Here is a 227,915-nt window from a genome sequence, read left to right as displayed (position 1 = left end):
CGGTCAACAGCCTTGCCGGATCACCAGTCTGCCACCCTGGCGCTGGGCGACGACTTTGCCCGGGAGATTGATGGCTCCCTGGCCGCGCCAGCCCGTGATCAGCCGGTCGACCTCTTCGAGATGCCGGGCGAACAGCGCACCCGCCGGGGCCCCTGCCTCGATGGCGGCGCGGCGCACGATGCGGCGGCGCACGGCGGGCGGCAGGGCGTAGAGCTTGGCGCACTCCAGGAGTCCCGCGGCGTCGCGCACGGAGGCTTCCGCCTGTGCGGCCCAGTGGTCCAGGGCATCGGCGTCATCCCGGGACAACTGGGCCGTACGGGCGAGTGCTTCCACGACGCCCTTGCCGAGCGCCTTCTCCAGGGCGGGCAGGCCTTCGTGCCGCAGCCGCGAGCGGGTGTAGGCGGGGTCGGTGTTGTGCGGGTCGTCCCAGACGGGCAGCGACTGGACCATGCAGGCCTTGCGGGCGGTCTGCCGGTCGATGTGCAGGAAGGGGCGGCGGTAGCGGCGGTCGGCCCCCGGGCCGCCGGACACGGCCGCCATCCCGGACAGGGAGCGGATGCCGGAGCCGCGGGCGAGACCGAGCAGGACGGTCTCCGCCTGGTCGTCGCGGGTGTGGCCGAGCAGGATCGCGGCGGCGCCGTGGCGGTCCGCGACGGCGTCGAGTGCGCCGTACCTCGCGTCGCGGGCCGCGGCCTCGGGGCCGCCGTCCCGGCCGACGTCGACGGCGACGGACTCGATCGGGTCGAGGCCGAGGGCGGTGAGCCGCGAGACGACCTCGGCTGCGCGCAGAGCGGACCCGTCCTGCAGTCCGTGGTCGACGGTGACGCCGCCGGCGCGGATGCCGAGCTTGGGGGCCTCGAAGGCGAGAGCGGAGGCGAGCGCCATGGAGTCGGCGCCGCCGGAGCAGGCGACCAGCACGAGCGGCGACGTGGCCTGCTCGTGTGGAGGGTGGGAGTGAGCGGAACGTGAGGGGACGTGCTCGGGGCTGCGCTGTGCGTCGGGGCGCTGTAGGGCGGCGCGCTGGGCGTCGTCGGTGCGCTGTACGTCGGTCAGTACGTCGTGGAGTACGCGGCGGACCGCCAGGCGTATCGCCGCGACCGCAGGATGGGGACCCATGTCCGGTTCCCTTCATGAAGTTCGGGGGTGAGCCTCGGACCTGTCACTCAGGACCACACTCGGGAGATCGGGCCTCAGACAGATCCCACGAGATTAGTCACTCAGAGTGTGTCGATGGTGACAGAGCCGAGCCGTTCCCCGAGCATTGCACGCCTACCCATGGCTCACGGTCCCTCGGACGGGTGATTGCGGGGGCGTTCGCATGCCATCGGCCGCAACTCGCTCCCTTACTGCCCTCACTCTCCCTTACGGTGCACCCGCGCGACCCAGTCCGCCGGTTTGGCGATCTCCGACTTGGTGGGCAGCGTGTTCGGCGAAGTCCACACCCGGTTGAAGCCGTCCATTCCGACCTCACCGACGACCGCGCGCACGAAACGCTCGCCGTCCCGGTATTGGCGCAATTTCGCGTCGAGGCCGAGCAGCTTGCGCAGGGCCTGGTCAAGGCGGCTCGCCCCGCGGGCCCTGCGCTGCTGGAACTTCTCCCGGATCTCGCCGACGGAGGGCACCACATCAGGGCCGACTCCATCCATCACGAAGTCGGCATGCCCCTCGAGGAGCGACATGACGGCCGTGAGCCGAGCCAGGATCTCGCGCTGGGCGGGGGTCTGGACCAGCTCCACGATGGAGCGGCCCCCGTCGTCCTCCTCGCCCTCGGGGCGGCCGCCGGCGAGGGACTGGGCGGCTTCCCTGATGCGCTCGAGGACCGTCATCGGGTCGACTTCGGTCTCGGAGAGGAATGACTGGATCTCCCCCTCCAGGTGGTCCCGCAGCCAGGGCACGGCCGAGAACTGGGTGCGGTGCGTCTCCTCGTGCAGGCACACCCAGAGCCTGAAGTCATGGGGGTCCACGTCGAGTTCGCGCTCGACGTGCACGATGTTCGGAGCCACCAGGAGGAGCCTGCCGCCGCCGTGCTCCCCTGCGGGGAGGTCGCGGGTGGCGGGGGCGAAGGTCTCGTACTGCCCGAGGACGCGCGAGGCGAGGAAGGAGAGCAGCATCCCCAGCTCCACGCCGGTGACCTTGCCGCCGACCGCGCCGAGCACGGCACCGCCGGGGCCTCCGGAGCGCCGGTCCTGCATCTTGTCCAGGAGGGGCTTGAGGATCTCCCGGAACCCGGCGACGTTCGCCCGGATCCACCCGGCCCGGTCGACTACGAGCACCGGAGTGTCGTGAATGTCCTCCGTGCCCATCCGGGTGAAGGAACGGACGTGCTCCTCCGAGGACTTCGCATGTTTACGGAGCTCGGCGACGATGGCCCGCGCCTCGTCCCGGCTCACTTCTGGACCCGGCCGAACGAGCCGGGTCGCGGTCGCCACCGCGAGATTCCAGTCGACCATCTCCGCACCACCGATGCTCGTCATGCGTCAACGGTACGTGCTCGACCCCTCCTGCGGAGGGGGTTGAGCCCTGACATTGCCCCACACCGGGCCCGTAGGGGTCAGCACGAAGCAACCACCCCCCCCGGGCCCACCGACAGAACACGCGACGCGAGACACCACCTCACCGGCCGGGGGTACGGGGGTCGCCCCCGGAAGAAAACAGCCAGTCGACCATCTCCGCACCACCGATGCTCGTCATGCGTCAACGGTACGTGCTCGACCCCGCCTACGGAGGGGGTTGAGCCCTGACATTGCCCTAGCCAGGGCCCGTAGGGGTCAACGGGAAGCGATTGCCCCGTGAGGCTGTCACCACCGGGCCGTCGGCACGGCGGCAGGCGCGACTCCGCCCGCAGAGGGGGTGAGGCCGGACCGTCCATCGTCTGCGGCGCCGTCGTGGCTGGTCGCGCAGTTCCCCGCGCCCCTTCGGGGCACGGAGGCCCAGGGGCCCGCTACCTGCAGCCGCACTTCGCCACCGCCGACGCCATCTCGTCCAGTGCCGACTGTGCCGCCTTGGGGTCCGTCGTGCCTGTGGTCATGAAAGCGAAGACCAGGAGGCGGCCCTCCGCGTCCACGACCGTGCCCGCGAGGGTGTTCACGCCCGTCAGGGTGCCGGTCTTGGCGCGTACGACTCCGGTGCCCGGGGAGTCCTTGGGGTAGCGGTCGACCAGCGTGCCCGTGAAGCCCGCCACCGGGAGGCCCGTCACCACGGAGCGCAGTTCCGGGTGGGCGGGGTCGGCGGCTCGGGCCAGGAGCGCGGCGAGCAGCTCGGCCGAGCTGCGGTCCGCGCGGTCCAGGCCACTCCCGTCCGCGAACTTCGCTCCGGACAGGGGGAGTTGGGACTCCTTCAGCTGGGCTTCGATGGCCCTGCCCGCGCCGTCGAAGCTCACCGGCTCCTTGGCGGCGAGCGCCGTCTGGCGGGCCAGCGCCTCGGCGATGTCGTTGTCGCTGTGCGTCAGCATCCGCTCAACGAGCGCCGACAGCGGCGGGGACTCGACCTTGGCGAGGGACTCGGCGCGGTCGGAAGCCTTGGAGGGGCCCGGGTCCTTCTTCTCCTTGGCGCCCGTTCCGGTATCGATGCCCTCCTTCTCCAGGAGGCCCGCGAACTTCTTCGCCGCGTCACCCGCCGGGTCGCCCGAGCGCGGGGCGGGGCCGCTGGAGGAGTCGTCGAGGCGGCCCTCGTCGGCCATCAGGGCGCTGACCAGGGTGAGGTTCTCGTTCGGCCCGATGGGGTGCTGCGGCTCGCCCGAGTAGAGCGAGGTGTCGTACGTCAGGGTCACCTTGTCGGTGCCGCGGTCCTTCAGGGCGCGCGCTGTGTCCTCCGCCAGTTCGCGCAGGCTCGCGGCGCTCCCCGAGTACGGGCCTTCCTTGCGGGCCGTGAGCGTGGGGTCGCCGCCTCCGACGAGGATGACCTCCTTCGAGTCCGGCTCGATGACCGTCTTCGTGGTGATGCGGTGATCCGCCCCCGCCGAGGTCAGCGCGGCGACCGCCGTGGCGACCTTCGTGGTGGAGGCGGGCGTGAGGGCGTCGCCGCCGCCCTTGCCGTACACCCGCCGCCCGGTGCCCGCGTCGATGACGACCGCCGAGCGCTCGGGACCGAGCGCCTTGGCCTTCAGGAGCGGATCGAGGACGCCCGCGAGCGCCTTGCCGTCCGGAGCGGGCACGGAGCCGCCGTGTGCGGACCCCGCGGGCACCCCGAGCCCCCTGAGCACGGAGGGGGCGCTCGGGGCGGCCGCGGGCGCCCGTCCGGACGTACGACCGCCGTGATCTGTACCACCCCCGGCCTCCTGGGAAGCCGCCCAGTCCCGCTCGGCCGTACGCTGACCGGAGGAGTCCCAGGGGCCGGCCGCGGCCACCGCACCGGCCGCGATCGCGAGTCCGACGGTGGCGGCACCCGCCGTGAGCTGCCATGTCTTGAGTTTCGCAGGAGCCTTGAGAGCGGCAGGGATCTTGGGAGCCGGAGGCTTGGGAAGCTGCCGCAGCAGCTTCCCGACTTGCTGCCGGGTCTGTTGCCAAGGCTTGAGCTCGGGCACGACGACCAGCCCCTTTCGCGATCACACATCTGCGTGAGGGACACTTAACCACCCGAAGTATGTGCTGATCATGGAGGAGCCACCCGTGGAGTTCGACGTCACCATCGAGATTCCGAAGGGTTCGCGGAACAAGTACGAGGTGGACCACGAGACCGGCCGGATCCGCTTGGACCGTCGCCTCTTCACGTCGACCAGCTACCCCGCGGACTACGGCTTCGTCGAGAACACCCTCGGCGAGGACGGTGACCCGCTGGACGCTCTCGTCATCCTGGACGAGCCGACCTTCCCGGGCTGCCTCATCAAGTGCCGCGCGATCGGCATGTTCCGGATGACCGACGAGGCGGGCGGCGACGACAAGCTGCTCTGCGTCCCGGCGTCGGACCCGCGCGTGGAGCACCTGCGCGACATCCACCACGTCTCCGAGTTCGACCGCCTGGAGATCCAGCACTTCTTCGAGGTCTACAAGGACCTGGAGCCCGGCAAGTCCGTCGAGGGCGCCGACTGGGTCGGCCGCGCGGACGCCGAGGCCGAGATCGAGAAGTCGTACAAGCGTGCGGAGGCCCAGGGTCACTGAGTGCCCCTGCATCGCCCCTGACGGGCCGCGCGATCTTCACGAAGACCGCGCGGCCCGTTCGCGTATCTGTGCGCATACTGTTCGTACTGGAGGTGCACAAGGTACGTATGTGGGAGCGAGGCAGTGAAAGTGGCTGACCAGGAGGCCGAAGACCGCAAACCACAGTCGGATGAGGCCCGGAGTGCATTCGTTCAGCCCACCGGCGTGATGGCGCAGCCACCGGCACCCGAGGACGAGTCGCAGACGACTTCCGAGTTCGCGATCCCGAACGGCCTGGCGAATCCCTCGTCGACCACGCAGGAGACCGAGAAGTCGGCGTTCACCACGCCGCACACCTACAGCTCCCGCAACGCGCCGCCCGCGTTCACTCCCCCGCACGGCATACCCCTGGTGAAGCTCACCAAGGAGACGCCCTGGCAGGACCAGATGCGCACCATGCTGCGCATGCCGGTCGCCGAACGGCCCACTCCGGAGGCCACCCAGAAGCACGAGGACGAGACCGGCCCCGCCGTGCCGCGCGTGCTCGACCTGACGCTGCGTATCGGCGAGCTGCTGCTCGCGGGCGGCGAGGGCGCCGAGGACGTGGAGGCGGCGATGTTCGCCGTCTGCCGCAGTTACGGCCTGGACCGCTGCGAGCCGACCGTCACGTTCACGCTGCTCTCCATCTCGCACCAGCCGTCCCTGGTGGAAGACCCCGTCACGGCCTCCAGGACGGTGCGCCGCCGAGGCACCGACTACACCCGTCTCGCGGCCGTCTTCCACCTGGTGGACGACATCAGCGACACGGACACCGACGTCTCCCTGGAGGAGGCCTACCGCCGCCTCGCGGGGATCCGCCGTAACCGCCACCCCTACCCCGGCTGGGCCCTGACGGCGGCCAGCGGGCTGCTCGCGGGCTCGGCCTCCGTGCTCGTCGGCGGTGGCGCCCTGGTCTTCCTGGTCGCGGCGTTCGGCGCGATGCTCGGCGACCGTCTCGCCTGGCTGTGCGCGGGCCGCGGTCTTCCGGAGTTCTACCAGTTCGTGGGGGCCGCGATGCCGCCCGCCGCGATGGGCGTCACGCTCAGCCTCGTGCACTCCCAGGAGGTCAACGCCTCCGCGGTGATCACCGGTGGTCTCTTCGCGCTGATCCCCGGAAGAGCGCTGGTGGCCGGCGTCCAGGACGGCCTGACCGGCTACTACATCACGGCGGCGGCGCGCCTCCTGGAGGTCTGCTATCTCGTCGTGGGCATCGTCTGCGGCGTGCTGCTCGTGCTGTCGCTCGGCGTGATGCTCGACGCGACGAGCCTGCAGCCGGAGACGGCGTTCGTGGCGACCGACTCGCGCCCAGTGATCCAGATCCTGGCGTCGATGGCGCTGAGCCTCGCCTTCGCGATACTGCTCCAGCAGGAACGTCACACCGTGCTCATCGTGACCCTCAACGGCGGTATCGCCTGGGTCATGTACGGGGCACTCGCCCAGACGTCGATCGCGCTCTCGCCGGTGGCGGCGACGGCGGTCGCGGCCGGGCTCGTGGGCCTGTTCGGCCAGCTCTTCTCGCGCTACCGCTTCGCTTCTTCACTGCCGTACGTCACCGCGGCGATCGGCCCGCTGCTGCCCGGTAGCGCCACGTACTTCGGTCTGCTCGCCCTGGCCCAGAACGACATGAACACGGGCATCAACTCGCTCACCAAGGCGGCGGCGACGGCCCTTGCCATCGCGATCGGCGTGAACCTGGGCAGCGAGGTCTCGCGGATGATCCTCAAGATCCCGGGCGCCACCACGGCGGCGAACCGCCGTGCGGCGAAGCGGACCCGAGGCTTCTGACCCCGGATCCACCGGCCGTATCGGGGGCTTCGCCCCCCGCCCCCCAGTCCTCAAACGCCGGACGGGCTGATTTTCTCTACCGCTTCGCGTGCCGCCCGCGTGCCGCCGGGGTCGCCCCGGGGGCCTCGCCCTCGGCCGCGGCCGACTTCTTGGACTTGCTGCGCGCCCGCAGGAACTCGATCACGATCGGCACCACCGAGATCAGGACGATCAGGATGAGGATCGCCTCGATGTTCTTGTGCACGAAGTCGACGTTGCCGAGCCACGCGCCGAGCAGCGTCACGCCGGCGCCCCAGAGGATGCCGCCGATGATGTTGAACGTGATGAACGAGCGGTACCGCATGCCGCTGACGCCCGCGATGATCGGCGTGAACGTCCGCACGATGGGCACGAAGCGGGCCAGGACCAGGGACTTCGGGCCGTACTTCTCGAAGAACTCGTGCGCCTTGACCACGTTCTCCTGCTTGAACAGCTTGGAGTCCGGGCGGTTGAAGAGCGCGGGGCCGACCTTCTTGCCGAAGAGGTAGCCCGCCTGGTCGCCGAGGATCGCGGCGATGCAGATGAGGACGACACAGAGCCAGAGCGGGAAGTCGAGCTGCTTCGTCGTGATCAGCAGGCCCGTCGTGAACAGCAGCGAGTCACCCGGCAGGAAGAAGCCGATGAGCAGGCCCGACTCGGCGAAGACGATCGCGAGCAGACCCCAGACCCCGAACGTGTTCAGGAGGTAATCCGGATCCAGCCAGCTTGGTCCGAGCGCAAGCGTCGTCACGGTTCGGGGCTCCTGTGGGTGAGAGGGCGATGCGGCGGGGGGATGGCCGCCCAAAGCTATCAACGCGGGGTGTCGTGCCCAGGTTCCACTGTTCTCCCCAGGGTGCACTGTGCGTGTTCTGGGGCAAAGCTGTGTGCCATGGGTATCGATGACTTCGGCGGTGGCACCGACCCGCACTCCGACGTACTGGTCGTGACGACGAACGACGTACCGGGCTACCGCGTACAACAGGTTATCGGTGAGGTCTTCGGCCTCACCGTTCGCTCCCGGCACTTGGGCAGCCAGATCGGCGCGGGCCTCAAGTCCATGATCGGCGGCGAGCTGAAGGGCCTCACGAAAACGCTGGTGGAGACCCGCAACCAAGCGATGGAGCGCCTCATCGAGCAGGCACGCGCGCGTGGCGGCAACGCGGTCCTGATGATGCGCTTCGACGTCACCGAGGCCGCGGACGTGGGCACTGAGGTGTGCGCGTACGGCACGGCGGTCGTGATCACCCGGGAGTGACCCCATGGGTAAGGGGCGCCCACCGGCGCCCACCCATGGCGGACGCCCCTTACCGGCACTCCCCTCAGCCGTTCCGCGCCGCGTTCGCCACGATCGCGTCCCGCATATAGACCGCGAGCCCCGGCCGGATCGCCTCGTAGGTGGCCGTGAACCGCTCGTCCGCCACGTACATCTCGCCGAGGCAGGTGTGGAGCTCGTGCGGGCAGGTGTAGTGGAAGCGCGTGATGAAACGGCGGTGTTCCTCCGCGACGTCCATCGCCTCCACTGAGTCCGCGGCCAGGCCCTGGGCAAGCAGGTCGCCCATGCGCGCGTGCACCGCGGAGAACTCGTCGTTGATCCGCTGCCAGTCCTCCTTGGTGTACGAGGCGGCCTTGCGCTGCGATTCCTTGTAGGCGTCGGTGTCGCCCCAGCGGCGCTCCACCTCGTCCGCGTACTGGTCGGGGTCGTGGTCCCCGAAGACCTCGAACTTCTCCTCGGGCGTGAGGTTGATGCCCATCTTCTTCGCCTCCATGGCGGTCTCGACGGCGGCGGCCATCTCCTGGAGCTTGGTGATCCTGGCGGACAGCAATTCGTGCTGACGGTGCAGGTGCACCCACAGGTCCGTCTCCGGGTCGTCCAGGAGGGCCGCCACCTCGTCGAGGGGGAAGCCGAGCTCCCGGTAGAACAGGATCTGCTGCAGCCGGTCCAGGTCGCCGTCGCTGTAGCGCCGGTGGCCCGCGTGGCTGCGCTCGCTGGGCACGAGCAGGCCGATCTCGTCGTAGTGGTGCAGCGTGCGCACCGTCACTCCGGCGAAACCGGCGACCTGTCCCACGGAGTAGCTCATGGCTTCCGCCTCTCTCTCGGTACGCGCCTCAGCCTGGGTCCTCACGTCACGTGAGGTGCAAGTGCGGACCCCGGCAGCCGCCCATATCCTCGCCAGCAGGAGGCATGAAAGCCCCGTACAGGGACAAAAGGAGACCGCCCATGCCGCTCCACCGCAGCGAGGACCCGAAAGGCGGCTCCAAGGAGCGCACCCTGGCGGTGAACCCCTTCTACGGAGAGGCCAACCCGGTCAGCGGCATGACCGAGGCCCCGCCCAAGCACCGCCTCCCCGACGGGCCGCTGCCGCCCACGACGGCGTACCAGTTGGTGCACGACGAGCTGATGCTGGACGGCAACTCACGGCTCAACCTCGCCACCTTCGTCACGACGTGGATGGAGCCGCAGGCCGGCGTCCTCATGACGGAGTGCCGGGACAAGAACATGATCGACAAGGACGAGTACCCGCACACCGCCGAGCTGGAGCGGCGCTGCGTGGCCATGCTCGCCGACCTGTGGCACGCGCCGGACCCGTCGGGCGCGGTCGGCTGCTCGACGACGGGGTCGAGCGAGGCGTGCATGCTCGCCGGGATGGCCCTCAAGCGCCGCTGGGCCAAGGACGAGCGGAACCGCGACCGCTATCCATCGCCCACCGCACGCCCGAACCTCGTCATGGGCGTCAACGTCCAGGTCTGCTGGGAGAAGTTCTGCAACTTCTGGGAGGTCGAGGCGCGCCAGGTCCCCATGGAGGGCGACCGCTTCCACCTCGACCCGGTGGCCGCCGCCGAGCTCTGCGACGAGAACACGATCGGCGTCGTGGCCGTGCTCGGCTCCACGTTCGACGGGTCGTACGAGCCGGTGGCCGAGCTCTGCGCGGCCCTCGACGACCTCCAGGAGCGCACCGGGCTCGACATCCCCGTGCACGTCGACGGCGCGTCCGGCGCGATGGTGGCGCCCTTCATCGACGAGGACCTGGAGTGGGACTTCCGGCTGCCGAGGGTCGCCTCGATCAACACGTCGGGCCACAAGTACGGCCTGGTCTATCCGGGCGTCGGCTGGGCGCTGTGGCGGGAGGCGGACGCGCTGCCGGACGAGCTGGTCTTCCGGGTGAACTATCTCGGCGGTGACATGCCGACGTTCGCGCTGAACTTCTCCCGCCCCGGCGCGCAGGTCGCCGCCCAGTACTACACGTTCCTGCGCCTGGGCCGCGAGGGCTTCCGCGCCGTCCAGCAGGCGGCCAGGGACGTCGCCCGCGGCCTCGCGGACCGCATCGAGGCGCTTGGCGACTTCCGGCTGATCACCCGCGGGGACCAGCTGCCGGTGTTCGCCTTCACGACGCGGGACGACGTGAAGGCGTACGACGTCTTCGACGTGTCCCGGCGCCTTCGCGAGCGCGGCTGGCGGGTCCCCGCGTACACCTTCCCGGCCCACCGCGAGGATCTGGCGGTCCTCCGCGTGGTCTGCCGCAACGGCTTCACGGCCGACCTCGCGGAGCTCTTCCTGGCGGATCTGAGCAGCCTGGTGCCCGAACTGCGGCAGCAGCCGCACCCCTTCACACGGGACAGAGATGCGGCCACAGGGTTCCACCACTAGGGGCACTCAGGGAGCGCGGCTACTTGCTGAGCCCCCCGAACCTCCGCACCGCCAGCGGCATGAACACCCCCACGAGCACCAGGGGCCCCACCACGGCAAGGAGCCCCGCGTGCTCGGCGGCCCATGAAGTGCCCACCACCCCGGGGTCGTTGCCGAACAGGTCACGCACCGCCGTCGCCGTCGCCGACATCGGGTTCCACTCGACCGTCGCGCCGAGCCAGCCCGGCATGTTCTGCGGGACCGTGAAGGCGTTGGAGAGGAAGCCGACCGGCCAGACGAGGATCTGCACGGCCATCACCAGCTCCGGCTTGCCCGCGACCATCGCCAGGTGGATGCCGATCCACAGCATCGCGAACCGCAGCAGGAGCAGCAGGCCCACCGCGCCGAGCGCCGCCCCGAACGAGCCGTGCCAGCGCCAGCCGATCGCGAGTCCGACGCCGATCATGACGATCAGCGAGACGAGCGACTGCAGCATGTCCGCGACCGAACGGCCCACCAGGACCGCGCCGTTGGTCATCGGCATGGACCGGAAGCGGTCGATCACGCCCTTGTTGAGGTCCTGCGTGACGGCGACCATCGTCGCGTCCAGACCGAAGGTCATGGTCAGCGCGAACATGCCGGGCACGAGGAACTCGGCGTAGCCGCCCGCGATGCCCTTTCCGCCGCCGATCAGGTAGTTGAACATCAGCAGGAACATCACCGGGAAGGCCAGGCCGACGAGCACCTGCACGGGCTGCCGTGCCCAGTGGGCGAGTTCGCGTCGCGTCATGGTCCATGAGTCGATCGCGGCCCACTTGGCGGGCGTGCCACCCACCGCCGGTGTACGGCTGATCGTCATCGTGCTCACACGGCCTCCTTCGCATGTTCCTGCGTACGTTCCTGGTCGTCCGCGGGGCCCGTCAGGCGCAGGAACACCTCGTCCAGGGTCGGCCTGCGCACCGCGACGTCCTCGGCCTCGACACCGGCGTCCCGCAAGGCCTGTACGACCCCGGTGAGCGCCTCCATGCGGTCCGCCACCGGCGCGCTGGCCAGACGCCGGTCCGCGTCCGTCGTGGCTTCGCCGGGCAAGAGGCGTGCCGCGAGCTCCAGTTGGGCCGCGTCCCGCACCACCACGTCGATCCGGTCACCGCCCGTCTTCGACTTCAGCTCGTCCGCCGTGCCGTCCGCGATGACCCGGCCCCGGTCGATCACCGAGATGCGGTGGGCGAGCTGGTCCGCCTCTTCGAGGTACTGCGTGGTGAGCAGCACCGTCGTGCCGCCGTCGACCAGCGAGCGCACCGCCTCCCAGACCTCCGTGCGGCCCCGGGGGTCGAGCCCGGTCGTCGGCTCGTCCAGGAACAGCACGTCGGGCTCCGTGATGAGCGAGGCCGCGAGGTCAAGGCGGCGCCGCATGCCGCCGCTGTACTGCTTGACCGCCTTGCGGCCGGTGTCCCCGAGTCCGAACCGCTCCAGGAGCTCATCGGCCCGCACGCGCGCGTGCCGCGCGCCCAGGTGGTAGAGCCGCCCGAACATCTCCAGGTTCTGCCGGCCGCTCAACTCCTCGTCCAGCGCGGCGTGCTGGCCGAGCAGGCCGATGCGCCTGCGCACCTCGTCCGGCTGCCTGCGCACGTCGTACCCGGCCACCTCCACCCGGCCCTCGTCCGCCCGCAGCAGCGTGGCGAGCACCCTCACGGCGGTGGTCTTGCCCGCGCCGTTCGGTCCGAGCATGCCGTGCACCGTGCCGCGCCCGACCGTCAGGTCAAGGCCGTCAAGGGCCCACTTCTCCCCGTACCGCTTCCGTGCGCCCTCGACGACGATCGCGTCCGTCATCCGTCTCCCTCCGAGCCCCTGCCACCCCGTAGTCAAACTTGACTACGGGCCCAACGCGAAGGAAGGTATCCCCGAATCCGGGATTAGTCAAACTTGATCAGTAGAGCCCCTTCACGGGTCAGAGATCGTCCCCCGCGTGCGGCTCCCCGGCCCCGAACGGGTTCTCCTCACCCTCGGCGAGGATGCCGACGAACGGCTCGCCCTCACCCGCGAACGTGTACGCACCGCCCTCGATCCGCTTGATCAGGCCGCGCGTCCACTCCACGCCCCCGTCGGCCGTGTGGACCCAGAGGTTCATGATCTCGCCGATGTGCCCGAGCTGCTCCGGGCCGTCCTCGGGGATGTAGTACTCCGTGACGGATCTGCGCCACTCCTCGATGCCCCGCACCCGCTGCTTCAGCAGATCGACCGCCTCGCCGCGGGGCAGGTCGACGATGAAGCCGAGGGCCGCCGAGAGCATGTCGGTCCGCTGGTCGTACGAGACCAGGTTGGCCCGGAGCAAGTTCAGATACTCCTCGGTGCCCGCCTCCGTGATCTCGTACTCCGTGCGCGGCGGGCCGCCCGCGGTCGACGGGGCGACCTCGTGCGCGAGCAGCAGGCCCTGCTTGGCCATCTGCTTCAGCGCGTGGTAGATCGAGCCGGGCTTGGCGTTGGACCACTCGTGGGCGCCCCAGTACTCCAGGTCGTTGCGCACCTGATAGCCGTGGGCCCGCCCGTGCTGCCGGACGGCGCCGAGGACAAGGAGTCGGATCGCCGACATCAAAGCCACCTCCTTCTAATCAATTTTGATTAGAGTAGCCGTATGGCCGAGACAATGATCCCCCTGCTCCCCTGCCACCAGCTCGACGAGACACTCGACTTCTACAAGGCCGTCGGCTTCGAGGTGACCTATCACCAAAAGGCGCCCAATCCGCACGCCGTGGTCCGGCGCGACGACATGGAGCTGCAGTTCTTCCAGCTCAAGGGCTACGACCCGCAGGCCTCCTACAGCACCTGCTACGTCCTGACCGACCGCGTCGACGCCCTCCACGAGGCCTTCCGTGCCGGGCTCAAGCAGGCCCTCGGACGGATACCGACCCGCGGCCTGCCCCGGATCGGGTCCGTGAGGGACATGAGCTACGGCGTACGGCAGTTCCTGATGACGGACCCGGCGGGCAACTGCGTCCGCATCGGGCAGCCCATCGCCGACTCCTTCGAGCACGCCCCGGTGCCGAAGGAGAGGTACGCGCGCGCCCTGCACCAGGCCACACTCCTGGGCGCGTCCAAGGAGGACCACGCGGCGGCGGTCCGCATCATCGACCACGCGCTCGCCGCCGACGGCACCCCCACCCCGCAGCAACTCCAGGAGCTCCACGCGCTGCGGGCGGAGATGGCCGCGCACCTCGGCGAGGGGCCCGAGCCCGGCTAGCCCCAGCTCTCCTCGACCTCCGCGACGTGCTTGAGCAGTCCGGAGAGCGAGAGCTCGGCGTCGAGAAAGGCGAGCAGCGCGCCGCGCTCGTCGCCGGGGGCCTCTGCGTTGACGTGGGTGACCATGGGGTCCGCCTCTCGGAGCCTGCGACCCTGTGGAGCCTGCCGGGCTTTCCGACACCACTGACGTTACGGACCCTTGCGGTCAGGTTCTGTCCGCAAGGGTCCGCAGAGGTCCGGGAGTTCACGACGTACGCGAAAGAGGTCGGGGAACGCGCAGAAGAAGGCTCAGAAGGGGAACTGGGAGCGTCCGTGCTGTACCGAGATCCACTTCTGCGTCGTGAACGCGTCCACCGTCGACTCGCCGTTCAGGCGACCGAGACCCGAGTGCTTCTCGCCGCCGAAGGGCACGATCGGCTCGTCGTGCACGGTGCCGTCGTTCACGTGGAACATGCCGCTGTTGATCCGCCGCGCGAACCGCACGCCGCGCTCGACGTCGGCCGTGTGGACGGCGCCGCTGAGCCCGTACGGGGTGTCGTTGGTGATGCGTACGGCCTCTTCCTCGCCGTCGAAGGGCACGAGCAGCGCCACCGGTCCGAAGATCTCCTGCTGGAGGGCCGGGGAGTCGGCCGGCAGGTCCGTCAGGACGGAGGGAGCCACGAGGTTGCCGTCGGCGCGGCCGTGCAGGAGGACCTTCGCGCCCGCGGCCACCGTCTGGTCGACGGTCTTCGTCACCGCGTCCGCCTGCGAGGAGTTGATCAGCGGGCCGATGTGGGTCGCCGGGTCCGCGGGGTCGCCGACGTTCAGGGACGCGACCTTGGCGACGAACTTGTCGGCGAACTCCGCCTGCAGCGACCGGTCCACGAGGATGCGGTTGGCGGCCATGCAGACCTGGCCCTGGTGCACGAAGCGGCTGAAGACCGCCGCGTCCACGGCGTAGTCGATGTCCGCGTCGTCCAGGACGACCAGGGCGCTGTTGCCGCCGAGTTCCAGGATCGACCGCTTGAAGTTCGCGGCGCAGACCGTGCCGACGTGACGGCCCACGCGGTCCGAGCCGGTGAAGGAGATGACACTCGGCACCGGATGCTCGATGAACGCGTCACCGATCTCGGCTATGTCGGTGATGACCACGTTCAGGACGCCGGCCGGCAGACCCGCGTCCTCGAACAGCCTCGCGAGGAAGCTGCCGCCCATCACCGGCGTGTTCTGATGCGGCTTGAGCACCACCGCGTTGCCGAGGGCGAGCGCCGGGGCGACCGTCTTGAGGGAAAGCAGCAGCGGGAAGTTGAAGGGGCTGATGACCCCGACCACGCCCACCGGCTCGCGGTAGACGCGGTTCTCCTTGCCCTCGCCGGGCGACGGCAGGATGCGTCCCTCGGGCTGCAGCGCGACGTGCACGGCCTCGCGCAGGAACTCCTTGGTGAGGTGGATCTCGAAGGCGGCCTTGAGCCGGGTGCCGCCCAGCTCGGCGATGATCGCCTCGGATATCTCTTCCTCACGGTCCTCGATGATGCGCAGAGCACGCTCGAAGACCGCGCGCCGGACGTAGGGGCTGGTCGTGCCCCAGTCCTGCTGCGCGCGTTCGGCCGCTCGGTAGGCCTGGTCCACTTCGTCGGCCGTCGCCACGGTGATCGACGCCAGCTTCTCCCCGTTGTACGGATTGAAGTCGATGATGTCCCAGGAGCCGGAGCCGGCCTTCCACTCACCGTCGATGTACTGGTGAGCCAGGTCAGTGAAGAAGGACATGAGACCCCTTGCCGCAAGGTGTGCAGACAGCTGATTTCACGTCATCGTACTGACCGGTTACGTCAGTTGGAGCAGACCTCGCAGAAGATCGCGACTATCGGCCGGATTCGGGCTGTCGCTCTGCAGCTCGCCCACCACCCGCTCGTACTGGCCGACTTCCTCGGGCTTGTCGAGGTACAGGGCTCCCGTCAGCTGTTCCACGTACACGACGTCCGAGAGGTCCGATTCCGGGAAACGCAGCATGGTGAACGCTCCGCTCTCGCCCGAGTGCCCACCGAAACTGAACGGCATGACCTGAAGAGTGACATTCGGCCGTTCGGAGATCTCGATCAGATGCTGGAGCTGACCCCGCATCACTTCCCGGTCCCCGTACGGGCGTCGGAGCGCCGCCTCGTCGAGTACGCAGTGGAAGCGGGGAGCGCGCTCGGAGATGAGCAGCTTCTGGCGTTCGAGGCGCAGGGCGACGCGGCGCTCGATGTCGGCCTTGCTCGCGCCCTTCATGCCGCGCGCGACGACCGCGTGGGCGTACGCCTCGGTCTGCAACAGGCCGTTGACGAACTGGACTTCGTAGACGCGGATGAGCGAGGCGGCGCCTTCGAGCCCGACGTATGTCTGGAACCAGCCCGGCAGGACGTCCGAGTAACTGTGCCACCAGCCGGCGAGGTTGGCTTCCTTGGCGAGTGAGAGCAGCGCGACGCGCTCGGACTCGTCGGTGACGCCGTACAGCGTCAACAGGTCCTCTACGTCCCTGGACTTGAAGCTCACCCGTCCCAACTCCATGCGGCTGATCTTCGATTCGGAGGCTCGGATCGAGTAGCCGGCCGCTTCACGGGTGATGCCGCGCGATTCCCTCAGGCGCCTGAGTTGCGAGCCAAGGAGCATGCGCCGTACGACCGAGCCGCTCGACTCCCCTGCGGTCACTTCGCTCAATCCTCCCCATCACTTGGAAGCCGGCAGTCTGCCATTAAACGCTTCAGGCCGTACTCATCCGGTTACAGAAACGGAAAGCCTTCGGAAGTCCTCCACAAGAAGTCGTAGGAAGAAATGGGCAAGAAGTGGCACGGGAACGACCAAGTCCGGCGCGTGCACGTGCATCTGCCCTTGCATCTGCTGTACGCATTCGGAACCATGGTCCGCGCGCCACCGCTGTATCGACGTCGCACCGAGCTGTACGGAGCTGTGCCGAGCCGTACTGCCGAGCTGTACGGATGCGTCGCGTCGCCGCTGTACCGACCGCACCACCGCTCCATCGCTATGTACCGCGAAACCGGGGAGTGCCTCGCATGGGGACGAATGGATCGACCATGCTCGAGCCGTTACGGCAGGGGCTTCCCCCACTCGACCCCTCAGCCGTCTCCAGCGCCGCGTCCTGCTCCCTGCCCGCCCGCTACGAAGCGGTGGGCAGCGCACGGCAGTTCACCCGTAAGACGCTGTGTCAGTGGGAACTGGAAGAGCGCTTCGACGACATCGCCCTCGTCGTCTCCGAACTGGTCACCAACGCCCTCAGACACGCCCTGCCGTCGGACACCCCGCGCGACCACGGCCCGCCGGTGCGGCTGCACTTGATGCGCTGGACCTCGCGCCTGGTGTGCGCGGTGCGCGACCCCAGTGACGACAGTCCGGTCGCGCGCGAGACCGACGACGACTTCTCGGCCGAATCGGGCCGCGGCCTGTTCCTGGTGGACTCGTTCAGCGACAGCTGGGGCTGGCACCCGCTCGCGGGCGCGCTGCGGGGCAAGGTCGTGTGGGCGCTGTTCCAGCTGGCGTAGCGGGACGCATTGCGGGACACGTAGCGGGACGCATAGCGGGACTGTTCATCCCTTGGCGGGCCCCGTAACCTTGGCGGGCCCGTAACGGGGCCGGCCACCTGTCAGATCAGGTGGTCGAACTCCCCGTCCTTCATCCCGAGCAGCATGGCCTCTATCTCGGCGCGCGTGTAGACGAGCGCCGGGCCGTCGGGGAACCGCGAGTTCCGTACGGCGACGTCGCCGCCCGGCAGTTTGGCGAACTCCACGCAGGCTCCCTGCGAGTTGCTGTGCCTGCTCTTCTGCCAGACCACCCCGTGAAGCTCCGTGGCAGCCATGCCGTTAAACACGTGATGCACAGTCGCTCCCCGGTGGTGGTGCAGTGCCTGGTGTGGCTCTAGATCGCTCTGGACAGCTCTAGATGCAGTGGTCAACTGTCCCGGATCATAGCTGTGTTCACATGCCGATGCATGGGCAGATGCACGTGCACGCGGGGTGCTCTCTTGGTTACAGCTCTGTCAGCACCTGCCCCAGACTCCGCATGGCATGCGAACGCCATCCCCCGCCCATGATCTTTCTTGCCATCATCTGCGCCGGGTCGTCCGGGTCGAAGCCTTCATGTACTAGGAAGAGACGCGTACCGCGCCCTTCCTGTTCCAACGTCCACGTAATGGTCCAGTCCGAAGGGTTCGCGGGATCGGCGTCGGCCCACCGGACGCTGAGCATCCGCTCCACCTCGTACGCGAGAACCTGCACGTCAACGGCGCCGGAGAAGTTGGAGTTGGGCCGCGGCACGGAAGACATGGCATACCGGTGCCCCACTTCGAGACGGAAGCCCTCGCTGCCCGGCATCTGCCACTGAGCGAGGAGTTCCGGCTCGGTCAGCGCGCGCCAGACCTTGGCGGGAGGGTGCGGAAAGAACTGGTCCACATGAAGGGTCGTGAGGTCATCGGCGGTCATGACTGATCATCGTCGGGCATGCGGTCGAGCACGTCGCCGAGCCCCTTCAGCCTGTCGCGCCAGAACCGCTCGTACGGACTGAGCCACTCCTGCACCTCGGCCAGCGGCACCGCCTCAAGACGGTAGATGCGCTGCCGTCCCGACCGCTCCTCCGAGACGAGACCGGCGTCGCGCAGCACCTTCAGATGCTCGGAGAGGCTGGGGCGGCGCATGTCGAAGTGGTCGGCGAGCGCCTGGACGGGCTGCGGCCCCTCGTCACGCAGGAGGCGGAGGACTTCACGCCGGGTGCCGTTGGCGAGCGCGGCGAAGAGCTGGTCCTCGTGCTGGTCCTGGCCGGGGGCCTCCGGGGCCTCGTGCTGGTCCTGGCCCGGGGCCGCATGTGAACCCTGGCGCTCGCCGGTGGTGACCATGGCCGTCAGAAGCCTTCCTTCTCCGTCAGCAGCATCCAACCGTTGCCGTCGGGGTCCTGGAAGCCGGCCATCCTGCCCCAGGGCAGCTCGTCCGGACCGCTCACCTCGACCCCGGCCGCGGCGAGCTTCGCACAGTCGGCGTCGACATCGGTCGTAAGGAGCATGATCCCCTGCGCGGAGCCGGGCACGAAACCGCCCATCCCCGGACCGGAGAGCGTGAAGGCCGTCTGCGCCCCCTTCGGCGCGACCTGGAGCCAGCGGCCGGGCGGCATCTGCAGGTCGGCGGTGACTTCGAAGCCGAGCACGTCCGTGTAGAAGCGCAGGGCGGCGTCCTGGTCGGAGACGGGGACGGTGAGGAAGGAGGCGTGGGTGATGTTCATGGGAACGACAATAGGTAGGCTTTTCCCTACTCGTCAAGCGTAGGGAAAAGCCTACCTATTGCGACCATGCCTCAGCGCGCCGAGCCCGAGCCGTACGGCAGCAGCGCCATCTCCCGGGCGTTCTTGATCGCCCGGGCCAGCAGTCGCTGCTGCTGAGCAGACACACGGGTGACCCGGCGACTGCGGATCTTGCCGCGGTCCGAGATGAACTTCCGGAGCAGCTCCGTGTCCTTGTAGTCGATGTACGTGATCTTCGCCTGGTCCAGAGGGTTGGGACGCGGCTTCTGTTCGCGGCCGGACGGCTTGCGGGGGGACATTCAGACCTCCAGGAGGGTGTCGAAGGCAGGGGGCAGGTGCTTCCAGGCGTCGCGCCCGGCGGCGTACTCCTCGTCCGTCAGGAGGCAGGACTCCAGGACCTCTTCGAGCCCCTCGCGGTCCAGGCCGGGCGAGACGAAGACCAGGTGCTGGCAGCAGTCTCCGTGCTCGGGATGCCAGTCGAGCGCGGCCGCGGCCCGCCGCACCGGCGGCACCATCTCCCACGCCGCGTCCGGCAACGACGCCAGCCACGGCCCCGCGCTCTCCACGCACAGCGCACCGCCCGCCGCGTCCCAGCCGAGCAGCGTGTCCGGATGGTCGGCCAGCCAGAACCGGCCGCGACTGCGGGCCGCCGCGCAGGTCAGGTCCTCCAGGGCCTGATAGAGCCGCTCCGGGTGGAAGGGCCGGTCCCGGTGCCATACGAGGGTGGCGACCCCCGCCTCGTCGGCGTCGGTCGGCAGCAGCGCACAGGACGGATGCTGGGCAGCGGCCGCCGCCTCGACGTCGAATCCGGCGAGCGCGGCAGCCGCCAGGTCCCCATGACCGCCGCGACCGTCACGACCGCTGATGGGGACCTGACGGGCGGTCGGGTGGAGCTGGGCGAGGAGTGCGCGGTCCTCGTCGTCGGCCTCGGGAGAGTCCGCGACGGCGAGGACGGGCGCGTACTCGAGCTGGCGGGCCCAGGTGTCGGCGACCGTGCGCTGATCCGTGGTGGCCGCGGCGAGCCCGGCCTCCATCAGATCGTCGCCGTTGCCGAGGTAGGGCAGGAGGAGCGCCGGGTCGACGGCCGTGATCACGCCGCTCAGCCGCAGCCCCTCGTGCCCGTGCGCCGTGATGACCTCCGCCATCGCCTTGGGCTCCACGGAGTCCCACAGCTCGACGACCGCAAGGCGCGTGAGGCCGGAGTCCGCGAGCCGTTCGAGCTCGGGCACCAGGTCCTCGCGCAGGGCGCAGCACGCGCAGTCGTTGACCAGCGGCGCCTCGCCGGTGGAGAGCACTCCGGTGGCGTCGCGCACCGTACGCACGACGGTGCCGTGCACGGCCGTGGCCAGGTCGTGGTGGAGCGCCACGCTCCCCGGAACGGCGGCCAGGAGCCGCTCGACGGTTTCCTTGCGGGCGTCGGAGTGGAGTCCGCCGACGATCGCGATGTCCATGGAGCTCATCGGGTCCGTCGGGTTCATCGCGCGCCGTAACGGCGTTCGAAGCGTTCCACGCGGCCCGCGGTGTCCAGGACCTTGGCCGTGCCCGTGTAGAAGGGGTGGCTCGCGGAGGAGACCTCGACGTCGATGACGGGGTAGGTGCGCCCGTCCTCCCACTCGACCGTCTTCTCGCTGGTCGCGGTGGACCGGGTGAGGAAGGCGAAGCCGGCGGACTTGTCACGGAAGACGACGGGGCCGTACGGCGGGTGGATGTCCTTGCGCATGACGGTCAGCGCTCCTCTCGGAAATCGACGTGGCGCCCGACGACCGGGTCGTACTTGCGCAGCGTCATGCGGTCGGGGTCGTTACGGCGGTTCTTGCGGGTCACGTACGTGTAGCCGGTGCCGGCTGTGGACCGGAGCTTGATGATCGGGCGGAGTTCGTTGCGAGCCATGCCGGTAGTGTATGAAAATGAATCCCGTTTTCAAAACGGTTCCGCAGGGGAGCCGCTCCTGGGAGTCACTCAGGGAGCCACTCCCCACGACCGAGAGGTGCGTCACCATGTCCGCCCACTGCCAGCTGACCGGCGCCACGCCGGGCTTCGGCAACCAGATCTCCCATTCGCACCGGCGTACGTCACGCCGGTTCGACGTCAACGTCCAGCGCAAGCGGTACTGGCTGCCCAGCGAGGGCCGCTTCGTGCGGCTGCGGCTCAGCGCCAAGGGCATCAAGACCGTCGACTCCATCGGCGTCGAGGCCGCCGTCGCCAGGATCCGTGCGCGTGGGGTGAGGATCTGATGGCCAAGAAGAGCAAGATCGCGAAGAACGAGAAGCGGCGCGAGGTCGTCGCGCGGTACGCCGTGCGGCGGGCCGAGCTGAAGGAGATCCTCCGGAGCCCCTCGACCGGCGAGGCCGAACGGCGTGCTGCCCAGGCCGAGTTGGCGCGGCAGCCTCGGGACGCGAGCGCGACGCGCGTACGCAACCGGGACAGCGTCGACGGTCGCCCGCGCGGATACGTGGGGAAGTTCGGCCTCTCCAGGGTGAAGCTGCGTGACCAAGCGCACGCCGGATTCCTCCCCGGGGTGCGCAAGTCGTCCTGGTAGCTTGGCGCGCGATTTCAGTGACCTGATTCGAGCGTCATACAGCTTCACGTAGGGGGACTTCAGTGCGCACGCACGTCCGGAACGTACGTATCGGTGCCGCGGCGGCGGGTCTTGTCGCCGCCCTTGTCCTGACCGGTTGCAGCAGTGACGGCGGCGACGGTGAGGACGAGGGCAAGGACAAGGGGTCGAGCTCGGCGGGTTCCTCCACCGGGTCCGACGGGTCCGACGGAGCCGAGACGCCGGACGAGGGCGGGGCGGACTCCGGGGCGGATTCCGGGGCCGAGGACGGCAGCTCCGAGGGCAGCTGGGTCGCCACCGCCGACGGGAATCCGCTGGCCCTGGTCATCGCCGGGAAGCAGGCGACGCTGCTCGGGGAGAACGTCCTGTGCAGTGGGACCGCGAGTGGCGACGCGATCAAGCTGAAGTGCGCCAAGGGCGACTCGGACCGCACCGAGGGCACGGTCGAGTCGGTCAACGGCACGTCGATGACGGTCTCTTGGCAGGGCGCGGGCGAGGATCAGTTCACGAGGACCAAGGGCGGAAAGCTGCCGGAGGGACTGCCAACGGCGGGGCTTCCGGAGTCCTGAGGCTCTGGGCTGGCTTTGGGATGTCGTGAGGCTGGCTCTGGTGCCGTGAGGCTGGCTCTGGTGTCGTGAGGCGTGATGCGGTCAGCGGGCCGTGGGACCTTGTTCGGGGTCCTGCGGCCCGTTGCTGTCTGTCGGTACGGCTGTGTCCGTCTGTGTGGCTGTTTCTGAGCCGTCCACCAGCATGGGCGGTGGTGCCGTGTCCAGGGCGTCCGACAGTTCCTCGAGGGTCGTGAGGAGGAGGCCCGCTCCTCTGCGTACGACCCGGTCGGGGACGCCCTCGCCGTCCCACTCGTCGAGAGCCTTGCGCACGGCTTCCCACTTCGGGACGCGGCGCTCACGTACGGCCTTCGCGCCCCCCTCTGTCGACTTGCGCAGGGCCTCCGCGAGGCGGGCGGCCGCGGGGACGGGGGTGGCGTCGCGGTCCGGGAGGTGGGCCTCCATCAGCATGGCCACGCGGCCGAGTTGGGCGAGGGCGTCCTCGGCGTCGGCGGCAGCGGCGCGGGAGAGGCCGCGGTGGCGTACCGGCTCGTTCTTGGCGCGGGCCGAGGCTTCCTGCCAGGCGATGCGGGCGTCACGGGCGGCGAGGAGCGCCTCGCGGACGTCCGGGCAGGAGCTGCCCGCGGGGTCGGCGTAGCGGCTGACGACGGCAGCGGCGTAACGGCCGTCCGCGACCAGCCAGTCGGCGAGGCGGTTGCGCAGCCGCGGGGTCTCCCAGGCCGGGTACACGGCGTACGCGATCATCGCGAGGACGCCGCCGAGGAGGGTGAGGACGACGCGTTCCGGCACCGTCTGCGTCCACTGCTCGCCGCCCATGCCGAGCAGGAACACGACGTACGCGGCGACGCAGGCCTGGGCGGCGACCTGGCCCGTGCGCATCAGCAGGTACATCATCCCGGCGCAGAGCACGGCGAGTGCGGCGGAGAGCCCGGTGCCGGGGTCGGCCAGCTGGACGAGTCCCGTGGCGAGTGCCACCCCGACGAGGGTGCCGCCGAAGCGGGCCACCGCGCGGGAGTACGTCTGCGAGAAGTCCGGGCGCATCACCATCACGGAGGCCATGGGGGCCCAGTAACCGTGGCCGAGGGGAAGCCAGGTGCCCAGGAGGTAGCCGGCGGCGGCCACCGCGGTGACGCGGATCGCGTGGCGGGTTACGGGGGACTCGTGGCGGCGGCGGAGCTCGCTTCTTATGGCGCGGAGGGCGGCGGGGAGGAGGGCGGGGAGGGTGGGGCGGAGGAGGGGGGTGGGGGTGAGGGCTTCTTTGGGGGTGGGGGCTTCTTTGGGGGTGGGGGCTTCTTTGGGGGTGGTTGGTGTGGGTGCTGTGGGTGCTGTGGTGGTGAGGGCTGCGGCCTTCTCGGGGGGCTTGCCCGCTGTTTCGACCACGTCGCGCAGGAGTGCCGCCAGGCGTTTCGCCGCTCTTTGCGCCGGGCCGGTGAGGATGGCCCCGGTGTCCGGGGTCCGGAGGGTCGCCATGGCCGCGGGTGGGATCTTGACGGGTTCGCCCTGCCGGATGGCCCTCGCCGCCGCGTCCAGGATCGCGCCCGCCGCGGCCAGGATCTCGCGTACGCGGTCGCGTTCGGGGCCTTCTTCCGGTACGCCCACCGCGGGGTCGGCCAGGGAGGCGAGCACCGGGCGGATGCGTTCCGCCACGCCGCGGGCGCCGTGGAGTTCGGCGGGGCGGGTGCGGGCCTGACGCGGGGTGATGGTGGCCGCGTCGCGGGCGGCCATCAGGGGCTCAGGGTCGAAGTCGGCGTGGGGGTCGTGGCGGAGGCGGCGGGCGTAGTCGGCCTCGGCCGCGAGGGCGTCGGCGAGGGCGTCGCGGTGGGCACCCCATCTGCGTACGGGGAACAGGACCACGAGGGCGGCCTGGACGGCGCCGCCCACCACCATCATCGCGGCGTGGCCGGCCGCGGCGGCAAGGGAGCCGGGGAGGGTGACCGTGACCAGCATGATCGCGACGTTGGAGGAGGCGATGATGCCGATGGTCGGGCCCGCGGCCCAGCTCAGGCCCGAGAGGAAGGTCCAGAGGGAGAGGAGCGCGAGGAAGAGGAGGGTGTGGGAGCCGGTGAGGTAGCCGAGGAAGGTGGAGATGGCGAGGCTCGTGCCAGAGGCCAGGGCCAGTTCCGGGCGGGGGCGCCAGCTGCGTTGGAAGGTGGCGATGGCGGCCTGGTAGGCGCCGAAGGCCGAGCTGGCGGCTACGGCTGGCCCGAAGAGGGTGAGGCTGACGCCGATGACGACGGCGAGGCCGGCTGCGCCCCGGAGGGCGATGAGGGGTTCAAGCCGCTTCCGCTCGACGGTCAGCCCCGAGCGGCTGGTCTCCTTCAGCGCTCGAAGCCAGGTCACTCTGTGATGATACGGGGCATATCGGGCTGGCTTGGGGTGGGGGGTTCGGGGGGGCGGGGGCCCCGGGGGGCGGCTGCGGTGCCGGTTCGTCTTGGGTACGGGGCCGCGCCGGTATGGCACGTCCCCTCGCGTGCGCTGCCGACTGCGGGTCATCGTGCGTTGCTGCGGCGTCGCTCCGCCTCGGGTGCGGGGCCGCGCCGGTATGTCCGTCCTCGCTATCGTCCGGTGGCCGCGGGGCCACTTCGGCACCGGAGACTTCGGGAGCCGTGCTCCGGGCAGACATACCGGCACGTCCCCTCGCGTGCGCTCCCGACTGCGGCCGATCGGTGGCTGATCGATGGTGCTGCGGGGTAATCGGGTGGGTGGGCGGGAAAGCTTGTTCGTTCAGGGGAGGCTGCGGGGTAATCGGGGGGGGGAGGCCTGTTCGGCGGCGGGCCGCTGCCGGCGGCGTTGGAGAGGGGCGTACCGCCTCAGGCGAGGCGCCGCCGCCCCGGCGCCACCTGCGCCTCGTCCGCCGCCGCCGTCCCGGACGTCCAGCCCTCCCGGTCCGTCACACCCCGCACCCGGGTCGTACTCGTCTCGGGGAACATGCGCTCGGCGTGGGACGTGACAGCCACATCCCGGGCAGCCAGGACGGGCAACAGTTCCCCCGCCTCCGGGGACTCCACGGCGACGTCCTCCGCCGCCGCGGCGAGCCGCGCACCGAGGCGGTTCGCGTAAGCCAGCAGGAAAGCCTGACGGAACGTCTTCGTACGCTTCCGGCCGCCCGCCCGCTGCCCCGCCTCCGCCTTCGTCATCGCCGCCGTCCCCTGCACGAGGAGGGAGGTGTGGAGGAGTTCGACCACTTCCAGGTCGGGCTCGAAACCGACGACGGTCGAGAAGCCGTACGCCTCGTTCCACACCGCGCGGCAGCGGTTCGCGGTGGCCACCGCGTCCAGGAGGATCGCCTTCGCCGTCTCGTACGGGGCGTCCACGCCGATGCGGCAGGCGCCGGGAGTGTCCTTGGCATGGGTACGGGACGCGAGAAGGGCCTCGTCGATGGTGTGCCTGGCCATCAGCTCCTGCGCCTTGGCGGTGAGCGCCTCCGCCTCCTCGGGAAACCCGGTGGCCTCGGCCTTCGCCAGGAGCGCCCGGATACGCGTGAGGATGCGGGGCTCTTCGTGGCCGGGCGGCGGGGGCGCGTGCAGCGGGGCGCCGGGGGCGGGTCCCACCGGCTCGATCGCGGGGAGGCGCAGGAGAAGGCGGTAGAGAGCGAGGGTGGCGGTGGCCTGGGAGAAACGGTCGAGCCTCGGGCCGGACCTCAATCCGGGCTGGGATGAGCGGCCCGGCCTCGGACCGTCCTGTGGGGCGCGGTCCGGCCTCGGACCGTCCTGTGGGGCGAGCTCGGCCAGCTGCGCGTTCCAGCGGGGCGGAAGCGTGTCGCCGTACCGCCTGGTCTCGGTCGTGATCAGCTCGGCGGCCAGCTGCGTCTGGTGGGTACGGTCCGTGCCGTGGGCGACGTCGTCCTGGGCGCGGCCGACCATCCGTATGACATCCGCAGGCTGCCAGCCCCGCTCCCACGCCCGGCGCACCAGCTCCTCGCCCCTGCGCCACAGCTCCGCGTCGGCATCGGGGGCGGCCGCGAGGAGGGACGCGCCGGTGTCGAGGCCCTCGTCGCCGTCCGCGTACAGCGCTGCCGCGAACGCCTTGTCGATCACCTCTGTCACGTCGGTCGCCGGATCATCCATACGTCAAGGGTATGGCTGGCCATACCCCCAGGACGCCCCCCAGTGGTCGTGCCCGGCGGGGCGGCGGGCGGTTGGCTTGCGACATGACCTCAACTGCCGTACGGCTCACCGCCGTCCGCCGTCTCTACCGTGACGTGACCGCCCTCGACGGCGTCGACCTCGCGATACGTGCCGGTACCTTCACCGCGATCATGGGGCCGTCCGGCTCCGGCAAGTCGACGCTGCTGCAGTGCGCCGCCGGGCTCGACCGGCCGACGTCCGGGACGGTCGAGGTGGGCGGCACGGATCTGACGGGGCTGAGCGAGCGGCGGCTGACCCTGCTGCGAAGGGACCGTATCGGCTTCGTATTCCAGTCCTTCAACCTCCTCCCGTCACTGACCGCCGCCCAGAACGTCGCCCTGCCGCTGCGGCTCGCTGGGCGCAGGCCTTCACGTACGGAGGTGGCGGACGCGCTCGGCAGGGTGGGCCTCGGTGACCGCGCCCGGCATCGACCGGGGGAGCTTTCAGGTGGCCAGCAACAACGGGTGGCGCTGGCACGGGCGCTCGTCACCCGCCCCGCGGTGCTGTTCGCCGACGAACCGACCGGCGCACTGGACACGACGACGAGCCGTGAAGTGCTGTCTCTGCTGCGGGAGTTGGTGGATATGGAAGGCCAGACGACCGTGATGGTGACGCACGATCCCGTGGCGGCGTCGCATGCGGACCGTGTGGTGTTCCTGGTGGACGGCCGGGTGGCGGATGAGGTGCTCGCGCCGGATGCGGGGGAGGTGGCTCGACGAATGGCGGGACTTGAGTCGGGTCGCCTTGGGCCTGGTGGGCTTGCGTCGGGCGGGCCCGGCTCGGTTTGCCCTGGCTTGGGCGGTGGTGCTGGCTTGGGCGGTGGTGCTGGCTCGGGTGGCGGCACCGGCTCGGGTGGCGGCAGTGGCTCGGGTTGGGGCGAGGTGGTGGGGCGATGATGTTTTTCGCCTCCCTTCGTGCCCGCTGGGCCGGCCTTCTCGGCGCGTTCGTCGCTGTCGCGCTCGGCGTGGCGCTCACCGCCGCGATGGGGCTCGGGCTCGCCTCGACGTTCAGCGCGCCGGAGCGGGAGCCCGTGCGGTTCGCCGGGTCACCCGTGGTCGTCATGGGGCAGAACACTCTGACCGTCCCGGTGAAACGCGGCCCGGACACCGCACACGTATCGAAGCCACTCGCTCATCCACACCCTGTGGATATCGAACTTCTGCGCGAGCTTCGGCGCCTCGGTCCCGTCCAGCTTGACGGGGCGAAGAGGGACGCGGTGGGTGTGGATGCTCCGGCCGGTGCGGTGCGGGAAGTCGTCGGGGATCGGGCTCGCGTGCTGACCGGGGGCGACCGGCGGCTCGCCGATCCGGAGCCGGGGCGGGACGCGGAGGCGCTGGTGGCGGTGAACTCGTTCCTGGGGACGGCGGGCGGGGTGTCCGCGTTCGTGTCCGTGTTCGTCACCGCGTCCACCTTCGCCTTCGTCGTGGCGCTGCGGCGGCGGGAGTTCGGGCTGCTGCGGATGGCCGGAGCGACTCCGTGGCAGGTGCGCAGGACCCTGCTCGCCGAGGCTCTCGCGGTGGGCGTCGCGGCCTCCGGGGTGGGGTGCGCGCTGGGGGCCTGGGGCGCGCCGCTGCTGGCCGAAGCCCTGGTGGACGCGGAGATCGCTCCGGAGTGGTTCGGGATCGGCGGGGCGGTCTGGCCGTACCATCTCGCGTTCTGGGTCGGGGTGTTGGTGGCCTTCTCGGGGGCGTGGATAGCCTCGCGACGGGCGGGGCGCGTGGGTCCCGTCGAGGCGCTGCGGGACGCGTCCGTCGATACCGGGGTCATGCCGTGGAGTCGGCGGATCGTGGGGGGCGCGCTGCTGGCGGCGGGGCTCGGGCTGCTGGCCTGGACGCTGTGGAGCGATCCGTCCGCGCTGCTGAAGCGGAAGACGTACACGACCCAGCCGATGATCCTGATCACCGCCCTCGCCGCGCTCACTCCGCTACTCGTACGTCCCGTCCTGCGCGCCGTCCGTCTTCCCGGCGCGATCGGGCTCCTGGTCCGCGAGAACTCCGCCGCGTCCGTGCGTCGCACCGCCGCCGTCGCGGCGCCGGTCCTGGTGACGGTCGCTCTCGCGGGCTCGCTGCTGGGCTCGGCGGAGACGGTGGGCGAGGCGAGGGCGGAGGAGGCGCGGGAGCGGACTGGCGCCGAACTGGTCCTGACAGGCGAGGACTTGAGCCCGGCGGAGGTGGCAGGGGAGGTGGCGGCGGAGGCGGTGGAGGCGGCGGAGGCCGGGAAGGTCGACGGGGTGGCGGTGGCCGCGTCGTCCGCCTCCACTGCGGTGTTCGTACGGGAGGGGGAAGGCACGGCGCTGATCCGCTCGGACGCGCGGGCCGTGGGCGATCCGGCGGCGTACGCCTCGGTCTCGCGGCTTCCGGTGGTGGCGGGTGACGTACGCGATCTCGACGACCGGTCGATCGTCGTCAACGAGGAGTGGGAGCGGCGGCGGGTGGGCGAGCGGGTCGATGTCTGGCTCGGGGACGGCAGGCCTGCGCGGCTGCGGATCGTCGCGGTGCTCGCGCGGGGGACCGGGGACAACGGGGCGTACGTTACGTCGGCGAACGCGGGGGCTGCGGCGGCGGTGGACCGCATTGACGTGGGGCTGCGGGACGGGGCGGACCGGGACGAGGTGGCGGGGGCGCTGCGGGAGCGGTTCGCCGGCGGGGGCGAGGGGGGCCTCCGGGTGCGGACGGCGGAGGAATGGCTCGCGGCCACGCACCCGGCGACGAAGCCGCAGACGCGGCTGGGGCTGTTGGGGCTGTTCGTGCTGCTGGGTATCGCGCTGATCTACACAGCGATCTCCCTGGCGGGGACGCTGCTGATGGCGACCTCGACCTCGGCACGGGGCCCTGAACTGCGCTCGCTGCGGATGGCTGGGGCTACGGAGGGCCAGGTGCGGCTGGTGATAGCCGGGGAGTCACTGCTGGCGGTGGGGGTGGGCGCGGCACTGGGCCTGGCGGTGACTCTGCTCAACCTGGGCACATTGAGCGCGGGCCTGTCACGGCTTTCGGCGCCGGCGGGGGTGGTGGTGCCGTGGGGGGTGGTGGGGGCGGCTGTGGGGGTGTGTGCGGTGGTGGGGGCGGGGGTGATGGGGGTACGGCGGAGGTGAGGTTCCTGGGGGCCGGGGGTGGGTGCGGGTGCGGGTGCGAGTGCGGTGCTGGTCCGTCTTGGGGGCGGGGCCGCGCCGGTATGTCCGTCCTCGCTATCGTCCGGTGACCGCGGGGCTACTACGGCACCGGAGCCTTCGGGAGCCGTGCTCCGGGCAGACATACCGACACGCCCCCTCGCGAGCGCTGCCGACTGCGGGTACACGGGAGCCGGGCTCCCGTGGCTGGGGTACGCCGCCCCAACTGCACGCCCGCCCCTGACGCCACGCGGCAATCGGCCGGGTGGGCGGGAAGGGCCTGTTCGTGCAGGGGCGGATGCGGGGTAATCGGGCGGGCGGGCGGGAAAGGCCTGTTCGTGCAGGTGGAGCCGCGGGGTAATCGGGCGGGTGGGTGGGAAAGGCCTGTTCGTGGAGGTGAAGCCGCGGGGTGATCGGGCGGGTGGGTGGGAAGGCCTGTTCGTGCAGACGGAGCCGCAGGGTGAGAGGGAGAGGCCAGGGCGGCGGCAAGCAGGGCCGCACAAGACACCGCCCGGCCCGCCGCAAGGCCCCCTCAGCTGTCACCCCCCTCATCGATCAAGCGACGTACCTCCCGGTCGATCAACCCCAGCCGCGCCTCAGCGACAAGCGGCACCGCCCGCCGATGCCGCCGCGCCTCGTGGACGTCGATGTCCACCGTCACAAGGCCCGGCTCCCACTTCGGCGCCTGCGCCACCACCGTCCCCCGCGGGTCCACCACCCTCGAACCGCCCCAGAACGACGCCCCGTTCTCGTTCCCGACCCGGTTCACGAACACCACCCAGCACTGGAGCATGCGTGCCGTGTAGGACAGCAGCGTGTCCCAGTACAGGCCCGTGTCCATCGCCTCGGGATCCAGGCTCGCGGCGCTGTTCGTTGGGACGATGATGACCTCGGCACCGTCCTGCACGGCCAGCCACGGAAGCACCGGCTGCCACGCGTCGTTGCAGACGAGCGTCGCGGCGCGACCGTGCCCGCCCGGCAGGTCGTACGCACGCAGGTGCTGGCCGGGGCTGACGTGCTTGCGTTCCTCCCAGGCCAGGTAGTTCGGCAGGTACAACTTCCGGTGAGCGTGCAGGAGTTGGCCGCCCGAGTAGTACGCGGACGTGTTGTACGCGCGCAGGCTCGTGTGCTCGTGCAGGCCGACGATGACGTCGGGCCCCGCGGTGGAAAGTTCCAGGAGGCGGCGGTCCCTCGCTTCCAGCGACGTGTCACGTTCCAGGCCGCCCAAGTGGTACCCGTGCAGACTCAGCTCGGGGAAGACGACAAGGTCAGCACCTTGCGCCGCCGCCTGGCCGACCTGCTCCCGGGCGTCCGCGAGGTTCTCGTCGACCTCTCCGAGGACACAGTCGGTCTGCGCAAGGGCCACTCTCATGGCCTTGAGCCTCGCAGCGCCGGGCGCCCCTCGCATGTCGGAGCGCCCGGACGTGGGGCACGCGGCAGGGGCGGGCGGGCCACAGGCCCCACCACCACCTCCGACCCACCGGCAAGATGCCCCGAGCCCCGAGCCCCCGTACCCCCACACCATCCCGCCCCCACCCCAAAGCCCTCACCCCCATTGTCAGTGCCTGCTGACACACTCGACCGCATGACCGAAAGGTGGGCCCTCGCCGCCACCGAGGCCGGAGGCGCCACCCTCGCCCCCCTCGGGGAAGACGGCCTGCCCTCGGGCCCCGTCCTGCACGAGCCGGACCTCGCCAGAGCCGTGCGCGAGAGACCCGACGCGAGCCGCTGGGTCTGGCGGTCCACCGCCGAGATCTATCCCGCGCTGCTCGCGGCAGGCGTCCGGGTGAACCGGTGTTACGACATCGAGGACGCCGAGCTCCTCCTCCTCGGTCACGAGGGCCGCCTCGGCGAGCCCCGCTCCGCCGCGGCCGCCTGGGCGCGGCTGCACAACGCCCCCGTACCGAACGATCCGCCTCCCAGAGCGGCAGCTCCCGGCGCCCAGGACTCCCTCTTCGAGCCCTCCCCCGTGACGTCCCTCCCCTTCGACGCCCTCCTGGAGGTGTATGCCGCGCAGCAGCGAAGACACGAGGCCGCCGAGCACCCCGGCAGGATGCGGTTGCTCACGGCGGCCGAGTCGGCGGGCATGCTGGTGGCCGCCGAGATGAACGTCGCGGGCCTGCCCTGGCGCGCCGACGTCCACCACGCCCTGCTCACCGAGCTCCTCGGCGAGCGGTACGCGGGCGGCGGCAGGAACGCGGGCGCGGCCGAACCACGCCGCCTGGCCGTCCTCGCCGACGAGATCTCCGCCGCCTTCGGCCGTCGCGTCCGCCCCGACCTACCGAACGATGTCATCAAGGCCTTCGCCCAGGCCGGCATCAGGATCAAGTCCACCCGCCGCTGGGAGCTGGAGGAGATCGACCACCCGGCCGTGCGGCCCCTCGTGGAGTACAAGAAGCTGTACCGGATCTGGACGGCGCACGGCTGGAGCTGGCTGCAGGACTGGGTGCGCGACGGCCGCTTCCGGCCCGAATACACGCCGGGCGGCACCGTCAGCGGGCGCTGGACGACCAACGGCGGCGGTGCGCTGCAAATCCCCAAGATCATCCGGCGCGCGGTCGTCGCCGACCCCGGCTGGCGGCTCGTCGTCGCCGACGCCGACCAGATGGAGCCGCGGGTCCTCGCCGCGATCTCCCGCGACCGGGGCCTGATGGAGGTGGCCGGCAGCCATGAGGATCTCTACACGCGCCTCTCGGACCGCGCGTTCTCCGGCGACCGCGACCACGCCAAGATCGCACTGCTCGGTGCCGTGTACGGGCAGACGTCGGGCGACGGCCTGAAGAACCTGGCGGCACTGCGCCGCAGATTCCCCGCCGCGGTGGCGTACGTCGACGATGCGGCGAAGGCGGGCGAGGAGGGCAGGCTCGTACGGACCTGGCTGGGGCGGACGAGTCCGCCGGCGGCCGGCGCGGGGGACTTCGACGAGGCGGGCATCCCGCAGGAGGATCCGGCCGCCGAACTGCCCTCCCAGGACGGGGAGTTCACTCCTGGGTACGCGTCGAGCAACACCCGCGCCCGCGGCCGCTTCACCCGTAACTTCGTCGTCCAGGGCAGCGCGGCCGACTGGGCCCTGCTGATGCTGGCCGCGCTGCGTCAGTCCATCGCCGCGGCAGGACTCCGCGCCGAGCTGGTCTTCTTCCAGCACGACGAGGTCATCGTGCACTGCCCGCAGGAGGAGGCCGAGACGGTCACGGAGGCGATCCGCGCGGCCGGGGACCTGGCGGGGCGCATCGCGTTCGGCGAGACGCCGGTGCGTTTCCCGTTCACCGTGGCCGTGGTGGAGTGCTACGCGGACGCGAAGTAGTCCTCCCGGGGGGGCTGTTTCAGGCGCCACCGGCATGCAGCCGGAATCAGCCCGCCTCCGCGCCCGCACCCGTACTCGCAATCGCACTCGCCGTCGCACTCGCCGTCGCACCCGCGCCCGCACCCACACCCGCACCCACACCCGTGCCCGTGCCCGTGAGCAGGCTCTTCAGCTCCCCGACCACCTCACTGCTGTCCGTGCCGTCCAGCGATTCGAGCGCCGACTTCCACTGCGCGTACGCCTCTTCGGCGCGCCCCTCCGCGTACAGCAGAAGCCCACGCTGATGGCGGGCAAGACCCGCCATGTGGGCGTCGGCCCGCAGCTCCGCACGCTCCAGGAGGTCGTCGCACTCGCGCCCCGCGTCCTGCGTGCGGGACGTCTCGCGCAGGGCGCGGACCATGCCGAGGCGCACCTTGGACTCGTTGTGCCAGTCCTCGGCCTCGCCGTGGATGCGCAGGCTCTCCTCGAAGTGCCTGAGCGCCACGTCCGGTTCGTCGAGGGCGAGGTAGGCCTTGCCCATGTCGCAGTGGACCTCCTGGCGCAGGCCGGCGTGCCCGAGGGTCTCGCCGATCGCCAGGCTCCGCTCGTAGTAGGAGATCGCGGTGCGCGCGTCGGTGTGCTCGTAGACGTTGCCCAGCGTGCTGAGGGCGAACGCCTCGCTCAGCGGGTCGTCCATGGCCTTGGCGAGATCCAGGCTCTGGCCGAGCGCCTCGGCCGACTCCTCGTAGCGGCCGAGCGCTTCGAGGAGGAGACCTCGGTTGATGACGCCGCGGTGGACGCACGACATGCGGTCGAGCGAACGCCACAGGTCGAGGGCCTCGTCGATCAGGTCGAGCGCCGTGCCGCTGCGGCCCGACACGTAGTTGAGGCCCGCGAGGTCGGTGAGCGCCTGCGCCTCGGCCGCGGTGTCCTTCCAGCGGCGCGCCGCGGTCACCGCGAGGCGGTTCAGGAGGTCCGCCTCGGCGAGGCGGCCACGGCGCTTGAGGTACGAGAAGAAGCAGCGGACCAGTACGGGCAGGAGGGCGGAGTCGCGGCCGTGCCGGTCGGCGAGGGCGATGACGTTGGCGAGCTCGGTGTCGCCCCAGGCGAAGGCGTCGTCGGTGGACATGGGCGGCACGGCAGGAACCGGGCAGCCATGAGTGATGCCCGGACCGCCATCGCCGATGCCGGGACCGCTGTCGGCGATGCCGGGGCCGCTGTCGGCGATGCCGGGGCCGCTGTCGGCGCACCCCGTGCCCGGACAGCCGTCGGCGGTGTGCCGGGGCAGCAGGTGGTCGGGGAGGTCCCCGAGGCGGTCGTCGCGGTCGAGTCCCTCCGGCATGATCGCCAGCAGGCTCTGCCGCGCCGACTCCGCGTACCACCGCAGCGCCGATTCCACGACGTCCGCCGCCCCCGCGCCGTCCTGATGGGCCGCCTCCCGCGCGAAGTCGCGTACGAGGTCGTGCGGGGCATAGCGGCCGTAGGCCGTCTCGTCGAGGAGCGCGACGTCGACGAGCCGGTCGAGTGCGGCTCCCGCGCGCCACTCCTCCACGCCCAACAGGCGGGCGACGAGCGGGACTCCGTACGCCGGGAGGTCAAGGGCGCCGATCGCGGCGAGGGCGGCGGCAGCGTCCCGGTCGGACTCGCGCTCCGACGTACGCAGCGCGTCCAGAGCCACGGCAAGCGAACGCCGGACGCTCAAGTCGTCGTGCTCCAGGTGGCGCAGGCGTCCGCCGCTGACGGTGAGGAGTTCGGCGAGGGCGTCGGGGGTGAGCGCGCGGCGGGCGGCAAGGCGGGCCGCGATGATGCGCAGGGCCAGCGGCAGACGGCCCGCGAGTTCGACCAGGGGGTGCCCTGCGTCGAGCCCCGCGCGCCCGGAGGCCGCGCGCAGCAGGGCGACGCTGTCCCCCTCGGAGAGCGGATCCAGCGGGAAGCGTCCCGCCCCGTCGAGCGCGGTGAGCGGAGAGCGGCTGGTGACGATGACCGCGCAGCCGGGGCCCGCGGGCAGCAGTGGCCGCACCTGCGCGGCGGTCGCCGCGTCGTCCAGGACGAGCAGGGTGCGGGTGGGCGCGAGCAGCGAACGGAGCAACGCGGCTGCGGCGTCCGGGTGTTCGGGGCTGTGACTCGACTCGACCCCGAGGTCCCGGAGCAGGGCGGCGAGGGCCTGGCCGGGCGTGAGGGGCGTCATCCCGGGGGTGGCGCCGCGCAGATTGACGTAGAGCTGCCCGTCGGGGAAGTGCTCGCGAAGCCGGTGGGCCACGTGCAGGGCGAGGGCACTCTTCCCCACGCCCGCCATGCCGGACAGCACGGCAACGGGGGGCGTGACACCGGGCGCCCGGCCGGGGGCGCCGCCACCGGCGCCCTGCCCCGCAAGAAGCCGCGCCAGGGAGCGCACCACTTCTTCGCGGCCCGTGAAGTGGGGTGGGGAGGGCGGGAGTTGGGCGGGGCGGGTGGAGGGGCGTGGGGGGCCTGCGGGGGCTGGGCTCGCGGCGATGGGGCCCGAGGCGGTGGGGCTCGCAGCGGTGGGACCTGAGGCGGTGGGGCCCGAGGGAGGGGGCGAGGCGGGGCTTGAGGCGGGGGGTGCTGGGGGCTCTGGTGCGGTGGAGGGTGGGGGTACTGGGCCTGTGGAGGCTGGGGACACAGGTCCGGCGGAGTCCAGCGATTCCGGACCGGCGGAGGTCTGGGACTCCGGGCCGGGGGGTGCCTGGGACACAGGCCTGGCGAAGGCCGCGGACTCTGGCCCGGCGGAGGCCTGCGACTCCGGACCAGCGGAAGCCGGGGACACAGGCCCGGCGAAAGCAGAGGACTCTGGTCCGGCGAAGGCCTGCAACTCCGGACCGGGGGACGCCGGGGACAGAGGTCCGGCGAAAGCCGCAGACTCTGGCCCAACAAAGGCCTGCGACTCCGGACCAGCAGAAGCCGCAGACACAGGCCCCGCGAAAGCAGAGGACTCCGATCCAGCGGAAGCCGCGGACACAGAGCCGACGGAAGCCGGGGACTCCGATCCGGCGGAGACTGGAGACACAGGACCAGCAAAAGCCGCAGACTCCGGCCCGGCGAAGGCCTGCAACTCCGGACCAGCAGAAGCCGCAGACACAGGCCCCGCGAAAGCAGAGGACTCCGATCCAGCGGAAGCCGCGGACACAGAGCCGACGGAAGCCGGGGACTCCGATCCGGCGGAGACTGGAGACACAGGACCAGCAAAAGCCGCAGACTCTGGTCCAGCGGAGGCCGGGGACCCCGGACCGGGACCCGCCGTGCCGGTCCTCGGAGCGGAGGGCACCGGGGCGCCCCTGGGAGCGGAACCCTCCTGGGCCATCCCCGAACCGGCGCCCGCCGAGGTGGCAACCCCCGGAGCTGAACCCTCCTGAGCCATCCCCGAACCGGCGCCCGCCGGGGTAGCAACCCCCGGAGCAGAACCCTCCTGAGCCATCCCCGCCCCAGAACCCTCCGGAGCACCCTCCGAACCCGAGCCCGAACCCGAACCCGAACCCGAGCCCGAACCCGCCGGAGCAACCCCCGGAGCGAAGCCTGCCGGGCTACCACCTGGAGTAAAGCCCTCGGAGGTACCACCCGAAGCCGAACCCGCCAGCGCACCCCCCGAAGCCGAACCCGTCCGCGCACCCCCCGAAGCCGAACCCGCCAGCACACCCCCCGAAGCCGAACCACGCCCCACCAACGCCGACCCAGCAGGCTCCTGCAGTACCTCGCGGTGTGCCTCCCGTACCGAGGCGCCCGGTTCCACGCCCAGTTCCTCCACCAGCCTGCGCCGCAGCTCGCGGTGGACTGCGAGTGCTTCCGCCTGGCGGCCCGTGCGGTGCAGTACCAGCATCAGCTGCCGGTGGAAAGTCTCCCGCAGCGGATACTCGGCGACCAGTTCCGCCAGCTCCGGCACGAGCCCTCCGCCGCCGGCCCCGGTCGCCAGCTCCGCGTCGTACCGCAGCTCGAGGGCGAGCAGCCGCGCCTCCTCCAGGCGCGGCACGAGCGCGTGGCCCGCCGCGTCCGCGGGCAGCCCGCCCAGCGGGGCGCCGCGCCACAGGGCGAGCGCGCCGGAAGCGGCGGACACGCAGCCGTCCCAGTCACGTTCCGCATGCGCGGACCTGGCCTGCGCGACCAGCCGCTCGAAGACCCGAACGTCCAGCTCACCGTCGGCCACCCGCAGCCGGTACCCCGGAGGCACCGCCCGCAGCCGGTCCGGGTCGTCCAGGAGCCGGCGCAGACGCGTCACGTGGTTCTGCAGCGAGGCGTGCGCGGACGCGGGCGGTGCGCCGCCCCACAGCGCGTCCTTGAGGGCGTCGACGGAGACCACCCTGCCCGGTTCGAGCAGCAGCGCGGCCAGCAGGGCGCGGCCCTTGGCGCTCTGCACGGGCTGCGGCTCGCCGTCGGCGTCGTACACGGCAGGAGCGCCCAGGAGCCCGAACCGCAACCCGTCGCACCGCACGTCCACGCCATCTCCCGCCAACCGTTGGCCACATGTTAGCGATCGGTTGGCGGGCCCTGATGGGATCAGAACATCGGGCCCGGCCCCGCCGGTACTCGCGCCAAGCGCGTAACTCGGGGGAGTGTCACCGTTGCGGCCGGGCCCGCTCAGTTTCTGCGATGCGCTCTTAACTCCCTTACGGGGTGGGGGAGTTGAGGTGCTCGCGGAACGAGAGCAGCCGCGCGAGCGCCACCGTACCCATGCGGGAAGCACCACCCCACGGGTCTCAACAGCACCCTCCGGCCGCCGGATTCCGGCACCAGGTGCTCACTGATCACCCACCATTCGCCCACCATTCGCTCACGTGGGCGGGCCGCGCGATGAGCCCCCGGGATGGTATCCCCCGGTAACACCCGCCCCCGGCACCAGTCATTCAGCGGCGTCCATGCGTGCATGCGGCCTTGCGTGCACTGCGTCCCTGCGCACACATGGACGCATCCCCGCGTCCCCGCATCCCCGCGTCCCCTCATCCCCGCGTCCCTCACTCCTCCGGCACCCGCACCGTGAACACCGCCCCCTCCCCCGGCGTACTCCGCGCCGCCACCGTCCCGCCGTGCCCCTCCACCAACTGCCGGACGATCGCGAGGCCGAGCCCGCTGCCGCCCGTCGCCCGCGTACGGGACTTGTCCGCTCGCCAGAAGCGGTCGAAGACGTACGGCAGGTCTTCGGGACTGATGCCGGTACCGGTGTCGGCGACCTCCACCACCACCGCGTCGAGCGTCGCGCGGCAGTTGATCGTCACGCTGCCGCCCTCCGGAGTGTGCCGGATCGCGTTGGAGACGAGATTGCCGATGGCCTGGCGGAGCCGGAGCGGGTCGGCCGTGAAGCAGGGGTCCCCGAGCGTCATCGCGCTCAGCCGTACGCCCGCCGCCTCGGCACCCGCCTGGTGCGCCGCCGCGACCTGGTCCACGACGTCGGACGCGTGCACGGGCTCGCGGTGCAGCCGGAGCGTACCGGCGTCAGCGGCGGCCAGATCCTGGAGGTCGTTGACGATGTGCTGGAGCAGCACGGCCTCTTCGAGGAGCGAGGAGACCAGCTCCGGGTCGGTGGCGACCACGCCGTCCTCGGCCGCCTCGAGCCAGCCGCGGATGTTCGAAAGCGGCGTACGCAGCTCGTGCGCGACGTCGCTCACCATGGCCTGGCGCTGGTCCTCCAGGGCCTTGCGGTGGGCGGCCATGTCGTTGAAGGCGTCGGCGAGTTGGCGGATCTCCCCCGCCGATCCCGCCGAGCGCGCGGTGACGGGTTCGGCCGCCTCGCCCGTCTTCATGCGCTGCGTCGCGGCGGTCAGTGCCCGCAGCGGGCGGGTCAGCCGGCTCGCGGCGAAGGCGGTCACGGCGACGGTCACCGCGAGGATGCCCGCCGAAAGGCCCGCGAGCCGGGTGGTGTTGGCCCCGGAGAGGCTGAACCCCGAGTTCTCGCCGGCGCGGGCCGCCGCGGTGCGCGAACCGTCGGAGCTGGTGACGAAGAGGAGGGCGGGCGCGGAGACGTACGGACCGAGCTGCTCGCGCCGGGCGCTGCCCACGCAGGCGGCGGTCTTGGTGTCGAACTCGCTGCCGACGCGGCTGACTCCGCCCGACGGCTCGGTGGGGTACGGCGATTCCGAGGGGGTGGCCGTAAGCGCACCCCGCCCCTTGGGAGGGGCGCTCGGAGCCGGGGAGGCGCCCTGTTCGGCCTGGTCACCCGGCCCCGGCTCTGTGGACGGGTCCGTGGACGGGGCTCTGGACGGGGCCCTGGACGGGGCCGTGGACGGTTCCGCGGGCGGTTCCGCGGGCGGGTCCGTTTCGGTGGGGATATAGCGCCCGGATTGACGGTCGAACACGCCCACCGACTGCCACCACGTCAGATCGAGCCCGACCTTGACGGGCGGGGCGTCCCCGCGCCGCAGGCACGCGTTGGTGAGTTCGTTGAGCCGCTCGAGCGCCTTGCTCTCGGTACGGGTGGGCATGTCGAGCCGGTAGTCGCGGCAGCTGGAGTCGAGGAACTGGGACGGGTCGTTGGGGGCCTCGACGCGTGGCCGCCCACTGGGTCCCTGGACGGCATGGGCGGAAACCCCGAGGTCGTGCATGCAGCCCACGACGCTCGCCGCCACCTTCGCAAGCTCTTTCCGCTCCGACCCCGGCAGCCGGAAGGGCCCGACCGCGCGCGGATCGATACGGTCCTGGCCCCCGGCCTCCGCATCCGCGCTCCCCGCACCGGCGGTCAGCGCCCCGTCGACGGCGAGCGGATCGACGACGGCCGAGGCCTTGGACGGCAACTCGGCACCGACTGCCCCCTTACCGTCCTTGCCATCCTTGCCATCCTTGCCACCCCTGCCCCCACCCTCCCCCTCTCCCTCGCCCCGCGAGTCGGCGATGACCACCCGATCCTGCGTGGTCAGGGCGATACGCCGCCCGGTCTGCCGGGCCAGCTCCCGCACGGTCTTCTCGGCGCCCCGCCACCCCGGCGCACCGGCCGCGAGACCGAGCAGCTCGTCGTAGACACGGGCGTCATCGGCGAGTACCTGCCCCTGTTCCTGCCGGATCGCGCCGGACGTGGTCTGCGCGGCGAGCCAGGCGGTGGCGGCGATCGAGACCACGGAGACGAGAACGGAGACCGCAAGGAGCCGGGGCAGCAGACTCTTGCGGAACGGTATGTCACGCACCACGTCGCGCCGCCGCCCCGAGGGCCTGTCCGGGGGCGGGTACGGGGGCGGGCCCGGGGGCCGGTCCGAGGGCGGGCCTGGGGGCAGGCCCAGGGGCCGGGGCCGCGCGGAAGGCCGCACCCGTGAGCTTGTACCCGACGCCGAAGACCGTCACGAGATGGCGCGGCCTGCGCGGATCGGCCTCGATCTTCTTGCGCAGATTCAGTACGTGTACGTCGACGGTGCGCACCGATATGTACCCCGAAGACCCATGAATACGATCAAGCAGCTGGGGCCGTGTGAACACCCGCTCAGGCTCCGCCGCCAGCGCCGCGAGCAGCTCGAACTCCCCCGGAGTGCACTCGACGAGCCGCCCGTCGACGGTCACCTCGTGCCGCACCGGATCGACGGAGAGCCCGCCCACCCTCAACACACGCGGCACTGCTTCGGCGCCTTCGACGACGGGATGGTGCGTGCCCTGGGAGCGCCGCAGCAACGTACGGACACGGGCCATGAGCTCGCGCGGGCTGTACGGCTTCGTCAGATAGTCGTCGGCCCCGAGATCGAGCCCGAGCAGCAGATCGTCCTCGGTCGTCCGGGCGGTCAGCATCAGAATAGGAATCCCGGCGACGGAGCCGCCCCCACCGCCGCTCCCGACCCCACTCCCGCCACCGCTCCCAGCCCGCAGGACGCGTGTGACGCCGAGGCCGTCGACCCGCGGCATCATCACGTCGAGCACGAGCAGGTCCGGCGGCCTGCGCCGCACCTCGTCGATCGCGGCGCGCCCGTCGTGGACGACGGCGACCGTGTGGCCCTCGCGCTCCAGATAGCGGCGGACCAGCTCGGCCTGTTTCTCGTCATCCTCCGCGACCAGGACAAAAGCGCACATGGCGTCGAGCATATGCGGGGCGGCACGGGCCTGACCGGATACGGACAGCGGCCTGACAGGATCCTCATAACTCCCGACAGGCTGCCTACACCTCGCGCCCCTCGTCCGCCCCGTACACCTCGCGCCCCTCGTCCGCCCCGTACACCTCGCGCCCCTCGTCCGCCCCATACACCTCGCGCCCCTCGTCCGCCCCATACACCTCGCGCCCCTCGTCCGCCCCGTACACCTCGCGCCCCTCGTCCGCCCCATACACCTCGCGCCCCTCGTCCGCCCCATACACCTCATGCGCCTCGTACGGCACGACCACGACCTGGAACTCGTCCTCGTAGACAACCCGCCCCGGATCCGATGACCGCACCACCCGGCACTCGATGCCGTGCGCGTCCAGAATCTCCAGATAGCCGGGCAGGCGCTCGATGAGATGAGTGGCGGTGACCTTGAACCAGGCGACGGCGCCGGGCGTGACGTCGGGGTCGTAGACGGTGGGGTCCACCTTCGAGGGGGTCGGATACGCGGCGTCGTACCAGTCGTTGTTGACCCGCCGGAACCGCTCCTGCTCCGGGGTCAACTTCCCTTCCCTGGCAAGCCCGTTGACGAGAACGAACACACCGGGGAAATGCCCGCGCGGATGGCGCGAGGGCGACTCGTACCGAACGTAAGCGGCAACACCGTCATCACTCATCGCGGCATCCTCGCAGGCCCTGGAGCGCCCGCAGGAACAGGGCTCCCCCACCGGCCCGCCCGTCACCCCGAACCCCCACCTGCCGAACCAGCACCACAGCAATGAACGACGCCCCGCACAGACCCATACGGCCGCCCCACCTCGCGCCCAAAGCCCACCACCCCGAAGGTGGTCCGCATGAACCGCACCCAAGCCACCCGCGCCACCAAAACCACCCGCATCGCCACCACCGCAGCCACCACCGCAGCCACCGCCGCCCTCCTCGCCCTCGCCACCACCGCCTGCTCGGACAGCGACGTGGACAAGGTCAAAGACAGGGCCGCCTCCGCCACAGCCAAGGCGGGCGAAGCCGTCGCCTCCGCCACGGAGGCTGCCGCGTCCAAGATGGCCGAGGTGAAGGACGGGGCGGACGCGAAGGGCGACGTAAAGGTCGACGGCCCCACCAAGTCAGAGAACGACCGGGCAACGGCCAAGATCACGGCCACCAACACCACGGACAAGAAGGCGGACTACACCATCTCCGTCAACTTCCGCGACGGCGACGGCAACCTCCTGGACACGGCAGTCCTCAACATCAGCGACGTCGAAGCCGACCAGTCGAAGTCCGCCACAGCCAGCAGCAACCGCTCCCTCTCCGGCTCCCCGAAGGCAGAAATCGGCAGGGCACTACGCCACTGATCACCCCACCCAACAGCCCCAACAGCCCCCTCAGGGAACGATCGACCGCCAAATCCGCTCCGGCAGAAGCCGCGCCGCCTGATCGAGATCGACGTCGTCGTACCCGGCGAGCCAGCGGCGCGCGGTCGCGACGACGGGCCCCAGGACCAGCCCCTCGATCAAGGACATGGGAAGCGGAGCGACCTCACCCGAGTCGACGTGCTGCTGCATCCAGCCGGTCAGCGGGGACAGCCTGGCCTCCTGGGCGTCACGGAGCTGCCGGGCCTGCGCCATCCCGAGCCGGTCGGCGTACGAGGAGTGCAGGAGCCGGGCGGCGTCCGGGTTCTCCTGGATGAACCTCAGGTAGGCCCGCACAAGGGAGCGGATACCGGTCCGTGCCGTACGGGAACGCTCCACGGAAGCGCCGAGCTCGGTGAGGAGACGGCCGAGCCAGCGCACCAGCAGGGCGCTCATGAGGCCGTCGACGCTGCCGAAGTGGTGGTAGAGACTGCCGAGGCTGACACCACTGGCCTTGGTGAGCGCGCCGACGGTCACGCCCTGCTCGCCGGAGTCGGCGTACACCTGGAGCGCGGCCTCCAGGAGTCGGTCGGCGGTCTCTTCACCGCGTTGCTGCTTGGGGCTCATGGTCCACCCAGCCTAGAGCACCCCTGGAGCCTTCCATTCCTAGAGCGTATTTCTAGAAAAACACTCCACTCAAGCAACCCTCTGGCTCATACTGACCCGGTGTCTGAACCCATATCGCCGGCCCCACGGCCCAGCCGCCCACCCGGCTCCACCGCCCGCGGCTGCCTGGCGGCGCTCGGCGCCATCGGCGCCGTACTCATCGTCATCCTGCTGCTGAACCAAGGGGAGGACGACGACGGCAACAGCGCCGCTCCGGGCCCCTCGACCAGCACCCCTTACACGAGCGACCCATACTCGGACGCCCCATCCACAGACGACCCGTACGACACCGGAACGGCCCCGGCCCCCGCCGCGACGCCCACAAGCCAGGCCCCCACCCCCTTCACGTCGGGGACCTGCCTCAACGGCACGCTGCCGGACTCCACGACAGCGCAGGAGGTCAACGACGTGGAGGAGGTGTCCTGCTCGGCGTCCGACGCCCACTACGAGGTGATCGAGACGATCCCCATGACGTCAGAAATGAGCCGCTGCAACGACAACCCGAAAACCCAATACGCCTTCTCGTACCGCTACACCCTCAACGGCTCGACCATCAACGAGTACGTCTACTGCCTGATCGGCCTCGGCTCATACGCCCGCTGAACACCCCGAACAACGGGACCACTCCAGCAACAACGGGACCACTCCAAGCAAAGCAAAAGCCCCAGGTCACGGCGAGTGAGTCCTGGGGCTTCCACAGAGCCGCCTTCGGGATTCGAACCCGAGACCTACGCATTACGAGTGCGTTGCTCTGGCCATCTGAGCTAAGGCGGCACGCGTCCCGCACCTATGGTGCGATCAGCAGCGACGCCAAGTCTACACAGTTTCCGGGGGTGCTCCGTACACCCCCGGTGGGCGGCCCACCAGGGCCCGTGTCACCCCTGCGAGCAGCGCTTTCCGTCGTCCGGGGCCTTGCCTTCCAGCAGGTACGCGTTGACCGCCTCGTCCACGCACTTGCTGCCGCGCCCGTACGCCGTGTGGCCGTCCCCCTCGTACGTGAGCAGCTTGCCGGAGGAGAGCTGGTCGGCCAGGGCCTCGGCCCAGCGGTAGGGCGTCGCCGGGTCGCGTGTGGTGCCGACCACGACGATCGGAGCCGCGCCTTCCGCCTCGATGCGGTGCGGCTCGCCCGTCGCCTTCACCGGCCAGTACGCGCAGTTCAGCGAGGCCCAGGCCAGGCCCTCGCCGAAGACCGGGGAAGCCTTCTCGAAGTCCGGCAGGTACTTCTCCACATCGGTGGCCGTGTCGAAGGCCGGGGGGAGGTCCAGGCAGTTCACGGCGGCGTTGGCGAACATGAGGTTCGCATACGTCCCGTCGCCGTCACGCTCGTAGTAGCTGTCCGAGAGGGAGAGGAGGCCCGCGCCGTCCCTGTCCCTCATCGCGGTGCCCAGCGCCGTGCGCAGTTGGGGCCAGGCGCCCTCGTCGTACATCGCCGCGATCACGCCCGTCGTGGCGAGCGCCTCGCCGAGCTTGCGGCCGTCGGAGTCGCCGGTGGGGATCGGCGTGCGGTCCAGTTCGTCGAAGAAGGACTTGAGGCGCTTGCCCGCGTCCGCCTCGCTCCCCGTGCCCAGGGGGCAGTCCGACCGGCCCACGCAGTCCTTCGCGAACGACTGGAACGCCGTCTCGAAGCCCGCCGTCTGGTCACGGTTCATGCGACGCGCCGGAAGCGACGGGTCCATCGCGCCGTCCAGGACCAGGCGCCCGACGCGGTCGGGGTAGAGCCCGGCGTACGTCGCTCCCAGGAACGTGCCGTACGAAGCGCCCACGTAGCTCAGCTTCTCGTCGCCGAGCGCCGCGCGCAGGATGTCCATGTCGCGGGCCGCCTCGACCGTCGAGACGTGCGGCAGCACCTCGCCGGACCGCTTCTCGCAGCCCGCCGCGAACTTCTTGAAGGCGAGCGACAGTTGGACGGTCTCGCGCTCGTCGTCCGGTGTGACGTCCGTCTGCGTGTGCGCATCCATCTGCTTGCCGTCGAGACAGGTGACGGGCTCGCTGCGGGCCACGCCGCGCGGATCGACCGCGGCCATGTCGTACTGGGCGCGGACCTCTTCGGGGTAGCCGAGGGCCGCGTACGACTGGAGGTAGCCGATCGCCGAGCCGCCGGGGCCGCCCGGGTTGACCAGGAGCGAGCCGAGGCGCTTGCCGGGTCCTGTGGCCTTCTTCCGGGATACGGCGAGCTTGATCGCCTCGCCGTCCGGCTTCGCGTAGTCCAGCGGCGCCTTCATCGTGGAGCACTCGAAGCCGGCGACGCCGCACTCGCGCCAGCTCAGCTTCTGCTCGTAGTACGGAGCCAGCTCCTGCGGGGTGGCGCGGGGCAGCGCGGCCATGGACACGTCCGCCGTCGTGCTTCCGGCCGAGCAGCCGGAGATGAGCAGTCCGGCGGCCAGGAACGCGGTCGCGGGGGTGCGGAGTCCTCTGATGCGCATCACGTGAGACTAACGCCATGCGTTGGATCAGTGACACAAAGTGCCCATACGGGTGACTCCGTCAACCTCAGATCCGGAGCCCAGAAGCTGCTTAGCCCGCCCGCAGCGCCACCGTCATCGCCTCTACCGCGAGCAGCGGCGCCACATTGCGCTCCAGTGCCGTGCGGCAGGCGCCGATCGCCTCGATGCGGCGCAGCGTGGACTCGGGCGATGTGCCTCGCGCCAGGCGCTCCAGCATGTCGAGCACCTCCGTGTTGGCCAGTGCCACGCGCGAGCCGAGCTGCAGGGTGAGCACGTCGCGGTAGACACCGGTCAGCTCGATGAGCGCGAGGTCGAGGCTGTCGCGCTGGGTGCGGGTCCTGCGGCGCTTCTGCCGGTCCTCCAGGTCCTTCATGACGCCCGCCGTGCCGCGCGGCATCCGGCCGCCCTTCTCCGCGCCGAGCGCCGCCTTCAGGTCGTCGGTCTCCTTGACGTCGACTTCCTCGGCGACCTGCTTCGCGTCGTCGCCCGCCGTGTCGATCAACTCCTGCGCGGCCTTGAGGCAGCCGCCGATGTCCTCCACGCGCATGGGCAGCTTGAGCACGGCGGCACGGCGCTCGCGTGCCCGCGGGTCGGTCGCGAGGCGGCGGGCGCGGCCGATGTGCCCCTGGGTGGCGCGCGCGGCGGCAGCGGCGACATCGGGCTCGATGCCGTCACGCCGGATGAGTACGTCCGCGACGGCGTCCACCGGAGGCGTACGCAGCGTCAGATGGCGGCAGCGCGAGCGGATGGTGGGCAGCACGTCCTCGAGCGAGGGCGCGCAGAGGAGCCATACGGTGCGGGGGGCGGGCTCTTCCACGGCCTTAAGCAGGACGTTGCCCGCGCCCTCGGTGAGGCGGTCGGCGTCCTCCAGGACGATGACCTGCCAGCGGCCGCCCGCGGGCGACATCTGTGCCCGCCTGACCAGCTCACGGGTCTCCTTGACGCCGATGGACAGCAGGTCCGTACGCACCACTTGGACGTCGGCGTGCGTGCCGACCAGGCTCGTGTGGCAACCGTCGCAGAAGCCGCAGCCGGGGGCGCCGCCGAGCGCGCGGTCCGGGCTGGTGCACTGGAGCGCGGCACCGAAGGCGCGGGCGGCGGTGGACCGCCCGGAGCCGGGCGGCCCGGTGAACAGCCAGGCGTGCGTCATCTTCGACGCCTCGGGCCGCGGGGTGCCCGCGGCCACGGCGGTGACCAGCGTGTCGGCGTCCCGGGCGGCGGCACTGAGCTGCTCACTCACCCGCTCCTGGCCCACCAGGTCGTCCCATACGGTCATCGGTCACCGCCTCCGCCCTGCTCCCGCGTCGTACGTCGCGCGCTGTCGAATTCATTGTGGAGCACGCCACTGACAACGCGGGCCGCTCGCCGCTCGCTGCTCGCTCGGTGAGGCTCAGCACCTCAGTGCATCAGCGCCTGTTCCGCCCACGGCCGCCCCGGCCGTCCCGGCCGTCCTCATCCTCGTCCCGCTCCCCCAGCAACTCGTCCGCCAACGAAGGCAGATCGTCCAGCGGAGTCTCCTCCGCCCAGTCCGAGCGAGGCCGCTGAAGAGGCTCTCCGTGCTCATCGACCTGGGGCAGCTCACGCGTGCGGTCGTTCCCGCCGCCGTCCGGCGAAGGCGCGGGCCGCTCGTCCCGCTCGTCGCGGAAGTAACCCGGCGGCACCTTGTCCTCCTGTACGGAAGGCAGCACGGCCGTCTCGTCCGCAGCACCCGGCACGGGCGGCTGCGGCAGCACCTCGGTCTCATCCGAACCGGAGGTGTCCTGTACCTGCGGGAGCACCGCGGTCTCGTCGGCCGCACCCGGAGCGGACGCACCCGGCTTCACGACGGGAGTGGGCACCGTCGTCTCGTTGTCCGGCACGGCATCCGATGGCGACGCGGACTGAGCCGGAGCCGACTTCGGAGCTGGGGCCGACTTCGAAGCCGGAGCCGACGCAGGCTTCGGAGCCGGAGCAGAAGCCGCCGCACTCGAAGCGGCAGCAGCCGCAGCCGCGGAAGCCGCAGCCAACCGCCGTGCCTCCTCGGCCCGCAGCAGCGCCTCTTCAGCCTTGCGCTGCTTCTCAAGGCGTCGCGCCTCGGCCTCGGCACGGAGCCGCGCCTCTTCCTCCGCCTCCTGGCGGCGCCGCGCCTCCTCGGCCGCCCGCACCTTCTCCTCGGCGAGCAGTCGCGCCTGCTCCTCCTCGGCCCGGCGCTTCGCCTCCTCGGCGCGCTGCCTTGCCTCCTCCGCCTGCCGTTCGGCCTCGCGGCGCTGCGCCTCCTCCAGCTCGCGGCGCTTGCGCTCCTCCTCCTCGGCGCGGAGCTTGGCGAGCTGCTCCTGGCGCTCGCGCTCGACCCGCTCCTCCTCCGCCTTGCGGGCGGCTTCTTCCTCGGCCTTGCGGCGCGCCTCTTCCTCGGCGGCCTTGCGGGCCTCTTCCTGTGCCTTCACCTCGGCCTCGGAGAGCGGCAGCATCAGGTCGAGCCGGTGCCGGGCGACGGTCGTGACCGCCTCCGGCTCCTGAGCGGCGTCGATCACCAGATAGCGTCCCGGGTCGGCGGCGGCGAGCGTCAGGAAACCGGACCGCACGCGCGCGTGGAACTCGGCGGGCTCCGACTCAAGTCGGTCGGGGGCCTCGGTGAACCGCTCGCGGGCGGCCTCCGGCGACACGTCGAGCAGCACCGTCAGATGCGGCACCAGCCCGGCCGTCGCCCACCGCGAGATACGGGCGATCTCGGTCGGGGACAGATCGCGCCCCGCGCCCTGGTAGGCCACGGACGAGTCGATGTACCGGTCGGAGATGACGACCGCGCCCCGCTCAAGGGCGGGACGTACGACCGTGTCGACGTGCTCGGCGCGGTCGGCGGCGTACAGAAGTGCCTCTGCGCGGTGCGAGAGCCCGGCCGACGAGACATCGAGCAGGATCGACCGCAGCCGCTTGCCGACCGGCGTGGCGCCCGGCTCGCGCGTCACGACGACCTCGTGGCCCTTGGCCCGGATCCACTCGGCGAGCGCCTCGGCCTGCGTCGACTTTCCGGCGCCGTCGCCGCCCTCCAGGGCGATGAAGAAGCCCGTGGCCGCGATCCCCTGCGCAGGATCGTCGCCGCCGCGCAGCGCGTCCCGCAGGTCGTGGCGCAGCGGCACGCCCTGCCTGTCGTCGATCTTGGCGAGGACCAGCGCGGCCACCGGCAGGAGCAGCGCGCCCACCAGCATCAGCGTGAAGGCGGCGCCTCCGTGGTCGAACACGAACTTGCCGTTGACGAAGCGGTGCGGTCCGATCGCCGCCGCGACCACGGGGGCGATGAGCGCGCCGAGCGCGATGAAGAGGCGTACGACCGCCTGGAGATGTTCCGTCGTGCGCGCCCTGCGGTAGTCCTCGACCTCCTGGTCGAGCAGTGCGTGCCCGGTGTGCGCGGCGATGCCCGCGGCTACCCCGGCGAGCGCCAGGAGCAGCAGCACGGTCGTCACGTCGGGCACGAGCCCCGCGGCGAGCAGCGCGACGCCGGTGAGGGCGATGGCGAGCGCGAGCAGCCTGCGGCGCGAGAGCGAGGGCAGCAGCGACGGTGCGGTGCGGATGCCGACGGCGGTGCCACCAGTCAGCGCGAGGACGATCAGGCCGTACGTGACGGGCCCGCCGTCCAGGTCCTTGGCGTGCAGCACGGCGACCGCGACGGAGGCCGCGATGGCCCCGGCGATCGCGGCGCAGGCGGCGACGAGCAGCGGGATCGCGCCGGTGCGGCCGCGGTCGGTGCCGCTGCCGGTGCGCGGCCTGCGCAGGCCTTCGAGGGGGCTACGCGCGCGTGGCGTCTGCGTGGCGGGAAGTTCGAGGAAGTAGACGATCGACAGCGAGGCCGCGAAGAGCCCGGCGGCGACGAAAGAGGCGAGCCCCGCCTGGTGCGCCCCGAACCAGTCGATCCCGGTGCCGAGGAGGTTCCCGACCAGGGTGACGGCGACGAGCGCGGCGGCCGCGACGGGCAGCGCGATGAATCCCGTACGCAGCGACAGGCGCCGCAGTGCGTCCATGTGGTCCGGCAGCGGCCGGACCGTCGCGCCCTCCAGGGGCGGCGCGGGCAGCAGCGCGGGCGCCGCGCTCTCGCGGCAGACCGTCCAGAAGCGTTCGGCGACGCCGATCACGAAGGCGGTGACGAGCAGCATCGCGAGCGCGTTGTCCGGGGTCCAGTCGATCCACAGCGGCGCGACGATCAGGAGCCCGGCCCGCAGGCCGTCCGCCACGACCATCGTCCAGCGCCGGTCAAGGGGCCCGTCCGGTGACGTCAGTGAGCTCAGCGGCCCGAGAAGCACCGCTCCGAAGAGCAGCGTCGCGAGAACGCGTGCCCCGAAGACAGCGGTGACCGCGAACGCGACCCCTCGATAGCCGCCCCCGAACGCCCCCTCGGCGATGGCCGCTTGCAGCGCCAGCACCACCAGGACAAGGAGGGCGAGGGCGTCGCCGACACCGCCGACCAGCTGGGCGCTCCAGAGCCGCTTCAGCTGCGGCACGCGCAGCAAGGCGCGGACAGCACGCTCTCGGGAATCTGCGACCAGGGCGTCGTCGGGGGCCGGGTTTCCGACCGTTGGCTGCTCGGCACGCGTCATCCGTCCAGCCTATCTGGACGGTGTGACACACCGAAGGGGCGCCCGAACAAACGGGCGCCCCTTCGGTTCACACATTCACAGCGCCGTCACCGGGCGACGTACGCGGCCGCCTACTCGGCGTCGGACGCCTTGGCGGCCGAAGCCGCGGTCTTCTTGGCGGCGGCCGTCTTCGTAGTGGTCTTCTTCGCGGCCGTCGTCTTCTTGGCAGCCGTCTTCTTAGCGGCCGTCTTCTTGGCGGCCGTCTTCTTCGCGGGAGCCTTCTTCGCCGCCTTCTTGGCGGTCTTCTTGGCCGGCCCCTTCGCCCGCTTCTCGGCGAGCAGTTCGTAGCCCCGCTCGGCGGTGATGTCCTCGACGCTGTCGGCTGCCCGCAGCGTCGCGTTCGTCTCGCCGTCCGTGACGTACGCCCCGAAGCGGCCGTCCTTGACGACGACGGGCTTCCCGCTGACCGGGTCCTCGCCGAGTTCCTTCAGCGGCGGCTTGGCCGCGGCCCGCCCACGCTGCTTGGGCTGGGCGTAGATCGCGAGGGCCTCTTCCAACGTGATGTTGAAGAGCTGCTCCTCGGCCTCCAGGGACCGCGAGTCCGTGCCCTTCTTCAGATACGGGCCGTAGCGCCCGTTCTGCGCGGTGATCTCGACACCCTCGGCATCGGCACCCACCACACGCGGCAGGGACATCAGCTTCAGGGCGTCCTGGAGCGTCACCGTGTCGAGTGACATCGACTTGAAGAGCGAGGCCGTCCGCGGCTTGACCGCGTTCTTGCCGGTCTTCGGGGTGCCCTCGGGGAGCACCTCGGTGACGTACGGCCCGTAACGGCCGTCCTTGGCGATGATCTCGTGGCCCGACGTGGGGTCGGTGCCGAGAGCGAAGTCACCGCTCGGCTTGGCGAGCAGCTCCTCGGCGTACTCGACCGTCAGCTCGTCCGGCGGCAGGTCGTCGGGCACGTCGGCGCGCTGGTGGCCCTCCGCGTCCTTCTCCCCGCGCTCGATGTACGGGCCGTAGCGGCCGACCCGCAGCACGATGCCGTCGCCGACGGGGAAGGAGGAGATCTCCCGGGCGTCGATCGCGCCCAGGTCGGTCACCAGTTCCTTGAGCCCGCCGAGGTGGTCGCCGTCGCCGTTGCCCGCGCTCGATGCGGCCCCCGCGTCGTCACCCTCGCCGAAGTAGAAGCGCCTCAGCCACGGCACGGCCTGCGCCTCGCCCCGCGCGATGCGGTCGAGATCGTCCTCCATGCGTGCGGTGAAGTCGTAGTCGACGAGCCGCCCGAAGTGCGTCTCCAGGAGGTTGACCACGGCGAAGGACAAGAAGGAGGGCACAAGGGCGGTGCCCTTCTTGAAGACGTAGCCGCGGTCGAGGATCGTGCCGAGGATCGACGCGTACGTCGACGGGCGGCCGATCTCGCGCTCTTCGAGCTCCTTGACCAGCGAGGCCTCGGTGTAGCGGGCCGGCGGCTTGGTCGCGTGGCCGTCGACGGAGATCTCGTCGGCGGACAGCGCGTCGCCCTCGCTGACCTGCGGGAGCCTGCGCTCACGGTCGTCGAGCTCGGCGTTCGGGTCGTCCGCGCCCTCGACGTAGGCCTTCATGAAGCCGTGGAAGGTGATGGTCTTGCCGGACGCGCTGAACTCGGCGTCGCGGCCGTCGGCGGCCGTGCCGCCGATCTTCACCGTGACGGAGTTTCCGACCGCGTCCTTCATCTGGGAGGCGACGGTCCGCTTCCAGATCAGCTCGTAGAGCCGGAACTGGTCGCCGGTCAGGCCGGTCTCGGCGGGCGTGCGGAAACGATCACCCGAGGGGCGGATCGCCTCGTGCGCCTCCTGCGCGTTCTTGACCTTCCCGGCGTACGTGCGGGGCTTGTCCGGCAAGTAGTCGCTGCCGTAAAGCTGCGTGACCTGCGCGCGGGCGGCGGTGACCGCCGTGTCGGACAGTGTCGTGGAGTCCGTACGCATGTAGGTGATGAAGCCGTTCTCGTACAGCTTCTGGGCCACCTGCATCGTGGCCTTCGCGCCGAAGCCCAGCTTGCGGCTGGCCTCCTGCTGCATCGTCGTCGTACGGAACGGCGCGTACGGAGAGCGGCGGTAGGGCTTGGACTCGACCGAGCGGACCGCGAACCGGGTGTTCTCCAGGGCGGCGGCGAGCGAGCGGGCGTTCGCCTCGTCCAGGTGCAGCGTGTCGGACTTGAGCTGCCCGACCGAGTTGAAGTCGCGGCCCTGCGCGATGCGCTTGCCGTCGACCGTGGTGAGGCGCGCGACCAGCTGCGATGGGTCGGAGGCGTCACCGGTGCGGCCGGTGCCGAAGGTGCCCGTCAGGTCCCAGTACTCGGCGGAGCGGAAGGCGATGCGCTCGCGCTCACGCTCGACGACCAGGCGGGTCGCCACGGACTGGACACGGCCCGCCGACAGGCGCGGCATGACCTTCTTCCACAGGACCGGCGAGACCTCGTAGCCGTACAGACGGTCGAGGATGCGGCGGGTCTCCTGGGCGTCGACCATGCGCTTGTTGAGCTCGCGCGGGTTGGCGACGGCACCCTGGATCGCGGCCTTGGTGATCTCGTGGAACACCATCCGCTTGACCGGGACCTTGGGCTTCAGAACCTCGAGGAGGTGCCACGCGATGGCTTCGCCCTCGCGGTCCTCATCGGTGGCGAGGAAGAGTTCGTCGGAGTCCTTCAGCAGGTCCTTGAGCTTCTTGACCTGCGCCTTCTTGTCGGCGTTGACGACATAGATGGGCTCGAAGTCGTTCTCGACGTCCACGCCGAGGCGGCGCACCTCGCCGGTGTACTTGTCGGGTACCTCCGCGGCGCCGTTGGGGAGGTCGCGGATGTGCCCGACGCTCGCCTCGACTACGTAGCCGGGGCCGAGGTAACCCTTGATCGTCTTCGCCTTGGCAGGCGACTCGACGATGACGAGTCGGCGGCCGCCCTTTGCGGTCTCGCTGGTCGGGGACAACTTCGCTCTTCTCTCCGGTCGGTGCTCGGTGGCCGTGGTGCATGGCCTCGCTCGGTGCGCTTGAGTTGCGCTGACGCTGCGGAGTGTGACGGTACATCCCGCCCCCGTGTCAAACGGTAAAAGCCCGCAACGGCCACTCGAACGGTAACCCGACTACCGCCATTCCTGCCGCCCGGAGTGGCGACCTGCCCTTTCACCACCGGCTTCACGACCGGCTCGGCACCGGCGCCGGGCCTACGGCCCGTGTGCGCCCTGAGGCCACCGACCCCTTCCGGTCACATCCGAGTGAAACACCACACTCCGAGCACCAGTGCGCCCGATCCGGCGAGCGCGGCGAGTGTCGCCGATGCGACAGGGTTCACACCGTCGGCGACGGGCGAGCGGTGCGCCACCCGTGCCCCGGTCCACAGCAGCAGTCCCGCTCCGAACAGCGCGAACACCGTTCCTGCGAAGATCGCTGGTCCACTCTCCATGGCGTTGCCTCCCCGACTTGAGTTCCCTGCTTCGGGAAACTTGCACGCCCGGGAATCCGGGGTACGAACCCCGGGTGAACGGAGAGCGCCCGGCCGTACGTCCAGCGGTCGCAGACGTCCCTCCATCCCACCCACAACGGGGGACCGATGTCCGCGAAACGTACGAGACACGCCGTACGCGTACCGCCAACGGGCCGATGAGCGATGTGCTGAGGAGCGATGTGCCTCTACGCGCCGGCCGGCTCCAGAAAGCCCTGCTCTACGAGGAGCCGGATCTGCGCGGGCGTGCGGTCCCGCAGCAATACGGGGTCCTCCCCCACCAGTTGGGCGATCGCGTCGAGGATCCGCCCGGCACTCAGTGTCCCGTCGCACACACCGGCGAAGCCCGCGCCCACCGTGTCCACCTTGGTGGCCCGCCGCATCCCGCGGTGCTGGCGCAGCACGACGTGCTCCGGGTCCTCGGCTCCGGGCAGCCCGACCTGCTCCTGCACGACCTCGTCCGCGAGCTTGAAGTGCCCTGCAAGCAGCGCGGCGTCGTCGTGCGCCCGCAGGAAGTCCTGGCGCGCGAAGAACTCCCGCACCGTCTCACCCAGCGGCTGTTCGACGGGGTGCGGCCACTCCTCGATGGTCACGGACGGCTCGGCCACACCGGACTTGCGGAGTGTGATCCACCCGAACCCGATCGCGCGCGTCTTGCGTGCGTCGAACTCGTCGAGCCACGCGTCGTACCGCGCCGCGTACTCCTCCGGGTCCGTGCGGTGGTCCCCGGCGTCCCGCAGCCACAGCTCGGCGTACTGCGTGACGTCCTGCACCTCACGCTGCACGATCCACGCGTCGCACCCGCGCGGCACCCAGGAACGGAGCCGCTCGGTCCACTCCTCGCCGTCCACGTGCTGCCAGTTGGCCAGGAAGTGCGCGTACCCCCCTTCGTTCAACCGCTCCCCCGCCTGCTGAACGAGCGACCGGCACAGATCGTCCCCGCCCATCCCGCCGTCGCGGTAGGTGAGCCGCGCTCCGGGGGAGATCACGAAGGGCGGATTGGACACGATCAGGTCGTACGTCTCATCGCCCACGGGTTCGAAGAGGGAGCCTTCCCGCAGGTCCGCCTCGGGAGCACCGGACAGGGCGAGGGTGAGCCGTGTGACGTGCAGCGCGCGGGGGTTGAGGTCGGTCGCGGTCACCCGGGTCGCGTGTTGCGCGGCGTGCAACGCCTGGATCCCGGAGCCGGTGCCGAGGTCGAGAGCGCTGGCCACCGGTGTACGCACCGTGAGCCCGGCGAGCGTCGTCGATGCCCCGCCGACGCCGAGTACGACCCCTTCGTCATGGCTGCCGATGCCTCCGGCGCCGCCGACCGCGCACCCCAGGTCCGAGACGATGAACCAGTCCTCGCCGCCCGGCCCTCCGTAGGGCCGCACATCCACGGTGGCCTTCAGCGCGCCCTCACCATCCGCCGCGGACAGCCAACCGCTCTCCAGTAGAGGGCCGACCGGCAGAACGGCCGCCACGCGCGCGTGCGGCACGGAACGCTGCAACAGGAAGAGCCGTACGAGCGTCTCCAGCGGCCCTTCGCCGCGGGTGGCCCGCAGCGCGGGCACGGTCTCGCTGCGCGCGAGAGCCGTGTAGGCAGGCGCCCCGAGCAGCTCGAGCAGCCCGTCAGCGGTGAAGTCGGCCGCCAGCAGGGCTTCCCGCAACTGGGCGGAGACGTCGGCACGATCGGACGAGGGCAGGGGGGCGCTAGCGATACTCACCCCCTCATTGTGACCCGATACGGCGTTCTGGGCGGTACCTGCCGTGCCCACCACTGCCGGGACAGCCAGACGCAACGCTGCCCCGGCGCCCGGGGTGGTCCCCATGGGCCGGGGCAGCAGGTCGAAGAAGGGGGCAACCCCTAGGCGGCGGAAGGCGTAGCGCTAGCCGACTTGCAGCTGTCCTGCTTGCCCATCGCCTTGCCCACCTCACCCTCCTGCAACTTCTCAAGCGCCTCGTTGCCGCTCTTGCTCAGCTTGTCCAGCTCCCCCGCGACGGTCTTGAGGCCGTCCGCGAAGTCCGCCTGGTTCTTGGTGTCCAGGCCGTCGACCTTCTTCTTCAGGTCGCCGTACGACTTGGAGATGGCGTTCAGTTCCTTGACCGCGTCGTCGGTCTTCTTCTGGCCGCCGTCGACCGGCGGGGCGCCCGCGTCCTTCACCGCGGCGCCCATCGCCTTGTAGGCGTCGGACATGTCCTGGAACGCCTTGGAGTCGGTCTTCTGGACGTCCTCCGGCGAGCTGTTGTCCGAGGTCTCCTTCTGGATCGCCGCGTTGGCGGCAGCGATCTTCTTCGACTGCGGCTGAACCGAGTCACAGACGTCCTTGGCCCAGGAGTCCAGCTTCTCGTTGCCGTCGTCGCTGCAGCCCGACAGCGCCAGTACCAGTACCGCACCGCCGGACAGTGCGGCTGCAAGCTTCTTGTTCACCGGATTGGTCCCTTCCATGGCTCTCGGCCCCGGAACTTACACGCCAACTGGGCTACAACCGCATGCCGGGGGTCCGGTACCACCCCTATTGAAGCCATTTGCACCAAGCAGAGAGCGCGAGAGAAGGCTCACGAGACATTCACCGGGTGCACGAAGGGCGGACGCCGCGTCAAAACGCGCCGCCCGCCCCTGTGTTGGGCAGAGTCTGACCCGGTGTTACGAGACCACGGTTGCCGGGTCAGCCGGTTTGCCTACCCGTTCCGCACCACCCGCCTCCTCGTCGCCCACGGCGATGCCCCGCCTCTTGGAGACGTACACCGCGCCGATGATGACCAGGATCGAGAGCACGGCGATCACTGCCCGCACCCCCGCGCTCGCGTCGTCCCCGTAGCTGAACTGGACGACCGCGGGCGCGATGAGCAGCGCCACCAGGTTCATCACCTTCAGGAGCGGGTTGATCGCCGGTCCCGCGGTGTCCTTGAACGGGTCACCGACGGTGTCACCGATCACCACAGCGGCATGGGCCTCACTGCCCTTGCCGCCGTGGTGGCCGTCCTCGACGAGTTTCTTCGCGTTGTCCCAGGCGCCCCCGGAGTTGGCGAGGAAGACCGCCATGAGCGTGCCCGTGCCGATCGCGCCCGCCAGGAACGAGCCGAGCGCGCCGACGCCGAGCGAGAAGCCGACCGCGATCGGCGTGAGCACGGCGAGCAGACCTGGCGTGGCCAGCTCGCGCAGCGCGTCCTTGGTGCAGATGTCGACGACGCGCCCGTACTCCGGTTCCTCGGAGTAATCCATGATCCCGGGGTGCTCGCGGAACTGCCGCCGCACTTCGTAGACCACCGCTCCGGCCGACCGCGACACCGCGTTGATCGCAAGCCCCGAGAAGAGGAAGACGACCGCGGCGCCCAGGATCAGGCCGACCAGGTTGTTGGGCTGAGAGATGTCCATCACGAGGTTCATCGGGGCGCCGTCGCCCATTTTCTCGCCGACGTCCTTGGCCGCGGTCGCGATGGCGTCGCGATACGAGCCGAAGAGCGCCGAGGCGGCGAGGACGGCCGTGGCGATGGCGATGCCCTTGGTGATGGCCTTGGTGGTGTTGCCGACGGCGTCCAGGTCGGTGAGCACCTGCGCGCCGGCGCCCTCGACGTCACCGGACATCTCGGCGATGCCCTGCGCGTTGTCGGAGACCGGACCGAAGGTGTCCATGGCGACGATCACGCCGACCGTGGTGAGCAGGCCGGTTCCGGCGAGCGCCACCGCGAACAGGGCGAGCATGATCGACGTACCGCCGAGCAGGAACGCCCCGTACACGCCGAGCCCGATCAGGAGCGCGGTGTAGACGGCCGATTCGAGGCCGATCGAGATGCCTGCCAGGACGACGGTGGCCGGACCGGTGAGCGACGTCTTGCCGATGTCCTTCACCGGCCGCCGGGTGGTCTCCGTGAAGTACCCGGTGAGCTGCTGGATCAGCGCTGCCATGACGATGCCGATCGCGACGGCGACGACCGCGAGAACCCGCGGGTCTCCGTCGTGAGCCGCGATCGCCGCGTCCGTTACGCCGTCCAGGTCCGCGTACGACGACGGCAGGTAGACGAAGACCGCCGCGGCCACGAGCACCAGCGAAATGATCGCCGAGATGAAGAATCCGCGGTTGATGGCGGTCATCCCGCTGCGGTCGGAGCGCCGTGGCGCCACCGCGAAGATCCCGATCATCGCCGTCACGACGCCGATCGCCGGAACGATCAGCGGGAAGGCGAGTCCGGAGTCGCCGAACGCGACCTTGCCGAGGATCAGCGCGGCGACCAGGGTCACCGCGTACGACTCGAAGAGGTCGGCGGCCATTCCCGCGCAGTCGCCGACGTTGTCGCCCACGTTGTCGGCGATGGTCGCGGCATTCCTCGGGTCGTCCTCAGGAATGCCCTGCTCGACCTTGCCGACCAGGTCGGCGCCGACGTCGGCGGCCTTGGTGAAGATGCCGCCGCCCACACGCATGAACATCGCGATCAGCGCCGCCCCGAGGCCGAAGCCCTCCAGGACCTTCGGCGCGTCGGCCGCGTAGACGAGCACCACACAGGAGGCGCCCAGAAGACCGAGCCCCACCGTGAACATGCCGACAACGCCGCCCGTGCGGAAAGCGATCTTCATGGCCTTGTGCGAAACAGCGGTGAGATCCTTTTCGGGTTCACCTTCCGCAGGCGTGGCCTCTCGTGCGGCTGCCGCCACACGCACATTGCTGCGTACGGCGAGCCACATGCCGATATAGCCGGTGGTCGCCGAGAACACCGCACCGATCAAGAAGAAGATCGATCGGCCGGCACGCTGATTCCAGTCGTCTGCGGGCAGCAGCATGAGCAGGAAGAACACCACGACGGCGAAAACACCGAGAGTGCGCAACTGCCTGCCCAGATAGGCATTGGCGCCCTCCTGGATCGCCTTCGCGATCTTCTTCATGCTGTCGGTGCCCTCGTCGGCCGCGAGCACCTGGCGTACGAGCACCCAGGCGACCGCGAGGGCCGCCACCGCGACGGCCGCGATGACCATCACGATGAGGCGATTGTCGTCGGTCAGTACTGCGGCTGCGAAGGTTGAGGGGTGGTCAAACTGATGAGGGGTAGAAAGCCCCGCCATTCGTCCTCCTTGACGCCTGGGGTGAGCTCAAGATGTGGACGGATTGTAGGTAGCGGAACCTGATCAAAACAGAGTGCCGCAAACGGAATTGGCGCGAGATTGCTCCCCAGCAAATGATCGCGACCACAGATTGACCCCGAAAGCGGTAATGCCCCAAAACCGTTGACGGCACCTGGCAGTCCCGAGGCAATTGACCGGGGCAATGATCAGAAAAGAAAAAGGCCCTGCTCCCGAACCGGGAGCAAGACCTTGGTCTGGCGGGGCAGAGCCGAAGCTCGCCGGATCAGAGAAGCGGCGCCGGGGCCGTCGGCCACGTCATCCGGATGAGACCGCCGCCCTCGCCTGCGGTGACCTCCACGTCGTCCACTAGCCCGCTGATGACGGCGAGACCCATCTCGTCCTCACCCTCGGCCTCCAGATCGTCGGCCCCACCGGACCCCGAACCGGGTGCCCGGTCGCCGGGAGTCGCGTGGGGTGCCTCGTCGCCCACCTCGATGGAGAACTGCTTCTCGTCCTCGATCAAGGCGACCCGCACCGGCGCCGACACGCCGTTGCTCTGGTGCAGCCCCACGGCACGCGTGCAGGCCTCGCCGACAGCGAGTCTGACCTCGTCGAGGACGGCCTCGTCCACTCCGGCCCTGCGCGCGACCGCCGCCGCCACGAGCCGAGCGGTCCTGACGTGCTCGGGCAGCGCGCTGAAGCGGAGTTCAACGGTGGCCATGCATCCCCCTCGGACATACGCGCGTGCTGTCAGGGGGCCGGGCCGAGGGCCCGGTCCCCTGCTGTTCTGCCACTCCCGGGCCGAGCAAGCAGCCGACCCGGGACATCCGGCTCTCAGTCGGTGGCCGCGACCGCTTCCTCGACCGAGGTGTGAATGGGGAACACCTTGGTCAGGCCGGTGATGCGGAAGATCTTCAAAATACGTTCCTGGTTGCAGACCAGGCGCAGCGAGCCCTCATGGGCACGCACCCGCTTCAGGCCGCCGACCAGCACGCCGAGCCCGGTGGAGTCGAGGAAGTCCACGCCCTCCATGTCGACGACCAGGTGGAAACTGCCGTCGTTCACCAACTCGACCAACTGTTCGCGCAACTTGGGCGCGGTATAAACATCGATTTCGCCACCGACCTCGACGACCGTACGATCGCCGACGGTACGGGTCGACAGGGACAGGTCCACGGATCCTCCAGCACCTTGCTATCGAGCGGTCATCCCTCGGGACACCTCGGCAGAGCCCCCAGGACGGATCGCCAGCCGCGATGGCATTCAATCACTTACAGGCAGGCGTGCACGACGCCTTGGGACCATTGTCCATCCCGCCAGTGACACACTCGGTGCCGATGGCCAACTTTTCTCCGCCGGGAGGACCCTCCACGGGCGCCCCGGTACGCACGTCTCCACGGACGGTCCTGGACCGGCTCACCGCGGGGCCGAGCCGTGCTTCGCGCGTCACTCATACGGAGCACTTGCCCCCGCGCGAGGCTCGATATGCAGTCTGGCCTGATCGCATCCGTTCGGAAGTCGTCGCCGCGGTCCAATCGGCCGGGATCGAGCATCCCTGGGCCCACCAGGCACTCGCCGCCGAGCACGCCCTGGACGGCGAGTCGGTCATCGTCGCCACCGGCACCGCCTCGGGAAAGTCGCTGGCGTACCTCACGCCCGTGCTCTCGGCCCTCCTGGACGGCTCGGAGGCCCCGAACGGCCGCGGCGCGACCGCGCTGTACCTGGCCCCGACGAAGGCGTTGGCCGCCGACCAGCGCCGCGCCGTGCGCGAGCTCGCCGCGCCGCTGGGCAACGCGGTCCGCCCCGCCGTGTACGACGGCGACACCCCCGTCGAAGAACGCGAATGGGTACGTCAGTACGCCAACTACGTCCTGACCAATCCCGACATGCTGCACCGCGGGATACTCCCGTCCCACCCCCGCTGGTCCTCCTTCCTGCGCGCCCTGCGCTATGTCGTCATCGACGAGTGCCACACCTACCGCGGCGTCTTCGGCTCGCACGTCGCCCAGGTCCTGCGCCGCCTGCGCCGCCTCTGCGCCCGCTACGGCTCCGACCCCGTCTTCCTCCTCGCCTCCGCCACCTCCGCCGACCCCGCCATCGCCGCGGAACGCCTCACCGGGCTCCCGGTGAAGGAGGTCGCCGACGACGCCTCACCCCGCGGCGACCTCGTCTTCGCCCTCTGGGAACCCCCGCTCACCGATCTCCACGGCGAGAAGGGTGCCCCCGTCCGCCGCACCGCCACCGCCGAGACGGCGGACCTCCTGACCGACCTGGCCGTCCAGGGCGTCCGCTCAGTCGCCTTCGTACGGTCCCGGCGCGGCGCCGAGCTGATCGCGGTGATCGCCCAGGAACGCCTCGCCGAGGTCGACCGCTCCCTCGCCCGCCGCGTGGCCGCCTACCGGGGTGGATATCTCCCCGAGGAACGCCGCGCCCTGGAGCGGGCCCTGCACTCCGGGGAACTCCTCGGCCTCGCGGCCACCACCGCCCTCGAACTCGGCGTGGACGTCTCCGGGTTGGACGCCGTGATCATCTGCGGCTATCCGGGGACCCGCGCCTCGCTCTGGCAACAGGCGGGGCGTGCGGGACGCTCCGGGCAGGGCGCGCTGGCCATCCTCGTCGCCCGCGACGACCCGCTGGACACGTATCTCGTCCACCACCCCGAAGCGCTGTTCGACCAGCCGGTGGAGTCGACGGTCCTCGACCCCGACAATCCGTACGTCCTCGCGCCCCACCTCTGCGCGGCCGCCGCGGAACTCCCGCTCACGGACGACGACTTGGCGCTCTTCGGCCCGGCCGCCGAGGACCTGCTCCCGCAGCTGGAGGCCGCGAAGCTGCTGCGCCGCCGCACGAAGGCCTGGCACTGGACCCGCAGGGAGCGGGCGGCCGACCTCACCGACATCCGCGGCGAGGGCGGGAAGCCCATCCAGATCGTCGAGGAGGGCACGGGGCGGCTGCTCGGCACCGTCGACGAGTCCGCCGCGCACACCGCCGTCCACGAGGGCGCGGTCCACCTCCACCAGGGCCGCACGTATCTCGTGCGCCGCCTTGACCTGGAGGACTCGGTCGCCCTGGTCGAGGAGGCCGGTCCGCCGTACTCCACGACCGCCCGCGACACGACGGCCATCTCCATCCTGGAAACGGACACCGAGATCCCCTGGGGCTCGGGCCGCCTCTGCTACGGCTCCGTCGAGGTCACCAACCAGGTCGTCTCCTTCCTGCGCCGCAAGCTGATCACCGGCGAGGTGCTCGGCGAGACCAAGCTGGATCTGCCGCCCCGCACGCTGCGCACCCGCGCGGTCTGGTGGACGGTCACCGAGGACCAGCTGGACGCCGCCCGCGTCAATCCGGAGATCCTCGGCGGCGCCCTGCACGCCGCCGAGCACGCCTCCATCGGCATGCTGCCGCTCTTCGCGACCTGCGACCGGTGGGACATCGGCGGCGTCTCCGTGCCGCTGCATCCGGACACGCTCCTGCCGACCGTCTTCGTGTACGACGGCCACCCCGGCGGGGCGGGCTTCGCCGAGCGGGCCTTCCACACGGCCCGCGAATGGCTGACCGCCACCCGCCAGGCCATCGCCTCCTGCGAGTGCGAGGCCGGCTGCCCCTCCTGCATCCAGTCCCCGAAATGCGGCAACGGCAACGACCCCCTGCACAAACGCGGCGCGATCCGCCTCCTCACCACCCTCCTCAAGGACGCCCCCACCCCCTGAGGGGCCTCGGTCGACCGCTGCGGAGCTCGCTTCCGGCGGCCTCAGCGGCGCCGCGTACGCACCCGGTCGCCGCCCGGCAGAGCGCCCCGCCCGCGCCTCAGGGCTCTCCTCAGCAGGGGCCACAAGGGGGCCTGACGGGCCTGGGGCAGCTCGCGCCGACCGCACGTCCGGGTGTCGCCCGGCGTGCGCCACAGCACCTGCCCCCGGGTCCGGAGCCGGGCCTGGCGCAATCGGGCCCGCCGGGCCCGCCCTGGATCTGACCTCCGTCATGAACGGGCCGAAGCCGGCCTCCGCAGTGGCGTCCGCGATCTCGCCGTGCACTGCGCACCGCACCAGACGCGTCCCCTGCGCCTCGGCCACCCGCCCGGCCCTCGCGCACGCCCCGGAGCGCCCCTCCATCCAGTGGTCCGCGGCTGCGAGCGCCGCCAAGTCGGCGGCGCCGCCCGCTCGGTGGCGGGCGACGATCACCTGCCCCATCGCGAGCACCGCGCCACAGACCACGCACAGCACGGCCATCACGACGACGACCCACACCGTGGCCGCTCCCCGGTCCGATGCCGGTCCGGCAGCTCGGCAGCCGGCCCACCCCCTCATGCGCCCACCCCCACCGTCTCCTCCGCCAACGCCACCGCCTCCGACCGCACCCGCAGCCCGAGCCCCAGTGCCTCAGGACCCGGCGAGTCCGCCACGACCTCCACCCGCACCAGGTCGCCGTCACGCCGCACGGCCACCTCCGCTCCACGCGGCGCCGCCTGCCGAGCCGCCGCCACCGCCGCGCTCTCGGGGTCCTGCCGGGCCATCGCGCGCGCCCCGGCCCGCGCCGCGTCCACGCACTGGATCTGCGCGGAGGCGGTCAGCAACGCCCAGACCAGCGCCATCGTGAACAGCACCAGCGTGGGCAGCACCACGGCCGCCTCAGCCGTCACGAACCCCCGGTCCCCACAACGGCCCCGGCCGCCCCGCGCCCCCTCAGAACTGGACATCGAGCGCCTTCTCCACGACGGCCTGCAACGCGGCCTTGACCTGCCCGCTCGTCACCACCTTGTAGAGCAGTCCGGCGAACCCCACCGCCGCGATCAGTCCCATCGCGTACTCCGAAGTGACCATCCCCGCGTCCCCTTGCACCGCACGCGCCTTGCGCCGCAGTGCCCGTGCACACAGCTGTCCCCACATCTCAACCCCCGTGAAATTTCCGTACGTTCTGTCATCGAGACATCAACACGTCGAGCTGCTCAGATGCCGCTCAACAACCCACCCGCCAGGCCGATCACCACGGGCAGCACTCCCACCGCGATGAACGCGGGCAAGAAGCACAGCCCCACCGGCGCCGTCATCAGAACTCCGGCCCTGCGCGCCGCCGCAGTGGCCATGCGCCCCCGCTCCGCCCGGCAGTCAGCGGCGAGGCGCGCCACCGGCTCCGCCGCCGGAGCCCCCGAGTCCCCCGCCCGCTCAAGGAGGCGAGCCAGTGCTCCCGCGCCCGGTATCGCGCCCAGCCTCCGCCACGCGTCGGCTGGTTCACCGCCGAGCCGCACCTCCGCGGCCCCCTGCCCGAGCCGCTCCCCGACAGGCCCCTTCAGGGCATCGCCGACCGCCTGAGCGGCCACGACGGGCCCGGCCCCCGCAGCGACGCAGGCCGCCAACAGGTCCGCTGCCAAGGGAAGTTGCCGAGCCGCCTCCACCGCGTCGAACTCGGCGACGCGAGCGCCCCGCCCCCGCCACCAACGCCACACCCCGTACCCGGCACCCAACCCCACCAGGCACCCCGGAACCCCGCCCACCAGCACCCACCCGGCACTCACCGCCCCGGCCACCGCCGCCCACCCCCGCACCGCGCCCCGCCACCGGAACCACTGCCTCCGCGAGCCCCCTGGCAGCCGGTCCGCCACCCCCAGTACGACCCCTGAACGCCCCCGCACCGCCCGTTCACGCCGCGCCGCAAGGGCAGCCGACATCAGCCACAGCACGGCCACCGCACCCCACACGGTCACCCCCAGCTCCTGGACAACGTGGTTCATCGCTCCTCCGCCCCTCGTACGATCCGCAGCGCCCACCACACGCCGACCCCCTCCAACGCCCCGCCCACCGCCAGGCACCCGAGCCCCGCCCCGGTGTGCAGCAACACCCGCAGGGGCGCCGCACCCAGCGCGCTCCCCATGAGCAGTCCGAGGACCGGCAGCCCCGCGAGCATCACCGCCGTCGACCGAGCTCCCGCCAACTGGGCCCGAAGATCGGACCGTTGATCCCGCTCCGCCCGCAGCGCGCCCTCCAGCCGCTCAAGCCCCGCCGCGAGCCCCGCACCGCGGTCCACCGCCACCCGCCAGCACGCCGCGAGCCCCACAAGACCCCGCGCCCCCGGCTCCCGCGCCGCCTCCTCAAGCGCCCCCGGAACATCCCCGCCGAACCGCGCCGCCGCCAGCACGCCGGCCCGCGCCTCGCCGAGCCCGAGGCCGAGGCCCCGGTCGACCGCCGCGGCCCGCAGTGCCTCTCCCGGCTGCCGCCCGGCCCGCACCTCTCCCGCGAGCGCCCCGCACAACGCGATCACCGCGGTGGCCCGGCGCTCGCTTTCCAGCCGCGCGTCCCTGCCTCGCCGTACGCGCCGTATCAGCGGCACCCCGGCCGCTCCCAGGACCAGCGGCAGTACCGAATCCCCGAGCAGCGCGACCACCGCGCCGCCCGCCAGAGCCCACCACTCGTGCCGCATCCGGCTGCCCGCGCGGCCCACCGCCCTCCGCCACGCCGAAGCCACCGGCTCGGCCTCGCCGCCGCCCACGAGCACCGCCCGCGTCCGCCGGCGTCCTCGGTCCCGCCCGACCACCAGCCAGGCCGCGCTTCCCGCACACACTGCCGCCGCCACCCCCGCCACACTCATCCCCCACCACTCCAACCACCGCTCACCAAAAGCGAGTTCAGCCGCTCCCAGCCACGCTCCCGGACAAACTCCCTCTCGCCCCATCGCAGGGCAGGGACCGTCACCACGAGGCCCGACGCATCGCGTTCCAGGACATGCACCTCGGCGATCCGCCGCCGACCGGCCCGGTCCCGTACGAGATGGAGCACCACGGACAAAGCGGCCGCCAGCTGACTGTGCAGAGCGGCGCGGTCGAGTCCTGCCGCCGTCCCCAGCGCCTCCAGGCGGGCGGGCACGTCCCCCGCGGCGTTGGCGTGGACCGTGCCGCAGCCGCCCTCATGGCCCGTGTTCAGAGCGGCCAGAAGATGGACCACCTCCGCGCCCCGCACTTCGCCCACGACCAGCCGGTCGGGGCGCATCCGCAGCGCCTGCCGCACCAGGACGTCCAGGCCGACCTGACCGGCCCCCTCCTGGTTCGCTGGCCTGGCCTCCAGGCGCACCACATGCGGGTGATCCGGGCGCAGCTCCGCCGAATCCTCGGCGAGCACGATCCGCTCCCCCGGCCCGACGAGACCGAGGAGCGCGCTCAGCAGCGTCGTCTTGCCCGATCCCGTCCCGCCACTGATCAAGTAGGAGAGCCGGGCGTCGAGCAGCGCCCTCAGCAATCGGTCGCCGCCCGGCGGCACCGTCCCCGCCGCGGTCAGTTCCGCGAGGGTGAAGGCCCGGGGCCGTACGACACGCAGGGAGAGGCAGGTCGACCCGACGGCGACCGGGGGCAGCACGGCGTGGAGGCGGGTGCCGTCCGGGAGCCGTGCGTCCACCCAGGGCCTGGCGTCGTCGAGCCTGCGCCCTGCCACGGCCGCGAGCCGCTGCGCCAGCCGCCGCACCGCCGCCGCGTCCTCGAAGGACACGCTGGTCAGCTCCAGGCCCCCGCCGCGGTCCACCCACACCCGGTCGGGCGCGGACACCAGCACATCGGTCACCGAGTCGTCCGCGAGCAATGTCTCCAGGGGCCCCGCGCCCACCAGCTCCGATCGCAGCCGCGCCGCCGCGCCCAGGACTTCCGCGTCACCGAGCACTCTGCCCTGGGCGCGCAGCGCCTCGGCCACGCGGGCCGGGGTCGGCTCCGTCCCGTTCTCCGCGAGCCACTGACGCACCCCGTCCAGCATCCTGGCCCCGACGACGGCGCTCATGAGCCGCCTCCGGTGGCGTCGACCGGAACGCGGTCCCAGAAGGCCGTGCAGAACCGCGCCAGCGGCCCTCGCGCGACGCCTCCGGGCGGCATTCCTCCGGCCTGCGCGGCCAACAGGCCCGGCTCCCTCGGCAGTTCCCCGACGAGTGGCAGCCCGACGAGCCGCGCGACCTCCTCCGCGTCGAATCCACCGAAGCCGTCGATTCCGCCGCCTCCCGCGCGCCCGGCGCCGCCCCTGCCGACCACCGCCCGCAGGTCCCGCAGCACCATCCCCGCCGCCGAAGCGACCCGCCTGGCCCCCGCCACCGCGCGCAGCTCCGCGGGCACCACCAGGAGCCCCAGATCCACCTGGGCAAGCGCCTCGGCCACTCCTTCGTCCACGCGGCGCGGCAGATCCACGACCACCACCCCGCCCCGCCTGCGGGCCGCGGCGATCACCGCCCGCATGGCCTCGGGCGCGATGACCACCGCGTCGCCCCGATCCCAGCTCAGGACCCGCAGGGAATGCAGCTCGGGCAGCGACTCCTCGAGCGCGCCCCCGCCGACACGGCCCCTGGACTGCGCGAAGGCGGGCCAGCGGAGTCCGTCGGCAGCTTCGCCGCCGAGCAGCACATCGAGCCCGCCGCCGAGCGGGTCGGCGTCCACGAGCATCGTGCGCCGCCCCGCGCGGGCCGCCGTGACGGCCAGCGCGCAGGCCAGCGTCGAGGCGCCTGCTCCCCCGCTCCCGCCGATCACTCCCACCGTGAGCGCGGGCCGCCCCACGCCCTCGGCGACATCGGCGATGCGGTCCACGAGCCATCGCTCGCCGTCGGGCAGGACCAGCACGTGATCGGCACCGATCTCCACCGCGCGCTGCCAGACCCCCGAGTCGTCCTGGTCCCGCCCGACCAGCACGACACCGCGCCTGCGCACGGCGCCCCGCACCCGGTCCACCGCGTCGTCCCCGACCAGGACCAGGGGCGCCGCGTCCCAGCCGCCTCTGCGCTCCGGCACGCCGTGCTGCACCTCGGGCCGCGCCCCCGCCGCGGCGCACAGCCGCAGCAGGTCGTCCAGCAGGTCCACATCTTCCGTGACGATCAGCGGTCCGCCCTGCCGTCCATCGGACGACGGCGGCCCTTCACGTGTAATCACTCCAGCCACGATCTCCAGCCCCCTCTCACTGCAAGCCCGTTGAATGCCGCGTTCCACATCAGCGATGAGCCGGCCAAAGCAATCCGGCCATGAACTTCGCGTGCAGAACGAGCGGAATCAGCGTGCAGCGATCCGGGATAACGTGTGGATCTTGGTCAATAACTGTGGACAAGACAGGGTCTGTGAATATCCCCTTCACCCATACCGGTGACATCCCGAAGACTTCCGCAGAGCAGCCTGACGACTACGCACAGTGACGGATCTTGGGCATGAAAAAAGATCGCCGGAACGGCTGCCAGAAGGCGCCAGGCGATCAGATGAGGGTTGGAAGAGGCCCTGAAAACCCATCCGGACATGCGACGACCCCCGCCGGGGGGGAGAGCGGGGGTCGTCCCCACGGTCCGACTCGGGGGGGGAGGAGCCAGACCGGGTTAGCACGGTCGCGAACGATCCGTGACTTCCATGGTGTACCCGAGAGCCTTCTCAGGCAAACCCACGCGCCTCACCTTACGCCGAATGGTGGGCGCCTATGCTCGGCCTCGTGGAAAACCACTCCTTGCCTCGCACAGCCGCCTTCTTTGACCTGGACAAGACGGTCATTGCGAAGTCGAGCACACTCACCTTCAGCAAGTCGTTCTACCAAGGCGGGCTGATCAACCGCAGGGCGGTACTCCGAACCGCATATGCACAGTTCGTCTTCCTCGCCGGCGGAGCCGACCACGACCAGATGGAGCGGATGCGCGAGTACCTGTCCGCGCTCTGCCGCGGATGGAACGTGCAGCAGGTCAAGGAAATCGTCGCCGAGACGCTGCACGACCTGATCGACCCGATCATCTACGACGAAGCGGCGTCCCTCATCGAGGAGCACCACACCGCAGGCCGGGACGTCGTCATCGTCTCCACCTCGGGCGCGGAGGTCGTCGAGCCGATCGGCGAACTGCTCGGCGCGGACCGGGTGGTGGCGACCCGGATGGTGGTCGGCGACGACGGCTGCTTCACCGGCGAGGTGGAGTACTACGCCTACGGCCCCACCAAGGCGGCCGCGATCAAGGAGCTCGCGGACTCCGAGGGGTACGACCTCGACCGCTGCCACGCCTACAGCGACTCGGCGACAGACCTCCCCATGCTCGAAACCGTGGGGTATCCGCACGCGGTGAACCCCGATCGCGCACTGCGCCGCGAGGCTCTCGCGCGCGAGTGGCCGATTCTCGACTTCCACCGGCCGGTACGGCTCAAGGAGCGGCGCCAGGGGCCGTCCCGCCCCGCGCTCGTCGCGGCGGCGGCCGTGGGTGCCGCAGCGGCCACCGCGGGCCTCGTGTGGTTCGTGAGCCGCCGCCGGACCTCACGTGCCCGATTCACCCTTATTTGAACCTAAAAGTAAAGAAGTAGTGCCAGCACTTCCGCTTACCCCAGGACAGGAGTACAAAGGAGTCAACGGCCCGCGAGACCAAGGACATCCGAGAGGATTACCTTTAAACGCAACCAAGGCCCCACGGACCGATGCATGAACACCGAGCACCCACGCGACGTCGACCCGTCGATTACGGGCCAGCCGCACCAGGTAACGGGCTAAGTTCCCGACCTGATGGGCAACTTTCGAGGACGCTTGGTAACACGGTGAACATGCCAGCGGCGGTACGAGAACTCGTACCGCCGCATCCCTGTTCAGGGCCCCTTCGCGCAGGACCTCTCCCCACGCAGACGCCTCAGGCCGCGCCGCGCTGCATCGCCTCGCAGACCGCCGTCGACTCCCTGACGCCCAGTTCGACCGCACGCCCGCAGTGGGCGATCCAGGCGGCCATGCCCTCCGGCGTCCCGGACGCGTAGCCGTCGAGCGCCCCCACGTAGGCCGCCCGCCCCTGTTCCGCATGACCGGCCTCGGCCGGGCAGACGGACTTCGGGTCGAGCCCGCTGCCCACCAGGACGATGCGCTCGGCCGCCCGCGCGACCAGGCCGTTGTGCGAGCCGAAGGGGCGCAGGCTGAGCAGCTCGCCGTGCACCACGGCCGCCGTGACGAGAGCCGGCGCGGAGCCCCCCGCGATGATCAGCTGCGAGAGCCCCTCCAGGCGGCCCGCCACCTCGTCGGAGTCCGGCACATCCAGCTCGACCAGCGGCTCGTCGACCGGCTCACCGGCCAGCCGCGGCCGCCCCGCCGCCTCGTCGTTCTCCGCGGCGGCCACCAGATGGAGGCGCGCGAGGACCCGGAGCGGTGACTGCCGCCAGATGGACAGGAGTTGACCGGCCTCCGCGGTCAGCCGCAGGGCCGCGCCGATCGTGCGGGCCTCGCCGTCGCCACTGAAGTCACTGCGTCGGCGTACCTCTTCGAGTGCCCAGTCGGCCCCGGAGAGCGCCGCCGAGCCGCGGGCGCCGCGCAGGGCCGCCTCGGAGGTCACCTCATTGCTGCGGCGCCGCATGATCCGGTGGCCGTAGACCCGGTCCACGGCCTTGCGCACGGAGTCCACGGAGTCGGCCACGCCGGGCAGGGCGCCCAGGGCCGCGAGCGGATCGGCTGTCGTACTCATGAGTACGACCCTACGCACCCCTGGGGCCCGCCCCACGAAGGAGTGGTCTTCTTCACGCCGCATCGATACGGCAGGTGATCGTCCGGCTACCCTTGGTGAACATGAAGATCGCTTTCGTAGGGAAGGGCGGCAGCGGCAAGACCACGCTGTCCTCGCTCTTCATCCGCCACCTCGCCGCCACCGGAGCACCGGTCCTCGCGGTGGACGCCGACATCAACCAGCACCTGGGCCCCGCGCTCGGCCTCGACGAGGCGGAAGCCGCCGCCCTGCCCGCCATGGGCGCGCGACTCCCCCTCATCAAGGAGTACCTGCGGGGCTCCAATCCGCGGATCGCATCCGCCGACACGATGATCAAGACGACACCGCCCGGCGAGGGCTCGCGGATCCTGCGGGTGCGCGAGGACAACCCCGTGTACGACGCGTGTGCGCGGCCGGTGGAACTCGACGACGCAGCCGTGCGTTTGATGGTCACAGGGCCGTTCACCGAAGCCGACCTCGGTGTCGCCTGCTACCACTCCAAGACGGGGGCGGTGGAGCTGTTCCTGAACCACCTGGTCGACGGGCGCGAGGAGTACGCGGTCGTCGACATGACCGCGGGTTCGGACTCCTTCGCGTCCGGCATGTTCACCCGCTTCGACATGACGTTCCTGGTGGCCGAGCCGACCCGGAAGGGGGTCTCCGTCTATCGCCAGTACAAGGAATACGCACGCGACTTCGGCGTCGACCTCAAGGTCGTCGGCAACAAGGTGCAGGGCCAGGACGACGTCGACTTCCTGCGCGAGCAGGTGGGCGACGACCTCCTGGTGACGGTCGGGCACTCGGACTGGGTGCGCGCCATGGAGAAGGGCCGCCCGCCCCGGTTCGAGTTCCTCGAGGAGGACAACCGCCGTTCCCTGCAAGCACTTCAGAGCGCCGTCGACACCTCGTACGACCGCAGGGACTGGGATCGCTACACCCGTCAGATGGTCCACTTCCATCTGAAGAACGCGCAGAGCTGGGGCAACGAGAGGACGGGTGCCGACCTGGCTGCCCAGGTCGACCCCGACTTCGTGCTGCGTGAGCGGACCGTGGCCACGGCCTGAACTCCCGCAGGGGAGTTACGGCTTGGCTGCCGGGGCGCCCGGTACGCCCTTCGGGGCCGGTGCGGGCTGGGCGGAGAGGTAGGACGCCCAGCCCTCCTTCGGGGCCTTGCCGACCGGGAGCTTGGTGAGGCGCTCCACGGTCTGCGGGTCCTGGGCGTCGAGCCAGTCGGCGAGTTGACGGAAGGAGACGCAGCGCACTTCGCGCTTGGTGCAGACCGACTCGATCGTCTCCTCGATGGCGCGCATGTACGTGCCGCCGTTCCAGGACTCGAAGTGGTTGCCGATGATCAGCGGGGCGCGGTTGCCCTTGTAGGCGCGGTCGAAGCCCTGGAGGAGGCCGTCACGCATCTGGTCGCCCCAGTACTCGTGCTTGCTGGGGTCGCCCTGCGACGTCGTGCCCGACTGGTTCACCATGAAGTTGTAGTCCATGGTCAGCGTCTCGAAGTTACGGCCGGGGACAGGGACCAGCTGCATCGACAGGTCCCAGAGGCCTTCCTTCTTCTTGGGCCAGACCTGGTTGTTGACGCCGCTGGTGTCGTAGCGGAAGCCCAGCTCGCGAGCCGCCCGCATGAAGTTCTTCTGGCCTTCGAGACAGGGCGTGCGGGCGCCGATGAGTTCCTTGTCGTAGTCGAACGGCAGCGGCTGCGCCTTCTTCATGCCCGTGTTCGTCTTCCAGGCCTTCACGAAGGACTTGGCCTGCTTGATCTCGCTCTTCCAGTCGGTGACCGACCACTCGCCCACACCGCGGCCGGCACCGCAGAAGTGGCCGTTGAAGTGGGTGCCGACCTCGTTGCCCTCGAGCCAGGCACCGCGGAGCTGCTTAACGGTGTCCTTGATTCCCTTGCGGTCGTTGAAGCCGATGTCCGAGCTGCCTGCCGTGTGCTGCGGCGGTTCGTAGAGCTTCCGCTTCGACTCGGGGAGCATGTACACGCCGCTGAGGAAGTACGTCATCGTGGCGTCGTTCCGCTTGGCCACCTTGCGGAAGTGCGAGAAGAGCTTCTGGCTGTCCTCGCCCGCGCCGTCCCAGGAGAACACCACGAACTGGGGCGGCTTCTGGCCGGGTCTCAGACGGGTGGGCTCGGGCAGGTGCGGCTGCCGGCCGGTGAAGGCGGTGGAGCCGTCACCGATCATGCGGACCGCGCTCTTGGGGGCCGGGGCGGGCGCTGCCTTTTTGGCGCCCGGCGCGCCTGGCTTGGCGCCGGTGTCGCCGCTCGAGCAACCGGCCAGTACCGCGACGGATGCCACGAGGGCGGTGATGCCCGCGGCGATCCGCTGGATCCTCTGGGTGGCGGCCATCTTCCGCCCACCTTCTTCCTTCACGTCGGCTTCGAATCGGGGCCCGGCCGCAGCGACACTGCGGGGACCCCACGGGGGGCACTTCAGGGGTCACCACCGGAGGTGGTTGGGCAGGAATTGCCCGGAAATGACCCATAGCGCCGCCAACGTCGCACGGAGGCATGAAGCAGACGTTCCGACAAGCCGACGAATAGCTTTATTCACCCTTCGGGGTGATCTAGTGCCCCATTTGCCCCGCTTGTCTATCCGAGACCTTTACTCTCCATTACGATTCGTTTACCGAGAGTTGAGAAATCCCGCCGCTGCAACGCCGTGACCCACGGCCGCGACCCGCCCTCCGGAGACCTCCCGGAGGACCCCTTGTCCCGCGACCGCGCCGCCCCGGAGGAGACGGGAAACCATGTCTGCCTGCGTCCCCACCCACGCCACCGACTCGGCCCACGCATCACGCGACCACGAGCCCCACGCGCCGCCGCCCGGCAGGTTCCGCAAGTTCCGTAAGTTCCGCATCGCCGGCGCCGACGTCTCCGCGTCCATCGCCGTCTTCCTGATCGCCCTGCCGCTGTCCCTCGGCATCGCGCTCGCCACCGGAGCACCGCTCCAGGCGGGCCTCGTGGCAGCCGCCGTCGGCGGCCTGGTCGCCGGCTGGATCGGCGGATCACCGCTGCAGGTCAGCGGCCCCGCCGCAGGGCTCACGGTCGTCACCGCCGACCTCATCCACCAGTACGGCTGGCGGACGACCTGCGCCATCACCGTCCTCGCCGGAATCGCCCAACTCGGCCTCGGCTGCCTGCGCGTGGCCCGCTCGGCGCTCGCCGTCAGCCCCGCCGTCGTGCACGGCATGCTGGCCGGCATCGGCGTCGCCATCGCCGTCGCCCAGCTGCACATCGTGCTCGGCGGCACCCCGCAGAGCGCCGTGCTCGACAACCTCCGCGCGCTGCCCGCCCAGTTGGCCGACCTGCACCCGGCGGCGCTGTCGATCAGCGTGCTGACCCTGGCGGTGCTGCTGCTCTGGCCGCGGATTCCCGGGCGTGCGGGCCGAGCCCTCCGTGCCGTACCGGCTCCCCTGGTCTCCGTCGCCGTGGCGACGGCCGTCGCCGTGGTCGCCGGGCTGAGCGTGGCCAGGGTCGACCTGCCGTCGTGGCGCAGTCACGCGCTGGTCGGCCTGCCCGAAGGGCCCGTCCTCGGGCTCGTCGCCGCCGTCCTCACGATCACGCTGGTCTGCAGCGTGCAGTCGCTGCTCGGCGCCGTCGCCGTGGACAAGCTCGCCTCCGGGCGGCGCGACCCGCGCGCCGGCGGCGTCCGCTCCGACCTCAACCGCGAACTGCTCGGCCAGGGCGCCGCCAACGCCGTGTCCGGGGCGCTCGGCGGGCTCCCCGTCGCCGGGGTCGCGGTGCGCAGCACGGCGAATGTGCGGGCCGGTGCCGTCAGCCGGAACTCCACGATGCTGCACGGCGTTTGGGTAGTAGTGGCCGCCCTGCTCCTGGTCCCCCTCCTTGAGCTGATCCCGCTCGCCGCGCTGGCCGCCCTGGTGATGGCGGTCGGCATCCAGATGGTGAGCCTGAACCACATCCGCGTCATCACCCGCCACCGCGAGACCCTCGTGTACACCACCACGACCGCCGGCGTCGTCTTCCTCGGTGTGCTCGAAGGCGTGGCCATCGGCGTCGCCGTCGCCGTGGCCGTCGCGCTGCACCGCCTCGCCCGCACCCGGATCACCCACACCGAGGAGGGCGTGGTCCACCACGTGCGCGTCCGGGGGCAGTTGACCTTCCTTGCCGTGCCGCGTCTCAGCAGGGCGCTGCATCTCGTACCCCAAGGCGCGGCGACCATCGTCGAGTTGGACGGATCGTTCATGGACCATGCCGCGTACGAAGCGCTGCAGTGCTGGCAGGACGCGCACACCGCGCAGGGCGGCACCGTCGAGGTGACCGGACGCGCCGGGACGCGGATCGCCGAGCCCGCCGGAGCGTCGCACTCCTGCTGCCGGCCCTGGACGGCCTGGCGCAACCACCACTGCGACCGGCCCCAGGAAGCCCCCAGGGGCGAGGGACGGCGCAGCGGGTATCAACTGGAAAGCGGCATCAGCGCGTTCCAGCGGAACACGGCGCCGCACGTGCGGGGCGAGCTGGCCCGGCTCGCACGCGAGGGACAGCAGCCCTCACAGCTCTTCCTGACCTGCGCCGACTCCCGGCTCGTCACGTCGATGATCACGTCGAGCGGCCCAGGTGACCTCTTCGTCGTCCGCAACGTCGGCAATCTGGTGCCGCTGCCGGGCGCCGAGAGTGGCGACGACTCGGTGGCCGCGGCGATCGAGTACGCGGTGGACGTACTGAAGGTGCGGTCCATCACCGTGTGCGGGCACTCCGGGTGCGGGGCGATGCAGGCGCTGCTCACCACCCCGCCCGGGGGTGCCCAGACGCCCCTGAAGCGGTGGCTGCGGCACGGGATGCCGAGCCTTGAGCGCATGGCGGCTCACGAGAAGGAGGGTTGGGCACGGCTCGCCGGGCGGGCCCCCGCCGACGCGGTCGAGCAGCTCTGTCTGACCAATGTGGTCCAGCAGTTGGAGCACCTGCGCGGTCACGAGGCCGTGGCGCGGCGCTTGGCCGAGGGCGCCCTCGAACTGCATGGCATGTACTTCCATGTCGGCGAGGCGCAGGCCTACTTGCTCACCGGCAGCCCCGACGACGTATTCGACCAGGTCACACCGTCGCCGCACCAGGGATCACCACGGGAGGAGCCGCCCACCCGAGTAAAGGTCTAAACCAATTTTCGGCAAGCTCTTGTCACCAGGGGTTCGGGTCTGATGAGCTGTGGCTTTGGACACAACGGACACCCTGGGAATGGGAGATGTCGTGAGCAACGAAAGCCTGGCCAACCTTCTCAAGTAGGCGATGGACGGACGCTCGTTGCGTGACCTGCGGTTATGCCGCAGCGCGGCGCCCGATCGTGGCCGGTGGTTCTTCCCACACGGCCACGGGGACGGCGTACGGCACGATGACGTCGCCGTTCGCGTCCTTCATCTTCGGGTACGCCCATACTCCACGCAGCAGCGTGCGCAGGAGGGCCCGCCGAGTGTCTACCGGCGTGATCTTCCAGCGGTCGACCAGGCCGCGAATCACCGGCAGATAGTCGGCCTTGGTGACCTCGGTCTGATCCGTGCTCGCGTCGAGCGCGGCTAGCTCCTCGGTGACGGAGTTCTGTTCCGTCGTGAGCCGGTCGCGCTCACGGGTGTAACTGTCCTCGGGGATGATGCCCCGTGAGACCAGGCTCGTTTGCCTGTCGAGTTCGGTCTCGATCTCGGCGAGCCGGTCGTGCAGTCGCTTGCGCGCCGCCTCAAGTCGTGCGGCTGGTGTGGTCGGGTCCTCCTTGGTTTTCTTGGGGTTGGCTGCCTCCTGGTCCGCGAGCTTGGCGGCCTCGGCCTCGATCTCGTCGGCCCACTCTGCGAGGCGTTCGAGCACTTTGTCTTCTACGACGGCGCGGAGGATGTAGACGCCGTCACAGGTGGCGTTGTCCTTGTGCGCGCTGCATCGGAAGACGTATCCGTTCTTCCGGATGAGCACCTTGCCCGCGCCGTACGTGGAGCCTCCCCCGGCCACTGTCGCGCCGCCGCAGCGACCGCAGACGACCAGCCCTGATGTGGGGTAGGCCGGTGCCCGGTTGGTGGCTGGCTTGTTGCTGGCGAGCTTGCGTCTGCGCTGGTACTCCTCCCATACGTCTTCCTTGACGATCAGTTCGTGCGACCCCGGCATGTAAACCTTCTTCTTGCACAGGGCGGCGCGGTGCACGTTGCCCTCGGGGTCTGCGGGTGGGCAGTCGCAATCGTCGGGGTGGTAGCGCAGCCATCCCGCGGGGAATCCGGAGTCCATGTAGCGGGTGAGTCCGGTTTGGTTCCATGGCTTTCCGCGGGTGCCGGTGTAGCCGTTGCGTCCTAGCCACTTGGTCAGTGAGTTCATGGGCTGGCCGTCGGCGGCGCGTTCGTAGAGGTCGAGTGCGATCAGGCCGAGGTCTTCGGCCGGTTCGTACCACTCGGGGTGCAGTACGCCTTTCTCGTCGAGGACGCGGCGGTGCCACTTGTAGCCCCATCGCTGCCCGCCGGTGGCCGGTAGGCCGTGTGCCCGGCGGTGTTCGCGGGTCTCGGCCCAGACTTCGCCGATACGGTCGCTCTCGAACTCGGCGAACTTGAACGCCATCCCCATTTGCAGGCGCCCGAATGCGGTGCTGGTGTCGGTGGATTCTGTCGCCGACTCCAGTCGTCCGCCGACCTGTTCGAGCCGTGCGAGGTTCACGGCGTTGCCGTGGCGGGAGCGCCCGAAGCGGCTGTATCGCCAGACGGCGATGCCGCGCGCTTCCCTCTCCTCAACGGTCTTGATGCCGTTCATGATCTTGCGCTTGAACGTGCGGCCGGATATGTCGAGGTCTTCGATCCACTTGACGATGCGGCGGTTGGTGCGGTCGGCCCATGCGTTGATGGCCGCGCGCTGAATGTCAGGGCTGATCTTGTCCTCGTAGTAGGTGCTGACTCGGATGTAACCGACCCATGGCTCGCGTATGCCTGGTGGGGCTTGGGGGGTTTCTAACGTTTGCGCTCTCGTCACAGTGCCTTCCGTTCCTCTCCCTTGTAGGGGAGCGGGCGTATGTGGAACACGTTGCCCGCTACCTGCTCGACGGTGGCGCGGTCGCCCCCTTGGGGGGTGGGCGCGGTGTGGTTGTCGAGCAGGCCGCGGGCGACGTGGTCCAGGGCGCGGCGGTATCCGGCTTTGTCGGCCTCGGCGAGTTGGTGGGCGCTGACGTGTTGGGATTCGCGCAGGGTGCGAAGGATGAGCAGAGGCAACGAGCAGACGGTGACGAAGATGCCGCACCGGAAGACGTCGATGTTGTCGCCGACGAGGCCGAGGACGCCCGCGGCGAGCCCTGTTCCGAGCAGGATTAGGGCGAGGGCGGGCATGTACCGGCTGTTCACTGTGCCTCCGTGCGGTTAGCGCTCTGCTGCGCGGTCACCTCCGTTTTGGGGGTCCGGGGTGCGTTGCAGGGTCTGTGTCATAGAGATGAAGAGGGCCCTTGATTGGGGGTCTTCGATACCGAGTTCGTCGGCGGCCTCCTCGGGTGTGAGGTGGCCGGCGCTGCGGTCGGGGTTGCGGACGGCGTGAAGTTCGTCCGCGTCGAGGATTCCGGCGATGACCAGTACCTCGCTGAGGGGTACTTCCAGGGTCGCGGCGAGCGTGGCGAGTACGCCGGTGTCGGTGGCGCCGTTGCCAGCCAGGATGCGGCTGATCGTGGCGCGACCGATGCCTGAGTCTTGGGCGAACTTGGTCTGTCCGCCGCCCCTAGGTCGTAGGTCGTACCCGCGGCGATCTAGTTGGTTTCTGAGCCAGCGGGCGAAGTGCTTGGGGTCGCCTGGGTTCGTTCGTTCCATGGATGGAACATACCGCGCGTGGACCATAGCGGCTATGGCGGCCGATAAGCGCGGCCGATTCTCGCTCGCGGACTCTCACATTCCCCCCTGACCTGCGGAACCTGTTCGAACTCTCGTTCGAGTTACCGAGTGTCCGCAATGTTACACCGTGCGTCAAGCATGGGACTCCTGCATATTCACGGCGCCTCGTGTGGCTCATGTGTTCGATCATCGTGCTAACGTTCCACTCGTGGACGGAACGGTCCACCCGTGGAAGGACGATGCATGTACGACCGCACTTCGTTTGTCGCCGCTGCTGTCGGCCAGGGCGACCGCAACCCGTCAGACACCGCACGTCGGTTGAAGGTTGCACGTAACACTGCGTGGCGTTTGTGGCACGGCCACACGGCCCCATCAGCCGCAGTAGCCGCAGCAGTTGAAGACCACTACGGCGTATCGGCCCGCCAACTGATGACGCAGGCGCCCGCATGAGTGCGCCGAGCCTGGTTCGCAAACAGGCCATGCGCGCCGCCGCTCGCGCCTGGCGGGCCGGTTCCGACGCCATGGACCGCATGCCCGTACAGGCCGCCGCCCGCGCCTGCTACGCCCCCGGTGGTCCGTCCGTGGACGAACTCGAACAGGCCATACGCGCCGACCGAGCCGCACGCACCCTTCCCCACCGCGCCGCCGCCTGACAACGCCAAGGGGCCGCCCCGGATTGCGCCCGGAGCGGCCCCGTCACGACCGCTTGGAGACCCGATCGTGAACCGAACAGAGACTACTCGCCGCATCCCACGTGCCGCCCTCGCCATACGGGGCGTGCGCGTGGGCCGCCGTCATCTCGCCCGCGTCGCAGTCATTGCCCGACAGCTGAACGCGATTGCCCCCACAACCGTCCGCGTGCGGACCGTCCCCGTATGGACCGTCCAGGACGGGACCGAACGGCGCTCCACCCGCGTCATGCTCGCCGATGCCCAGGGGCGCCCGGTGGCCGCCGACCGCGAGGCGCACCGCGCCACCCTCGGCCTGCTCGCCCGCATGTTCCCCGGCGTCGACCGCTCGCGCCCCCTCACCTACGACGCTCGCACCGGCCGTTTCACCGCGGACGAGCCGACTGCACCCGCCGTTCTCGGCCTCGACACCGCCGAGGAGTCGCGCCCGTGATGCGCCCCCAGCTCTCCGCCGACGGCATCGCCGTGCGCCTCCCGCTCGCCGAGCAGGTCGACCCGCTGCTCGACGAACTCGCCCTCGCCTACGCCCAGGACCCCAAGGCCGTCGGCCGACTGCTCGCCGCCCACGCCGCGAGCGTCGTCGCCCTCGACTTCGCGATGTGCAGCGACGACGCCACCGAGCACGGCCGCGCCATGCGCGCCGCCCAGGCCGACGCCACCCGCGAGGCCCTGCTCGACGACTGCCCGGCCGCCGTCGCCCTCGACCCCCTGCTCGACCCCGACGACGCGATCACCCTCGCCACCCGCATCACCAAGGCCGCCGCCCACATTCGCCACCGCACCGCACAGAACAGGAACGCCCGCCCGTGACCATGACCACCGTCGCCACCGCCCACGCTCCGACCGCCGTCGCCCCGGCTCGCGGGGGCGCCCTGTCCCTCTCCCACATGTCGCCTTACGAGGCGTGGCAGTTCTGCGAGTCCCTCGCGCAGACCCCGCTACTGCCGGACGCCTACCGCAAGCAGCCCGCATCGGTCCTGTGGGCGATGGAGTACGGCCGCGCCCTTGGCCTCGACGTCGTGACCACCATCACGACCATTCACGTGATCAAGGGCAAGCCGTGCCAGTCCGCCGACCTCATGCTCGGCCGCGCCCGCGCCGCCGGTCACCGTGTCCGGATCAAGTCCGAGCGCACACGGTGCGAGGTCCGCATTCAGCGGCACGACGACCCCGACGACGAGACCGTTATCGAGTGGACGCTCGATGACGCCGTGACCGCGGGTCTGTGCACGCTCCGCGACGAACGCCCTTACTCACGCGACAAGAACAACCAGCCGCAGCCGTGGGAACGGTTCCCGCGCGCCATGCTGCGGGCACGCAGCATCGCCGAAAGCGTGCGCATCGCGTGCCCGGAAGTCCTTCACGGCGCCATCTACACGCCCGAGGAGCTGGGCGAAGTCGTCGACCAGGAAGGAAACCCAGCCGTCGTCGAGCGCGCCGACACTCCGCCCATGCAGGAGGGCGTGACCGTCGTGCAGTCGACGCCGAACACCCCGCCGCAGGCCGAGCGCCGCGACTACCTCGCTGAGGCCGTCACCACCCCCGACCCCGACCAGCTCGCCGCGCTGATAGATGCCGCTCGCACGTCAGGGGCGCCCGAGCACTACCTCGCCGCCCTCGACGTCATCCGCCAAGCGCACGAGGCCGCGACCGTCGAGGACGTGCGCAAGCTGTACGAGGCGTTGCAGGAGAGCGGGGAGAATGCCGAGCAGCTCGCCCGCGTCGCGCACATCGGCAGCACCAAGCCGGGCGCCCGACAGCCCGAGCCGACCGGCCCCGCGCCGCACTCTGCCGCTGACGCGCGCGCCGCTGAACATGACGTTCCCGCGGACGAGAAGGCCGCTATGGAGGCCGAGAACGCGCTCAGGCTCGCCGCGTCCCGTGCCAACCTGCCCACGCTCGACGCCGATTTCGAGCGCGTCTATGGCCTGCCCATCGAGCAGGCGACCGCCGCCCAGCTCGACGCGTTCCGGCAGATGATCGAGGCCGCCGCCGCTGGGGGTGCCCAGTGACCGAGCAGGCCCCGAAGCCGACCGCGCCGGACCCGGCCGCCGTCCGCGACGCCGTCACCCGCAAAGCCGTCCTCGGCGCTCTGCTCGACGAGATCAAGACCGCGCACGCCGAGGCGAGCACCGACGTACAGCACCTGCTCAACCAGCAGTACAAGGCCACCGGCACGACCAAGGTCGATGCGACGTTGCCCGGCGGCCTGAAGGTGGGCAGCGTCAGCCGGATCGGTGGCGAGATCGCCGCCCAGGTCATCGACGACGAGGCGTTTCGCGTGTGGGTCCGCGACACCTACCCGAGCGAGCACGTCGTCGAGGTGATCCCCGCCCAGGTCATCACCCGCGTACAGCCTGCCTTTACGGCAAAGGTGCTGGCCGAGGCGACCGCCGCCGGGACAGCCCACTACGCCGACTCGACCACCGGCGAGGCACACGAGGTGCCCGGCATCGCGTTGAAGCCACACCGTGCCGCAACCCACCGCATGACCTACACCCGCCGCAGCACCAAGAGCCCGGTAGACGGGCGCGAGTTGGTCGCCCAGGCGTGGCGCGAGGGCGCCCTCGCCGCACACGTTCTTCCCGCCCTCGCCCCCGCACCCGTCGCGCAGGCAGGGGGCGAGCAGTGACCGAGCACTCCCCCGACACCATCCCGGCTCAGGACGTGCCGGAGGGACTTGCGAAGGTGTTCGCGGCCCGCACGCGAGCCGTGGGCGAACACCGCGAGTGGACGGGCCGCCCCACCAGCGGGGGCGGTCGCTTCCGCCACCAGGGCCGCGACTACACCGCCTATCAGGCCGCGTTCCTCCTGCGCACCGGCCGCCAACCGGTCGGCACGGTCCGCCCGGTGTGCGAGCACGCCGGATGCTGCGATCCGGGACACGTCGACGACCAGGCCGCGCGCCAACGCGACCGCGCCGCCCTCGCCGCCGTCAAGGGCATCGAGCACCGGCCGCCGTCCTGCGACCACGACCAAGCCGTACACGGGCGCCACCGCGAGAACGGCAAGCGGTACTGCAACGCGTGCAACAACCCGGCCGCCGCCGCGGACTGCGAACACGGCAACCCCCGGTGCGGCGCCCTGCCGGTGCGCCTCTACCCGTGCGGTCCGCGCTGCGACGAGCACCAGCCCGCCCACACCCGCCCGTACTACTCCGCCGCCTAGACGGGCCCCTGGGGCGAGGGAGAGCCACCGAGCCCCTCGCCCCAGGCGCCGCACCCCTGAAGGAGCACAACCCCCGTGACTTGGTTCAAGGTCGACGACACGGCGTACGGCCACCCCAAGATGCTCAAAGCCGGAAACGCCGCGCTCGGTCTGTGGACACGCGCAGGCGCCTACGCCGCCCAGCACCTCACCGAGGGCCTGGTGCCCGGCGTGGTCGCCCAGCTCTACGGCACCGCCCCGCAGACCCGAAAGCTGGTCTCCGCCGGCCTGTGGCACACCCACGGCCACACCTGCCCCCGATGCACACAGCCGCCCGTCGGCGACTACGTGATGCACGACTTCCTGATCTACAACCCCACCCGCGCGACCGTCGAGGACAGCCGCGCCAAGGCCGCCGGACGCCAGCAGCGGGCCCGCGAGAAGGCCGCCGAGCAGCGGCACCAGGAACGTAATCGCGCTGATTCGTCGGCGAACCGCCCGCGAATCGATGACGATTCATCGCCGGAAAACCGCGAACGCCACACGAATCAGATCGCGTTTCCGGACGACATCGCAGGTCAGGCCGGTACGTCACAGCGTGACGGTATGGGCCCGTCACGCTCCCCCCGACCCGACCCGTCCCCTACTACCTCCTACGGAGGTAGTAACCCCCCTACCCCCCGCCGGGGGGAGCAGGGGCCCGCGGCCGAGATGTTCACCGCGTGGTGGGCCAAGTACGGCCGCGGCACGGCGCAGGGCAAGGCCAGCATCCGCCGCGCCGTCGAGGAGGCCCTCGGCAACGGCATCGCCCCGCCCGAACTGTGGGCCGCCCTCGACCGACTCGGCGCCACATCGAAGCCCGTCACCGGCGGCACCCTGCAATTCGCCCTCGCCGACATCCGCAAGGACCCCGCGCCCGGCGCCGACGTGATCCCCCTCGCCGCCGCCCGCCCCGGCCGCGTGCAGCGCGCCGCGGACCTCTTCGCCGCCGCGCTCGACGACCCCCAGGAGCAGGCCCAGTGAACCGCCGAGAAGTCGCCGCCCTGCTCGCCTACGCCGTGAAGCTCGACCCGCGCAGCGCGCCCGCCGACCAGGGCGCCGCCGCCGAAGTCCTCGACCAGTGGGCCGACCTGCTCGCCGACGTCGCGGCCACCGCCGAGCACCCAGGCGGACGCCACTGGGACGCCTCACAGGTCGTACGCCACCACATCGCCACGTCGCCCTACCCAATCAAGCCCGCCGACGTCTCGCGCCCCTGGTGGACGTTCAAGCGCGACATCCTCGACCGGCACACCGACCCCACCCCGCAGGCCGACCCGGACGACCCAGCGTCCTACCGGGCCGAACTGCTCGGCACCCGGCACGCCGTCGCCACCGGCGCGGTGCCCGCCACCACCTATCGCGAACTGACCGGCGGGCCCGCTCCCGACGTCGCCGCCCATATCGCCCGCATCGGCGAGATGCCCCACCACCTTCGCGAGCAGCTCGCCGAGCACGGCATCGGCGCCCGCCGCGTGCGCTTTCCCGAACTGGCCGTCGACTGCCCGCGCACCAACTGCCGGGCACGCAAGGGCATGCCGTGCAAGCGCCCGTCCGGCGCCGAACTCCGCAGCCACACCCACGACCAGCGGCAGACCGCCTATGCCGCCCTCACCCCGGAGCAGGCCGCATGAACCGCAATCGCAAGCACCCCGGCAAGGCGCCCTACCGGCGCCACGCCAACACCGGCGACCGGACCAGGAACAGCAGCCGGTACCGCATCACCGGCACGTGGCCCGCACGCCCGACCAGGCCCGCCGTCACCGTGACCCCGGACCGTAAGGCCGTGCGCCGCATTGCCCGCGAGATGGCCGAGCAGGGCGCCCGCGTCACCGTCGAAAAGCACGCCGAACACGGCAACTGGCAGACGCTGTACGAGGTCGACGGGCCCGCCCTGCTCGCCGAGCGCCACCAGGCCGAGCAGAGGAAGCGCGAGGCCGTACTCGCCGCCGCGCGCGAGCAGCGCCTCGCCGACGAGTACGCCGCCCAGCTCGCCCAGAACGAAGCCGCTCGCGAGCAGAACGCCGAGCGCGAACTCGCGGCCGTGGCCCGCCTGATGATGCGCCCGCCCGTGGCCCGCGAGGCTTGCGGACGCGCCACCGTGCGGCACGTGTCCGGGCCCCGCCAGTGATCCCGGCCGCCGCCGTTGCCGTCATCCGGGCCGCCGTAGAGGACGCCCAGCAGTTCGGCCACAGCGAACCCCAGAACATCGCCGAGCAGGTCACCCAGGCGCTCACCGCCCACGGGTGGACGCTCACCCCCACCGGCGCTCAATTCGCCCTCCCAGCAGCCGCGTAGCCGCTCGACGGGGGGTGACCACAGAACGGCCAAGGCCGCCCCCCGTCCGCTATCGTCCACTCGTGGACGATAGTGACCATCCACGGAAGAACATTCAGCGCAACTACATCCCGCAGGAGGTACCTCCGTGGAACGGCCCACCCCCGCACAGCGGTTCGCCGCCAAGGTGGACACCACCGGCCCTTGGTCGCTCCGCCGCAACTGCCCAGGCCCGTGCCACCTGTGGGACAGCAGCCTCAACAACAAGGGCTACGGCACGTTCTGGAACGGCCGCACCGTCAAAGCCCACCGCTTCGCATACGAACAGGCCCACGGCCCGATACCCGACGGCCTCGAAGTCGACCACCAATGCCGCCGCCGCGACTGCGTGAACCCCGGCCACCTCCGCGCCATCACGCACCGCGAGAACATCCTCGCCAGCTCGAACCACGTCGCCGCCCGCGCCGCCGTCACGCACTGCCCCGCCAACCACGCCTACGACGAGGCGAACACCTACCGGGCGCCCGACAACACCCGGAAGTGCCGCGCGTGCAAGAACGCCCGCTCGCGCGCCGCCCGTGCCGCCCAGCGCGACGCCCGCCTCGCCCCCGTCGCTCCGCTCCGCCCCCGCACCACTCCCACCCTCGAAAGGGCCGCCTAGCCATGTCCGGCGAGACCACCATCACCATGACCGGCAACGTCGTAAACGATCCCGAGTTGCGATTCACCCCCGGCGGCGCCGCCGTCGCGAACTTCCGCCTTGCCAGCACGCCCCGCAAGTTCAACAAGCAGTCCAACGCGTGGGAGGACGGCGAGTCCCTGTTCCTCGGCGTGGCCGTATGGCGCCAGCAGGCCGAGCACGTCGCCGAGTCCGTACAACGCGGCATGCGCGTGACCGTCACCGGCTACCTCACCCAACGCCAGTACGAGGCCGCGGACGGTTCCAAGCGCAGCAGCTACGAAATTCAGGCCGAGGAAGTCGCCCCCTCGCTGCTCCGCGCAACCGCCGTCGTGACCAAGGCCAACAGCAACACTCTGGGCGCCTCGCGGCAGCCCCAACAGGGGTACGGCAGCCAGCAGACCCAGGGCTACGGCCAGCCGGCCACCGCCGATCAGTGGTCGACCCGCGGACGCAACGACGAGCCCCCGTTCTGAGCATGAAGGGGAAGTTAGTCGCTTTGGGCACTTTCAATGATCTTGTCCAGGACCTGCCCAATGGCGATATACGCCACGGCCAATTCTGCGTTCGGCTCGCGCTTTGAGCCCGCCGTGGCCGCCATGCGGTGACGATCTGCCTCGCTCTTGGCCCAGACCCGGCCAGCACGAATGCCGTTTAGCAAGCGCTCTGCGTCAGTCATGTACCGACGCTCCCACCGCCTTTCCCAACGTCGGCCGCGACAGGCCGCAGAGCCCCACGCACTCACCCGTTCCACCACCCCGCGACCGGACGCGGGCCCGCCCACGCGCGGGCCCGCACGCGATACCGCCCACCACTGACATCAGGAGCGCCCCGCCATGCCGCCTCGCACCCACCCCGCCCCGGACGTTGACGACGCCCCCGCGCTGCACCTGCCCGCGATCAGCGTCGCGTGCCCGACGTGCGGCTCACAGCCCGACGCCCTGTGCACCTCGCACAGCGGCACCCGCCCGCGCCGACACGACGTGCACCGCGCCCGTACCGCCGCCCACGCGCAGCGATGACCACCTCACGACAGGAGCGCCCCACCATGACCGCCGCCACCCGCCTCGCCGCCCTCGACTCCCTGCTCGGCCACGTCGCCGAGCGCCTGGTCGCCGACGAGCAGCACGTCGAGGCACGCGTCGCCGTCGTCGATGGCCGCGACACCCTCGCCGCCGTCATCATCCGCCCCGCCACCGGCACCAACGGCGAGGACTCCATCAGCGTGGAGGCCAACGCCAACGGGATCAGTAAGGCCGTCGTTGCGTACGCCCTGCGCCAGACAGCCGACCAATTCGACGCCGCCGCGCGCGCCGACGGCGACGAGCCGATCACCGCCGACGAGGCCACCGCAGAGCAGAGGGCCCGCGACGTGGTCGCCTCGCCCCCACGCGCCCTGCTCGCCGCTACCGATGTACGCGCCGCCGTTGTCCGCGGCCTCCGCTCGGCGAAGCGCCCCTCTGGCCTCGACGCCCTGCTCGCCGTCGCCGCCAACATGGCCGCCGCGCAGCAGGCCGCGGAGGAGGCGCCCGCGCTCACCGTCGCCGACGTGCGCGACGCCCTCGACTTCAACGCCGACGACCGCGACCAGGTGCTCGCCACGCTCCGCGACGTCCTGCTCGACACCACCGCAACGCGCACGCCCGAACAGGCCCTCGGCGCCGCCCGCATCATCCTCACCGCGCACGCCCAGCAGCTCGCCGCCCTGGTCGAGGCCGAGCACGCCGAGACCCGAACCCGATGGGGACTCAACCGCTCAACCCGCGGCCTGCTCACCGGGTACAGCAACGCCCGCCGCACCATCCGGACCTACGCCGACCGCCTCGCCGACGAGCAGGCCCTCGCCGAGGGCGCAGCAAACGAGCAGGTCGAGCGGTGACCCCGGCCGCCGCGGTCGCCGCGAACCTCGCTGTTGCCGTCGCCCTGCTCGCCGCCGCCGCACGACTGATCACGTGGGGACTGTCCGGCGAGCCGTCACGGGCCGACCAGTGACCCCCGCCCGGACGTGTCGGGCATGCCGCCGACCGCTACGCGCACCCTCGCCCGACGGATACGGGCCCAAGTGCCGACGCACACAGCAGCCGCCCGATGTCCGGGCCCACGGGGGCGACCTGTTCACCCTCGCCCACCAGCCACGCCCCGCACCGCCCGGACACCCCACCCTCGACGACGCCCAGGAGCAGCAGGCATGACGACCACCCCAGGCCAGCGCGCCGCCGACGACCTCGCCGCCGTCCGCGAGCAGTGGGGCGACCTGCTCGCCGCCATCGCCGAGCCGCCGCGCTCCGCCGAGTGGATGCCGTACGAGCGCCGCGGATTCCTCGACCAGCTCGCTGCCGACGACCGGCACGACGACGACCAGGCGCTCGACGAGGCCGCCGTCGGCCGTCTGCCGCTCATCCTCCGCGAGCACCCTGCGCCGGCCGACTTGCGCGCCCTCGACGCTGCCCACGACACCGAGCGCGACGTGTTCGACATGTGCGATGCCGTCGCCGAGCGCGTGCAGCTCCCCGCCCGCGACCACAACGGCCGATGGACCCTCGGCGCCGACCCGAGCGACCCGCGTCTGTGGCACCTGCCCACGTACCGCGACGCGGGCCCGACGAGCATCGCCTCGGCCGGATCACGCGCGTTCGGTCTGCACTGGGCCGCCGTCTGGCTTGAGGGCCGCGCCCTCGACGACGCGGCCGACCGCGCCCTGTTCTCCCCCACCCCCGCGCCCCTGGTCGATCAGGTCGCCGACGTTGCCCGCACCGCGCGTCGCCGCGTCGCGGCCGCCCTCGGCCGCACCGCCCGGACGATCACGCTCGACGAGCCGTGCCCGTTCTGCCGTGCGGGCAGAATCACCGTGCACAACGGAGGAGGCGACCCCCGGCAGGCTGTTGCGACCTGCTCGACCGGCCCGGCGTGCCCGGCACCCGTCGACACCGAGCGAGGCCGCCGAGCATGGCGCGGGCCCGCCCTGGTCGACCTGTTGACTGCGCTACAGGCGACGCGCGCTGAGCGACGGAGCGCGGCATAACGCAGCGGGCCGTAGAGGTGAGGGACCGCGGCGGACGGTTGGGGGCCCGGCGCCGCGGATCGCTCTAAGAGCGACGGTCAAAGATCACTGCGAAACAGTTCCACGATGACAGCCCACAGAGCGCGAACGCTCAGTGCGACCGCCACACGTGAAGCCGCCTCACGCGCGAGCTTCGACCGTTTGGTCGACGGTTGGTCGGCCATATCTCTCCTCCTTTGTCGGCGGGTCCGACCGCCCCCGGATGGCGGCCGTCGGACCCCGCCCCCCATTGAGGAGAAGAGATCGGACCAACATACCTGCGCAAGAAGGGAGTTGGGGATCCTTTGTGCGCGGCTATGCGTCTCATCACGGACACATAACGAATACTGCAATCATTGCTGTAATCATTCCCGCAATGGCTACTGTTTGGACTCCTGAAGGGTCCTCACCCCGACAGGAGCGCCGGACCTCACCCGGCACCACACCAACCAAGGGAGCGACCCCATGGGCAAGTACAACCCCGACACCGACACCGTTTGGTCAACCACGCACAGCGGCTCCATTGCGCACGCCTTCAACTCCGAGGGCCGCGCCCTGTGCAACCGCAGCATCCGCCCGCGGTCCCACGCCACGACGCACGACGACTGGGGCACCCGCGCCTGGTACGACGACTCTGCGTTCACCGTTCACGCCCGGTGCGTACAGAAACTCGACGCCGCCACGCAGGCCCCTACCGAGCAGACCGCACCGACCGCGCCCGCCGCCCCGCGCTCCGGTGAGGTCACCATTCCCGGCGGCCTCGCCGACTTCCTCGCCGACACCAACCTCGCCACCGGCGCCGACGACCACGACCCTGCCAGCAAGGCCACCCGCGAAGCCCTCGACGCCGGACGCCGCGGCCGAGGCCGCACCCTGATCATCAAGCCGGGGTCCACCGACGTCCTCAACGTCATCAGCGAGTACGCCGACTTCCTGCTCGCCGCGGACGACGTCACCGCCGCTGAACGCACCGCCGCACAGAAGTGGGTCGAGCAGGCCGGACACGCCCGCAAGCAGCTCGCCGCCGACCAGCCCAACGAGGCCACCCGCGAGGCCACCAAGACCGCGCACGCGTCCGCCGATGCCTACATCGCCCGCGAGCACCCCCACGTTGCCGCACTGCTCGCCACCGACCCTGCCGACCGCGCCGCCGCCAACGCCGAGGCCAACGGCACGTGGCGAGCCGCATGGATCGGCGAGCAGCAGGCCGCCGAAGTCCTGTTCGTCGTCGACCAGGCCGAGGAACAGGGCGCCCTGTTCGACGAACGCGCCGCACAAACCGAGTAGCCCACCCGACCGGCCCGCCCTCGCCCGAGGGCGGGCCCGACCCGGACCGACAGGAGCACCCCAGATGAGCAACGAGCAGCCACCCCGTGACGACGACCAGGACAACAGCGACAGCAGTTACGACACCGGCCGCGCCTACTCGTCAGTCGAGATCAGTCGCAGGGTGAAAGGCAGCCGACTCCAGCACACCGAGGGCGCCCGCGCCATCGCCGAGCGCATCCTCGCGGAGGTGATCCAGCACGAGCGCGACACCGCCGCCCGACGCGCCGCCGAGGGCGACCCCAACCCGTACGACCTTGACCCGCTGGAAAAGGTCCGCGACATCGCCGACGACTACGACCGACACAAGGCCACTGGGCCCGAGGCCCTTTCCGATCTCCTCGACCTACTCGCCGAGGAAGTCCTCGAACTCGCCGACGTGCGTGCACTACGCACGGCCGCCAACGCCGCCGCCGACGCCATGGGCCGTCTCGCCCTCGACGCCCGCGAGAAGGGCATGAGCGCCGACGAGATCGCCGCCGAGTCCGGATACACCGCGAGCCGGATCACTCAGTTCATCCGCGAGGAGAAGCAGCGCCGCGCCAACGCCGCCCAGTAGACCCGCACATACAGCGGGCCCGCCCGGTTCCTCACAAACCGTTGGGCGGGCCCTGACCACCGAACAGGAGCGACCCCAAACGATGGCTGAACAGAAGCCTACCCAGCGGCGTGCCCAGCCCATTGCAGGCACCCGCCCGAGCGTCCGCCTCGACGAGCAGTTCGCCCGAGACCTCGCCGTTCTCATGCAGACCGGCGACGATCTGACGACCGCCATGCGCACGGCCGTCGGCATCGTTGCCGACATGTACCGGACAGCGTGGCACTACCAGTCAGTGCCCGTCGGCACTGCGCCGACGCTTGACGCATACAAGTTCGTCGAGGCGCCGCCCGTCCCCGGCCCGCCGTCTCTCCCGTCGGTCACGCACCAAGGCCCCGTGCTGACGTCCAGCAGCAGGCAGACCAGCACTGATGACGTCCGGCAGCATCCGCAGCCGCACCGGCCGCCGCAGCGTCAGCAGGCAGGCCGACAGCCCGTCCGCCCGTAGCTGACGCCACGACAGCAGCGCCGCGCCCCGCCCGCCCGATTGTCGGCAGGCGGGGCGCAGCCGCGCTCGGCCGTCAGCAGCGCGCCCCGCGCCCGTCAGCAGCCGCGCCGACCGGACGCGCCCCCACGCACGCGCAGGCGAGCCGATCCGGCTTGCGCCGTTATCAATCCGTGACCTAATGTTGGGGCCGTCCCCGGCATGCCCGGAAACGGGCCACCTTCTCCAGCCGCGTCTCATGCCCCCAGTCGGGCTTTGCCCCCCACGCATTCCAGGAGATCGAGCAGAACGGCCCTCGCTTCGAGGTATTTGTGATAATTGCTCGGGTCCTCGGCGAATCGCGCGAGACTTCCAGGCGGGGAAACCTTCTCGCCACGGTAGACGGCTAACGAAACACTCTGAGACAGAGCCAAGCTCCAAGATTCGGCATCGTCCGCCACGTGTCCTCCTTCCGTAGGCGCCACCGCAAACCGCTCGGCGACAATGACGGTCGCAGGTCCAAACAACCGGACGAGGCGCCTTCGCACGCGAGCTTGCATATGAGGCGACAGTTTCCACGCTGCGGCCACCATGTCGCAGGCCAGATGAGATCTTTGAGCTTCAGACAAGTTCGTCCACTCAAAGCCGTGCACGTTTTGAGCAACGTGGTGGTAGTCGTGCCGCGCGAGCTGAGCTAAGGCAGCCTGACGTAGCTCCAGGAGCGCAGCGGCCCGCGCCTTCCCGACCTCCTGTCGATGCGCCACCCACGGAGCCAACAGCAGCACGACGGCCGCACCCCCAAGGGCGCCAGTCCCGATCTTGACAATGAGATCCCATGCGGCGCTCACACCGAACATTCTGAGGGTCGTGGGAGGCGCGCGGGTGACAAAGCCAATTACCGACAGAGATCGCGCAGCGGTCCGCCGCCTCCACGCCCAGGGCAAGGCCCGAAACGAGATCGCCCGAGCTATTAGGCGCAGCCCCTCGACCGTGTCGAAGATCGCCGGACAGTTCGACCCGCCCCTGTCGTTCGACCGCGCCCCGCAGGTCGAGGCCGCCACCCGCGCCCGCACCGCCGACCTCGCAGCACGCCGCGCCACCCTCGCCCTCGCACTCCAGGACGACGCCGAGCGCCTACGCACCCAGCTATGGGCACCCACCGTGCACGGCGAGTTCGCCGGCCGCGAGGGCGAGTGGCACGAGACCCACCTACCGCAACCCCGCTTCGGCGACCAACGCCAGATCATCGCGTCGGTACAGACCGCCGTCGGCACCTCCCTACGCCTCGCACCCGTCGAGGGCGGAGAGAACGCCGAGCAGGTGCGCAGCATGTTGGGCACCCTCGGCGAGGCACTGACGCAGGCCACCAACGACGACCAGGCCCTCGACGACGGGGGCACCGCCGGGGGGTGAGCCTGTGCTCGACCTCGACCGGTTGCCCCTGTCCCGCAAGCAACTCCGCTCGATTGGCCAGGCGACCGCCCGTATCAACCTCTGGCACGGCTCGGTTCGATCCGGCAAGACCATCGCATCGTTGCTGGCGTTCGTGATCGCCGTCGCCACGGCGGGCCCGTCCGGGCTCATCATCATCTGCGGCCGATCGCTGCAAACGATCGAGCGCAACGTCTTGGAGCCCCTACAGGACCGCGCACTGTTCGGTCCCCTCGCCCGTCACGTCGTGCACACCCGCGGGGCGACCACGGCGACGATCCTCGGCCGCACCGTCCACCTGATCGGCGCCGCCGACGCCCGCGCCGAGGGCCGCCTACGCGGCCTCACCGCGCAGTTGGCGTACGTCGACGAGGCAACCCTCTTGCCCGAGGGGTTTTGGGTCCAGCTTCTTGCCCGTCTGTCCGTGCCCGGCGCGCGCCTGTACGCGACGACCAACCCGGACAGTCCGCGGCACTGGCTCAAGACCGGGTATCTCGACCGCGCGGGCGAACTCAACCTTCATTCCTGGCATTTCAAGCTCGCCGACAACCCCTCACTGTCACCCGACTACGTCGCCGACCTCGCCGCCGAGTACGTCGGCCTGTGGCGACGGCGCATGATCGACGGCGCGTGGGTGGTCGCCGAGGGCGCCATCTACGACATGTGGGACGAGGCCCGCCACGTCGTCGACGAGCTGCCCGACATGCGTCGCCACTGGTGCGGCGTGGACTACGGCACCACCAACCCGTTCGCCGCGGTCCTGCTCGGCGAAGGCACCGACGGCCGCCTGTACGTGTGCGCCGAGTGGCGCCACGACTCCCGCACGGTGCACCGCAGCATGACCGACGCGCAATACAGCCGCGCCGTCCGCGCGTGGCTCGACGCCCTCGGCATCACGCCCGAGTGGACGTTCATCGACCCGAGCGCCGCGTCGTTCTCTACGCAGATGTGGCAGGACGGGCACCCCGGCCTCGCCCGCGCCACCAACGGCGTCACCGACGGAATCCGCAGCGTGTCGAGCCTGCTCGCCGCCGACCGCCTGCTCGTGCACGACTCGTGCGAGGGCCTGCTCGCCGAACTCCCCGGTTACTCCTGGGACCCCAAAGCCACCGAGCGCGGCGACGACGCCCCGATCAAGGTCGACGACCACAGCGCCGACGCCCTGCGCTACGTCGTCCACTCCACCGCGCACGAGTGGCGTCACCTGCTCTCAGCTACCACCGACTTCGCGCTGTGACCTCTCCAGGGGAATGCGCCAAGGCGCACCTGATCAGCGTCGTGTCGAGCACGCAAGCCATTTGAGGGCCCCACAAGGTTTCAGGGCCCCATCTCACCTGAGCGAGAGCGGGACCCTGAAGTCTTTTCGCCCGCAGCTACTCCATAGGGATATCTGTGTGAGGAATGTAGCTGGTGGGGCGGTGGTCTAGACCCGGGATAGGGCCGGGGCCAGGGCGGTAGAGAGGGATGTCCGTGTGAGGAATGTAGCTGGTGGGACGGCGGTCTAGACCCGGGATGGAGTCCGTGTCGATCTCAAAATCGAGACGAATCTTGCGACGCGGGCGATCGTTTTCCATTCTGGTGCTCCTGTGAGTTGATCCAGAAAGACCAACCTTAGATTACCGCAAAATTCAAGAATAGAGGCTGCCGTTATTTGTTCACTACTGCTTCAGGACTCCGGGGTTATTTGGCGCATATTGCATGAGAGCGATAGGGGAGATTCATTTCGACACTAAAGCGACTGCTGTTGCCGTTGTTAGTACCGCCCTAAGAGTTCCATCAACGCCTGCTGTGCCGACTGCGGCAGCAGTTCCTTGATCCCCGTATCTACTTTCACACCAGAGGAGGTGAGCCCCGATGGCACTGCCCGAGAACGGCGCAGCGTGGCCGCCCCCGCAGTGGGCCCCGTACTACGCCGAGATGCGCGTCGACGACGCGTGGTACTCCGGTGACACGCGCCGCCTCGCCCGCATCCGCGGCGAGCACGACGAGGCCCCAACCCGCCGCGGCCCGTGGAATCGGCGCCGCGCCCAGCCCGCCCGACTGCGTGGCCGCCTGCACGTGCCGTTGCCGTCCGACATCGCCGCCGTGAGCGCTCACCTGTTGTTCGGCGACATGCCGTCTGTGAGCGTCGACGACAAGGCCACACAGGATCGCCTTAACACCCTGGTCGACGAAGGCGCGATACAGCAGACCTTGCACGGAGGCGCCGAGCAGGGATCGGCCCTGTCCGGGGTGTATCTCCGCGCCACGTGGGACCGCGACCTGATCGACCGGCCGATTCTGTCCGTCGTGCAGCCCGACAACGTCGCCCCCGAATTCCGGTGGGGGATGCTGCGGGCCGCGACCCTGTGGCGTGACCTCTCTGGCTCGACCGCCTCGACCATGTTCCGGCACGTCGAGCGGCACGAGCCGGGCCGCATCCTGCACGGCCTCTATGAGGGCACCCCCGACAGTCTCGGCCGCGCCGTGCCCTTGGCCGAGCACCCCGAGACCGCCGATCTTGCGGGCAGTCTCGGCGAGGACGGCGTCACCGTCACCACCGGTATCACCGATCTCACGATCGTCTACGTGCCGAACATCGGGCCCAACAGGGTGCACCGGTCGAGCCCGATGGGGCGTAGCGACTTCCAGGGCATCCGGGACGTGTTCGAGGCCATTGACGACGTGTGGACGTCTTGGATGCGCGACATCCGCCTCGCCCGTGCACGGCTGATCGTCCCCGACGGGTACCTACGGGACTACGGGCCCGGACAGGGCGCAGGGTTCGACGACGACCGCGAGGTCTGGCATTCGCTGAAGATGCCGCCCAATGAGGGCAGCGCAATCACGTTGAGCCAGTTCGAGATCAGGGTCGAGGAGCACCAGCGGAGCACCGAGGCACTGACTCGGCAGGCCGCCCAGTCGGCCGGATACAGCGCCCAGTCATTCGGCCTCGACGCCAACGGCTCCCCGATCACCGCGACCGAAGTCGACAGCCGTGACGCCCTGTCCATGGTCACCCGCAAGAAGAAAACCGGGTATTGGCGTCAGCCTCTCGCGCACATCCTGCACGTCCTGTTGCAGCTCGACGCCGTGCACTTCGCCCGCGCGATCAAACCGGATCGCCCCCGCGTCGAGTTCGGCGACGGCGTCGCCGAGAGCGAGCAGAGCACGGCGACAACCCTCGACCTGCTCGCCCGCGCCGGCGCCGTATCAACCGCGACCAAGGTTCGGTGGCTGCACCCCGAGTGGGAAGACGGCGAGGTAAACGTCGAGGTCGCCGCGATCCTTCGGGAGACCGGCGCCGCGGATGCACCCGACCCAGGCGGTACGTACCCGTTGTGAAATCTCAGGGCGGGGAAAGCTGCGGGCACCCCCGCCCTGACGCTACATGCGCCCCCGATCGCACGTTTCGGCATTGCCGCAGCCGCAGCACTGAGGGTAGCTAGAGGGCTTGGGAGCCCTCGTTACATGGAAGCACCGCTCCTTACGGTCACTTCGTGATGCGGTGGCAAACCGATTCCACAACTGCTATGGAGTGCTCAGACCCCGAGCAGTGTTCGTCCAGCGCAAGCGTTCCGCTGACCAGGTAGAAGGCAACCGCTGCGACAGCGGACAGCGCCTTGATGCCACCCAAGTTGATACCGCTGGCCCTGACTCGGAACCCTCGTGCCGCGCTACCAACGACCTTCGGTATCCGCCGAGCCACGGGGTTCCCGGAGTTTGGTCCGTTACTCACTTCTGCCTCCTTGACGAGATCGCCCGCCGGTTGGCGGCCGCTTCAAGTCTGGCAGCAACAGGGGTAGTTGGAGGTGGAGCGTGCCAATTCATCCCGGCATGGTCGAGCATCTGGCCGCAGCCTCGCGCGACATTTACGCGAGCGCCGAAGAACGGCTGCTCGGTATCATCGCGCGCCAGCTCGCCCAGGGCCTCGACGCACCCGGATGGGTCGAGGCCAAGCTCGCCGCCGTGCAGCAGCTCAGGCGAGCCGCACAGGCCGTCGTCGACGAGTTGGGGCGCGCGACACAGCTCGAAGTGTGGGATGCGGTCGCCGAGGCATACAACACAGGTCACCGCGCCGCGGTCGCCGAGTTGGGCGCCCTGTCCGATGACGCCCGCGCCCTGGTCGAGGACCGCACGCCGAACGCACAGGCCATTGACCGTCTCGCACAGGAAGCGGTCGACGTCGTCACAGCGACGCACCGCGGCATTCTGCGGGCTGTTGTTGACGTCTTTCGGGCCGTCGTGGCGTCCGTGGCCGCAACGTCCCTGCTCGGCACCGGCACCCGCCGACAGGCCACACAGGACGCCATGCGGGCGTTTGCCGACCGCGGCATACGCGCGTTCGTCGACAAGGCGGGCCGCCGCTGGTCGCTCCCCTCGTACGCCGAGATGGCCGTACGGACGGCGACCGCACGGGCCGCGACCGAGGCCCACATGCGCACCCTCGCCGAGCACGGCGTCGACCTGGTCATCGTCAGCGACGCCCCGCGCGAGTGCCCGCTGTGCCGCCCGTGGGAGGGCAAGGTACTCACGATCGGTGGCCCTGCAGGGGTTCGTACGGTCGAGGCCGAGCACGCCACCGAGGACGGCCGTATGGTCCCCGTCCGCGTCGCCGGAAGCCTCGACGAAGCACGCGCCCGTGGGTTGCAGCACCCGAACTGTCGGCACTCCGTGAGCGCCTACACCCCCGGATTGACCCGCATCGAGCAGGCCACCAGCGACCCCGCCGGATACGAGGCCGGGCAACGGCAGCGCGCCATCGAGCGGAACATACGCAAGTGGCGCCGCCGCGAGGCCGCCGCCACAACGCCCGAGGAGAAGCGCGCCACCGGCGCCAAGGTCCGGGCGTGGCAAGGCGCCATGCGCCAGCACCTCGCCGGCCACCCCGACTTGCGCCGACTCAGGCACCGCGAGCAGGAAGGGGCAAGCAACCTCCCCGCTTCGCCCCGTCCGCCCGCGCCCGATCAGGTCGAGCGGGCCCGCGTGTGGTCGGGCGACGAGCGCACCGTGCGCGAGATGAGCGACGACCAGCTCGCCGCCGCCCTGCGTACACCGCTTGACGACCGCGCTCGCCGCCGGATCGAGGCCGAGGCCGACCGCCGCGACCTCGCCGCCCTGCTCGACCGCGCCGCACCCCGCGGGCGCCTGGTCGAGGATCTGCTCGGCCTGTCCGACGACGACCTCGCCCGTCTGTTCGCCCACGTCGACGACGCCGACCAGGTGCGCATCATGGCCGAGACCGACCGACGCGACCGCGCCGGACAACTCCCCGACGTGCGCCCCGATCTGGTCGGCCTGTCCGACGCCCAGCTCGCCGCCCGCTACCGCGACGCCGGTAGAGGTCCCGAGGCCGCCGCCATCGCCGCGGAGGCCGCCCGCCGCGACCTGCTCTCCAGGCTGTACCCCGGTGGGAACCTGCTCGCCGATCTGACGGGGGTGGGCGACGACGACCTCGCATGGGCCATGCAGTACGCCGACACCGCCGAACTACTGCGCATCGCCGCGGAGATGGACCGGCGCGACGCCGTCGAGCTACCCCCGCCCGCCAGCACCGGCGACCCTGTCGAGGGCCTACTCGCCGACCGCGACGCCCTCGCCGAGGCCATGGGCGACCATGTGCCCGGCCCGGCCGCATGGGGCGCCCTCGCCGCCGACCAGGCCCTCGACGACCACCTCGACGACGACGCGTTTTGGGCCGACCTACGCGACGCCGCCGCCGCACAGCACCGCGGCGACGACGACGAGGACCAGGACGAGCGGCACCTCATCACCCGCCGCGAGGCCCGCGCCCTGTACGACGAGTACGTGTATCGGCAGTACCTACAGGCCGAAGCAGACTGCCGCGGCTACCTGCTCAGCAAGAAGGCCCAGGCCGCCGGGCACGCCCCGGTATCCCTGTTCAGCGGGCCCGCACGCATCGCGCACGCGCGGGCGTCCGACGAGCTGAAAGAGTGGTGGGCCGAACACGGCCGGTTGACTCAGGCAGAGTTCATCGAGCAGGTGACCGGCAAGCCGCAGCGATGGGCCGAAGGCGCCCGCCATCACGAGTCGGACCACCAGAACAAGAGGTGACCATGGGCACGCGCGAGGACATCGTGAGGGCAGTCACGGCAGGCCGCGAGGCAGGCCGCAGGGGCGACGAGCCGACCACGTGCCCGCACCCGAGCACGTCGACACTGCGGACCGCATGGATACGCGGGTACGCCGAGCAGCGCCCCGCCCCGCAACTGGTCGCCGACGACGGCGACCAGGACCCCGACGGCTAAGACTCAGTCCCGGATATTGAACTTCTCCGGCGTCCCGCCTTGGCCCTCAACGCGAGCATGTTCGCCTCGCCTGTGTTCTGGATCGTCGCCGCGATCGTCGCCCTGGTCGCCGTGGTGGTGTTGATCGCCACCAAGACGGATTGGTTCCAACAGGCGTGGTCGGTGGCATGGGGCTTCATCAAGTCGACCACCGACACAGTCGTTGCGGGCATCGGCTCGGTACTGAACTGGTTCGGTTCTCTGCCTGGCAAGTTGGGCGGCTGGTTCGGCAGCGCGAAGGATGCCGCGATCCGCAAACTCCTTGAGCTGCACATTTGGCTTACCGGTCTGCCCGGCCGTGCCGCATCCGCGCTCGCCGGACTGCCGGGCAGTCTGCGCCGCTCGGCCGTGACTGGCTTTCAGGCGTTCCGCACGGCCGCCGGACAGAAGGCATCCGACTTCATCGCGTGGGTTCGGGGCATGCCCCGCCGCATCGCGAGCGGCATCGGCTCTCTGGCCTCCCTGCTCACCGGGAAGGGCCGCGATGTGGTGCGCGGTCTGTGGAACGGCATCAAGGGCATGGGCGGCTGGATCAAGGACAAGCTGATCAGCTGGGCCAAGGCCATGATTCCGGGCCCGATCGCCGACGCGCTCGGCATCAACTCGCCCTCCCGCGTCATGGCGCAGGAAATCGGCCAGTGGATTCCCGCCGGTGTCGTCGACGGCATCGAGGCGGGACAGGGCGCGGTCGATCGCAGCATGCGAAACCTGGTTTCCACGCCCACCCCCGGACAGGCCACCGCCGCCGCCATGGCCGCACAGACCAGCGCCGCCACTGGCGGTGCGGGCGCGGGTGGCGGGCGAATCGTCATCGACGTCACCGGCGCAGACGGCGAATGGAAGCGCGTGATCCGCCGCATGGTCCGCGTCGACGGCCGCGGCTCCGTACAGACCGCTTTCGGCACCTGATGACGGCGGCACCCTTAGGGCATCCGCCGTCATCTGACACTTACGTCACGGGGCCGCGCGGCCTACCACAATTCCGAGAAATTGACCGCGACGTTTGAGTTGCCCTGATTGATCGCAGTAAACGCGGGGCCATCGTCCGCCGACGCTGGCGCGGCGCCGACCAGGGCCGCAACCGCGGTCATGGCGAGGGCTGTGATCACTGTCCGGATGCGCATTGGGTGTCTCCTTCTGAGGTTGCCCGACGCTCCGCAGGGTTCTCCAAACGATCTCTGCACACTGCCGAATGCGTCAGTTCCACCCGATTGAACCTGCATCTTCACCCAAACGGCTGACCTTCTTTGACATCTGAAAGGAGGTGCCGACCGTGGCATTCCCCGATGATCCGCTCGGTGTACGCGTCGAGCTGCAACTCGGCGGCGAATGGCTCGACATCACCGCCGACGTCTACACCGAGAACCCCATCACCATCACCCGCGGGCGCCCCGACGAGGGCGCCCGCACGGATGCGGCCACCTGTGCTTTCGTCTTGGACAACACCAGTGGCCGCTACTCGCCCCGTAATCCGCGCAGTGACCTGTACGGGTTGCTCGGCCGCAACACCCCCGTACGTGTGTCCATCGCCCCGTTCGGCCCCGCCGGGCCGCGCCTGGTCCGCTTCCTGGGCGAAGTCCCCGGATGGCCGGTGAAGTGGGGTACTCCGCACGACATACGGGTGTCCGTGACGGCTGCGGGCATCCTGCGCCGCCTCGGGCAGGGCGCTGCGCCGCTGCACTCCGCGATGCACCGTGAGTTCTCCAACCCGGCCCGCACGTCGATCGTGGCGTACTGGCCGCTTGAGGACGGCGCGGGGGCGACCGAGTTCGCTTCGGCGATGCCCGGCGCGGCTCCCATGCGCATCACGATGACCGGGATCAAACCCGCCGCCTACACCGGTCACCTGGCATCCGACGCGTTGCCCACCCTGGGCGAGGGCGCGGCTACCGGCACCGTTCCCACCTACCCTGCCACCGGGGAAAACGCCCTGCGCTTCTTCGCCGCGTTCCCGGACACCGCACCCGAAGCCGAGACCGTGCTGTGCAGCTTCGCCACCACCGGCATCATCTCGCGGTGGACCATCACGCTGCGCCCCGACGGGCGGCTGAGCATGTACGGCCGCAACGCCCTGGGGATCGAGTTCGTCCGCCTGACGGGCGGGGGGAACTCCCTGCTCGGCAAGAAGGTCAACATCGGCCTTGACCTCATAGACAACGGCCCTTTCACCGACTGGCGGCTCTACTACGTCGACCTCGACGCCTACACCTACGAAGGCGGTCCGGTCCCGTCGTGGAGCGGCGACACGGTCAACAACGCCGTCGGCCGGATCACTCACATCACAGTGGGCGGCGGAAAGGCGGGCGAGGTCGCCGTCGGGCATGTCGTCCTGGCCAACACCGCCGCCGCGTACACCGGGACCGGCGTCGCGTTGATCGGATGGGCGGGCGAGAGCCTGTCCAACCGGCTGCAACGCATCGCCAGCGAAGAAAAGATTCCGTTCACCTACACCGGGCGCCCCAATGCGGCCGGTACCCGCCTCGGCGCGCAGACTGTCGCCGCCCTGCTCGACCTCTTCCAGGATGCTGCGGACGCCGACGGCGGGGCGTTCTATGAGCAGCGCGACGCGCTCGCGCTGGCCTACCGCACCCGCGCCACCCTCTACACCCAGGCGCCCGCGCTCGCCCTCGACTACGCCGCCCGTGAGGTGGTCGCCCCGCTCGAACCGGTCGACGACGACCAGGTCGTACGCAATGACGTCACGGTGCAGCGCACGGGCGGCAGCTCGGCGCGCGCGGTGTGCGAGAGCGGCCCCCTCTCGGTTCTGGCGCCGCCGGACGGTATCGGGCGGTACACCGAGAGCCGGACTCTCAACCTGTACTCCGATGATCAGTGTTCGCCCTACGCGTGGTGGGGACTGCACCGCGGCACGTGGGATGAAGCGCGCTACCCGTCCGTGTCGGTGGCGCTGCATGAGGCGCCGCATCTGGCCGAGGCGGTCGCCGCGGTCGACGTCGGCGACCGCGCCAACATCCTTCGCCCGCCCCCGTGGCTCCCGCCCGGCACGGTCGAGCTACTCGTCGAGGGCTACACCGAGACCCTCGGCGTGTACACGTGGGAGGTCACGTTCACCTGCTCGCCCGGCGGTCCGTGGCTGGTCGCCACCCTCGACGACACCGAGTACGCGACCGCCGCAAGCGACGGCACCGAACTGGCCGCCGCCCTCGACCAGGCCGCGACCGTCCTCGACGTACGGACCACCGCGGGCCCGCCATGGCCCACGGCCGCGCTCCCGCTGAACACCACCGGCGACATGCCCGAGGGCCTGGTCGGCTGGACCCCCTACGGCGGCACCCTCGCCCGCATCCCCACCCCGGACCGCGGGGCGGGCATGGGGGCGTGGTCCGTGCAGTTCACCCCCGACGGCGTCGAGGAGTACCCCAACGTCGGAAGCGATCTCCTGCCCGTCACGGCGGGCACCCGCTACACGGTCGCCGGATGGATGCACAGCGCCGTCACGCGAACCAACGACCTCGACATCAACTGGTTCGATGCCGCGGGCGAGTACCTCGACACCGCCGCCAGCAGTCAGGCCGTGACCGCGGGCGCATGGGTCTGGTTCGAAGAGGCGTTCACCGCACCAACCGGCGCGGCATTCGCCAACATCGCGGCCACCGTGCCCGACTTCCCCCCGGCCACCGACGTACTCACCGCGACCCGCCTCACCCTGCGCCCCACCCTCGACGGCGAGGCGCTCGGCGTGTTCCCCATCGCCGTGCAGATCGGCGGCGAGCGGCTCGACGTGCACGGCATCGCGCCGTCCGTGACCGCCGGACACCAGGCGTTCACCGTCACCCGCGGCACGGACGGCCTCACCCTCGCCCACCCCGCAGGCAGCGCCGTGCACCTCGCCCGCCCTGCTCTCGCCGCTCTTTAAGGAGGCGCCCCCCTTGTCCACGCCCGTCGCCCAGTGGCTACCCGGTATGCAGATGACCGCCGGGCGCCTCCAATACATGCTGGAACGGCTCTCCGAGTCGCTCACCGTCACCGCGTATGGAGCCGTCGGAAACGGCACCGTGGACGATGCCCCGGCGATTCAGGCAGCGTTGAACGCAACCAAGTTGCGCGGTGGTTGGGTGATCGTCCCGCCCGGAACCTATCTGCTCGCCACGCTCCCACTGCGCACCTACGACTACACGAGACTGACCCTGTTGCCTGGTGCGCGCTTCGTGCGTGGCGCCGCCGAAACCATGCTCGTCAACGGCGATGCTGGGCAGAACCTGGGCGGCTACAGCGGCAACGGCAACATCATCATCGAGGGCGGCGTCTGGGATTGCCAGGGGACTACGCCGGGGCTGACGGCCTCGGCCATGTGCATCAGCATCGGGCACGCCCGAGACGTCACCATCCGGGATCTCGAAATCCGCGACGTGTCCGGCTACCACGCCATCGAGCTCAACAGCACGAAGCGCGGCACCATCGAGAACTGTCGATTCCTGGGCTACTACGACCCCGGAGCGCGCGACTTCAGCGAGGCCGTGCAGCTCGACTTGGCCAAGAGCAGCGGCGTGTTCGGTGCTTTTGGTCCTTACGACCACACTCCGTGCGAAGACATCTTGATCTCTGGCTGCTACTTCGGAGCATCCGGCACGAGCAACACGACGGCGTGGCCGCGCGGTATCGGTTCGCACTCCGCGACGATCACCAAGTACCACCGTCGCGTGCGGGTCTCCGACTGCACCTTTGAGGGTGTCACTCAGTACGGCGTCAGTGCCTACAACTGGGAAGACGTCGCCGTGACCGGCTGCAACTTCAGCGGCTGTGGTTCCGGGGTGCGCTTCCGCACGGTCATCCTCACTGACACCGAGGACACGAAGCGGCCTGACGGCACGCAGACCGGCGCCTCACAGGCCATGCGCAACCTCACCGTCACCGGCTGCACCTTCCGCAGCGGAGGCGGCTACGACGAGCCAATCGTCGCCCTGGGCGAGGCGTCCGGGCAGATCCTCAACCTGACCATCGGCGACAACGCCATCGATGGCAGCACCGCGGGGCAGAACGGCATCCGCCTTCAGCAAGTCCAGCGCTTCGCGATCTCCGGGAACGCCATCAGCAGCGTTGACGGTACGGCCGTGTCCATGGAGAACGCCGACAACGGCGCGGTGACCGGCAACCACGTCTACACCCCCGGCGGGCACGGCCTTACCGCCGTGACCTGTACGCACCTCTCGTTGACCGGCAATCAGGTCTTGTATCCGGGCGGGAACGGCGTCCTGGTCCAGGACGGCAACAACATCCACATCAGGGGCAGCTACATCAAGAGCCCCGGACGCTCCGCCAACGCCACGTACTACGGCATCCGCCTGAGTAGTACCGCATCGTCTATCTCCCTCTCCGGGAACAAGGTCCGCCCCAACGGCAGCGGCAACGAAGCGATCAACGGATTCTCCGCAACGAACACGTGCAGCAACGTTGCCCGCTACGGCAACGACTGGCGCGGTAGCGAGTTCACCGGCGGCGCCCTCGACGACAAGTCACCGGCCCCGCAGACCCTCGCGACCGACCTCGCCTGATCTCTTCCCCACCCCGTACGCCCCGCGCCTCGCGTCGGGGCATTTTTCATGTCTGGAGAACCCCTATGGCCCCGCCCTTGTCCGCTACCGCTTTCCGCGCCGCCATCGTCGGCGAAGGCGTCGACGTCGTGGGCGTCGGTGACTGGACGCACCACAACCGCAACCACAGGGGCGCATGGGGGCCCATGCGCGGAGTGATGATCCACCACACCGTGACGTCGGGAACCGCGCACTCCGTCGCCCTGTGCCGCGACGGGCACGCCAGCCTGCCCGGCCCGCTGTGTCACGGCGTCATCGACAAGAGCGGACGCGTGCACCTGGTCGGCTACGGCCGCGCCAACCACGCGGGCAACGGCGACGACGACGTACTCGACGCCGTCACCGCCGAACGCTCCCCCCTGCCCGCCGACAACGAAGCGAACACCGACGGCAACCGCTACTTCTACGGCTTTGAGTGCGTGAACATGGGCGACAACGTCGACCCGTGGCCCGAGGCCCAGGTCGAGGCCATCGCCCGCGCCGCCGCCGGTATCTGCCGCAAGCACGGGTGGGGCGCCGAATCCGTCATCGGTCACCTTGAATGGCAGCCCGGCAAGGTCGACCCCCGCGGCCCGATCGGCAAGAAGGGCGGCCCCGCCCTGACCATGGCCAAGATCCGGGCCCGCGTCGACGAGCTGCTCGACGACGACGAGCCGAGCAAGCCGCCGACGCCGGGCAAGCCCAAGCCTTACACCCCGCCGTCGTTCCCCAAGGGCCTCGCACCGGGCCGAAAGAGCCCGTCGGCTAAGCCGCTACAGCGGGCGCTGAAGGCCGCCGGATACCTCGCCAAGGGCGTTCCCGAGGCCGACGCGTACGGCCCGCAGACCCAAGCTGGCGTGGCCAAGTTCCACAACGCCCACCCGGCCTACCGCGCGAGCGGTACGCGCCACGACCCGGCGATCGGCCCGCGTGGTTGGGCTGCTCTGCACCGCCTCGCCTACGGCAAGTAGGCCGTAATCCGCCCGCCCCGTCGGTCACCGCACCGCGGGGCGGGCCCACCCACCCGAGAGGAACACCCCCCATGACCCCCGAGACCAAGCGCACCGTTCGCACCATCCTGCAAGGCGCCGTGGCGTTCGCCGTCGCGCTCCCCGGCATCGTCGCCGCGTCCGGCGTTCCCGACTCCCTGCCGTGGGTGGCCGGCGGACTCGCCGTCGCGGGCGGCCTCGCCCGCGTGATGGCGCTCCCGAGCGTCGAGGCCATCCTCGACCGGGTCGGCCTCGGCCTGGTCGACGACGTCAAGGAGCCCACCGCGCCGTGACGACCCAGCCCTCACCGTCCGATCCGGCCGCGGTCGCCCTCGAACTGGAGCGCATCCGGCGGACGATCGAGGTCGGTTTCACCCGCACCGACGGCGCCCTCGCCCTGCTCGTGCAACGGCACGACCAGACCGACGAAGCCCTCAAGGGACACGACCGCCGGATCGACGACCACGACGCCCGCCTCGACACCCTCGAACGGGGCGAGACTGAACGCCAAAAGCGCGACATTGCCCGCCTCGACGCCCTCGAACGGGCACGGTGGCCGCTCCCATCCGTGGCCGCCCTGGTCGCGGTTACCGGCCTCACTCTGTCTCTGTGGCAGCTGGCCGCCCGATAGACGCACCACGCCCCCCGTACGGCCGTTCGCGGCTGTACGGGGGGCGCTCTTTGTGTATGCGGTCAGATCTGGTCGGCCTTGATGCCCTCGACGAGGTGATGCACAGCGATGCGGGGGAACAGCAGCGCGGGGCCAGTAGGCCGCTTGCTGTCCCGAATGGCGGTGGTCCGCTCATCAACGTTGCCGCACTCGACGCACTGCGCCCCGCTGTCGGAATACGGAGACTTCTTCCACGTCACACGCAGCGTGGAGGCGTCATCAACATGGCTCATGCGTTCTTCCTTATGTCTGTGATCAGGTCCGCCGAAGCCTAGACCGAGAGTGCGGCGGATGTGAGCCGTTGCCAGGCGTCACGGTGTGCAGCGACCTTGTCGGTTTCCTCGATGTAGAGGGCCGACGTCAGCCCTTCGGTATGGACGACGTCAAGATCGGCATGGGGTCCGAATCCGAGCAGGGTGAAGGTGCCCATCTGCCCAACATGCAACGGCGCATCCGACCGGAGCACTTGGATATTCACGTTTGCTCGACGCCCTACGGAGAGCAGTCGTCCCAACTGTTCGTGCATCAGCCCGTCGACCTCGGACGATGACCGTAGGGCCTGTTCCGCAATAATCGCCCACAGGGTCAAGGGCTCTTCACGTGTGAGTACGGCCTGGCGAGCGAGCCGCACCTCGACCAATGCATCGATGTTCGCCGCGATCGCATCGGACATGGACGTGGCACGGATGATCTCGCGGGCGTACTCGCTGGTCTGGAGCAGGCCGGGAATCACGCCGAGCTGCCACGTTGAGACAGACTCTGCCTCAGCTTCCAAGCTGATCAAGTCCTCGTACACAGGCGTGAGTACACCTCGGTACGAGTGCCACCAACCGCGGCGTGCGCCTTCCTTTGTCAGGGTCAGCAGGGCCGCACGTAGCTCCATATCGTCGACGCCGTACAGGTCGAGAAGTAGCTCGACGTCGGACCGTTGGGCCGCCACGCGCGCCGTCTCGATACGGCTGATCTTCGCCGTGGTGAATCGGTCGCCGCTCTTTTCGACGACGTCCTCGCCGGTCAGGTTCAGGGCCTCGCGAAGTGCTCTCAGCTTTGCACCGAGCCTGCGCCGCCGGACCGTGGGAGCGCTCACCGCCCCTACCCCCTTCCCTCACCGGCCAGTTTGCCGCCTGCGTGATCGTGAGGCTACCGCCCCCGTGCACGCTATGCCGGATCGTCAACGATGCCGTGCAATTTTGCATTTATCGAGTGAGTAGGTTGCACGCGGGGGTAGTTGAGGAGCACTCTGGTTGTGACGTAGTGCACTCATCTCGCGACTGAGTGCATGGGACAGGTGCCGTCATGCACCACGCCGCCACATTTGATTGAAGGCCGCCCCCATGAACTACCAGCCCCACCCCGACGATCACGTGTTGAGCGATCAGGTAGGCACCGGCCAGCCGCTCGAAGACCTGGTCCCCTTGGCCGAACTCGACGCGTTGATTGAGGAGTTAGCGGACAAGATCAATGCGCACCTCGGCATTCAGCGAGGCGAGGGGCCGAAATGACACGCGTCTTATACGTGTACCGCGAGTACCACGTCGCACCGAACCAGGACGCGGACGCCGAACCGGTCACGCACTGCATGGAGTGCGTAGCCTGCGAGCAAGCCAGCTCCACCGCCGAGGATGTCGACGGGCCCCTGAACTGGGTGTTCAACCACCTGAAGAGCTACCCGACGCACCTCGCCTACCGAGAGCACCTCACGCGCCCCTACCGCGCCGAGCCCAGGACGTACCCGTGACGGCCGCCGACTGCGCGCCCTGGCTGGTACAGGTGCCACCGGCGCGCAACGGGTTGTGGTGCGAGTGCACGCTCGCCGAACCAGCAGCGCACAGCGCCCGCGAGTGGCTGCTCGCCGGGTACGCCGCACCCTCGCCACGCCTCGCCGTCCGCTGGCTCACTGCCCAGGCATCGCGCTTAGCAGACCTGATCGATCCGCCCCTCGACACACAGTGGATGCCGCCGCGTGCCCTGCGCGTCGCCGCACTCCGCCCGGCCCTCGACCCGGCAACCGCCCTGCGGGCATGGCCGACTGACGTCGCCGAGCACGACCAGGCGCTCACCGCGATGCGCGACGGCGGCCTCTACGCCTTCACCGTCACAGACGACCGCACGAGCTACGCACTCACGGCGCGGCCCATCCTCACCCACGCGCGCGGCCTCACGCCGCCGCCCCAGACTCCCGCCCCCTACCGCGGTCGACCGGTCGAGGCTCCCCCGCAACGGCCCTTCTTGCGGTAGGGGCGCGGGCCCCACAGCGGCCCGCGCTCACCCCGAGCCGGGCCGCGTCTCTCACCCAACCGAGAGGACGCACGTATGAACGCCCTCGACACCATCCGCTCTGTCGAGTTGGAGATCACCGGCACCTGTGATCTCCAATGCGCGCACTGCTGCACCATGTCCGGCCCCAAGGTGAGTTCGGGCCTCATGACCCGCGATAATTGGGATGAGGTCATCACCGACATTGCCGCACTCAGCATCCCCGCCGTGCAGATGATCGGCGGCGAGCCCACCCTCTCGCCCCACCTGCCCCACTACATCGAACGCGCGACAAAACTCGGCCTGTTCGTCGAGGTCTACAGCAACCTCACCCACATCCGTCCCGCCCTCTGGCGGGCCCTCGACCACCCCCGCGTCGCCCTGGCCACCTCTTACTACTCCGACCAGGCCGAGCAGCACGAGCGGATCACGCAGGGCAAGGGCAGCCACGGCCGCACCCGCGCGAACATCCTCGAAGCCCTCGACCGCAACATCCCCTTGCGCGTCGGAATCGTCGAGGTCAACCCCGGACAGCGCATCGCGGAAGCCGAGGCCGAGCTACGCGCCCTCGGCGTGAAACGCGTCGACGTCGACCGCGCCCGGAAGGTAGGCCGCGCCGCTACAGGCACTATCCCCACCGTCGACGAACTGTGCGGCCACTGCTTCCGCCACCGCGTATCCATCGACCCCGACGGCAACGTGTCCGGGTGCATCCTGAGCCGTTTCCTGGAAGCCGGAAACGTCCGCGAACGACCCCTGCACGAGATCCTGCACGACGCCCTATGGTCTGAAATCACAGCGACCATCCCCACGCCCCGTAGCGCATGCACCCCCGAGGACTCCGCAGGCTGTAACCCCGGCGACACGAACCCCTGCACACCCGTCACGGGCCACACCGCAACCGCAGTCGGCTGCACCCCCGACGACTCCAGCGATTGCGACCCGAGCAACACCCCCGCGTGCAACCCCGCCTACACCACCCCCGCCGCCCCACTCTCCCTGGAGGCCATCGCGTGAACTGGCGACCACACGCGCAAGCCCTCGCCGAGGACGTCACCCACCGCACCTCACGATGGCGCGACCACGTGGCAGGCACCCCGCGCCACCTGTTCGTGCCCCGCTGGTGGGAGCGCACTGACGACGGATGGGCCCTCCACGCCCCGTACGACGAGGGCCAGTGGTACGCCGCCGCCTACCGCGACAGATCCCTCGTAACCCGCGTCGGCCCGCACCATGCCGACCGCGCCAAGGCCGACGACCACCCCGCCGGCCGTCCCACGTCCTCCGCCACCCTGCCGAGCCTTGTCGTCAGCATGCTGCGGTACGCCTACCTCGACGACGGCGACCAATTGCTGTACGTCGGCACCGGCACCGGGTACGGCACAGCCCTCGCCGCCCGCCGTCTGCACTCCGAGCAGGTGACGAGCGTGGACGTCGACCCCTATCTCGTCGAGAGCGCACGGGAACGGCTCGACACCATCGCCCTCGGCCCGCGCATCGAGACTGCGGACGCTACCGGCGCACTCCCCGTCGCCGCCGAGAGCGCCGACCGTCTCGTTTCCATGGTCTCTGTGCGCACCATCCCGCCAAGCTGGCTCACCGCGCTGTGCCGGGGTGGGCGACTCGTGACCACCATCGCGGGTACCTCGCTGCTCATCACCGCGGACAAGGACAGCGACGGCGGCGCCACCGGGCGCGTGCTGTGGGACCGCGCCGGATTCATGCCCGTACGCCACGGTGACGACTACCCGCCCAGCCTCGCCCCACTGCTCGCCGCCGCACAGCACCAGGACGGCGACAACATCACGACCAGCCCCTATCCGGTCGTCAACGTCGAGCAGGCATGGGACCTCGATTCCATGCTCAGCGTCACCGCCCCCGGCATCGTGCACGAGTACCGCGAGCACGACGGGCAACGAACCGCGATCATGGCCCACGCCGACGGCTCGTGGGCCCGTGCGACCGCCGAGGGCACCGACCGACCGACCGTCCACCAGGGCGGCCCCCGCCGCCTGTGGGACGTCCTCGACGGCATCCGTCACGACTGGCTCGCCAGTGGGGAACTCCCCGTGCGCGGGGCCCGCGTCTTCATCAGTCCCGACGGCCGTACCGTCCTCGCCCGCGGTAAGTGGCACGCCCAGCTCTGACCGTTGAAGAACAGCCCGCCTCTGGGGGATCGCTCCGCCCAGGGGCGCGCTGCTGTACTCGCTCGTGTGTAGGTCGGGCACGGCAACACGCACCACGCTCGTAATTACCCCCCTGTACCCCGCGCCGCCCCAAGTGCCAGGATCGGAAGGGGTTGACCTGCACTCACAACCGCAGAAGAATCCAAGCGGTTGTCAGATTGGTCTAAACCACGAGCCGGAATTGTCTGCATGTTGTTGGGAGCCCACCAGTGAACGAGCGTCCGTCCATCGCCAACATGCTTAAAGAAGAGCGAAGGTTCGCGCCGCCGGCCGACCTGGCGGCCAACGCCAACGTCACCGCGGAGGCGTACGAACAGGCCAAGGCTGACCGGCTCGGCTTCTGGGCCGAGCAGGCCCGCCGGCTGACCTGGGCCACCGAACCGACCGAGACGCTCGACTGGTCGAACCCGCCCTTCGCGAAATGGTTCGCCGACGGGAAGCTCAACGTCGCGTACAACTGCGTCGACCGTCATGTCGAGGCGGGCCACGGCGACCGCGTGGCGATCCACTTCGAGGGTGAGCCCGGTGACAGCCGGGCCATCACCTACGCCGAACTCAAGGACGAGGTCAGCCGGGCCGCCAACGCACTGACCGAACTGGGCGTCCAGCAGGGCGACCGCGTCGCCGTCTACCTGCCGATGATCCCCGAGGCCGTCGTGTCGATGCTGGCCTGTGCCCGCATCGGCGCCGCGCACTCCGTCGTCTTCGGCGGTTTCTCCGCCGACGCCATCGCCACGCGCGTGAAGGACGCCGACGCCAAGGTCGTCATCACCTCCGACGGCGGCTACCGCAGGGGCAAGCCCGCCGCCCTGAAGCCCGCGGTCGACGACGCCGTGTCGCGCGAGGGAAGCTCCGTCGAGCACGTACTCGTCGTGCGCCGCACCGGCCAGGACGTGGCGTGGACCGAGAGCCGCGACGTGTGGTGGCACGAGCTCACCGAGCGCCAGTCCGCCGAGCACACGCCACAGGCCTTCGACGCCGAGAACCCGCTCTTCATCCTCTACACGTCGGGTACGACGGGTAAGCCGAAGGGCATCCTCCACACCTCCGGCGGCTATCTCACCCAGGCCGCGTACACCCACCACGCCGTCTTCGACCTCAAGCCGGAGACCGACGTCTACTGGTGCACGGCCGACATCGGCTGGGTCACCGGGCACTCGTACATCACGTACGGCCCGCTGGCGAACGGCGCGACGCAGGTCATGTACGAGGGCACGCCCGACACCCCGCACCAGGGGCGCTTCTGGGAGATCGTCCAGAAGTACGGCGTGACCATCCTCTACACGGCGCCGACGGCGATTCGTACGTTCATGAAGTGGGGCGACGACATCCCCGCGAAGTTCGACCTCAGCAGCCTGCGGGTCCTCGGGTCGGTCGGTGAGCCGATCAACCCCGAGGCCTGGATGTGGTACCGGAAGAACATCGGCGCCGACAAGTGCCCCATCGTGGACACCTGGTGGCAGACCGAGACCGGCGCCATGATGATCTCGCCGCTGCCGGGCGTGACCGAGACCAAGCCGGGCAGCGCCCAGCGCGCACTGCCGGGCATCGCCGCGACCGTCGTCGACGACGAGGCGCGCGAAGTGCCGGACGGCGGTGGCGGCTACCTCGTCCTGACCGAGCCGTGGCCCTCGATGCTGCGGACCATCTGGGGCGACGACCAGCGTTTCCTCGACACGTACTGGTCGCGCTTCGAAGGCAAGTACTTCGCCGGAGACGGCGCCAAGAAGGACGACGACGGCGACATCTGGCTGCTCGGCCGCGTGGACGACGTGATGCTCGTGTCCGGGCACAACATCTCCACCACCGAGGTCGAGTCGGCGCTCGTTTCGCACCCGTCGGTCGCCGAGGCGGCGGTCGTGGGCGCGGCGGACGAGACCACCGGTCAGGCCATCGTCGCGTTCGTGATCCTGCGGGGCACGGCGAACGCCGACGACGAGGGGCTCGTGGCGGACCTGCGGGGCCACGTGGGCACGGCCCTCGGCCCGATCGCCAAGCCGAAGCGCATCCTTCCGGTGGCCGAGCTGCCGAAGACGCGGTCCGGGAAGATCATGCGCCGCCTGCTGCGTGACGTCGCCGAGAACCGCGAGCTGGGCGACGTCACCACGCTCACGGACTCCTCCGTGATGGACCTGATCCAGACCAAGCTGCCGGCCGCGCCGAGCGAGGACTAGGACCAGGACTAGTCAGGCCTGCGCCTGAGAGGGGCACCCGGCACCGCGCCAGGTGCCCCTCTTGCGCATAAAGTGACGATCGCCGGATAGGTCCGGTTGCACGTTAGGTACGCTAAGGATCGCGTCAACATCGCGACAAGAACAAACACGACACGAAGTACCTAGGTGCGCCGGGAAGTCTGGTCGGCAAGTGATTTGTCCTGCCTACCGACCGGAGGTCGACCCCCGTGGCCGCGCCCGCACCCAGCAACGCACCCCGCAACAACCGCAAGGTTCTCGGACGGCTCTCGCTGCCCGAGCGGAACTTCGTCGCGAACGCGCTGCGTGCCGAGACCGTCGGCGGTGTCCTCCTCCTCGTCGCCGCCGTCACCGCGCTGATCTGGGCGAACACCGCCGGCGGCTCGTACGAGTCCGTGAGCGGTTTCCACATCGGGCCCGCCTCCCTCGGCCTCGACCTCTCCATCCAGCACTGGGCGGCCGACGGACTGCTCGCCGTCTTCTTCTTCGTCGCCGGCATCGAACTCAAGCGTGAACTCGTCGCGGGCGATCTGCGCGACCCGAAGGCCGCCGCGCTGCCCGTCGTCGCCGCGCTCTGCGGCATGGCCGCACCCGCTCTCGTATACGTCCTGGTCAACACCGTCGGCAGCGGCTCCATGGACGGCTGGGCGGTGCCGACCGCCACGGACATCGCCTTCGCGCTCGCCGTCCTCGCGGTCATCGGCACCTCGCTGCCGTCCGCGCTGCGTGCCTTCCTGCTCACCCTCGCCGTCGTCGACGACCTCTTCGCGATCCTGATCATCGCGGTGTTCTTCACCAGCGACCTCAACTTCGCGGCCCTGGGCGGCGCGGTCATCGGCCTCGCGGTCTTCTGGCTGCTGCTCCGCAAGGGCGTACGCGGCTGGTACGTCTACGTTCCGCTGGCCCTTGTCATCTGGGGGCTGATGTACAACAGCGGCATCCACGCCACGATCGCCGGTGTCGCGATGGGCCTGATGCTGCGCTGCAGCCGCCGCGAGGGCGAGGAGCACTCGCCGGGCGAGCACATCGAGCACCTGGTGCGGCCCCTCTCCGCAGGTCTCGCGGTGCCGCTGTTCGCGCTGTTCAGCGCCGGTGTCGCGGTGTCGGGCGGCGCGCTCGGGGACGTATTCAGCCAGCCGGAGACGCTCGGTGTGGTGCTCGGTCTCGTGGTCGGCAAGGCGGTCGGCATCTTCGGCGGCACCTGGCTCGCGGCGCGCTTCACCAAGGCCGAGCTCAACGACGAACTCGCCTGGCCGGACGTTTTCGCGGTCGCATCGCTCGCCGGCATCGGCTTCACCGTCTCCCTCCTGATCGGCGAACTCGCCTTCAGCGAGGACCCGCTGCTCACCGATGAGATCAAGGCGGCCGTCCTGATGGGCTCTCTCATCGCGGCCGTCCTTTCCGGGATCCTGCTCAAGATGCGCAACGCCCGCTACCGCGCGCTGTACGACGCCGAGGAGCGCGACGACGACCTCGACGGCATCCCGGACGTGTACGAACAGGACAAGCCGGAGTACCACCTGCGGATGGCCGCGATCTACGAAAAGAAGGCGGCCGAGCATCGCAGGCTTGCCGAAGTGTCGGCCGGGGCACGCGCCGATGACGAGGGTCCGGCATGATCTGAGCAGACTTGACTGCGCGGCATGGGCTGGGCGGTCGTATCTGACCAGACGTACGTGAGCACGCTTACGCAGACTTCGTGAGCACGCTTACGCAGACTTACGGAGAAGGGGAGAAGCGATGAGCACACCCGACGGGCCCGTCGGCACCGAACGCAGCCTCGGCCAGCTGGTCTCCACGGCGACCAGCGAGATGTCCGCGCTTGTGCACGACGAGATCGCGCTGGCCAAGGCCCAGCTGCGGCAGGACGTCAAGCGGGGTGCGGTCGGCGGCGCCGCGTTCGCAGCAGCCGGGACGGTGCTGATCTTCTCGCTGCCGATGCTGAGCTTCGCCCTGGCGTACGGCATCCGCACCTGGAGCGGCTGGAACATGGCGATCTGCTTCGTGCTCTCCTTCGCGGCGAATGTGCTGGTCGCCGGGGTGCTCGCACTGATCGGCGTCGTCTTCGCGAAGAAGGCCAAGAAGGGCAAGGGCCCGCAGAAGGCCGCCGCTTCGGCCAAGGAGACGGCTGCCGTACTGCAGAACGTCAAGCCGCACCCGCGTTCGGTGGGCCCCGCACCCGCCGTGGGTGCCACCCTCGACCGTGGCAGTGAGAAGGCTGCGGCTGTGGCACGCTCGTCTTCATGACGGACCCTGCCACGCCCGCCCCCCATCCGGCCCAACCGACGTCACTCGTACGCATCGAAGGACCGTGGACCCACCGGGACGTCGCCGCCAACGGCGCCCGCTTCCACATCGCCGAGATGGGCGACGGGCCGCTCGTGCTGCTCCTGCACGGCTTCCCGCAGTTCTGGTGGACCTGGCGGCATCAGATGGTGGCACTCGCCGACGCGGGCTTCCGTGCGGTCGCGATGGACCTGCGGGGCATGGGCGGCAGCGACCGTACGCCGCGTGGTTACGACCCGGCGAACCTCGCGCTCGACATCACGGGCGTCGTCCGGTCGCTCGGTGAGCCGGACGCCGCGCTCGTCGGGCACGACCTCGGCGGATACCTCGCGTGGACGGCGGCCGTGATGCGGCCCAAGCTGGTGCGCCGCCTCGCCGTCTCCTCGATGCCGCACCCGCGGCGCTGGCGCTCGGCGATGCTGTCGGACCGCAAGCAGACCTCCGCGGCCTCGTACGTGTGGGGCTTCCAGCGGCCGTGGGTGCCGGAGCGTCAACTCGTCGCGGACGACGCCGCTCTGGTGGGGCGTCTGGTGCGGGACTGGTCGGGGCCGCGGCTCCCGGACGACGAGTCGGTGGAGACGTACCGCCGTGCCATGACGATTCCGTCGACGGCGCACTGCTCGATCGAGCCGTACCGCTGGATGGTGCGGTCGATGGCCCGCCCCGACGGCATCCAGTTCAACCGGCGCATGAAGCGGCCCGTACGGGTTCCCACGCTGCATCTGCACGGATCGCTCGACCCCGTGATGCGCACACGCAGCGCGGCCGGATCGGGCGAGTACGTCGAAGCGCCTTACCGTTGGCGGCTGTTCGACGGTCTGGGGCACTTCCCGCAGGAGGAGGACCCTGTCGCTTTCTCGACCGAGCTGGTGAACTGGCTGAAGGATCCCGAGCCGGACCGGTAGGTTCGCCGAGCCCCGATTCGGTGCCGTGCGAACACCTGTCCTTCGAACGGCCAATTGCCTCCCGCATAGGCCAATTGGGGCCCGTGGGCGCGATTACCGACCTTGGGGCACGGGCACACGTCCGGGTATGGGCTGGACGCACGACTACAGTGACGCAGCACGCAACCGCCGCTCGGCCACAGCGCTGAACAGCCGTGAGAGGGGCGGTCCGCACGATCCGGGCCATGAGGGCCCTGCTCAAGGCATCGGCATTCCCCACATCCTGCGCCGCAGGGCCCGCTGGGTCTCGGCGCGGCTGAGGCATACGCGCGACTGATCCGATCGCTTCCGCGCGACTGGATCCGATCGCTTCCACGCGACTGGTCCCAACGCTTCCGCGCGACGATCCGACCGCTCTCCCGACTGCGCCCCGCTAGAGGACTGCGCCCCGCTAGAGCGCGCAAGCCTCGCTGTCGACCTCTTGGTTGGCTGTACGGCCTTCCTCGATGTCCTCACGGACCTCGTCGACGGTGAGGGCATAGCCGGTGTCCGGGTCGTCGAGCGACTTCGCGAAGACCACGCCGTAGACCTTGCCTTCGGGCGTGAGCAGCGGGCCGCCTGAGTTGCCCTGGCGGACGGTCGCGTAGAGCGAGTACACATCGCGGCGCACGGTGCCCCGGTGGTAGATGTCCGGGCCGTTGGCCGTGATGCGACCGCGCACGCGCGCGGGGCGGACGTCGTACGGGCCGTTCTCCGGGAAGCCCGCGACGATCGCGTTGTCACCGCTGACCGCGTCCTTGGACGTGAACTGCAGCGCGGGCGCCTGGAGAGTCGGCACGTCCAGTACGGCGATGTCGCGCTCCCAGTCGTAGAGCACGACCTTCGCGTCGTACGTCCTGCCGTCTCCGCCTATCTGCACCGTCGGGTCGTCCACGCCGCCGACCACGTGCGCGTTGGTCATCACGCGGCGCTCGGAGAAGACGAAGCCGGTGCCTTCGAGGACCTTGCCGCAGCCGCGGGCCTCGCCCTGCACCTTCACGATGGAGCGCCTGGCCTTCGTGGCGACCTCGCTCTTGGCGAGCCTGGGGTCGGGGGCCTGGACCTCGGTGATGGGCTCGTTCGAGAACGGGCTGAAGACCTGCGGGAAGCCGTTGCGCGCAAGGACCGAGGAGAAGTCCGCGAACCAGGTGTCGGCCTGGTCGGGCAGCGTGCGCGAGACGCCGAGCAGGATCTTGGAGTTGCGTACTTCCTTGCCGACCGTCGGCAGCGTCGTACCCGCGAGGGCGGAGCCGATCAGCCAGGCGACGAGGAGCATCGCCAGTACGTTGACCAGCGCGCCGCCCGTGGCGTCCAAGGCGCGGGCGGGCTGCCAAGTGATGTACCGGCGGAGCTTGTTGCCCAAGTGGGTGGTGAAGGCCTGGCCGATGGAGGCACAGACGATCACGATGACCACGGCGACGACGGCGGCCGTCGTGCTCACCGCTCCCTCGTCGTCCGTGAGGGCGGCCCAGATGACGGGCAGCAGGTACACCGCGACGAGTCCGCCGCCCAGGAAACCGATCACCGACAGGATGCCGACGACGAATCCCTGGCGATAACCGACGACCGCGAACCACACGGCGGCGACCACCAAAAGGATGTCCAGCACGTTCACCGATTCAATCCTCGCCTCGCATCGCGGTCGCCACGTCCCCGCAACCTTGTCATGCGCGCCAGTCGAGCGGCACCTGCTTGGTGCGGTCCCAGGGGCGCTCCCAGCCTGCGAAGTGCAGGATTCTGTCGATCACTCCGGCCGTAAAACCCCAGACCAGAGCGGATTCGACGAGGAAGGCCGGGCCTCGGTGGCCGCTCGGATGAACCGTCGTCGCGCGGTTGTCGGGATCCGTGAGATCGGACACGGGAACCGTGAAGACGCGGGCGGTCTCGGCCGGATCGACGACGCCGACGGGGGTGGGCGTGCGCCACCAGCCGAGCACCGGGGTCACCACGAAGTCGCTCACCGGGATGAAGAGCTTGGGCAGCACGCCGAAGAGCTGGACGCCTCGGGGGTCGAGCCCGGTCTCCTCCTCGGCCTCGCGCAGCGCGGCGCGCAGGGGGCCGTCGGCGAGCGGATCGCCGTCCTCGGGGTCGAGGGAGCCGCCGGGGAAGGAGGGCTGGCCCGCGTGCGAGCGCAGGCTCCCCGAACGCTCCATCAGGAGCAGCTCGGGGCCGCGCGCGCCCTCTCCGAAGAGGATCAGCACGGCGGACTGGCGTCCGGCGCCGCTCTCCGGGGGCAGGAAGCGGCTGAGCTGGGTCGGCTGGACGGTCTCGGCGGCGCGGGCGACGGGGTCCAGCCAGGCGGGGAGTCCTTCGGTGCTGAGGCGCACGTGTCCGTTGGGGCTGCCTGATGGGCTTCGTGCAGGGCGACCTGTGCCGCCGGGTCCGCCGGGTCTGCCGGGTGCGCCGGGTCCGCCGGGTCCGCCGGGTCCCTCGAAGCCGTTCCCATCGCTCATGTGCGTATGGCTCGTGTCGGTTGTCTCGCTCGTGTCGCTCGCGTGCGTCATCGGCACCCCCGTCCAACTGTGGACAACGCCTGTGGACCCTCGGTTGGTTCCTCGCTCATGCGGCGCCCAGCGGGGGCGCGGCCTTCCCCGGGTAGTCCGGCGGGGGCTTGAGGCGCTGGCCCGGCAGGCCGCCCATCTCGTACTTCAGGAGCTTCTTCGCCTTCTCCGGGTCGGTCTCGCCCTCTCCGTACGACGGGCAGAGATCGGCGATCGGGCAGGCGCCGCAGGCGGGCTTGCGGGAGTGGCAGATCCGGCGGCCGTGGAAGATCACGCGGTGCGAGAGCATCGTCCACTCGCTCTTCGGGAAGAGGTCGGCGATGACGGCCTCGACCTTCACCGGGTCGGTCTCCTCGGTCCACTTCCAGCGCCGGACGAGCCGTCCGAAGTGGGTGTCCACGGTGATGCCGGGGACTCCGAAGGCGTTCCCGAGCACGACGAACGCGGTCTTGCGTCCTACGCCGGGCAGCTTGACGAGGTCTTCTATGCGGCCGGGGACCTCGCCGCCGTGGTTGTCCCTGAGGGCGGTGGCGAGCCCCATGATCGACTTGGTCTTCGCCCGGAAGAACCCGGTCGGCCGGATCAACTCCTCGACCTCTTCGGGGTTGGCGGCGGCTAGGTCCTCCGGGGTCGGGTACGCGGCGAAGAGGCGCGGCGTCGTTTGGTTCACCCGCAGGTCGGTGGTCTGCGCGGAGAGGACCGTGGCGATGAGCAGCTCGAAGGGGTTCTCGAAGTCCAACTCGGGGTGGGCGTACGAGTACACATCGGCGAGCTCGCGGTTGATACGGCGGGCTCGGCGGACGAGGGCTGCGCGGGACTCGGGCTTGGCTTTGGCTTTGGGCTTGGCCTCGGGCTCGGGCTTGGCCTCGGACTTGGGCTTGGCGGGGGCAGCTTTTTTCGGCGGGGCGGTTTTCTTGGCCGGGGTGGCGGTTTTCTTCGCTGGAGCGGTCTGCTTCGCTGGGGCGGCGGTCTTCGTGGCCGAGGTAGGTTTCGTCGCGTCGGCTGTGGCCTGATGCTTCTCCGAAGGCTTCCTCACCGGTGGCACCTTTGTCCCTTTTGTCGCATTCTCTGGTTCAGTGGAAGTCTGTTCGCCCACAGCGGAATCCGGGAGGGCGGTCACCTTCCCAGCCCTCCTGGCCTGTGCTCTCACCGGCTTTTTGGACACCCGGCCAGCCTAGAGCCCGACACTGACATCCGCCCTGGACCCTATGGATCGGCCCCCAATTGGCCCCCTCCCGCACAGCTTGCGACGCCGGTGCGGCAGACTTGTGACTGATCACACTGTTTGGACCGTCCGGCAAAATGGGGGGACCACAGTCCCCTGATGCAGGCCGACAAGGAGAGAACTCGTGGACGACGTTCTGCGGCGCGCCCCGCTCTTCGCGGCGCTCGATGACGAGCAGGCCGCGGAGCTCCGCGCCTCCATGAGTGAGGTGACGCTCGCGCGCGGGGATGCGCTTTTCCATGAGGGCGACCCCGGAGACCGCCTTTACGTGGTCACCGAGGGCAAGGTGAAGCTTCACCGCACCTCACCCGACGGCCGCGAGAACATGCTCGCGGTGCTCGGCCCCGGCGAGCTCATCGGTGAGCTCTCGCTGTTCGACCCGGGCCCGCGTACGGCCACCGCCTCCGCGCTCACCGAGGTCAAGCTGCTCGGTCTGGGCCACGGCGACCTTCAGCCGTGGCTGAACGCACGGCCCGAGGTGGCCGCGGCGCTGCTGCGTGCCGTTGCGCGGCGCCTGCGCAAGACGAATGACCAGATGTCCGATCTGGTCTTCTCCGACGTGCCCGGGCGTGTGGCCCGCGCCCTTCTCGACCTGTCGCGCCGCTTCGGTGTGCAGTCCGAAGAGGGCATCCACGTCGTGCACGACCTCACGCAGGAAGAGCTGGCCCAGCTGGTCGGCGCCTCCCGCGAGACGGTCAACAAGGCTCTGGCGGACTTCGCGGGGCGCGGCTGGCTTCGGCTGGAGGCGCGTGCGGTGATTTTGCTGGATGTGGAGAGGTTGGCCAAGCGGTCGCGCTGATGCGTTTTCGCTGACGCTGTTTCGTACGCGGATGGGTCCCGCCTCGTTCTGAGGCGGGGCCCATCCGTGCTCCCGCACAAGCTTTCCCACCCACCCACCCGATTGCCCTGCGGTGTGGGGGGGGGTGGGTGCGGCACGGCTTCCCGGCTGGGGACCGGGGGGGGGTGGGCGGGGGGGGGGAGCTGCCCGCCGCTCAGGCCTGCCGGGCGCGGCTTGGGGCGGGCGGGGCGTGCCCACCGTCCAGGACGCCGGCGCGGGTTGGGGTGGGTGGGCGGGGAATGTCCGCGGTCCAGGGCTCCCAGGCCCGTTGGGGCGGGTGGGCGGGAAGTGTCCGTCGTCCAGGACCTGCGGCGCGGCTTGGGACGGTGGGGAGTGTTCGCCGTCCAAGCCGCCGGGATGGGGTGGGTGGGTGGGGAGTATCCGTCCGCCAGGACCCCGGCCGACTGAGGGCGGGCGGGGAATGTCCGTCGGCCAAGGCCCCCGGCGCGGCTTGAGACCGCGGAGGGTGTTCGCCGTCCAAGCCGCCGGGATGGGGTGGGTGGGTGGGGAGTATCCGTCCGCCAGGACCCCGGCCGGCTGAGGGTGGGGCCCTCGCGAAGTTGGGGTGGGTGGGCGGGGAGGCCCCGGCCCGGCTGTGGGGAGTGTTCGCCGTCCCAGCCTCGGCCCGGCCGGGTGGGGTGGGTTCCCCGGCGGGGATCTTTGAGCGGTTAGGCGCCCACGCCCGGTTAAATCAAGCCGTGTTCTCGCAAGTAGTCCAGCTGCGCCCTCACCGACAGTTCCGCCGCCGGCCACAAGGAGCGGTCCACGTCCGCGTAGACGTGGGCGACCACGTCCGAGGGGGCCGCGTGGCCGTTCTCCACCGCTGTCTCGACCTGGGCCAGGCGGTTCGCGCGGTGAGCGAGGTAGAACTCGACGGCACCCTGGGCGTCTTCCAGGACCGGACCGTGGCCCGGCAGGACCGTGTGCACGCCGTCGTCGACCGTCAGGGACCTCAGCCGCCGCAGGGAGTCCAGATAGTCCCCCAGGCGGCCGTCAGGGTGCGCCACGACCGTCGTACCGCGGCCCAGGACCGTATCTCCCGTCAGGACCGCCTGATCGGCCGGGAGATGGAAGCAGAGGGAATCCGCGGTGTGGCCCGGCGTCGGGACCACGCGGAGTTCCAGGCCGCCCGTCGTGATCACGTCACCCGCGCCCAGGCCCTCGTCGCCGAGGCGCAGCGCGGGGTCGAGGGCCCGCACCTTGCTGCCGGTCAGCTCCGCGAAGCGGGCAGCGCCCTCCGCGTGGTCCGGGTGGCCGTGGGTGAGGAGGGTGAGCGCGACCCGCTGCCCGGCCTGCTCGGCCGTGGCGATGACGTTCTGGAGGTGTACGTCGTCCAGGGGCCCCGGGTCGATGACTACCGCGAGCCCGGAGTCCGGCTCGGACACGATCCAGGTGTTGGTCCCGTCCAGCGTCATCGCGGAGGCGTTCGGGGCCAGGACGTTGACCGCGCGGTCGGTGGCGGGACCGCTGAGGACTCCGCCCCGGGGCTGGCCGGGAAGGGCGGCGGCTTCGGTCATGCGGGGGTGACTCCCGTCCGGTTCGTGGCAGGCGTGGCCGTGATGGGAGGCGTGGTCGTTGAGGCAGGCGTGGCCCTCGTGGCAGGCATGGCCCTGGTGGCGGGCGTAGCCGTGATGGGAGGCGCGGCCTTGGTGACGGGCGTGGCCCTCGTGGCAGGCAAGGCCCTGGTGGCGGGCGTAGCCGTGATGGGAGGCGCGGCCTTGGTCGCAGGCGTGCCCCCGGCGGCAGGCACAGCTGTGATGGCAGGCGTAGCCCTGGTGCCAGGCATGGCCCTGGCCGCAGGCATGGCCCTGGTGGCAAGCATGGCCTTGGCCGCAGGCATGACCGTGATGGCAAGCATGGCCCTGGTCGCAGGCGCGGCCCTGGTCGCAGGCGCGGCCCTGGTCGCAGGCGCGGCCCTGGTCGCAGGCGCGGCCCTGGTCGCAGCCGCAACCGTGGTGGCAAGCATGGCCCCGGTAGCAAGCACAAGCATCGTCACGCCGAGCCCCCCGCAGGGATGTGCTTCGTGAACTCCTCGTGGCCCGGCCAGGTCAGCACCAACTCGCCCTCCTCGAAGCGCGCTTGCGCCAGTACCGGAGTGAGATCGCGCTCCGGGGCCGCCGCCAGGGTCTCCGCTGCCGACCCGTAGGGGCTCAGTTGGCGCAGGGTCGCGATGGTGGGCGGCATCATCAGGAGGTCGCCCTTGTCGTACCCCGCCGTCGCCTCCCCCGGAGCGATCCACACCGTACGGTCCGCCTCCGTGGAGGCGTTGCGCGTGCGCTGCCCCTCCGGGAGGGCCGCCACGAAGAAGAACGTGTCGTAACGCTTCGGCTCGAACTCCGGAGTGATCCAGCGCGCCCAGGCGGCGAGCAGGTCGCTGCGCAGGACCAGGCCCCTGCGGTCCAGGAACTCCGCGAAGGAGAAATCGCGGGCCACCAGCGCCTCGCGGTCCGCCTCCCAGTCGTCGCCCGTGGTGTCGCCGACCACGGTCGATGGGGTGGGCCCGGCGAGCAGTACCCCCGCCTCCTCGTACGTCTCGCGTACAGCGGCGCACACGATCGCCTGGGCGCCCGGCTCGTCCACGCCGAGACGCGCCGCCCACGTCGCGAGGGACGGGCCCGCCCAGCGCACGAGGTGGTCGTCGTCGCGCGGGTCCACACCGCCGCCCGGATACGCGTACGCGCCTCCGGCGAAGGCCATGGAGGCGCGTCTGCGCAGCATGTGTACGGCGGTGCCCGCCACGGAGTCCCGAAGGAGCATGACCGTGGCCGCCCGGCGCGGAGTCGCAGGTGTCAGTTCGCCGCTGCTCAGCGCACGGATACGGTCGGGCCACTCCGGGGGGTACCACTGCCCATTAGCCATGGGCGGAGGCTATCCCCTAGTGGGCTGATGTTCGAGAGGCAACTATCGGGTGCCAGAAGGCAGCCGACAAGGCAGCCGATAAGGCCGCCGATAGGCCGCCGACGAAGCACACGAGGCAGCGGTTACGCCTCGTCGAGCCTGGATTACGCCTCGGTCAGTTCCACCTGGATCTCGACCTCGACCGGCGCGTCCAGCGGCAGGACCGCCACGCCGACCGCGCTGCGGGCGTGCACGCCCTTGTCGCCGAGCACCTCGCCCAGCAGCTCGCTCGTGCCGTTGATCACCGCGGGCTGCCCCGTGAAGTCAGGAGCCGACGCCACGAAGCCGACGACCTTCACGACGCGCGCGATCCGGTCAAGGTCACCGGCGATGGACTTCACCGCGGCGAGGGCGTTCAGACCGCACGTGCGGGCCAGTTCCTTGGCCTCTTCGGGGGTCACCTCCGCGCCGACCTTGCCGGTCACCGGAAGCTTGCCCTCCACCATCGGGAGCTGCCCCGAGGTGTAGACGTACACACCGGACTGGACGGCCGGCTGGTAGGCGGCGAGCGGTGGCACGACCTCGGGCAGGGTCATGCCCAGTTCGGCGAGCTTCGCCTCGACGTTGCCGCTCATGCCTGCTTCTCCCGCTTCAGGTAGGCCACGAGCTGCTCAGGGTTGTTCGGCCCGGGGACGACCTGGACGAGCTCCCAGCCGTCCTCGCCCCAGGTGTCCAGAATCTGCTTCGTGGCATGGACGAGCAGCGGCACGGTTGCGTATTCCCACTTGGTCATATGGCCGACTGTAGCCGTTGTGAGGCGCTGCTCACGGTGGCCTCCTGCTTAGTCCGGACGGCGACTGGTTAGGCTCGGAAGTGTGAGCAGGCTCCAGGTCGTCAGCGGCAAGGGCGGTACCGGCAAGACCACGGTGGCCGCCGCACTCGCGCTCGCCCTCGCGACGGAGGGCAAGCGCACCCTCCTCGTGGAGGTGGAGGGCAGACAGGGCATCGCGCAGCTCTTCGAGACCGAAGCGCTGCCGTATGAGGAGCGGAAGATCGCCGTCGCTCCCGGGGGCGGGGAGGTGTATGCCCTCGCCATCGATCCCGAACTGGCGCTGCTCGACTACCTCCAGATGTTCTACAAACTGGGGGGCGCCGGACGCGCGCTCAAGAAACTCGGCGCGATCGACTTCGCCACCACCGTCGCGCCGGGCCTGCGGGACGTCCTGCTGACCGGTAAGGCCTGCGAAGCCGTACGCCGCAAGGACAAGAGCGGGCGTTACGCGTACGACTGCGTGGTGATGGACGCGCCGCCCACCGGCCGCATCACGCGCTTCCTGAACGTGAACGACGAAGTCGCGGGTCTTGCGAAGATCGGCCCCATACACAATCAGGCACAGGCCGTGATGCGCGTTCTCAAGTCCCCGGAGACCGCAGTCCACTTGGTGACGCTCCTCGAAGAGATGCCCGTCCAGGAGACCGCGGACGGGATCGCCGAGCTGCGCGCCGCCAAGCTCCCCGTAGGACGCGTCATCGTGAACATGGTGCGGCCCGCGCTGCTCGACGAGTCCGCCCTTGAGCTCGGGCTCGGCCAGACCCCCCGTACCGCCATCGCCAAGTCCCTCTCCGCCGCCGGGCTCGGCGGGGCCCGGCGCGGAGGCGTCGCCGAGCGCCTGGTCGACCCGCTCCTGGAGCAGGCCGCCGAGTACGCCGAGCGGTACGCCCTGGAGGGCTCCCAGCGGGCCGTCCTCGGCGAGCTCGGCCTCCCCCTGCACGAACTCCCGCTGCTGGCCGGGGGGATGGACCTGGCGGGGCTCTACGAACTCGCCACGGAACTGCGGAAGCAAGGGATCGCATGACCAGGGATCGCATGACCTCGGACCCGGCACGACACCCGGAAACGACACGCCCCCTGGACCCGGCCCGCAGGCTCGACGTGGACTCCCTGCTCGACGACCCGAAGACCCGCATCGTGGTGTGCTGCGGCTCCGGAGGCGTCGGCAAGACGACCACGGCGGCCGCGCTCGGCCTGCGCGCCGCCGAACGTGGCCGCAAGGTCGTCGTCCTGACCATCGACCCGGCGCGCAGGCTCGCCCAGTCCATGGGGATCGACTCGCTCGACAACGTCCCGCGCCGGGTCAAGGCTGTCGACGGAGACGGCGAACTGCACGCCATGATGCTCGACATGAAGCGCACCTTCGACGAGATCGTCGAGGCGCACGCGGACAAGGAGCGGGCGAGCGCGATCCTCAACAACCCCTTCTACCAGTCGCTTTCGGCGGGCTTCGCGGGCACGCAGGAGTACATGGCGATGGAGAAGCTGGGGCAGCTGCGCTCCCGCGACGAGTGGGACCTGATCGTCGTCGACACGCCGCCCTCGCGCTCGGCCCTGGACTTCCTCGACGCCCCGAAGCGCCTCGGCTCCTTCCTGGACGGGAAGCTGATCCGGGTGCTCATGGCCCCCGCGAAGGTGGGCGGCCGGGCCGGGATGAAGTTCCTGAACGTCGGGATGTCGATGATGACGGGGGCCCTGGGCAAGCTGCTCGGCGGTCAACTGCTGCGTGACGTCCAGACGTTCGTGGCCGCGATGGACACCATGTTCGGCGGCTTCCGCACCCGCGCAGACGCCACGTACCGGCTGCTTCAGGCGCCGGGTACGGCATTCCTGGTGGTGGCGTCGCCGGAGCGGGACGCCCTGAGGGAGGCGGCGTACTTCGTGGAGCGCCTGGCGGCGGACGACATGCCGCTCGCCGGTCTCGTGCTCAACAGGGTGCACAGCAGCGGCGCCGCTCAGCTCTCGGCCGAGCGGGCACTTGCCGCCGCGGAAAATCTTGATGAGAGCCGCATTGTGGATCAGGAGGACGGGAAGGTTGGAGTGCGTAACTCCCGCGAGGCTTCCCATGAGGCATCCCACGAAGCAGCACAAGAGGCTCCCGGCGACTCCCCCGAGGCCCCCGGCAGTTCCGAGACCCCCGCACCTTCTGAAGAACCCTCTGACGCTTCTGAAGAACGCTCTGACGCTTCCGAAGAACCCTCCGACGCACCTTCCGAACTCCACGACACACACCCGCCCGTGGCGCAGCTGACCGCAGGCCTGCTGCGACTGCACGCGGAACGCATGCAGCTGCTCGCGCGCGAACAGCGCACGCGCGACCGCTTCACCGCGCTTCACCCCGAGGTGGCCGTGACCGAAGTGACGGCGCTGCCGGGTGACGTGCACGACCTGGCAGGCCTTCGGGCCATCGGGGACCGGCTCGCGGCCGGTAGTGATGGTGATCCGGCCGGAGCTGCCTGAGCAGCGGGTCTGCCCCACCGCCACGCGGCCGACGGGCGCTAACCCACCGCCGCGTAGCTCTCGTACGTCTCGTCGTCCTCCAAGTCCACGGGCAGCAGGCCCGCGCCACGCTCGTACTCGGAGCGCGCCGTCTCCAGCAGACGGCGCCAAGAGGTGACCGTGGGACGCCTGCGCAGCAGTGCGCGGCGCTCCCGCTCAGTCATGCCACCCCACACGCCGAACTCGACGCGGTTGTCCAGCGCGTCGGCCAGGCACTCCGTGCGCACCGGGCAGCCGGTGCACACCGCCTTGGCCCTGTTCTGCGCTGCTCCTTGAACGAACAGTTCATCTGGATCGGTAGTGCGGCAGGCCGCCTGCGCACTCCAGTCGGTTACCCAGCCCATACCGGCGCCGTCCTCTCCCGAATCGAGGCTCCCCCACGGCGGCAGCGGCATATTCACCGCCGCCAGTTGAGGACGTTACGGAAGGTGGGCACAGCGCAACACCCCCTTCGGGCCCAATCTTGAATGGCCCGAACGGACTATGCGTAAGCGGCAGATCACCCGACGGAGTGAGCTGGCGACATGCGTGATTAACCCGGCAAATGCGGGCACTTCAGCTGAGTCACAACGGGCATCGAATGCCGCATGAGGCGAATTCGGACACACTTTCCCTGACGCTTGAAGAGCGTGGGAAGTCCCCGTTCGGGATTTCGGGACCGACGGAGGGGTTGTTGCCAAACCGCACTGCTGTGACAGTTGAGAGCAGCTTAGGCCAAGGCATTGAGGCGTGTCCGGCGAATCAGAACGTAGGCTGCCCCCATGGGAAAGAAGCGCTCGGGCGGTGGTCTGTCACCAACTCAGCAGGCCGCGAAGTTCCTAGGTGTCAGCGTGCTCGCGGGAGCCGTGCTGGCAGGTATCGCCCTGCCCGCGGCCGGCGCGCTCGGCCTCGCGGCGAAGGGGTCGGTGGAGGAATTCGACGACATCCCTTCCAACATGGAGCAGCCGCCGCTGAGTCAGCGCACCACGATCCTCGACAGCGAGGGCGGCTCCATCGCCACGGTCTACTCGCGTGACCGCACGGTGGTCCCCCTCAAGGAGATCTCGCCGTACATGCAGAAGGCGATCGTCGCGATCGAGGACTCGCGCTTCTACGAGCACGGCGCGATCGACGCGAAGGGCATCCTGCGCGCGCTGAACCAGAACGCGCAGAGCGGCGGTGTCTCCCAGGGCGCCTCCACGCTCACCCAGCAGTACGTGAAGAACGTCTTCGTCGAGGAGGCCGGTGACGACCCGACGAAGGTCGCCGAGGCCACCCAGCAGACCCTCGGGCGCAAGATCCGCGAGCTGAAGTACGCGATCCAGGTAGAGGAAAAGCTCGGCAAGAAGCGCATCCTCAGCAACTACCTGAACATCACCTACTTCGGGCAGCAGGCGTACGGAGTCGAGGCCGCGGCCCAGCGCTACTTCTCCAAGCCCGCCAAGGACCTTCAGGTCCAGGAGGCCGCGCTGCTCGCCGGCATCGTGCAGTCCCCCAGCCGGTACGACCCCGTGAACGACACGGAGGAAGCCACCAAGCGCCGCAACGTAGTGCTGCAGCGGATGGCGGAGACGCACGACATCACGCAGGCGGAGGCCGAGGAGGCGAAGAAGAAGCCGCTCGGCCTGAAGGTGAGCAAGCCGAAGAACGGCTGCATCACGGCGGTCAGCGGCGCCGGGTTCTTCTGTGACTACGTACGCGAGGTGTTCCTCTCCGACCCGGTCTTCGGCAAGACCAAGGAGGACCGGGCCAAGGTCTGGAACCAGGGCGGTCTGCGCGTCAAGACCACCCTCGACCCACAGGCACAGCAGTCCGTGCAGGCCTCGATAAAGGATCACGTCAACCAGTCCGACGACGTGGCGACGGCAGCCACCATCGTCGAGCCGGGCACCGGCAAGATCCTGGGCATGGGCCAGTCGCGGCCCTACGGCTTCAAGAAGGACGAGACCACGATCAACCTGTCCGTGGACGACGCCATGGGCGGCGGCGCGGGCTACCAGCCGGGATCGACGTTCAAGCCGATCGTGGCCGCGGCCGCCCTGGAGGGCGGAATGCCGCCCACGAAGAGCTACGGCTCTCCGTACGAGATGCCGTATCCCGACAGCGTCGCGGCCTGCGACGGCAAGAAGTGGCTCAACTCGGGGGGCGCGAAGCTCACCAACGAGAACGAGTCCGAGGTCGGCCCGTACGACATGAGGGAAGCGACCGCGAAGTCGGTCAACACGTACTACGTGGAGATGATCGGCGACATCGGGATCTGCCCGGTGACGCAGATGGCCGAGAAGATGGGCGTCGAGCGTGCCGACGGCCGGAAGATCGACCAGGCGCCGTCGATCGCGCTCGGCACCCAGGAGATGTCGCCGCTGACGATGGCGGGCGCGTACGCCACGTTCGCGGCGCGCGGCAAGCACTGCACGCCCGTCGCCATCGAGTCGATCGCCGGCCCGGGCGGCAAGTCGCTGCCGGTGCCGAAGTCGACGTGCTCGCGCGCGATGTCGGAGAAGACGGCCGACACGATCAACACCCTCCTGAAGGGCGTGGTCGAGGACGGAACCGGCAAGCAGGCCGGCCTCGGCTCCCGCGCGAGCGCGGGCAAGACGGGTACGACCGACTACCGCTACGCCGCCTGGTTCGTGGGCTACACCCCGAACATGTCGGGCGCGGTCTGGGTCGGCGACCCGCAGCACAAGCGGCAGATGGTCGACATCACCATCGGCGGAGTCCCGTACGACAAGGTCTTCGGTGGTGAGGTCCCGGGTCCGATCTGGCGGGACGCGATGAGCGGCGCTCTCGCGGGCAAGCCCGCGCCGGGCTTCAACACCATCCACATCCCGGACGGCGGCAAGGACAAGGACAAGGACGAGCACGAGGACGACAACAAGCCGGGCGACGGCGGTCACGGCGGTGGCGGCAACAACGGCGGTGGCGACAACGGCGGCGGGGGCGATCCTTGGCCGGACATCTCCCTGCCGCCGGATGTCATCGGCGGCGGCGGGAACGGCGGGAACGGGAACGGCAATGGGGGCGGGATCGGCGGATGGGGCCGGTAGGGAGCGGTAGTCCGCGGTAATCCGTGTCTCCGGTACGACGATGAGGGCGCCCCCTGGAGCAGGGGGCGCCCTCATCGTTTCCGTACGTACGTGTGCGGTGCGGTGCGGTGTGGTGCGGTCAGCTACGCACGTGTGTGACGTGTGTGATCAGCCCGCGAGCAGCTTCTTCACCACGGCGGCGACGCGGCCGCCCTCCGCCAGGCCCGCGACCTTCGGGTTCACGATCTTCATGACCTGGCCCATGGCGCGCGGCCCCTCCGCCCCGGCGGCCCTGGCCTCCTCGACGGCCTGGGCGACGATCGCCTGGAGCTCGTCTTCGGAGAGCTGCTTCGGCAGGTACTCGGCGAGGATCTCGCCCTCCGCCTTCTCCTTCGCGGCCTGCTCGGCGCGACCGCCCTGGGCGAAGGCCTCCGCGGCCTCGCGGCGCTTCTTGGCCTCGCGAGCGATCACCTTCTGCACTTCATCGTCGGAGAGCTCGCGGGCCGTCTTGCCCGAGACCTCCTCCTTCGTGATGGCGGTGAGGGTCAGCCGGAGCGTCGAGGAGCGCAGCTCGTCACGCCCCCTGATCGCGGCGGTGAGGTCTTCCTGAAGCTTCGACTTGAGCGTGGTCATGCGGTGATTGTCGCAGGTGCGTACGGCCCGACGCCCGCTGATTTACGGGGCCTTCGGGTCTGACACGATGGGTGGATGCGCGCGCGATACGCAGTACCTCTGGGAATCACGGCGACGGCCGCCGCCGGTCTGGCCTACTCGGTGGGCTTCGAAGCCCGCTCCTTCCGACTGCGACGGATCACCGTGCCGGTGCTCCCGCCGGGGATGCGACCGCTCAGAGTCCTCCAGGTGTCGGACATCCACATGGTGTCCGGGCAGCGCAAGAAGCAGCGCTGGCTGCGCTCGCTCGCGGGTCTTCGCCCCGACTTCGTGATCAACACCGGGGACAACCTCTCCGACCCGGAGGGCGTGCCGGAGACGCTGGACGCGCTCGGCCCGCTGATGCAGTTCCCCGGGGCGTACGTCTTCGGCTCGAACGACTACTACGGCCCCAAGCCGCGCAACCCCGTCCGCTACCTGATCGAGAAGTCGCAGGGCAAGCACGGCCTGAACGGCAACGCACCCGCCGTCGGCGTGATCCACAACCCGTGGGAGGACCTGCGCGACGGCTTCGACGCCGCGGGCTGGGTGAACCTCACGAACACGCGGGGCGCCCTGAAGGTCGAGGGCTACGAGATCGGCCTCACCGGCCTGGACGACCCGCACATCAAACGTGACCGGTACGCGCGCGTGGCGGGCGGTCCCGACGCGGGCGCCGACTTCTCGATGGGCATCGTGCACGCCCCGTACCTGCGCACCCTCGACTCCTTCACGGCCGACGGCTACCCCTTGATCCTCGCGGGCCACACCCACGGCGGTCAGGTGTGCATCCCCTTCTACGGGGCGCTGGTCACCAACTGTGACCTGGACACGGAGCGCGTGAAGGGCCTGTCGAGGCACGAGGCGGAGGGCCGGACGTCCTTCATGCACGTCTCGGCGGGCTGCGGCGCGAACCGCTACACCCCGATGCGCTTCGCGTGCCCCCCGGAGGCGACACTGCTGACGCTGACGGCCCGGGACTGAGGCCTCGGGCCGCGGGCCTCCGGTACGGGATGCCAGGGGCCGGAAAACCGGATTTCGTCTCCGGGCGCCGGTCCGCTAAAGTAATCGATGTCGCCACGGCCAGCAGCAATGCGGGCCGGTGGAGCAACGACATCGGGGTGTAGCGCAGCTTGGCAGCGCGCTTCGTTCGGGACGAAGAGGTCGTGGGTTCAAATCCCGCCACCCCGACAGCTAAGCAGCAGGTCAGAGGGCCGGTACTGGATTCAGTACCGGCCCTCTGGCTTTGTGCGTGTCTGTCTAGGGCGCGGTGGCCGAACCGTCGTAGACGTTCTTCGGGGTGGCGACCGCTGTGATCGCGCGGGCCAGCAGGGTGGACGGCTCCTGGCCCTGGCTCGTGATGTCGGTGTTCATCATGATGACCAGGGTGGCCTTCTGTGAGGGCAGGTAGACCGTCACTGTCTCGTAGCCCGGGATGGAGCCGTTGTGCCCGATCCAGCCGTTGGTCTTGAGGATGCCAAGACCGTAGGTGGTGCCGGGGAAACCGGTGGGCAGCGTCTTGAGCCGCTGTTTTTGAGTCTCGGGGCTGAGCAGCTGTCCGGTGGCGACGGACTTGGCCCAGTGCCGCAGATCCTGCAGGTTCGAGATCATCGCCCCTGCCGCCCAGGCCCAGCTGGGGTTCCAGTTCGTGGCGTCCGCGACCTCACCGCTCAGGGTTTGGTTCGTGTAGCCGCGCGGGTGCGGGTGCGGGAACTCGTTGCCCTGCGGGAACAGTGTGTGGCGCAGGTGCGCCGGGTGCAGCACTCGGTGGTGGATGACGTCGGCCAGGGGGCGGCCGGTCACCTTTTCGATCACCAGGCCCAGCAGGACGAGGTTGGAGTTGGAGTACTGGAACTTCTCGCCCGGGGCGAAGGTGTTGCGGTGCTTGAAGCCGTACGCGAGGGACTGGCGCGGGGTGAAAGTGCGCTGAGGGTCGCTCAGCAGGTCGCGGACGAAGCCGGGGTCCTCGGTGTAGGGGAACAGACCGCTGCGCATCTCCGCGAGATGGCGCAGCGTGATGCGGTGGCCGTTGGGCACGCCCTTGACGTACGTGGAGATCGGATCGTCCAGCTTGACCCGGCCTTCGTCCACGAGCTGGAGCAGCGCGGTGACGGTGAAGGTCTTGGTCTCGCTGCCGATCCGGACGAAGGAGTCGGCGGCCATCGGCTTGCCGGTCCTGGTGTCGGCGACGCCCATGGACCGTACGTAGCAGCCCTTGCCCGGCATCCACAGACCGACGACGGCCCCGGGGATGCCCGCCTTCTTTCCGACGTCGTTCATGGTCTTGTCGAGGCGGGATGTGAGCCCCCGTCCCAGGCTGTTCGGGCAGTCGCCCTTGTCGGGGTGGGCGGCGACCGGCCGCTGATCGGCCGCGGCGGGGTGGGCCGCCGCCGGCGCCCACAAGGACGCGACGAGCAGCGCTGCGCAGAGGGTACGGCGGGCGGTGGAACGTCTCATTCGGGGGCGCCTCTTCCAGACGGGGGCAGACGATACGAACATCACCACGTCAGCCCGCGACGCAGGCCCGATCGCCCGTCCCTGTGTCAAGAAGTCCACTCGTTCGGCGCCACCTCCCACCACGGCGCCACCGCCCACCGCGTGGGGAGCCCCTTCCCCACAGTCCCTCGATCCCGTACAGCTGCGGGAACAACCGGAACGCGGGAACCTGCTCGCCCGCACCACGTCGTTTCGGTGCCGGTCCCTCCCCTGTTGGGACCGGTACCGAACGACGCGGCCTGCATCGATCCGCGCCATGTCGGCGTATCGGCGCGGATCGAGGAAATACGGATCCGTAGTCCGTGTGACAACGGTCCGGAGGTGATCGGCGAAAACCAGCCGAGGCCGTGCGGCGTCGCGAGTCACCTCTGCGAGTCACCCCGAGCTGGTGACCTGCCCTGACGCTGCGCGGTTGGTTCGCTACCGGTTCGCGATCCTGCCAGTTACAGCCCCGAACGAGGAGGTTGCGCCATCATCCGGACGCCTTAGCCGCAGGTCAGCCGTATAAGGTGAGTTTTCCGGTCCGGATATCCAGTGCGGCGGAAGTAAGGGGTGGAGGCCTTGAGTTCCGACTCAGGGGCACGCACAGCCTTCGCGGAACGTCTCGCGCTGCTGTACAAGGAAGCCGGTAACCCTCCCCTCCAGCGCGTGGCCGAGGCGGTCGTCCGGCAGCAGCGGGTCGACGAGCGCGGGCGGATCGTGCGGGTGTCCGCCCAGCGGATCAGCGACTGGCGACGGGCCAAGAACGTGCCCGCGCAGTTCGCCGCCCTCGCGGCCGTGCTGCACGTCCTGATACCCGAAGCGCGGCGCGAGCGGCCCGCGCCGGTGTCCAGCGGTCTGTACGACATGACCCAGTGGCAGCTCCTGTGGGAGCGCGCGGTGGCCGACCCCGTCAGCGGTCGCGCCGCCCACGCATCCGCATCCGCGGAAGAGGAGGAACGGCTTCAGGCCGAGGCCGCGACCGGCGTCCACAGTGTGTGTCCCTACCGAGGGCTGGCTTCGTACCGGCAGCAGGACGCCCGGTGGTTCTTCGGGCGGGAGCGGAGCACGGACGCCCTCGTCGCTCAGCTCCGCGCGGCGGAGGAGACGGGCGGCCTCGTCATGCTCGTGGGCGCTTCGGGGGCGGGAAAGTCCTCCCTGCTGAACGCCGGCCTGGTGCCCACCCTCCAGAACGGCGCGCTGAGCGACGAGGACAGCAAGGCAGGCCCGGTGCTGCAGCTCGTACCGGGAAGCGATCCTCTCGCTGAGCTGACCCGCCAGATACCCGAGCTGGCGCAGGCGCTGTCCGAGGCCAAGGAAGCCGAGGAACCGGTCGCGTCTGACGCTGAGGAACCGGACGCGGCAGAGCCTGGTACTCCGCAATTCGCCCACGCGGTGAGGGAGTCCTTCACGGCATGGGCGCGACGCGAGTCGTCGTCCGCCGCCCGCCCGGTCGTCATCGTGGACCAGTTCGAGGAGACCTTCACCCTCTCGTCCGGCGAGGCGGGCAAGCGCACCTTCATCCAGCTCCTCCAGGCCGCGTGCTCCCCCGGCGACGCCGGTGGTCCAGCCCCCGCGCTCGTGGTCCTTGGCGTACGCGCCGACTTCTACGAGCACTGCCTCAGGTATCCCGAACTGGCCGACGCGCTGCAGCACCGGCACATGGTCCTCGGGCCGCTGACCACCACGGAGTTGCGCGAGGCCGTGACCGGCCCGGCCAAGGCCGTGGGTCTGGAACTCGAACCGGGGCTCGCCGAGCTGATCGTCCGGGAGGTGAGCACGGACGGACCTCGCGGGGCGCACGACGCGGGAGTGCTGCCGCTTCTCTCCCACGCCCTGCTCGCCACCTGGCAGCGGCGGAAGACGGGACGGCTCACGCTGGCCGGCTACCGCGCGGCGGGGGGAATCCAGGGAGCTGTGGCGGCGACCGCCGAGCGTGCCTGGTCCGACCTCGACCCGGCGGCCCGCACGGCCGCGCGACTGCTCCTCCTCAGGCTGGTCCGGCTCGGCGAGGACACCCAGGCCACGCGCAGGCGGGGGGCGCGGCGCCAACTGGCCGAGGAGTCGACGGACCCCGGCAAGACCGAGGAATCGCTCGAAGCGCTGGTACGCGCCCGGTTGGTGACGCTCGACTCGGAGACCGTGGAGATCACGCATGAAGCGCTGCTCCACGCCTGGCCCCGTCTGCGCGACTGGATCGACGAGGACAAGAACGACAACCTGCTGCGCCAACGCCTTGAGGAGGACGGCAGGACCTGGGAGGACTCCGGCCGCGACACGTCACTGCTCTATCGGGGTTCCCGTCTGGAGCAGGCCCGTGCCTGGAGGAAGACCGCCGGTGGCACGTTTCTGACCAGAGGCGCGGTGGAGTTCCTGGCTGCTTCGGCCAGACTCCGTAAGCGCACGGTCCTGATCACTCGTGGTGCGGTGGCCGCCCTGGTCGTTCTGGCGATGGTGGCCGTCGTCGCGGCGGTGGTCGCGTGGCAGCAGCGGGACGACGCGGTGTTCGAGCAAGTGGTCGCCGAGGCCGATCGCGTCCAGGACACGGATCCGTCACTCTCCGCTCAGCTCGACCTGGTCGCACACAACCTGCGGCCGGACGACGAAGGCACGGAGAACCGGCTGCTCTCGATCGTGAACGCGCCACTGGCCACACCGCTCCTCGGCCACAAGGGCGCCGTCTACCTCACCTCGTTCAGCCCGAACGGGCGGATCCTGGCCACTGCCAGCTACGACCGGACCGTACGGCTGTGGGACGTGTCGGACCCGTCTCATGCCAAGCCCCTGGGCAAACCCCTTACCAGCCACAAGAGTTGGGTGAGCAGCGCGGTCTTCAGCCCGGACGGCGACACTCTCGCCACCGCTTCGGACGACGGCACGGTCCGGCTCTGGGACGTTCGGGACCCCGGCCGCCCTCGCCCGTTGGGTTCGCCCATGACCGGCCATGACGGCGCGATCTATCTGGTCGCCTTCAGCCCGGACGGGCGGACTCTGGCCTCTGCCAGTGACGACCACACCGTGCGGCTGTGGAACGTGGGCGACCCGAGCCGGCCGAAGGCACTCGGTGCTCTGAGCGGCCACACCGCCGCCGTGCGCTCCGTGGCCTTCAGCCCCGACGGCCGAACACTGGCCGCCGGTGGCGACGACGGCACGATCAGACTGTGGAGCACGGCCGATCCGCGGCGCCCGAAGCCGATCGACAAGGTGCTGGCCGGCCATGCGGGCACGGTGCACTCCGTGGCCTTCAGCCCCGATGGCCGCACGCTCGCCAGTGGCAGCAGCGACAACGCGATCCGGCTCTGGAAGGTGGCTGACCCGCGCCGTGCGAAGTTGCTCGGAGCGCCGCTCACCGGCCACACCGGCCCCGTGTGGTCCGTGGCCTTCAACTCCGCGGGAACCATGCTCGCGGCCGCCAGCGCGGACAGCACGGCGAGCCTGTGGAACGTCCGCGATCCGGCGCACCCGTCGCAGGTCGGCGAGCCCCTCGCGGGCAGCAGCGGGGAGATGTACGCCCTCGGTTTCAGCCCCGACGGGCGGACTCTCGCCACGGGGAGCGGCGACAACAAAGTCCGCCTGTGGTCGATACCGACGTCGGACATGGTCGGCAGGACCGGAGCGTTCCGCCCTGATGGGAAGGTGCTCGCCACGGCCGCGCGCGACGAGCGGGTCCGGCTGTGGAACGTGGAGCGTCCCAGCCGGCCCGTGGCGCTGGGCAAACCCTTCAAACCCTCTGAAGGGGACGTGCGTTCACCGGTGTTCTCGCCCGACGGCAAGACGCTCGCGCTCCTGACGGGAAGCCGCGCGGTGCAGCTGTGGAACGTCGCCGACCCCACTCACCCGGTCCCCTACGGGCCCCCCGTCGCCCTGAGGACACGCTTCGCGGCCGCGCTGGCCTTCAGCCCGGACGGGCGCACACTGGCAAGCGCCGACACCGACCGCACCATCCAGCTGTGGAACGTCAGCGACCCGTCCCGTCTCCGTCGGCTCGGCGAACCGCTCACGGGCCACGAGGGCTACGTCAATTCCCTCGTCCTCAGCAAGGACGGCCGGACTCTCGCCAGTGGGAGCGCGGACGGCACCATCCGGCTCTGGAACGTGTCCGACCCGCGAAAAGCCACCCGAATCGGCAAGCCCCTCAGGGGCCACCTCGGCCCCATCAACGAACTCGCCTACAGCCCGGACGGCCGCACGCTGGCCAGTGGCAGCGACGACGGCACGGTCCGCCTCTGGAACATCGCCGACCCCTCCAAGGCGAGCCAGTTGGGCTCCTCCCTCACGGGCCATACCGACGCGGTGGTGTCACTGACGTACAGCGCGGACGGCGGCACGCTGGCGAGCGGCGGCAATGACAACACGGTCCGCCTCTGGGACGTCGCCGACCCGTCCGACGCCTCCCCCATCGGTCAATCCATGAGCCCCAACGCCAAGACGGGCAGCTTCTTGTCGTTCAGCCCTCAGGGCGAGATGCTCGGAGTTTCAAGCGGTACGGATACGGTCCGGCTTTGGAACTTGGACACCGACGCGGCGATTCGGCGGATCTGCTCAGCCACTCGGGGCGTTCTTACGCAGGAAAGATGGCAGGAGTATCTGCCCCGTCTCTCGTACGAGCCGCCCTGTGATGAGTAGACGAGTAACGGTTCAACAGCCCTGCCCTACGGATGACGCTACGTGATCCCGGTCACAACTCGACATTTCGACTGAGTAGTTGACTCCCCTTACGCGAGAAGCCTTGTTACGGTTGGCCACAGCCCGATCGCTGGTGCATCCCCCGTCGCCAGCGGTCGGGCGTTTTTCGTGATCTCACCCTTCGGCGACCGCCGTGAGCGCATCATCTACAAGGCCACTACAGGTCCGGTACAAGGCAGCTGCAAGGCGCCTGCAAGGCATCCAGTTCGCGATGCTTTTCGGCACGTCGGGCCGGGCAGTGCAAATTGAGACGCGGCCGGCCGGCTATCTCCGTACCAACTGGGTGGTTGGGCCATGCTTCGTGACAGTTGGCCTTTGAATGATGTCAATGATGGCCTGAAACCGCATCGCATTTCGGCATTGGACGCTTCGTCAAGACCTCTTGAGGAGTCGTATGGTGAGTGGCTGGTGAGTGGCTGGTGAGTGGCGTTGACCGACAGGGCGGTGAGCACGGATGGCCAAGGCCTACGAGGAGATCGCGGACGACCTGCGCGCACAGATTCGCGCAGGTCGTTTCGGGCCCGGTGACCGACTGCCGTCCGAGGCGGAGCTCATCAAGAGCACCGGCCGCAGCGGGCCGACCGTCCAGCAGGCCCTGCGCGTGCTCCAGGCAGAAGGGCTGATCGAGAAGCAGCACGGCCGCGGCACCTTCGTCCGCCGCCCGCGCCTGCTCGTGCGGCGCGCGAACACTCGGTATCAGTGGGAGAAGGACCGGGCTCGCGCACCCGAGCAGCAGCGTCTGGCGACGGGCGCGACGGAGCACGACACGGGACTCGGGGTCGACGACCTCGTCTTTCACGCCGCGTACCGCGAGGTCGAAGCGCCCCAGGAGATCGCGTCGGCTCTGGGCGTCGACGCAGGAACGGCGCTCGTCGAGCGGACCTACCGGACGCGGTACAGCGCCGAGCGAAACCCGTTCAGCCTCGTCACGTCGTATCTGATCCGCGACCTCGTCAAGGGAAACCCCGACCTCCTGGACGAGACGAAGGAGCCTTGGCCGGGGGCGACTTGGAACCAGCTGCTCACGGTGGGCATCGAGATCGACCGCATCGAAGAACGCGTGACGGCCCGGCCCCCGACGGTGGAAGAGGCGGAGGAGTTGGGCCTGCCGCCCGGCACGGCGGTTCTCGTCCTTCGCAAGACCTCGCACGACACGGACGACCGCGTCGTCGAGATGTCGGACATCACGCTGCCCGGCGACCGCACAGAAATGCTCTTCACGACCCACTTGGAAAGGTGGTGAGCCGTGAGCAGGCGCATCGTCATCGTCACGGCCGTCCATGCACCGTCGGCGCCCTTCCTGGCCGACGCGTACAAGTCCATCCGCGAGCAGCAGTTGCCCACCGGCTGGGAGTGGCACTGGCTGATCCAGGAGGACGGGACGACAGACCGGGTCGCGCCGCATGTCCCCGACGACGACCGGATCACGTTCAGGCAGGGACGCCCGGGAGGCCCGGGGGTCGCTCGAACCATCGCCTTGGCTCACGCGGACGGCGAGTACGTCAAGGTCCTCGACGCCGACGACCAGCTTGCCCCAGGCACGCTGGCCCGCGATCTCGCGGCCCTCGAAGCTGATCGGACCCTTGCTTGGGCGACGTCACGCGCGCTCGATCTGCTCCCCGACGGATCTACGGCCGGTTTCCCCGGCGACCCCGAGCACGGGCCGATCGAGCGTCAGGAAGTGCTCGACTACTGGGCGTCTCACGACTATCGGGCGCAGGTCCACCCGGCCACGCTCTTCGTCCGCCGCCAGCTGCTCGTGGCCCTTGGCGGCTGGATGGCTCTGCCCGCTTCCGAGGACACGGGCCTCCTGCTCGCCCTGAACTCGACCTCCCGCGGCTGGTTCTCGTCCGAGGTCGGCCTGCTCTACCGCAAGTGGGAAGGCCAGGCGACCGGCCAGGCCGCGCACGTCGACACGGCGGAGCGCGATGCGCGCATGGCCGTTGTCGAGGCCAGGGCGCGAGCGCTGGGGCACTTGCGGTGGCGCTATGACGGGGCGGCTGATTATCCCGGGTGAAGGGGTCGGCTGGCTGGCGGCTGAGCGGGGGCGGCTTACTGGCGGCTGACCGGCGGCTGACTGGCTCGGGTGACCGGCGGCTGACCGGGTCGGCTGACCGGGTCGGCTGACCGGCGGCTGACCGGGGTCGGCTGACCGGCGGCTTACCGGGGTCGGCTGACCGGCGGCTTACCGGGTCGGCTGACCGGGTCGGCTGACTGGCGTCTGACCGGCTCGGGTGACCAGCTCGGGTGACCGGCGGCTGACCGGCTCGGGTGACCGGCAGCTGACTGGGTCGGCTGACCGGCGGCGTACCGGGGTCGGCTGACCGGCGGCTGACCGGGTCGGCTGGCCGGCGGCTGACTCGCTCCGGCTGACGGATCTTGCCGCGGCCCGCGGCGGACTCGTACGGTCGCGGCTATGCCTCCCGCTTCCCTCCGCCGTACGTCGGAGCTTCTGGCCACCCTCGGTCGCGGCTATGTCCGCAACGCACCCGGCTCGCTGCTCAAGGGCCCGCTCGCTGCCCGGTACCTCAACCCTTACCTGCGCGACCATCCGCGTCAGCGCGTGGTCGAGGCGCGGTTCGACGCGTGCTTCGCCTGTGACTCCCGCGATCTCATCCAGCGGTTCATCAGCCTCTACGGCGTGTGGGAGCCACACATGACACGGTGGCTGCAGAGTCGCCTGAGCACCGGAGACACGTTCGTCGACGTGGGCGCGAACGTCGGGTATTTCGCGATCCTGGGCTCTCGCCTGGTCGGCAGCACGGGGCGGGTGGTGGCCATCGAGGCGTCTCCCGCATTCCACAACCGCGTGCTCCAGCACATCGGTCTCAACGACTGCGACAACGTCCGCGCCGTCAACGCGGCCGTCTCCGACAGCCACAAGACGCTGACCTTCGTGCTCGCCAGCTCGAACAACATGGGCGCCAACTCGATCGTCCCGTACGACGGTCCGGCCGAGTCGAGCTTCGACATGGAGGCCCGGCCCTTGCCCGAGATCCTCGACGAGGACGAACTCACCAGGGCCCGCGTGATCAAGATCGACGTAGAGGGTGCCGAGGGCGCCGTCATCAGAGGGCTGGCTCCCGCCCTGGCAGAGCTTCGCCCGGATGTGGAGATCGCCGTGGAGGTCACCCCGGACCGTATGACCCAACTCGGGGATTCCATCGATGAGTTGATGGCGACCATGGCTCAGCACGGCTTCCACACCTACCGGCTGCCCACCGACTACAGGCCCGAGAACTACCCCCGCGCGCTGCGTCGGCCGGAGCCGCCGGTGCGGTGGCGCGGCCCCATCGTCGGCGAGAGCGAGCTGGTCTTCTCGCGGGTGGACGCTGAGACCTTGCGGTGATGGCCCTGCGGTGATGTCGGCGCTTCCCGCCCGGCCCACCGGGCGATGGCGGCGCCGACCACCAACCGGCGACCTACCGGTTCCCGTCGAACGGGAGATCCAGCATGCGAATCGCATTCCCGCGCAGCAGCTTGTACGCCACGTCCTCAGGGAGGTGGCCTACGTGGTCCTCGGCCACCTGCTTCGTGTGCGGCCATGTCGAGTCGACATGCGGATAGTCGGTTTCGAAGGTGGCGTTGTCGACGCCCACGGTCTCGATGGAGGCGATGCCGTGCTTGTCCCGGAAGAAGCAGCAGAAGATCTGCCGGTAGTAGTACGTCGACGGAGGCTCCGGGATCAGGTCCTTGACCCCGCCCCAGGCCCGGTGCTCCTCCCAGACGTCGTCGGCGCGCTCCAGGGCGTACGGAATCCACCCCATCTGGCCTTCGCTGTACGCGAGTTTGAGCCGCGGGAACTTCACAAGGACCCCGGAGAAGAGGAAGTCCATCATCGATGCCATCGCGTTGTTGAAGCTCAAGGAGGCCTGAACGGCCGGGGGCGCGTCGGGCGACGCCGCCGGCATCTGTGACGACGAACCGATGTGCATGTTCACCACCGTGCCGGTCTCCTCGCACGCCGCGAAGAACGGGTCCCAGTAGCCGGAGTGGATCGACGGCAGCCCGAGGTGCGTGGGGATCTCGCTGAAGGTCACGGCGCGCACGCCGCGGGCGGCATTGCGCTTGATCTCGGCGACAGCCAGGTCGACGTCCCACAGCGGGATGAGGCACAGCGGGATCAGTCTGCCGCGGCTGTCCCCGCACCACTCCTCCACCATCCAGTCGTTGTACGCCCGGACGCAGGCGAGCCCGACCTCCTTGTCCTTGGCCTCGGAGAACGTCTGCCCACAAAAGCGCGGGAACGTCGGGAAGCAGAGGGAGGCCTCGACATGGTTGATGTCCATGTCCTCAAGGCGGGCCTTCGGGTCCCAGCAGCCGCGGCGCATCTGCTCGCGCGTGATGCCGTCGAGCGTCATCTCGTCCCGCGAGAAACCGACGGCGGCGATGATGCGCTTGTACGGGAAGATCTCCCCCTCGTACTCCCACCAGTCGGTGACCTGCCCTTCCGGGTCGGTCGTGAACTTGTACTTGCCGCCGATGTACGCCAGCTCGCCGATACCTGCGGTGAAGGGCTTCGGGCCCCGGTCGCGGTACTTGCTCGGGAGCCACTTCTCGAAGAGGTGCGCGGGTTCGATGACGTGGTCATCCACGCTGATGACGCGGGGGAGCTCCTTGGCCCCGACCTCGTTGCTGTCCACTGCTGTGCCCCCTACTACCTGCCGGTTTCCCATACACGCATCTGACGGTCCATCAGATTGAGGTTATGGGCTCACATCGACGACGGCAACAGCCCGCTTGAAACTCGACCCCTTGCGCGATCGAGCGGGATCCGCTGAACTGACGGCCCGTCAGGTCAGGTTGAGGGGATGAGGGAGGGTGCTCGATGCAGACGATGTGGCTCAGCGGAGCCGAGTGGATCGCCGTGCTCCGGATCGGACTCGGCCTTTGGTGGCTGGAGAGCTGGCGCCACAAGGACAAGAAGACCTGGTTCACCGGAGGGGGCATCGGCTGGGCGGTGGGCATCGCCGAGAAACACCGCTGGCAGTTCGTCCGGGCCGGCTTCGACCTGACCGTGCGGCCCCGGCCGCAGCTGATGGCATACATCGTCGCCTACGCGGAGCTGGCGCTCGGCCTTGGTCTCATCTTCGGCTTGCTCACACCGATCGCGCTGATCGGAGGGCTCGTACTCAACCTGATCTATTTCGTGTTGATGATCCATGACTGGGCCGAACAAGGTCAGAACCTGATGATGGCGCTCATCTCACTCGTCGTTCTCTTCGCCATGGGCTGGCAAGTCTGGTCGCTGGATGATGTGTTGGGGCTCTTCCAGTAGGTCCGGTAGGTCCCGTAGGTCCAGTAGGCGCCGGTGGCGCGAAGCCTCGCGCGCTTGTCTGGCCTGTTGCGCCGCGGCATGCCACCCTGCGCGGGCATGAGCACGGCGCGCACCGTCGTTCTGGCAGACGAGGAGAGGCCGATGAGCGAACGCGACCGGGAAATGCGGGAGATGCGGGAGATACGGGGGAAGCACGCGCCTGAGGCATCAGTCCTCAGACAAGGCCACGCCGCGCGAGCTGAGAGCGCAGCAGCTCGGGCGGCAGCCATCAGCCACTACGTCGAGCGCGTCGCGGGAGAACAGCCGGACGGCAACGCGACTGACGAGAACGCGGTCTGGAAGGCAGCTCACGCCGCGCGCGTGGCGGCGCAGGCGCTCGCCGTGCTCGCCGAGAGCTCACCCGATCCAGCGGCGGATTCTCGCTGCGCCAGGAACTCCGCTGCCTCCGCCGCGCAGGCCTCCCAGATGGGACAGCTCGTCGACGGCGACACCGAACCGTCCCGCGCCGCGTGCCGGGCCGCGCTCAAGGCCTCCCTGGCCGCATCCACGGCAGCGGGGGCCAGCTGTCTCGGCACGGACGAGGGGCTGAACTCCCAAGCGGACGAAGCCGAGAAGCTGGCCGTCGCGGCAGCGGAGCGCGCCGGCTGGATCCGCCCCGGCGCAGACATCCCTGCCGTCTCGACGGGTGTACGAAGTCCCGAGGTCATGTCGATGCTCCACCTCTGACCACCTCGTACCGCCTTGGGCCATCTCTGACCACCCCTGACCTCCGTGCTTGCCCATGTCCAGGCGCGCCTCTAAGTTTAGAGAGCTCTCTAAATTTTAGGGAAGGCGAGGTGCGCTTATGCAGACGGACCAAGGTGGGCTGCGTGCGCGGAACAAGGCTGAGCGGCGGTCGCGGATCCTTGCGGCGACGCGTGAGCTCCTGCGCGACGGGCCGGAATCGGTGATCAGTACCGAGCGGATCGCCGAGCGGGCGGAGGTCGCCCCGGCCACCGTCTACAACCTCATCGGACCGCGCGACAAGATCTGGGAGGCGCTGGCCGCCGGGTTCATGGACGAACTCGAGCACCGCCTGGCGGAGCCGGGAGCCGGCGGTCCGCGCGAGGTCGTCGAGGCGACCGTCCAGCTGTTCGTGGGCGACCCGGTCGTGTCGCGCCGCATGGTGCGGGAGTGGGCGGCGAGCGGCCTCGTGTTCGACCGCAGCCCGCTCACCCAGCTCCGTCAGGCGATGGCGGACGCGCGGACCCAAGGCCTCCTGCGCGCCGACATCGACACCGACGCGCTGGCCGCCGTTGTCGGCGCCTCGTGCCTGGGCGCGCTGCATCAGTGGGTCGCCGCCCTGATCGATGACGACCGGTTCCTCGCACGTGCCCTGTTCGCGCTCGACGTCGCGCTCGCCGCGGCGGCTGCGGACCCCCACCGCGACCAACTGCTGGCGCCGCTCAGACGCAGAGGTGCGGTACGCGGGGACGCGGCATCCGGGGATGCGGTACGCGGGGACGCGGTATGACGGCCGGCGCGCTGCCGCAGGCCCGAAGCTTCGTGGGCGGCGACGGAACCCTGCTCGCGGCCGATGTGTGGGGCGAGGCGTCCTCGCCGCCTCTTGTCCTGCTGCACGGGGGCGGCCAGACACGTCACGCCTGGGACAGGACCGGCCCACGGCTCGCCGCGCTGGGGTGGCGGGTCATCGCCCCTGACCTGCGGGGACATGGCGCGAGCCAATGGTCGGCCGACGGTGACTACGACCTCGGCCTGTTCGTCCAGGACGTCCGGGCGCTGGTTGCTGAACTCGGCGACCGGCCGGTGCTCATCGGTGCCTCGCTCGGAGGCCTGAGTTCGCTGCTCGCCGCCGGGGAGACGCCCCGGGCGGCCATTCGCGCTCTGGTGCTTGTCGACATCGCCCACCGGCCCGACCCCCGCGGGTTCCGCCGGATCGTCGAGTTCATGCGCCGCCGCCCGGACGGATTCGCCAGCCCCGGGGAAGCGGCCGCGGCGGTCTCCGCTCATCTGCCGCATCGCGCACGTCCGGATGCTCCGGATGCTCTTGACACTCCGTACGCCCCCGCCGGGATACGGAACAACCTGCGACGTCACGGCGATCGCTGGGTCTGGCACTGGGACCCCCGCATCCTGGACAGCTTCGAGGGCCGGATGGACCCGCCCGGCATGGCGGAGCGCCTCCTCGACGCCGCGTGCGCGACCGAGGTGCCGATCCTGCTCGTCCGGGGCGGCATGAGCGACGTGGTGCGCGAAGACATCGCCGAGCAGTTCTGTGACCGGGTCCCCCACGCGCGGCGCGTCGATGTGGCCGACGCCGGGCACATGGTGGTCGGCGATCGGAACGAGCACTTCATCGATGCGGTCGTCCCGTTCCTGGACGGGTTCCTGGCCGGGTGACTTCAAGTGGCCATGACACGCCCCGTTCCGCTCTCCGTTCCGTGGTGTCACCATGCGGAGTCCAGGGGTGTCGAGGGGTGTCGAGGAGTTCCCTCGGCGGGGGCGGGCGGAGGAACGAATGGCAGAGGTGTTCTTGCGGCGGCTGACCCGGTGGCAGGCCGAACAGCAGCGGGAAGCGGTCGCCGACGTCTATGTCGAGGCATACGAAGGAGCCGCCGGAGCCGAGTACCGGGATCGGCAGGGCTTCCTGCGCCTTTTCGAGAACACCGTGCAGCGGCCCGACTTCGACATGGTCGTCGCCGACGCCGGGGGCCTGGTCGGCTGTCTCTACGGCTACCGCGCGCCGCGTACCGGCGACTGGTGGGAAGGGTTCCGCGGCGTCCTGCCCCCGGGGGTGGAGGAACGCACGGCCTCGGGCCGGGTCTTCGTCCTGACCGAGCTGATGGTGGTGCCCGCCTACCGGCACCAGGGCGTATCGGACCGCCTGCGCACGCTGCTGCTCATGCGGCACACCACGGACCTGGTCGTCGCGGTCATCAAACGGGACGACGATCTGGGGCGCGAGGTCCTGCGGTCGTGGGGCTGGACGAAGCTCGGGGAGTTCGATGCGGGCGGGCCGGGATCGACGGCACCGCCCCGCCGTGGAGAGAGCGAGGCGGGGGCGCCTGACGAGCTGGTGTGGGAGGGGTGGATGCGGCCGACGGCAGATTGAGGGCGTGCTCTGGCTTCGCGGAGATCACGGAGCTCAGGCCACCGCCTGGCCCGCCTTGATCGCCTTGCTGGCCTAGCGCACCTTGCTCGCCCTCAAGGAGTACATGAGAGGGATGCGAGGGCGGTCCGCCGGGAACTGGTAGACGCCGTCGCGGAGTTCGAGGGAGCCGAAGCGCTCGAAGAGCGTGGTGTCGTGCTCGTGGAGGAAGTCGATCCGCAGGCCCGCCGCCGCGAGGGCCGACACGACCTCGCCCACCGGGTGCTGCCACTCCACGGTGCGGTTGTGGACCGTGGGGGTGGTCATGTCCGCGTAACCGCCGGGGGTCTCCTCGATCCAGGCGTCGCGGGCGAAGTAGTCGTACGCGATCCGTGAGCCCGTCGCGTCGTCCAGGATGTCCGCGAGCGGATGGAACTCCGAGAGGTAGAGGAAGCCGCCATTGGGGTCTCCCCTACTCGAACGTAGTTGAGAGCTTGGGGAAGCGACGAGCGCGGCCGCGGTCTCGGCCCACCGCTGGATGTCGGGGAGCCAGCACAGGGCGCCTACTCCGGTGTAGACGATGTCGTACGAGGAGTCGGGCACCGCGCTCGCCGCGTCGTACACGTCGGCGGCGACGAAGGACGCCTGGTCGGCGGTGAAGCCGAGCTCGGCGGCGAGGTCGCGCGCCGCGTCCACGGCGGGCTCGGAGAAGTCGAGCCCGACCACGCGTGAGGCGCCGTGCCGGGCCCAGGAGAGGGTGTCCAGGCCGATGTGGCACTGGAGGTGGAGCAGCGAGCGCCCGGTGACATCACCGACCTCGGCGAGCTCGAAGGGGCGCAGCGGGTCCTTGCCGGAGCGGAAGGCCTCGAGGTCGTAATACTCGCTGGCGAGATGGAGAGGGACGCGCTCGTCCCAGCGCTTTCGGTTGGCCTCGCGCCAGTCGGACGGGGTCGGTGAGTACATGCCCAGAAAGTTATCCACAGGCTGGGGACCCTCGCCAGCGGATTGTCGGCGCGTACGTGCACTATGGGGTCCATGAGCGACTTGGGTGCGGGTGCAGCAGTGAATACGCCGGATGCGGAGATGGCCGACTGGGAGAAGCGGTTCCGGGCGCCGCGGGTCTCCCTGCCCGACTGGGCGGAGGACGCCCCCGACCGTGCCTTGTTCGTGTCGAACGCGACAGGGACGTACGAGCTGTACGCATGGGACCGCGCGACCGGCGAGCAGCGCCAGGTGACGGACCGGCCGAACGGCACGACGGACGGCCTGGTCTCGCCGGACGGCGAGTGGATCTGGTGGTTCGACGACACGGACGGCGACGAGTTCGGCGTGTGGATGCGCCAGCCCTTCGCGGGCGGCGCCGCCGACGAGCCCGCGGTGGCGGGCCTCGACGCGTCGTATCCCGCGGGCCTCGCCCTCGCGCGGGACGGGCGGATGTCCGTCATCGGCCGCTCGACGGACGAGGAGGGCTCGACGATCCATGTCGTACGTGCTCCGGGCGCGGACCCCGTCGAGATCTACCGCCACCGCGAGTCCGCGGGCGTCGGCGACCTCTCCCACGACGGCTCGCTGATCGCCGTCGAGCACACGGAGCACGGCGACGCGATGCACTCCACCCTCCGGGTGCTCAGGCCGGACGGCTCCACGGTCGCCGAGCTCGACGACACCAAGGGCGGCACGGTCGAGCTCGGCCTGGAGGTCCTCGGCTTCGCGCCGGTCGACGGGGACACGCGGCTGCTCGTCGGGCATCAGCGGCGCGGCCGCTGGGAGCCGATGGTGTGGGACGTCGCGTCGGGCGAGGAGACGGACCTGGCGCTCGACCTGCCGGGTGACGTCAGCGCCGAGTGGTATCCGGACGGCTCCGCCCTGCTCATCGTGCACAGCTTCGAGGCCCGCAGCGAGCTGTTCCGGTACGTCTTCGCCTCCCGTGAGCTGATCGAGGTCGAGACGCCCAGGGGGTCCGTGTCCGGGGCGACGGCGCGGCCGGACGGCAGCGTGGAGTACCTGTGGTCGTCGGCCGCCGAGCCGCCGGTGGTGCGCTCGACGACGGGCGGCGTCGTCCTTGACCCGCCCGGCATGAAGGCCCCGGCCTCCGTGCCCGTGGAGGACGTGTGGGTGGAGGGCCCCGGAGGCCGGGTCCACGCCCTCGTACAGAAGCCCGCCGACGCGACGGGCCCGCTCCCCACGGTCTTCGAGATCCACGGCGGCCCGACGTGGCACGACAGCGACGCGTTCGCCGCGGGCCCGGCAGCCTGGGTCGACCATGGGTACGCGGTGGTGCGCGTCAACTACCGCGGCTCGACCGGGTACGGCCGTGAGTGGACGGACGCCCTCAAGCACCGGGTCGGCCTGATCGAGCTGGAGGACGTCGCGGCGGTGCGGGAGTGGGCCGTGACGTCGGGCCTCGCGGACCCGGACCGCATCGTCCTGGCCGGCGGCTCCTGGGGCGGGTATCTCACGCTCCTCGGCGTCGGCATGCAGCCCGACTCCTGGGCGGTGGGCCTTGCCGCGGTCCCGGTCGCGGACTACGTGACGGCGTACCACGACGAGATGGAGGCCCTGAAGGCCATGGACCGCACGCTCCTCGGCGGCACGCCCGAGGAGGTCCCGGAGCGCTTCAAGGCCTCGTCCCCGCTGACGTACGTGGACGCGGTGAAGGCCCCTGTCTACATCTCCGCGGGCGTGAACGACCCGCGCTGCCCGATCCGCCAGGTCGAGAACTACGTGGACCGGCTCAAGGCGCGGGACGCGGTGCACGAGGTGTACCGGTACGACGCGGGGCACGGCTCGCTCGTCGTGGACGAGCGGATCAAGCAGGTGCGGTTGGAACTGGACTTCGCCGAGCGCCACCTCCGCTAGCCGGGGGATCGGCCGCGGGGGCGGTGGCCGCGGGCGCGGTGGCCGCGGGCGCGGTGGCCGCGGGGCCGGTGGCTTCGCCAACCCCGCGGCCCGTCTCCCACGGGCGCCCCCGTACCGTGGGGGGTGTGTACCGGTTCCTGCTGACGCCCCGCTGGTGGGGGATCAACGTCTTCGTACTGCTGGCCATCCCCTTCTGCATCTTCATGGGGTCATGGCAGCTGGGGCGGTTCGAGGACCGCGTCGAGGCGCATGACGCCGCACAGGAGCAGGCGGACCGGCAGGCGTCGCCGACCCGCTCGGAGGAGAAGCCCCGGCCGCTGGACTCGCTGCTCCCCGTGGACAAGGAGACGTCCGGGGAGCGAGTGTCGGCCACCGGGCAGTACGGCAAGCAACTGCTGGTTCCGGACCGGGAGTTGGACGACAAGTCGGGTTACTACGTCCTCACGCTGCTGCGCACCGACAGCGGCAAGGACCTGCCGGTCGTCCGCGGCTGGCTCCCCGGGAACGCGAAGGCGGCGAAGGCCCCCGCGGCGCCCTCCGGCGAGGTCACCGTGACGGGCGCGCTCCAGGCCTCCGAGAGCCCTGGTTCGAACGGGGTGAGCGCGGCCGGAGGGCTGCCGGACGGGCAGCTGGGCGCCATCAGCGCGGCCTCGCTGGTGAACGTGGTCCAGGGCGATGTGTACGACGCCTGGGTCACCCTGGAGAAGGGCGACTCCGGGATGAAGGCGGTTCCGGCGTCCGAGCCGGCCAACTCCGGGCTCGACCTCAAGGCCTTCCAGAACCTCGGCTACACCGGGGAGTGGTTCGTCTTCGCGGGGTTCGTCGTCTTCATGTGGTTCCGGTTGTTCCGGCGGGAGCGGGAGTTCGCGCGGGACGCTGCGCTGGGCCTTGTGCCGGAGAGCTGAACCCTGGGGCTTCGTGCCTCGGGCCCCGTACAAGATGTCCTCAAACGCCGGACGGGCTGGACATTCCAGCCCGTCCTGTGGGGTCACCCGTCCTGTGGGGCCACCTGTGGGGTCAACCGCGTCGCTTACGACGCCGACAACATCCCCGTGCGGTAGACCGTCCCCGCGCACGCGTTGGCGATCGTCGCGCCCGCCGCGGGCGAGCCCTCGGCGGCCGTCAGGGACACCGTCACGCCGCCGTCCAGTGCACCGCCGTCCTCGCGCGTCATCTGGGGCTCCACGCCACCCGACGTACCGCCGTCCGCGCCGCCGCCGTCCTCCGTGGGGGTCGGGTCGGGCGAAGGCTCGCCGCTGTCCGTCGGACACGCCTCCGAAGGCACCCAGGCGAACTTCACCTCGTACGCCGCCCCCGGCTGGAGGACCAGCGAGCTGAGCGCCTGGGCCGGGTCCGGAAGGCCCGTCGCCGCGTCGCCCGCCACGTGGTCGGTGACGACGATCTTCGCGGGATCGGCCGCCCCCGTCGTCGCCGTGCTCACGCTGCCCGGGGCGCTGACCGTGCAACTGCTGCCGGAGACGTTGGCGATACGGAAGCTGCCGTACACCTTGCCGTCGGCCTCCGGCGCGCCCGCGCTACCGCTGGCGTTGCCGAGCTGGTCCACCGCGCAGGCAGGCGAGTCGGCGGATTCTGTGCCCGCCGGGTCGGGACCACCGGTCGCGCCGCCGCTGCCCGCACCCTTCCCCTTGCCGTCCTTCTTGTCCTTCTTGTCTTTCTTGTCCTTGGACTTGGAGGGGCCGGAGTCGCTGCCCTTGCCCTTCTCCCCGCCGTCGGGACCCTTGCCGCCCTGACTCGAACCGCCCTGCGTCTGCTCGCTGTTGCCCGCTATCGACGGGCGGTCGTCCGAGCCGCCGCCGGAGTTCGTGACATGCACGAGAGCGGGGATGGCGGTGCCGATGAAGAGCGCGGCGGCCGCCATGCCGACCACGGCCTGGCGCTTGCGCTGGCGGCGCGCCGGCACCGCGAACCGCAGACGCTCCAGGGCGCGGTCTCCCGGCTCGATCTCCTGGACCGCCGAACGCATCATCCTGCGCAGCGCCAGCTCGTCGGAGCCGTCCTCACCGCCGAAGACGGAACCCGGAGCCTCGCCGCCCTCACGCTCAGCCGCGGCGGACTCGTCACGCTCAGCCGCGGCGGGCTCGTCACCCTGGCCGTGTTTCACAGTTCCGTCCCCAGCATGCTGCTCAAACTCGGCGCTCTCGTCGTGCTCGCGCCCGTACTCATGCTTGCTCATGCCGGTGCCTCCATGGCGACCCGCAGAGCCGCGATCCCGCGCGAGCCGTACGCCTTCACCGACCCGAGCGATATGCCCAGGGTCTCGGCGACCTGCGCCTCGGTCATGTCCGCGAAGTACCGCAGGACCAGGACCTCGCGCTGACGGCGCTGGAGGCCGCGCATCGCCTTGATCAGCTCGTCCCGCTCAAGGAGGTCGTACGCACCCTCCTCGGCGCTCGCCATGTCCGGCATCGGCTTCGAGAGCAGCTTCAGACCGAGGATCCGGCGCCGCAGCGCGGACCGCGAGAGGTTCACGACGGTCTGCCGCAGATAGGCGAGCGTCTTCTCCGGGTCCCGCACGCGTTTGCGTGCCGAGTGCACCCGGATGAACGCCTCCTGCACGACGTCCTCGCAGGAGGCCGTGTCATCGAGAAGCAGCGCCGCCAGGCCGAGGAGCGACCGGTAGTGGGCGCGGTAGGTCTCGGTCAGGTGGTCGACTGTGGTGCCAGCGCTCATCGCCTCTTCAGCGCCCTCGCGCTGCGTCGGGATGCGGGCCGATCTCGTGGTGGGCATGGGGGCGATCACCGGCATGCCGGCGGGCGCACGGGGACGGCGAGGTGGACGCAGGGCCGCGCCCCTCGCCTGAACCGCTGTGAAATCGAGTACCTCTGCCACGCCTGTTGGACACGCTTACCCCCTGGAGGGTTGTACGCATCACGCGGCGCGTTTGCGGCAGACATCGTCGCCGTCGGTGACGATGCATCAATTGCCCCCATGCGTACCAGCTCTTCCCCTATGCCCAAATTTTGCAGCGCTCAGGTCACGCCCCCTGGAGGGCGATCGCAAAGACGCGCCCCGCCCTGCTGCCGGTTGCAGTGGACGGGGACGAATATTGCGAATCTTCGAACGCGGCAATGGTCCAGATCAAGCGATCCTGGCCACCAAGTTGGACACAGAATTTACACAGATCCCGCAAAGGCTTCCGCTCCGGGGAGCATTCGGGGCTTGTTCTGCCCGCCCGCCTGCACGTTTCTGCGCCTTTTTGTACCTACTGCTGACGCCCGGTTCTGTACCTACTGCTGGCGCCCGGTGAACTCGCCCGCCACCAGCTCCGCGATCTGCGCCGTGTTCAGCGCGGCCCCCTTGCGCAGGTTGTCCCCGCACACGAAGAATTCGAGGGCCGTCGGATCGTCGAGCGCGCGCCGCACCCGGCCCACCCACGTGGGGTCGGTCCCCACCACGTCGGCGGGGGTCGGGAACTCACCGGCGGCCGGGTTGTCGAACAGCACGACACCCGGAGCCGTGGCCAGGATCTCGCGCGCGCGGTCCACCGTGACCTCGTCCTCGAAGCGCGCGTGCACGGTCAGCGAGTGCGTGGTCACCACCGGAACGCGTACGCAGGTCGCGGCGACCTTCAGATCGGGCAGGCCGAGGATCTTGCGGGACTCGTCCCGCACCTTCATCTCCTCGGACGACCAGCCGTCGTCCCGCAGCGTCCCGGCCCACGGCACCACGTTCAGCGCCACGGGCTCCGGGAAGGGCCCGGTGTCGTCACCGACAGCACGTCGTACGTCACCGGGGCTCGTGCCCAGCTCCGAGCCGGCCACCAGCGACATCTGGCGCCGCAACGTGTCCACGCCGTCCCGCCCGGCCCCGCTCACCGCCTGGTACGAGGAGACGATCAGCTCGCGCAGACCGAACTCGGCATGCAGCGCACCGATGGCCACGATCATCGACAGGGTCGTGCAGTTGGGGTTGGCGACGATGCCGCGCGGGCGTACGCGCGCGGCGTGCGGATTGACCTCGGGGACGACCAGCGGCACGTCCGGGTCCATCCGGAAAGCGGCGGAGTTGTCGACCACCACGACGCCCTTGGACGCGGCGATGGGCGCCCACTGCGCGCTGACCTCGTCGGGGACGTCGAACATCGCCACGTCGACGCCGTCGAAGGCGTCCTCGCTCAGTGCGACGACCTCGACCTCCTCACCGCGCACGGCCAGCTTCTTGCCGGCCGAGCGCGGTGAGGCGACGAGTCGGATCTCGCCCCAGATGTCGGCGTGCTGCGACAGGATCTGGAGCATGACCGCGCCGACGGCCCCGGTCGCTCCGACGACCGCGAGCGTCGGCTTTCCGGTCATCGCCCGGTGCCTCCATAGACCACGGCCTCGTCCGTGTCGGAGTCGAGGCCGAAGGCGGTGTGCACGGCGCGCACGGACTCGTTCGCGTCATCGGCGCGGGTCACGACCGAGATGCGGATCTCGGAGGTCGAGATCAGCTCGATGTTCACGCCCGCGTCGCTGAGCGCCTCGAAGAAGGCGGCGGTGACGCCGGGGTTCGTCTTCATACCCGCGCCGACCAGCGAGATCTTGGCGATCTGGTCGTCGTAGCGAAGGGAGTCGAAGCCGATGGCCGAGCGCGTCTTCTCCAGCGCGTCGATCGCCTTGCGGCCCTCGGCCTTGGGCAGCGTGAACGAGATGTCCGTGAGCCCGGTCGAAGCGGCCGAGACGTTCTGGACGATCATGTCGATGTTGACGCCGGAGTCCGCGATGGCGCGGAAGATCGAGGCGGCCTCACCGGGCTTGTCCGGCACGCCGACGACCGTGATCTTGGCCTCCGAGGTGTCGTGCGCGACACCGGAGATGATGGCCTGCTCCACCTTGCGGTCCCCTTGCGGTTCGTTGCTGACCCACGTGCCCTGAAGTCCACTGAAGGACGACCTGACGTGGATCGGGATGTTGTAACGACGGGCGTACTCCACACAGCGGTGGAGCAGCACCTTGGACCCGGAGCTCGCGAGCTCCAGCATGTCCTCGAACGAGATCCAGTCGATCTTCTGGGCCTTCTTCACCACACGGGGGTCGGCGGTGAAGACACCATCGACATCCGTGTAGATCTCGCAGACCTCGGCGTCGAGCGCGGCCGCGAGGGCGACAGCGGTCGTGTCGGATCCACCACGACCGAGCGTGGTGATGTTCTTGCCCTCCTGGCTCACACCCTGGAACCCGGCGACGATGGCGATGTTGCCCTCGTCGATCGAGTTCCGGATGCGGCCCGGCGTGACGTCGATGATCCGCGCTTTGTTGTGGACGGAGTCGGTGATGACACCGGCCTGGCTGCCCGTGAACGACTGGGCCGCGTGACCCAGGTTTTTGATCGCCATGGCCAGGAGGGCCATGGAGATCCGCTCCCCGGCGGTCAGCAGCATGTCGAATTCACGCCCGGCAGGAATCGGGGATACCTGCCCGGCAAGATCGATCAACTCATCCGTCGTGTCACCCATGGCGGACACCACGACAACGACCTGATGGCCGTTCTTCTTGGCGTCGACAATCCTCTTGGCGACCCGCTTGATGCCCTCGGCATCGGCTACGGAGGAGCCTCCGTACTTCTGCACGACAAGGCTCACGTGCGCTCCTCGCTCAGTCCGTCTTCACCGCACTGCTGCGGTCGGCTCAGTCTAACGAGCGGCCGAAATTCGCCGCGCAAATATCACATGGTGAGATGTCCCGCCCACTACGTGATCATCCGCCGGCATACGCTCCCGCTGCTCGGGAGGTACGTTCCGACCGCTCGGCTTGGCACATGCCCGCTGGGGAGTGGAGCACTCCGGAAAGTGGGGCGGGTCACAGGTTCGGGCCGCCGGGGGCCTTCACTCCACGAACTCCTTCAGCGCCTCGGTTTCCAGGGCGATGTCCACGGGAGCGGGGAGCTGGACCACGGCACCGAAACGGTGGTTCTCCAGCTTGCGGTAGCGACCGTCCTCCGGGTCCGTGAACACGGTGACCGAGCAGTCGTCACGGTCGATCAGGAGATACACGGGGATGCCTGCTGCCGCGTAGCCGTCCGGCTTCTCCACGCGGTCACGACGATTGGTGTCGGAGTCGAACGAAGTGACCTCCACGGCCATCAGCACAGCGGACGTGTCCGACCATTCGCCATGCCCCTTGAAACTGCCGGTAGGAGCTAGCACGCCGTCCGCGCGGGCACGACCCTTGCGGTACGTCTCGGTCTTCAGCCCGCCCTCCGGATAGAGCCCCAGCTCCGGCCGCTGCTGCATGCACTGCCGGAGCAGCCACATGCAGATCTCCCTGTGGTTGCCGTCCGGCACCGGCTTGACCATGACCTTTCCGTTGATGAACTCCAGCCGCACCGTCTCCGGCGCATGGCGCTCGAGCTCCTCGAACTCCTCGACGGACATCTGGGGCCGGTCGGTGGTGCTGGGGGTCATGGCGTCGCCTCCTTGACTCCATGGTGCCCGGACCGGCACGTCCTGCACGCTCATACGCCACCTCGCCCCGTCGGCAGACCGGCGGCGCGCCTCAGCTCCGCCACCCGCTCGGTCACATCCATCACCGGTGCCGCAGTGCGTGGGCGGGGCAGGAACGTGTCGGGTACGTATCCGATCTGAATGCCCAGGCGGGCTTCCTCCGCTTCGAACGCATCGCACTCCGCTCGGCAGTCGGCGCAGATCCCATGGACCAGCTCGGTTGTGGTCTCGGGCTCCTCGCAGAGCCCGCAGACGAAGATCGCGCGGGTCACGTGGGCTCGGGCAGGAGTCTTGGCAGGGGGCTTCGGTGGCATCTTGCTCTCCAGTCGATTACGGGCGAGCCCGCCCGGATTGGTGACCGTGAGCGGCAGCCCGGCGGTCAGGGCATGGGTGATGTCCTGCGGGGTCGCGCCGTGGTCCAGCCATTGCGCGGCGAGGGCTTCGAGGGCGCGGCACTCCCCCTCAGAGAGGGCCATGCGGGGGTCGGCGGTGCGGAGTTGGGCGAGCGTGCGGTACGCGACGCTGGGCTCGGACTCGGATTTCGGCTCGGCTTCCGGCTCGGGGGCCTGTTCCCCCGCCGGTTCCGGTACGCGGGCCAGGCCCGGGTGATGATCGTGCGTGACGTCACGCCCGTGCCGGGCGCGGGCGAAGTCGGCCCACCATTCCTCTGACCTGGGGATACGCGACCAGTACGTCCGGGTCACCCAGCGCATCGAGTTGTCCTCGACGGTGAGGTGTTCCTTGATCCAGCGAAGGTGTCCGGCCTCGGTCAGCCGCCGCAGGGAGGTGCGGATGGCTTGCTGCCCGTACTGGGGATGCGCGGCGGCGAGGTCCTTGTAGCCCATCGCGGCGCCGGGTTCGAGATGGTCGAGGTAGACGGCGACGTGGGCGTCCCGCAGGCACAGATGCTCGAAATCGGCTTCGGCGTGCGGTTCTTCGTCATCCGCAAGGCGCTTGCCGTAGCCCGATTTGGCCATGGGGTGGGACGGGGACGGCAGGACGGGATTAGGCTTGGCGTAAGCCACGGTCGACCTCATTCGATCCGTAGGACTAGGCCTCGGAGCCGGTGTTGGCGCACCGTCCGGGGCCGTTCTATTGCCGCGAACGTAGAGGGACTTTACGTTCCGACGCAAGCTGACTACGGAACGTCACCCTTGAGAGTGACGGAAGCTTCAACTCCCCTTTTTGGTCGGTTGGTTGGGTTCTATCTACCGACCAACCCAACCCAGGGAGGAGCTCGGGGCCCGGGGTCCGGGGCTCGGGGCTTGAGCTCCGGGGTGAACTGCAGGAAAGTCCCGCGGGAGGCCCGGAAATAGCCCCGGCGAGTGGGACTTTTGTGCAATGGGCGATCAGCGTTGGACGGCGTACGCGAGGAAAGCGGACCAGGCCGGGGACGGGATGGTCAGGTGGGGGCTGGTCTCTGGGGGGAGCTTCGAGTCGCGGACGTGGATGGTGGCGGGGGTGCAGGGGGCTATCTCTACGCAGGCGCCGCCTTCGCTGTCGCTGTACGTGGACTTGCGCCAGTCCAGGGCTGCTTCGAGGCAGTTGCCTCCTTCGGAGTCGCTGTAGCTGGACTTGAACCAGGTCAGCTGCTCACTCATAGCTCTCCCGCCATCCGCTCGATGAAGAGGGCCGATTCCTCGGTGCCCAGGGCCTCCATGCGGATCATGCTAAGTCGCTCGGTGTGTGAACTCACCACCTCAGCCTCGGACGTCAGCTCACTCACCGATGGCCCCTCAGTGAAAGCGAGACGTTCCCGGTCACGCGTCTCCAGCAACACCATCGGGCCGAGGAGGCCTGCGGGAATCGTCCGGCCGAACGGCAGGACCTGGATCGAGATGTTGTTGGGCCGACCCGCTTCCAGAAGGCGGAGAAGCTGCTCCTTATCCACCTGAGGGACCCGAAGGGCCGCCTCATGCAGAGCGAAACTGAGGGCCACCAGCGGTGTGCGAGCGAGAAGATCCTGACGTTCCATCCGCGCGGCGACCCGCTGTTCCACGGTCTCCTCATCCAGCGGCGGACAGTGATTGCCGATCAGCGCCCTTGCATACGTCTCCGTCTGCAACAAGCCCGGGATCAAGTTGACTTCGTACGACCACAGGCTGATTGCCTCACGCTCGTACACCATGAAGTCCTGGGCCCGAGGCGGGAACTTCTCGGCCCTCACATAGTCCTTGGCTGCGCTCAGCAACCCCTCCGCACGGCACAACTCATCCGCCGCATCCAGCACCCGAGCGGTGGGCATCCGAACGCCCTGCTCCATGGCCTTGATGGTGTCGGGCGAGTAGTTGGAGGCGACGCCCAGCTCCTCACGGGTCACGCTCGCCTTGGTACGCCAGCGCTTCATCTGGTTGCCGCTGTAGCGCCAAGTCGGGTTGTACTGAACGGACACAGCGGCCCCCTCCAACGGATACACCTACGCGTGTACCCCCTCAGTCACTACCGAGCGTAGCCCCGTCCTCCGCACCCTGTGACCATGACGCACGCAATTCACTGGCCCGAGTGGGTACCGCTGGCGGGCCACCAACTCCGCGTATCAGGCGTCCACTTCGACGCCATCCGCATCCAGGGCGTACGCGGGGAACAGGTCGCCGCGCAGCTGATCGCGCGGACGGAGGGTGACGCCGGCCCCGTCATCTGCGAGGCATCGGGCGGCCGGTGGATGTACTTCCTCGTGGCACCGGGGTCGGCTGCGAACCACGCCTGGCCGCTGGGCGTACAACGCTTCGGGACGCCGCGCACGGTGACGTACATCGGGATCCCGGCGCTGGCGGGCAACACGTGGCCGCTGGGCTGGTACTCGGAACCGACGCCTACGGCTCCGTATGTGGAGCCGGGGCAGCTGCTGGGGGCGCTGAGCGGACTGGACGGTCCGTAGGCGGCGGCGCTAGAGCTACTGCACCGACCGCAGGCCCAGGGGCCCGGCGATCTCCTCTGCCATGACCTTGCCCGCTGCCTCCGCGAGCGCGTCCTCGGCCAGGTCCTCGTCCGTGTCCAGGCCGTTGAGGTCCTCAAGGGGCTGGTTCAGGCGGACGTGGGCCACCAGGGACTGGAGGGCGCGGAGGGCGCCGGACGCCGTGGAGCCCCAGTTCGAGAAGTACGAGAACTGCCACCACCAGAGGGCCTCCGTGGTGCGGCCCGCACGGTAGTGCGCCAGGCCGTGGGAGAGGTCGGCCACCACGTCCGCCAGGTCGTCCGAGATGCGGCAGGCCACCGGGGCCTTGCGGGGCTCGTACGGGTCGAAGACCTCCGAATAGACGTCGATCGGCTCCAGCATGGCGGCCAGGCGCTCGCGCAGGTCGTCGACGTCGCGCTCCGGGCCGAGGTCCGGCTCGTAGCGCTCCTCGGGGACGATGTCCTCGTGCGCGCCCAGGCGGCCGCCGGCCAGGAGGAGTTGGGAGACCTCCAGGAGGAGGAAGGGGACGGCCGAGTCGGGCTCGTCGCCCTTCGCGACCTCCGTCACCGCGACGATGAAGCTCTCGATCTGGTCCGAGATCTGCACCGCGAAGGAGTCCGGGTCCTGGGCGGACGCGTGCAGGAGGACCGTCGACTCAGGGGCGATGATCGGCTCGGGGGCGAAGACCGGCTCCGGGGTGGCGAGCACCTCCGGGGCGAGCGTCGCTTCCGGCTCCGTCGACTCGACGGCGGCCTTCGTTTCCGGCTTCGTGGACTTCTCTTGCTGCTTCTTAGACATCTAGGAGTCGTCTCCCCTCGAAGGCGCGGCCCAGGGTGACCTCGTCCGCGTATTCCAGATCTCCCCCGACAGGGAGCCCGCTGGCCAGGCGGGTGACCTTCAGGCCCATGGGCTTGATCATGCGCGCGAGATACGTCGCCGTCGCCTCGCCCTCCAGGTTCGGGTCCGTGGCCAGGATCAGCTCCGTGACCGTGCCGTCCGCCAGGCGCGCGAGCAGCTCTCGTATGCGCAGGTCGTCCGGGCCCACCCCCTCGATCGGACTGATCGCTCCGCCCAGTACGTGGTACTTCCCCCGGAACTCGCGCGTACGCTCGATCGCCACGACGTCCTTCGGCTCCTCGACCACGCAGATGACGCTGAGGTCGCGGCGCGGGTCGCGGCAGATGTTGCACAGCTCTTCCTGCGCGACGTTGCCACAGGTCGCGCAGAAGCGGACCTTGTCCTTCACCTCAAGGAGGGCGTGCGCGAGGCGGCGTACGTCCGTCGGCTCGGCCTGCAGGATGTGGAAGGCGATCCGCTGCGCGCTCTTGGGACCGACGCCGGGCAGCCTGCCCAACTCGTCGATGAGGTCCTGAACCACGCCTTCGTACACGGGGTGCCTTTCCCTTTCCTGTTCTTGGTCCAGCTCTTGCCGAGTATCACGCTTTGGTACGTACGGTAGTTGGCCTGCGGCCCTCTTAGAAGGGAAGGCCCGGGATGCCTCCGCCGCCCAGGCCCTGCGCGAGCGGGCCCAGCTTCTGCTGCTGGAGCGCCTGCGCGTTCTCGTTCGCCGCCTGGACCGCCGCGACCACCAGGTCCGCGAGGGTCTCGGTGTCCTCCGGGTCGACCGCCTTGGGGTCGATCACGAGGCCGCGCAGCTCGCCGGATCCGGTGACCGTCGCCTTGACGAGGCCGCCGCCCGCCTGGCCTTCGACCTCCGTGCGCGCGAGTTCCTCCTGCGCGGTCGCGAGGTCCTGCTGCATCTTCTGGGCCTGCTGGAGCAGCTGCTGCATGTTGGGCTGGCCACCACCGGGGATCACGATCAGCTCCTGTCTCGGATGGTAATTACGGTGGGTTTTCCACCTGGAATGAGCCTACGTGGTCGAGGGTGCCCTCGCCCCAGCACTCTTTCGAGTGAGATCGGCCGTCCTCCTATACCTGATCATGCACCTCTTCCGGGCGGAAATACCGCGAAAAGGGGCTCATGGCCACCCATTGGGCGGTAGGACTGGGGCTGCGCATGAGCAGATGACTTCAGCCGCGTCAGCATCATCAGCACCAGCTGTCACAGCGCGCGCACCGTACGGAACCGCCGCAGGGAACAGTGCCGCAGAGAACAGTCAGGGATCTCGTAGAGGTAGGAGTGCCGGGTGAGCCAGCCGGAGATGCAGCCCGAGGGGGTGCCCCATGAGGAGCAGGGTGCCGGGGCGGGTGCGCAGCAGGGCGTTCCCGGTGGTGGTCCTGGTGGTGGGGACGGGTCTCGGTCTCGGCTCGGGGATCTGACGGGGCGGGCCTTTCCTCTCGGCGACTGGGGTGAGCCGGCGCAGCGGCTCGACGAGTTGTACCGGTGGGTGGAGCGGGGCGCGCTCAACACCGCGGAGTGGTACTTGTCCGACCGGGCGTGGAAGCGGCGCGGGGCGCGGCTCGCGCGGGTGGGGGCGGCGGTGGGGGCCGTGGGCGCGGGGGTGCTTCCGCTGCTCGATCTGGCGGGGGCGGTGGGGGGTGTCGCGACCTGGGGGTTCGTCTCGCTGCTCGCGGGGGCGGCGTGCGTGGCGTGCGACCGGTTCTTCGGCCTCACGTCCGGGTGGATGCGGGACATGGCCACCGCGCAGGCTGTGCAGCGGCGGCTTCAGGTCCTGCAGTTCGACTGGGCGTCGGAGAGTGTGCGGGAGGTTCTCGGGCCCACCGAGGGGACTGCCAGCGAGGCTGCCGAGCGGTGTCTGGGGGTGCTTCGGCGGTTCTCGGAGGATGTGACGGAGCTGGTGCGTTCCGAGACCGCGGACTGGATGGTGGAGTTTCGGTCGGGCCCCGCGCCGTTGGCCATGCAGGCCATGGTTCCGGCCTCCCGGGGGGAGGCAGGCGCTGCCCCTGCTCGGGCCGCGCTGCCGCCGGGGGCGCGGCCGAACATGCCTCGCCAGCGGCCACCGGAGCCGCGGTGAGGGGGCCCCGGGGGGGCGGGGGCACGGGGGCAAGGCGAACCCTGCGGGGCTCTCCCCAATCCCGCCCCTTCCCGAAACTGGGGGCTCCGCCCCCAGACCCCCGCTCCTCAAACGCCGGAGGGGCTAAAAGACACAGCGGACTCCCGGGTGCCGGGCAGGGGGCGGAAAAGGCCCGGGCCTGCCCGGCGGGCGGATCGGCCGGCGGCGGGCTCAGTGCCGGGAGGTTCCGGGGTGCCGGGCGGGTCGGTGGGAGAGGGGTGGGCCTGCCGGAGAGAGGCGGGGTACTTCCGGCAGGCCGGCCGGTCGGGGTGGTAGGCCCCGGGGCCAGGGGTTAGCTGTAGATGATCATTGAGCCTTGCGCCAGGCTTCGGGTTGTCGCCGCGTGGAGGCCCAGCCACACGTGCCGCTCCCTCGCGAAGGGGCTGTCGTCCGGCGGGGCCGGGGCCGCCGGTTCCTCCAGGGATGTGGGGGCCTCCGGCGGAGTCGGCGGGCGCGGAGGGTTCGCCGCGTCTATGCCGATGGACGGGGCCACGAACTCCAGCTCCCGCAGAAGCGCCTGGGAGGAGCCCAACGGGCCACCGCCCGACAGAAGTTCGTCGTTCGAGAGAGGCGCGGAGAAGTCGACAGGGACGTACGCCCCCGCATGGTCGTAGTGCCAGACCAGATGCGACTGCTGAGCCGTCGCGTCGAACATCTCCAGCAACTGCTCGTAGTCCCCGCCCAGTTCGTCCACCGGCGTGACCTCAAGGCCGCAGACCTGGAGCAGATACGCCCGGCGCAGGAAATGCAGCGCGTCGTAGTCGAAGCCCGCGACCGGGGCCACGTCCCCGGAGAGGCCCGGCATGTAGGCGAAGACGGGGACGGGAGGCAGACCCGCCTCGTGCAGCGCCTTGTCGTACGCCGCGATCTCCTCCGCGAAGGGATTGTCGGGGCTGTGACACAGCACGTCGACGAGCGGGACCAGCCACAGATCACAGGCCAAGGGTGCTCCTCAGGTCAGGCTCATACTCGGACGGCATATCGGACGTCGGACGTTCCTCGTGTGCAGACAGTGCAGGCAGTGCCGACAGTGCAGGCAGCGTAGTCCGGGCGGTTGCCCACTAGCTTCCCTTGTGCAGATCCCAGATCCACACCCCGTCTACCCACTTTCCGGGGCGGTCAAGGAGTTCCTCCACCGTCACCCGCAGTTCCGCGTCGTGCGGTTGTGGGGCGAGGACCAGTACCCCCGCGTTCCAGTACGCCAGGTCCGCACGCGCCGCCCTGCGCCACGCGTCCGTGATCTGCGGGGCGCGGCCCGACGAGCGGACGTCCCGCAGGAGGTTCGACGTGTTGCGGGGCGAGGCTCCGTAGATGCCCACGCGGTCCGGGCCCCACGGCCCGTTGAAGTAGCCGCCGGGCAGACTGAAGCCCAGGTCTGCCGTGGTCTGCCAGTGCAGCGCCTCCGCGCCCGCCGGGTCCGGCAGCGGTACCGGTACGAGGGACTCGCCCTCCCCCAGGTATTTCCGCCAGGTCCCGTCGGCGATGAACGCCGGGGCCTCCCCCCGCTCCACCGCCTTCAGCGGCGCCGGCACGATCGGCAGGAGCGCGAGGGCGACCGCGGCCACGCCCGCGTACCGCGTGGCCGTCATCCGGCGCGCTGAGGTGAGGAGGCCGGCCAGCGCGAGCGCCACCAGCATGCCGAGCGCCGGGGCGCACACCATCGCCACCCGCGACTCGATGACCGACTCGAAGAGGGGGGCGTGCGAAAGGGGAGCCCAGGGGCCGGGCAGCACGATGTCCGTCAGCGGAATGCGGAACTTCGGGCCCATCGAGAGGAAGGCCGCCGCGAGGACCGTGCAGGCCAGCGCCTTCACCACCGCCCGCTCCCAGAGACGTACGACGATCGCGAAGGCCAGCGCCACCAGGGGCCAGCCGTAGAACGCGTTCTGCTCGGTGGGGTTCAGGGAGAGGGCGTCGGCGGTCTCCGCGTTGCCCGCGAGCGAGCGTTCCGCGAAGGAGATGAGCGCGAGCGGACTGTTGCCCGCGTTGTCGCCGTGCAGCACGCTCGTGTAGCTCTGCGGCCCGAAGAACTGCCAGTAGAGCGGGAAGGCGACCAGCGGGAGCGTCACCGCCACGGCCACCCCGAGGCCGCGCGCCAAGGGGCGCAGCGCCGCCCTTGCCACGTCCCTTCGCACCACTCCGTACGCCGCCGCGAACAGCAGCATGCCCACCGCCGCGAGCAGCAGCGGCTCCTCGCCGAGGAAGATCTGGTACGTGGTGAAAAGGCCGAGGACGACTCCGTCGCGTACGACTTTTTCGCGTACGCCCTCGCAGAGCCGCAGCGCCCTGTCGATGATCAGCGGGATCATGAACAGGACCATGAAATTCGGGTGCGCGTGCGCGTGGCTGATCATCGGTGGCGCGAAGGCGGCCAGTGCCGCGCCGACGGCTGCCGCGCCCCGGTGCCGTACGAGACGCCTGCGGATCAACCAGTACCAGGCGACCGCTGTCACGGCCAGGCCCAGCGTCATCGCCGCGTTCAGGGCGACCGCCGGGCCGAAGAGCCAGGTCACGGGGGCGAAGGGGACGGAGAGGCCGAGCATGACCGTGTTGGCCATGAGGTTCACGCCGTCGGGTTGGTTCTGGAGGGTCGTGAAGAGGGGGTTCTGGAGGTGGCGGACGTTGTCCGCCGTCACCGCGAAGAACCACTCCCACTGGTTCTGGTCCTGGAGCGAGTCCGGGAGATAGCGGTCGCCGGGTGAGATCCAGCGGCCCGAGTAGAGCGTGACCGCCATGGCCAGGAAGAGCGCCGCGACGAGCAGATCCTTCGGGCGGACGGCGCGGGCCTTGAGCGCGGTCAGTTCGGCGAGGACCTTCACGTAGTCGAACGGGCGGACCTTCGAGCCCTCCTGATGCGCCCAGCGCACCGGCACCTCGGCGACCGGCCAGCCGGAGCGGCGGAAGTACTGCAGTATCTCGACGTCGATCCCCCAGCCGCGCAGGCGCGACGCGGCGAAGGCCTCACGGGCACGGTCGCCGTCGAAGAGCTTGAAGCCGCACTGGGTGTCGCGGACTCCGGGGACGGCGACCGTCCGTATCAGGAAATTGCCGGTACGGCCGAGGAGTTCGCGCAGGCGGTGCTGGTGGCTCTCGATCGTCGCGCCGGGGCGGGCGCGGGAGCCGATCGCTGCCGCGTGGCCGTCGGTGAGCGCCTTGTCGAGGCACTCCAGCTCCTCGATGGGGGTGGCCAGATCGGCGTCGGTGATCAGGACGCGGTCGCCGTGCGAGGCGAGGACGCCCAGGCGCAGGGCGTGGCCCTTGCCGAGGTTGCGGCTGGAGTGGATGAGCCGGACTCGGGGGTCGGCGGCCTCGGCGTCGGCGGCGATGTCGAGGGTGCCGTCGGTGGAGCCGTCGTCCACGACGATCAGCTCCCACCGGGTGCGGTCTCCTCCGTCGGCGTCTCCCCCGTCGGAACCTCCCCCGTCGGAACCGTCCTCCAGGTACTCCCGTATCGCGGCGAGCGTGGGAGCCAGGCGCCGCTCCTCGTTGTAGGCGGGGACGACGACGGTCAGATCCACGCTCATGCAGCGGCCAGCCGCTCGATGAGGGCGAGGGAGTGCGCGTTGTACTCCTCGACGATCGCGTGCGCGGCCTTGGGGTCGCGGTGCGCGAGGGCGTCGACGAGCTCGGTGTGCCGGGCCCAGAGGGTGCCGCGCAGGTCTCCGCCGCCGCGTTCGACGGCGCGGCGGAGGTAGGTGACGGCGCAGACCCAGGCCTGGACGCGGATGCGGTGCAGGAAGTCCGAGAGGTAGGGGTTGCCGAAGAGGGCGCTGAGCTCGCGCCAGAAGCGGAGGTCGTAGCCGATGAGGACGTTCAGGTCGCCCGCGCAGGCGGCGCGTGCGGCTTCCTCGCCACGGCGGCGTACGGAGACGAGCGCGGCGGAGGCTTCCTTCTGGCCCTTGGGCCCCAGCGGGGTGGCCTTCTTCACGAGGTCGCGGAAGATTCCGTCGGCGACGAGGCCGCGGGCCTCCAGCATGCCTCGGTAGTCGGCGAGGGAGTGCTCGTGGACGCGGTAGCCGCGGTGCTGGTCGGCGTCGAGGAGGCCTTGCGCGGCGAGGTTCACCAGGGCCTCTCGGACCGGGGTCGCGGAGACGCCGTACTGCTCGGCGATCTCCTTGACCGTGAACTCCTGGCCCGGCTCCAGACGGCCGCCGAGGATCTCGTCACGCAGCGCGTCGGCGATCTGCTGGCGCAGAGTGCTGCGGATGACGGCGGAGCCGTCGGTGCCGGTGCCGGTGCCGGGCATCTGGGTTCCCTCGTCGTCTCGTCCGGGCCTCGTCCTGCTTACGAGCACGTCAGACTACGCGGTCGGGGTTCCCGGGGGGCGGGGGGCGGTTCGGTGCGGGGGGCCGGGGGGCGTTTTCTGGTGCGGGTTCGGGGGCTTTCCCGGGGCATCTCCCGGGGGCCGCTTTCGGGTGCGGGACCTCTCCCGAGGGCCGCTTTCGGGTGCGGGGCCGTCTCTGTTTGTGCCGCCGCTGCGCGGCGGATCTTTCCCGCCCACCCACCCGATTGCCCCGCGGGGTCGTTGCGGGGTCGTTGGTGGGCGGGGCGATCCGTTGCAGGGGGGGGCGGGTGGGGGTGTTCCGCCGCCGGTTACGGGGGGGGCTGGCGGGGGTGACCCGTCGCGGGTTACAGGTGGGTGGGCGGGGGTGACCCGCCGCCGGTCACGGGTGATTGGGCGGGGGTGACCCGCCGCCGGTCACGGGTGATTGGGCGGGGGTGACCCGCCGCCGGTCACGGGCCGGCGGGGGTGATCCACCCCGGGGCACGGGTTGCGGATCGGGGTGATCCGTCGTGGAGCGGCGGGTGGGGTGGGGTGGGGTGAACGTTGCTGATGGGCCCCGGGGCGGGGGTTCGGGCCCCGGGGTCAGGACACGTGCTCGTCCGCCACGCTCAGCGCAGCGTCCAGCGCCGCGAGGCCCTCCTTTGCCTCCGTGTCCGTGATGTTGCACGGCGGGACCACGTGGGTGCGGTTCATGTTGATGAAGGGCCACAGGCCCTGCTTCTTCGCGGCGGCGCCGAACGCCGCCATCGGGGCATTCGCCTCGCCCGTGGCGTTGTAGGGGACCAGTGGCTCGCGGGTCGTCTTGTCCTTGACCAGCTCCAGGGCCCAGAACATGCCGAGGCCACGGACCTCGCCGACGCTCGGGTGCCGCTCGGCGAGCTCCGCGAGGGCGGGGGCGATGATCTCCGACCCGACTCGGGCCGCGTTCTCGATCACTCCCTCCTCCTCCATGACGTTGATCGTCGCGACAGCCGCGGCGCAGGCCAGCGGGTGTCCGGAGTACGTCAGCCCGCCGGGGTACGGCCTGCGGGCGAACGTCTCGGCGATGGCAGAGGAGATCGCGACACCGCCGAGCGGGACGTAACCCGAGTTCACGCCCTTCGCGAAGGTGAGGAGATCGGGCACGATGCCGCCGTCGAAGTGGTCCGCGGCGAACCACTTGCCCGTACGGCCGAAGCCCGCCATCACCTCGTCGAGGATGAAGACGATGCCGAGGCGGTCGCAGATCTCCCGTACGCCCTTGAGGTAGCCCGGCGGCGGGGTCATGATGCCGGCGGTTCCGGGGACGGATTCCAGGATGATCGCCGCGATCGTCTGCGGGCCCTCGAAGGCGATGGTCTTTTCGAGGTGCTCCAGGGCGCGCTCGCACTCCTGCTGCTCGTTCTCGGCGTAGAAGGCGCTGCGGTAGAGGAACGGCGCCCAGAAGTGGACGACGCCCGCCGAGCCCGTGTCGGAGGCCCAGCGGCGGGGGTCGCCGGTGAGGTTGATCGCGGTGGAGGTGCCGCCGTGGTACGAGCGGTAGGCGGAGAGGACCTTGGGGCGGCCGGTGTGGAGGCGCGCCATGCGGGTCGCGTTCTCCACGGCTTCCGCGCCGCCGTTGGTGAAGAAGACCTTGTCCAGGTCGCCGGGGGTCCGCTCGGCGATGAGGCGTGCGGCCTCGGAGCGGGCTTCCACGGCGAAGGCGGGCGCGAAGGTCGTCATCTCCGCGGCCTGCTTCTGGATCGCGGCGACGACCTTCGGGTGCTGGTATCCGATGTTGGTGTAGACGAGGCCGCTGGTGAAGTCGAGGTAGCGGTTGCCGTCGTAGTCCCAGAAGTACGAGCCCTCGGCGCCGGCTACGGCGAGGGGGTCGATCAGCTCCTGTGCGGACCAGGAGTGGAACACGTGCGCGCGGTCCGCCGCCTTGACGGCGGCGCCGACCTGGGGGTTCGGCTGAGGGGTCATGTGGGTGAGGGTAAATGTCCACGATGCGGATGGGACATGGGCGGTCTGTTTCGCGGGGGCGGGGGGTACTGGACAGTGTGTCGGGCCGCCGGGGCGGGGGCCTTGAGTGGCGTCAATCACCGGCTCCGCCGAGTTCGTCCTCAAACGCCGGACGGGCTGAAAGACCAACCGCCGGACGGGCTGAAGAACCAAACGCCGGACGGGCTAAGAACGCTAGTCGTCCCCGTCCGCCACCACCCCTGCCCTCGGCTCCCCGCCCTCCCCGCACCGGATCTCGTACGGCAGATCCTCCTGCTCGTCGTCGTCGCTCGGTTCCGCCTCCAGGCGGGCCACCGCTGCCGGGCCCCGTTCCACGTCGTCGTCTATGTGGAAACCGTCCGCCGGGCTCCACGAGACGAGGTACACCGTCCCGTCCCCCCTGCACTCGACCGTCGCCGTCCCGCCCGTGAACCGCAGGGTCGACCGGTCGGGGGCCGTTTCCGCCGGCTTGCTCGGTGTGGCGGAGGACGGGGACGGCCGCTGCGGTGACGCCGATGTCGCCGCCAGCGCCCTCTCCACCGCGCCCTCGTCCAGGGGACGGCTGTGCGCCGCGTTCCCGCTGTCCGACGTGGCCAACTGCCAAGCGCCCAGCGCCCCGGCAGCCGTTCCCACCCCCACCCATGCCGCGGTCACCACCGCGCTCCGCCACTTCCTCATCCGGCCACTGTGCCGCACAGTTTCCTAACGCCCGGTTAAAGGCCGCCCAAGGCACCTGACTACGGTGGTTGTATGGCCCATCTTCTCGTCGTGGAGGACGATCCCCAGCTGCGCGGCGCCCTGGTGCGGGCTCTCCGCGACAAAGGGCACGCCGTCGCCACCGCGCCAAGCGGCATGGCGGGCCTGGACGCCGCGGTCACCAACCGCCCCGACCTCGTCGTACTCGACCTGGGGCTGCCGGACGTGGACGGCGCCCAGGTCCTCCGTATGCTCCGCGCCGTCAGCGACGTACCCGTCATCGTCGCCACCGCGCGCGACGATGAGCCGGAGATGGTGGCGATCCTTGAGAACGGGGCCGACGACTACATCGTCAAGCCGTTCGGCGCCGCCCAGCTGGACGCCCGCGTCAAGGCCGTCCTGCGCCGGCTCGGTGCGACCGACGTGGTGGAGGAGCCTCTGCGCGTCGGAGGTCTGGTCATTGACCCCGCCTCCCGTGACGTCACCCTCGACGGCGGCCCCCTGGACCTCACCCCCCGCGAGTTCGACCTCCTCGCCTACCTCGCCCACCGCCCCGGCCAAGTCGTCTCCCGCCGCGAACTCCTCGCCGAGGTGTGGCAACAACCCCTGGGCGGCGCCGACAAAACCGTCGATGTCCATCTCTCCTGGCTCCGCAGAAAACTGGGCGAGACGGCCCAGGCACCCCGCTATCTCCACACGGTCCGCACGGTGGGAGTGAAGCTCACAGCACCCGACGACGCACCAGCCCCCACACCCCCGCAGCCGCGCGACGCACGCGAGGGGACGTGCCGGTATGTCCGCCCGGAGCACGGCAAGCAGGACTCCCCAGCCGAAGCACACGACGCTCGGACCGAGATGGCGAGGACGGACATACCGGCGCGGCGCCGCCCCCAGAACAGCCCGGCGCCCCAGGACGGAGGCGAGCCGCCCCACGACGGAGAGGAACCCGGCGACAGCGAGGCGCCCGGCTCCGGGGAGGGGCCCCGCCACGGGGAAGGGTCCGCCCAAGACCCCGGCGAGGGTTCCGCCCAAGGCCCAGGGGCCGGCTGATGCGACGCAGCCTTCTGCTTCTCACCGCCGCCACCACCGCCCTCGTACTGACCGCCCTCCTCGTCCCCCTCACCCTCCTCACCCGCACCCACGCCGCCGACCGCACCACCGCCGAGGCCACCGCCCGTGCCCAGTGGGTGGCGCACGCTCTTGGGCCCGCTCTCGCCACCCCGGACGAGCGCGAGACCGCCGAGCAGACCGTGGAGAGCGTCAACACCCAGAATCTGCCGTCCACTTCACTCGTGCTCGGGGACGGCACCGTCATCGGGCCGGACCCCGGCCCCCAGGCCAAGGCCCGCGTCACGGACGCCATCCGCCTGGCCCGCACCGGCCGTGCCTTCACCTACGAACCCTCCACCGGCGGGCGGCAGGTCCTCGTGCCCGTCCAGGGCGCGGCCGGTGGCACCGCCGTCGTACAAGTCACGCTCACTCAACGGCAGTTGTACGCCGGCACCATGACCTCCTGGCTCGTCCTCGCCGGGATCGGGGTCGGCCTCGTCCTCATCGGGCTGCTCCTCGCCGACCGTCTCGGCGCGCGCCTGGTCGGCGCGGCCCGCCGCCTGGCCCGCACCGCGGACCGCCTCGCCGCGGGCGACCTCACCGCGCGCGCCACTCCCGAGGGCCCGCCCGAACTCCGCCTGGTCGCAGGTGAGCTGAACCGCCTCGCCACCCGCATCGACGAACTCCTCACCGCCGAACGCGAGAACGCCGCCGACCTCGCCCACCGACTCCGCACGCCCGTCGCCGCCCTCCGCCTGGACGCCGAGACCCTCCGCGACACAGAGGAGGCGCACCGCATCGCCGCCGACGTCGCCGCCCTGGAGCGGAGTGTCGATGATGTGATTCGCAAGGCCCGCCGTCCCTTCCGGGACGCCCCGTACGCCGACCTGGCCGCCGTGGCCCGCGAACGCGTGACGTTCTGGCTGCCGTTGGCCGAGGACCAGGGGCGTACGACGGAGGTGTCGGCCCAGCCACGGACGAACCCGGTTCCCGTCCCGGAGGACGACCTCGCCGCCGCCATCGACGCTCTCATCGGCAATGTCCTGGACCACACCCCCCAAGGCACCCCGTTCCGCATCACCGTCCACACCACCCCGGAGGGCACCGCCCAACTCACCGTCGCCGATGAGGGCCCCGGCCTCCCGCCGACGTACGCGGCGGAACGCGGCACCAGCGGCCGCGGCTCCACGGGCCTCGGCCTCGACATCGCCCGGCGGACGGCGCAGGACGCGGGCGGCACCTTCGACATCGCGTCGGACGCCACCCGTGGCACCCGCGTGACCCTCACCTTCCCGCAGGCGCCCCAGGCCCCGCGGCCCTCGGAAACGCGACCCGGACAGCCCGAGCCCACCGATTGATCCCCAACTCGGGCCGCAGCGCCGCGAAACCACCGCAGTACTTCGTGAACTCCGCGGCCCGCACCCCGTACCGGTGAAGCACCCGGTCCGCCTCCGTCAGATGCCCCTGCGTCTTCGTCTCCACCAGGACGAGCCCGGAGTCCGCCTCCACCGACCGCCCCCTGGCCACGTCCCGCACCACGAGCCCCGCGTCGCACGTGATCCGCTGGCCGTCGGCCACGAACGTCGCCCGCTGGTACTCCGTGACGAGCGCCTTCGTCAGGCCGCCCGGCGCCTCGATCCCGTACGAACCCCTCAGCACCCCCGCGAGGAACCCCTGCCGCTCGGCGTCGAGCACGCGGTCGTCGCCTTCGAGTCGCTGCCGGTGCTTGACCGTCTCGCCGCGGCCGCTCTTCAGCTTGATCTCGAACTGCCGCTCACCACTGTCCTGGTAGACCCGCTCACGGATGCGGTAGCGCAGCCGCCTGCCCTGCCGGTGGTGGTGGTAGGTCAGCAGCTCAGGGGTGTCGTAGTACGTCGAGTGATAGCTGAACCAGCGCTTCCCGCCGATGCTCAGCGCCCGGAAGGGACCCGAGGCGCGGCGCGGATCGGTGAGCAGCGCCGCCAGGTCGTCGAAGATCTCGACCGGCACGAGATAGCTGTTGTCGTAGCGGGCGAGCAGCTCCGCCCGTGCGTTGACCTCGTCGAGGGAGATGGGGTGCGCGGCGAGCGCGGCCCGTCCGATGGCGCGTACGGCGGGGTTCACACGGTCTCCTTCTGGTGGGGGACGGCAGGCGTGCGTGACCGGGTCGTGCGGCGTCGTGGTGCTGTACGTGTGAACTCCCCAGCCCGCTCGGAAGGTTCCGGCTGCCGGAAGCGGACTTCCAGAACCATGAGGTCACGTACGTAGTCGACCTCCTGGACGGTCCAGCCGAGCGGCTCCCCCAGGCGCCGCGCCAGCTCGGCCCGGAGCGCGGTCTCCTCCCGGTACACGGCGTCCAGAGTGATGACGGCACGCCGGTCACCGGCGAAGAGGCGGGGGTGGTCGGCGCCGTACATCACCAGGAGCAGCACGGCCGCGAGCCCGGCGGCGACCGGCAGGCCGAGGCCCGGAAGCCCGCAGAGGAGGCCGAGGACGAGAGTGATGAAGTAGTACGCGACTTCCTGGTGCTGCAGGGCGTCCGAGCGGAGCCGCACGATCGAAAGCACCCCGAAGAGCCCGAAGCCGAGCGCGAGTCCGCCGTTGCCGCCGGCGCTCGCGAGGGCGGAGACGACCGCGAAGAGCGCGACGTTCAGGGCGAGATAGGCGGGGACCAACTCCCGCCTGCGGTGCCGTGGATAGAAGACCCCGAAGGTCAGCAGGGTCACGGCCACCAGGTCGAGGCCGAGGTGGGCGGCCATCTGTCCGAGGTTCTCTGCGCTGTCCATGACCAGGACGCTAGGGATCGGCGGGTTAAGGCCGCCCCTGGTGAGGGTTAACGAGCCGACGCACCCTCCGGCTCTTGACAGCATGCTGTCGTAATGACAGCATGCTTACATAACAGCTCGACGGAGCCCAGCCAACGGAGGCAGCCATGTCCCGCAAGCCCGCGCACCTCGCCGTTTACGACACGCTCGCCGACTGGGAGACCGGATACGCCACCGCGTTCCTCGCCCGCGACGGGTACGAGATCCGCACCGTCGCCGCGGACTCGCTCGACCCGGTCACCACGGCGGGCGGCGTCCGCATCCAGCCCGACCTGACCCTCGCCGAGCTGCGGCCCGATGACAGCGCGCTGCTGATCCTGCCGGGCGCCGACCTGTGGGACACCGGCGACGACCTCGCCCCCTTCGGCCGCGCGGCCCGCGCCTTCCTCGACGCGGACGTGCCGGTCGCCGCGATCTGCGGGGCCACCGCCGGGCTCGCCCGGGAAGGGCTGCTCGACGAGCGCGCGCACACCAGCGCGGTGTCGTTCTACCTCGCGGCCACCGGCTACAAGGGCGGCGAGCGGTACGTCGACGTGGACGCCGTCACCGACGGCGGACTCACCACGGCGGGGCCGACCGAGCCGGTGGCCTTCGCCCGCGAGATCCTCGGGCGGCTCGGCGCCTTCGAGGGCGAGAAGCTCGACGCCTGGTACCGCCTGTTCCACGACTCGGACGCGTCCGCGTACGAGGTGCTGGAGTCGTGAGCGACGACCAGCGCCGCGCACCGGAGGAGAAGGTGCGGGAGCAGCAGGAGCTGTTCTCCCGCACCGCCATCGGCGTCTTCCGGCTCAACGGCCAATTGCTCTCCGTGGCGGACGAGTTGGCGAAGCCGGGCGGTCTCACCGCCGCCTGGTGGCAGGTCCTCGGCGCCGTCCTGCGCGAGCCGCTGCCCGTCGCCGGGATCGCCCGCGCGATGGGCGTCACCCGGCAGAGCGTGCAGCGCATCGCCGACCTGCTGGTGCGGCGCGGCCTCGCCGAGTACGTACCCAACCCCGCCCACCGCCGCGCCAAGCTCCTGCGCCCCACGGACGAGGGCCTGGCAGCCGTCCAGAGGATCAGCCCCGGCCACGCGGACGTGGCCGCCCGGCTCGCGGACGCGCTCGGCGAGGAGGAATTCGCCGAGACGGTACGGGTCCTGGAGCGACTGTCCGGCGCCCTGACCGAGACGGTCGCGGCGCAGGAGCTCCAGTAAGTTGCGTGTTTGCCAAGTGAGTGCGAGGATCGCAAGTGAACGATTCGCACGACCTTGAACGATTCGCACGACCTTGGGGGGGGTTCCACATGGACCCACAGACCGCAGCCGACCAGCTCGCCACCGCCGAGCAGGCACCCACTCTCAACCGGCCCGCCTCGACAGGTGAGCGTGTGGGGGGAGTGGTGTCAGTAGCCGCGTTGTTCGGCGCCCTGTGGGCGGCTGCCGAACTGAAGGCGCCGCTTGTACTCGGCATCCCGGTGTGCCTGGCAGGGCTGGCAGTCGTGGTCGGCTGGAACTACTTCCACCGCGAGCGCGCCCTTCGCCGCCCCCACACCCCTCTGGAGAGCGGGCTCGGAATTGCGGCCGGCTTCCTGCTGGGCCTTCCGGCGGGCAATGTCCTATGGGACACCCCGGACTCCACCATAGGCATCGTGGTCCCGGCCGCGTTTCCCGCGCTGGCCCTGCTGGGCTACTTGGTGTCGCGGTGGAGGGTCTGATGACCGAAGAGGGGCAACACCGGCAGGCGCTGACCACGCTGATGCATTCGCCGGTGCGACTGGCCGTGCTCGGCACCCTACGGCGCGTGCACAACGCGTCGTTCGCTGATCTGTGTGAGGCTCTCGAACTGGATTCGCCAGAGCTCTCACGGCAGTTGCGCGTCCTGGAGGAAGCGGGTGTGGTGGAGCTGGCCAAGCTGCGCAGCGGCCGAGAACGACGTGTGCGCACTTTCGTGCGCCTGTCCGACGACGGGCGCGCACGCTTCGAAGACTACCTCGCGCACCTGCGGGCCCTGGTTGGCGAAAGCTGACGGAACTCAAATGGCGGAAAGGGGGCGAGGCTTGATGACCGCGCCCCCTTTTGCCAGTGCCGGATCAGGCGATTGCCGTGCCGGATCAGGCGACTAGTTCAGCTGGTTCAGCACGCGGCTGTCAGGCCCACGGGGTGGCGCACCAGACGGCGTAGGTGCCGAGCGAGGCGGCCAGGCCGGCGACGCCGCCCTTGACGCCCACCTTGATGCCTCGCTTGGCGGCCTCCTTGATGATCAGCTTGGCCGCGTCCGTGAAGTGCTTCTTCTTCAGCTTGGCCGTGATGGCCGCGGTGGCGCCGCCCAGGCCGCCGAGGCCGACACCCTTGAGCAGGCACGAGGTGTAGCTGGCGTAGACGCCCACGGGGATGTCGCCGCTGATCTTGGCCTGGATCGCGTCGGCGAACTCGGCGCCGAACTCGGCGCGGGTCTTGGCGTAGTCGAACTCTCCCGCCTCGTTGAGGACATCGCCGTTCTCAAGGGCCTGGAGGTAGCGGGCCAGTTCATCGACCTGCTCGGTGGTGGGCTCACCGTCGATGCCGGTGTTCTGGGCCGCGGTGCCGGTGCTCTCGGCTTCGGGCGCCTCGGAGGCGTTCGCGGTACCGATGCCGGTAAAGGCGACAGCACCGGCCACCACGGTGGAAATCACAGTCGTGCGAAAGCGCAGAACGCTGCGGTTCACGTAAAATCCTTAGTGCGTTGAAATGCGCACGAGGTGAGGCCCGGTGATGCTGTCGCGGCCTGCGAAACCTGATGGCATCGCCGGCCTCCCCCCGTGCATCGTCATATTCCCGAATTGGCCTGGACCATCCGGGATGGGCGAGAAAGACGTTAACGCCCCTCAGGGAACAGTTCAATTTGTCGCAAAGTGATGCCCCTCACCGGCAGATTGCGGAACGCCCGAGGCCTCGCAGCCGTCGCACCGCCGCGGAACAACCCGTTACGGAGCCGTAGCGGGCAGTACGTGCCCCGATGTCCTACCACCCCACTATCCTCGATCTGTTGCACACCAACGGGGGAGGTCGGCGCGACGATGGAGAAGCTCGGGCCCGGGGATCCACAGCGAATAGGCGCCTATCGGCTGCTCGCGCGACTCGGCGCGGGCGGCATGGGGCACGTCTATCTCGCGCGATCCGACCGGGGACGTACGGTCGCGGTGAAGCTGGTGCGTGAAGAGCTCGCCGAGCAGGAGGAGTTCAGGAACCGCTTCCGGCAGGAAGTGCAGGCGGCACGGCGGGTCGGCGGCGCGTGGACGGCGCCGGTGCTCGACGCGGACACCGAGGCGACGATCCCCTGGCTGGCCACGGGGTATGTCGCGGGGCCCTCCCTCCAGAGCGTCATCTCGCACGACCACGGGCCGCTGCCCGAGCGGTCCGTGAAGATACTGGCGGCCGGGCTCGCCAACGCCCTCAAGGACATCCACGCGGCGGGCCTCATCCACCGCGACCTCAAACCGTCGAACGTACTCGTCACCATCGACGGACCCCGCGTCATCGACTTCGGCATCGCCCGCGCCCTCGAAACGGTGACCGACGGCGGCCTGACCCGCACCGGCGCGCTCGTCGGTTCGCCCGGCTTCATGGCGCCCGAGCAGGTGCGGGGCGACCGGATCACCCCGGCGTGCGATGTCTTCTGCCTGGGTTCGGTCCTCGCGTACGCGGCTTCGGGCGCGCTGCCGTTCGGCACGGCCAACAGCGGTGTGCACGCGCTGATGTTCCGTATCGCGCAGGAGGAACCGGACCTGGAGGGGCTGCCGGAGGAGCTGGCCGAGCTGGTCGGCGACTGCCTGCGCAAGAACCCCGCGGACCGGCCGACGCTGGAGCAGGTCCTTGAGCGGACGGGCGCGGAGGACACCCTCGGCGACGGCGGCCGGACGCGGGACCCCTGGCTGCCGGGCGCGCTGGTGGCCCAACTGGGGCGTCATGCCGTGCAGTTGCTCGACACGGAGAACCCTGATGAGGGCGGGGTCGGCGCATCCAAGGCGGCCGGAGCGGACACCGGAGCGGCACCCGGTGCGGCGGCAGCCGCCGGAACTGCGGCTGCCGGCGCCTCTGCTGCCGCCTCCCCCGAGGGCAGCGGGGCCAGGCATGACCCCGCCGACGGCGACACCCCGCCGCCGCCCGGTAAGCCGGGCGAGGCGGCCCCCTTGGACCACCTCCCCACGATGATCACCGGCCAGACCCCGCCGCCCACACCCCCGCCGGGCCCGGCGTACGGCTATCCCCAGCACCCCCAGCCGCAGCAACACCCCCAGCAACCGCCGCCCGGCTACGGCTACCCCCAGCAGGGCCCGTACGGCCCCACACCTCCGTACGGCCCCCTCGTCCACCCTCAGGGCCAGCCCCCGCGCCGCAGCGGTCGGTCCACCGCCGCGCTCATCGCGGTGGCCGTCATAGTGGCCATAGGAGCGGGCGGCACGGTGTACGCGGTGATGAAGGGCGACGGCACCACGAAGGCGGGCGGCACGAACTCCAAGTCGCCGTCCAGCAACGCGCCTTCGACGCCGGGGACGCCGAGCGAGGACGGTTCGTCGGAGCCCGGGACGACGCCCACCTCCCCCGCATCCAAGGAGGAGGACGAGGAGGGCACGATCCCGGACAAGTTCCTCGGCACCTGGAGCGGGTCCATCCAGAACAACCTGGGTCACAATTCCCGGCGCCTGGTCCTCCAGCAGGGCGAGGTCGGCGACACCGTCGTCTCGATCACGGCGGACGGCCCGACCGACACGGGCGGCACGTACCACTGCGTGTTCCAGGGCAAGTTGGAGTCGGCGAGCGGCAACACCCTGCGCATCGGACCGACGGACGTGATCGTCGGGCAGCCCGCGAGCTCCTGCAAGCCGGGCCAGGCGAGCACGGTGACGCTGCTCTCGAACGGCAGGCTGCACCGGGAGAACACGGGCACGGACAAGGGGCTGACATACGACAAGGAGGACTGAGCCCGCGAGGAGAGACAGACATGAACTCGCTTCCCCGCGCCCGTAGTTGAACCCCGGGCGAACAGATCCCGTCCGGACGGACAAGGGCTGCCCGACGGCCCTTCCCGCCGCCTACCGTGCCGCCCATGAACTGGTTGAGCACCGAAAACATCATCGCCGTGCTCGCCATCCTGGTCGGCATCGCCGGCGCGTTCGTCCCCGTGCTGCTCGAACGCCGCGTACCGCGCCGCAAGCGCATCGGCTACCGCAAGCAGATGGACACGGCGATAGGCGACAACGTCCGTACGGGCGACGCGAACGCGCGCCTCGGCCTCTTCGACGAGGCCCCCGAGATGTCGGACGCGACGCTGGTGCTGCTCCGCGTCGAGAACGACGGCTCGCTGCCGATCGACGTGGCCGACTACACGGGCCGTTCGTCGCACGGCCTGACGGCGGTCTTCGAGAGCCGCACGATCCGCGCGGTGGCGGTGACGCTGCCGCCCGAAGCCGACCATCTGATGGAGCACTTCGCGCCCGGCACGGGTCTCGGTTACGAGTCCGGCAGGCTGCACATCCCGCGCGTCCCGCTCAACCGAGGTGAGTACTACAAGCTCCTGGTCCTGCTGACCGGCGGCCCCGTGGACAGCGGCTACACGGTCATCGGCGGCATCCAGGGCGGCGAGACCCACGAGAACCACAGCGCGGCGCCCGACGAGAAGCCCCCGGTGTTCAGCAGGCTCTCGCAGCGGGTGGCCATCGCGCTGAGCCTGGTGATCCTCGGCCTCGCGGGCCTCATCCTGCGCCCCGACACCCAGCCGCCGCCCTCGTACTGCGAGAAGGGCAGCCTCACCTTGACCGGATCGACCGCGTTCGAGCCGGTGGCCACCGAGCTCGCGGACAAGTACATGAAGGACTGCGAGGGCTCGGACATCGAGGTGAGCGCGCACGGAAGCCGGGGCGGCGTACGGGAGTTGGCCGCGACGGACGCCGAACCCGGCGAGGGCTCACCACCGGTGATCGCTTTCTCCGACGGGCCGCGCCCCGGAAGCTACACGCAGCTGAGCGAGACGCGGGTGGCGGTCTCGCTGTTCGCCCTCGTCCTGAACGACAAGGTGCCGGTCAAGAACCTCTCCACGAGGGACGTCCGCCGCCTCTTCACCGGCGAGATCCGCAACTGGAAGGAGCTGCGGGGCGGCCCCGACCTGCCGGTGGTCCTGGTCAGCCGTGGGTCGAGCTCCGGCACGCGGGTCACCCTCCAGCAGCGGGTCCTCAAGGGGGCGTCGGAGATGCAGGAGTCCTCCAGCGACTGCCTGACCAAGGACATGAGCACGTCCGCCCCGGTCGTCCGCTGCGAACTCGACGAGACGGAGCAGGTTCTGGACACCGTCGCCGACGTCCCGGGCGCGATCGGCTACAGCGAACTCCGCAAGACGACCACGCTCAAGAACACGCACCGACTGAACCTGAACGGCCACGCCCCCTCCATCGACGGCATCCAGTCCAGCGGCTACCCCTACCGCGAGATCGAGTACGCCTACACCTACGGCAGCCCGCCCGCCGACTCCCTGGCGTCGAGCTTCCTCGCGTACGCACTCCGCGGAAACGGCCAGGACGTGATCCGCACCCACGGCCATCTGCCGTGCGAGACGCCGGTGGGGCTGCGGATGTGCGGGGAGACGTGAGCCCCAAGGCCTGTCGGTCCTAGCCCGTACGGCGGAGGAACATCGGCCGCGGCGTCGATCCCCCGCGGAACACGTCCCGCCACGCTGGAGGCATGACCACGACATACGCAGTGCGTGACGACGAGACGGCAGCGACGGAAACCCGACACCGCGTCCCGGTCTGGGCCGAGTGGATCGCGCACGCCATCCCCCTCGTCGTCCTCCCCGTCTGCATCTGGCGGCTGCCCATCGGCTTCGGGTACGGGATGGGCGGGGAGGGTCTCGACCCCGCGTGGTTCAACATCCCCTACGTCCTCGGGCTCAGCATCCTCAGCGAGCTCTTCGCGCACCTCTCCTTCGGACTCGTACGGGGATGGGGCGAGGTCGTGCCCTCGTGGGTGCCGCGGCTCGGTGGGCGCCGCGTGCCGGTCGCCGCCGCCGTCGTGCCCGCGACGATCGGTGGGCTCGCACTCACCGCCATCGGCGTCGAGTGGCTGGTCACGGCCATCGGAGAGGGGCCCGGCGCCTGGCCCTACGCCGAAGGCTGGGACGTGCTCGCGATGACCGTCAGCGGCCTGATGACCCTGTGGGGCCCGCTGCTCCTCGTCCTCACCTACGCGTACTACCGCCGCCGTCGCGCGTGACCGGACGAACGGAAGGGGCGCCCCGGCCAGGCCGGGGCGCCCCTTCGTCGTACAGCGAGCGCTGTTGAGCAGCCGCCCGCAGCCGCCCTTAGACGAACGAGTTGATCTCGATCGTCTCCGTGCGGCCCGGTCCCACGCCGATCGCGGAGATCGGGGCGCCGGACATCTCCTCCAGGGCCTTCACGTAACCCTGCGCGTTCTTCGGCAGGTCGGAGAAGGTCTGGGCCTTGGTGATGTCCTCGGACCAGCCGGGGAGGTACTCGTAGACGGGCTTCGCGTGGTGGAAGTCCGTCTGGTTGTACGGGAGTTCCTCGACGCGCTTGCCGTCGATCTCGTACGCGACGCAGACCGGGATCTGCTCCCAGCCCGTCAGGACGTCCAGCTTCGTGAGGAAGAAGTCCGTCAGGCCGTTCACACGGGTCGCGTAACGCGCGATCGGCGCGTCGAACCAGCCGCAGCGGCGGTCACGGCCGGTGGTGACACCGCGCTCGCCACCGATGCGGCGCAGGTCCTCGCCGTCCTGGTCGAAGAGCTCCGTCGGGAACGGGCCCGCGCCGACACGCGTGGTGTAGGCCTTCAGGATGCCGATGACGCGGCTGATCTTCGTCGGGCCGACGCCCGTACCCGTGCAGGCGCCGCCCGCGGTCGGGTTCGAGGAGGTGACGAAGGGGTACGTGCCGTGGTCCACGTCCAGGAGCGTGCCCTGACCGCCCTCGAAGAGGACGACCTTGTCCTCGTCGAGCGCGTTGTTGAGGATCAGGGTGGTGTCGGCGACGTACTGCTTGATGTTCTCGCCGTGCTCAAGGAGCTGCTCGACGATCTGGCCGACCTCGATGGCGCGGCGGTTGTACAGCTTGGTGAGGAGCTGGTTCTTGATCTCGAGAGCCGCCTCGACCTTCTGCTCCAGGATCGACTGGTCGTAGAGGTCCTGGACGCGGATGCCGGTGCGGTTGATCTTGTCGGCGTACGTCGGGCCGATGCCACGGCCGGTCGTGCCGATCTTGCGCTTGCCGAGGAAGCGCTCCGTCACCTTGTCGACGGTCACGTTGTACGGCGTGATGATGTGCGCGTTACCGCTGATCAGCAGCTTCGACGTGTCGACGCCGCGCTCGTTCAGACCGCTCAGCTCGGAGAGCAGGACCGACGGGTCGACGACGACTCCATTGCCGATGACAGGCACGCAGTCCGGGGAGAGAATCCCGGAAGGGAGGAGATGCAGCGCGTACTTCTGGTCGCCTACGACGACCGTGTGGCCGGCGTTGTTGCCGCCCTGGTATCGCACTACATAGTCCACGGAGCCACCGAGCAGGTCGGTGGCCTTTCCCTTGCCTTCGTCACCCCACTGAGCACCGAGCAGCACAAGTGCGGGCACAGGCGTACACCCCTTCCGGGCGGGGCATGTCCAAGGTCAGGGGCCGTAGCCGCCATATGGGTGTGCCTTGGATGCTGCCCCGGAATAGACGAAGCCCCTGGCGCAATAGCGCAAGGGGCTCTTGCACAAAGATGCTACCCGAGGACTCAGAAAAGGGGCGCACGTTGTCGGCTCGCGACCAGCTGCTCGTCGTCATCGACCCGGTCGCCCGGCGCACGGACGGTGAGTCGGTACGGATCGCGAAGGATGTGCTCGGCGCGGGTGCGGCCATCCGGATCTGCCTGCCGGAAGGGCCCGAGGACTTCGCGAAAGCCCTGGCCAGGAGGGGTGCGCGACGTCCTGTAGTGATCGGTGACGACCGGGCGCTGCTGCGTGCCGTCACGGCGTTGCACCGCGAGCGCGAGCTCGATTCGTGCGCGGTTTCGGTCGTTCCCGTCGGGGCCGCCCAAGCACTTTCCCGGGCCCTCGGAGTGCCGCTCGGCGCCGTCGCGGCGGCCCGTGCGGTGCTCGAAGGGGCCGAGCGGCGGCTTGATCTGCTCGTGGACGACAGCGACGGTGTGGTGCTCGGGACGCTGCGGATCCCGCCCGTGGTCTCGGCGGCCGCCGGGGGCACGGCGGTGGACGGCCGCCCCTGGCTGCGCACGTGCCAGTCCTTCGTACGCACCCTTGCGCGCCCCGCACGCGTGGCGTCGGCGCCGGGCCCCGCGCCCGCGCGGCTGCGGGTGGAGGCGGACGGGGTGCTCGTGGTGGACCTGGACCAGCCGGTGGAGGGCGTGTCGGTGCGTCCGGGGGCCGACGGTCTCGCGGAGGTCGAGGTGCGGCCGACATCGGTGGGCGCGGCGGCCGAGGCGCTGCGGGCGCGGGCGCGGACGATCACCGTGTCCGGGGCGGATTTCCGCTACCGGGCGGATGCGGTGGTCGGGGGGCCTGTGCGGACGCGGACGTGGTCGGTGCGGGCCAGTGCCTGGGGCTTGATGCTGCCCAGGTGACCGCCGCGGTCTCGGCACCCGGGATCAGGCCCACTGTCCTTCGGGTGCGGCGCCGTTTCCTCTGGCCCGCCGCTTCGCGGCGGATCTTTCCCGCCCACCCACCCGATTGCCCCGGGGTGATCGGGTGGGCGGGCGGGGGATGTCGGCGGGTGGGGGATGGCGGCGGGACAGGTCATTTGCCGAACAACGTCTCCCGATGCACCCGCCACCGCTCCAGCATCTCCACGATCTCCTTCTCGACGAACTCGAAGAAGGCGAGCGTCTCCGCCATGCGGCGGCCCGCCGGGGTGTCGGCGCCGAGGCTCGTGACACCGTCGCGCAGGGCCGACTCCCAGCGCTTGAGGACCCCGTCACGGTTGGCCAGCGCCTCGTACCACTGGTCGCTGTGCACCCGGAAGATGTCCCGCCGGGAGCCCGGCTCGCGCTCCCGGGCCACCATGTGCTGCTGCGTGAGATAGCGGACCGCGCCCGAGACCGCCGCGGGGCTCACCTGGAGCCGCTCCCCCAGCTCCGCCGATGTCAGCGCGCCCGAGTCCGAGGCGAGGAGCGCCGCGAAGATCCTCGCGGGCATCCTCGGCATGCCCGCCTCGACCAGCTGCGCGGCGAACTGCTCGACGAAACGGCCGACGACCTCGCCGTCGCGCGGCAGCGGTGCGGACTCCTTGGGCATGCGCTGATCATCTCCCCTGTGCTGTCGTGGCCTTTCGAGTTTATACGCTTCCTTAACTTCACAAATTTCTGAAGAAAGCGTAAGTTCCGAAGCATGACGAAGGCAATCACCGTCTCCGGACTGCACAAGTCGTTCGGACGGACGCACGCGCTGGACGGTCTCGACCTCGACGTCGAGACCGGCGAGGTCCACGGCTTCCTCGGCCCCAACGGCGCCGGGAAGTCCACGACCATCCGGGTCCTCCTCGGCCTGCTCCGCGCCGACTCCGGCGCCGCCCAGCTCCTCGGCAAGGACCCGTGGAGCGACGCGGTGGAACTGCACCGGCGCGTGGCGTACGTACCGGGTGACGTCACCCTGTGGCGCAACCTCTCCGGCGGCGAGGTCATCGATCTGTACGGGAAGCTGCGCGGCGGCCTCGACCGGGCCCGCAGGGCCGACCTCATCGAGCGGTACGAACTCGACCCGACCAAGAAGGGCCGCACGTACTCCAAGGGCAACCGGCAGAAGGTCGCCCTCGTCGCCGCCTTCGCGTCGGACGTCGACGTACTGATCCTCGACGAACCCACCTCCGGCCTCGATCCGCTCATGGAGGAGGTCTTCCAGGCGTGCGTCGAGGAGGAGCGCAACCGGGGCCGCACCATCCTGCTCTCCTCGCACATCCTCAGCGAGGTGGAGACGCTCTGCGACCGCGTCAGCATCATCAGGAAGGGGCAGACCGTCGAGACCGGATCGCTCGCCGACCTGCGCCATCTGACGCGGACCAGCGTCACCGCCGAGCTCGCGGGGCCGCCCAACGGGCTCGCGCGGCTGCCCGGGGTGCACGACGTCGACGTATCCGGGCAGGGGGACGCAGCCGGGCATCGCGTCAAGCTCCAGGTCGAGTCCGACAAGCTGGACGCGGTGCTGCGTACGCTGGCCGACTCCGGGATCCGCTCGCTGACCTCGACGCCGCCCACGCTGGAGGAGCTCTTCCTGCGGCACTACCAGGAGGATGTGCGGGAGGTAGCGCGATGACCACCGCCACCGGAGAACTGGGGTCCACCCCCCGCACCCCCCGCACCTCCCGGCAACTCGCCGGAACCGGCGCCCTGTTGAGGCTCGCCCTGCGACGCGACCGCGTCATGATGCCGGTCTGGGTCATCGTCATCTCCGGCCTGGTCCTCTCCATGCCGGGCGCCCTGGAGCAGACGTACGGAACGGCCGCCGAGCGGGCCGACGCCATGCGGTCGATGAACGCCAACTCCTCGATGCGGGCGCTGTATTCGCCGGTGTTCGGGGACTCCATCGGCGCGCTCTCCGCCTGGCGCATCGGCGTCTACGCCGCGATCCTCGCCGCCGTGATGAGCCTGATCGTCGTCGTACGGCACACGCGCGAGGAGGAGGAGACGGGCCGCCAGGAGATGCTCTCCGCCGCGATGGTGGGGCGGCGTGCGCCGCTGACCGCCGCGCTGCTTGCCGCGTTCGTCGCGAACGCTGCCGTGGGGCTGCTCATCACCGGCGGGATGGCCGGGCAGGGCGCGGCCGGTGCTCTCGCGCTCGGGCTCGGCGTCGCGGGCACCGGCATGCTCTTCGCCACCATGACGGCGATCGTCGCCCAGCTCACGGAGAGCGCGCGGCTCGCCAAGGGGCTGACCTCCGGGGTGCTCGGCGCCGCGTACGTGCTCAAGGCCGCCGGTGACGCGGGGGCCGAGGACGGCTCGTCCGTGCTGACCTGGCTCTCACCGCTCGGCTGGGCGGAGAACCTCCGCGCCTACGCCGGCGAGCGGTGGTGGGTGCTGCTCCTGATCGCCGCCGCGATCGTCGTGCAGGGGGCTGTCGCGTACGACCTGGCGGGGCGGCGGGGCGTGGGGATGAGCTTCGTGCCGACCCGGCCGGGGCCCGCGAAGGGCGGGATCGCGACGGCGGGCGGGCTCGCGTGGCGGTTGCAGCGGGGGAGCGTGCTGGGCTGGACGCTCGGCTTCCTGGCGTCCGGTGTGGTCTTCGGCGGGATGGTGGAGGGGGCGGCGGACATCGTCGGCGACAACGCCGACACCCGGGAGATCATCGAGCGGATGGGAGGCCAGTCCGGCCTCACGGACGCCTTCCTCGCCACGATGGTCGGCCTGCTCGGGATGGTCGCCTCGCTGTACGTCGTCGCTTCGGTGCTGCGGCTGCACGGCGAGGAGACGTCGCAGCGGGCGGAACCGGTCCTCGCGAACGCGGTGGGGCGGCTGCGGTGGGCCGGGGGCCACCTGGTCATCGCCTTCGGCGGCTCGGTACTGCTGATGCTGGTGGGCGGCCTCGGTCTCTACGTCGGTCACGGGGAGGACCTCGGGCCGATCCTCGGGGCATGCCTGGTGCAGGTGGCCGCGATCTGGGCGCTGGGCGGGGTGGCGGTGCTGTTGGTGGGGGCCTTCCCTCGGGCGGCGGTGGCTGCGTGGGGTGTGGCCGGGGTCTGCCTGGCGATCGGCTGGATCGGCCCTGCGGTGTCGCTACCGCAGGTGGCGCTCGAGCTATCCCCCTTCGGCCACCTCCCGAAGCTGCCGGGCTCCGAGATGACGTGGGGCCCGGTGATGACACTTCTCACGATCGCGGCAACGCTGGTGGCCGGGGGCCTGACGGGGCTGCGCCGCAGGGACCTGATTACGTGACCCCCGCTGGTGGCCGGGGGCCTGCCAAGGCTGCGCCACAGCTGCGGCAGGACCCCGGCCCGTAGTACCTGCGACGGATCCCCCAGAACCCCTCCCTGGCGGGACGACCCCGGCGGAGGCTCCCCGTACCTTCGTAAGCGTGACTGACGCGACCAAGAACGCCCCCAGCAGCAACCGCAGCCCGGAGTTCCGCCTGGCCGTGGGTGCGCTCGGAGGGCTTCGGCAGGACCTCTTCCGGGACGCCTTCGCCTACCGCCCGCTGCAAGCGATGCGTACGGAAGGACCGCTGACCCGGCGCCTCCCCGCCCGCATACGCCAGTACGCCGGCTGGGCCCCGCACGCGGCGGTCGTGGCGGCCGCCTTCTTCACCTTCGTCCTCGCCAACGCGGTGAGCTCCGGTGGCCTCGACTACGTGCTCACCGGCCTCATCCCGGCCGCCGCCGTCGTGATGACCCTGCTCAGGCCCGTCGGCGCCTGGTGGGTCCTGATCGCGAGCACGCCCTTCTCCGGCGCCGTCGCCGGCAACTGGAACGGCTATCCGTGGACCGCCAGCGTCTTCTTCGCGCACATCACCGTGATGACGGTCATCACCCTGCGCACCCGCCCCCGCACCGCCGCGTGGATGTGGGTCGGCACGGCGCTCTACGGCATCGCCGCCGAGGTCTTCCTCAGCCCGGGGTACACCACGAATCTCCCGGAGATGCTCTTCTTCTCCGCGCTCTCCCTCCTCGCCGCCTCCCTCGTGCACATCCGCCGCGAGGCCCAGCGCGAGGTCAGCGTCCAGCGGACGGTCACCGCGATGGAGCGCGACAGGCGCACGCTCCTGGAGGAGCGGACGACGATCGCGCGCGAGCTGCACGACGTGGTCGCGCACCACATGTCGGTGGTCGCCATCCAGGCGGAGGCCGCGCCCTACCGCGTCGAGAACCCGCCGCCCGAGCTGGAGCAGGCGTTCGTCACGATCCGCGAGAACGCCGTGGCCGCGCTGACGGAGCTGCGCCGCGTCCTCGGTGTCGTACGCGCGGAGGACTACGAGGCGCCGGACGCCCCGCAGCCCACGCTCGGCGACCTCGACCGGCTCATCGCGAACGTCCGTGAGACCGGCCTCGACGTCGAGAAGGTGGTCACCGGAGCCGTCCGCGAACTCCCGCAGGGCGTCGAGCTCTCCGCGTACCGCATCGTCCAGGAGGCGCTGAGCAACACCCTGCGCCACGCACCCGGCGCCACGGCCCGCGTCGAGGTCGGTTATGTGCTGGGAGGCCTTGGGCTGCGCATCGTCAACGGGCCCGCGACCGGCCTGGTCAAGCCCTCGCCCGGAGCGGGCCACGGCATCACCGGCATGCGCGAGCGTGTCACGATGCTGGACGGCGAGATGACGACCGAGGAGACCGCCGACGGCGGGTACGAAGTCACCGTGTTCCTGCCGGTCGCATCCGCATCGGAACCCGCCGGAGGCCAGGAATGACGATCCGCGTACTGATCGCCGACGACCAGATGATGGTCCGCGAGGGCTTCTCCGTCCTGCTCAACGCGATGCCGGACTTCGAGGTCGTGGGCGAGGCCGTCAACGGCCGCGAGGCGGTCGACCGCGTCCGCGAGCTCACCCCGGACGTCGTCCTGATGGACATCCGTATGCCCGTCCTGAACGGCATCGAGGCGACCCGCGAGATCGTCGCGGCGGACGTGACGTCGAAGGTCCTCGTCCTCACCACCTTCGACCTCGACGAATACGTCTACCAGGCGCTGCGGGCCGGCGCGTCCGGCTTCCTCCTGAAGGACGCCTCCGCGCGCCAACTCGCCGACGGAGTGAGGGTGGTGGCTGCCGGTGAAGCCCTCCTCGCGCCCTCCGTCACGCGCCGCCTCATCACCGAGTTCTCCAAGCTCGGCGAGACACCGCGCCTCTCGGCGACGGTTCAGGCGCAGCAGTACGGCGAGCTCACCGAGCGCGAGACAGAGGTGCTCGTCCTCATCGCCCAGGGCCTGTCCAACGGAGAGATCGCCTCGCGCCTCGTCGTCGCCGAGTCGACCATCAAGACCCACGTGAGCCGCATCCTGGTGAAACTGGGCCTGCGGGACCGCACGCAGGCGGCGGTCTTCGCGTACGAGGCCCGGCTGGTCACGCCGGGCTGACCTCTTCCGGGGCGGGCATCCATGCGACTAGCGTCCCTCCATGGATGCACCCGACGCCCCCTTCGCCGCCTTCGCCCCCTGGTCAGCGGAGTTCATCGCCGACCCCTATCCCGCCTACGCACAGCTGCGGGACGCCGGACGGGTCCACTACTTCGAAGCCACCGATCAGTGGCTCGTCCCCCACCACGCGGACGTCTCCGCGCTGTTGCGGGACCGGCGGCTCGGGCGGACCTATCTGCACCGGTTCACGCACGAGGAGTTCGGGCGGCAGGCCCCGCCGCCCGAGCACGAGCCGTTCCACGTCCTGAACGACAACGGCATGCTCGACCTTGAGGCACCCACGCACACCCGCATCCGGCGCCTGGTGTCGAAGGCGTTCACGCCGCGGACCGTCGAGCAACTACGGCCGTACGTCGAGGAGTTGGCGGACCAGCTCGTACGGGAGCTCGTGGCTGACGGGGGCGGTGACCTCGCCGCCCGCGTCGCCGAGCCGCTGCCGGTGGCCGTCATCGCGCAGATGCTGGGCATCCCGGAGGCCGACCGGGCCCAGCTGCGGCCCTGGTCGGCCGACATCTGCGGAATGTACGAGCTGAGCCCCTCCGAGGGGACCGCGGGACGCGCGGTGCGGGCCTCGCTCGAATTCTCCGCGTACCTGCGCGAACTCATCGCCGTGCGCCGCGAGAAGCCGGGCGACGATCTGATCTCGGGGCTCATCGCCGCGTACGAGGAAGGGGAGTCCCTCAGCGAGCAGGAGATGATCTCCACCTGCGTGCTGCTGCTCAACGCGGGGCACGAGGCGACGGTCAACGCCACCGTCAACGGCTGGTACGCGCTCTTCCGCAACCCCTCACAACTGGCCGCCCTGCGCGCGGATCCGGGGCGCCTCATCCCCACCGCCGTCGAGGAGTTGATGCGGTACGACACCCCGCTCCAGCTCTTCGAGCGGTGGGTCCTCGACGACATCGAGGTCGACGGCACCGTGATCCCGCGTGGCAGCGAGGTCGCCCTCCTCTTCGGTTCGGCGAACCACGACCCCGCGGTGTTCACCGCCCCCGCCGAACTGGACCTGGCCCGCGCCGAGAACCCGCACATCTCCTTCAGCGCGGGCATCCACTACTGCATCGGCGCTCCCCTGGCCCGCATCGAACTGGCCGCCTCACTGGGGGCGTTGCTCCGCCGGGCGCCCGCTCTCACGCTCGCCGCCGAGCCCGAACGGAAGCCGAACTTCGTGATCCGGGGGCTACGGGAGCTCGTCGTCGACGTGTGAGCCCGCGCCCCTCAGAACGCCAGCTGCGCGATCTCCTCCGCCACCACCGCGCAGGCGTCCGCCGCCGGGTCGATCAGCGGGAAGTGCCCGACCTCTTCGAGAAGGGTCACGCCGACCACTTCGCCCGCCTTCGCCGCCGCGTCGGCGTACGCCTCGGCCACCGCCTGCGGCACGACGATGTCGGTACGCCCCTGGACGACGGTCGTGGCGATGCCGGTCGGCAGCAGGGCCGCCGGGTCCGCGTGCGGGAGCCGCTCCTCGAACTTCGCGTCACCGCCGAGGAGTTGCAGGGGCGCGTCCGAGCAGACGCCGAGCTCCTGCGCCACACGGAAGTCGGCGATGGGCGCGAGGGCGACGACACCCCGGAAGGGGGCGGGCCGATCGGTGCGCCAGGGTGAGCCGGTGGGCAGCACATGCCGGGCGGCGGCCCAGAGGGCGAGGTGACCGCCGGCCGAGTGGCCGGTCACGACGGTGCGGCGGAGGTCGGCCGCCGGCAGGTGCCGCGCCGCGAGCGCGGGCAGCGCGTCGAAGGCAGCGGCCACGTCGTCGAAGGTCTCGGGCCAGCGGCCCGCGACGGGCCCCTCCCCCTGGGCGGGGATGGAACCGCCGCGCCGGTACTCGACGTTGGCCACCGCGAAGCCCCGTCTGGCCAGGAAGCCCGCGAAGGGCGAGAGGTGCTGCCGGTCGTACGGGGCGCGCCAGGCGCCGCCGTGCAGGGCGACGACGAGGGGGGCGGGGGTGTCCGTGGCGGTCCGGGGCTCGTAGAAGTCGACCACCTGGTCGGGGTGCTCGCCGTACGCGGCGGTGGCGTCGGGCGTCACCGCGGGATGCGACAAGGCGGCCTCGGCCTCGGCGGCATCGCGGGCCACGGCGGCGGCGTCGTCCGGCATGGCGTCGTCCGGCATTGCGACAACCTCTCTGCGGGGAGTGGAGCTGCTGCGGGTGGGTGCTCGTTTGATCTTCCCCTACCCCGCCCCTGCCCGAGAACGGCTCCGCCGCCAAACGCCGGACGGGCTGAACCCGAGCCCGTCCGGCGTCCGAGAGGCGGGGCGGGGTTACTCACCCAGCGTCCGCGCCAGCACCCCCGCCGCCCGCTCCACATCGGCGAAGCCGACGTACAACGGCGTGAAACCGAACCGCAGCACGTCCGGCGCCCGGAAGTCGCCGACCACACCCTGCTCGACGAGGCGCCGCATCACGTCACCCGCATCCTCACACCGCAGGGCGACCTGGCTGCCGCGCTCCTCGTGGGCGGCCGGGGTGAGCACCTCGACCCGCCCCTCGGGGACGTAGGCCGCCACGCACTCGACGAAGAAGTCCGTCAGCGCGAGGGACTTGGCCCGTACGGCCTCGATGGACACCCCGTCCCAGACGTCGAGCGCCGCGTCGAGCGCCAGCATCGACAGGATGTCGGGCGTACCGACCCGCCCCCGCAGGGCACCCTGTGCCGCCTCGAACTCCGGCCGCATCCCGAAGGGCTCCGCGTGCGAGTTCCAGCCGGGCAGCGGAGAGTCGAAGCGGGGCTGCAGGTCCGCCCGTACGTAGATGTAGGCAGGTGAACCCGGCCCCCCGTTCAGGTACTTGTAGGTGCACCCGACCGCGAGGTCCACGCCGTGCGCGTCGAGCCCGACGGGCAGTGCGCCCGCGGTGTGGCACAGGTCCCAGACCACCAGCGCGCCCGCGTCGTGCACGGCCGCCGTCAGGCCGGGCAGGTCGTGCAGGCGTCCGGTGCGGTAGTCGGCGTGGTTGAGCAGGACCACGGCCGTGCGTGGGCCGAGGACGTCGCGCACCTCGCCCGGGGCGACCGGCACCAGAGTGCAGTCCGTCATCCGCGCCACGGACTGGGCGATGTACCCGTCCGTGGGGAAGGTCGTCGCGTCAACGACGATCTCGTCCCGCCCCTCGCCCGAGTCACGGGCCATGCGTACGGCGGCGACCAGGGCCTTGAAGACGTTCACGCTCGTGGAGTCGCCGACCACTATCTGGCCGGGGGCGGCCCCCACGAGGGGGGCTATGCGGTCGCCGATGCGCTCGGGGGCGGTCCACCAGCCGCTTTCCTCCCAGGAGCGGATGCGGAGCTGTCCCCACTGGCGGGTGATGACGTCTGCCACGCGGGCCTGGACGACCGCGGGCAGCGCGCCCAGCGAATTTCCGTCCAGGTAGACGGAGTCGTCCAGTACGAACTCGCCTCTCTTGCCCCGGAGTTCGTCCTCTGCGTCCCTCTTTGCCGCTTGCGCCTGTAGGTCCTGCTCGCCGCCGTCGTCGGTTTTGCCCACCCGTCCCGCCTTGCGGGACGCCTGCCCAAAACCAGTACCAGCCTCAGACATGGCTCCTCGCAGTCCACAGCTCGGGGAACACGTTCTTCGTCGCGCGCTTCTCCAGCCAGGCCACGCCGGCCGAGCCGCCCGTGCCCGTCTTGGAGCCCATCGCGCGCCGGGTCGCCACCAGGTGGTCGTTGCGCCAGCGCCACACCAGCTCGGCGACGTCCGTCAACACCTCGCCGAGGCGGGCCAGTTCATCGCTCTCGTCACCGGCGTAGAGGTCGGTCCACACCTTCTCGACCTCGGGCGACGGCTCGTACCTCTGCGTCAGGTCGCGCTGGAGCACGGCGGCCGGGACGGCGTGGCCGCGGCGGGCGAGCAGGGCGAGGACCTCGTCGTACAGGCTCGGCTCCTGGAGCGCCTTCTCCAGCTCCGCGTGGACGCGCGGCGCGCCCCGGTGCGGCACCAGCATGGACGCGGACTTGTCGCCGAGCAGGAACTCCATGCGGCGGTACATCGCGGACTGGAATCCGGATCCCTCGCCGAGCGCGCCGCGGTAGGAGTTGAACTGCGCGGGGGTCAGCTGGGCGAGCGGGCGCCATGAGGCGTTCAGCGCCTCCAGCTCGCGGAGGCTGCGCTTGAGGGCGGCCACGGCGGTCGGGATGTCGTCGCGGCGCAGGGCGTGCGACGCGGTCTCCCACTCGTGCACGATGACCGTGAACCACAGCTCCATCACCTGGGTGGTGACCAGGAAGACCATCTCTCCGGGGTCGTCGGAGCGCAGGTGCTGGAGGTGCGTGAGGACGTCAGCCTGGACGTAGTCCTCGTAAGGGGTGGTTCCTGCGAAGTCGAGGTTCGGGGTGTCCGCCTCTTGGGACATCGCGATCTCCTTGATACGTACTCCGGGTAGCGGTCCGCCCCTGCCGTTACCGACACGGGGGCCCCGGTCCCCACCGGCATCCTCCGCAACATCCCACGAAACGGCAAGACCTGCCTGGTCACAGCGGCGTCCAGGCAGGTCAGGCACGTATGCGGGGGCTAGCCCAGGGTCTGGGCAGCCGTCTCGGAGGAGTCCCGCAGGAAGCCGGCGCAGCGCTCGTACTCCTCCTGCTCACCGATCGACTGCGCGGCGCGCGCGAGGCCGTGCAGGGCCCGCAGGAAGCCGCGGTTCGGCTCGTGCTCCCACGGCACGGGGCCGTGGCCCTTCCAGCCGCTGCGGCGCAGCGAGTCGAGGCCGCGGTGGTAGCCGGTACGGGCGTACGCGTACGACTCGACGACGCTGCCCCGCTCGAACGCCTCGTCGGCGAGCTGCGCCCAGGCGAGCGAGGAGGTCGGGTACTTCGCGGCGACGTCGGCGGGCGCCGCGCCGTTCGCGAGGAGCTCGCGCGGCTCCGGGTCGTCGGGCAGGTGGGTCGGGGGCGGTCCCCCGAGCAGATCCTTGTGAATGGCCATGGGTTCCAGTCTGCTCCATACGCGTACGGGCCCGGCACCCAGGGAAGGGTGCCGGGCCCGCAGGGACGCCGTGGTGACTACTTCAGCTTCGTGCCCGAGGAGCGCAGGTTCGCGCAGGCCTCGGTGACGCGCTTGGCCATGCCGGCCTCGGCGGCCTTGCCCCAGGTGCGGGGGTCGTACGTCTTCTTCGAGCCGACCTCGCCGTCGACCTTCAGGACGCCGTCGTAGTTCTTGAACATGTGGTCCGCGACGGGACGCGTGAAGGCGTACTGCGTGTCCGTGTCGAGGTTCATCTTCACGACGCCGTTCTCCAGGGCGGTCGCGATCTCCTCGGCGGTCGAGCCGGAGCCGCCGTGGAAGACGAAGTCGAACGGCTGCGAGCCCGCGGCCTTGCCGTGCTTGGCGGCGACGCCCTCCTGGAGGTCCTTGAGGAGCTCCGGGCGCAGGACGACGTTGCCCGGCTTGTAGACGCCGTGGACGTTGCCGAAGGACGCGGCGAGCAGGTAGCGGCCCTTCTCGCCGAGACCGAGCGCCTCAGCCGTACGCAGCGCGTCGTCGACGGTCGTGTACAGCTCGTCGTTGATCTCGTGCGTGACGCCGTCTTCCTCACCGCCGGTCGGGGTGATCTCCACCTCAAGGATGATCTTCGCGGCGGCGGCCTTCGCGAGCAGCTCCTGGCCGATGGCCAGGTTGTCGGCGAGGGTCTCGGCGGAGCCGTCCCACATGTGCGACTGGAAGAGCGGGTTACGACCGGCCTTGACGCGCTCGGCGGAGACGTCGAGCAGCGGACGGACGTAGGTGTCCAGCTTGTCCTTGGGGCAGTGGTCGGTGTGCAGCGCGACGGTGATGTCGTACTTCGCGGCGACGATGTGCGCGAACTCGGCGAGGGCCACGGCGCCCGTCACCATGTCCTTGTTGTGCTGGCCGCCCAGGAACTCCGCACCACCGGTGGAGATCTGGATGATGCCGTCGCTCTCGGCCTCCGCGAAACCGCGCAGTGCGGCGTGCAGCGTCTGCGAGGAGGTCACGTTGATGGCCGGGTAGGCGAACTTGCCTGCCTTCGCCCGGTCCAGCATCTCGGCGTAGACCTCGGGGGTTGCGATGGGCATGTGTCCGCTCCTTGTGATGTGCGGGTGTGTGCTTGGCCCTGACCTAAGGGGGCGACGTCATCGTCGCCCCCATCTTTCCAGATCTGCCGGGCGGCTCAGGCCGCCCGGCACATACCGGATCCGGTCCGGCCCCCGGGGATGTCCTAGTCCAGGCCGAGGTCGTCCTTGGAGTACGCGAAGAGGTACGGCACCCCGGCGCCCTCGGTGATCTTCTCGCCCGCCCCGGTGGCGCGGTCCACGATGGTCGCGACGCCGACGACCTCGGCACCGGCCTCGCGTACGGCCTCGACGGCGGTGAGCGGGGAGCCACCGGTGGTGGATGTGTCCTCGACGACGAGTACGCGGCGCCCCTTGATGTCCGGGCCCTCGACGCGGCGCTGCATGCCGTGCGCCTTGGCGGCCTTGCGCACGACGAAGGCGTCGAGCTGCTTGCCGCGCGCCGCGGAGGCGTGCAGCATCGCGCCGGCGACGGGGTCGGCGCCCATGGTGAGGCCGCCCACGGCGTCGAAGTCGAGGTCGGCGGTGAGGTCGAGAAGGACCTGGCCGACCAGGGGGGCGGCCTCGCCGTCGAGGGTGATGCGGCGCAGGTCGATGTAGTAATCGGCTTCGAGACCCGAGGAGAGGGTCACCTTGCCGTGCACCACGGCCTTGTCCTTGATCTGCTGCAGCAGGGCGCCACGTACGTCGTCAGTCATGCCTGTCAGCTTAAAGCCGCGTCAAGGAGCTCAGAGACGCGTCCAGGTCCAGGTCGTCGACGTCTCCAGGGGGTCGATGGGGGTGACCAGGCGGGGCAGGGTGTTGAGCCCGTTCGGCGGCCCGGTCTGCGGCTCCACGCAGACGGCGGCTTCCTGCTCGTCGTACACGACGACCCACTGCTCACGGCTCTTCACTGTGAGCTCGATCCGCTCCGGCCAGGTGAGGGTGACGTCGACGCCGTCGGGCATGCCGAAGCAGTCGTCCCAGGGGCCGGGGGTGGGGGCGATGCGGTGGCCGGTGGGGAGGTGGTCGTCGCCGCGCTCCTCCTGCCAGGAGGGGCTGAAGCTCACCTGCACGTCCTCGTCCCCGAGGCTGCGGTTGAACCACGGGTGCCAGCCCGCCTGGGCGGGGAAGGAGTCGCCGTACGTCTCGATGCCGAGGGTGAGGGTGAGGGAGTCCTCGGTGAGCTCGACGATCTGCGTGACGCGGCCTTCGTAGGGCCAGGGATCGGTGAGGTCGTACGTGAACGCGGCCTCGCTCTTGCCCGCGCGGGCGGTGCGCCATGCGGCGTCCCTCGCGAAGCCGTGGATGGCGTGGGGCGGGGAGTTCAGGGGCATCTGGTGGACCGTGCCGCCGTTGCGGAACCTGCCCTCGCGGATACGTCCTGCCCAGGGGGCCATGGGGAAGCAGCCGTAGCGGGCGCCTTGCCTCAGCAGTTCGACCCCGCCGACCTTGAGGCTCCCGACCCGGCAGCCGTTCCCCGCCTGCACGGTAACTTCCGCGTCGCCCGCGGTCAGTGTCACGTCTTCTTCGCTACTCACGGGGTCGACACTACGGGCCCAGATCTTTCCCCAACCCCGCCCCTTCCCGAAAACCGTGCCTGCGCCCCGGACCTACCTGGGGCTCCGCCCCAGACCCCGCTCCTCAAACGCCGGAGGGGCTGAAACTCTCAGCCCGTCCGGCGTTTGAGGACGATCTCGGCGGAGCCGGCGATGACGGCACGCAAGGCCCCCGCGCCAGAGCGGGTTTTCGGGAAGGGGCGGGGTCGGGGACGCCGGAGGGGCTGAAACTCTCAGCCCGTCCGGCGTTTGAGGACGCTCTCGGCGGAGCCGGTGATGACGGCAACCAAGGCTCCCGCGCCAGAGCGGGTTTTCGGGAAGGGGCGGGGTCGGGGAGGATTCAGCGCCTGCGCCGAAGCGCCCGCCCCACCACGATCGCCGAGGCCAGCACCACCGCGGCCGCAGGCGCGGCCCACCGCAGCGTGGCGGAGGTGGACAGGGACTCCGCCGCGGGCGCGGGGGCGTACCGCCCCCGGGGCGGCGCGTGGTCGACCTCCTCCGCGCTCCGGCCGATCATCGTCCGCCGGGCATGGGCGGCCTCAGCAGGCGGCACCACGACCTCATCCACGTCGTCGTCCTCCTCGAACGACGACGGCGGCACCTCCGTCTCGAAGACGGTGGCCGCCTCGACGGGCTCGACCACGACCGGTTCGACCGGTTCAGGCGCCGCACGCTCAGGCTCAGGCTCAGGCTCGGCCCCCCGCCTCAACCCCTCCGCGAACCGCTCAAGGAGCCTCCGCACCGCCCCCTCCACAGCCTGTGGAGAACTTTCGGCGACGCGCCCCTCCCCCGCACCCGTACCGGAGAAGATCACCCGGGTCCCGGCATCGCCGGCAACGCCGTCCTCGGCAGACGCAGGATCAAGCCGCACCGTCAGCGAGAGCTTCACGGAGCCGCCGCCCCGCACCTCCACGCCCTCGCCCTCGATCGCGAACGACCCGTCGCCGCGTGGGGCGACCCGCGCCGCGCCGCGATACGTGATGGTGTGACCGCCGACCCGCACCTTGAGACGGCCGGAGAGCGGCGACGCGGACTCGTCGGCGTCGCGCTGAAGTCCGGGCACCGCCCCGGCGACCTGCTCGGGGTCGCTCAGCACCTGCTGAAGACGGTCGGCGGGAACCGGAACGAACACCTCATGCTCCATGGCAGTCGAGCCTACCCACGTGGCCGACACCATGTACGTCAGTTCGTCAGTTCGCGTACCGCGGATGCACCAGCGTGGAGGGGGGAAGACCCCGCGGACCCCGCATCCGCGTCCGATCGGCGGACGCCAGGCCCACCGGCAGCAGCGCCGCCGTCCCGGGCGGTTCGAGGACCGGCCGGGACCTGGCCGCCAGGACGAAGCCCCAGTCACGCGGCGCGGACGCGCCGTCCGCCGTCCGGTCGGGGCCCGCCGCGAACCCGGAGAGCCTGCCGCCCACGCGGTACGGCTCGGTAAGGAGCCCCGCCGCCCGCAGCGTCGCCTCCACCGTCCAGAAGACGCGCGGCCTGTCGGCCATCGGCCCCGCGTGCACGGCGAGGCGTCCGCCCTCGGCCAGTGCCAGCGCCGCGAGGCCGTAGAACTCCTGGGAGTAGAACTTGGTGCTCGCGGTGATGCCGGGGTCGGGCAGATCGGAGATCACCACGTCGTACGTACGAGGGGGCGAGCGCAGCCAGTGGAACGCGTCGGCGTGCTCCACCCGCACCCGGGGGTCGCTGTAGACCTGTCCGTTCAGCTCGCTCAGCGCGGGGTCGCTGCGCGCCAACCGCACCACCCCCGGGTCGAGTTCGACGATGTCCACCCGGCGCACCCCCCGATGCCGCAGCACCTCGCGCGCCGCGAGGCCGTCGCCGCCGCCGAGGATCAGCACGCGCGCGTGCCTGCCGTTCATCGCGGGGCCGACGAGCCCCCGGTGGTAGCGCTGCCCGTCACGGCCGCTGACCCGCAGGCGCCCGTCGAGGTAGAGGTCGAGCGAATCGTCCCTGCCGCCGGTGAGGACCACTTCCTGGACGTCGGTCTGCACGGCGACCCGCACGTCCTTGCCGTAGACCGCCCGGCGTGCCGCCGCCTCGAAGTCGCCGACGAGGACGGCGGCCGAGGCGAGCAGGCCGAGGACGGTGACGTTCGCGACGAGCAGGGCCCAGCGGCCGCGCACGCTCAAGTCGTGCCGGAACAGGCCGAACACGAGCGCGCCGCCCGCGAGCGCGTTGACCGCGCCGGTGATCAGCGCCCCCGTCAGCTGGCCGAGCAGGGGGAGCAGGATGAAGGGGAAAGCGAGGCCGCCCACCAGCGCGCCCACGTAGTCCGCGGCGAAGAGGTCCGACAGGGCGCCGCTGGCGTCCTGTCGTCTGATCCGTTGGATGAGCGCCATGAGCAGCGGCACTTCGGCGCCGATGAGCAGGCCGATGGCGAGCGAGAAGGCGACGAGGAGATAGCGCGAGCCGCCCGCCCAGACCTCGCCCCGGTCGCCGGTCCAGGCGAACGCCGCGTACAAGGCCATCGCGCTCAGCCCGCCGACCAGCGCGAGCGCCGCCTCGACCAGGCCGAACCCGACCGCGGCACGGCACCGCAGGTGCTTGGCGAGCAGGGAGCCGATGCCCATGGCGAAGACCATCACCGAGAGGACCACCGACGCCTGCGTGACCGAGTCACCGATCAAGTACGAGGCGAGGGCGACCAGTTCGAGTTCGTACACCAGACCGCAGGCCGCGCAGATGAAGACGCCCACCAGGACGAGGAACCGTCCTGTCCGGGGCGTCACCGGTAAATGTGTTGACGGCTCGATCACCTTGGGAACGCTACGTCACCGAACTCACACATCCAGTCACCCACAAGGGTGCAACTAGGCGTCCGAGGTGTATATGGGGCGCATTGGTCAGAGCGCTCAGAGCACGGCCGGCATTCGCACACCCACCCGGGTGCGGGTCGCCACGAGTTGCCCGTCCTGCGGGTAGGCATGCCAGGTGCGCCACTGCACCGCGCCTTCGTGCCGCTGCGCCAGCATGGCCGTGAACGCGTGCGGACTGCCGGGGAAGACCCCGGCCAGACCATGCGGGTGCTCGGCCACCAGGGCGAGCAACTCTTGTGCGCGGCCCGCGAACTGACCGCGCGAGAGGGTCTCGACGCGCGCCGCGAATTCGTACTCCCACTCGCCGAGGCGCTTGGAGACGCCGAGCGGAAGTGGCGTACTGCTGCCGGGGATGCAGGCGACGGTCTCGGAGCAGGTGCCCTGCTCCTCTTCGAGAAGCACCTGGTGCGATGCGCCGAGGAGCCTCAGCTCCATTCTCGCGTCGACAAGCTCCAGTTCGAGTGTGGCGAGTGCGGGCAGCGGCTCGCGCCCAAGGGTCCAGGCGAGGTCCGCGGCGCACGTGTCGGTATAGACAGTCTTCAGGGTCGTGAGCATGGGTCGGCTCCGCTAACACGCAATGGAGGTGGTGCCGGCGCACCCGGTCGGAGACCGGGAGGTCGGAATGCCGGCTCGTGCCCACGAGAACGTTCTTGATGTCCAAGTCGTCCGTCCGAGGGCGGTGCTGACGGTTAAGAGGGAATCATGAACTGCTGCACTGCCACTGCGCTTTTACCCAACTTCGGAGGGTTTCCACCCCCGCGGGGGCTGCACAGTTCAACTGTTCAATGAGTCAACGACGAAGTGCCCGGCAGGAGTTGCCTCCTGCCGGGCACTTCAACAGATGGACGGACCAGCTGCCCCGTGTCAGCTGCCTCCGCCACCGCCACAACCGCCACCGCCGCCGCACGAAGAGCTGCTGCCGCAGGACGAACCGCCACCACAGGAACCACCTCCGTGGTGGCCCCCGCTGTCACCTCCGCCGACCCACCAACTGCCGCCGGAACCCGTCGCGCCGGCCGCACCGGAGCGCGAGCGGCCGCCGCGTCCACGGCCCCCCTTGGCAGCGAGTGCGACGACGAGTACGACCAGACCGACAAAAACGAAGACCCCAGTCATGATCTCCACGCCCCTTTCCGTTCCCCCGAAGCAGGCCCCCCGTGGGTCCGCGTTCTTTCCTGTTGTTCTTGTGTGAAAGGGGAATGCCCCCGGGGAAGCCGACCCAAAGCAGAGTTGAGGAACTCCAGAGGTTCGGCGCAGGATGGCGGCCATGACCTCCACATCCGGGAGCGGGCGCCCGCTGCTCAACCGCCGCCTCGCCGAGTTCGGTACGACGATTTTCGCCGAGATGTCCGCGCTGGCCGTGAAAACCGGCGCCATCAACCTCGGCCAGGGCTTCCCCGACACGGACGGTCCCGAGGAGATCCGCGAGGCCGCGGTCCGTGCCCTGCGCGACGGCCGCGGCAACCAGTACCCGCCCGGCCCCGGCATCCCCGAGCTCCGCGCGGCCGTCGCCGAGCACCAGCGGCGCCGGTACGGCCTCGCGTACGACCCCGACCGCGAGGTCCTGGTCACGGCGGGCGCGACCGAGGCCATCGCGGCCTCCCTGCTCGCCCTCGTCGAGCCGGGCGACGAGGTGATCGCCCTGGAGCCGTACTACGACTCGTACGCGGCGTCGATCGCCCTCGCAGGCGGCAAGCGGGTCCCCGTGACGCTGCGCCCGGACGCTGCCGAGGGGCGCTTCCGCCTCGATCTGGACGAGCTGCGGGACGCGATCACGCCCCACACACGGCTGCTGCTGCTCAACACACCGCACAACCCCACCGGCACGGTCCTGACCCGCGCGGAGCTCACCGAGATCGCGAAGCTCGCGGTCGAGCGGGATCTCCTCGTGGTCACGGACGAGGTGTACGAGCACCTGGTCTTCGACGACGGCGAGGGCACGGCGCACATCCCCCTCGCCTCCTTCCCCGGCATGCGCGAGCGCACGGTCACGATCGGCTCGGCGGGCAAGACGTTCTCGTACACCGGCTGGAAGGTCGGCTGGATCACGTCGTCGCCGGAGATGGTGACGGCGGTCCGCTCGGCGAAGCAGTTCCTCACCTACGTGTCGTCGGGCCCGTTCCAGTACGCGATCGCGGAGGCCCTGGCCCTGCCCGACTCGTACTTCACGTCCTTCGCCGAAGGCATGCGCGCCAAGCGGGATCTGCTGAGTGAGGGCCTGATCGCCGCTGGCTTCGACGTCTACCGCCCGCAGGGCACGTACTTCATCACGACCGATATCCGCCGCCTGGGAGAGTCCGACGGCTTCGCGTTCTGCCGGGCGCTGCCCGAGCGCGTCGGCGTGGTCGCCATCCCGAACGCCGTCTTCTACGACCACCGGGAGGCCGGGGCGCCGTTCGTGCGCTTCGCGTTCTGCAAGAAGGACGAGGTGCTTGCCGAGGCGGTGTCCCGGCTGAAGTCGCTGTGACACGGACTCCACAACGCGAGAGCCCGGCCGTGGCGCCCCGGTGGTGGGCGCCGCGGCCGGGCTCTCGCTCGGACGTGGTCCAGGCCTAGGCCTGGTCGTCGCCGGGCTTCTCTTCACCCTCGGTGCCGTCGACCTCGGCCTCAAGGCCGAGCTGCTCGACGAGCCAGCGGTCGAACTCGATCGCGGCCCGCACCCAGCTGACCGTCGACGACACGAAGTGCTCGAGCGCGACGCCCGTGCCGATCAGCATCTGCGCCTCGCCGATGAGGCGGACGGTGCCGTCGTCGTGGGTGTGCGTGTAGACCTTCGGCCACAGGGTGCGGCGGTTCCAGTCGTCGATCGCCTCGAGAAGCTGGTGCTTCTCTTCGATGCCGTGCGCGCGGTCGTAGAACGTCCGCACCGAGAAGACCTGCTGGTCTCCCTCGCCACGGAACATGAAGTACGTGCGGAACTCCTCCCACGGCGCCGCGAGGTCACCCTCTTCGTCGACGACGTGCTTGAGCTCCATCTGGTCCAGGAGCTGCTTGACCAGGTCCTGGTCGGGGACAACGGGGCCCGCCGGTCCATCGCCCTGCTGCGGTTCGGGCTGTCCCCCGAAATTCGGAATCGAGGACGGGTCGATGCTCACGTGCTTAGTCCCTTCGTACGGATTCCGCCATCCTGCCCCATGTCGGGCGGGGGCCCGCAACCCCCGCCCCCGATGTGACCGGGTTATGCCCTCTCGGCCGTCGCCGGTCCGACGATCAGGCCGTCCTCGAAGGTGTCCACGCGGACCGTGTCCCCGTCCTTCACCTCGCCCGAGAGGATCTCCTTGGCGAGCCGGTCGCCGATGGACGTCTGGATGAGACGCCGCAGCGGCCGTGCGCCGTACGCCGGGTCGTTGCCCTCGTCCGCCAGCCACGCGAGCGCGTCCGGGGAGACCTCGAGGGTGAGCCGCCGCTCGGCGAGCCTCTTCGCGAGGCGGTCGATCTGCAGCTGGGCGATGTGCGCGAGCTCGTCCTTGCCGAGCGCGGAGAAGACGACGAGGTCGTCGAGCCGGTTCAGGAACTCCGGCTTGAAAGAGCTCCGTACGACTTCGAGGACCTGCTGCTTCTTCTCCTCCTCGGAGGTCAGCGGCTCGACCAGGTACTGACTGCCGAGGTTGGAGGTCAGGACGAGGATGGTGTTGCGGAAGTCCACCGTCCGCCCCTGCCCGTCGGTGAGGCGCCCGTCGTCGAGGACCTGGAGCAGCACGTCGAAGACTTCCGGGTGCGCCTTCTCGACCTCGTCGAGGAGCACCACGCTGTACGGGCGCCTGCGTACGGCCTCGGTGAGCTGGCCGCCCTCCTCGTAGCCGACGTATCCGGGCGGGGCGCCGACCAGCCTGGCCACGCTGTGCTTCTCGCCGTACTCGCTCATGTCGATGCGGACCATGGCGCGCTCGTCGTCGAAGAGGAAGTCCGCGAGGGCCTTCGCCAGCTCGGTCTTGCCGACGCCGGTCGGGCCGAGGAAGAGGAAGGAGCCGGTGGGGCGGTCGGGGTCGGCGATCCCGGCGCGCGTGCGGCGCACGGCGTCGGACACCGCCCGTACGGCCTCGGTCTGGCCGACGAGCCGCCTGCCGAGCTCGTCCTCCATGCGGAGCAGCTTCTGCGTCTCGCCCTCCAGGAGGCGTCCGGCGGGGATGCCGGTCCAGGCACCGACCACGTCGGCGATGTCGTCGGGCCCGACCTCCTCCTTGACCATGGTGTCCTTGGAGACCTCCTCCTCGGCCTCCGAAGCGACCTCCAGGTCGTGTTCGAGGGCGGGGATCTCGCCGTAGAGCAGCTTGCTCGCGGTGTCGAAGTCGCCGTCGCGCTGGGCGCGTTCGGCCTGGCCGCGCAGCTCGTCGAGCTTCTCCTTCAGCTCACCGACACGGTTGAGGGACTGCTTCTCCTTCTCCCAGCGGGCGTTGAGCCCGCGCAGCTCCTCCTCCTTGTCGGCGAGGTCGCGCCGCAGCCTTTCGAGGCGCTCCTTGCTCGCGGGGTCGGTCTCCTTGCTGAGGGCGAGCTCCTCCATCTTCAACCGGTCGACGGCGCGCTGGAGTTCGTCGATCTCGAGCGGGGATGAGTCGATCTCCATCCGCAGCCGTGAGGCGGCCTCGTCGACGAGGTCGATGGCCTTGTCGGGCAGGAAGCGCGAGGTGATGTACCGGTCGGAGAGCGCGGCGGCGGCGACGAGCGCGCTGTCGGCGATCTGGACCTTGTGGTGGGCCTCGTAGCGCCCCTTGAGCCCACGGAGGATGGCGATGGAGTCCTCGACGCTCGGCTCGTCGACGAGCACCTGCTGGAAGCGGCGCTCCAGGGCCGGGTCCTTCTCGATCCGCTCGCGGTACTCGTCGAGGGTGGTGGCACCGACCATCCGCAGCTCGCCACGGGCGAGCATGGGCTTGAGCATGTTGCCCGCGTCCATGGCGGAGTCGCCCCCCGCCCCGGCGCCGACGACGGTGTGCAGCTCGTCGATGAAGGTGACGATCTGCCCGTCGCTCTCCTTGATCTCGGAGAGGACGGTCTTGAGCCGCTCCTCGAACTCACCGCGGTACTTCGCGCCGGCGACCATGGCCCCCAGGTCGAGGGAGACGAGCCGCTTGTTCTTCAGCGACTCGGGGACGTCCCCCTTCACGATGCGCTGGGCGAGCCCTTCGACGACGGCGGTCTTGCCGACGCCGGGTTCGCCGATGAGGACGGGGTTGTTCTTGGTGCGCCGGGACAGAACCTGCACGACGCGCCGGATCTCCTGATCCCGCCCGATGACGGGATCGAGCTTCCCCTCCCTGGCGGCGGCGGTGAAGTCAGTCCCGAACTTCTCCAGGGCCTTGTACTGACCCTCCGGGTCCGGTGTGGTCACCCGGCGTCCTCCCCTTGCCTTCTCGAACGCGTCGAGCAGTTTCTTGGCGGTGGCCCCGTGCTTGCTGAGGACCTCTGCGGCGGGCCCGCCCTTGGCGGCGACGCCGATCAGCAGATGCTCTGTGGAGAGGTAATCATCGCCCAGCTCCTTCGCGCGCTGCGAGGCGTCGGCGATGACCGCGAGCAGGTCGCGGTTGGGCTGCGGCGGCGCGACCGTCGACCCGGTGACGCTGGGCAGGCCGCTCAGTGTCCGCTCGGCGTCTGCGCGGGCGGCGGCCTGGTCGGCGTCGACCGCGGCGAGCAGGTCGGTGATGTTCTCGTTGTCCTGCCCCTCCAGCAGCGCGAGCAGCAGATGCGCGGGGGTCAGGTCGGGATGCCCGTCCTTCACGGCCAGGCTGCTGGCCGCGTTGATCGCGTCCCGGCTCCTGTTGGTCAGCTCGGCGTCCACGTGAGTCGTCTCCTCCTTGCGATCCGTATGGCCTGGCGGCTCGAGTGGCCCGGCCCACCTGCTTTAAACAGCGTACATAAAGTTGAGTCTATTCCACTCAAGTGAGAGGGGCGGCCAGGTCAGGTGAGAGGGGCGGCTAGGTTCAGACCCATGGCCATGGATCCACACCACCCCACCCCCGCGTACCTGAGCTTCTGGCGCGAACGGCACCTGTGCACGCTGACGACCCCGCGCCCGGACGGCACACCGCACGTGGTGCCGGTCGGCGTCACGTACGACCCGGAGGCGGGCGTGGCCCGCGTCCTTGCGAACAAGTCGAGCGCAAAGGTGACCCACATCCTCGCGGCGACGGGCACCGAGGGCCCCGGAGCGCGGGTGGCGGTCTGCCAGGTCGACGGGCGGCGCTGGGCGACGCTGGAGGGGTACGCGAGGGTGCGTACGGAGGAGGCCGAGATCGCGGAGGCGATGCGCCGCTACGAGGAGCGGTACGGGAGGGTGCCGAGGCCCAACCCGGACCGGGTGCTGATAGAGATCACGCTGACGCGGGCGATGGGGACGCGGTCGCTGGGAACGCGGACGCTGGGCGAGGCGTAGCCCCGTGCGGATGGCGGGCCCCCGTCACACACCACAGCGGCGCCACCGTGTTCAGGTCCACGGTGGCGCCGCTGCTGGGGGAAGCACCTGCGCGATGTACAACGACGGGGGATCGCGTCAGGCGCTGCGGGGGGTGGCTGTAATGGCTCTTGTAGTGGTGGAACTCTGCTGGTCCTGCTGCTGCCGGCCCGACTGCCCCGGCTCACCGACCAACTGGTGGTCACGCCGGTCGAGATTGACGAAGACCATCCCGTACCGAATGGCACACCGCACGGGCTGCGGGGCGCCTCGCGGCTTACGGAGGCACCGGTAGGCCCGGATCTCCTCCTCGTCGTCACGGGTGACGACTACTGGCTCACCGAGGAGCGTGACCATCAACGAGTCGCCGGCGTGGGGTATCGCGGTGGCGAGATCGATGAAATGCCAACCGGAGCGGTAGGCGGTGGCCATTTCTCGGCGGAAGGTGCGGTCGTCGGGGGGAGTGCTCATGCCTTCGCTCCCGCCGGCGCCACGGACCAGGAAAGGTCCGGCGGCGCGGCCATCGCAGCACCCTCGCCTCCAGGCGCCGTACCCCAAGAAAGGTCCGGGGGCAAGGCAGACGCAGCACCCTTGCCTCCAGGCGCCGTGCTCCAGGAGAGATCAAGTGTGCTCACCGTGCCCAGAACCAGCCCTGCGGAGAAGGTGGTGACAAGCACCGAGCGAAGCATGCTCTTAAACATGGTCGGCTTCGTCCTCACTTGGTAGATTCCTCTCCCCCGGCTCCACAAGACGATGTCTCAATTGAGCACGTCAAAGCCACAGGGTGGATGCATCATGTTCCTGCACGTTCAGGACCCTGGGGGGTGGAGATTTGCTTACAAACGACGCGAAACCGACACATCCTCACCCCTCAACCCCACTTTGTGATGAGGGCTCGAGGCTGTACGCCAGCGCGCTGAGCAATGGCCGATTGGCAAGAACCGAAGTCGAGGCCACGCCATGCCTGCTTGAGTCCGCTCTGCTGCACCCGGACCCGGACGACGCGGATTGGCTGCGCCCCATCCCGCCGTCCGCCGCACTCGCGCAGCGCCTCAACCCAATCGAGCGGGAAATCCAGGAACGGCGACGGCTCGCCCTTCAACTAACCGACATTTTTGAGCCGTTTATGGCCATAACCGCCCGCGTGGAGCCAACGACCCACGCCATCACCGTGCTGGAGGGCGGCGCCCGCATCGACGCGGCGATCGAACGAGCGACATCGGACTGCCGTTTCGAGATCCTCACGGTCCAGCCAGGGGGCGGCCGCAGCGAGAACTCCCTCACGGTGGCGATGCAACGCGGCCAGGCCGTCCTCGACCGCGGCATCAGGATGCGCACCCTCTACCAGCACACCGCCAGACACAGTCAGGGAACGCTTGCCTATGCGGCACGCATGGCCCAGGGGAATGTGGAGGTCCGGACGCTGGAGGAGGTGATCGACCGAATGATGATCTTCGATCGCACCGTCGCGCTCATACCCGCCCGCGCCGATCGCCAAGTCGCCCTGGAGCTCCGCCACCCTGGCCTTGTCGAGTACCTCGCCAAGGTCTTCGAGCAGCAGTGGATACGAGCGACTCCCCTGCTCGACGAGGTCCCCTACGCCCCATCCACCGACGGCATCACCGGCGTCCAACGCACCATCGCCAAGCTCCTCATCGAAGGCCACGTCGACGAAGCAATCGCCCGCCGCCTCGGCATGAACGTCCGCACCTGCCGTTCCCACATCGCTAAGATCGCCGCCGCCCTTGGCAGCGGCAGCCGCGCTCAACTCGGCTACTTGATCGCTCATTCGGGCATCCTCGACAAGGATCACCCCAGATGAGAGCGAACCCCCACGCCCACGCCCACACCCACGACGAGTTGTGCCAGGCAGGGTGGGAGCTGTACGTCCGGGCTCTTCGGGAGAAGCGCGTCGCGAGCCAGGACGCCGACTCGGCACCGTGCCTGGTTGACTGTGGCCTCCTGTACCCGGAAGAGGCGGGCTCGCAGTGGCTGAGACCGAGAGCCCCGGCTGTCGCGCTGCCCAGGCTCCTCGGGGCCATCGCCAATAGCATCGCGGAGCAACGCCACCACGGAGCCCGCCTGGCCGCGGCGTTCGAGCCACTCATGGCACTCGGCACAGGCACCACTCCCGCCCCCGCACCTCCTCCATCAACGTGCTGAGAGGAATCCCGCGGATCAACGAAGCCATTGGCCAGGCCGTAGAGATGACTTCAAGGGAAGTCCTCACGGTCCAGCCCGGTGGTGCCCGTCCTGCAGACAGGCTGGTGACCGCCGTCCTGCCCGAGCAGTCGATGCTCACGCGGGGAGCCCGGATGCGGACCCTCTACCAACACACGACACTACAACCGTCGTCACCGGCACCGCAGTTGTAGCCCTTCTGTCAGCGTTGTTCGGCTGTCTTTCTCTCCGCCGCCCTCGACGGAGCCATGTCGGCACACGACGCGATGGGTGCATCCACGATGCACCGACTGCGCGCTGTTTACTGCACTGCGCTCACGTTGACGGTTTGCGCCTTCTCGTTCGGCGCGGAGGCCCTCGCCGACGGACCGGAATCCGGGGCCGTCTTCGTCCGGTCCCTCTTGATCTGGCTGGGCTTGGCCCTGCTGTCCGCCGCCGTGCTGGGACAGCAGCTCGGCTGGGCCATCCCTCTGGCCTCGGTCCTCTTTCTGGTCTGGTACCCGAACAACTGGTGGGACTGGACAGCCAACCCGCCTACTGATCTCTTCAGCTGGGCTGTTGCCGCCATTGCTCTGAGCATCGGAGTCACGGCGACCGCGGCGACTCCCTGGCGAAGGAAGGCCTTCTTCTTGAGGTGCCGACGGCGCTCGTCGCTCACCCGCGCCGCGCCCCCGTGACCGCCTCGCCGATCGTGAACCCCTTGGCGGGCCCGTTGGGGATCGCGACTTGCGTCCCGTACGGGACCCGGTGGACGCCGACCCAGTCCGCCTTCTCCGGCTGCGGCTCGGTCAGGACGGTGACGGTGCCTTCGCCGTCGTAGTCGTCGATGAGCACGTAGACGGGGATCCCGGCGCGGGCGTACTCTCGGCGCTTCTTCACCCTGTCGCGCTCTTGGTTGCGTGTTCCAGGAGAGACCACTTCGACGACAAGACGCACGGCTGCAGCGGTGACCCCGACTCCGTCGGCGGTCACGTACCGCTCCCTGTCTCTCGGCACGATGTACAGGTCGGGAATCCACACTCGCCCCTCGTGGACGATGTTCCCGTCGTTGCGTGCGACGAAGTCACCGCCGCTCAGGAATACCACCAGCTCGTCCCGGAGCAGATTGGCGGTCTCGGCATGCGAATAGCGACCGGTGGGCGACACCTCGATGGCTCCCTCAATGATTTCAGCGCGGTAGCCCTCGGGGAGTTCCATCGCCTTCCATGCCTGCCACAGCACCTCGTCCAGCTCGGCGGACGGGGCTGACTCGGTCTCGGTGTCAGGCATGGTCTTGGGCCTCTCAGCTGCAAGAGCGGTCACGATGGCGCACCTCCTTTCCAGTGTGGGCTTGGCGTCCTCGCGGCACAAGCAACGCGATCACGGTAGGTACGTTGATGGGGCCGACCAGGGGAAACTTCCCCCGGTCACCCGATGCCACCCCTGCTGCGGGGTGCGCCACGACCGGTGGGTCCGGGCTCTCGTCGAAGACGGTTACCCGTAGGCGGGTGAGGGTCAGGAGGATGCGGAGCATCGCGGAGCCTTTGGTGTGCAGGTGCACGTTCGTGATGAGTTCCGAGGTGCAGAGGGTCGCCGGCATGACCAGCGCCTCCCGGTTCAGAGTGCGCAGGACTGTGCGTACGAAGTCTCGGCAGACCTTGGGGGAGGTCGCATCGCCTGGGGAGAACAGGGTGTAGTCGTAGGCGAGTTGGGCGGGGCGGTGAGCGATGCGGGGGCGGTCTGCGGGCATGACGGTTGCTCCCGTCGGGAGGGGGCGAGGGGCCCTTGCCGGGCGATGGCGTTGCCCATGCGCGCCTGGGGGGTGCGGTGGGTGCCTTTCGGCTTGTGGGCAGGGGGAGTTGAGAGGCTCCAGTGAGTGACTGATGCGATACTTAGAGTAGGGAATGGGGCGGGCCCACCTCGGTCACGTCGAGGCTGGGCGCACGGCCATTCCCTCGGAAAAGCTGCGGACCCTTTGCCGCTCATACGGATGCACACGGGAACCTCTTGTCGAAGCTCTGGTCTCCATGGGCGAGGAAAGCGGCAAGGGCTGGTGGACCGCGTACCGGCAGGTCCTCGATCAACCCGTGCTGGACCTCGCAGAGCTGGAGGCAGCTGCCGATGCTCTGCATTCGTACGAGTCACTGTTCATCCCCGGTGTTCTCCAGATCGCCGAGTACACGCGCTCGATCTTCAGGTCCAGCCAGAGCGAGCGCTCCACGAGCGAACTCGAGCGTGCGGTCCAGTTCCGGATGGAACGGCAGAAGATCCTCGCCCAAGAACGGCCCCCGACCCTGCACGCGGTCATCCACGAGGCCGCGCTGCACGTTCGATTCGGCAGCACAGCAGTGATGCGCAAACAGTTGCTGCACCTGATCCGCATGGCCGAACTGCCCCATGTCACCATCCAGGTACTGCCGTTCACGGCAGAGGGGCTCTCCGCCTTCAGCACCCCGTTCCTGCTGGTCGGCTCACACGGGGCTGCGCTGGAGACCGTCCTCGTCGAGACCCCGGCGTCCTCTCTCTACGTGCACGAGCGCGAGGCGGTGGACAAGTACACGACGCGGTTCGCTCGCCTCTCCTCCACAGCCCTGCCGCCCCTGGACCCGAAAGTGCCCGCGTCCGCCCACGACTCACGTGACTCCCTGAGTCTGATCCAGCACCTGCTCTATGGCCTACAGGAGATCTGACATGCCCCAACTCGACTGGCAGAAGTCCACATTCAGCGAGGACCAGGCGAACTGCCTCTACATAGCCACCGCCCCCGACGGAACCATCCGCCTGCGCGAAAGCGACACCCCGGACACCATCCTGACCACCGCCCCCGGGCCCCTCGCCGCGCTGCTGAAGGCCCTCTCCGGAGAGCGCTAGGCGGGGTCCCCGCCACCCCACTCCCGCAGCAGCCTCTCCCGATCCGCCGCCCGGGGCGAGCCCCCCTCCCGTGCCCGGCCCCACTCCGCCATCGCCGCCAGCGTCGTGCGGAGCGTTGCCTCGCCCTTCGTCATGTGGGTCAGGAGCGTGAGGGAGAGGTCGTGCTCCGTCTGGGAGTAGCCAGTTGCCGCTGCTACGTACGCCGTCAGCTCCGTTTCCTCGGACTCCGGCCTCGCGAGACGGACCGTCATCGCCGGGGCGTCGTCCGAGCCGCCCAGGCCCACCGTGAGGGCCATGTCCACCAGGACGCCCACCTGGCGCTTGAGGGACTTCACCGGGGCGTCCTCGACCGTCAGGGCGCGCACCTCGTCCCAGGGGTAGAACGCCGACTGCTTGTCGCCCAGGGCCACCACGCCCTCCGGCGTCAGGCGTACCCCCGCCGCGAGGCCCGACGGCTTCGCGCCCACGTACACATCGCCCTCGGCGATCCAGAAAAGTCCCACCATGGCCATGGCGAACCCACCCCCGCTTTCCCCAGCAGAAACGAAAGGGGCCGGGAGGTCCTGCCTCCCGGCCCCTACGCCCACATATTAGTGAGGGCTACTGCTCCGTCGTCCTCTTCGGACGCCACACCACCAGCGCGCTCGCCTGCTGCACGTCCTGGTACGGCACCAGGTCGCGGCGGTACGACGCGTGCACCGCCGCCTCGCGCTGCTGCATCGCCGTAGCCGCGCCCTCCACCGCCGAGGACAGTTCCGCCACCCTCGCCTGCAGCGCGGCGACCTGGTTCTCCAGCTCGATGATGCGCTTGATGCCGGCGAGGTTGATGCCCTCTTCCTGCGACAACTGCTGCACCGTGCGCAGCAGTTCGATGTCGCGGGCCGAATAGCGACGGCCGCGGCCCGCCGTGCGGTCCGGGGAGACCAGGCCGAGGCGGTCGTACTGGCGCAGGGTCTGCGGGTGGAGGCCCGAAAGCTGGGCGGCCACTGAGATGACGTAGACCGGCGTCTCGTCGGTCAACTGGTACGGATTTCGACGACGGCCGTCCATCTCATGCTCCCTTCGCGGCCTGGAACAGTTCTGCCCGCGGATCGTCGTCCGCAGTCGCCTCGCGGTAGGCCTCCAGGGCTTCCTTCGCCGGGTCGGAGAGGGAGGTCGGGACCGATACCTCCACCGTCACCAGCAGATCGCCCCGCGAACCGTCCTTGCGGACCGCGCCCTTGCCCCGCGCCCGCATCGTACGACCGTTGGGGGTGCCCGGAGGCAGCTTCAGGGTGACCGGCGGGCCGCCCAGGGTGGGGACCTTCACCTCGCCGCCCAGTGCCGCCTCGGCGAACGTCACCGGAACCGTCACCGTCAGGTTGTCGCCCTTACGGCCGAAGACCGGGTGGGTGTCGACGTGCACGACCACGTACAAGTCGCCTGCCGGACCGCCCCGTTCACCGGGGCCGCCCTTGCCTCGCAGGCGGATGCGCTGGCCGTCCGATACGCCCGCGGGGATCCGCACCTGCATCGTGCGGGACGACTTCGCCCTGCCCGAGCCCTTGCAGACCTCGCAGGGGTCCTGGGCGATGAGCCCGCGGCCCTTGCAGTCCACGCAGGGGTCGGTCAAAGAGAATCCGCCGCCTCCTCCCCGCGTCACCTGGCCCGTACCTACGCACGTCGGGCACACGCGCGGTGTGCCGTTCTTGTCGCCGGTGCCGGAACAGGCCTTGCAGGGAGCCTGGGAGGACATCCGGAGCGGGACCGTCGCCCCGTCCACCGCCTCCGTGAAACTCAGCGTGACCTCGGACTCGATGTCCTGGCCGCGCCGGGGCTGCGTACGCGTGCCCGCGCCGCCCGCGCCCGCGCCGCCTCGGTTGAACAGGCCCCCGAAGACGTCACCCAGACCGCCCCCGAAGCCGCCGCCGGCGCCGCCCGCTCCACCGCCCGGGGCGCCGCCTCCGAAGAGGTCGCCCAGGTCGAAGTTGAACGAACCGCCGCCGCCCGCGCCTCCGGGACCGGCCCTGAAGCCGCCGTTGCCGAAGAGAGCACGCGCTTCGTCGTACTCCTTGCGCTTCTTGGGGTCGCCGAGGATGTCGTTCGCCTCGGAGATCTCCTTGAAGCGCTCCTCCGCCTTGACGTTGCCCTTGTTGGCGTCCGGGTGGTTCTCGCGTGCGAGTTTCCGGTACGCCTTCTTGATCTCGGCTTCGGTGGCGTCCTTGGGGACGCCGAGGACCTTGTAGTAGTCCTTCTCGATGAAGTCCTTGGTGCTCATCCCCGACGTCCCTCCTCTCGCTTCACAACAGCTCCGTCATGTCAGCCCTCGTCCGGGCCGCCACCGGTCTCCTTGTCCTCCGCCGCGTCGGCGGAGTCCGCGGACGTGGCGGTCTCGGCCTCGCCCTTGACCGTCTGCGCGCCCGGCTGCGGCTCGGCCACGGCCACCCGCGCGGGGCGGATGGTGCGCTCGCCGATGCGGTACCCCGGCTGCAGGATCGCGACGCACGTCGTCTCGGTGACGTCGGGCGCGTACGAGTGCATCAGGGCCTCGTGGATCGTCGGGTCGAAGGGCTCGCCCTCCTTGCCGAACTGCTGGAGGCCCATCTTGGCGACGACCGTCTCAAGGGCCTCCGCGACCGACTTGAAGCCGCCGACCAGCTCGCCGTGTTCACGGGCGCGGCCGACGTCGTCGAGGGTCGGGAGAAGCTCGGACAGGAGGTTCGCCGCGGCGATCTCCTTGACCGTCACCTTGTCCCGCTCCACACGGCGGCGGTAGTTCTGATACTCGGCCTGGAGCCGCTGGAGGTCCGCCGTGCGCTCGCCGAGCGCCGTACGCACCTGGTCCAGCTGGGCGATCAGGCCCACGTCCTGAGCCGATTGAGCCGACTGAGTCTGCTGACTCGCATTGCTTGCGTCCCCGGCCGGGGCCGCCGGGCCCTCCTCGGTGGAGGGCTCGGCGGCCTGCGGCGCCGCGTCATCAGGGGTGGCGCCGGAGGGGACGTCGGGCTTCTCGGTGCTGTCACCGAAGCCCGGAGTCTCCTCGGTCATGCGGCGCCGCCCTTCGTGTCGTTCGGCTTCTCGTCGTCGACGATCTCGGCGTCGACCACGTCGTCTTCCTTGGACATGTTCGGAGCCTCGCCGCCCTCGGCACCCGGGGCAGCGCCCTCGGCACCGGCGGCCTGCGCGTCCGCGTACATGGCCTGGCCGAGCTTCTGCGAGACGGCCGCGACCTTCTCGGTGGCCGTGCGGATCTCCGCCGTGTCGTCGCCCTTGAGCTTCTCCTTCAGCTCTTCGACGGCCGACTCGACCTCGGTCTTCACGTCACCGGGGACCTTCTCCGCGTTGTCCGCGAGGAACTTCTCCGTCTGGTACACGAGCTGCTCGCCCTGGTTGCGGGACTCGGCGGCCTCGCGGCGCTTGTGGTCCTCGTCCGCGTACTGCTCGGCCTCCTGGCGCATGCGGTCGACCTCGTCCTTCGGCAGCGAGGAGCCGCCGGTGACGGTCATCTTCTGCTCCTTGCCGGTGCCGAGGTCCTTGGCCGTCACGTGCATGATGCCGTTGGCGTCGATGTCGAAGGCGACCTCGATCTGCGGGACACCGCGCGGGGCCGGCGGCAGGCCCGTGAGCTCGAACATTCCGAGCTTCTTGTTGTACGCCGCGATCTCGCGCTCGCCCTGGTAGACCTGGATCTGGACGGACGGCTGGTTGTCCTCGGCCGTCGTGAAGATCTCGGAGCGCTTGGTCGGGATCGTGGTGTTGCGCTCGATGAGCTTCGTCATGATCCCTCCCTTGGTCTCGATACCGAGGGACAGCGGGGTCACGTCGAGGAGCAGAACGTCCTTGACCTCGCCCTTGAGGACACCGGCCTGGAGCGCGGCGCCGATGGCGACGACCTCGTCCGGGTTCACGCCCTTGTTGGCGTCCTGGCCGCCGGTCAGCTCCTTGACGAGCTCCGCGACGGCGGGCATACGGGTCGAGCCACCGACGAGAACGACGTGGTCGATCTCGGAGAGCTGGATGCCCGCGTCCTTGATGACGTTGTGGAACGGCGTCTTGCAGCGCTCCAGAAGGTCGGACGTGAGCTGCTGGAACTGGGAGCGCGTGAGCTTCTCGTCCATGTGCAGCGGGCCCTCGGCGGACGCCGTGATGTAGGGCAGGTTGATCGTGGTCTCCGTGGAGGAGGACAGCTCGATCTTGGCCTTCTCGGCCGCCTCGCGCAGGCGCTGGAGCGCCATCTTGTCCTTGCCCAGGTCCACGCCGTGGCCGTTGTTGAACTGCTTGACCAGGTAGTCGACGACGCGCTGGTCCCAGTCGTCACCACCGAGGTGGTTGTCGCCGTTCGTGGCCTTCACCTCGACGACGCCGTCGCCGATCTCCAGGAGGGACACGTCGAAGGTGCCGCCACCGAGGTCGAAGACGAGGATCGTCTGGTCGTCCTTGTCGAGGCCGTACGCCAGAGCGGCGGCCGTCGGCTCGTTGACGATGCGCAGGACGTTCAGGCCCGCGATCTCGCCGGCCTCCTTGGTGGCCTGGCGCTCCGAGTCGTTGAAGTACGCCGGGACGGTGATGACCGCGTCGGCCACCTTCTCGCCCAGGTACGACTCCGCGTCGCGCTTCAGCTTCTGCAGGATGAACGCCGAGATCTGCTGGGGGTTGAACCCCTTGTCGTCGATGTCCACCTTCCAGTCAGTGCCCATGTGGCGCTTGACCGAGCGGATGGTCCTGTCGACGTTCGTGACCGCCTGGCGCTTGGCCACCTCGCCGACAAGCACCTCGCCGTTCTTCGCGAAGGCGACGACGGACGGCGTGGTCCTGGCGCCCTCGGCGTTGGTGATGACGGTGGGCTCGCCGCCTTCAAGAACGCTGACGACAGAGTTAGTCGTGCCCAGGTCGATGCCGACCGCACGTGCCATTTCGGTTCCTCCAGATGTAACTCTTGAGTGGATCTGACTCAACAATGCATGACGGCTGCGCTGGCGTCAACAGAACTGAGTCGAGGGGGCTCAACTCTTATCCAGCCCTTACGCGCAACCAGGCCCCGTCAGGGGCGCGGGGAACTGCGCGACCAGCCACAACCGGCCCGCAGACAGATGTCGGCCCAGCGAAGCCGCAACGCAGGGTTGCCTGAGCGACGCAGATCACCGCCTCGCTGGCTACAGTGCGGCTGAGTAAGTGGGTAGTCTCAGACGGACTGCATAAGTTACCGCTTAGTAATAGTTCGCCTCGCAGGCCCGAGGAGCCCCCAAATGCAACTCGCCGCGATCATCGTGTCGCTGGTCCTAATCGCGGTCGGCGTCGCGCTGTTCGGCCGTGCCATCGTGCAGATCTACCAGTTCATGCGGCTCGGCCAGTCCGTCCCGGCAGGCACCCGCACCGATCAGCCCGTGCAGCGCACCGTCACCGTGGCCAAGGAGTTCCTCGGCCACACCCGCATGAACCGCTGGGGCGTCGTCGGCGTCGCGCACTGGTTCGTGGCGGTGGGCTTCTTCTCGCTGCTCCTGACCATCGTCAACGCCTTCGGCCAGCTCTTCAAGGCCGACTGGATGCTGCCGATCATCGGCGAGTGGGCGCCGTACAACATCTTCGTCGAGTTCATCGGCACGATGACGGTGCTCGGCATCCTGACGCTGATCGTCATCCGGCAGCTGAGCAACCCCGACAAGCCGGGCCGCAAGTCCCGGTTCGCGGGCTCCAAGAAGGGCCAGGCGTACTTCGTCGAGGCCGTCATCCTCATCGTCGGCATCTGCATCTTCACGCTGCACGCCCTTGAGGGTGCCCAGCACCACGTGGACAGCTACGAGGCGTCGTTCTTCATCTCGTACCCGTTCGTCTCGTGGTTCGGCGGCATGGACCTCTCCACGCTGCAGAACCTCACGTACTTCTTCGCCATGGTGAAGATCGCGACGTCCTTCATCTGGATGATCACCGTCGCGCTCAACACGAACATGGGCGTCGCCTGGCACCGCTTCCTCGCCTTCCCGAACATCTGGTTCAAGCGCGACGCGGACGGCTCCACGACGCTCGGCGAGCTCCAGCCCATGACGTCCGGCGGCAAGCCGATCGACTGGGAGGACCCGGCCGAGGACGCCGTCTTCGGTGTCAGCCAGGTCGAGCAGTTCTCCTGGAAGGGGCTCCTCGACTTCAGTACGTGCACCGAGTGCGGCCGCTGCCAGTCGCAGTGCCCCGCCTGGAACACCGGCAAGCCGCTCTCCCCGAAGCTCCTGATCATGTCGCTGCGCGACCACGCGCACGCCAAGGCCCCGTACCTCCTCGCGGGCGGCGGCAAGGACATGGAGGGCAACGAGAAGGCCACGGAGGAGCAGCTCAAGGACGTTCCGGCCGCCGCTCTCGCCGAGGCCGAGCGCCCCCTCGTCGGCACCGCCGAGGAGAACGGCGTCATCGACCCCGACGTCCTGTGGTCCTGCACCAGCTGCGGCGCCTGCGTCGAGCAGTGCCCGGTGGACATCGAGCACATCGACCACATCGTCGACATGCGCCGCTACCAGGTGATGATCGAGAGCGCGTTCCCCTCCGAGGCCGGAACGATGCTCAAGAACCTGGAGAAGAAGGGCAACCCCTGGGGTCTCGCCAAGAAGCAGCGCCTTGAGTGGCTCAAGGAGCTCGACTTCGAGGTGCCGGTCGTCGGCAAGGACATCGAGGATCTGACCGAGGTCGAGTACCTCTACTGGGTCGGTTGCGCGGGCGCCCTCGAAGACCGGGCCAAGAAGACCACCAAGGCCTTCGCCGAGCTGCTCCACATGGCGGGCGTCAAGTTCGCGATCATGGGCGGCGACGAGAAGTGCACCGGTGACTCCGCTCGCCGCCTGGGCAACGAGCCGCTGTTCCAGCAGCTCGGCCAGGAGAACGTGATGGCGCTGAACATGGCGTTCGGCGAGGAGCTCGACGACGACGGCAAGGTCACGCCCGAGTCGGCCAAGCCGAAGACCGCGAAGAAGATCGTCGCGACCTGCCCGCACTGCCTCAACACGCTCGGCAACGAGTACCCGCAGCTCGGCGGCGACTACGAGGTCATCCACCACACGCAGCTGCTCCAGCACCTCATCGACGAGGGCAAGCTGATCCCGGTGACGCCCGTCGAGGGCCTCATCACCTACCACGACCCGTGCTACCTGGGCCGGCACAACAAGATCTACACGCCCCCGCGCGAGATCATGTCCGCCGTCCCCGGCCTGCGCCAGCAGGAGATGCACCGCCACAAGGAGCGCGGCTTCTGCTGCGGCGCCGGTGGCGCGCGGATGTGGATGGAGGAGCGGATCGGCAAGCGCATCAACACGGAGCGGGTCGACGAGGCGCTCAGCCTCAACCCCGACATCGTGTCGACCGCCTGCCCGTTCTGCCTGGTGATGCTCACCGACTCCGTCAACGGCAAGAAGAACGACGGCAAGGCCCAGGAGTCCCTCCAGGTCGTGGACGTCGCGCAGTTGCTGCTCGACTCCGTGAAGACGCCGGTGGACCCCGCAGGTGAGTCCGAGACCGCGGACGAGCCGGAGCCCGAGCCGGTCAAGTAGCGAAAGCCGTACGGCTTCAGGCCGGTTCCGCCCTCAGGGCGGGACCGGCCTTTCGTGTGGAGGGGGAGGGGGGCATCATGTGCTGGTTGTTGTCGGGCGGGGCGGTCGGGGTGGGTGATGGGCATGCGGAGTGCCGGGACACGTGGCATACGTGGCGTCAGACGCGGCGGTGCCGTGGGCACGGCGGCCGTCGTCAGCTGTGCGCTGCTGCTCGCCGGATGCGGCGGCGGCAACGACGAGGCGGACAGGCCCGACGCACGGCACCGGCCCGTCAGCATGGCGGGCAAGGGAACTCCCCAGGAGCCCGTCCCCCGCGGCAAGGGCAGCAAGGTCGAGGACGACTTCAACGGTGACGGCGCCCCCGACCTCGTACTCGACGACCTCGTGCACAGCGGCCATGGCGACGACGCGGGCATCGGTGTCGTCTACGGGTCGAAGAGCGGACTGCGGCCCGGGGCGCGGCAGTTGCTGAGTGCGCAGACCAACGGGGCGCGTACGAAGGGTGAGTTGCCCGCGGCCTTCGAGTCGGAGGCCTCCTGCGACCTCGACAAGGACGGGTTCACCGATCTGCTGGTCTCCACCGACCCGCCGTACGACGGCATCGGCCAGCCGCCCGTCCCGCTGCAGATCCTCTTCGGCTCACCCCAGGGCCTGACGGGCAAGGCCGTGAAGGTGCGGGTGCCCAAGCAGTCCCGCATCGGCAACGACTGGTCCGACCAGCCGGTGTGCGGGGACTTCGACGGGGACGGCGGACACGACCTCGTCCTGCACGCGAGCGGCGCCCGGCTGACCTTCCTGCGCGGTCCCTTCAAGCGGACCGGCGCCCCGCGCGCCGCGGGCAAGCCGCTTGCCGCACCCGGCAACGACCTCGTCACCGGCAAGGCCACGGACGTCGACCGCGACGGCTACGACGACCTCCTCGTCCGCAAGGCCGCGGGCGCGTCCGGCACCGCGGCCGGGGCCCTCGTCATGGGCGGCCCGAAGGGCCCCGCCGAGACCGGGGTGCTCTTCCCGTCCGGCACGGACACCGCGTTCGGACGCTTCGGCAAGGGCAGGGCGGCGACGGACGCGGCCATCGCGGGCCCGAACGGAGTCGCCCTGCGCTACGACGTGCCCGGCACCCTGCGCTCCACGCTCGAGGCGAAGAACGTGGCCGTGGACGCGGGCGACTTCGACGGGGACGGCCTGAGCGAGCTCGTCCTGAGCGAGGGCGGCGGCGGGAGTGGCGGCGGCGCCGGTGAGGTGCGGGTGTTCAGGGGACGGGCCACGGGCCTCGGCACGAACGCCACCGCGATCGTGGCCCCCTCGGCCAAGGGCACGACCCAGGTCCTCGCCATCGCGGACTTCGACGGGGACAAGCGGGCCGATCTGGTCCTTCGTACGTACCGGGGAGACGGCGAGGACACGGTGGGGGTGTATCCGGGGGTGAAGGGCGACCTGGTCGCGCGCAAGCCTCGGCTCACCTTCTCCACACAGGAGTTCTTGGCCCTGGGGGACGGTGCGTGAGGGCGCTGCGGCGTATGGGTCTTGCCCTCTGCTGTACGACGGCTCTGCTCGCCGGATGCGGAGGCGCCACGGACGAGGGCAGCGCCCGTAGCGAGGTCCGCCCTCCGCTCAAGAGTTCGCCCGCCGTCGGCAAGGCCTCGAAGGACCCCGACACCGGGGACTTCAACGGGGACGGGTTCGACGACTACGCGGCGGAGGTCGACTTCGAGGGCCCGGACGCGGACCGGTCCGACATCGAACTCGCCGTCGTCTACGGCTCCGCGAAGGGTCTCCTCACGGGGTCGCCGGTACGGGTTCCGGACGGTGACGGCGAGGGCGAGGGCGACGACGGCGAGGGCGACGACGGCGAGGGCGAGGGCGAGGGCGAGGGCTTCTTCAGCGAACCGCTCCGAGCCGACCTCGACGGTGACGGCTTCACCGACCTGATCGGCTCACGCGGGAAGTACCCGGACACCAGGACCTTCGCCCTGTTCGGTGGCGCGCGGGGGCTCTCCGCCCCCAAGGACCTCGATGTGCCCGACGGATTCCGTCCGTTGGCAGCCGGTGACTTCGACGGGGACGGGTCCGTGGATCTCCTCGACGGCGGGAAAGGCACGATCGACGACGAGAGCGGTGAGGAGTGGGACCCGAGGCTGCCCGCCGAACGGGAAAGGGGCGAGGTGCTGTTCGGCCCCTTCAACCGCGCAGGTACTCCGGCCCGCTCCTGGGCCATGGACTTCAGCCAGCACGGCTACACCACTCCGCTGGAAGCGCACACGGGTGACGTCGATGCCGACGGACGCACCGACATCCTCCTACCGTACGGGTTCGACGCCGAGCAGGACGATCTCGCCCCCGACGATCTGACGTGGCTCGCCTACTACCGGGGTGATGCCAAGGGCGGCCTGGTGCCGGGGCCCGATGTGAAACCCGACCTGTACGACGCCATGAGCACCGTGGAAGGACTGCGCGGCGTCACCGTCGCCGACGCGGACGGCGACGGCATCGACGACGTGATCGGCTCGGGCGAGGCCTCCGACAACAACGCGGGCGGGGGCAGTGACCCCGGTGAGATCACCATCATCTACGGCTCCAAGTCAGGCCTGGGCAAGGGGCGTTCGGCCAAGCGGATGAAGCAGAAGGCGTGGAGCTGGGGCTTCGACCCAAAGGTCGGCGACGTCACGGGCGACAAGATGCCCGACCTTGTCCTCGGCGACAACGACCCGAAGGAGAACGGCGGCGAGGTCTCCCTCCTGCCGGGCACCTCGGAAGGGCCGGACCTGGACGGCGCGCAAACCGTGAGTCCGCTGACCGATGGCCTGCCCAGCACGACGGGAAAGCCTTACAGGTGGACCGAGTTCGGCTCCGACGAGCTGCTCGACTTCAACGGGGACGGCCGCCAGGATCTGATCGTCCTCGCCGGGAAGTGGGAGAGGAAGAAGCCCGCCTTCCTCGCGTTCCGGGGGACGGCTGAGGGGCTGGATCCGGGCCAGGTGCAGTACTTCACGCCGAACTACCTGAAATCTTAGGGGCGCGGGGTGAACTCACTGGTGGACAAGCACAGTTGGGCCTCCATCGCCCGCGTCGGCACGGCGACGGGCCTGGTCGTGTGCTGCACGGCCGCGACGCTCGCAGGATGCGGTGTCTTCGGCGGTGACACCAGGCCGTTCGGCCGCCCGCCCGCGGGCAAGGCCGCGAAGGATCCGTCGCCCAAGGATTTCAACGGCGACGGGTACGACGACTACGCGACCGTCCTGAAGTCCGGTCGCATGACGGACCAGAACCGGGAGCGGAACAGCTACACGCTGACCGTGGTGTACGGCTCCCCCGAGGGCCTGCGGCCCGAGTGGTCCGTGCGCGTCCCGGCGGGCGACGAGGAGGCGACGTTCGGCCGGATCCTGCGCACCGACCTCGACAACGACGGGTTCACCGACCTCGTCTCCACGCTCATCGGCGGCGCCGGTGACATCGGGACCTTCGTGATGTTCGGTGGCGCGCGGGGACTCTCGGGTGTCACGCGCTTCGACGTGGACGGCCGCCCGCCGGAGGCCGCCGGTGACTTCGACGGCGACGGTGCCACAGATCTCTTCGACGGCGACCAGACGCTGTTCGGCCCCTTCGACAGGAAGAAGCGGCTGCCGGCCCGCACCGCGCGCGTCGACGAGCCCAACGGCACGCCCAAGGACGTCGCCACCGGCGACTTCGACGGCGACGGCCGCACCGACGTGGTGATGACGAACGAGTACCACGGGGACGACTACGAGCAGGACGACGACCCGCCCGAGGCCCCGTCGCAGGCCGTCTACTTCCGGGGCGGGGCCAAGGGACTCGTCCGCGACGAAGGCCCGCGGCTCGAACTCGAGTCGAGCATGTCCACCTATGACGGACCGCGCGGCGGCGGCGCGGGCGACGTGGACGGCGACGGCATCGACGATTTCGTCGCCACCGGCGAGGCCGCCGCCGGGAGCGGCAGCATGCTCACCGTCATCCACGGTTCCAGGGCCGGGCTCGGCAGCGGCAAGGCCGCCGAGGTCCTGGAGGGCCGCGGCTCCACCTGGGGCCAAGGCCCCATGGTCGGCGACGTCGACGGTGACCGCCGCCCGGACCTGGTGGCGGGGCGGCCCGGCTTCCACATCATCGACCCCGACAAGATCCTCCTGCTGCGCGGCGGCCCCCACGGGCCGACCACGGAGCGGGCCCAGACCCTGACCGGCGGGGACGAGGGCCTGCCCGACGGCGTCAAGGCGCACCAACTGGAGCGTCTCGACCTCCTTGACGTCGACGGCGACCACCGCCAGGACGTGGTCGTCTTCTCGCAGAACCTGACGAAGGACCCGGGCCACTTCCTGGTGATCGGCGGTACCGGGGAAGGCCTGGGGACCGAGGACATCCAGCACTTCACCGCCGACGACGTCGGCGTCCAACTCTGGGGCAAATAGGCCGCTTTGGGGCATCCCGCCCGTTCACCTTCCGGCCACCTCTTCCACCCCGTCGCACAACCATTCGTACGCCTCACCAGTCACACCCCCCGGAAGTATTTCCCCACTCCCGGGAGTCCCACGTGCGCGTACGTAACCTGGCCATCGCCGCGAGTGTCGCAGCCCTCGCCGCCGCGGGTCTGACGCTGCCCCTCGCGGGCACGGCGAGCGCCGCGTCGACGCTCAAGGACGACTACGACGGCGACGGTTACCGCGACCTCGCGATCGGGACGCCCGGCGCCAACTCCGTGACCGTGACGTTCGGCTCGGCCTCTGGTGTGTCCGAGGGCCGCTCGGTCACCGTCACCCAGGACACGGCCGGGGTTCCCGGAGTCACCGAGGCCGAGGACGAGTTCGGCGAGAACGTCACCAGCGGTGACGTGAACGACGACGGTTACGCCGACCTGATCGTCGGCGCCCCCGGCGAGAAGGTGACGGGCAAGCCCTCCGGCTCCGTCACCGTCATCAAGGGCGGCAAGACCGGATTCACCGGCGGCAGCCACGTCGTGAACGCCCCGGCCGACACCGCGGGCCGCTTCGGCGAGGCCACCACCTGGAACGACCTGGACACCGACGGCGCGCCCCAGCTTGCCGTGATCAGCGGCGACAACTGGTGGTACTACTCCGGTGCGGGCGAGGACGGCCGCGCGTACGGGCTCGAGGTCGACTTCCTGCCCGAGGGCGTACGCCTGGACGGCATGGTCAGCGGCAACTTCAAGTACAAGGACGGCTTCGGCTACGTCCTGTACGGCGAGCGCGCGGACGGCGGCGCCTACACCGCCCACATGAACGGCGGCGCCGGCGACTACGGCTACCAGGCAGAGCTCCTGGGCGAGGGCGACGACCCGGCGGCCACGCGTGAGGCGGCCACCGCGGGTGACGTCGACGGCGACGGCTACGACGACCTGATCACCGGCAACTCCCGTGACGGCAAGGGTGGTTCGGTCACCGTGCGGCTCGGCGGCGACCGCGCGTTCGGCGCCCCGGCGACGTACGACCAGGACAGCGCGGGCATACCGGGCGCCGGCGAGGCGGGCGACGGCTTCGGCGCCTCCGTCGCGGCGGGCGACGTGACCGGCGACGGCCTCGCGGACCTCGCGGTGGGCGCGCCCGGCGAGACGGTCGGCACGGTGGCCGGGACCGGCAGCGTCACGCTCCTCAAGTCCTCCGGCTCCACGTTCACCTCGGGCAAGGCCTGGCACCAGGAGACCGCGGGCGTGCCCGGCGTCGCCGAGGAGGGCGACCACTTCGGCGCGTCCGTCCGCCTCAAGGACATCAACAGGAACGGCAAGGCGGACCTGGCCACCGGCGCCACCGGCGAGGACATCGCCGCGACGCGGGACGTCGGCGCCGTATGGGTGCTTCGCGGCACGTCGACGGGTCTGACGTCGTCGTACGCGGCCTCCTTCAACGGCTCGGACTTCGGGCTCGGCGGCGCGGACGCGGGCTTCGGCCGGACGCTGCGCTGAGCAGCGGCCCTTCTCGTCAACCCCCTTACTACCAGAGCGAGTTGGAGACACCCCGTGGCCTCAACGGCTGACCACGTGCGGAAGCCCGCGCGGAACCAGATCCTCGCGGCGGGCGCGCTCTGCGCCGCGACCGTGCTCGGCGTCGCGGGCCTGACCGCGGGCGGCGCGTCCGCCGCCGAGCCCGCCAAGCCGACGGCCGACTACAACAACGACGGTTACGCGGACCTCGCGGTCGGCGTGCCCGGCGCCACGGTCGGCGGCAAGGCCAAGGCCGGGTACGTGAACGTGGTCTGGGGCGGTGCGTCGGGCCTCGGCAAGCACGGCTCGACCACCGTCAGCCAGGCCACGGCGGGCGTGCCCGGCACGGTGGAGGCGGGCGACGCGTTCGGCACGGCCGTCGACTCGGACGACATGAACGGCGACGGCTACAGCGACCTGGTCGTCGGCGCGCCCGACGAGGACAACGACGCGGGCCTTTCCGCGGGCACCGTCGCCGTCGTGTGGGGCTCGGCGAGCGGCTTCAAGGGCGGCTTCACCGCGGCCAACGGAGCTGTCAGCGACGGGAGTTACGGGGCGCTCCTGGCGACCGGCGACTTCGACAAGGACGGCGACAAGGACATCGCCCTCAACTCCCATTTCGACGAGACCAGTTCGGTCGTGGTGCGTCCGGGCCCCTTCACCGCGGGCTCGCCCGCCGCTGTGGAGCGGGTCGAGGGCTGGCACTTCGCGGGACCGGTCACGATGGTCGCCGGTGACTTCGACGGGGACGGCGGTGATGACATCGCGTTCTCGTACCACGGCATGGAGGTCAGCGGTACGACGGTGAAGAGCCGCGCCGCGTCCGGCGAGTGGAAGACGACGTGGGACGCGGCCGACAGCACCGACACCGCGCTCGCCGCCGGTGACTTCGACGGGGACGGCACGCAGGACCTGGCGGTCGGCAACGTCCAGGCCAATCCGGAGGCGGACGGTACGTACTGCGAGGACCGCCTTGGCGGGGCGATCCTCACGGTCTACGGCAAGCAGGGCAGCACGCTCGGCGGCGAATTCTCGTGCACGTCGCAGAGCGGTCCGCAGGTCGGCGGCAGCGCGGAGTCCGGGGACAACTTCGGGGCGCGCCTCGCTGCCCTCGACTCCGACCAGGACGGCCGCGACGAGCTGATCGCAGGCGCCGACGCGGAGGCGGTGGGCACCGCCGAGAACGCGGGCACGTACTGGTTCCTCACATCGACCGGCGCGGGCACGCGTCTCGCGGGCCCCGCCTTCAGCCAGAACTCCGCGGGAGTCGCGGGCACGGCGGAGGCGGGCGACCGCCTCGGCGCGGCGGTCACCGCCGGTGACTACAACGGCGACGGCCTCCCGGACTTCGCCGTGGCCGCGCCCGGCGAGGACGCGAGGTCGGGCGGTGTCTGGTACGCCCGGACGCCCACGGACGGCCCGAGCCCTGCGGTGACGTCGGTGACTCCCGGGAAGCTGGGGCTCTCGGGCGCCAGTGGCTACGGGGCAGTGCTGAGCCGGTAGCGAGCTGAGTTTTCCCGTACGGGCGAGGGTTCTCCGCCCGTACGGGGTTCGACCACCCCCCTGAGCAGCAGACGACAACCCAGGAGCCCCCGTGCCCAAGCACAAGCGCACCACCTCTCACAGACCCGGCCGCCTGGCCGTGGCGACAGCCGCCGCCGCGGCCCTCACAGGCGGACTTCTCACCCTCTCGGCGACCTCCGCGTCCGCGGCCCCCGCGGCCACGCAACCGGACGACGCCGACTTCAACGGCGACGGCGCGGCCGACCTCGCCACGTCCGCCCCGCACGCCAACGTGGGCGGCAAGGACAAGGCGGGCCAGGTGGTCGTCACGTACGGCGGTGCCGAGCAGCGCCACGCCACCTTCAGCCAGAACAGCGCGGGCGTCCCCGGCACCGCGGAGACCGGCGACGTCTTCGGCGCCGACACCGCGTACGGGGACTTCAACAGCGACGGCTACGACGACCTCGCCGTGGGCGCCATCGGCGAGGACGTCGGCACGGATGTCGACGGCGGCACCGTCCAGGTCCTGTGGGGCTCCCCCGGTGGCCTGTCCGGCGGCGCCACCGTCAAGGACCCGCGCCCCACCAAGCACGACCGGTTCGGCGGCCCCCTCCAGGCGGGTGACTTCGACGGCGACGGCAAGGACGACCTCGCCGTCGGAGCCGCGTCGGGCGCCGCCACCATCGACATCCTCGACGGCGGCATCTCCCGCACCGGCGCCACCGGCGGCCACTACACCGTGCTGCCGCCCATCCACAGCGGCGAAGGCGCGGGCCCCTTCAACCTGCACTCCGGGGACGTCAACGGCGACGGCAAGGACGACCTGATCGTCGACGGCTACTCCACCGCCGACGACTACAACGCCAACCTCTGGCTGCCCGGCAGCGCGAACGGCGTCACCACGAACGGCGTCCAGCGCTTGCCCGCCGGCTACATCACCGACGTGGGCGACACGGACGGCGACGGCTACGGCGACGTCATCATCGGCCTCACCTGGGACGAAGGCATCGACGGCGCCAACAAGGGCGGCACGGTGTACGTCGTGAAGGGCAACGCGAACGGCCCGTACGGCGAGAGCCAGGCCATCACGCAGGACTCTGCGGGCATCCCGGGCGGCGGCGAGACAGGCGACTCCTTCGGCTCGGAGCTCGACCTGGGCGACATCAACGGCGACGGCCACCTCGACCTCGTCGTGAGCTCCCCCGGCGAGGACCTGGAGGGTGTCGCCGACGCGGGCTCGGTCACCGTCATCTACGGCGCGGCGGACGGCTCCGGCCTCTCCACGCAGGGTGCGGCCCTGTACAGCCAGAACACCCCGGGCGTCCCCAACTCCAATGAGAAGAACGACTACTTCGGCTCGGACGTCCACATCGACGACCTGAACGCGGACGGCCGGGGCGATGTCTCCGTCGGCGCGCAGGGCGAGAACGGCGCCAACGGCGCGTTCTACACCCTGGACGCCCTCCCCGACGGCACCCTCGCGGGCACGTCCGGCGCCTACACCTCCACGGTCGGCATCTCGGCCACGGGCACACCACGCCTCGGCACCAACTTCGCCGACTGACCCACCACCCCCGCTCCCTCCCGCCCCCTCTGAACACCGGGCCCGCACCCCTCCGTGCGGGCCCGGCTCTCTCCCCTCGGAGCTTCCGTGCGCATACGCACCTTCGTCCTGGCCGCATCCCTGGCGACCACCGGCCTGCTCGGCCTCCCTGGCGGAGCGGCCTCGGCCGCGCCTGCCCCGTTCGCCGACGACTTCAATGGCGACGGCTACCGCGACACCGCCGTCGCCGCCCCCGATGCCACCGTCTCCGGCAAGGAATCCGCCGGCGCAGTCATCGTGTTCTACGGTTCGGCGAACGGCATCAGCGCCGGCCGCCGCCAGACCGTCTCCCAGTCGAGCGCCGGGGTTCCGGGCGCCGCCGAGACCAACGACAGGTTCGGCGAGTCGCTCGCGACCGGTGACCTCGACCTCGACGGCTACGCGGATCTGCTCATCGGCACCCCACGCGAGGACCTGGACGCCGATCGCGACGCGGGCAGCCTCACTGTCGTCTGGGGCGGCGCCTCCGGACTCGGCGCCGGAGCCACGGTCAAACCGTCGGCCGTACCGGACAAGGGGTGCGCCTTCGCGGAAGCCCTGACCACCGGGGACACCGATGACAACGGTGCGGCGGACATCGCAGTGGGCTCCCGCTGCAGCGCCCAGTACTTCCAGGGGCCGTTCACCCGCCAGGGTGTTCCCCTCTCGCGCGGGAAGGACCGTCAGCTCGGCACCACGCGCGCCGCGGTGACGGGCAATCTCGACGGCGACAGGACAGCGGAACGCGTCATGCTGCCCGGGCTGTCCGAGGGCGACGGTGGCACTGTCCTCCTCGACGACTGGACACAGGGTCAGTACAAGCGAACCGACTTGACGCGCGCGGACGGCACGGTCGGCGCCGTAGGTGACGTCAACGGCGACGGATACGGCGACCTGGTCCTCGGCGACGACATGGACCCGGAGGCGGACCGGCCCGACGCCCATCTCGGTGGAGAGATCTCCGTCTGGTACGGCGGGCCCACCGGCATCAATGCCGACCAGACTCCGACCCGGATCAACCAGGACACCGCCGGTGTCCCCGGCACGGGCGAGCGCAGTGACCGGTTCGGTTTCTCGGTCAGCAGCGCGGACACCGACAACGACGGATTCAGTGACGTCGTCGTGGGGGCCCCGGGAGAGACCGTCGACGGCAAGGACTTCGCGGGTTCGGCGACGGTCCTGCTCGGTTCCGCGCACGGGCTGACCGGCTCAGGGGCGCGAGCGATCCACGAGAACACCCAGGGGGTGCCGGGGGCCGTCGAGGCCGACGACACCTTCGGCTCGGTGGTCGATCTCGTGGACAGGAACGGCGACGGCAAGGCGGACCTCAGCGTCGGTGTGCCCGGCGAGAACGGCACCGGCTGCACCTGGAACACCCGTGGCACCTCCGTCACCCGCTCCTTCTATCTCTGCGCCGACAAGCTGGGCGTGACGGGCGACTCCGCCGCATTCGGATCGGTCATCTCCCGCTGAAGGGCCTGGCGGCCGGCTCGCATCTGGGTGAGCCAGTCAATGAGTGAGGACCGGTGACATGAGCCTGAGCGTGGACGTCTTCGTCATCGGCGAGGACGGCGGGCGTCACGTCCTCGACACCCCGGAAGGTGCCAACGACCTGGCAGGCTTCGAGAGTTGGCGCACCAGGGTCTGGGGCTCGGACGCCGTCCGGGCCCTGGGCGCCTGGTTCTTCCCGGTCCTGGCCGACAGCGACCTGTGGATCGCTCCCGGCCAAGTCCCGGACTTCCGCCGCGAGTGCGCCCTCCTGCGCGCCAACCTCGAACGCATCGCCTCGCAGCCGTACCCGCAGAAGACGTACGAGTGGTACCTCGACACCCTCTCGGTCCGCCTCGGCTTCATCGAGGACGCGGCGGAACGCGCGGCGGAGGTCGGCGGCGGGGTCGTGATCTGGTGAGCACGTGCCGGGGGAGCGTGTGCGGGGCGGGAACGTCCCGGGCGCGTCAGGGCAACCCTCGCCCAACTCCGCGTGTCAGACAGGTGAACCTGCCGCACCCGCCGCACCTGTGCACCACGCGTACCGAACTTCCCTTTTCCACGAACGAGTTGGAGCCAGCATGCCCCTGCGCGCACGCACCCGTAGCCGTACCGCACGTTCCCTCGCCGTCACCGCCTCCGCGACCGCCCTGGCCGCCACCGGCCTCACCCTCCCCCTCGCGGCCACCGCCACCGCCGCGCCCGGCCCCGCCCCGCTCTCCGCCGACTTCAACGGAGACGGATACGACGACCTCTTCGTCGGCGTGCCCAGTGGCACCGTCGACGGCAAGGCCAAGGCCGGGTACGTGAGCGTCGTGTTCGGTGGGGAGTACGGGCCGGGGCCGCACAGTGTGCGGCGGATCACTCAGGCCACCGTCGAGGTGCCCGGCACCCCGGAGAGCGGTGACCGGTTCGGGGGGTCCGTCGTGGCCGCGCATGTGGACGACGACAAGTACGCCGACCTCGTCATCGGCGCTCCCGGCGAGGACATCGACGCCAAGACCGACGCCGGTTCCGTCACCGTCCTGTACGGCACGGGCGACGGCTTCGCCCTCGCCAACACCGCCGCCCGGGGCGCGAAGTCCGGCGACGTGTACGGGAACTCCCTCGCCGCCGCCGACTTCACCGGTGACACGGACGTCGACCTCGCGATCGGCGGCAAGGACCAGGTCGTCGCCAACTTCAACCCGCTCGCCGCCGACACCCGGCCCGTCATGGCCGACCGCATGGGCGGCCGGGCCCCGGTCCTGACGACCGGCGACTTCGACACCGACGGGCTTCCCGACCTCGCCCTCGGCTACTACACGCAGAACCAGCCCTACACCCAGTCCCACATCCGCCTCTACGGCTGGAACAAGGACGAGGGCTCCATGGCCAACTTCTGGAACAATTCCAACGGCGCCGCGAACGCCCTCGCGTCCGGCGACTTCAACGGCGACAACTACGACGACCTCGCCCTCGGCAACTGCCGCGAGAACGCCGACGAGAACATCGACGACCCCTGCGGCCCCGAGGAGCTCACCAAGGGCGGCGGCATCCACATCCGCTTCGGCGGACCCAACGGCAGCTTCGGCTGGGAGCAGCAGACCTTCAACCAGGACACCGCGGGCATGCCCGGCGTCGCCGAGACCGGTGACGGCTTCGGCGACGCGCTCGCCGTGGCCGACATCGACGCCGACGGCCACGACGACCTGATCGCGGGCGCCCCCGGCGAGGCCATCGGCAGCGCGGCGAAGGCGGGCAGCGTCACCGTCCTCAAGGGCGGCGAGATGGGCCTGCTCGACCCGGCGGGCGCGGCGAACGCGGGAACGGCCGCGTACCAGCAGAACTCCCCCGGCATCCTGGGCGTCGCCCAGGCGGGCGACCTCTTCGGCGGGGCCCTCGCCTTCGGTGATCACAACGGCGACGGCGTCCCGGACCTGTCCGTCGCCGCGCCCGGCGAGAACTCCGCCGCCGGCGGAGTGTGGGACCTGCCCGGCGCCAAGGCCGGCGGCTCGGTCGTCACCCCGAACTCCCTCGGCCTGCCCGCCTCTTCCGACCCGCTGGCGTACGGAGCGGTGCTCGGGAAGTAGCCGGTCACCGGCGACAGCCGCGGCACCAGCGGCACCGGGGCCCTGAGGAAAACCCCTCAGGGTCCCCCTAGGGGTTGTCACAGGTCAGCGGCAAAGCCTCTCTCCTCCCGAGGAGGGACGACCCGGACCCTTCAGACCAGGTACGTTCGATTCGTGGCTGGATTCAGGATCGGACGCGGCCGGGACAACCGCACCCCGCAAGCGCGACCCCAACAACGACCGCGGCAGGAGCCGTACGGGCAGCAGGCCCCCCAGGGCCAGCAGCCTCCGTACGGCTACCCTCAGCCGCCCTCGCAGCAGTACGGCGGGCAGCAGCCCCCGTACGGCCAGGGCCAGGGCCAGGGCCGCCAAGGCCGCCAGGGCGGATACGGCGGGCAGCAATGGCCGCAGGCGGGCGGCAACCACGGCGAGCCGGAGTACTTCGGCGGTCAGGGAGACCCGGGGCAGGGGGGCCACGGCGGCCAGGGCGGCTTCGATCCGTACGCCGCCAACAACCCCGGTCACACCCAGGCCTTCTCCATAGGCGAGGACCCGTACAACCAGGGCGACACCTACCGCGCGGGCCAGGCCCCCGCCCCGGTGGGACCCCGCCTGCACTGGAAGGACCTCCTGCGCGGCATCGTGCTGCGCCCGGGACCGACGTTCCTCCAGATGCG

210 protein-coding genes, 2 tRNA genes and 5 pseudogenes (1 of these 217 only partly in view) are annotated in these 227,915 nt (G+C 70.2%); 109 read left to right on the top strand and 108 right to left on the bottom strand.

Features of this window, described 5'->3' with window-relative positions:
- Positions 1-3: 3 nt before the first annotated feature.
- The 3 genes from tilS to dacB all read right to left on the bottom strand — a co-directional run bounded on the left by tilS (position 4) and on the right by dacB (position 4,522).
- Entirely contained in the window at positions 4-1,116 is a 1,113-nt protein-coding gene (tilS, locus tag E5671_RS26290) for a tRNA lysidine(34) synthetase TilS (RefSeq protein ID WP_160506387.1), read from the bottom strand.
- A 236-nt stretch (positions 1,117-1,352) separates the two neighbouring features.
- Positions 1,353-2,474, bottom strand: a complete 1,122-nt coding sequence (locus E5671_RS26285; RefSeq protein WP_160506386.1) for a zinc-dependent metalloprotease — start codon at positions 2,472-2,474, stop codon at positions 1,353-1,355.
- A gap of 467 nt (positions 2,475-2,941) precedes the next feature.
- Positions 2,942-4,522: a D-alanyl-D-alanine carboxypeptidase/D-alanyl-D-alanine endopeptidase gene (gene dacB, locus E5671_RS26280; protein WP_160506385.1), complete on the bottom strand. Its 1,581-nt coding sequence runs from the start codon at positions 4,520-4,522 to the stop codon at positions 2,942-2,944.
- A gap of 85 nt (positions 4,523-4,607) precedes the next feature.
- Here dacB and E5671_RS26275 point away from each other — a divergent pair, with 85 nt between their 5' ends.
- Both E5671_RS26275 and E5671_RS26270 read left to right on the top strand, forming a co-directional pair.
- A complete protein-coding gene (locus E5671_RS26275) occupies positions 4,608-5,096 on the top strand; it encodes an inorganic diphosphatase (protein WP_135330561.1) in 489 nt (162 codons plus the stop codon).
- Between the two features lie 129 nt (positions 5,097-5,225).
- The gene (locus E5671_RS26270; protein ID WP_443032699.1) at positions 5,226-6,899 is read left to right on the top strand and encodes a threonine/serine ThrE exporter family protein; all 1,674 of its coding nucleotides are present in this window, start codon (positions 5,226-5,228) and stop codon (positions 6,897-6,899) included.
- 100 nt (positions 6,900-6,999) lie between these two features.
- Here E5671_RS26270 and E5671_RS26265 read toward each other — a convergent pair.
- Positions 7,000-7,668 (bottom strand): annotated as a pseudogene (locus E5671_RS26265) (DedA family protein); the annotation flags it as partial.
- A gap of 138 nt (positions 7,669-7,806) precedes the next feature.
- Here E5671_RS26265 and E5671_RS26260 point away from each other — a divergent pair.
- On the top strand, positions 7,807-8,172 hold the full coding sequence (locus E5671_RS26260) for a YbjQ family protein (RefSeq protein ID WP_160506382.1): 366 nt from the start codon (positions 7,807-7,809) through the stop codon (positions 8,170-8,172).
- A gap of 64 nt (positions 8,173-8,236) precedes the next feature.
- On the opposite strand, the gene E5671_RS26255 is transcribed toward E5671_RS26260, so the two are convergent.
- A complete protein-coding gene (locus E5671_RS26255) occupies positions 8,237-8,995 on the bottom strand; it encodes a MerR family transcriptional regulator (RefSeq protein ID WP_160506381.1) in 759 nt (252 codons plus the stop codon).
- Between the two features lie 140 nt (positions 8,996-9,135).
- Here E5671_RS26255 and E5671_RS26250 point away from each other — a divergent pair, with 140 nt between their 5' ends.
- On the top strand, positions 9,136-10,563 hold the full coding sequence (locus E5671_RS26250; protein WP_160506380.1) for a glutamate decarboxylase: 1,428 nt from the start codon (positions 9,136-9,138) through the stop codon (positions 10,561-10,563).
- Positions 10,564-10,582: 19 nt separating this feature from the next.
- Here E5671_RS26250 and E5671_RS26245 read toward each other — a convergent pair whose 3' ends face one another.
- From E5671_RS26245 to E5671_RS26235, 3 genes are all read right to left on the bottom strand, one after another.
- On the bottom strand, positions 10,583-11,401 hold the full coding sequence (locus E5671_RS26245; protein WP_160510423.1) for an ABC transporter permease: 819 nt from the start codon (positions 11,399-11,401) through the stop codon (positions 10,583-10,585).
- A gap of 5 nt (positions 11,402-11,406) precedes the next feature.
- A complete protein-coding gene (locus E5671_RS26240; protein WP_160506379.1) occupies positions 11,407-12,372 on the bottom strand; it encodes an ATP-binding cassette domain-containing protein in 966 nt (321 codons plus the stop codon).
- Between the two features lie 118 nt (positions 12,373-12,490).
- Entirely contained in the window at positions 12,491-13,132 is a 642-nt protein-coding gene (locus E5671_RS26235; RefSeq protein ID WP_160506378.1) for a PadR family transcriptional regulator, read from the bottom strand.
- A 42-nt stretch (positions 13,133-13,174) separates the two neighbouring features.
- Here E5671_RS26235 and E5671_RS26230 point away from each other — a divergent pair, with 42 nt between their 5' ends.
- A complete protein-coding gene (locus tag E5671_RS26230) occupies positions 13,175-13,780 on the top strand; it encodes a bleomycin resistance protein (RefSeq protein WP_160506377.1) in 606 nt (201 codons plus the stop codon).
- Here the strand turns inward: E5671_RS26230 and E5671_RS46420 are convergent.
- The 3 genes from E5671_RS46420 to E5671_RS26220 form a co-directional block, all read right to left on the bottom strand.
- Positions 13,777-13,905, bottom strand: a complete 129-nt coding sequence (locus E5671_RS46420) for a DUF664 domain-containing protein (protein ID WP_237330990.1) — start codon at positions 13,903-13,905, stop codon at positions 13,777-13,779. The two genes, E5671_RS26230 and E5671_RS46420, sit on opposite strands and share 4 nt — an antisense overlap.
- A 162-nt stretch (positions 13,906-14,067) precedes the next feature.
- Complete coding sequence (locus tag E5671_RS26225) at positions 14,068-15,525, bottom strand: aldehyde dehydrogenase family protein (RefSeq protein ID WP_160506376.1); 1,458 nt, start codon at positions 15,523-15,525, stop codon at positions 14,068-14,070.
- A 57-nt stretch (positions 15,526-15,582) separates the two neighbouring features.
- The gene (locus E5671_RS26220; protein WP_160506375.1) at positions 15,583-16,446 is read right to left on the bottom strand and encodes a Scr1 family TA system antitoxin-like transcriptional regulator; all 864 of its coding nucleotides are present in this window, start codon (positions 16,444-16,446) and stop codon (positions 15,583-15,585) included.
- Between the two features lie 362 nt (positions 16,447-16,808).
- Between E5671_RS26220 and E5671_RS26215 the strand changes: the two genes are divergently transcribed.
- Positions 16,809-17,294 carry an ATP-binding protein gene (locus tag E5671_RS26215; RefSeq protein WP_160506374.1) on the top strand — a complete coding sequence of 162 codons (486 nt, stop codon included), beginning with the start codon at positions 16,809-16,811 and terminating at the stop codon, positions 17,292-17,294.
- A gap of 101 nt (positions 17,295-17,395) precedes the next feature.
- Here the strand turns inward: E5671_RS26215 and E5671_RS26210 are convergent, their stop codons facing one another.
- The 8 genes from E5671_RS26210 to rpmG all read right to left on the bottom strand — a co-directional run bounded on the left by E5671_RS26210 (position 17,396) and on the right by rpmG (position 20,928).
- Complete coding sequence (locus E5671_RS26210; protein WP_336605851.1) at positions 17,396-17,629, bottom strand: DUF397 domain-containing protein; 234 nt, start codon at positions 17,627-17,629, stop codon at positions 17,396-17,398.
- A 148-nt stretch (positions 17,630-17,777) separates the two neighbouring features.
- Positions 17,778-18,230, bottom strand: coding sequence for an SRPBCC family protein (locus E5671_RS26205; protein ID WP_160506372.1), 453 nt, complete (start codon positions 18,228-18,230; stop codon positions 17,778-17,780).
- Complete coding sequence (locus E5671_RS26200; protein ID WP_160506371.1) at positions 18,227-18,640, bottom strand: ArsR/SmtB family transcription factor; 414 nt, start codon at positions 18,638-18,640, stop codon at positions 18,227-18,229. The genes E5671_RS26205 and E5671_RS26200 overlap by 4 nt, the downstream gene beginning before the upstream one ends.
- Before the next feature lie 5 nt (positions 18,641-18,645).
- Entirely contained in the window at positions 18,646-19,020 is a 375-nt protein-coding gene (locus E5671_RS26195) for a VOC family protein (protein ID WP_160506370.1), read from the bottom strand.
- Positions 19,021-19,091: 71 nt separating this feature from the next.
- Positions 19,092-19,337: a 30S ribosomal protein S18 gene (rpsR, locus tag E5671_RS26190; protein WP_160506369.1), complete on the bottom strand. Its 246-nt coding sequence runs from the start codon at positions 19,335-19,337 to the stop codon at positions 19,092-19,094.
- Entirely contained in the window at positions 19,338-20,516 is a 1,179-nt protein-coding gene (locus E5671_RS26185; protein ID WP_443032698.1) for a CobW family GTP-binding protein, read from the bottom strand.
- Entirely contained in the window at positions 20,513-20,758 is a 246-nt protein-coding gene (locus E5671_RS26180; protein ID WP_160506368.1) for a type B 50S ribosomal protein L31, read from the bottom strand. Before E5671_RS26180 ends, E5671_RS26185 begins: the two co-directional genes overlap by 4 nt.
- Before the next feature lie 5 nt (positions 20,759-20,763).
- Complete coding sequence (gene rpmG, locus E5671_RS26175) at positions 20,764-20,928, bottom strand: 50S ribosomal protein L33 (protein WP_009719228.1); 165 nt, start codon at positions 20,926-20,928, stop codon at positions 20,764-20,766.
- Between the two features lie 107 nt (positions 20,929-21,035).
- On the opposite strand from rpmG, the gene rpmB reads away from it, so the two are divergent.
- The 3 genes from rpmB to E5671_RS26160 all read left to right on the top strand — a co-directional run bounded on the left by rpmB (position 21,036) and on the right by E5671_RS26160 (position 22,164).
- On the top strand, positions 21,036-21,272 hold the full coding sequence (rpmB, locus tag E5671_RS26170) for a 50S ribosomal protein L28 (RefSeq protein WP_160506367.1): 237 nt from the start codon (positions 21,036-21,038) through the stop codon (positions 21,270-21,272).
- Positions 21,272-21,577, top strand: coding sequence for a 30S ribosomal protein S14 (rpsN, locus tag E5671_RS26165; RefSeq protein ID WP_160506366.1), 306 nt, complete (start codon positions 21,272-21,274; stop codon positions 21,575-21,577). Before rpmB ends, rpsN begins: the two co-directional genes overlap by 1 nt.
- A 62-nt stretch (positions 21,578-21,639) precedes the next feature.
- Positions 21,640-22,164 (top strand): hypothetical protein, encoded by a 525-nt coding sequence (locus tag E5671_RS26160; protein WP_160506365.1) that lies wholly within the window; start codon positions 21,640-21,642, stop codon positions 22,162-22,164.
- An 81-nt stretch (positions 22,165-22,245) separates the two neighbouring features.
- Here E5671_RS26160 and E5671_RS26155 read toward each other — a convergent pair whose 3' ends face one another.
- Together E5671_RS26155 and E5671_RS26150 are read right to left on the bottom strand one after the other, a co-directional pair.
- Positions 22,246-24,501 carry an FUSC family protein gene (locus tag E5671_RS26155; RefSeq protein ID WP_160506364.1) on the bottom strand — a complete coding sequence of 752 codons (2,256 nt, stop codon included), beginning with the start codon at positions 24,499-24,501 and terminating at the stop codon, positions 22,246-22,248.
- 470 nt (positions 24,502-24,971) lie between these two features.
- Entirely contained in the window at positions 24,972-26,228 is a 1,257-nt protein-coding gene (locus tag E5671_RS26150) for a DUF2786 domain-containing protein (RefSeq protein WP_202121267.1), read from the bottom strand.
- Positions 26,229-26,311: 83 nt separating this feature from the next.
- On the opposite strand from E5671_RS26150, the gene E5671_RS26145 reads away from it, so the two are divergent.
- Positions 26,312-27,184 (top strand): ABC transporter ATP-binding protein, encoded by an 873-nt coding sequence (locus E5671_RS26145; RefSeq protein WP_160506363.1) that lies wholly within the window; start codon positions 26,312-26,314, stop codon positions 27,182-27,184.
- On the top strand, positions 27,181-29,379 hold the full coding sequence (locus tag E5671_RS26140) for an ABC transporter permease (RefSeq protein ID WP_160506362.1): 2,199 nt from the start codon (positions 27,181-27,183) through the stop codon (positions 29,377-29,379). Before E5671_RS26145 ends, E5671_RS26140 begins: the two co-directional genes overlap by 4 nt.
- Positions 29,380-29,926: 547 nt before the next feature.
- Here E5671_RS26140 and E5671_RS26135 read toward each other — a convergent pair.
- Complete coding sequence (locus E5671_RS26135) at positions 29,927-30,766, bottom strand: nitrilase-related carbon-nitrogen hydrolase (RefSeq protein ID WP_160506361.1); 840 nt, start codon at positions 30,764-30,766, stop codon at positions 29,927-29,929.
- A 213-nt stretch (positions 30,767-30,979) separates the two neighbouring features.
- Between E5671_RS26135 and E5671_RS26130 the strand changes: the two genes are divergently transcribed.
- Positions 30,980-32,698 (top strand): bifunctional 3'-5' exonuclease/DNA polymerase, encoded by a 1,719-nt coding sequence (locus E5671_RS26130; protein ID WP_160506360.1) that lies wholly within the window; start codon positions 30,980-30,982, stop codon positions 32,696-32,698.
- A gap of 46 nt (positions 32,699-32,744) precedes the next feature.
- Here the strand turns inward: E5671_RS26130 and E5671_RS26125 are convergent, their stop codons facing one another.
- The 5 genes and pseudogenes from E5671_RS26125 to E5671_RS26105 all read right to left on the bottom strand — a co-directional run.
- Complete coding sequence (locus E5671_RS26125) at positions 32,745-35,072, bottom strand: tetratricopeptide repeat protein (RefSeq protein ID WP_443032799.1); 2,328 nt, start codon at positions 35,070-35,072, stop codon at positions 32,745-32,747.
- Positions 35,073-36,365: 1,293 nt separating this feature from the next.
- A pseudogene (locus tag E5671_RS46415) lies at positions 36,366-37,118 on the bottom strand (AfsR/SARP family transcriptional regulator); the annotation flags it as partial.
- 520 nt (positions 37,119-37,638) lie between these two features.
- Positions 37,639-39,798 carry an ATP-binding protein gene (locus E5671_RS26115; RefSeq protein WP_336605850.1) on the bottom strand — a complete coding sequence of 720 codons (2,160 nt, stop codon included), beginning with the start codon at positions 39,796-39,798 and terminating at the stop codon, positions 37,639-37,641.
- On the bottom strand, positions 39,791-40,666 hold the full coding sequence (locus E5671_RS26110) for a response regulator transcription factor (RefSeq protein ID WP_202121266.1): 876 nt from the start codon (positions 40,664-40,666) through the stop codon (positions 39,791-39,793). Before E5671_RS26110 ends, E5671_RS26115 begins: the two co-directional genes overlap by 8 nt.
- A gap of 292 nt (positions 40,667-40,958) precedes the next feature.
- A pseudogene (locus E5671_RS26105) lies at positions 40,959-41,348 on the bottom strand (hypothetical protein); the annotation flags it as partial.
- A 177-nt stretch (positions 41,349-41,525) separates the two neighbouring features.
- Here E5671_RS26105 and E5671_RS47085 point away from each other — a divergent pair.
- The gene (locus E5671_RS47085; RefSeq protein ID WP_202121265.1) at positions 41,526-42,026 is read left to right on the top strand and encodes an FxLYD domain-containing protein; all 501 of its coding nucleotides are present in this window, start codon (positions 41,526-41,528) and stop codon (positions 42,024-42,026) included.
- A 30-nt stretch (positions 42,027-42,056) separates the two neighbouring features.
- Here the strand turns inward: E5671_RS47085 and E5671_RS26095 are convergent, their stop codons facing one another.
- Positions 42,057-42,650: a TetR/AcrR family transcriptional regulator gene (locus tag E5671_RS26095; protein WP_160506358.1), complete on the bottom strand. Its 594-nt coding sequence runs from the start codon at positions 42,648-42,650 to the stop codon at positions 42,057-42,059.
- A gap of 99 nt (positions 42,651-42,749) precedes the next feature.
- Between E5671_RS26095 and E5671_RS26090 the strand changes: the two genes are divergently transcribed.
- A complete protein-coding gene (locus E5671_RS26090; RefSeq protein ID WP_160506357.1) occupies positions 42,750-43,292 on the top strand; it encodes an LppU/SCO3897 family protein in 543 nt (180 codons plus the stop codon).
- A gap of 97 nt (positions 43,293-43,389) precedes the next feature.
- On the opposite strand, the gene E5671_RS26085 is transcribed toward E5671_RS26090, so the two are convergent.
- From E5671_RS26085 to bldG, 11 genes are all read right to left on the bottom strand, one after another.
- A tRNA-Thr gene (locus E5671_RS26085) sits at positions 43,390-43,463 on the bottom strand.
- 101 nt (positions 43,464-43,564) lie between these two features.
- Positions 43,565-45,112 carry an alpha/beta hydrolase gene (locus tag E5671_RS26080; RefSeq protein WP_160506356.1) on the bottom strand — a complete coding sequence of 516 codons (1,548 nt, stop codon included), beginning with the start codon at positions 45,110-45,112 and terminating at the stop codon, positions 43,565-43,567.
- A 91-nt stretch (positions 45,113-45,203) separates the two neighbouring features.
- Positions 45,204-46,409, bottom strand: a complete 1,206-nt coding sequence (locus tag E5671_RS26075; protein WP_160506355.1) for a DNA polymerase III subunit delta' — start codon at positions 46,407-46,409, stop codon at positions 45,204-45,206.
- A gap of 130 nt (positions 46,410-46,539) precedes the next feature.
- Positions 46,540-49,701: a dTMP kinase gene (tmk, locus tag E5671_RS26070; protein ID WP_160506354.1), complete on the bottom strand. Its 3,162-nt coding sequence runs from the start codon at positions 49,699-49,701 to the stop codon at positions 46,540-46,542.
- 110 nt (positions 49,702-49,811) lie between these two features.
- Positions 49,812-52,643, bottom strand: a complete 2,832-nt coding sequence (topA, locus tag E5671_RS26065) for a type I DNA topoisomerase (RefSeq protein ID WP_160506353.1) — start codon at positions 52,641-52,643, stop codon at positions 49,812-49,814.
- Positions 52,644-52,918: 275 nt separating this feature from the next.
- Positions 52,919-53,116: a hypothetical protein gene (locus E5671_RS26060; protein WP_160506352.1), complete on the bottom strand. Its 198-nt coding sequence runs from the start codon at positions 53,114-53,116 to the stop codon at positions 52,919-52,921.
- 227 nt (positions 53,117-53,343) lie between these two features.
- The gene (locus tag E5671_RS26055; protein WP_160506351.1) at positions 53,344-54,864 is read right to left on the bottom strand and encodes a DUF7059 domain-containing protein; all 1,521 of its coding nucleotides are present in this window, start codon (positions 54,862-54,864) and stop codon (positions 53,344-53,346) included.
- Positions 54,865-55,004: 140 nt separating this feature from the next.
- Positions 55,005-55,586 (bottom strand): small secreted protein, encoded by a 582-nt coding sequence (locus tag E5671_RS26050; RefSeq protein WP_160506350.1) that lies wholly within the window; start codon positions 55,584-55,586, stop codon positions 55,005-55,007.
- A 198-nt stretch (positions 55,587-55,784) separates the two neighbouring features.
- Positions 55,785-58,196 carry a sodium-translocating pyrophosphatase gene (locus E5671_RS26045; RefSeq protein WP_160506349.1) on the bottom strand — a complete coding sequence of 804 codons (2,412 nt, stop codon included), beginning with the start codon at positions 58,194-58,196 and terminating at the stop codon, positions 55,785-55,787.
- A 283-nt stretch (positions 58,197-58,479) separates the two neighbouring features.
- The gene (locus tag E5671_RS26040) at positions 58,480-58,917 is read right to left on the bottom strand and encodes an ATP-binding protein (protein WP_160506348.1); all 438 of its coding nucleotides are present in this window, start codon (positions 58,915-58,917) and stop codon (positions 58,480-58,482) included.
- Between the two features lie 113 nt (positions 58,918-59,030).
- Positions 59,031-59,372, bottom strand: coding sequence for an anti-sigma factor antagonist BldG (gene bldG, locus E5671_RS26035; RefSeq protein WP_003975386.1), 342 nt, complete (start codon positions 59,370-59,372; stop codon positions 59,031-59,033).
- A gap of 80 nt (positions 59,373-59,452) precedes the next feature.
- Between bldG and E5671_RS26030 the strand changes: the two genes are divergently transcribed.
- Positions 59,453-61,906 carry a DEAD/DEAH box helicase gene (locus E5671_RS26030; protein WP_160506347.1) on the top strand — a complete coding sequence of 818 codons (2,454 nt, stop codon included), beginning with the start codon at positions 59,453-59,455 and terminating at the stop codon, positions 61,904-61,906.
- 300 nt (positions 61,907-62,206) lie between these two features.
- On the opposite strand, the pseudogene E5671_RS47815 reads toward E5671_RS26030, so the two are convergent.
- From E5671_RS47815 to ssd, 7 genes and pseudogenes are all read right to left on the bottom strand, one after another.
- A pseudogene (locus E5671_RS47815) lies at positions 62,207-62,422 on the bottom strand (Rv3654c family TadE-like protein); the annotation flags it as partial.
- Positions 62,423-62,496: 74 nt separating this feature from the next.
- The gene (locus E5671_RS26020; RefSeq protein ID WP_160506346.1) at positions 62,497-62,889 is read right to left on the bottom strand and encodes a TadE family type IV pilus minor pilin; all 393 of its coding nucleotides are present in this window, start codon (positions 62,887-62,889) and stop codon (positions 62,497-62,499) included.
- Complete coding sequence (locus tag E5671_RS26015) at positions 62,876-63,079, bottom strand: DUF4244 domain-containing protein (RefSeq protein WP_160506345.1); 204 nt, start codon at positions 63,077-63,079, stop codon at positions 62,876-62,878. Before E5671_RS26015 ends, E5671_RS26020 begins: the two co-directional genes overlap by 14 nt.
- Before the next feature lie 59 nt (positions 63,080-63,138).
- The gene (locus E5671_RS26010; protein WP_160506344.1) at positions 63,139-63,921 is read right to left on the bottom strand and encodes a type II secretion system F family protein; all 783 of its coding nucleotides are present in this window, start codon (positions 63,919-63,921) and stop codon (positions 63,139-63,141) included.
- On the bottom strand, positions 63,918-64,775 hold the full coding sequence (locus E5671_RS26005) for a type II secretion system F family protein (protein ID WP_160506343.1): 858 nt from the start codon (positions 64,773-64,775) through the stop codon (positions 63,918-63,920). Before E5671_RS26005 ends, E5671_RS26010 begins: the two co-directional genes overlap by 4 nt.
- The gene (locus E5671_RS26000; protein ID WP_160506342.1) at positions 64,772-65,947 is read right to left on the bottom strand and encodes a TadA family conjugal transfer-associated ATPase; all 1,176 of its coding nucleotides are present in this window, start codon (positions 65,945-65,947) and stop codon (positions 64,772-64,774) included. The genes E5671_RS26005 and E5671_RS26000 overlap by 4 nt, the downstream gene beginning before the upstream one ends.
- A complete protein-coding gene (ssd, locus tag E5671_RS25995; RefSeq protein ID WP_160506341.1) occupies positions 65,944-67,086 on the bottom strand; it encodes a septum site-determining protein Ssd in 1,143 nt (380 codons plus the stop codon). The genes E5671_RS26000 and ssd overlap by 4 nt, the downstream gene beginning before the upstream one ends.
- A gap of 520 nt (positions 67,087-67,606) precedes the next feature.
- Between ssd and E5671_RS25990 the strand changes: the two genes are divergently transcribed.
- Complete coding sequence (locus E5671_RS25990) at positions 67,607-68,446, top strand: HAD family hydrolase (RefSeq protein WP_160506340.1); 840 nt, start codon at positions 67,607-67,609, stop codon at positions 68,444-68,446.
- A gap of 337 nt (positions 68,447-68,783) precedes the next feature.
- Here E5671_RS25990 and E5671_RS25985 read toward each other — a convergent pair whose 3' ends face one another.
- On the bottom strand, positions 68,784-69,599 hold the full coding sequence (locus E5671_RS25985) for an oxidoreductase (protein ID WP_160506339.1): 816 nt from the start codon (positions 69,597-69,599) through the stop codon (positions 68,784-68,786).
- Positions 69,600-69,700: 101 nt separating this feature from the next.
- Between E5671_RS25985 and E5671_RS25980 the strand changes: the two genes are divergently transcribed.
- On the top strand, positions 69,701-70,681 hold the full coding sequence (locus E5671_RS25980; RefSeq protein WP_160506338.1) for an ATP-binding protein: 981 nt from the start codon (positions 69,701-69,703) through the stop codon (positions 70,679-70,681).
- A gap of 15 nt (positions 70,682-70,696) precedes the next feature.
- Here E5671_RS25980 and E5671_RS25975 read toward each other — a convergent pair whose 3' ends face one another.
- Positions 70,697-71,977 (bottom strand): hypothetical protein, encoded by a 1,281-nt coding sequence (locus tag E5671_RS25975; protein WP_160506337.1) that lies wholly within the window; start codon positions 71,975-71,977, stop codon positions 70,697-70,699.
- Positions 71,978-72,377: 400 nt separating this feature from the next.
- Here E5671_RS25975 and E5671_RS25970 point away from each other — a divergent pair, with 400 nt between their 5' ends.
- Complete coding sequence (locus E5671_RS25970; protein ID WP_160506336.1) at positions 72,378-74,741, top strand: bifunctional SulP family inorganic anion transporter/carbonic anhydrase; 2,364 nt, start codon at positions 72,378-72,380, stop codon at positions 74,739-74,741.
- Between the two features lie 160 nt (positions 74,742-74,901).
- Here E5671_RS25970 and E5671_RS47460 read toward each other — a convergent pair whose 3' ends face one another.
- Genes E5671_RS47460 through E5671_RS25955 form a run of 3 tightly spaced genes read right to left on the bottom strand, consistent with a single transcriptional unit; the run spans position 74,902 to position 77,393 of the window.
- On the bottom strand, positions 74,902-76,575 hold the full coding sequence (locus E5671_RS47460) for a recombinase family protein (protein ID WP_160506335.1): 1,674 nt from the start codon (positions 76,573-76,575) through the stop codon (positions 74,902-74,904).
- Entirely contained in the window at positions 76,572-76,940 is a 369-nt protein-coding gene (locus tag E5671_RS25960) for a hypothetical protein (protein ID WP_160506334.1), read from the bottom strand. Before E5671_RS25960 ends, E5671_RS47460 begins: the two co-directional genes overlap by 4 nt.
- A 15-nt stretch (positions 76,941-76,955) precedes the next feature.
- Positions 76,956-77,393 (bottom strand): helix-turn-helix domain-containing protein, encoded by a 438-nt coding sequence (locus E5671_RS25955; RefSeq protein ID WP_160506333.1) that lies wholly within the window; start codon positions 77,391-77,393, stop codon positions 76,956-76,958.
- Positions 77,394-77,860: 467 nt separating this feature from the next.
- Between E5671_RS25955 and E5671_RS25950 the strand changes: the two genes are divergently transcribed.
- The 12 genes from E5671_RS25950 (at position 77,861) to ssb (ending at position 84,721) form a co-directional block, all read left to right on the top strand.
- Positions 77,861-78,067: a hypothetical protein gene (locus E5671_RS25950; RefSeq protein WP_160506332.1), complete on the top strand. Its 207-nt coding sequence runs from the start codon at positions 77,861-77,863 to the stop codon at positions 78,065-78,067.
- Between the two features lie 205 nt (positions 78,068-78,272).
- Positions 78,273-78,536, top strand: coding sequence for a hypothetical protein (locus E5671_RS25945; protein WP_336605849.1), 264 nt, complete (start codon positions 78,273-78,275; stop codon positions 78,534-78,536).
- Complete coding sequence (locus E5671_RS25940) at positions 78,536-78,913, top strand: hypothetical protein (protein ID WP_202122288.1); 378 nt, start codon at positions 78,536-78,538, stop codon at positions 78,911-78,913. Before E5671_RS25945 ends, E5671_RS25940 begins: the two co-directional genes overlap by 1 nt.
- Positions 78,910-80,115 carry a recombinase RecT gene (locus tag E5671_RS25935; RefSeq protein ID WP_160506330.1) on the top strand — a complete coding sequence of 402 codons (1,206 nt, stop codon included), beginning with the start codon at positions 78,910-78,912 and terminating at the stop codon, positions 80,113-80,115. Before E5671_RS25940 ends, E5671_RS25935 begins: the two co-directional genes overlap by 4 nt.
- Complete coding sequence (locus E5671_RS25930; RefSeq protein WP_160506329.1) at positions 80,112-80,735, top strand: hypothetical protein; 624 nt, start codon at positions 80,112-80,114, stop codon at positions 80,733-80,735. The genes E5671_RS25935 and E5671_RS25930 overlap by 4 nt, the downstream gene beginning before the upstream one ends.
- A complete protein-coding gene (locus tag E5671_RS25925) occupies positions 80,732-81,271 on the top strand; it encodes a hypothetical protein (RefSeq protein WP_237330243.1) in 540 nt (179 codons plus the stop codon). Before E5671_RS25930 ends, E5671_RS25925 begins: the two co-directional genes overlap by 4 nt.
- A gap of 75 nt (positions 81,272-81,346) precedes the next feature.
- Positions 81,347-82,273 carry a mucin-2 gene (locus tag E5671_RS25920; protein WP_160506328.1) on the top strand — a complete coding sequence of 309 codons (927 nt, stop codon included), beginning with the start codon at positions 81,347-81,349 and terminating at the stop codon, positions 82,271-82,273.
- A complete protein-coding gene (locus E5671_RS25915) occupies positions 82,270-82,923 on the top strand; it encodes a zinc finger domain-containing protein (RefSeq protein WP_160506327.1) in 654 nt (217 codons plus the stop codon). Before E5671_RS25920 ends, E5671_RS25915 begins: the two co-directional genes overlap by 4 nt.
- Positions 82,920-83,420 (top strand): hypothetical protein, encoded by a 501-nt coding sequence (locus tag E5671_RS25910; RefSeq protein ID WP_160506326.1) that lies wholly within the window; start codon positions 82,920-82,922, stop codon positions 83,418-83,420. Before E5671_RS25915 ends, E5671_RS25910 begins: the two co-directional genes overlap by 4 nt.
- Entirely contained in the window at positions 83,417-83,587 is a 171-nt protein-coding gene (locus E5671_RS45485; RefSeq protein ID WP_336605848.1) for a hypothetical protein, read from the top strand. Before E5671_RS25910 ends, E5671_RS45485 begins: the two co-directional genes overlap by 4 nt.
- 127 nt (positions 83,588-83,714) lie before the next feature.
- On the top strand, positions 83,715-84,227 hold the full coding sequence (locus E5671_RS25905) for an HNH endonuclease (RefSeq protein ID WP_160506325.1): 513 nt from the start codon (positions 83,715-83,717) through the stop codon (positions 84,225-84,227).
- A 2-nt stretch (positions 84,228-84,229) separates the two neighbouring features.
- Positions 84,230-84,721, top strand: coding sequence for a single-stranded DNA-binding protein (gene ssb / locus E5671_RS25900; protein WP_160506324.1), 492 nt, complete (start codon positions 84,230-84,232; stop codon positions 84,719-84,721).
- A 14-nt stretch (positions 84,722-84,735) separates the two neighbouring features.
- Here ssb and E5671_RS25895 read toward each other — a convergent pair whose 3' ends face one another.
- On the bottom strand, positions 84,736-84,924 hold the full coding sequence (locus E5671_RS25895) for a hypothetical protein (RefSeq protein WP_160506323.1): 189 nt from the start codon (positions 84,922-84,924) through the stop codon (positions 84,736-84,738).
- Between the two features lie 157 nt (positions 84,925-85,081).
- On the opposite strand from E5671_RS25895, the gene E5671_RS45480 reads away from it, so the two are divergent.
- The 12 genes from E5671_RS45480 (at position 85,082) to E5671_RS25835 (ending at position 98,260) form a co-directional block, all read left to right on the top strand.
- Positions 85,082-85,267, top strand: coding sequence for a zinc finger domain-containing protein (locus tag E5671_RS45480; RefSeq protein ID WP_202121263.1), 186 nt, complete (start codon positions 85,082-85,084; stop codon positions 85,265-85,267).
- 26 nt (positions 85,268-85,293) lie between these two features.
- Positions 85,294-86,124 (top strand): hypothetical protein, encoded by an 831-nt coding sequence (locus E5671_RS45475; RefSeq protein ID WP_202121262.1) that lies wholly within the window; start codon positions 85,294-85,296, stop codon positions 86,122-86,124.
- A gap of 309 nt (positions 86,125-86,433) precedes the next feature.
- Positions 86,434-87,267: a hypothetical protein gene (locus E5671_RS25885; RefSeq protein WP_160506322.1), complete on the top strand. Its 834-nt coding sequence runs from the start codon at positions 86,434-86,436 to the stop codon at positions 87,265-87,267.
- Positions 87,268-87,750: 483 nt separating this feature from the next.
- Positions 87,751-88,572 carry a hypothetical protein gene (locus E5671_RS25880; RefSeq protein WP_160506321.1) on the top strand — a complete coding sequence of 274 codons (822 nt, stop codon included), beginning with the start codon at positions 87,751-87,753 and terminating at the stop codon, positions 88,570-88,572.
- A 64-nt stretch (positions 88,573-88,636) separates the two neighbouring features.
- Positions 88,637-89,170 carry a hypothetical protein gene (locus tag E5671_RS25875; protein WP_160506320.1) on the top strand — a complete coding sequence of 178 codons (534 nt, stop codon included), beginning with the start codon at positions 88,637-88,639 and terminating at the stop codon, positions 89,168-89,170.
- Positions 89,171-89,252: 82 nt separating this feature from the next.
- Positions 89,253-89,657, top strand: a complete 405-nt coding sequence (locus E5671_RS25870) for a hypothetical protein (RefSeq protein WP_160506319.1) — start codon at positions 89,253-89,255, stop codon at positions 89,655-89,657.
- 843 nt (positions 89,658-90,500) lie between these two features.
- Complete coding sequence (locus E5671_RS25860; RefSeq protein WP_443032696.1) at positions 90,501-91,046, top strand: helix-turn-helix domain-containing protein; 546 nt, start codon at positions 90,501-90,503, stop codon at positions 91,044-91,046.
- Between the two features lie 4 nt (positions 91,047-91,050).
- Positions 91,051-92,301 (top strand): PBSX family phage terminase large subunit, encoded by a 1,251-nt coding sequence (locus E5671_RS25855; RefSeq protein ID WP_160506316.1) that lies wholly within the window; start codon positions 91,051-91,053, stop codon positions 92,299-92,301.
- A gap of 617 nt (positions 92,302-92,918) precedes the next feature.
- Entirely contained in the window at positions 92,919-94,388 is a 1,470-nt protein-coding gene (locus tag E5671_RS25850; RefSeq protein WP_160506315.1) for a phage portal protein, read from the top strand.
- A gap of 492 nt (positions 94,389-94,880) precedes the next feature.
- Positions 94,881-97,118: a phage minor capsid protein gene (locus E5671_RS25845; RefSeq protein ID WP_160510415.1), complete on the top strand. Its 2,238-nt coding sequence runs from the start codon at positions 94,881-94,883 to the stop codon at positions 97,116-97,118.
- Between the two features lie 2 nt (positions 97,119-97,120).
- Positions 97,121-97,312: an Rmf/CrpP fold protein gene (locus E5671_RS25840; protein ID WP_160506314.1), complete on the top strand. Its 192-nt coding sequence runs from the start codon at positions 97,121-97,123 to the stop codon at positions 97,310-97,312.
- A 39-nt stretch (positions 97,313-97,351) separates the two neighbouring features.
- The gene (locus tag E5671_RS25835) at positions 97,352-98,260 is read left to right on the top strand and encodes a phage tail protein (protein ID WP_160506313.1); all 909 of its coding nucleotides are present in this window, start codon (positions 97,352-97,354) and stop codon (positions 98,258-98,260) included.
- 62 nt (positions 98,261-98,322) lie between these two features.
- Here the strand turns inward: E5671_RS25835 and E5671_RS25830 are convergent, their stop codons facing one another.
- Complete coding sequence (locus tag E5671_RS25830) at positions 98,323-98,475, bottom strand: hypothetical protein (protein ID WP_160506312.1); 153 nt, start codon at positions 98,473-98,475, stop codon at positions 98,323-98,325.
- Positions 98,476-98,624: 149 nt separating this feature from the next.
- Between E5671_RS25830 and E5671_RS25825 the strand changes: the two genes are divergently transcribed.
- The 5 genes from E5671_RS25825 to E5671_RS25805 all read left to right on the top strand — a co-directional run bounded on the left by E5671_RS25825 (position 98,625) and on the right by E5671_RS25805 (position 104,502).
- Positions 98,625-101,228 (top strand): hypothetical protein, encoded by a 2,604-nt coding sequence (locus E5671_RS25825; protein WP_160506311.1) that lies wholly within the window; start codon positions 98,625-98,627, stop codon positions 101,226-101,228.
- A 46-nt stretch (positions 101,229-101,274) separates the two neighbouring features.
- Entirely contained in the window at positions 101,275-102,864 is a 1,590-nt protein-coding gene (locus tag E5671_RS25820) for a right-handed parallel beta-helix repeat-containing protein (RefSeq protein WP_202122285.1), read from the top strand.
- Positions 102,865-102,929: 65 nt separating this feature from the next.
- The gene (locus E5671_RS25815) at positions 102,930-103,853 is read left to right on the top strand and encodes a peptidoglycan recognition protein family protein (RefSeq protein ID WP_160506309.1); all 924 of its coding nucleotides are present in this window, start codon (positions 102,930-102,932) and stop codon (positions 103,851-103,853) included.
- 71 nt (positions 103,854-103,924) lie between these two features.
- The gene (locus E5671_RS25810) at positions 103,925-104,164 is read left to right on the top strand and encodes a hypothetical protein (protein ID WP_160506308.1); all 240 of its coding nucleotides are present in this window, start codon (positions 103,925-103,927) and stop codon (positions 104,162-104,164) included.
- On the top strand, positions 104,161-104,502 hold the full coding sequence (locus E5671_RS25805) for a hypothetical protein (RefSeq protein ID WP_160506307.1): 342 nt from the start codon (positions 104,161-104,163) through the stop codon (positions 104,500-104,502). Before E5671_RS25810 ends, E5671_RS25805 begins: the two co-directional genes overlap by 4 nt.
- A 62-nt stretch (positions 104,503-104,564) precedes the next feature.
- On the opposite strand, the gene E5671_RS25800 is transcribed toward E5671_RS25805, so the two are convergent.
- Positions 104,565-104,774, bottom strand: coding sequence for a DUF397 domain-containing protein (locus E5671_RS25800; RefSeq protein ID WP_160506306.1), 210 nt, complete (start codon positions 104,772-104,774; stop codon positions 104,565-104,567).
- A 38-nt stretch (positions 104,775-104,812) separates the two neighbouring features.
- Positions 104,813-105,628, bottom strand: coding sequence for a Scr1 family TA system antitoxin-like transcriptional regulator (locus E5671_RS25795; protein WP_160506305.1), 816 nt, complete (start codon positions 105,626-105,628; stop codon positions 104,813-104,815).
- Between the two features lie 247 nt (positions 105,629-105,875).
- Between E5671_RS25795 and E5671_RS25790 the strand changes: the two genes are divergently transcribed.
- The 10 genes from E5671_RS25790 (at position 105,876) to E5671_RS46395 (ending at position 114,682) form a co-directional block, all read left to right on the top strand.
- Complete coding sequence (locus E5671_RS25790; RefSeq protein WP_160506304.1) at positions 105,876-106,043, top strand: hypothetical protein; 168 nt, start codon at positions 105,876-105,878, stop codon at positions 106,041-106,043.
- Positions 106,040-106,279, top strand: a complete 240-nt coding sequence (locus tag E5671_RS25785; RefSeq protein ID WP_160506303.1) for a DUF7848 domain-containing protein — start codon at positions 106,040-106,042, stop codon at positions 106,277-106,279. The genes E5671_RS25790 and E5671_RS25785 overlap by 4 nt, the downstream gene beginning before the upstream one ends.
- Positions 106,276-106,779 (top strand): hypothetical protein, encoded by a 504-nt coding sequence (locus E5671_RS25780; RefSeq protein ID WP_160506302.1) that lies wholly within the window; start codon positions 106,276-106,278, stop codon positions 106,777-106,779. Before E5671_RS25785 ends, E5671_RS25780 begins: the two co-directional genes overlap by 4 nt.
- A gap of 75 nt (positions 106,780-106,854) precedes the next feature.
- Positions 106,855-107,814 carry a radical SAM protein gene (locus E5671_RS25775; RefSeq protein ID WP_160506301.1) on the top strand — a complete coding sequence of 320 codons (960 nt, stop codon included), beginning with the start codon at positions 106,855-106,857 and terminating at the stop codon, positions 107,812-107,814.
- Complete coding sequence (locus E5671_RS25770; protein WP_160506300.1) at positions 107,811-108,944, top strand: methyltransferase domain-containing protein; 1,134 nt, start codon at positions 107,811-107,813, stop codon at positions 108,942-108,944. The genes E5671_RS25775 and E5671_RS25770 overlap by 4 nt, the downstream gene beginning before the upstream one ends.
- Positions 108,945-109,219: 275 nt before the next feature.
- Positions 109,220-111,157 (top strand): acetate--CoA ligase, encoded by a 1,938-nt coding sequence (gene acs, locus E5671_RS25765; protein WP_160510414.1) that lies wholly within the window; start codon positions 109,220-109,222, stop codon positions 111,155-111,157.
- A gap of 227 nt (positions 111,158-111,384) precedes the next feature.
- Positions 111,385-112,794 carry a Na+/H+ antiporter NhaA gene (gene nhaA, locus E5671_RS25760; protein WP_336605846.1) on the top strand — a complete coding sequence of 470 codons (1,410 nt, stop codon included), beginning with the start codon at positions 111,385-111,387 and terminating at the stop codon, positions 112,792-112,794.
- A 121-nt stretch (positions 112,795-112,915) separates the two neighbouring features.
- The gene (locus E5671_RS25755; RefSeq protein WP_160506299.1) at positions 112,916-113,422 is read left to right on the top strand and encodes a phage holin family protein; all 507 of its coding nucleotides are present in this window, start codon (positions 112,916-112,918) and stop codon (positions 113,420-113,422) included.
- Entirely contained in the window at positions 113,419-114,366 is a 948-nt protein-coding gene (locus E5671_RS25750; protein WP_160506298.1) for an alpha/beta fold hydrolase, read from the top strand. The genes E5671_RS25755 and E5671_RS25750 overlap by 4 nt, the downstream gene beginning before the upstream one ends.
- Positions 114,367-114,493: 127 nt before the next feature.
- Entirely contained in the window at positions 114,494-114,682 is a 189-nt protein-coding gene (locus tag E5671_RS46395; RefSeq protein WP_237330242.1) for a hypothetical protein, read from the top strand.
- A 114-nt stretch (positions 114,683-114,796) separates the two neighbouring features.
- Here E5671_RS46395 and E5671_RS25745 read toward each other — a convergent pair whose 3' ends face one another.
- The 3 genes from E5671_RS25745 to nth are packed head-to-tail and all read right to left on the bottom strand — an operon-like array spanning position 114,797 to position 117,921.
- Positions 114,797-115,999, bottom strand: coding sequence for a MarP family serine protease (locus E5671_RS25745; protein WP_160506297.1), 1,203 nt, complete (start codon positions 115,997-115,999; stop codon positions 114,797-114,799).
- Positions 116,000-116,048: 49 nt separating this feature from the next.
- Entirely contained in the window at positions 116,049-116,888 is an 840-nt protein-coding gene (locus E5671_RS25740) for an NUDIX hydrolase (RefSeq protein ID WP_237330241.1), read from the bottom strand.
- Between the two features lie 55 nt (positions 116,889-116,943).
- Positions 116,944-117,921: an endonuclease III gene (gene nth / locus E5671_RS25735; protein WP_336605844.1), complete on the bottom strand. Its 978-nt coding sequence runs from the start codon at positions 117,919-117,921 to the stop codon at positions 116,944-116,946.
- A gap of 313 nt (positions 117,922-118,234) precedes the next feature.
- On the opposite strand from nth, the gene E5671_RS25730 reads away from it, so the two are divergent.
- Positions 118,235-118,909, top strand: a complete 675-nt coding sequence (locus tag E5671_RS25730; RefSeq protein WP_016642758.1) for a Crp/Fnr family transcriptional regulator — start codon at positions 118,235-118,237, stop codon at positions 118,907-118,909.
- A gap of 725 nt (positions 118,910-119,634) precedes the next feature.
- Here the strand turns inward: E5671_RS25730 and E5671_RS25725 are convergent.
- Positions 119,635-120,465 carry an MBL fold metallo-hydrolase gene (locus tag E5671_RS25725; RefSeq protein ID WP_160506295.1) on the bottom strand — a complete coding sequence of 277 codons (831 nt, stop codon included), beginning with the start codon at positions 120,463-120,465 and terminating at the stop codon, positions 119,635-119,637.
- 24 nt (positions 120,466-120,489) lie between these two features.
- On the opposite strand from E5671_RS25725, the gene E5671_RS25720 reads away from it, so the two are divergent.
- The gene (locus E5671_RS25720; protein WP_160506294.1) at positions 120,490-120,975 is read left to right on the top strand and encodes a hypothetical protein; all 486 of its coding nucleotides are present in this window, start codon (positions 120,490-120,492) and stop codon (positions 120,973-120,975) included.
- Here E5671_RS25720 and E5671_RS25715 read toward each other — a convergent pair.
- From E5671_RS25715 to E5671_RS25705, 3 genes are all read right to left on the bottom strand, one after another.
- Positions 120,941-121,807 carry an NUDIX hydrolase gene (locus E5671_RS25715; RefSeq protein WP_160506293.1) on the bottom strand — a complete coding sequence of 289 codons (867 nt, stop codon included), beginning with the start codon at positions 121,805-121,807 and terminating at the stop codon, positions 120,941-120,943. The genes E5671_RS25720 and E5671_RS25715 overlap by 35 nt on opposite strands.
- 143 nt (positions 121,808-121,950) lie before the next feature.
- Positions 121,951-122,421 carry a RidA family protein gene (locus E5671_RS25710; RefSeq protein WP_160506292.1) on the bottom strand — a complete coding sequence of 157 codons (471 nt, stop codon included), beginning with the start codon at positions 122,419-122,421 and terminating at the stop codon, positions 121,951-121,953.
- Positions 122,418-122,579 (bottom strand): DUF4177 domain-containing protein, encoded by a 162-nt coding sequence (locus E5671_RS25705; RefSeq protein ID WP_003975360.1) that lies wholly within the window; start codon positions 122,577-122,579, stop codon positions 122,418-122,420. Before E5671_RS25705 ends, E5671_RS25710 begins: the two co-directional genes overlap by 4 nt.
- Before the next feature lie 82 nt (positions 122,580-122,661).
- Between E5671_RS25705 and E5671_RS25700 the strand changes: the two genes are divergently transcribed.
- Positions 122,662-123,642 (top strand): ArsA-related P-loop ATPase, encoded by a 981-nt coding sequence (locus E5671_RS25700; RefSeq protein WP_160506291.1) that lies wholly within the window; start codon positions 122,662-122,664, stop codon positions 123,640-123,642.
- Complete coding sequence (locus E5671_RS25695; protein WP_443032693.1) at positions 123,639-125,078, top strand: ArsA-related P-loop ATPase; 1,440 nt, start codon at positions 123,639-123,641, stop codon at positions 125,076-125,078. Before E5671_RS25700 ends, E5671_RS25695 begins: the two co-directional genes overlap by 4 nt.
- Positions 125,079-125,116: 38 nt before the next feature.
- On the opposite strand, the gene E5671_RS25690 is transcribed toward E5671_RS25695, so the two are convergent.
- Positions 125,117-125,461, bottom strand: a complete 345-nt coding sequence (locus E5671_RS25690; protein ID WP_167828965.1) for a WhiB family transcriptional regulator — start codon at positions 125,459-125,461, stop codon at positions 125,117-125,119.
- A gap of 417 nt (positions 125,462-125,878) precedes the next feature.
- Here E5671_RS25690 and E5671_RS25680 point away from each other — a divergent pair, with 417 nt between their 5' ends.
- A complete protein-coding gene (locus tag E5671_RS25680; protein WP_160506290.1) occupies positions 125,879-128,146 on the top strand; it encodes a transglycosylase domain-containing protein in 2,268 nt (755 codons plus the stop codon).
- Positions 128,147-128,293: 147 nt separating this feature from the next.
- Here E5671_RS25680 and E5671_RS25675 read toward each other — a convergent pair whose 3' ends face one another.
- Positions 128,294-128,758, bottom strand: a complete 465-nt coding sequence (locus E5671_RS25675) for a GatB/YqeY domain-containing protein (RefSeq protein WP_160506289.1) — start codon at positions 128,756-128,758, stop codon at positions 128,294-128,296.
- Between the two features lie 75 nt (positions 128,759-128,833).
- Between E5671_RS25675 and E5671_RS25670 the strand changes: the two genes are divergently transcribed.
- Both E5671_RS25670 and E5671_RS25665 read left to right on the top strand, forming a co-directional pair.
- Positions 128,834-129,760 (top strand): metallophosphoesterase, encoded by a 927-nt coding sequence (locus tag E5671_RS25670; protein ID WP_160506288.1) that lies wholly within the window; start codon positions 128,834-128,836, stop codon positions 129,758-129,760.
- Between the two features lie 133 nt (positions 129,761-129,893).
- A tRNA-Pro gene (locus tag E5671_RS25665) sits at positions 129,894-129,967 on the top strand.
- Between the two features lie 69 nt (positions 129,968-130,036).
- On the opposite strand, the gene E5671_RS25660 is transcribed toward E5671_RS25665, so the two are convergent.
- Positions 130,037-131,233 (bottom strand): serine hydrolase domain-containing protein, encoded by a 1,197-nt coding sequence (locus tag E5671_RS25660; protein WP_160506287.1) that lies wholly within the window; start codon positions 131,231-131,233, stop codon positions 130,037-130,039.
- A 591-nt stretch (positions 131,234-131,824) separates the two neighbouring features.
- Between E5671_RS25660 and E5671_RS25655 the strand changes: the two genes are divergently transcribed.
- The 4 genes from E5671_RS25655 to E5671_RS25640 all read left to right on the top strand — a co-directional run bounded on the left by E5671_RS25655 (position 131,825) and on the right by E5671_RS25640 (position 139,286).
- Complete coding sequence (locus tag E5671_RS25655) at positions 131,825-135,877, top strand: nSTAND1 domain-containing NTPase (RefSeq protein ID WP_160506286.1); 4,053 nt, start codon at positions 131,825-131,827, stop codon at positions 135,875-135,877.
- Positions 135,878-136,391: 514 nt separating this feature from the next.
- Positions 136,392-137,180 carry a GntR family transcriptional regulator gene (locus tag E5671_RS25650; protein WP_160506285.1) on the top strand — a complete coding sequence of 263 codons (789 nt, stop codon included), beginning with the start codon at positions 136,392-136,394 and terminating at the stop codon, positions 137,178-137,180.
- A gap of 3 nt (positions 137,181-137,183) precedes the next feature.
- Positions 137,184-137,954, top strand: coding sequence for a glycosyltransferase (locus E5671_RS25645; protein WP_160506284.1), 771 nt, complete (start codon positions 137,184-137,186; stop codon positions 137,952-137,954).
- A 399-nt stretch (positions 137,955-138,353) separates the two neighbouring features.
- Positions 138,354-139,286, top strand: coding sequence for an FkbM family methyltransferase (locus tag E5671_RS25640; protein ID WP_160506283.1), 933 nt, complete (start codon positions 138,354-138,356; stop codon positions 139,284-139,286).
- A 73-nt stretch (positions 139,287-139,359) separates the two neighbouring features.
- On the opposite strand, the gene E5671_RS25635 is transcribed toward E5671_RS25640, so the two are convergent.
- Positions 139,360-140,613 (bottom strand): amidohydrolase family protein, encoded by a 1,254-nt coding sequence (locus E5671_RS25635; RefSeq protein WP_160506282.1) that lies wholly within the window; start codon positions 140,611-140,613, stop codon positions 139,360-139,362.
- A gap of 152 nt (positions 140,614-140,765) precedes the next feature.
- Between E5671_RS25635 and E5671_RS25630 the strand changes: the two genes are divergently transcribed.
- The 5 genes from E5671_RS25630 to E5671_RS25610 all read left to right on the top strand — a co-directional run bounded on the left by E5671_RS25630 (position 140,766) and on the right by E5671_RS25610 (position 144,327).
- A complete protein-coding gene (locus tag E5671_RS25630) occupies positions 140,766-141,215 on the top strand; it encodes a DoxX family membrane protein (RefSeq protein WP_160506281.1) in 450 nt (149 codons plus the stop codon).
- Positions 141,216-141,356: 141 nt separating this feature from the next.
- The gene (locus tag E5671_RS25625) at positions 141,357-141,941 is read left to right on the top strand and encodes a hypothetical protein (RefSeq protein ID WP_160506280.1); all 585 of its coding nucleotides are present in this window, start codon (positions 141,357-141,359) and stop codon (positions 141,939-141,941) included.
- Between the two features lie 118 nt (positions 141,942-142,059).
- Positions 142,060-142,728, top strand: a complete 669-nt coding sequence (locus tag E5671_RS25620) for a TetR/AcrR family transcriptional regulator (protein ID WP_160506279.1) — start codon at positions 142,060-142,062, stop codon at positions 142,726-142,728.
- Positions 142,725-143,615 (top strand): alpha/beta fold hydrolase, encoded by an 891-nt coding sequence (locus E5671_RS25615; RefSeq protein ID WP_202121258.1) that lies wholly within the window; start codon positions 142,725-142,727, stop codon positions 143,613-143,615. Before E5671_RS25620 ends, E5671_RS25615 begins: the two co-directional genes overlap by 4 nt.
- Before the next feature lie 118 nt (positions 143,616-143,733).
- Positions 143,734-144,327, top strand: a complete 594-nt coding sequence (locus E5671_RS25610; protein ID WP_160506278.1) for a hypothetical protein — start codon at positions 143,734-143,736, stop codon at positions 144,325-144,327.
- Positions 144,328-144,399: 72 nt separating this feature from the next.
- Here E5671_RS25610 and E5671_RS25605 read toward each other — a convergent pair whose 3' ends face one another.
- Positions 144,400-145,266: a class I SAM-dependent methyltransferase gene (locus tag E5671_RS25605; RefSeq protein ID WP_160506277.1), complete on the bottom strand. Its 867-nt coding sequence runs from the start codon at positions 145,264-145,266 to the stop codon at positions 144,400-144,402.
- Between the two features lie 72 nt (positions 145,267-145,338).
- On the opposite strand from E5671_RS25605, the gene E5671_RS25600 reads away from it, so the two are divergent.
- Entirely contained in the window at positions 145,339-147,162 is a 1,824-nt protein-coding gene (locus E5671_RS25600; protein WP_160506276.1) for a S9 family peptidase, read from the top strand.
- Between the two features lie 125 nt (positions 147,163-147,287).
- Entirely contained in the window at positions 147,288-148,067 is a 780-nt protein-coding gene (locus E5671_RS25595; protein WP_443032692.1) for an SURF1 family protein, read from the top strand.
- Between the two features lie 125 nt (positions 148,068-148,192).
- Here E5671_RS25595 and E5671_RS25590 read toward each other — a convergent pair whose 3' ends face one another.
- The 8 genes from E5671_RS25590 to E5671_RS25555 all read right to left on the bottom strand — a co-directional run bounded on the left by E5671_RS25590 (position 148,193) and on the right by E5671_RS25555 (position 155,996).
- Positions 148,193-149,356 (bottom strand): hypothetical protein, encoded by a 1,164-nt coding sequence (locus E5671_RS25590; protein WP_202121257.1) that lies wholly within the window; start codon positions 149,354-149,356, stop codon positions 148,193-148,195.
- The gene (locus E5671_RS25585; protein WP_160506274.1) at positions 149,353-150,012 is read right to left on the bottom strand and encodes a SigE family RNA polymerase sigma factor; all 660 of its coding nucleotides are present in this window, start codon (positions 150,010-150,012) and stop codon (positions 149,353-149,355) included. The genes E5671_RS25590 and E5671_RS25585 overlap by 4 nt, the downstream gene beginning before the upstream one ends.
- 398 nt (positions 150,013-150,410) lie before the next feature.
- The gene (locus tag E5671_RS25580) at positions 150,411-151,475 is read right to left on the bottom strand and encodes an aspartate-semialdehyde dehydrogenase (RefSeq protein ID WP_160506273.1); all 1,065 of its coding nucleotides are present in this window, start codon (positions 151,473-151,475) and stop codon (positions 150,411-150,413) included.
- Entirely contained in the window at positions 151,472-152,743 is a 1,272-nt protein-coding gene (locus E5671_RS25575) for an aspartate kinase (protein ID WP_160506272.1), read from the bottom strand. Before E5671_RS25575 ends, E5671_RS25580 begins: the two co-directional genes overlap by 4 nt.
- 243 nt (positions 152,744-152,986) lie before the next feature.
- On the bottom strand, positions 152,987-153,565 hold the full coding sequence (locus E5671_RS25570) for a Uma2 family endonuclease (protein WP_160506271.1): 579 nt from the start codon (positions 153,563-153,565) through the stop codon (positions 152,987-152,989).
- 50 nt (positions 153,566-153,615) lie between these two features.
- Positions 153,616-154,629 carry a hypothetical protein gene (locus E5671_RS25565; protein WP_336605842.1) on the bottom strand — a complete coding sequence of 338 codons (1,014 nt, stop codon included), beginning with the start codon at positions 154,627-154,629 and terminating at the stop codon, positions 153,616-153,618.
- A 324-nt stretch (positions 154,630-154,953) separates the two neighbouring features.
- Positions 154,954-155,205, bottom strand: a complete 252-nt coding sequence (locus E5671_RS25560; RefSeq protein ID WP_160506270.1) for a DUF397 domain-containing protein — start codon at positions 155,203-155,205, stop codon at positions 154,954-154,956.
- Entirely contained in the window at positions 155,202-155,996 is a 795-nt protein-coding gene (locus tag E5671_RS25555; protein ID WP_443032691.1) for a helix-turn-helix domain-containing protein, read from the bottom strand. Before E5671_RS25555 ends, E5671_RS25560 begins: the two co-directional genes overlap by 4 nt.
- Positions 155,997-156,080: 84 nt before the next feature.
- Between E5671_RS25555 and E5671_RS25550 the strand changes: the two genes are divergently transcribed.
- Positions 156,081-156,482 carry a hypothetical protein gene (locus E5671_RS25550; protein WP_202121256.1) on the top strand — a complete coding sequence of 134 codons (402 nt, stop codon included), beginning with the start codon at positions 156,081-156,083 and terminating at the stop codon, positions 156,480-156,482.
- A 15-nt stretch (positions 156,483-156,497) separates the two neighbouring features.
- On the opposite strand, the gene E5671_RS25545 is transcribed toward E5671_RS25550, so the two are convergent.
- The 3 genes from E5671_RS25545 to E5671_RS25535 form a co-directional block, all read right to left on the bottom strand.
- On the bottom strand, positions 156,498-157,298 hold the full coding sequence (locus tag E5671_RS25545; protein WP_160506268.1) for a DUF5063 domain-containing protein: 801 nt from the start codon (positions 157,296-157,298) through the stop codon (positions 156,498-156,500).
- Entirely contained in the window at positions 157,291-157,890 is a 600-nt protein-coding gene (gene recR, locus E5671_RS25540) for a recombination mediator RecR (RefSeq protein WP_030781910.1), read from the bottom strand. The genes E5671_RS25545 and recR overlap by 8 nt, the downstream gene beginning before the upstream one ends.
- 85 nt (positions 157,891-157,975) lie before the next feature.
- Positions 157,976-158,317 carry a YbaB/EbfC family nucleoid-associated protein gene (locus tag E5671_RS25535; RefSeq protein ID WP_160506267.1) on the bottom strand — a complete coding sequence of 114 codons (342 nt, stop codon included), beginning with the start codon at positions 158,315-158,317 and terminating at the stop codon, positions 157,976-157,978.
- 330 nt (positions 158,318-158,647) lie between these two features.
- Between E5671_RS25535 and E5671_RS25530 the strand changes: the two genes are divergently transcribed.
- Positions 158,648-159,436, top strand: coding sequence for an SLATT domain-containing protein (locus E5671_RS25530; RefSeq protein ID WP_160506266.1), 789 nt, complete (start codon positions 158,648-158,650; stop codon positions 159,434-159,436).
- Between the two features lie 331 nt (positions 159,437-159,767).
- Here E5671_RS25530 and E5671_RS25525 read toward each other — a convergent pair whose 3' ends face one another.
- The 5 genes from E5671_RS25525 to E5671_RS25505 form a co-directional block, all read right to left on the bottom strand.
- Positions 159,768-160,418 (bottom strand): hypothetical protein, encoded by a 651-nt coding sequence (locus E5671_RS25525; RefSeq protein WP_160506265.1) that lies wholly within the window; start codon positions 160,416-160,418, stop codon positions 159,768-159,770.
- A 118-nt stretch (positions 160,419-160,536) separates the two neighbouring features.
- Positions 160,537-162,999 (bottom strand): dolichyl-phosphate beta-glucosyltransferase, encoded by a 2,463-nt coding sequence (locus tag E5671_RS25520; RefSeq protein WP_160506264.1) that lies wholly within the window; start codon positions 162,997-162,999, stop codon positions 160,537-160,539.
- Positions 162,996-163,721, bottom strand: coding sequence for a GntR family transcriptional regulator (locus E5671_RS25515; protein ID WP_160506263.1), 726 nt, complete (start codon positions 163,719-163,721; stop codon positions 162,996-162,998). Before E5671_RS25515 ends, E5671_RS25520 begins: the two co-directional genes overlap by 4 nt.
- A gap of 621 nt (positions 163,722-164,342) precedes the next feature.
- On the bottom strand, positions 164,343-165,704 hold the full coding sequence (locus tag E5671_RS25510) for an aspartate aminotransferase family protein (protein WP_160506262.1): 1,362 nt from the start codon (positions 165,702-165,704) through the stop codon (positions 164,343-164,345).
- Between the two features lie 213 nt (positions 165,705-165,917).
- Positions 165,918-166,400: a hypothetical protein gene (locus tag E5671_RS25505; RefSeq protein WP_160506261.1), complete on the bottom strand. Its 483-nt coding sequence runs from the start codon at positions 166,398-166,400 to the stop codon at positions 165,918-165,920.
- Between the two features lie 72 nt (positions 166,401-166,472).
- On the opposite strand from E5671_RS25505, the pseudogene E5671_RS25500 reads away from it, so the two are divergent.
- Positions 166,473-167,165, top strand: a pseudogene (locus E5671_RS25500) (response regulator transcription factor); the annotation flags it as partial.
- A gap of 302 nt (positions 167,166-167,467) precedes the next feature.
- Positions 167,468-168,826, top strand: a complete 1,359-nt coding sequence (locus E5671_RS25495; protein ID WP_160506260.1) for a sensor histidine kinase — start codon at positions 167,468-167,470, stop codon at positions 168,824-168,826.
- Here the strand turns inward: E5671_RS25495 and E5671_RS25490 are convergent.
- Both E5671_RS25490 and E5671_RS25485 read right to left on the bottom strand, forming a co-directional pair.
- Positions 168,753-169,571, bottom strand: a complete 819-nt coding sequence (locus E5671_RS25490; RefSeq protein ID WP_160506259.1) for a VTC domain-containing protein — start codon at positions 169,569-169,571, stop codon at positions 168,753-168,755. The genes E5671_RS25495 and E5671_RS25490 overlap by 74 nt on opposite strands.
- On the bottom strand, positions 169,568-170,233 hold the full coding sequence (locus E5671_RS25485; protein ID WP_160506258.1) for a DUF4956 domain-containing protein: 666 nt from the start codon (positions 170,231-170,233) through the stop codon (positions 169,568-169,570). Before E5671_RS25485 ends, E5671_RS25490 begins: the two co-directional genes overlap by 4 nt.
- 146 nt (positions 170,234-170,379) lie before the next feature.
- Between E5671_RS25485 and E5671_RS25480 the strand changes: the two genes are divergently transcribed.
- The 4 genes from E5671_RS25480 (at position 170,380) to E5671_RS25465 (ending at position 172,275) form a co-directional block, all read left to right on the top strand.
- Positions 170,380-170,976: a DJ-1/PfpI family protein gene (locus E5671_RS25480; protein WP_160506257.1), complete on the top strand. Its 597-nt coding sequence runs from the start codon at positions 170,380-170,382 to the stop codon at positions 170,974-170,976.
- Positions 170,973-171,464, top strand: a complete 492-nt coding sequence (locus tag E5671_RS25475) for a MarR family winged helix-turn-helix transcriptional regulator (protein ID WP_443032690.1) — start codon at positions 170,973-170,975, stop codon at positions 171,462-171,464. Before E5671_RS25480 ends, E5671_RS25475 begins: the two co-directional genes overlap by 4 nt.
- Before the next feature lie 89 nt (positions 171,465-171,553).
- A complete protein-coding gene (locus tag E5671_RS25470; RefSeq protein WP_160506256.1) occupies positions 171,554-171,964 on the top strand; it encodes a hypothetical protein in 411 nt (136 codons plus the stop codon).
- On the top strand, positions 171,964-172,275 hold the full coding sequence (locus E5671_RS25465) for a transcriptional regulator (RefSeq protein ID WP_237330239.1): 312 nt from the start codon (positions 171,964-171,966) through the stop codon (positions 172,273-172,275). Before E5671_RS25470 ends, E5671_RS25465 begins: the two co-directional genes overlap by 1 nt.
- 121 nt (positions 172,276-172,396) lie before the next feature.
- On the opposite strand, the gene E5671_RS25460 is transcribed toward E5671_RS25465, so the two are convergent.
- Positions 172,397-172,954, bottom strand: a complete 558-nt coding sequence (locus E5671_RS25460; protein WP_160506255.1) for a hypothetical protein — start codon at positions 172,952-172,954, stop codon at positions 172,397-172,399.
- Positions 172,955-173,305: 351 nt separating this feature from the next.
- Here E5671_RS25460 and E5671_RS25455 point away from each other — a divergent pair, with 351 nt between their 5' ends.
- The 3 genes from E5671_RS25455 to E5671_RS25445 all read left to right on the top strand — a co-directional run bounded on the left by E5671_RS25455 (position 173,306) and on the right by E5671_RS25445 (position 177,494).
- Complete coding sequence (locus E5671_RS25455) at positions 173,306-175,210, top strand: serine/threonine-protein kinase (protein WP_160506254.1); 1,905 nt, start codon at positions 173,306-173,308, stop codon at positions 175,208-175,210.
- Positions 175,211-175,335: 125 nt separating this feature from the next.
- Positions 175,336-176,871 (top strand): substrate-binding domain-containing protein, encoded by a 1,536-nt coding sequence (locus E5671_RS25450; protein ID WP_160506253.1) that lies wholly within the window; start codon positions 175,336-175,338, stop codon positions 176,869-176,871.
- Between the two features lie 92 nt (positions 176,872-176,963).
- A complete protein-coding gene (locus tag E5671_RS25445; protein WP_160506252.1) occupies positions 176,964-177,494 on the top strand; it encodes a hypothetical protein in 531 nt (176 codons plus the stop codon).
- Positions 177,495-177,582: 88 nt separating this feature from the next.
- Here E5671_RS25445 and E5671_RS25440 read toward each other — a convergent pair whose 3' ends face one another.
- A complete protein-coding gene (locus E5671_RS25440; RefSeq protein WP_160506251.1) occupies positions 177,583-178,866 on the bottom strand; it encodes an adenylosuccinate synthase in 1,284 nt (427 codons plus the stop codon).
- 131 nt (positions 178,867-178,997) lie between these two features.
- Between E5671_RS25440 and E5671_RS25435 the strand changes: the two genes are divergently transcribed.
- Complete coding sequence (locus E5671_RS25435) at positions 178,998-179,855, top strand: diacylglycerol kinase family protein (RefSeq protein ID WP_160506250.1); 858 nt, start codon at positions 178,998-179,000, stop codon at positions 179,853-179,855.
- 172 nt (positions 179,856-180,027) lie between these two features.
- Here E5671_RS25435 and E5671_RS25430 read toward each other — a convergent pair whose 3' ends face one another.
- Entirely contained in the window at positions 180,028-180,525 is a 498-nt protein-coding gene (locus tag E5671_RS25430; RefSeq protein ID WP_160506249.1) for a GbsR/MarR family transcriptional regulator, read from the bottom strand.
- Positions 180,526-180,618: 93 nt separating this feature from the next.
- Here E5671_RS25430 and E5671_RS25425 point away from each other — a divergent pair, with 93 nt between their 5' ends.
- The 5 genes from E5671_RS25425 (at position 180,619) to E5671_RS25405 (ending at position 186,552) form a co-directional block, all read left to right on the top strand.
- Positions 180,619-181,539 carry an ABC transporter ATP-binding protein gene (locus tag E5671_RS25425; protein ID WP_160506248.1) on the top strand — a complete coding sequence of 307 codons (921 nt, stop codon included), beginning with the start codon at positions 180,619-180,621 and terminating at the stop codon, positions 181,537-181,539.
- Positions 181,536-183,155: an ABC transporter permease gene (locus E5671_RS25420; RefSeq protein ID WP_160506247.1), complete on the top strand. Its 1,620-nt coding sequence runs from the start codon at positions 181,536-181,538 to the stop codon at positions 183,153-183,155. Before E5671_RS25425 ends, E5671_RS25420 begins: the two co-directional genes overlap by 4 nt.
- Positions 183,156-183,294: 139 nt before the next feature.
- Positions 183,295-184,620 (top strand): histidine kinase, encoded by a 1,326-nt coding sequence (locus E5671_RS25415; protein WP_160506246.1) that lies wholly within the window; start codon positions 183,295-183,297, stop codon positions 184,618-184,620.
- Complete coding sequence (locus tag E5671_RS25410; RefSeq protein ID WP_160506245.1) at positions 184,617-185,285, top strand: response regulator; 669 nt, start codon at positions 184,617-184,619, stop codon at positions 185,283-185,285. Before E5671_RS25415 ends, E5671_RS25410 begins: the two co-directional genes overlap by 4 nt.
- A 40-nt stretch (positions 185,286-185,325) precedes the next feature.
- Entirely contained in the window at positions 185,326-186,552 is a 1,227-nt protein-coding gene (locus tag E5671_RS25405; RefSeq protein ID WP_160506244.1) for a cytochrome P450, read from the top strand.
- Between the two features lie 11 nt (positions 186,553-186,563).
- On the opposite strand, the gene E5671_RS25400 is transcribed toward E5671_RS25405, so the two are convergent.
- The 10 genes from E5671_RS25400 to E5671_RS25355 all read right to left on the bottom strand — a co-directional run bounded on the left by E5671_RS25400 (position 186,564) and on the right by E5671_RS25355 (position 196,292).
- Complete coding sequence (locus tag E5671_RS25400; protein ID WP_443032689.1) at positions 186,564-187,457, bottom strand: alpha/beta hydrolase; 894 nt, start codon at positions 187,455-187,457, stop codon at positions 186,564-186,566.
- A 150-nt stretch (positions 187,458-187,607) separates the two neighbouring features.
- Positions 187,608-188,879: a kynureninase gene (gene kynU, locus E5671_RS25395; protein WP_160506243.1), complete on the bottom strand. Its 1,272-nt coding sequence runs from the start codon at positions 188,877-188,879 to the stop codon at positions 187,608-187,610.
- Positions 188,872-189,693 carry a tryptophan 2,3-dioxygenase family protein gene (locus tag E5671_RS25390; protein WP_160506242.1) on the bottom strand — a complete coding sequence of 274 codons (822 nt, stop codon included), beginning with the start codon at positions 189,691-189,693 and terminating at the stop codon, positions 188,872-188,874. The genes kynU and E5671_RS25390 overlap by 8 nt, the downstream gene beginning before the upstream one ends.
- 158 nt (positions 189,694-189,851) lie before the next feature.
- Positions 189,852-190,265: a DUF3151 domain-containing protein gene (locus E5671_RS25385; RefSeq protein WP_160506241.1), complete on the bottom strand. Its 414-nt coding sequence runs from the start codon at positions 190,263-190,265 to the stop codon at positions 189,852-189,854.
- A 77-nt stretch (positions 190,266-190,342) separates the two neighbouring features.
- On the bottom strand, positions 190,343-191,374 hold the full coding sequence (fbaA, locus tag E5671_RS25380; protein ID WP_160506240.1) for a class II fructose-bisphosphate aldolase: 1,032 nt from the start codon (positions 191,372-191,374) through the stop codon (positions 190,343-190,345).
- 143 nt (positions 191,375-191,517) lie between these two features.
- The gene (gene pyrE / locus E5671_RS25375; protein WP_160506239.1) at positions 191,518-192,069 is read right to left on the bottom strand and encodes an orotate phosphoribosyltransferase; all 552 of its coding nucleotides are present in this window, start codon (positions 192,067-192,069) and stop codon (positions 191,518-191,520) included.
- Positions 192,070-192,099: 30 nt separating this feature from the next.
- Positions 192,100-192,891, bottom strand: a complete 792-nt coding sequence (locus tag E5671_RS25370) for an aldose epimerase family protein (RefSeq protein ID WP_160506238.1) — start codon at positions 192,889-192,891, stop codon at positions 192,100-192,102.
- A gap of 358 nt (positions 192,892-193,249) precedes the next feature.
- Complete coding sequence (locus tag E5671_RS25365) at positions 193,250-194,053, bottom strand: SRPBCC domain-containing protein (protein WP_160506237.1); 804 nt, start codon at positions 194,051-194,053, stop codon at positions 193,250-193,252.
- A 46-nt stretch (positions 194,054-194,099) separates the two neighbouring features.
- Complete coding sequence (locus E5671_RS25360; RefSeq protein ID WP_160506236.1) at positions 194,100-195,677, bottom strand: polyamine aminopropyltransferase; 1,578 nt, start codon at positions 195,675-195,677, stop codon at positions 194,100-194,102.
- 96 nt (positions 195,678-195,773) lie between these two features.
- Positions 195,774-196,292: a DUF2617 family protein gene (locus E5671_RS25355; protein WP_160506235.1), complete on the bottom strand. Its 519-nt coding sequence runs from the start codon at positions 196,290-196,292 to the stop codon at positions 195,774-195,776.
- Between the two features lie 703 nt (positions 196,293-196,995).
- On the opposite strand from E5671_RS25355, the gene E5671_RS25345 reads away from it, so the two are divergent.
- Complete coding sequence (locus tag E5671_RS25345) at positions 196,996-198,204, top strand: pyridoxal phosphate-dependent aminotransferase (protein ID WP_443032688.1); 1,209 nt, start codon at positions 196,996-196,998, stop codon at positions 198,202-198,204.
- Positions 198,205-198,289: 85 nt separating this feature from the next.
- Here the strand turns inward: E5671_RS25345 and E5671_RS25340 are convergent, their stop codons facing one another.
- Entirely contained in the window at positions 198,290-198,832 is a 543-nt protein-coding gene (locus tag E5671_RS25340; protein WP_160506233.1) for a YbjN domain-containing protein, read from the bottom strand.
- A gap of 83 nt (positions 198,833-198,915) precedes the next feature.
- Positions 198,916-201,513, bottom strand: coding sequence for an ATP-dependent chaperone ClpB (gene clpB, locus E5671_RS25335; RefSeq protein WP_160506232.1), 2,598 nt, complete (start codon positions 201,511-201,513; stop codon positions 198,916-198,918).
- A gap of 150 nt (positions 201,514-201,663) precedes the next feature.
- On the opposite strand from clpB, the gene E5671_RS25330 reads away from it, so the two are divergent.
- The gene (locus tag E5671_RS25330) at positions 201,664-202,107 is read left to right on the top strand and encodes a pyridoxamine 5'-phosphate oxidase family protein (protein WP_160506231.1); all 444 of its coding nucleotides are present in this window, start codon (positions 201,664-201,666) and stop codon (positions 202,105-202,107) included.
- 117 nt (positions 202,108-202,224) lie between these two features.
- Here E5671_RS25330 and E5671_RS25325 read toward each other — a convergent pair whose 3' ends face one another.
- A complete protein-coding gene (locus E5671_RS25325; protein WP_160506230.1) occupies positions 202,225-202,596 on the bottom strand; it encodes a hypothetical protein in 372 nt (123 codons plus the stop codon).
- A 361-nt stretch (positions 202,597-202,957) separates the two neighbouring features.
- On the opposite strand from E5671_RS25325, the gene E5671_RS25320 reads away from it, so the two are divergent.
- On the top strand, positions 202,958-203,947 hold the full coding sequence (locus E5671_RS25320; protein ID WP_160506229.1) for a helix-turn-helix transcriptional regulator: 990 nt from the start codon (positions 202,958-202,960) through the stop codon (positions 203,945-203,947).
- 607 nt (positions 203,948-204,554) lie between these two features.
- On the top strand, positions 204,555-204,983 hold the full coding sequence (locus E5671_RS25315) for a hypothetical protein (RefSeq protein ID WP_202121254.1): 429 nt from the start codon (positions 204,555-204,557) through the stop codon (positions 204,981-204,983).
- On the opposite strand, the gene E5671_RS25310 is transcribed toward E5671_RS25315, so the two are convergent.
- Together E5671_RS25310 and E5671_RS25305 are read right to left on the bottom strand one after the other, a co-directional pair.
- Positions 204,961-205,608, bottom strand: a complete 648-nt coding sequence (locus E5671_RS25310; protein ID WP_336605840.1) for a Uma2 family endonuclease — start codon at positions 205,606-205,608, stop codon at positions 204,961-204,963. The two genes, E5671_RS25315 and E5671_RS25310, sit on opposite strands and share 23 nt — an antisense overlap.
- Positions 205,589-206,035: an ATP-binding protein gene (locus E5671_RS25305; protein WP_237330237.1), complete on the bottom strand. Its 447-nt coding sequence runs from the start codon at positions 206,033-206,035 to the stop codon at positions 205,589-205,591. The genes E5671_RS25310 and E5671_RS25305 overlap by 20 nt, the downstream gene beginning before the upstream one ends.
- Before the next feature lie 277 nt (positions 206,036-206,312).
- Between E5671_RS25305 and E5671_RS25300 the strand changes: the two genes are divergently transcribed.
- Both E5671_RS25300 and E5671_RS25295 read left to right on the top strand, forming a co-directional pair.
- A complete protein-coding gene (locus E5671_RS25300; protein WP_160506228.1) occupies positions 206,313-206,975 on the top strand; it encodes a DUF5753 domain-containing protein in 663 nt (220 codons plus the stop codon).
- 1 nt (position 206,976) lies between these two features.
- Positions 206,977-207,156: a DUF397 domain-containing protein gene (locus tag E5671_RS25295; protein WP_160506227.1), complete on the top strand. Its 180-nt coding sequence runs from the start codon at positions 206,977-206,979 to the stop codon at positions 207,154-207,156.
- Here the strand turns inward: E5671_RS25295 and E5671_RS25290 are convergent.
- From E5671_RS25290 to dnaK, 5 genes are all read right to left on the bottom strand, one after another.
- On the bottom strand, positions 207,153-207,668 hold the full coding sequence (locus E5671_RS25290) for a hypothetical protein (protein WP_160506226.1): 516 nt from the start codon (positions 207,666-207,668) through the stop codon (positions 207,153-207,155). The genes E5671_RS25295 and E5671_RS25290 overlap by 4 nt on opposite strands.
- Before the next feature lie 88 nt (positions 207,669-207,756).
- Positions 207,757-208,206: a heat shock protein transcriptional repressor HspR gene (locus E5671_RS25285; RefSeq protein ID WP_160506225.1), complete on the bottom strand. Its 450-nt coding sequence runs from the start codon at positions 208,204-208,206 to the stop codon at positions 207,757-207,759.
- A 1-nt stretch (position 208,207) separates the two neighbouring features.
- A complete protein-coding gene (dnaJ, locus tag E5671_RS25280; protein WP_160506224.1) occupies positions 208,208-209,413 on the bottom strand; it encodes a molecular chaperone DnaJ in 1,206 nt (401 codons plus the stop codon).
- Between the two features lie 41 nt (positions 209,414-209,454).
- Positions 209,455-210,183 (bottom strand): nucleotide exchange factor GrpE, encoded by a 729-nt coding sequence (gene grpE / locus E5671_RS25275; RefSeq protein ID WP_160506223.1) that lies wholly within the window; start codon positions 210,181-210,183, stop codon positions 209,455-209,457.
- Positions 210,180-212,048, bottom strand: a complete 1,869-nt coding sequence (dnaK, locus tag E5671_RS25270; RefSeq protein WP_160506222.1) for a molecular chaperone DnaK — start codon at positions 212,046-212,048, stop codon at positions 210,180-210,182. The genes grpE and dnaK overlap by 4 nt, the downstream gene beginning before the upstream one ends.
- 333 nt (positions 212,049-212,381) lie before the next feature.
- On the opposite strand from dnaK, the gene E5671_RS25265 reads away from it, so the two are divergent.
- The 11 genes from E5671_RS25265 to E5671_RS25215 all read left to right on the top strand — a co-directional run.
- Positions 212,382-214,664: a (Fe-S)-binding protein gene (locus E5671_RS25265; protein ID WP_160506221.1), complete on the top strand. Its 2,283-nt coding sequence runs from the start codon at positions 212,382-212,384 to the stop codon at positions 214,662-214,664.
- A gap of 174 nt (positions 214,665-214,838) precedes the next feature.
- Complete coding sequence (locus tag E5671_RS25260) at positions 214,839-216,170, top strand: FG-GAP repeat domain-containing protein (protein WP_336605839.1); 1,332 nt, start codon at positions 214,839-214,841, stop codon at positions 216,168-216,170.
- A 14-nt stretch (positions 216,171-216,184) separates the two neighbouring features.
- Entirely contained in the window at positions 216,185-217,678 is a 1,494-nt protein-coding gene (locus E5671_RS25255; RefSeq protein ID WP_160506219.1) for an FG-GAP repeat domain-containing protein, read from the top strand.
- A gap of 9 nt (positions 217,679-217,687) precedes the next feature.
- Positions 217,688-219,088: an FG-GAP-like repeat-containing protein gene (locus tag E5671_RS25250; protein ID WP_160506218.1), complete on the top strand. Its 1,401-nt coding sequence runs from the start codon at positions 217,688-217,690 to the stop codon at positions 219,086-219,088.
- A 122-nt stretch (positions 219,089-219,210) separates the two neighbouring features.
- Complete coding sequence (locus E5671_RS25245; RefSeq protein WP_160506217.1) at positions 219,211-220,596, top strand: FG-GAP repeat protein; 1,386 nt, start codon at positions 219,211-219,213, stop codon at positions 220,594-220,596.
- Positions 220,597-220,650: 54 nt separating this feature from the next.
- Positions 220,651-222,117, top strand: coding sequence for an FG-GAP repeat protein (locus E5671_RS25240; protein ID WP_160506216.1), 1,467 nt, complete (start codon positions 220,651-220,653; stop codon positions 222,115-222,117).
- A gap of 91 nt (positions 222,118-222,208) precedes the next feature.
- A complete protein-coding gene (locus E5671_RS25235) occupies positions 222,209-223,681 on the top strand; it encodes an FG-GAP repeat protein (protein WP_336605838.1) in 1,473 nt (490 codons plus the stop codon).
- A gap of 87 nt (positions 223,682-223,768) precedes the next feature.
- On the top strand, positions 223,769-225,172 hold the full coding sequence (locus E5671_RS25230; RefSeq protein WP_160506215.1) for an FG-GAP repeat protein: 1,404 nt from the start codon (positions 223,769-223,771) through the stop codon (positions 225,170-225,172).
- A 58-nt stretch (positions 225,173-225,230) separates the two neighbouring features.
- Positions 225,231-225,608: a hypothetical protein gene (locus E5671_RS25225; protein WP_160506214.1), complete on the top strand. Its 378-nt coding sequence runs from the start codon at positions 225,231-225,233 to the stop codon at positions 225,606-225,608.
- A gap of 160 nt (positions 225,609-225,768) precedes the next feature.
- Complete coding sequence (locus E5671_RS25220) at positions 225,769-227,259, top strand: FG-GAP repeat protein (RefSeq protein WP_160506213.1); 1,491 nt, start codon at positions 225,769-225,771, stop codon at positions 227,257-227,259.
- A 153-nt stretch (positions 227,260-227,412) separates the two neighbouring features.
- Positions 227,413-227,915: the 5' portion of a YIP1 family protein gene (locus E5671_RS25215; RefSeq protein ID WP_160506212.1), read on the top strand. Its footprint extends 469 nt past the window's final position; only the first 503 of its 972 coding nucleotides appear in the window; its start codon is at positions 227,413-227,415; its stop codon lies beyond the right edge, outside the window.

Origin of the sequence: Streptomyces sp. BA2 (assembly GCF_009769735.1) — a bacterium.
Classification (GTDB): Bacteria; Actinomycetota; Actinomycetes; order Streptomycetales; family Streptomycetaceae; genus Streptomyces.
Note: the sequence above shows the minus strand (reverse complement) of the source record. Positions and strands in the feature narration are given on the sequence as shown.

Bases quoted from the DNA above. Each gene is read 5' to 3' on its own strand.
- tilS (WP_160506387.1), bottom strand. From the start codon at position 1,116: ATGGGTCCCCATCCTGCGGTCGCGGCGATACGCCTGGCGGTCCGCCGC.
- E5671_RS26285 (WP_160506386.1), bottom strand. From the start codon at position 2,474: ATGACGAGCATCGGTGGTGCGGAGATGGTCGACTGGAATCTCGCGGTG.
- E5671_RS26260 (WP_160506382.1), top strand. From the start codon at position 7,807: ATGGGTATCGATGACTTCGGCGGTGGCACCGACCCGCACTCCGACGTA.
- E5671_RS26255 (WP_160506381.1), bottom strand. From the start codon at position 8,995: ATGAGCTACTCCGTGGGACAGGTCGCCGGTTTCGCCGGAGTGACGGTG.
- E5671_RS26250 (WP_160506380.1), top strand. From the start codon at position 9,136: ATGCCGCTCCACCGCAGCGAGGACCCGAAAGGCGGCTCCAAGGAGCGC.
- E5671_RS26245 (WP_160510423.1), bottom strand. From the start codon at position 11,401: ATGACGATCAGCCGTACACCGGCGGTGGGTGGCACGCCCGCCAAGTGG.
- E5671_RS26240 (WP_160506379.1), bottom strand. From the start codon at position 12,372: ATGACGGACGCGATCGTCGTCGAGGGCGCACGGAAGCGGTACGGGGAG.
- E5671_RS26235 (WP_160506378.1), bottom strand. From the start codon at position 13,132: ATGTCGGCGATCCGACTCCTTGTCCTCGGCGCCGTCCGGCAGCACGGG.
- E5671_RS26230 (WP_160506377.1), top strand. From the start codon at position 13,175: ATGGCCGAGACAATGATCCCCCTGCTCCCCTGCCACCAGCTCGACGAG.
- E5671_RS46420 (WP_237330990.1), bottom strand. From the start codon at position 13,905: ATGGTCACCCACGTCAACGCAGAGGCCCCCGGCGACGAGCGCGGCGCG.
- E5671_RS26225 (WP_160506376.1), bottom strand. From the start codon at position 15,525: ATGTCCTTCTTCACTGACCTGGCTCACCAGTACATCGACGGTGAGTGG.
- E5671_RS26215 (WP_160506374.1), top strand. From the start codon at position 16,809: ATGGGGACGAATGGATCGACCATGCTCGAGCCGTTACGGCAGGGGCTT.
- E5671_RS26205 (WP_160506372.1), bottom strand. From the start codon at position 18,230: ATGACCGCCGATGACCTCACGACCCTTCATGTGGACCAGTTCTTTCCG.
- E5671_RS26200 (WP_160506371.1), bottom strand. From the start codon at position 18,640: ATGGTCACCACCGGCGAGCGCCAGGGTTCACATGCGGCCCCGGGCCAG.
- E5671_RS26195 (WP_160506370.1), bottom strand. From the start codon at position 19,020: ATGAACATCACCCACGCCTCCTTCCTCACCGTCCCCGTCTCCGACCAG.
- rpsR (WP_160506369.1), bottom strand. From the start codon at position 19,337: ATGTCCCCCCGCAAGCCGTCCGGCCGCGAACAGAAGCCGCGTCCCAAC.
- E5671_RS26185 (WP_443032698.1), bottom strand. From the start codon at position 20,516: ATGAACCCGACGGACCCGATGAGCTCCATGGACATCGCGATCGTCGGC.
- E5671_RS26180 (WP_160506368.1), bottom strand. From the start codon at position 20,758: ATGCGCAAGGACATCCACCCGCCGTACGGCCCCGTCGTCTTCCGTGAC.
- rpmG (WP_009719228.1), bottom strand. From the start codon at position 20,928: ATGGCTCGCAACGAACTCCGCCCGATCATCAAGCTCCGGTCCACAGCC.
- rpmB (WP_160506367.1), top strand. From the start codon at position 21,036: ATGTCCGCCCACTGCCAGCTGACCGGCGCCACGCCGGGCTTCGGCAAC.
- rpsN (WP_160506366.1), top strand. From the start codon at position 21,272: ATGGCCAAGAAGAGCAAGATCGCGAAGAACGAGAAGCGGCGCGAGGTC.
- E5671_RS26150 (WP_202121267.1), bottom strand. From the start codon at position 26,228: ATGGATGATCCGGCGACCGACGTGACAGAGGTGATCGACAAGGCGTTC.
- E5671_RS26145 (WP_160506363.1), top strand. From the start codon at position 26,312: ATGACCTCAACTGCCGTACGGCTCACCGCCGTCCGCCGTCTCTACCGT.
- E5671_RS26140 (WP_160506362.1), top strand. From the start codon at position 27,181: ATGATGTTTTTCGCCTCCCTTCGTGCCCGCTGGGCCGGCCTTCTCGGC.
- E5671_RS26135 (WP_160506361.1), bottom strand. From the start codon at position 30,766: ATGAGAGTGGCCCTTGCGCAGACCGACTGTGTCCTCGGAGAGGTCGAC.
- E5671_RS26130 (WP_160506360.1), top strand. From the start codon at position 30,980: ATGACCGAAAGGTGGGCCCTCGCCGCCACCGAGGCCGGAGGCGCCACC.
- E5671_RS26110 (WP_202121266.1), bottom strand. From the start codon at position 40,666: ATGTGCGCTTTTGTCCTGGTCGCGGAGGATGACGAGAAACAGGCCGAG.
- E5671_RS47085 (WP_202121265.1), top strand. From the start codon at position 41,526: ATGAACCGCACCCAAGCCACCCGCGCCACCAAAACCACCCGCATCGCC.
- E5671_RS26095 (WP_160506358.1), bottom strand. From the start codon at position 42,650: ATGAGCCCCAAGCAGCAACGCGGTGAAGAGACCGCCGACCGACTCCTG.
- E5671_RS26080 (WP_160506356.1), bottom strand. From the start codon at position 45,112: ATGCGCATCAGAGGACTCCGCACCCCCGCGACCGCGTTCCTGGCCGCC.
- E5671_RS26075 (WP_160506355.1), bottom strand. From the start codon at position 46,409: ATGACCGTATGGGACGACCTGGTGGGCCAGGAGCGGGTGAGTGAGCAG.
- tmk (WP_160506354.1), bottom strand. From the start codon at position 49,701: ATGACGCGTGCCGAGCAGCCAACGGTCGGAAACCCGGCCCCCGACGAC.
- E5671_RS26060 (WP_160506352.1), bottom strand. From the start codon at position 53,116: ATGGAGAGTGGACCAGCGATCTTCGCAGGAACGGTGTTCGCGCTGTTC.
- E5671_RS26050 (WP_160506350.1), bottom strand. From the start codon at position 55,586: ATGGAAGGGACCAATCCGGTGAACAAGAAGCTTGCAGCCGCACTGTCC.
- E5671_RS26045 (WP_160506349.1), bottom strand. From the start codon at position 58,196: ATGGCGGGGCTTTCTACCCCTCATCAGTTTGACCACCCCTCAACCTTC.
- E5671_RS26040 (WP_160506348.1), bottom strand. From the start codon at position 58,917: ATGGCCACCGTTGAACTCCGCTTCAGCGCGCTGCCCGAGCACGTCAGG.
- E5671_RS26030 (WP_160506347.1), top strand. From the start codon at position 59,453: ATGGCATTCAATCACTTACAGGCAGGCGTGCACGACGCCTTGGGACCA.
- E5671_RS26020 (WP_160506346.1), bottom strand. From the start codon at position 62,889: ATGTCCAGTTCTGAGGGGGCGCGGGGCGGCCGGGGCCGTTGTGGGGAC.
- E5671_RS26015 (WP_160506345.1), bottom strand. From the start codon at position 63,079: ATGTGGGGACAGCTGTGTGCACGGGCACTGCGGCGCAAGGCGCGTGCG.
- E5671_RS26010 (WP_160506344.1), bottom strand. From the start codon at position 63,921: ATGAACCACGTTGTCCAGGAGCTGGGGGTGACCGTGTGGGGTGCGGTG.
- E5671_RS26005 (WP_160506343.1), bottom strand. From the start codon at position 64,775: ATGAGTGTGGCGGGGGTGGCGGCGGCAGTGTGTGCGGGAAGCGCGGCC.
- E5671_RS26000 (WP_160506342.1), bottom strand. From the start codon at position 65,947: ATGAGCGCCGTCGTCGGGGCCAGGATGCTGGACGGGGTGCGTCAGTGG.
- E5671_RS25990 (WP_160506340.1), top strand. From the start codon at position 67,607: ATGCTCGGCCTCGTGGAAAACCACTCCTTGCCTCGCACAGCCGCCTTC.
- E5671_RS25985 (WP_160506339.1), bottom strand. From the start codon at position 69,599: ATGAGTACGACAGCCGATCCGCTCGCGGCCCTGGGCGCCCTGCCCGGC.
- E5671_RS25980 (WP_160506338.1), top strand. From the start codon at position 69,701: ATGAAGATCGCTTTCGTAGGGAAGGGCGGCAGCGGCAAGACCACGCTG.
- E5671_RS25975 (WP_160506337.1), bottom strand. From the start codon at position 71,977: ATGGCCGCCACCCAGAGGATCCAGCGGATCGCCGCGGGCATCACCGCC.
- E5671_RS25970 (WP_160506336.1), top strand. From the start codon at position 72,378: ATGTCTGCCTGCGTCCCCACCCACGCCACCGACTCGGCCCACGCATCA.
- E5671_RS25955 (WP_160506333.1), bottom strand. From the start codon at position 77,393: ATGGAACGAACGAACCCAGGCGACCCCAAGCACTTCGCCCGCTGGCTC.
- E5671_RS25950 (WP_160506332.1), top strand. From the start codon at position 77,861: ATGAGTGCGCCGAGCCTGGTTCGCAAACAGGCCATGCGCGCCGCCGCT.
- E5671_RS25940 (WP_202122288.1), top strand. From the start codon at position 78,536: ATGCGCCCCCAGCTCTCCGCCGACGGCATCGCCGTGCGCCTCCCGCTC.
- E5671_RS25910 (WP_160506326.1), top strand. From the start codon at position 82,920: ATGAACCGCAATCGCAAGCACCCCGGCAAGGCGCCCTACCGGCGCCAC.
- ssb (WP_160506324.1), top strand. From the start codon at position 84,230: ATGTCCGGCGAGACCACCATCACCATGACCGGCAACGTCGTAAACGAT.
- E5671_RS25895 (WP_160506323.1), bottom strand. From the start codon at position 84,924: ATGACTGACGCAGAGCGCTTGCTAAACGGCATTCGTGCTGGCCGGGTC.
- E5671_RS45480 (WP_202121263.1), top strand. From the start codon at position 85,082: ATGCCGCCTCGCACCCACCCCGCCCCGGACGTTGACGACGCCCCCGCG.
- E5671_RS45475 (WP_202121262.1), top strand. From the start codon at position 85,294: ATGACCGCCGCCACCCGCCTCGCCGCCCTCGACTCCCTGCTCGGCCAC.
- E5671_RS25885 (WP_160506322.1), top strand. From the start codon at position 86,434: ATGACGACCACCCCAGGCCAGCGCGCCGCCGACGACCTCGCCGCCGTC.
- E5671_RS25880 (WP_160506321.1), top strand. From the start codon at position 87,751: ATGGGCAAGTACAACCCCGACACCGACACCGTTTGGTCAACCACGCAC.
- E5671_RS25875 (WP_160506320.1), top strand. From the start codon at position 88,637: ATGAGCAACGAGCAGCCACCCCGTGACGACGACCAGGACAACAGCGAC.
- E5671_RS25870 (WP_160506319.1), top strand. From the start codon at position 89,253: ATGGCTGAACAGAAGCCTACCCAGCGGCGTGCCCAGCCCATTGCAGGC.
- E5671_RS25850 (WP_160506315.1), top strand. From the start codon at position 92,919: ATGGCACTGCCCGAGAACGGCGCAGCGTGGCCGCCCCCGCAGTGGGCC.
- E5671_RS25845 (WP_160510415.1), top strand. From the start codon at position 94,881: ATGGTCGAGCATCTGGCCGCAGCCTCGCGCGACATTTACGCGAGCGCC.
- E5671_RS25840 (WP_160506314.1), top strand. From the start codon at position 97,121: ATGGGCACGCGCGAGGACATCGTGAGGGCAGTCACGGCAGGCCGCGAG.
- E5671_RS25830 (WP_160506312.1), bottom strand. From the start codon at position 98,475: ATGCGCATCCGGACAGTGATCACAGCCCTCGCCATGACCGCGGTTGCG.
- E5671_RS25820 (WP_202122285.1), top strand. From the start codon at position 101,275: ATGCAGATGACCGCCGGGCGCCTCCAATACATGCTGGAACGGCTCTCC.
- E5671_RS25815 (WP_160506309.1), top strand. From the start codon at position 102,930: ATGGCCCCGCCCTTGTCCGCTACCGCTTTCCGCGCCGCCATCGTCGGC.
- E5671_RS25810 (WP_160506308.1), top strand. From the start codon at position 103,925: ATGACCCCCGAGACCAAGCGCACCGTTCGCACCATCCTGCAAGGCGCC.
- E5671_RS25800 (WP_160506306.1), bottom strand. From the start codon at position 104,774: ATGAGCCATGTTGATGACGCCTCCACGCTGCGTGTGACGTGGAAGAAG.
- E5671_RS25790 (WP_160506304.1), top strand. From the start codon at position 105,876: ATGAACTACCAGCCCCACCCCGACGATCACGTGTTGAGCGATCAGGTA.
- E5671_RS25785 (WP_160506303.1), top strand. From the start codon at position 106,040: ATGACACGCGTCTTATACGTGTACCGCGAGTACCACGTCGCACCGAAC.
- E5671_RS25775 (WP_160506301.1), top strand. From the start codon at position 106,855: ATGAACGCCCTCGACACCATCCGCTCTGTCGAGTTGGAGATCACCGGC.
- acs (WP_160510414.1), top strand. From the start codon at position 109,220: ATGCTTAAAGAAGAGCGAAGGTTCGCGCCGCCGGCCGACCTGGCGGCC.
- E5671_RS25755 (WP_160506299.1), top strand. From the start codon at position 112,916: ATGAGCACACCCGACGGGCCCGTCGGCACCGAACGCAGCCTCGGCCAG.
- E5671_RS25750 (WP_160506298.1), top strand. From the start codon at position 113,419: ATGACGGACCCTGCCACGCCCGCCCCCCATCCGGCCCAACCGACGTCA.
- E5671_RS46395 (WP_237330242.1), top strand. From the start codon at position 114,494: ATGGGCTGGACGCACGACTACAGTGACGCAGCACGCAACCGCCGCTCG.
- E5671_RS25740 (WP_237330241.1), bottom strand. From the start codon at position 116,888: ATGACGCACGCGAGCGACACGAGCGAGACAACCGACACGAGCCATACG.
- E5671_RS25725 (WP_160506295.1), bottom strand. From the start codon at position 120,465: ATGACCGAAGCCGCCGCCCTTCCCGGCCAGCCCCGGGGCGGAGTCCTC.
- E5671_RS25715 (WP_160506293.1), bottom strand. From the start codon at position 121,807: ATGGCTAATGGGCAGTGGTACCCCCCGGAGTGGCCCGACCGTATCCGT.
- E5671_RS25710 (WP_160506292.1), bottom strand. From the start codon at position 122,421: ATGAGCGGCAACGTCGAGGCGAAGCTCGCCGAACTGGGCATGACCCTG.
- E5671_RS25705 (WP_003975360.1), bottom strand. From the start codon at position 122,579: ATGACCAAGTGGGAATACGCAACCGTGCCGCTGCTCGTCCATGCCACG.
- E5671_RS25695 (WP_443032693.1), top strand. From the start codon at position 123,639: ATGACCAGGGATCGCATGACCTCGGACCCGGCACGACACCCGGAAACG.
- E5671_RS25690 (WP_167828965.1), bottom strand. From the start codon at position 125,461: ATGGGCTGGGTAACCGACTGGAGTGCGCAGGCGGCCTGCCGCACTACC.
- E5671_RS25680 (WP_160506290.1), top strand. From the start codon at position 125,879: ATGGGAAAGAAGCGCTCGGGCGGTGGTCTGTCACCAACTCAGCAGGCC.
- E5671_RS25675 (WP_160506289.1), bottom strand. From the start codon at position 128,758: ATGACCACGCTCAAGTCGAAGCTTCAGGAAGACCTCACCGCCGCGATC.
- E5671_RS25670 (WP_160506288.1), top strand. From the start codon at position 128,834: ATGCGCGCGCGATACGCAGTACCTCTGGGAATCACGGCGACGGCCGCC.
- E5671_RS25660 (WP_160506287.1), bottom strand. From the start codon at position 131,233: ATGAGACGTTCCACCGCCCGCCGTACCCTCTGCGCAGCGCTGCTCGTC.
- E5671_RS25650 (WP_160506285.1), top strand. From the start codon at position 136,392: ATGGCCAAGGCCTACGAGGAGATCGCGGACGACCTGCGCGCACAGATT.
- E5671_RS25640 (WP_160506283.1), top strand. From the start codon at position 138,354: ATGCCTCCCGCTTCCCTCCGCCGTACGTCGGAGCTTCTGGCCACCCTC.
- E5671_RS25635 (WP_160506282.1), bottom strand. From the start codon at position 140,613: ATGGGAAACCGGCAGGTAGTAGGGGGCACAGCAGTGGACAGCAACGAG.
- E5671_RS25630 (WP_160506281.1), top strand. From the start codon at position 140,766: ATGCAGACGATGTGGCTCAGCGGAGCCGAGTGGATCGCCGTGCTCCGG.
- E5671_RS25625 (WP_160506280.1), top strand. From the start codon at position 141,357: ATGAGCGAACGCGACCGGGAAATGCGGGAGATGCGGGAGATACGGGGG.
- E5671_RS25620 (WP_160506279.1), top strand. From the start codon at position 142,060: ATGCAGACGGACCAAGGTGGGCTGCGTGCGCGGAACAAGGCTGAGCGG.
- E5671_RS25615 (WP_202121258.1), top strand. From the start codon at position 142,725: ATGACGGCCGGCGCGCTGCCGCAGGCCCGAAGCTTCGTGGGCGGCGAC.
- E5671_RS25610 (WP_160506278.1), top strand. From the start codon at position 143,734: ATGGCAGAGGTGTTCTTGCGGCGGCTGACCCGGTGGCAGGCCGAACAG.
- E5671_RS25605 (WP_160506277.1), bottom strand. From the start codon at position 145,266: ATGTACTCACCGACCCCGTCCGACTGGCGCGAGGCCAACCGAAAGCGC.
- E5671_RS25600 (WP_160506276.1), top strand. From the start codon at position 145,339: ATGAGCGACTTGGGTGCGGGTGCAGCAGTGAATACGCCGGATGCGGAG.
- E5671_RS25590 (WP_202121257.1), bottom strand. From the start codon at position 149,356: ATGAGCAAGCATGAGTACGGGCGCGAGCACGACGAGAGCGCCGAGTTT.
- E5671_RS25580 (WP_160506273.1), bottom strand. From the start codon at position 151,475: ATGACCGGAAAGCCGACGCTCGCGGTCGTCGGAGCGACCGGGGCCGTC.
- E5671_RS25570 (WP_160506271.1), bottom strand. From the start codon at position 153,565: ATGACCCCCAGCACCACCGACCGGCCCCAGATGTCCGTCGAGGAGTTC.
- E5671_RS25560 (WP_160506270.1), bottom strand. From the start codon at position 155,205: ATGAGTGAGCAGCTGACCTGGTTCAAGTCCAGCTACAGCGACTCCGAA.
- E5671_RS25550 (WP_202121256.1), top strand. From the start codon at position 156,081: ATGACGCACGCAATTCACTGGCCCGAGTGGGTACCGCTGGCGGGCCAC.
- E5671_RS25545 (WP_160506268.1), bottom strand. From the start codon at position 157,298: ATGTCTAAGAAGCAGCAAGAGAAGTCCACGAAGCCGGAAACGAAGGCC.
- E5671_RS25520 (WP_160506264.1), bottom strand. From the start codon at position 162,999: ATGAGCGTGGATCTGACCGTCGTCGTCCCCGCCTACAACGAGGAGCGG.
- E5671_RS25515 (WP_160506263.1), bottom strand. From the start codon at position 163,721: ATGCCCGGCACCGGCACCGGCACCGACGGCTCCGCCGTCATCCGCAGC.
- E5671_RS25510 (WP_160506262.1), bottom strand. From the start codon at position 165,704: ATGACCCCTCAGCCGAACCCCCAGGTCGGCGCCGCCGTCAAGGCGGCG.
- E5671_RS25505 (WP_160506261.1), bottom strand. From the start codon at position 166,400: ATGAGGAAGTGGCGGAGCGCGGTGGTGACCGCGGCATGGGTGGGGGTG.
- E5671_RS25495 (WP_160506260.1), top strand. From the start codon at position 167,468: ATGCGACGCAGCCTTCTGCTTCTCACCGCCGCCACCACCGCCCTCGTA.
- E5671_RS25485 (WP_160506258.1), bottom strand. From the start codon at position 170,233: ATGGACAGCGCAGAGAACCTCGGACAGATGGCCGCCCACCTCGGCCTC.
- E5671_RS25480 (WP_160506257.1), top strand. From the start codon at position 170,380: ATGTCCCGCAAGCCCGCGCACCTCGCCGTTTACGACACGCTCGCCGAC.
- E5671_RS25470 (WP_160506256.1), top strand. From the start codon at position 171,554: ATGGACCCACAGACCGCAGCCGACCAGCTCGCCACCGCCGAGCAGGCA.
- E5671_RS25465 (WP_237330239.1), top strand. From the start codon at position 171,964: ATGACCGAAGAGGGGCAACACCGGCAGGCGCTGACCACGCTGATGCAT.
- E5671_RS25455 (WP_160506254.1), top strand. From the start codon at position 173,306: ATGGAGAAGCTCGGGCCCGGGGATCCACAGCGAATAGGCGCCTATCGG.
- E5671_RS25450 (WP_160506253.1), top strand. From the start codon at position 175,336: ATGAACTGGTTGAGCACCGAAAACATCATCGCCGTGCTCGCCATCCTG.
- E5671_RS25445 (WP_160506252.1), top strand. From the start codon at position 176,964: ATGACCACGACATACGCAGTGCGTGACGACGAGACGGCAGCGACGGAA.
- E5671_RS25435 (WP_160506250.1), top strand. From the start codon at position 178,998: ATGCTACCCGAGGACTCAGAAAAGGGGCGCACGTTGTCGGCTCGCGAC.
- E5671_RS25430 (WP_160506249.1), bottom strand. From the start codon at position 180,525: ATGCCCAAGGAGTCCGCACCGCTGCCGCGCGACGGCGAGGTCGTCGGC.
- E5671_RS25425 (WP_160506248.1), top strand. From the start codon at position 180,619: ATGACGAAGGCAATCACCGTCTCCGGACTGCACAAGTCGTTCGGACGG.
- E5671_RS25420 (WP_160506247.1), top strand. From the start codon at position 181,536: ATGACCACCGCCACCGGAGAACTGGGGTCCACCCCCCGCACCCCCCGC.
- E5671_RS25410 (WP_160506245.1), top strand. From the start codon at position 184,617: ATGACGATCCGCGTACTGATCGCCGACGACCAGATGATGGTCCGCGAG.
- E5671_RS25405 (WP_160506244.1), top strand. From the start codon at position 185,326: ATGGATGCACCCGACGCCCCCTTCGCCGCCTTCGCCCCCTGGTCAGCG.
- E5671_RS25400 (WP_443032689.1), bottom strand. From the start codon at position 187,457: ATGCCGGACGACGCCATGCCGGACGACGCCGCCGCCGTGGCCCGCGAT.
- kynU (WP_160506243.1), bottom strand. From the start codon at position 188,879: ATGTCTGAGGCTGGTACTGGTTTTGGGCAGGCGTCCCGCAAGGCGGGA.
- E5671_RS25390 (WP_160506242.1), bottom strand. From the start codon at position 189,693: ATGTCCCAAGAGGCGGACACCCCGAACCTCGACTTCGCAGGAACCACC.
- E5671_RS25385 (WP_160506241.1), bottom strand. From the start codon at position 190,265: ATGGCCATTCACAAGGATCTGCTCGGGGGACCGCCCCCGACCCACCTG.
- fbaA (WP_160506240.1), bottom strand. From the start codon at position 191,374: ATGCCCATCGCAACCCCCGAGGTCTACGCCGAGATGCTGGACCGGGCG.
- pyrE (WP_160506239.1), bottom strand. From the start codon at position 192,069: ATGACTGACGACGTACGTGGCGCCCTGCTGCAGCAGATCAAGGACAAG.
- E5671_RS25365 (WP_160506237.1), bottom strand. From the start codon at position 194,053: ATGGAGCATGAGGTGTTCGTTCCGGTTCCCGCCGACCGTCTTCAGCAG.
- E5671_RS25355 (WP_160506235.1), bottom strand. From the start codon at position 196,292: ATGCTCACGACCCTGAAGACTGTCTATACCGACACGTGCGCCGCGGAC.
- E5671_RS25345 (WP_443032688.1), top strand. From the start codon at position 196,996: ATGGCGGCCATGACCTCCACATCCGGGAGCGGGCGCCCGCTGCTCAAC.
- E5671_RS25330 (WP_160506231.1), top strand. From the start codon at position 201,664: ATGGCCATGGATCCACACCACCCCACCCCCGCGTACCTGAGCTTCTGG.
- E5671_RS25325 (WP_160506230.1), bottom strand. From the start codon at position 202,596: ATGAGCACTCCCCCCGACGACCGCACCTTCCGCCGAGAAATGGCCACC.
- E5671_RS25315 (WP_202121254.1), top strand. From the start codon at position 204,555: ATGTCGGCACACGACGCGATGGGTGCATCCACGATGCACCGACTGCGC.
- E5671_RS25305 (WP_237330237.1), bottom strand. From the start codon at position 206,035: ATGCCCGCAGACCGCCCCCGCATCGCTCACCGCCCCGCCCAACTCGCC.
- E5671_RS25300 (WP_160506228.1), top strand. From the start codon at position 206,313: ATGGGCGAGGAAAGCGGCAAGGGCTGGTGGACCGCGTACCGGCAGGTC.
- E5671_RS25295 (WP_160506227.1), top strand. From the start codon at position 206,977: ATGCCCCAACTCGACTGGCAGAAGTCCACATTCAGCGAGGACCAGGCG.
- E5671_RS25290 (WP_160506226.1), bottom strand. From the start codon at position 207,668: ATGGCCATGGTGGGACTTTTCTGGATCGCCGAGGGCGATGTGTACGTG.
- E5671_RS25285 (WP_160506225.1), bottom strand. From the start codon at position 208,206: ATGGACGGCCGTCGTCGAAATCCGTACCAGTTGACCGACGAGACGCCG.
- dnaJ (WP_160506224.1), bottom strand. From the start codon at position 209,413: ATGAGCACCAAGGACTTCATCGAGAAGGACTACTACAAGGTCCTCGGC.
- grpE (WP_160506223.1), bottom strand. From the start codon at position 210,183: ATGACCGAGGAGACTCCGGGCTTCGGTGACAGCACCGAGAAGCCCGAC.
- dnaK (WP_160506222.1), bottom strand. From the start codon at position 212,048: ATGGCACGTGCGGTCGGCATCGACCTGGGCACGACTAACTCTGTCGTC.
- E5671_RS25265 (WP_160506221.1), top strand. From the start codon at position 212,382: ATGCAACTCGCCGCGATCATCGTGTCGCTGGTCCTAATCGCGGTCGGC.
- E5671_RS25255 (WP_160506219.1), top strand. From the start codon at position 216,185: ATGGGTCTTGCCCTCTGCTGTACGACGGCTCTGCTCGCCGGATGCGGA.
- E5671_RS25225 (WP_160506214.1), top strand. From the start codon at position 225,231: ATGAGCCTGAGCGTGGACGTCTTCGTCATCGGCGAGGACGGCGGGCGT.
- E5671_RS25220 (WP_160506213.1), top strand. From the start codon at position 225,769: ATGCCCCTGCGCGCACGCACCCGTAGCCGTACCGCACGTTCCCTCGCC.